Origin of the sequence: Nostoc edaphicum CCNP1411 (assembly GCF_014023275.1) — a bacterium.
Taxonomy (GTDB): domain Bacteria; phylum Cyanobacteriota; class Cyanobacteriia; order Cyanobacteriales; family Nostocaceae; genus Nostoc; species Nostoc edaphicum_A.
Genome location: NZ_CP054698.1, coordinates 922742 through 1153427, shown reverse-complemented (window position 1 = coordinate 1153427; position 230686 = coordinate 922742). Strand labels below are relative to the sequence as shown.

Sequence of the window (230686 nt, the reverse complement as noted above, 5' to 3'; positions counted from 1 at the left end):
TCAGTTTTTCATGATACTTATCAGGGTATGATGCTAGAAGCATAAAATCCCCTTTAAGTAAATTGAGAATACTCATTAGACTTTTTTCATCTTTACTCGCAATATCAGTAATGACGATTTGCTCAGAGTCTTGAGCTTCTAAATCGATGAATATTTGTGAGAAATTATCTTCTCTTCCGTCTTCTCTGGTTAAAATAACCCCTTGCAGACTAGCAAATAAGCTAGTTAATCGCTGCTGTCCATCTAAAACGTAATCAACAAACTCACCTGGCTTTGGTTCTGGTAAATCTAGCTTACCAATGTTTTTCACTGAGCGAAGACGTTCATTAGTGCGCCAAAAAATGAATGTGCCAATGGGATAACCTTTGATAATGCTGTCAATAAGAGCAGCAGATTTCTGCATTGTCCAAACGAATTCTCTTTGAAATTGGGGAATTTTAATTTGACCATTTTCAATTTCTCCTACCAAAGTTGAAAATGTTTTGGTATGAGGTTCTGGTAGTTTCATATCGCACTCCTAGACAAATTTTTTATTTTGGCCGCTTCATCATAGCCTTCGCAATCAACTATGTCAGCAAGGTGAAGCAAAAAACTAGTATCTAATTGTTTGATCGGTTGTACGTATAAACCAAATGTTGACGAAAAGCGATCGCTCTTGCACCACTACGACAAAAACACTAAACTTAGTTTACAGACTTAGTTTAATCTTATGGAAACTGTAAATATTCATCAAGCTAAAACGAATCTCTCAAAGCTTTTGTCGCGCGTAGAACTTGGAGAAGAAATCATTATTTCCAACCGAGGCATTCCGATCGCCAAGTTGGTTCCGTTTCGCACCTCATCAAATCGACTCAATAGTTTAGGGCAAGATAAAGGGCGTTTTGTTGTGCCAAATGATTTCAATGCGCCTTTACCAGAAGAAATTTTGGTAGCATTTGAGGGTGGTGAGTAGTGAAACTTTTGCTAGATACGCAGTGCTGGTTATGGTGGTTTACCCAACCAGAGCTTTTGAATGAAGCAGCAATCGCCCATATTGCCGATGAAAGAAATGAATTGTGGCTCTCAGTTGCCAGTATTTGGGAAATGGGGATCAAAGTTGCGATCGGCAAGTTACCACTGGCAGATCCCCTAGACAGTTATATTTCTAGTCGGATGACGGTGTTGGCAATGCGATCGCTAGAGATTACAGCTGCTCATGCTTTACAAGCGGCTGCATTGCCTTTACATCACCGAGATCCTTTTGACAGAATGTTGATTGCACAGGCTCAGATAGGAAATATGACGCTTGTGAGTGCCGATTCAATGTTTAATCAGTACGACATTTCCCTACTTTGGGCAGCCAAATCGTGAGATTTTAACATTTGATTTTTGCTTAAGTGTTAAACCTCATCACCACTCCAGCATTTCTTCAATCGTCAAACCAATATCACTCGCAATCTGTCGTAGCAACCTTGGTGAAATGTCACGCCCTTTGTGGAATGGGACTGTTGTTCCTCGTCCATCTCCGTGTCGAAACTGTTTGTGTGAGCCTTTCTGACGCACCTCCACAAACCCAAGCTTCTCCAATATTCGTACAACTTATTGGGGTTTCAGAATAGGAATATTACTCATGGTCTACTGAACCACAATCTGTTGTATACCTACAAACTCTGTCTCGAATACCAGATCCTCGTCCTCTAGAAGCATCTCAATAACTTCAGGCAAATTTTCCTGCAATTCATCCAAGGTTTCACCTTGAGAATGCGCTCCAGAAAAGCCAGGGACATAGCCAACATAGAACTTAGTATCAGGATCTCTTTCAGCGATCGCAGTAAAAGTTTTCATATCACAATCGTCGTAGACATCGCCTCACAGATTATATTTATTACTCAGATTTTGGTTCAATCTCAAATTCAAGTTTGGAACGGTAGAAACACACATCAAACTCTAGGAAAAAGTTTGTCTGTCCAAGAATCAAGGGTACATTCGCTCTTTTCACCCAAGCAAATGCCAGTTGAACTGGCGCAAAGTTACCGATCTCAACGTTTGCAAAGAATGGCATTGCTGGCATATTGCTCAGGTTGCCTGCTAATTGAATAATCGCCCTATTATCATCCCAAACCCCACCTAACTCAATACCAGTTTCATAGGGTAGAACATTTACAGTCGCACCACTGTCCACCAGTCCAAGAGCTTCAACCGCTCTATCACCTAGACAAAGACGCAGTGAAATCCGTGGCAAACTGTCAAACTCATTTTGGGAAGGGTCAGTGGTCGAGTATTTGAATCGCATGTGGTCAGACCTAATCTTCCTGTTTCAAGGCTTGCATGAGAATTTCACCTGCACCAAACGAATTGTAGGGTGTAGGCAAATCATAGGTTTTAAATGGTTCGAGAGGTGAAATATCTTTGTTGGTATCCAATTCTTCCGCCAAAATGCGGATTAGCTTAATTTTTTCTGATATAGAGAGTTTCCTGACAGCAGGAAGTAGCTCAGTGAGTGTCATGTTTCGCGCTCCATTTCTCCAACTAGGGTTACTTACAGCTTACTGGATTAACCATCTACCTAAGCGATTGCCCAAAAGATAAATTTGGGGAAAATGAGGGATAAATAACCTATTCCCAATGCCCTATTCCCAATGCCTTATATTCAAAACTCGTAGCGTAACACACTAAAACTTATAGAAACAGTGCGTTAGGCTTGCCTTAATGCATTTGCATAAAACAGCAATTTACACGGTAAGCTTGTGTCTGATTTAGCGCTACATAATTATCTCCCTCGCGTTCCCGATGCAGCATTGCAAGAATACATAGAATGGTGTGTTTTAGAGCAAGCTCAAGCCGCAGAATGTAACTTTACTCCTGATAGAAGTAAGTTAGATAATTTGCCACCAGAAGACTATGTTCCTAAACTTGTCGAGCAGTTTATGAAAGTAAAACCAGACCCAATTAAAGCCGGTTTGGTAGCTGCGATCGCAGGTAAGGAAGCTGACAAACATAATTTATCAGGTTTAGCGATCGCTGCCGATTTTGTATCTCTTTATGTTAAGTATTTAATTCCTAAAGAGGGAAGTACTAAAGAACAGGCTGAAGAGATATTAACTCAAGCATCACAACATCAGTATGAAAAACTAACTGAAGTTGCCAAGAAACATGGTGTAGAGTTCTAGTTTTCTACTGATCAATTATTTTTCAGAGGCTTTGTCTATATTATTTAGTCAGAGCCTCTGATGTAAATGCGTATTTTGCAAATTACGGCAACAACTCAAAGTAATTACAGTGTCTCGGACGAACAAAACCAAAATTACGATGCTAAATATCTAAAAATTTGGCAAATTTATCAAAACATTGTTTATTGCAATATCATATTTAACGGAATTTTAACTTTATTACCAAGTATCTTAATCGCTTTTTCTAAAGCATTCATTAAAATATCTAAAGATTTGACAAAATTATCAAAATATTTTTTATTGTCTTGAGAAGCTAAATCAAATAGATTGTAGATGCAAGTAGCATAGATTACAAACTAAAAACTAATAACTGTTTGGCTAAAAAAACAAGAAATTCATGAAGCGGACTTAATTTTGTCTGTTCAAATAGCTATAGGAATCCCATACTTTTTTGAAAAGCCAATCTGCTTTAAAGCTTGCCGGATAAAGTTTTAATTCTTACAATACCTCGCAAGACTCAAGTTGGATTCCTATATGCGAGCAAGATTTTCATGCTAAAAATAGGAGGATTAGTTCTAATGACAGATTTGATTAATAGTGATAGCGGGAACTCTTCTACTGGTGGGAACAATCTGTTGATAAATTCACCCTTCGGTAGTCTGAGTGAAGTTCTGAGTGATGAAGACCTCTCCAACATATTTAGCGGTCTTGGTAATGGACAAGGTAGCGATAGTCCATTCGGTGGTAGTGGCAATAATGGAACTGATTTCCCCTATGGTGGTAATCCTTTTGCTGATGACAACTTCTGGAATATCTTTGCAGGCGGTGTAAATCCATCGGCAGGTGGCGGTCGTGACCCTTTGACTGGTACTGGCAACCAAATCAGCACAACTGAAATACCAGACGGGTTTGGTTTGAGAGTTACTATTAACGACCAGATTAATTCAAGGCTTAACGAGGAACTGGGTGATAACGTAATCCCCTCACTTGCAGGTGGTTCAAATCCATTCGCGGGTGGTCAAAATCCATTCGCTGGTGGTCAAAATCCATTCGCGGGTGGTTCAAATCCATTTGCTGGTGGTTCAAATCCATTTGCTGGTGGTTCAAATCCATTCGCTGGTGGTTCAAATCCATTCGCAGGTGGTTCAAATCCATTCGCAGGTGGTTCAAATCCATTTGCAGGTGGTCAAAATCCATTTGCTGGTGGTTCAAATCCATTCGCAGGTGGTCAAAATCCATTTGCTGGTGGTTCAAATCCATTTGCTGGTGGTTCAAATCCATTCGCTGGTGGTTCAAATCCATTTGCTTAGTACCGATAGTAATTAGAGTCTTTGGGTAAATCGGTAAACAAACACAGGCAAAGAATAATTATTTTTTCAGTACATACTATGCAATTGAGCTATATTATGCACTGAAACTTTTTACTAATAAGACCAATTCAATTAATGATTGCAACACATCCTTGGGTAAAGACGCGATGAATCGCGTCTCTACAAATGATATATTTGTCGCATTCTTTTTTCAAATTGGTATTACGAATTACGCCGCGCTGTACTAGATTGATGGAAGAGGGTTATAGCGTTTCCTAAGCAACTGAGGAACACCCAAATCTTTGTTACCAAGCTTAGTAAGCTACGGTGTACATACAACTTCCAAGTCTCATTTTTAAGGGGAATTTAGGAGGATATACAATGATTTTGGTTTTGTACAAAGATGTGTGTACACCGTAGCTTTTTAACGAACCGGATTGAGGAAGATGGTTAACCCAACGCGGACTTTAAATCACTTTCCGCTTGTCCCAACGCATCTGGTAATTTACTCGCATCGCGTCCGCCGGCTTGGGCTAAGTTCGGTCTTCCGCCGCCGCCGCCGCCGCAGATTTTAGCGATCGCACCTACAAATTTACCAGCTTGCAAACCTTTTTTGTTCACTTCTGAACTAAAAGCTGCAACTATACTAACTTTCCCCTCTTCGGGAACTGAACCCAGTACCACTGCACCGTTACCGATTTTTTGCAGTAAGCGTTCGGCTGCGGTTTTCAATGATTCTGGATCAACATCTTCTAATTGGGCGACAATAATTTTATGTTCGCCTACGGTTTGGGCTGTTTGTAGCAAGCTGTCAGATTTTGCGATCGCTAATTGTACCTTCAAGGTTTCTAATTCTTTCTGGCTATTTCTCAATTCGCTTTGCAGACTTGTGATTCTGTCTGGTAATTCTTCGGGTTTAACTTTAAAGCGATCGCTTAAATCTTTAACTACTTTATCCCGCAGGTTGAGATAATCTAATATTGCTGGCCCCGAAACAGCTTCAATCCGCCTTACCCCAGAAGCTACACCAGCTTCCGAGATAATCTTAAACACGCCAATTTCAGCAGTGTTACTAACATGAGTTCCACCGCATAGTTCCATTGATACGCTAGGAAAGTCAATCACGCGCACTTCGTCGCCGTATTTTTCCCCGAACATGGCAACAGCACCCCTAGCTTTTGCCTCTGCCAAAGGTAATACTTCCACTTTTGCAGTATATGCTTGGGCAATCCAACTGTTCACCTGTTCCTCAACTCGTTGGACTTCCTCTGCTGTCAATGCGCGGGGACAGTTGAAGTCAAAGCGCAATCTGTCAAAGGAAACTAGGGAACCTGCTTGAGAGATGCCCTCATCAACAATTTTCTTCAATGCCGCTTGCAACAGGTGCGTTGCGGTATGGTTAGCTTGGGCGCGACGGCGACAAGCCGGATCAATTTGGGCTGTAACATTATCGCCTACGCGCAGTGTACCGCGTTCGATGCGTCCGAAATGAACAAAGAAATCAGATTCTTTTTTCACATCTTCTACCCGAACTACAATACCATCACCAGAGATATAACCGCGATCGCCAATTTGTCCCCCAGATTCAGCATAAAATGGCGTTTTATCAAGGACAATTTGCACTTCTGTTCCCGCTTCTACTTCCTCTTGGCAAACACCTTCTACCAAAATCGCTTCGACTTTTGCCGTCGCCGTCGGTTGGGTGTAGCCAATAAATTCGGTGACTTGGATGTGTTCTGCTAATTTATCGAGGGAACCTTGCACAGTTAAATCGATGGTTTCATGTGCGCCTCTACTGTCTTCTTGTTGGATTTCCATTGCTTTCTGAAATCCTTCAACATCAACTGTTAGGCTGTTTTCCTCAGCAATTTCTTGAGTAAGTTCAAAGGGGAAACCGTGGGTATCGTAAAGAGTAAATACACTTTCACCGCTAATTTTAGTTTCCCCTCGCTGTTTTACCTCTTGGATAATTTCTTCTAGCAGTTTTTCGCCTCTATCCAAAGTTCTGAGAAAATTGGATTCTTCCCGTTGCAACTCAGCTTTAATTGCTGCTTCCCGTTGGCGTACATTAGGGTAAGCTGATTCGGAAAGTGCGATCGCAGTTTCAGCAACTTGGGTAGTAAATTCGCCAGAAATCCCAATTAATCGCCCATGACGCACCACCCGCCGAATTAATCGCCGCAGCACATAACCCCGTCCCACGTTGGAGGCGCGGATTTCATCAGCAATCATGTGGACAACAGAACGAACATGATCACCAATAACTTTTAGAGAGATTTTGGTTTTCTCATCACTGCTGTGGTAATCAATGCCAGCAATTTGGGCGGCTGTTTGGATAATTGGGAAAATTAGGTCAGTTTCGTAATTATTGGGTACTTTTTGGAGGATTTGCGCCATTCTCTCCAAACCCATGCCGGTGTCGATATTCTTGTTTTGCAGCGGCGTTAAATTGCCTGATACATCCCGGTTATATTGCATGAAGACGAGGTTGTAAAACTCGATGAACCGGGAATCGTCTTCTAAATCGATATTTTCGTCGCCGCGTTCTGGGTGAAAGTCATAATAAATTTCCGAACAAGGGCCGCAAGGGCCAGTGGGGCCAGATACCCAAAAGTTATCATCTTCGCCCAAGCGTTTAATTCTCGCTACCGGCACACCGATTTGATCGCGCCAGATTCCAAAGGCTTCATCATCATCTTCAAAAACACTGACAACCAGATTTTGGGGGGAAAAGCCAAAGACTTGTGTAGAGATTTCCCAACCCCAAGCGATCGCTTGTTCTTTAAAATAATCACCAAAGCTGAAATTACCCAGCATCTCAAAAAAGGTGTGATGCCGTTTGGTACGTCCAACATTTTCGATGTCGTTGGTACGGATACACTTTTGTGAAGTTGTAGCCCGCTTAAATTCTGGTGTGCGCTGCCCTAAGAATATCGGCTTAAATGGTAGCATCCCCGCGATCGTCAGCAGCACGGTTGGGTCTTCTGGCACGAGGGAGGCACTTGGGAGAATTTGGTGTTCCCGTTTGGCAAAGAAGTCGAGAAATATGTTGCGAATTTCGTTACCGCTTAGGTACTGGGGATTTGAAGACATAGGTGTTTTTAACTTTAGACTTGGGCGTGGCGGCACTAAATAAGTGTATTTTCATAAATAACTTTATATATTCTTGCATTTTGTTTCATATTACTGCCAGCAAATTGTGCCAGTCGGTGAGCAAGATGCAGTGATTAGGACGCTTTTATACCATTATCTGACTCTGGCGGGATGCACAATCTGGCTTCGATTGTTAAGATTAATCCTTAAGAAATAATTTAAAAAACCCATACTGAGGTAACAAATGGCACTAAAACTGAAAGTATCAAATATTGCTTGTGAGGGATGTGCAAATACAATTACTGAGTCTATCCACGTTATGGAACCTGATGCCAAGGTGGATATTGATGTTAACGCTAAAACTGTAATAGTGGAATCCGCAGCTTCTGAGGAGTCAATCAAACAGGTAATTGTTGCTGCTGGTTACACTGTTGAAGGTTACTGATCGCTTCTAACTTGTCACAGAAGTTTAGATTTTAATATCTCAGACGACGCTAACAAAATTTTTTATATTTTTTCTGCCCTTCTACGGGCGGAATCTAACTAATTTACCCACATTAGGGGCAGGTTTTGACATCAAGTTTTTTATTTAGCTTTTTTTTTGGATTTATGCTGTTGCAGCAAACAAAAAAGATGTGAATTAACTAAATAAACAAACAGTTATAAAGCGTAGGCAGAAACATTTTCTTTCTCCTGCGAAAACGTTGTTAAGCAAAGATTCATAACTCACTTAAATTATGAATCTTTAACCCTTTAATTTTGCTTTGCAAACGTAGGGCATATTAGTTAAAAAAAGCTACTAACCATAGTAGAAAGGAGTTTTGCTGTCTATTTAATTGGCATTGTTTTTTGAAACTTAACTCCTATCTTAATACTTGATAAAAGCCTGATTAGCAAATGAAAAGGCTGAGGTGTTCTATGGGAAATAACATTTTTAATTCAACGATACAATTTGGGTTTTTATAATTGGATGAAAAAACTTTATATTTTCTTTATTTTTCTACTTGAAAAGAAATTTAACTGACTAATATGACGGTTATTACAAGCTATTTTTTTGGTAATTTTCTCAGGGAAATAGCACTTAAGAAACTACAGCAATCATTTTTATACATCCATATAATATTCAGTATTTTTACTGTTTGAAAAACAAAGTGTAAAGAAGACATTAGTTGTCAGAAGGAGATACTTCAGAAATTGTAGTAGTAAATTTCAAGCCCAAAAAGGAGATTAAACTTGGAAAAATAGTGTAAGTTTGGTGGTTTTAAAAATATATATCAAAAAATTAACTCAGCCTAAAACATCATATTTAGTATTAGGCAAAAGCATTAAGCTACTCAATCTAATTCTTTAAAATTTAAATAGGATAAAAAATAAAGCAATGAATATTTCTATTCTGATCTTTGGAAAAAATTACTTTATCGCCACACTTCCAGATCAGATCCGTTATGCGACCGCTTTTAGTGTAGAAGTTATGGACAATTTGAATCAGGCAGTATCGCGGATTCAAACAACGCCCCCCGATATAATACTTGTACAGGCTAGCCTAGATGGCAGCATGGAACTGTGCACTTGGTTGAAAGACCAGACAAAACTATCGTGGATATACTGTATTCTCTTCGAGGATCGTTCCCAACAGCTAGCTGATAGAAATAAGGGTTGGCATAGAGAATTAGAGATGAGTGCTGCGGCCCTAAAGCAAGGAGCAGATGCTTATATTTGGCATCTTATTGAAGAAAAAACAGACCATAGTTTGGCAGAATTGAATGCTAATCATGGCTTAATATTTGCTCAATTGACTGTTGGCTTGCGGAAAGCACAAAAATACCGAGATTTGATTCGGGCAAATGATATGTTATCTGCGATCGCCTTAGCCGATTCCTTAACAGAATTAAATAATCGTCGTGCTTTAGAATGGGACTTGCCCAGGCAAATTCAAAGAGCTAGGACTCAAAAAACTTCTCTGAGTTTGATTATTCTGGATGTAGATCATTTTAAGAAAGTTAACGATACTCACGGGCATTTAGCAGGCGATCGCATTTTGCAAATACTATGTCAGCGTTTGCGCCACAATCTGCGCTGTCAAGACACAGCATTCCGCTATGGTGGCGAAGAATTTGTAATTCTTCTGGCTAACACTAGTGATGACGAAGCACTATTAGTCGCCCGTCGTCTCAATCGCGTAGTCAGCGACGAACCATTTGCACTCAACAATAAACTGGCAATTAATATCACCATTAGTCTGGGTACAGCTTCTCTGCGATCTGAGGATGATGAGCAAGGAGAAAGTCTGCTGTACCGTGCCGATCAATGTCTCTTACAGGCTAAAACTTCTGGGCGTAATCGGGTGATTGACTCGAACTACTTATCTCACGCCTCACATTTGAAAGCTGTTTCTTCGTGAAAATGGGGAGCATCCAATTAGATATTGAGTCATGAAAGGCTCAGATTCCCAACTTCTCTAAACAAGTTAGGAATCTTGTTTATGCGATCGCCTGAATTAAACGCGATCGCATTGCTTTTTTGAGAGTCTGTTCTGGTAAGTTTGAAAAATACATAGTGGTGAATCATACCCGTACAGACCAGGAAATCCGCTTATCCCATCCCCAGAAATTGTTTGCTCAAGAACATTCATCCTGTTAGCGGATAGCTAAGGTTTAGCCCATTCTGACTCCTGAATTCTGTTCGATAAATACCTATAAACCTAATCGCTGCCTAAAATACTGTACTTCTTAATACATTTTTAGGAATTTTTTTGACGAATATTACATAAGTAAAACAAAAAATTGCTATTGATCGCTGGATGCTCACGCTTCACCAGTACATGTCTAGAAGCGACATCAAAAGGGCAACCTACGGCATGGTGTTGGTGTGGGTAGCTTGATTTTCTGTTGCTTGTCCGTAAATCTTGACCATTTTCAAAAATCTATGCAAATCTTATAGTTAAACTACTATTAATCTATTGATTTACCGTAGTATATAAATAAATTATCAACCTAGAAGGATTAAAAGTCGCCCAAACCTTGAAATATTTACCCAAATCAGAGTTGGAAATGGAGATTCATTGATGCAAGGGCAAGAATTGCTGCAAAGTTTATGGTTGGCTACTGGTGATACTTTTTACATTGAGAGTATTGAACCAGAATTCGTCAACTCTTGAATCTTCTATTTTCTCTCTGCGTCTGGAGCGCTTCGTTTAAATTTAACCAAGAATATTGCTTATGAACATACAACATCGAAAAATTAACCGCCGATTTTTCCTTACAGCTTTAGGCTCATTTAGCACCTCCATATTCTTTGCTAGCTGTAGTCAACAAAAAGCTCAAGTAACTTCAAATACAGCCCAAGCAACTGCACAAAAAGAAGTTATTCAAGTCGGAGTGACGGGAATCATATCTGAAGATATTCTGAAGTTTGTAAATACTAAACTAGCACCTCAGGAAGGATTAGAAGTAAAAGTTGTTACCTTTAATGACTGGATACAACCAAATACAGCTTTAAAAGACAATCTAATCGATGCCAACTTTTTTCAACATCGACCTTTCATGAATAATGCTGTCAAAGAACTCAAAATCAATTTAGTTCCATTAAATCTAGTTTCATTAAGCACACTTGGACTTTTCTCAAAAAATCTCAAATCTGTGAATGAGGTTCCCCAAAATGCCACCGTCACAATTGCCAATGACGTGATTAATAATGATCGAGGATTAAGATTACTGGCAAGCAATGGCTTAATTAAACTCAAGGAAAATACCAAGGAATTTGTCACCCAAAGAGACATAGCCGATAATCCTAAAAACTTACAAATCAAGGAAGTAGAAGGAGTCCAAGTAGTTCGAGCTATTAATGATGTAGATTTCATTGTTTCTTCGGCTCAAACTGTTGCTCTAGCAGGAATAACACCCCAATCTATGGGACAGGAAACAGCTAAAGATACAAAGTATGCCCTGGCATTAGTCACATTACAGGGTCGAGAAAAGGAATCCAAAATTCAGAAGCTAAACAAGCTGCTAAATGACCCACAGGTGAGAGATTTTATTAATAAGCAATACCAGGGTCGAATAGTACCTGTATTTTAAATACTACGAAAGCATGAAGGATGACAATTTTGTTACTTCGTCTTTCAGAAAGTAGGAGTTACTAAACTTAAATCATGACATTACTGGAGAATAAAGCAATGTTTTTTGGACAAGTTGAAAAAGAATTATTTTGTGGAGAAATGTGGTCAATTTGGCAGACAACTAAATTACCAGACCATTTACAGTTATTAGTAGATCAAGAACTAGGAAAACGCGATATTTGGGAATCACAGACTCAACAGCCTCATGTTCAGCCTATTCATCCAAGTCTTGATCGAGATTCAAGTACGCCACAGCGTCAATAAACTTCAACAAGTATTTAAGCTACTATTCTATATTTTGGTGCATCATAATGAGTTCTGCTGTTTAACTGGTAGTAATGGCGGGAGGAACACTGCTGTGAGACTGGGTACTGGGAAATTGTTCCAAAATTTGGGAGGAGTCAAAGTCCCTTACATGAATGGCACTAAGAAAAGCCCAAAGACTTATTGTATCCTCGTTCCCAGCCTAGAGGCTGGGAACGAGTTCCGAGAGGCTCTGCCTCTTATCAAGAAAGAGGAGGCGGAGCCTCCGAGAATGATTTCCCAGCCTCCAGGCTGGGAACCAGTTAGGGCAAGGGCTGTATCTTAACTTAGTGCCATTCGTCTCTTACATAATTTTTACGAGTGTAAACCTAATCCCCAGTCCCTAATCCCTAATCCCTAATCCCCAATCCCCAATTTCTTTTACCTAGCAAGAGAAGGAATCAATATCAATGGCACATCTGTTTGAACCATTCAAGATTCGTGAAGTTACCTTTCGCAACCGCATCGCCGTTTCACCCATGTGTCAATATTCCAGTACAAATGGATATGCTAATGATTGGCACGTTATTCATCTGGCTTCTCGCGCAGTTGGCGGTGCAGGTATAGTGATCACAGAGGCAGCAGCGGTGGAGCCGCGTGGACGCATTAGCCCGCAAGATTTGGGAATCTGGTCAGATGCACATATAGAAACTTTAGCTAAAGCTGTAGCATTGATTCATAACTTTGGCGCTGTTGCAGGTATTCAACTTGCTCATGCAGGCAGAAAAGCCAGTACTGCCAAACCGAGTAAGGGAGGAAAAGCACTAGATGAATCTCAGGAAGGTTGGCGTCCCTTGATTTCGAGTAGTGCGATCGCCTTTAGCGAAGATAGCCCAGTTCCAGAAGCCCTCAGTCTTGAGGGAATTCAACAAGTTATTGATGCCTTTGTCGAAGCTGCCAAACGTTCTTTGCAAGCCGGTTTCAAGGTAGTTGAAATCCATGCTGCCCACGGTTACTTACTGCACCAGTTTCTCTCACCTCTTTCTAACCACCGTCAAGATGATTATGGTGGTAGCTTTGAAAACCGGACTCGTATTCTCAGAGAAGTAGTTCAAGCAGTCCGAGAGGTTTGGCCCCAAACACATCCCCTTTGGGTACGCATCTCCGCCACCGATTGGGCAGACAATGGCTGGGACATTGAGCAAAGTATTGCTTTAAGCGACAAACTCAAGTCTTTAGGAGTTGATCTCATCGATACTTCATCGGGCGGTATTATACCTGGCATTAATATACCAATTAAACCTGGTTATCAAACTGAGTTTGCCGAACGCATCCGTCGCGAAGCCGATATTCATACAGGAGCCGTGGGCTTAATTACATCTCCTGAACAAGCTGACGAGATTATTCGTACAGAAGTAGCTGACATAGTGCTGTTGGGACGGGAACTACTCCGCAATCCTTACTGGCCACATCTGGCAGCCAAACAACTGGGACACGATAAACTCTGGCCTGTTCAATACGACCGAGCTTGGCTGTAATTTCACCTGTGCTTAATTGAGCATCAATAACCTCAAACCCTTGCTGCTTCCCATTAGGAGCGCAAAATGACACGCGGTAGGAGCAATTCATGGATCATTAGTGTCAACTTAAGCTAAAACCCTTTTCAAATCTCGTTTCTAGCCTCTGGCTGGAAATGCTGCTCCTGGCGGCTCTGCCGCCAATAAGGGAGGCGGAGCCTCAACGACGAGCATTCTCAGTCGGAGACTGGGAACGAGGTAAGCTAAAAGCTAGTTCTAGGCTGGCTTTTACGCTAAGTTGACACCAATGTTCATGGATTGCCCCTACTGTAAAATCAGAGTTTCGGCTATTGTTTGCGTAAGTCCTAACAATAATTGTGGGTATTTGACCAGACATGGTATGATACGTATTCTATTTATAGTGCGGCCATTTTTTTGTATTAATAGTAAGCATGCAAACTTTCTGTGTTACTAATATTAAGTCTTGCTAATACTCTCTCAGGGCTGGTGATATTCAAGTCTGCTAAAACTTAATCAAAAAAATTAGCAGAGACATCGCATTACAACATCTCTAGTACAGCACGGCGGAAATAAACCACCCATTCCCAATCAATAAAACCCTTACGCTGTCTTCATTTTTAATTTTTAATTTTTAATTCCGCCTTGCGGTACTAGTGGCTCTGTCCCTTGAAACTGAGCAATTTATCGCTCACAACGAACCACTAGTTCATATTTTCAAGTGAAGTCTATTTTGACAAATCAGGGCTGCAACAATTTTAAAATAGGGAAACGCTCATGCTACCAACTAATAGAGAAAACTTCCAAAAAAACAAACTAAAATTTGTTTCTTTTGAACTTCCACCTGCGCTTAAATCCGTAAATTTTTCTTGTTTCGTTATCGGACAAAGCTTATCTTTTTTTGGGTCTTGGATGACTCAAATTGCTTTAGTATGGCTAGTTTATCAATTAACTAATTCGGCTGTCTTAGTTGGTGTAGCTGGATTTACAAATCAAGCTATGGGTTTGATTATTACTCCTTTAGTAGGAGTATTGCTGGATCGCTGGAATCTCCGATATGTCCTCTTAACTACTCAGCTAGTATCTATCCTGCTATCTTCTACACTAACTTTTCTAACTATTAGTGGTAACATTAATGTTGTATGGATTCTTGTCATCGGTACGCTTCAAGGAACGGTAAAGGCTTTCGATTTGCCAGCACGTCAGGTAATTATTCCCAGGCTTTTGGATAAGAAATCAGATACTTATAGTGCGATGGCTTCTCATTCATTCTTGATTAATACAGCGAAGTTCGTTAGTCCCATGATTGGGGGTTTACTGATTGCTAGGTCTGGTGCAGCCTCCTGTTTTTTAGTAGATAGTATTAGTTATCTACCATTTTTATCTGCAATTTTAACTATCAAAATAAACCCAGTTATAAATAATTCATCGGCTCAAAAAACTCAAATTTGGAATAACCTCAAAGAGGGGTTCGTTTACGCATACAAATTTTTGCCAATTAAATATTTATTACTATTGCAAATTATTATCTGTTTTATGGGGATGACTCATGTTAATTTGGTGCCGATTTTTGCTCAAGAAGTTCTGAATGGGAACGCTGAAACTATGGGCTTCTTGATGACCTCTTCGGCATTTGGTTCCATAGTTTCAGGTATTTATCTTATTTCCAGAAAAAATGTCATCGGACTCGGAAAGATTATAGCAAGCTCTGCCGCAATTTTAGGTTTAGGTTTAATAGTTTTTTCCCGGTCAACCAATTTAGAAATTTGTCTAATATTCATGTTTATCATCGGCATGAATAATACTCTAACTCTGGCTTCAATTAGTAACTTTATGCAATCCATTCTTCTTGAGGAAGATAAAAGAGGTAGAGTAACTAGTATATTTACAACTGGTTTTTTAGGAATACTACCTTTTGGCAATTTATTTTTTGGAGCATTGGCAGGTTACTTTGGCGTTACCAATGCTTTATTCTTTGGCGGTATTTGTTGCATTTTAGGAGCATATTTCTTTAGTAGACAACTACCCCAAATAAGAAAAATAGTACATCCAATTTACGCACAGTTGGGCTTACTTCCACAATCAAATAAAGCCTAAGTACCGCAAGGCGGAATTAAAAATTAAAAATTAAAAATTAAAAATTAAAAATGAAGACAGCGTAAGGGTTTTGTTGATTGGGAATGGGTGGTTTATTTCCGCCGTGCTGTACTAAGTCTGTTTTTATGAGATATTGATGTCTACTACGGGCTACGCCTAATTATCTCAACTCGACCCTTCAACAACAACCGCCAATACGCTTCGGATAAGCACTCTTCACTTTCCTTGTGGTCTGGGAATTGGTTTTAGGTTAAAGGGTAAAGGATGGAATGGCACTAAGAGAAGCCCAAAGGCTTGTTTAGTCTCGTTCCCAGCCTCCAGGCTGGGAATGTATTTAAAAGAGGCTCTGCCTCTTGTCAAGCTACTGGAGGCGGAGCCTACAAGAATGGGTTCCCAGCCTAGAGGCTGGGAACCAGTTAGAGTAAGGGCTGTATCTTTTCTTAGTGCCATTCGGTAAAGGATGTATTAAAACCTTTCCCCTTTCCCCTTTAACCGAACCGTATTGCAACAACCGCCGTGTCGCGTTTTATCCTCGGTAGCACAGAATACTCGCTGTGTGCCCCTTTCTCCAAGGCTTTCACGCTCTTGCTAAGTTTATTGTAAAAACCTCTTGATTTTCATCACCGTTTGTGAGAGAGTCTGATTTAACATCTAAATACGGTAAGTCGATAGATTTACCGTATTTTTCAACATGACTGGAAGAAAGTACAGCTAATATAGCGAGGCTTGAATCCTGGCAACAAGCTATTGGATTGATTAAGACTACGGAAGTGTAATAGCCATGTGATGAAAGCTTGAATATTAGCAGTAAATACTTACATGGCTGTCAGGAGAAGCATCTCCAGTGCAAGTTACCTTCTAGTAGAACAATCGCAGATTTTATACCAAATCCAGTGAGATTGCCCTCTTTTCTGGAGGTGGGAATTCCATGTGTGGCTAAAAGTCATTCTAGCTTTTAGCCGCTCATGTATTTACTCATGGCTATATTTTTGAATTATTTTTTGCCAGTGGAGAACAACTTATATGCAAGCAGATCCCAATTTTCATCAAGATTCTGAAAAAAATGCTCAGGCTGATAGTGAAATAACAAAAACTAAGCAACCTCAAACTAACGCAGGTAGTAGAAGATTATTCCTTGGTCGCGCTAGCAGACGTATATTTCTCGGTCGCGCCGGTTTATTTGGTGCGGCTAGTGTTGTAGCAGGAGTTTTCAGTTCATCCTTTTCCTTGAAGAAAGGAGGAAATGTTGTGCAGGCGCAGCAACCAGCTGCAAAGTCTAACTATGGCAACTTACGTGATAAAGCATTTCAAGTACGTACAACAGCAGCCAAGGTTAATCGAGAAATTCCCATTCCTTCCCATCTCACCAATGGGGATGAAGCCAAGTACGCTAACAAAATTGCGACGGATACACGAGGATTACCCCATAACCAGCTGGGTGAAGTTGATCTAAAGGCTTATCAATCTTTTATTAATGCGCTGAACTCTGGTGATCCCAACGAGTATGAAAAGATCATCTTGGGTGGTGGACGGAAACTGGTGCAACCGCTCACTCCATTAGCAATTAGCTTGAGTGGGGTGAATACTTGCCAAGTGGCGATTCCAGTACCACCCACCCTTAATAGTGCAGAGCAAGCGGCTGAATTTATTGAAATTGCTTGGCAAGGCTTGTTACAGGACGTTCCATTTAGCGAATACCGTAACGACACCACGAACCCACTGGTTTTAGCAGCAGTTAAGGATCTCAATCGCTTATCAGATTTTAAGGGGCCGAAAGAAAACGGACGTATTACTCCCGAACTGCTATTTCGCGGCACAGCAATTTATGTCGATGCCTCTGGTCGAACGACTTACCACACACTAGCAGGGGCAGATACAGGCCCTTATGTATCTCAGTTTTTACTACGTCCTGTGCCTGCGGGAACACTGAGTTATCCTCAACTTCACCGCGTTCCTCTGGCTGTTCCTGAAAACAGCTTCCAAACCAACTATGACGAGTGGCTGCTAGTGCAGAATGGAGGTTCTTCTGGTCGGACGATTAAGTTTGACTCAACTCGGCGCTATTTTATCAACGGGCGCGATCAAGGTGAGATTGCCCATACCCCACCACCCGTCTATGCAAATGCTGCCGCGATTTTGTTGGCAAGACCAGTAAGTGAAAACCCCTTAATTGGTGGTGTTGGCGCACCTTACAATCCCAGTAATCCCTACAACAAATCGAAGACCCAATCGGGTGGTTCAGGGACATTTGGCCCTGGGTATTCGACTTCGCTGATTGGCTGGGTTAGCCCCCATGCAATCAGAGCAGCTTACTGGCAGAAGTACTATGTTCACCGCCGTCTGCGATCAGAGGCTTTTGGTGGATTAGTTCACAACAACAAGGTGAATAAAACTAACTATCCGCTTCACCCCGATATCTTCCAGTCAGAAGCACTCGATCGCATATATAGTAAATATCAATCCTATCTACTACCACAATTCTTCCCAGAAGGTTCGCCGACACACTCTTCTTATCCCGGTGGTGCTTCGGTAACTGCAGGAGCGAGTGTGACGATTCTGAAGGCGTTATTCGATGGTGATTATGTGATTCCCAATCCGGTGATACCCGATCCCAACGATCCTACCAAGTTGATCCCTTACCAGGGGCCACCCCTAACTGTGGAGGGTGAGTTGAACAAACTGGCTGCCAATATTGGTTTAGGTCGTAACAGTGCAGGGATTCACTGGCGCACCGATGCAGCAGCTTCTCTAGCTCTTGGTGAAGCGATCGCAATTGGTATTCTCAGAGATGAGAAACTAACGTTCCGCGAAACATTTGGAGGTTTCACATTCACCAAATTTGATGGGACAAAAATCACGATTTAAAGCTTTCATAATCTAGAAAAGCAGACTTAGAGACGCGTTAGCAGAGCGAAAGTGCAATTTCGCGTCTCTACTATTTGTTTGGATTATTTAGTTGAAGAATTCCCCAATGCCTAGTCTTCGGAAATTTTACTCGCGATGCCTGCGGTGGGCTGCGCCTACGCGGTTTGTGTTATTGAGCATAGTAGTAGCGATCGCCCTCTTGATATCCATAACACAAGCACTAAACACCAAGAATACAGTATCAGCACAAGAAGCATCGCCGGACATAGAACTAGCTAAGAAAGTCGGCAAAGAAATTATTGCGGCTTGTCCCGTTGTCTCTAATGCTAAAAATTTAGCTGCCTTCAACTCCTGCGCTGACAAACTCGCCAAGCTAACAATTTTGCGCGAAACTATGAACGTACCCTTTTTATGGGGCGCACAAAATAAAGTTGCTAACTACAATCTCAAAGATAATCAAACAACCGAATTTGATCCCTTAGTCTGGCGTCGTACTTACCTCTCTACCTTTATGTTTAAAGGCGAACCGAAGGTTGAACAGGTAAATAATCTGATTGTCATCCACCTTCCCATTCAGTTTCGGAATCAGCTTGATATTGGAGATTTTCCTTATCCGTTCTGGCACTCATCGAAAAAGTGGGATTCTTACCAGCAAGCTACGGAATTACTTTTCTTTCTAGAACAGAAGAAACTTATAGGTTCGTTGCGTTCAGCGGTAGTTGATCTAAAGCGTCCAAAGGTAGATGTTGCGTGGGATGGTAAATGGATTTGGAATGATGCTAAGGGGAAAAAGCAGCCTTATGTGACACTATACACACGTTTGTTTTCTCCATCGAACCCACATGTTACTAAAGTTGATGCTGCTTATCGTGCATTTGAGGCCAAGCTGCGGGAAAATGCTTGTTTTGTCTGCCACAGTCCAGACAACGCAGCTAAACAGAATCCTTTATTAATACTGAATTATCCAAATCAGGCTCTCACCTTACGACATGAAACAGTGCGCCAAATCAAAGAGAAACTGATGCCTCCTCCGGCTGGTATTTTTGATGATCAACAGCGACAACAGCTGATTGAACTCGCCCAGAGATTTGCCCAAGCAGGTGATCAGGCCTTAGCTTACGAAGGTGAAAAAACAACTTCTGGAAAAAATTGATACCAACAAAAGTAGTTGTGTTGTGCGTCTTGGTATTTGTTAAAGGCGATCGCATTTCAGGGAATTGGCTACTGGGGACTGGGAAAACATTTTTGCCCAATCCCTAATCCCCGCCATCTGTGAGAGGTATACAAGTACCGAAGAATCTTAATTTTTACCAAAAAGCTTTGGCTGTAGGGCCTTGTAAGATATCAGGGTTATGAGAGCTTTTCCGTCTTATTTGACGGGAAGTAATTAGAGCGATCGCCAGAAAATTCACGTTTTTAATAATAGTGGATAAATTAATTTTCCTATGACCTATCAATACTCGTAAAAAATCTAGTGATTTTGTGATGGTAAACCAAGGAAATCCATCATCTACTATTGGACTAATATTGTGTTTACCGTAACATAACTCTAAACCTTTACAGCCAGAATTCCATCTATAAATTTGCTCCATCCAAGCACTTTTGAGGGAACTATTCGTAGTCATCTCACCTATCTTAGGACATCTATTTATAGAGATAACTTTCAATAATATATCAGAGCTAAAACCAGCATGATGAGCTAATATACTGAGATGTACATCTTCAACTCTTATTCCTGGATATCTTTCACTAATTATCACTAACAAGCTAATTATTGCATCTGTTCTAGCAACAATACCACCTCCAGGGTTCCACTTATAACCAGAAAATCTACCATGTACAACATTTAGAAAGAACTGGATAGGAGGTACTTCTTGACTATAGTCAGGTGAGAGAATTTCCATGTTATCCAGCGTAGATTTTTGATAAACCACAAATTTATTGCGTGTACTTACAATATCGATTTGTGGACTTTTTTTTAGCTCATTAACTATTAGCATCAAGCTATTAGTATCTAAATTCGACTCGATTGCTTGAGATTTGGTTTCCAGTAAGAACTGAGTTTCAGCATCGAAAGTTACTATAAACTCAGGAGGCGTCCATCCCTTTTCTATACTTTTTAACAGTAATGAGCCATAAATATCACCTAAAACTCTGATCTTACCTGATGAATGTAAACTAACTTTCTGGTGAATAATAAATATTCTATGCTGAGAAGATTCAGGAGAAATATTATCTAAAAAATAAGGTTCACCTATGCATTTTACATTGTCAAATATCTTAGCTGAAATATTATTTTCTGGCTTGGGTTCGGTATATAAATGAGTAATTTGGACATTTGGCAATAAGTTCAAATATTCGATTACTTTTGGACATTCAAAACCATGATTTAGCCCAATAATTATATCCGCTTTCATTCCCATATCAGCGATTTGTTGAATGATTTTGGGAATGGTGTAAGGTAAAAAGCTGTCGGCTTTATTAGCAGCAGCTACTACTCCTAATATTCTTGTATTATCAAAAGTGTTTTTGGTTTTAGAGATAATCCATTCTCGACAATTCTTGACGGCTTTAATATCTGAATTTAAGACGCTATCTTGTGTACTTTTTAATGAAATACTTTTATTTTTTAAAGATGGAATTTGCCGGACAGAGATTTTCCGAAATGTATCTAGAAACATATCTTGAAAAACTTTTATGAAAATGTTTAGACTTCATTATTTCTAGCTGTTTTCTCAATCCAGAACAGTAGTTGTCCTAACATTTTATGAATAGATAACCCAAGTTGCTAGCATTCTTGACAGGTTAAGGTCTTGAAGGAGACAGGAGGCAGGTTCAAGCCGACTCGTCACGGATAATCGTCAAACCTAAAGCTTTGTAAGAAGTTAGCATCCGATCAGATACAGTCGGTGCTGTGACAAGGTAAGTTAGTGCATGAATCGACTGCACAACATAAGGAGCAGCAGTATCTAACTTCTCCTCTGTGGCTAATCCAACTACCTCTGCTGCCCCAGCAATCATCGCTCGTTTGACATGGGCTTCGTCCAAGTTCGCTACACTAATCCCAAATTCTGGATGTACACTACACACCCCCAACATGCACAAATCTGCACGAATCATCCGTAATGCCTCAACTGTAGTTGCACCAACGTTTACTAAGGCTTTTTTGTAGAGTTGTCCACCCAACATTACAACTTCAATCTGGGGATGTTCTGCCAAGGCGATCGCAATGGGAGGGCTATTGGTGACAATTGTCGCTTGCAAATCCAAGGGCAAATGACGGGCTACTTGGAGAGTTGTTGTACCTCCATCTAAAATCACCACCTGTCCTGTACAGACCAATTTTGCCGCTGCACGAGCGATCGCTTCTTTTTCTTTTGGTGCTTGCTTTTGGCGATCGGCATAACTAGCAAGAGCTGGAGAAGGTAGAAGTGCCCCCCCATGAACGCGCTGCAAAAAACCAGATTCAGCAAGTTCCCGCAGATCCCGACGAATCGTATCCTCAGAAACCTTTAAAACAGCGCTGAGTTCCGATGACAGCACCTTTTTGTCACGACGCAGAATCTCCAAGATGAATTGTCGTCGCTCCGCAGTTAGCATAGTTGATTTTCCTGAAGTTGCATATTTGATCTTGAAATTGCACGTTTGTGAGTTTATACTCATAGGTGTGCAGGTTTCTGCATATTTCGAGCGCCTTTAAATAAATTCAAGCACATTCGTGCAAGCAAGATTTAACAATCTTAGCTTGTTAGTGGCTAGGGGCTGGGGAGCAGGGAGCAGGGAGCAGGGAGCAGGGAGCAGGGTGAAAATTCCTCTCCTCAGCACCCCGCACCCCGCCCCTCTGCCTCTTTTCAATGCCCAATCCCCCATGCCCAGTCCCCAGTCCCCAATGTTTAAATCCAAGGAATAATTTATGACTGTTACTAACATTCAATTTCCCATTGATTTGAGTGCTTACAAGCCTCTGGTTCTTAATCCAGCGAATGCAACTCTTACCCAGGAGCAACGAGAGAGCTTAAAAACAAATATTCAACTTTGCCGTGATGCGATCGTCTTTTTTACAGCCACCGGGGCTGCTAGAGGGGTGGGTGGTCACACTGGTGGCCCTTATGACACAGTACCAGAGGTGATTATACTTGATGCCTTGTTTCGGGCAGCATCGGATCAATTTGTGCCGATTTTCTTTGATGAAGCTGGACATCGAGTTGCAACTCAGTATTTGATGGCAGCTTTACATGGTGACTTACCAAGTGAGCAACTTCTGCACTATCGTGAAGCAAACTCCCACTTACCAGGACATCCTGAATTGGGGCTAACTCCTGGTGTAAAGTTTAGTTCTGGACGACTGGGGCACATGTGGCCTTATGTTAATGGTGTGGCGATCGCAAATCCAGGTAAGGTTGTTTTCTGTCTTGGTTCCGATGGTTCCCAGCAGGAAGGCAACGACGCTGAAGCTGCCCGCTTGGCTGTCGCTCAACATCTAAACGTCAAGTTAATAATTGATGATAATGATGTGACAATCGCCGGACATCCTTCAAAATACTTACCCGGTTTTTCCGTCGCCAAAACCTTAGAAGGGCATGGGTTGAAGGTACTTGAAGGAGATGGGGAAGACTTAGACGACCTATACCGTCGTATTTGCGAAGCTGTAACTACCCCTGGGCCAATTGCCATTATCAATAAACGCCCCATGTGTCCTGGCATTAAAGGGTTAGAAGGTTCTACCCACGGTCATGATGTGATTTCCGTAGAGCTAGCAATTCAATATCTAGAATCACGCCAACAAACTGCTGCTGTCGAATACATCAAGAGCATTCAGAAACCGAAACAAACCTACACTTTTCTTGGTTCCAGTAACAAATGGGATGCTAACCGCAATGTGTTTGGTGATGCGGTAGTTGCTGTCTTAAGTCGCATTAGTGAAGCAGAGCGCAAGCAAAAAGTCAGAGTCATCGACAGCGATCTTGAAGGCTCCTGTGGTTTGAAGAAGATTCACGATGCATACCCGGAAATTTTTATTTCCTCTGGCATTATGGAGCGGGGAAACTTTTCTGCTGCGGCCGGATTTGGTATGGAACCAGGAAAGCAAGGTATTTTCGCAACCTTTAGCGCGTTCTTGGAAATGTGTATCTCAGAGATTACGATGGCGCGGCTGAACTACTCCAATGTACTTTGCCACTTTTCTCATGCAGGTATCGATGATATGGCCGATAACACCTGCCACTTCGGTTTAAATAATATGTTCGCTGACAATGGATTAGATGATGGCTACGAAACACGTCTTTACTTTCCATCTGATGCTAATCAAATGAAAGCCTGTGTAGAGGCTGTGTTTTTTGCTCCGGGACTGCGGTTTATTTTCTCCACCCGTTCTAAAGTACCTAACATCCTCGACAAAAACGGCCATGAACTTTTTGGTAGCGATTATAAATTTGTCCCTGGCAAAGATGAGGTGATTCGAGAAGGAACCCAAGGCTACATCATCAGCTTTGGTGAAGCTCTGTATCGTGCCCTTGATGCCGTCGAGCGTCTTCAGCAAGAAGGGCTAGATGTAGGTTTGATCAATAAACCAACCCTGAATGTTATCGACGAAGAGATGATGGCAAAAATTGGTAATGCTCCTTTTGCTCTTGTGGTGGAATCCTTCAACCGTCGAACTGGATTAGGCAGTCGTTTTGGTAGCTGGCTTTTAGAGCGTGGGTTTACTCCCAAATACGCGCATCTTGGCACTCATCAAGAAGGTTGCGGCGGTTTGTGGGAACAATTTCCCCATCAAGGCATTGATCCAGTGAGCATTATAAACAAGGTGAAAGATTTAGTTAGATAATAGCATTTTCCCCACCTACTAAGAGTTTGTTTGAAAAGTGTTTCACTGTGACTTTAGGCACTTTTAGATCCCCCCTAACCCCCCTAAAAAAGGCTACCGTGTACACATAAGTCGAAAAAAGATCAATTTCCCATTTTTCTCTCGTTTATCTCGTTCCTATGCTCTGCATAGGAATGCCTGATTAGAGGCTCTGCCTCTAGTCAAATATTGAGTCAGAGACTCAATGAATGCATTCCCAGGCGGAGCCTGGGAACGAGGAAATGCTTATCAAGCTAGGTTTTTAGGGCACCGTAGCCTTAAGAAGGGGGGAACCGGAATTAAGTCCCCCAATTTATCGGGGGATTTAGGGGGATCTAAAATTTTTGATACCAACAAAAGAACTTTTCAAACATCCTCTAAGAGTTGTTCGCATAGCGTCTCTTAGAGAGGGTGGGGACTCTCGCGATACCATTGAATCTATACACAAGTTGTAATGATAGAAGCTTTCCTGTTAAATTCTTTATTTTTACTTTCTCAAGTCCCCATCCCGGAACGACAGTTTATAGATTTAAAAAATCAATTAGAAAACTTTGGATTTCAGGTAATAATTGAGCTACCACCAAAGCGAGGAGCCTATGGTTTATTAGAAGAAACTCACAAAAGAATTTGGATTAATCCAGTAGTTTTTGACCTACACATTGGTACTCAGACCCTAATCCACGAAGCTGTTCATGCTGCACAAGTATGTGCAGGAAAAGGTAAAATAAGAACTTTAGATTTAGATATTCAACCTATCAATTATGCCCGGGCATTTTTTATGCGCTATACCGATGTCTACAGACAAGATTTAGAAAGAGAAGCTTATGCAGTCCAAACTCAATCTAATAGTTTTGCTCTGGCTATATCTCTTCTCCAGCAACACTGTAAATAATGTACAAATGATTCTATAAAATTGTGTGATTACTTCGCATCTGACACAGATAAATAAGTCTTTGATAAGTTTTTACGTACAATTATTTAACGAATTATAAAATACTATCTTTGGTAACTTGAGATCAGCGATACACTGAGGGAAATTCCTTGAGGAAGCGTTGATGGCACGAGCAAACGGGGTTACAAGTGAAACGTCTGTAGAGGAATTACCTACAGTTTCCGACAAAGATACGGTAACAATTGAAGATTCGCCTGAGCCAGTGGAGGATGTCCAGGATATTGACGATATATTAAACTCACTAAAAACTTTACTGAGTACCTTAGAAAAGCTCCAAAAAGTCCGGCAGGAAGTGGGCGATATCAAACCGTTGATTGGGCGGATGCTTGATGGAGAATTGGTTGCTGGTGAGGAACTTGAGCAACTTAAGGCAGGTGTGAGTAGTCTTTCTCGCCTTGTTCGTGCTTATAATGACCATCAAGTAGCGTTGGCTAAAGCACAACCTGCTAGAAGCTTGCTAGACCAAGTGCTGAAAGAGCGTAAAGCTAATTGAATTGGGGATTGGGAATTAGGGACTGGAGATTGGGGAAGAAATTCTTTCGAGATTTGGTTGGAGTCCCCATCCCTAATTCTAGAAGCGATCGCCTCTTTTTAGGAAATGCGATCGCCTTTAAGTATTGCCAACCATCATAAATAAGGACAGCTTTAATGTATTAGTTCATACCTAGTAATAGAACCCTATAGATTTTATTGTCTTCTTTTCTTAGGCTGCGCCAACGCGTTAGCGTCTCCCTGTGGGAGAAGGTACAGAGTCTACGGGTTGTTTGATTACCTTGACTGTATGGCTAGATACTGTCCATATAATGTTAGATTATGGCAAGTAAAAATAAGAATGGCAGTTAGAGAAGATCACGGGGATTAAAATCCCCTGTGTAGCTTCTATCTCAGGGAACCAAGCCTCTGAGTTTACGCTTACCGGGTAGTCTTATAAGTGAATAAGTATTTAAAGGTTGCTGTAATGCCGACGATTCATTTGGTAGATGGTGAAAAAGGCGGGGTAGGGAAATCTCTCTTTACCAGAACAATGATTCAGTATTGTCTGGATAAGAAAATCCCGTTTGTACCAGTGGACACAGATAGGTCGAATCCAGATGTAGCAGAAGTGTATAAGAATATATGTAAGTATGCTGTGTTTAGTGAGAATGAACGACAGGCAGATAAGGCAGATAAAATATTTGAGTGGGCGATAGAAAAGCCAGTAATTGTAAATTTACCCGCACAATCGCATAGAGCAGTACAAGGGTGGATTGATTCTAATCAATTAATTGAACTAGGGAGTTCGCAGGGAGTGATGTTTTGCAAATGGTTTGTATCGACAGGAGGATACGACAGCATTAACCTGTTTGCTCAATCAGTAAATACATACGGTGAGATAATCCCTCATATTCTGGTGAGAAATTTAGGGCTGTGTGATGACTGGGAACATATAGAGTCAGATTCAAACTTTCAGAAAATAGTAGAAAAATATAAGATAAAAGTCATAGATTTCCCGAAGTTAGCATATAAAGAAAGAAACATAATTGACCAAAATCGACTGACGTTTGCGGAGGCGAGAGAGTATAAAGAATTTGGGATAATTGGGAGACAGAGAGTGATGAATTTTCTGAAGCTTGCTTATGGTGCTTTTGAGAGAGTAGGTATCTGGTATGAAAAAGTTGAATAGCTTTGGAAATTTGTAATCTCAAATTAAACCACAAAACTTTTTGGTGAACTTAGTTAAATTTTAAAACCTAACCCTCTACTAAGAAAACAGAATAGTTTCTTAGTAGAGGGTTAATTGATGACAAGTTTGATTCGTAACACTTTATTTACACTAATCCAGCGGTTTTTAAATAATCATTTTGTGCAAACTTTATTCCTAAATTAGATGTGGCGACAGAAATATTTCATTTTTTTGCTCCCAACCTCAATGCGTTGAAATATGATGATTGTCTTGATGATCTATCTCAGAAATAATGTAGCGAAATTCATGCATTTTTTTTTCCAAGTTTTGTTCATAATTAATCTATTAAGTTATGAGATAAGTTGTAATTAAGAGATGATGAAGGTTGCACCCGCCATTGTAGTACTAGGTCAAAATAGCGTCACAGTAGCACACAAAATAATCAGCGTCTTACCAGGAGCGACGTTATACGGTTTAGAGGGTCGCACATCTGGGGTTGATGTCAGCTTCACGAATTTTGGCGAGACGTTGCGCGATTTATTTGTCCAGGGAAGGCCGCTGATTGGCATTTGTGCCGCCGGTATTTTAATTAGGACGCTAGCTCCTGTACTCTCCGATAAACGACAGGAACCACCAGTGCTAGCTGTGGCTGAAGATGGTAGCGCTGTTGTTCCCCTCTTGGGTGGACTTGGTGGGGTAAACGATTTGGCACGCCGCATTGCCGAAGCCCTTGATGTCAAAGCTGCAATTACCACTACCGGCGATTTACGTTTGGGTACAACCCTGTTGTCTCCTCCCCCTGGATACCATTTAGCAAACCCAGACGATGCGAAGAAATTTATCTCAGATTTGCTGGCGGGGGCGCAAGTAAAGCTAGAAGGAATAGCACCTTGGTTGAGCGATAGTAAACTGCCTATAGACCCAAAGGGAGATTTGACTATCCAAGTTACGGAACGTTTGGTGACTCCTACAGCCAACTGTCTTGTTTACCACCCAGCAACGATCGCGATCGCAATTAGTGACACTATTGGCTATAAAGATAATGCAGTCGCTTTAGTACAGCAGCTACTAGCTGATGCTGCACTCGAAAGAACATCAGTCGCCGGGATATTTGCACCCATCACCGCCGCTGCCGATCCCACAATCCATGCCCTAGCTAGTGCCTTCAAAGTGCCTGCCCACTTTTTCACCCCAAATCAGTTAGAAAGTCTACTTTCACAAGGTTATAGCCCCGCCCAAGCCGCAGCGATCGCCGCCACAGGCACATCCCCCTTATCTCCATCTCCCCACATTGCGATCGCCATTGCCTCCCAACCAATTGACTCTAATACCATTGGTCAGCCACGCGGACGGTTAGCAATTATTGGCACGGGCCCCGGTGGTTCGCAATGGATGTCTCCAGAAGTGAAGGAGATACTCAAGTCGGCAACTGACCTAGTGGGTTATAAGACTTATTTAGATTTAGTGGGTTCTCTGGCTGATGGCAAGCAACGACATGAGTCCGACAACCGCGAAGAAGAAGCACGGGCGAAGATGGCTCTTGATTTGGCCGCATCTGGGCGATATGTAGCTGTAGTTTCATCTGGCGACCCAGGTATCTATGCAATGGCAACAGCGGTTTTTGAAGTATGCGATCGCTATGCTAAACCCGAATGGGACACTATCGACATTCATGTGGCACCAGGTATTTCCGCTATGCAAGCAGCAGCAGCAGCCATTGGTGCGCCCCTTGGACATGACTTTTGTGCTATTTCCCTCTCTGACATCTTGAAGCCTTGGGCTGCGATCGAACAACGAATTGCCGCTGCTGCTGAAGCTGATTTCGTCATTGCTTTCTACAATCCTGTTTCCAAAGAGCGTACCTGGCAACTGGCAGAAGCGAGAAATATTTTGCTGCGACATAGGACACCGGATACACCAGTAGTATTGGCACGAAATCTCGGCAGACCAGGACAGATGGTGAAAGCGATCGCACTTGACCAGTTAGCCCCAGAAACCGCCGATATGCGGACAATTATTATTGTTGGTTCCACAAAAACCCGAACCATCAGGCGCAACGATGGTAGTATCTGGGTTTATACGCCACGTCGCTATACCGATTTAAATCCACTTTAAGCGATCGCATAATAAAACCCCAGGATTGGGAATTCCTTCCTGGGGCTGTTATACCTGACCACCTTTACCTTTTTAATGCAAAAATCTTGTAAATACTGAAGTTTCAAAAGACATATATATATGTCTTTTGTCCCAAGAAAATTGTATAAGTTAGTAAATTGATGTTATTCTAAACCTCTTTCGTCTAGAAAAATCATAAAAAACACGATGATACAATTCCACATGAAAATTTTTAAGAGTTATTATAAAAGGATATAATTCAAGTACTTAGGTCTATTAAAATAGCTTCAAAAGCTTGCTTTTTTTGAATTAATAATCAACAATAAAAATATCATGATTCATACATGATTGTAGCCGAGAAAAGTGACAGAAGCCCTTACTTAAGTCCGTGAAAGCGGACTTTTTTATATTTCAATACAGTTCAGTTAAGGAAATTTATCTGTTAAGGCAGGCAGGGGGAGCAGGGGAGGCAGGGGAAGCAGGGGGAGAAAAAAAGGCTTAACTGAACCGTATTGTTTTATATTTATATGTGATTGCGAATTTAAAACATGTGTATTGAAGAAGAATTCAGAGGTCAGAATGGGCGTTTAGCCCATTCTGGCTCCTGACTCCTGAATTCTGTTTTGATTAGCGCCACAAGAAACTATTTAAATCTTCTGGCTTCCTAAGATTTTACTAATTTTTAAACTTATTAAAGCTACGAAATAATAAACATAAATATAAGAATTATGTCCAAGTATTTAATATTAGATAACTAATCGTGTAAAGTTGCTTAAAAATTGACTTCTTACAAACTCTCAAAGTGCTGTTTCTTTTTGCGAGAGAAAGTGGAAGGCGATCGCTAGAAAATTTCTAGTAAGTTCCGGTAGTAATATATTGACAAAAATACACCATTGTTATACAGCTACCTTTCACGATAAGGGACATGGTAAATTAGCTCAAAGTATGCTCTTTGGGCATCGTGTGTTTATAAGCCAATACAGTTCAGATAAGACCAAAACACTTGTAGAGACGGCGATTTATCGCGTCTCGAAAACCCACAATTTTGTACAATTAGCCCTTAACCCAAACTTATTGGTTTTTAAGCTGACAAAATGTTTGGTGTGATTAAGAAGTGTAAAGTTATGTTACACTTAGTTACGAGTCAGGAGTCAATCGCAACCGACATCTGACAACAGGCTGATTTACCAAACATTCCCACAGAACTCACAAAATGACTCTATCGATTCGTCCCGATCTAACTTCTGCTGATCAGGTACTCTCATCTTTAGCGACTGGGCAAAAGCAAACTGTAACAGAAGCCGAAATGAAGCAGGCTGTGCGTACTTTGCTGATTGGATTAGGAGAAGATCCAGACCGCGAAGGACTAAAAGATACTCCAAAAAGGGTAATGAAAGCCTTACAGTTTCTCACAAAAGGATATCATGAATCTTTGGATGAACTGCTAAACGGAGCAGTATTTACAGAAGATGCCAATGAAATGGTATTGGTTCGGGACATCGATATTTTCAGTTCCTGCGAACATCATATTCTGCCGATTATTGGTCGTGCTCATGTTGCTTACATTCCAAATGGGAAAGTAATAGGACTATCTAAGATTGCCCGTGTTTGCGAAATGTATGCACGACGTTTACAAGTTCAAGAACGTCTGACTGTGCAAATTGCTGACGCCTTACAAGGATTACTTAAACCCCAAGGCGTTGCAGTGGTAATAGAAGCAACCCACATGTGTATGGTAATGCGTGGTGTGCAAAAACCCGGTTCTTGGACTGTTACTAGTGCAATGCGCGGCGTTTTTTCAGAAGATGTGCGGACTCGCGAGGAATTTATGAATTTGATCCGACACAATTCTAATTTTCATTAAATAGCCTCGGCAAACATAAATATCGAGACGTGACTCTCCTTGATTTTTAAACCTGGAATTTAAACTTAACTTTGCCCCTCAAAACTGTTTGGGTTTTGAGGGGTAATATTTGATATTTTCAGAGGATGTTTGAAAAATCTTATTGTCGGTATCAAAATTTTTAGATACCTTTAAGTATCTCGATAAGTTGGGGGACTTTGATTCCGGTTTCCCTCTTTTTAATTTAAGGAGGGTTAGGGGCGATCTAAAAGTACCTAAAGTCACAGTAAAACACTTTTCAAACAACCTCTCAAACTATTTTTTGATCACCCATCAGCCTGTTATAGTTTGAGTGATTGGTATCAACCTAATTCTAATACCAAGAAAAACCATCAACAGATAGATAAAAAATTGGGTAACTAATGATAGTTTAAGAGTAGAGAAAACAGATAAAAATTAAGCATGAATAATTCAGCATTAATTGCCATTAACCTATTAGTGTGTATAGTACTGTCACCAGTTAGCAAAGCTGATATTATTCAACATTCAACTAATCATGCCATCAAAATGTCTTCATTTAACCTCAGTCACCAAAAATGGAAAAACCGCGTGCTACTAGTTTTTGCACCGTCTATTGATAATCATACCTATCAACAGCAAATGCAACTATTGCAAGAGCATAACAGCGGTTTTGCAGATCGGGATCTAGTCCTAGTTCAGGTTTTATCCACTGATGAAAGCTATGCCAACAAACAGCCAATAGATGAGTCTTCTGCTGCCAAATTACGCGATCGCTTTGAGGTTGACAAAGAAAGTTTTCGTGTGATTTTGGTGGGTAAGGATGGCGGTATGAAGCGCAGTTATGCTAAACCAGTGCAGGCGACAGCAATTTTTGAGGAAATTGACGCTATGCCTATGCGTCAGCAAGAAATGCAAGAGCAAGGTAGACAGTAAGTAGAATTGCTGTAGTTAAGATTAGCCTTTCAAGGTCTAGACATAAAAATAAGGTTTTTCTCCGCTTTCTTCGCGTCTTCGTAGTTCAAACAGCCTACCAACGGGCGCTGGAACACGGCGGTACTTACGAGCTTCTAAGTTAAAGTAATTCCTGATGCAGGTTTACTTGCACTGTAAGATTTAATCGGATAATCTGAGCGATCAAGATTGTTTTTTAAGGAAACTAATGAACAAATTCATACTGAGTTTGCTTTCTTCTCCTATACTGATTAGCTCTATTCTCTCTATGGGAGTAATGCTCAATCAAGCACAAGCTGTAGAACCACAACCAGAAGCCAAAACCACAGACAGACTATCTTGTATACGCAATAAACATAAAGTGGGATTAGTGTGTGCAAGGGCTTCTGTATTGGCTCAAATTCCTAAATATCAGTCGGAAATAGAGTTTTCTCAAGAAAATGTTCCCATGCTGGAGTTCAATAACGAAGAAAGCGATATGGCAACCGACTTATTTAACTGCGATTGTCCTGCTTGTATAAATTCTTTACGTAAAATGCGCGGTGTGACACCCTTGGTCTATTAGGATTCCACAAATTTACCTTTGTTTATAAGCAACATCCACAATTGGGGACTGGGGACTGGGAAAAAGTCTTTTAAAATTTGGTGGTGGGTACTAAGCCAATACCCTTGGGTTAAGAAGAACAGTAGCGACTGTCTTGAAGGTTAAGCGATCGCTAACAAAAAACATCCACACAGAGATATTTCCCATTTTTTTTCTCAACATTACTCAACAATATGTTGAATTCATCCCCTTGATTACACTCATCCTTGACGATGCGGACTGTATACTTTAAATACCAGTATTTAAAGTTTTGACCCCGGCGACTGTTCGAGTTCTGTCTAGGAGATTGTTGTAGTAATCCGTGCTACAAAGGGGTCTATTATGACCAAGTTTAGGACGGTCTACTACTCTTTCTAAGGTACAAGGTTGGGTTGAGCAACAGCGAAACCCAACAAACCCCGAAAAATGTTGGGTTACCCTTCTCCTGTCGGAGACGCTACGCGAACGGGAAGCCGCTTCGCGTCACGTTCCTCAACCCAAGCTACACATCAAACTAACTAGATACTGAGTTAGCCGCTTCCGAAGTCTTCGCGGCTGGTGGAAATCCACCCATGCGAATCTCAGAAGTGAAGGAAGTGATACTAAATCCACCAAAACTCTTGAGGATATTCACCCGCATCCGCAAATTGGGGCTAGCAAACCACAGGCGCTCCTCTGAGTAGATGTTTTCATCCTCTATAGTTAGAATCAAAGCATCATCACTGTCAAATTTATAGCGTCCGGCAACCGGAGTTTTATTGCCATCAACTATTTCTCGCAGCAATTTGCCTTGGGTCGGATTATCCGCGTCAGGTATCGAAACTAACATAGTTGAACCACTGTGTTTTGCTTGATCCTTGTCCATTGTCCCGTTCCAGGTAATTTTGGTAGCACAGGAAGCAGAACTAGGATTAATTTTGTACTGTTGACACAGTTTGATCACTTCTGGGTGATCTACTACCAATGTCTCAATGATGATATCTGACTTGCTATGTTCCGATTGGTTAAAAGCCAAATGTTGACTAGTACGATGAGAAAACCATTTACCAGCACTTAACTGAAAAAACTCTTCAATATTCATGAATGAAATTACCCTGCATCAAAATGCTAAAATTCTCACTTAATTATTATTAAAAGGTAGCAGGAGGCTTTAATATTAAGCTTGATTGCCTATTTCCTCAAGCTTCTTGAGGCCAATTCTGGCTGCCTCGGCAACGTTGAAATGATTGTCTTTTTCCAGGTATTTTAAAGCTGAAACGCTCTTGGGAGTGGGAAGATTTCCCAAGGCTTCTGCTAGACGCTGCCTTACTAACCAATCATCTGATTGGGCGAAGCGCAGGATCTTATCAACAGACTCAATGTCTTTAATTTCTCCCAGTGCAGAGATTGCAGCTTGTTGCAACACTACTTCTTTGCTATCCAATGCCTGAAGAAGAATTTGACGGGCACGAGGGTCTTTAATGTTACCTAGAGAAACGGCTGCACTAAAGCGTACTAGCCAATCAGTATCTTCATAAAATGCCCGCGACAGCACTTCAAAGGCTCTAGCGTCACCTAAATATCCTAAAGCACCGGCGGCATCAGCACGGATACCATAATCTGGGTCATTTTCGAGAATTCCTACCAAAATTGAATAACATTCTGGCGTCGGCTTGATTCCGAGGGCAAATATTGCCATCGATCGCAGTTGCAAAGATTCATCATCCAGTACCTTTTTAATTAAAGGGACTGCATCTTCAGGGGGAACATTACGCAGATTAGCAAGGGCTACCATGCGATCGCGTAAATTCGGACTTTCTAACTGAGTAGAAATTTCTTGTAAGCTTAGAGCTGCCATTTAGTTCAAAGCGTTTTCTTTACTTATCTTAATTTACCTGATCCGTTGATCAGGCTGTCGCCATAGTGAAGTAGGAGTTTGGCGACTTTACAAAATGCCTCGATTATGAGTGACAAATAAACAATTGGTCATTTGTCATTGGTCATTGGTCATTGGTCATTGGTGCTGAGTGTAAGAAAATCATCGTGAGAAGGACGGATTTCACCCAAGCTTTTTTTGGATAAGGCGATCGCACAGGCTGGCATAATTGACTGTGCCAAAATCAGTTTGAACGGCCCCACAGACGACTCAATGAAGAGGCAGGGGCAGGGGGCAGGGAGCGGGGGGAAATGACCCCTTCATCCTGTCGTGGAATGAAGGGGGGAATATGGGTCTGAGTCCCCTACTTCTCATAAGTGGTTATTGAACAGGAATAGGTCGAATCCCTTTTCTGTTCTGTTCCCCCTGCACCCTGCACCCTGCTCCCTTGCCTCTTGTTCAATCCCCCAAGCCAATTGCTGCTGCGTAGGCGTAGCCCGTCGTAGACATCGCAAAAAGCCTTGCTAAATAATTGTAATAATATTTAATATGAGTCTAGGTTGTGTAATTTAGATTAACTATTGCAGAGAAATTCTCTCAGACTGAGTAAAATGACAAATACAACGAGGCAACTATTTTATAGATTAGTTACCCTAGAACTGGAGACTATGTTTTCAGTCCTGAGTTACTTCTGTATTTTGCCTACTGAGGCATACCAATTTAGACCACACCAAATCCTTCATTAAGAGCTCCCACTAATCATAATGGCTGTGATTGAGAAGAAAAGAACTCGCGATCTGCCCCAAATTAACGAACGAATTCGCTTCCCGAAAATTCGGGTCATTGACACTGACGGCGCCCAGTTGGGAATTATGCCCCCACAGGAAGCACTACAACTAGCAGAAGAAAAAGAGCTAGATTTGGTGCTAATCAGTGACAAAGCTGACCCACCGGTTTGTCGGATTATGGACTACGGGAAATACAAGTTTGAGCAGGAAAAAAAGGCGCGAGAAGCCCGGAAAAAGCAGCACACAGCTGATGTCAAAGAAGTTAAGATGCGCTACAAAATTGAAGAACACGACTACAACGTGCGTGTTAAGCAAGCAGAGCGCTTTTTGAAAGATGGCGATAAAGTCAAAGCGACTGTGATGTTCCGGGGTCGAGAAATTCAACACAGCGACCTAGCAGAAGATTTGCTCAAGCGAATGGCAACGGATTTGGAGCCATTTGGTGAGCTTCAACAAGCGCCTAAAAAAGAAGGGCGAAACATGATGATGCTCATCTCGCCTAAAAAATAATCTTCTAACTGTATTAATAGACCTAGTTTGAAAATCCCCTGACTTATAGTCAGGGGATTTTTCGTTTGGATACAAGATGTACACCCAAAACTCTCAGGTCATTTAAATTTATCTAAAATCGATAGTCCTGAAGGCTGAGTGGGAAACATAATACTCAGTTGCTCAGGACTTTTGCTATTTCCAGGAGATGAGGCGAGACGGTTCAGTTAAAGGGGAAAAGGGAAAGGGGAAAGGGGAAGAAAAAATCTTTAACCCAAACCCAGTAACCTTTTCCCCAAAAGTAATTCTGAGTTCAAAATGCTTATCCGAACCTATTGCTTCCTCATGTCCTCCTGCTTCTCCGCTTCCCATTACGCGGTGATACTACCAGAAAATAAAACTGCATGGAACTGAAAAATTACTGGTTGGCTGCAAATAAAGGTGCTCTGACACGACTACTACAGTGGGTGAATCTCCGACCAGAGGAGAGTGAGCGAACTCAGATAATGTTCCTTTTCTATACAACTGTATCTGTAGGATTGCGGTGGGCAGAGGACAGCACGGTGGCGCTGTTTTTGGATGAATATGGGACTAATTTACTGCCGTGGATGTATATTGCCAGTGCCGTAATGAGTGCGGGACTGGTTTTTTTATACTCGTGGCTGCAAAAGATTTTTCCCTTACGTCAGGTGATTGTGGCGATCGCACCTTGTATGTTGATGCCATTAGTTTTATTAGTTGTATTACGTTGGGGATCGCATTTTTCCTACCTGGCAGTGATTTCGGTATTTTTACTGCGGCTATGGGTCGATGCGCTTTATGTGGTCAATGACCTCAACACCTCCATCGTCGCCAACCAAATATTTAACATTCGGGAGATTAAGCGCACTTATCCACTAGTCAGTAGTGGTCTTTTAGTAGCAGATGTAATCAGTGGCTTTAGTCTGCCGTGGCTGCTACAATACACCACGCTGAATAAGATCATCCTCATCGCCTGTGTAATGATTTTACTCGGATCGGGGATTCTATTCTATTTAACTCATCACTATCGAGCAGCTTTTCCTGAAACCCCACAAAAACTAATTCCTGAAGAACAAGCTTCACGAGCGCGTTTTCTCAAAAGTCCGCTGAAGCGCTATGTTTGGCAGTTGTTTGCCTTTGTGGGTTTGTTACAAGTCATTGGGTTGTTAATAGATTTTCAATATCTGCGCGAACTCAAATCCAATTTGAGTGACCGAGAACTTGCTAGCTTTTTGGGTCTTTTTGGTGGGATGTTGGGGCTGTGTGAGTTGTTGTTGCAGTGGTTTATTTCCAGCCGACTTATCGAACGGATGGGAGTATTTTTCACCGCCACGCTTTTACCAATCACCGTCGGCTTTGCACTACCGGGAATGCTGGTATTACTGCATTTAATTCCAGCTTTGCAATCGCAAAGCTTTTTCTGGGGTCTGATAATTGTTAAATTCTGCGATGAACTTCTGCGCTACACCTTTGTCATGAGTAGCGGCCCCATCCTGTACCAACCGATTCCAGAAGGAATTCGCAGCCGGATGCAGACTCTATCTGGTGGAACCGCCGAAGCGATCGCTACAGGTTTGACAGGAGCGGTAATTTTTGTAACTCTATTGTTTTGTGAGCGGTTTGTACCCGTATCACTGCAAAAGTGGGTGTTGGTAGCAGAGACAATGTTGATAGCTGGCACTTGTTTAACAGTAGTTTGGGAATTGCGATCGCGCTATGTTGAACTGTTAGTTTTGAGTGTGGCACGGGGTCACTTGAGTGCAACTAATGTGGGCTTACGATTCTTTAAGCAGGGAGTAGTCAAAGCTTTAGCAGAAAAAGGCAGCGAGGCTGATAAACGCTCTTGTATTGAACTTTTAGCCCAAATTGATTCCCAAGGAGCAGCGGAAGTTTTAGCACCGCTACTAGTGAAGTTAACCCCAGATTTGCAGCGCCAAAGTTTGGAAGTGATGCTGACGGGAGGTGTAAATCCGGCTTATCTAGCCGCCATCCGTCCTTTGTTAGAACAATCCCAGGAAACTAACCCCGAAGTTTTTGCTTTAGCACTGCGCTACATTTGGTTAGCTGAACCAAATCCCAACTTAAGTCTCTTAGAAGGATATTTACACCCCCGCCAAAACTCACTTATCCGCGCTACCGCAGCCGCTTTAGTCTTACGCCAGGGAACACCCATGCAAAAGGTAGCAGCTACCCAAACCATGCGCCGGATGCTGACTCATAAGCAAGAACGCGAACGGGTAAATGGAGTCAGAGCGCTCAGAGAAGCAGTTTATTTGCAAGCGTTGCGGATTCACATCCCAAATTTATTACAAGATGAGTCATTGCGGGTGCGCTGTGCTGTATTGGAAATGATTGCAGCAACCCATTTAGAAGAATACTATTCAGCACTGATTGCAGCACTTTATTACAAATCAACCCGCAGTACAGCAATGTCAGCCCTAATGCGATTAGAAAATGAAGCTCTAGAAATGCTGTTGCGGTTGGCTACGAATATTTACAAACCCGAAGTAGTGCGGATGTATGCTTGGCGCACCATTGCTCAAGTTGGCACTCAGGAAGCATTGGAGACTTTATGGGAAAACTTAGAGGCATCTTGGGGTATTACGAGAGATCATATTCTCCGCAGCTTACTAAAAATACATAAACAACCAGGAATTACAGGTTTAGTAGATCGATTTTATGAAAGTCGGGTAGAAAATTTAATCAAGCAGGAATTAAAGTTTTTAGGTGAAATTTATGCTGCATACATTGACTTTAAAACATTAGACCAAAAAGAAAATCATCAATCCAGTGAGAGGATTGTGATTGTCTCTGAGTTACTGCAACGCGCCCTTCTAGAATTGGAATTGGATGTCAAGGAACGGCTGCTACTGTTACTGAGACTGCTTTATTCGCCAGAAAAGATGCAGGCAGCAGCATTTAATCTGCGATCGCTCTCAGTGGTAAACTTAGCGCGGGGGTTGGAAATCTTAGAGCATACCGTAACTTTGTCTTCAAAGTCTTTATTGCTGAATATTTTAGATAACCGACCACAGTCAGAAAAATTACAATATCTCATAGAAGCCAAGATTGTAGAATATGAAAATATGGTGGTTAGCGATCGCCTCCACAGATTGCTGATGTTGGGGAACTTCCTTTCTGACTGGTGTCTAGCTTGTTGTTTTCATTATGCTCAAGTTACACGCATCCGACTGACCAGTTCTGAGATTTTAGTGAGTTTGCGTCATCCAACTGGCTTTGTTAGGGAAGCTGCGATCGCATACTTGAACATGGTTTCACATCGTGTTCTCCTGCAAATCCTCCCCCAGTTACAAAAAGATCCACATCCCTTAGTCGCTGCTCAAGTTAAAGAGTTACTCGAAAAATACCAATTCAAAAATCACAATTGAAAATAATACCCCCCTGTAGTCCCCCCGATGCCTTGGCTACGGTGTATACACAAGTCAAATTACCCCCCTTAGTCCCCCCTTGCAAAGGGGGGAAATATCCGGTTCTCCCCCTTGGCAAGGGGGAGTTAGAGGGGGTGAGAAAGACTTGTGTGTACATCGTAGCCTTTGCAAGGAGAGGGTTAGGGTAGGATAAAACCTTGGTTCATCAGCTATTTCAGACTTGTGTATACACGGTAGCCTTGCCAAGGGGGGAAACAAGAAAATCTAGTCCCCTCCCCTTTGCAAGGGGAGGGTTAGGGTGGGGTAAAATCCGCATTCATCAACTACTTGAGACTTGTGTATATACCGTAGCCAAGCCATCGGGGAGACGGCGATAGCCAGGGGGTGAATTATATGCAGCTTCACAAAGAAACGGTATAAGGGATTTAAACTCAAAAAAACATCCAATCGCTGTGGAACCAGCATTAATAACTAATAACAAATGACAATTTTGTTAACCTGTAAAGTGAAGTAAAAATTCAAAGAGCATCAAGAACAGCCATGTACGTACTCATAGGTGGAGCGGGCTTAGTGGGCTTAAGTTTAGCGCAAAAGCTGGTAGAACTAGGACACACTGTTGCAGTAATTGACATTGATCCTATCGCTTGCCGCTACGCCCGTGAACAAGTAGGAGCAATGGCTTTTGAAGGTAGTGCTGTGAGTACAGAAGTCTTGTTAGAAGCTGGGATTCGTAAAGCCGGCTCCTTGGCTGCGGTTCTGAGAAGTGATGCCTTAAACTTGGCAATGGTAACTCTTGCTAAACACTACGGTGCGCCCCATATTTTGAGTCGGATGCGCCACCCCGATTTTGCCGAACCGTTACGTATCGCTGGAGCTAACCATATCATCAGTACTGTTGAACTCTCAGTTTCAACAATGGTGAATGCCATTGAGTATCCGCAAGTGGAATCAATGATGCATTTTGAGCAGGGACAGATTGAGGTTCTGAAACTTTCCATCCCTAACAATTGCTATGTTGCTGGTCGTAGTGTTGCCGAAATTGCTCAGGATTCCCAATTTCCTACTGGCTCGCTAATTATTGGTTATCAACCCCATCCCCATGAAGATTTAATGATTCCTAACGGCAGTACAATACTGGAACCTCATTCAACAGTGCTGATTGTGACTAAACCAGGATCTTTACATCAAGTCATTGATTTTATTGAACAAAGATGTTAGGCGCAGTCTCTATTTAAACTCTTTATGAGGTGGGGTTAGCTACATTTATAGTCAGAATTCAGGAGTCAGAATTCAGGAGTCAGAATAGTTAAAGAATCAGAAGAACATTTGATGAATAAAACAGGAGTCAGAATTCAGAATTCAGAATACTCTACCCATAAAGGGATAGAGTTTTAAGGTGAGAAGATTTTAGTTTTTTTCACTTGACTTCGGGCGTTAGCGTAGCGGGACGTTCGCGGTAGCGTCTCGTAGAGAAGTACGGTTTTAACCAACTATTCGTCACGCACTCGTACAGAATTCATACTGAATTCTGACTCCTGGATTCTGACTCCTGGATTCTGACTTCTGAATTCTTCTTATAAATATACTAATTATTCTAAATTCCTTATAAATTCTGACTTCTGACTCCTGGGTACTGAATTCCTACCATTTATATAATTGGTGTAAATAATTGTGATGAAGCCTTACCCACATATTTATTTAGCGATCGCTGTTATTTTTCTTGTATCTTGTAAATCACCAGAGATTCCAGCAAAGTCACAACCTGATATTGCTCAGATAACCCCATCCCAAAAGGTCGTGACGCTCGATCAGAATTTTAAGATAGCAAGCAGCCAAACTGTTTATGTTCCTGTCTATTCTCATATCTATCATCACAATCGGCAGGAAATTTTCGAGCTAGCAGTTACGCTCAGTATTCGGAATACAGATTTGACTAATCCGATCGTCATTACTTCTGTGCGCTACTATAACTCAGATGGAAAATTAGTTAAGCAGTATTTGGAGCACCCGATTCAACTTGATGCGCTGGCTTCTACAGCTTTTTTTGTAAATAGAAATGATACTAGTGGAGGTTTAGGCGCAAACTTTATTGTAGAGTGGGTAGCCCAAACAGAAATATCCGACCCGATAGTGGAGGCGGTGATGATTGGTACTGACTTTCAACAAGGAATTTCTTTTATCAGTCCTGGTAGAGTAATTAAAAGTCAAAATAACGATCAGCGATCGCCTTTAAAATAAGGTCAGAATTCTGACTCCTGTTTTATGGTAAATATATCGACGCGGTAGGGGCAATTCATGAATTGCCCCTACCGCGGATGTTTTTTGTTAGCGATCGCTTGACTTTTAAGACAGATCGCTATTACTGAATACGGTGTCTTTCAGAAGTGCTTATTTGACACCAGCAGGGATCTTTTGAGTTTTAGTAGTACCCGCTTTGCCATTCTCTGCCTTAATTTCTGCTACTTGCAGATGAGCTTCTAAGAACCAGAGTCGTTTGTCAATGGTGCGAGAAATTTCGGTGTAAAGGTCAGCGGTATCAGCATCGCCTAATTCATCAGTTTTAGCGATCGCTTGCCGAATATGTTTCGCATAGAGTGCAAAGCGGTCTGATAAAGCTGTTACATGGTCTTTACCATCCAAAATATCTAAGGGATATTCTGGCAAAATCGAATTAGCAGCTGCGGCGCGGGCTGTTCCAAAAGCGTATCCGCCTAAAGCTGTGACGCGTTCAGCTACCATATCGACGTACTCTTCCAATTCACCAGCAAGTTCATCAAATAATTCGTGTAGCTGGTAGAAGTCAGTTCCTTTAACATTCCAGTGCGCTTGCTTTGCTTGGGTTTTCAGATCCAAAGTAGCTGCCAAGGTTTGATTCAGAAGTACTACGATTTGCACTCGCGCTTCGGCGGGAATGTCAATACGAGTAGGATACAAACGTGATGAAATGGTGTTGTCGCTCATAGTTGTAGTTAATGCCTTTTAAATCTAACTTTACAGATTTTGGTTGGCTGCGCGAAACTCTCTGACGACAGATTATATTAATGTCTGAATGTGTTACTGTCTATGAATACTAGGTTAGATGCGATGGTTTTCTATGGTATTGAATGTACCACCGAAAAGGCGATCGCGAATCATGTCACTCTGCAAAAAGTCATGGGGGAAACCCAATTCAATTTTACTTACTTCATCTAAGCGTTGCAGATGTTCTGGCGAGAGGCTGACATCAAGGGAAGCTAAGTTATCTTGAAACTGAGTTAATTTACGTGCCCCAATGATCGGAATAATCACACCAGTTTGAGCGCGTAACCAAGCTAATGCTACCTGTGAAGGCGTGTGTCCAATTTCTGCCGCCACTTGGCTAACAACCTGCGCGATCGCTAAATTCTTCTCAGAAATTCCTCCCCCAAAAGTTTCGAGTCGTCCTTGTTCATCGCCTGCTTGCGGAGGCTGATTATACTTACCTGTCAGCACACCACCACCTAAAGGCGACCACGGCGTTACAGCTAAATCGAAGGCTTTAGCCATTGGTAGCAAGTCTCGTTCGGGTGTTCGCTGAATTAAACTATACTCAATTTGCAAGGCAACAAACTGCGTCCATCCTTGGTAATGGGCAATGGTATTTGCTTGGGAAACGATCCAAGCAGGGGCGTCAGAAATACCAATGTAAAGCACTTTACCTTGACGGACGACATCATCAAGCGATCGCAAGACTTCTTCAATCGGTGTTGTGAAATCCCAAGCGTGTAACCAAAATAAATCAATGTAATCGGTATTCAGCCGTTTCAGGCTACCTTCCAAAGATTGAATTAAATTCTTGCGATGGTTTCCACTGGCGTTAGGGTCGCCCTTTTTCTCATTCATCTGCAAGGGAAAGGAATATTTTGTCGCAACTACAAAGCGTTCTCGTTCTTTAGCGATTAATTCACCAACAATTTTTTCACTGCTACCATCCGTATAACCGTTGGCGGTGTCAATGAAATTTCCCCCAGCTTCTACATAAGTGTCAAAGATTTTACGACTTTCGTCAACAGATGCACCCCAACCCCAATCTTCACCAAAAGTCATGGTTCCCAAGGAGAGTTCAGAGACTCTTAACCCACTTTTGCCCAAGAGTTTGTATTTCATGAATATTTTCTCATTAACGAAAAAAACGATGCAAATACTATCCCAAAGGCATGATAACTGGAAACCGGAGCGATGTTTGACTTGAATGCATCGACCTACAACTTGAATGCAGCTTTTTTTACTTCGCACTAGTTTGGTGAGGCAAGAGCGATCGCTATGGTTTTCTAAGCTAGAATACCAAAGTTGTGTTTAGACACATCCGACAAGTCAATTGCCAAAGAGCAGTTATTTCCATGAACTACTACGTAATCTACGACGGAAATTGTAATCTCTGCGTTACCCTAGTACAATTTCTAGAAACCTTAGACAAGGGAAAGTTATTTCGCTACGCTTCTATGCAAGATGAGCAGACACTTTTACAGTGGGGAATTACAGCCCAAGATTGCGAACAGGGGGTGATTTTAATTGATGGCAATGAACCTCAGAGACGTTGGCAAGGTAGTAACGCAGCAGAAGAGATTGGGCGGTTATTGCCAGCAGGAAGTATATTTGTAGACGCTTATCGAGCCTTACCGGGGATGAAATGGGCAGGCGATCGCTTTTACGAACAAATCCGTGATAACCGCTACGCACTCTTTGGTAAGCGTTCTAGTACTTATGAATCGTCATACTGTGTCGATGGTAGCTGCAAGTCAACTGAAGTTAAATAAACCACAGCTATATCAGGCTTTGCCCCACCTCCGTGGGTTTCAAAATTCCTGCCTCCTGCTTTTTACCTCTCAATGCTGTTGGTTAAGGCAAGAGACGCGATGAATCGCCGTCTCTACAATAATATGGCGATTTATTGCGTCTTGGCGATCTAGAATTTTAATCAAAAAACCTTAACCGAACCGTATTGCCCTGTTTGCTTATCTGACTTTTCAAGCTAGGAGAGAGGAATGGAAGTGAGGTCAGAATATTAAGTTGCACATCGCGTAAAGTTGAGTTTGTGAACTACCCATTCACCATTCCCCCTTCCCCATTCCCCATTCCCCATTCCCCATTCCCCATTCCCCATTCCCCATTCCATTTTGTATAAATAAAATTAATACCTCTAGAGAAGTAAGTAATTTTGGGGTTTTAAAAATTGTGAAAGTTAAACAAAATAGTATTGGGAATTTAACATCATCTGCAAATAGAAGGACTACAATCAAAACGGACAAATGTTTCATGCTCCAACAACAGAGGATTACAAAGCTATGTCCGACTTAAATCGAGGAATTATGAAATTTGAGGGTGCAGATTCCCCAAAAGTAGTCACCATCTCTACCGTGTTGCTTTTGGGATCGATCGCTGCTCTCATAATCTGGGCGCTGCAAGCTGCCTATGCGCTAAACTAAAACCATTAGTAGCCTAGAAGGACACTTGTCTTAAACGGTTTCCGTCGTAGCCAAGTGTCCTTAAAGAAGAATACAGAATCCAGAATCCAGAATTCAGAAGTAAAACAGGCTTGACGGCTGGTTTTAAAAGCTAGTTTGTGTAGTTGAGCAACTTAAAATATCCTGTCTGCATAAGGAGTCTAGTATGATTAGTATATTCATTCATCAAATATTCTCCTGAATTCTGACTCCTGAATTCTGACTCCTGAATTCTGACTCCTGAATTCTTTTCGATAAAAGCGCCCTAATCACCATCAAAAATTTCAGAAAAACTTTAGATTTGAGATTTGAGGTTTTAGATGGAAAATTTAAATCTAAAATCCAAAATCCAGAATGTTTGAACCTTGGGGTGTTTTAGTTATTTTAATTATCTGCCCCCTCTTGGGCGGATTACCCCTGATTGCATGGATTACTTACGCCCTGAAGCGGAAGCAATTATCACAGCTCGGCACAAAAAATATTAGTGTATCGGCTGCCTTTTATCATGGCGGAAAAGTTGTCGGAATTCTAGCAGTCTTGTCAGAGGCTTTGAAAGGAGTTGCGGCAGTCTTACTCAGCCGCGCTTTCTTCCCAGATGGCTCGTCTTGGGAATTAATTGCCCTGATCGCTCTGGTAATTGGTAGATACTGGATAGGCAGAGGGGCAGGTACGACAAATGTTGTCTGGGGATTTGTCGTACATGATCCACTGGTGGCAATATTTGTATCTTTCTTTGCAGGTATTAGTTTTACAATTCTGCAATCAAGAAAGGTAGTTAAATTTGGAGTTTTATTGCTCTTTCCTCTGTTTGTAACCCTTCTGCACCTGAGCGATATCCCCAGAATGTTGGCTGCTGTCGCTTTAGCTGCTTTAATGGCCTGGATTTACACCAAAATTCCTGATGATATGAATCTGCCAGCCCAAGAGGCACAAACAGAATCGCAAGCGATGTTGGAATTTTTACGCGGCGATCGCACAATGGTTTCTTTAGATGAAGAGTTGGATGCTGCCATCGTCGGAGAAAAGGCAGCTACGTTATCTCAAATTAAGCGCTGGGGCTATTCAGTTCCGAAGGGGTGGGTACTCGCCCCAATTGACGATCCCCAAGGGTTGACAGAATTTCTCCAGCCATCAGAATTATCCCCCCTAGTGGTACGTTCCTCGGCTATTGGAGAAGACTCAGAAAACGCTTCCGCCGCTGGACAATATGAAACAGTTTTAAATGTTACCAGCCCAGAGGCATTACAAGCAGCGATCGCTCAAGTTAAAACTTCTTATAATCATCCATCTGCTGTCCAATATCGGCGCGATCGCGGCTTAAATGATACAGCAATGGCTGTGTTGATTCAGCAACAAGTCCAGAGTGTATATTCTGGCGTCGCTTTCAGCCGCGATCCCATTACCCAGCAAGGTGATGCTATTATCATCGAAGCCCTTCCAGGCAGCCCGACGCAAGTCGTTTCGGGAAAAGTCACACCAGAACAATATCGCGCTTTTGTCGTTGAAACTGAAAATTCTTACTCTGTACAATTAGAGGGTGAAGGACGAGTCCCACAATCATTAATCAAGCAAGTTGCATACTTAGCCTACCGACTCGAAAAACGTTATCATGGCACTCCTCAAGATATTGAGTGGAGTTATGACGGTCAAACACTCTGGGTATTGCAATCTCGACCGATCACCACTCTGTTGCCCATGTGGACACGCAAAATCGCTGCTGAAGTGATTCCCGGAGTAATTCACCCCTTAACATGGTCAATTAATCGTCCCTTAACTTGTGGAGTTTGGGGAGAACTGTTTACTTTAGTTTTAGGCGATCGCGCCTTGGGGTTAGATTTTGCCGAGACAGCAACTCTGCATTATTCTAGAGCCTACTTTAATGCATCCCTCTTAGGAGATATTTTTATCCGGATGGGACTGCCGCCGGAAAGTTTGGAATTTTTAACCAGAGGAGCTAAATTAAGTAAACCGTCCTTGCAATCAACCTGGGAAAATTTGCCAGGACTAGGGAAGTTGCTGAAGCGGGAATTAAGTTTAGAAAAGGATTTCAAGCAGGATTATCATCAACGCTTCATTCCTGGTTTGTCACAGTTGGCACAGGAAGATATAGATAACTTGGAACCAGGCAAGCTGTTGGCAAGAATTGATTTTATTCTGGAGTTGCTACGTCATGGTACGTATTACAGCATTTTAGCTCCCTTAAGTGCAGCCCTGAGACAGGCGATTTTTCGGGTAAAGGATAGCCAGATTGATAACAGTGTTACCCCAGAAGTAGCGGCATTGCGATCGCTCAGTGCAATAGCTACAGATGCCAAGCAGGTATTGCAGAATTTTGAGCCACAGCAGGTATTTGAGCAATTAAAGCAAACCCCAGAGGGAGAAAAGATCCTAGAAGAATTTAACGAATTGCTTCAGGATTACGGCTATTTAAGTGAAGTGGGAACTGATATCTCCGTTCCCACTTGGCGGGAGAATCCCCAGATGATCAAGCAGATGTTTGTGCAGTTAATGCAGGGGAACGAACCACAAGCAGGGGCAAAAGATGCGATTAATAGTATCTTTGCTGTTAAGCGCAAACGTTCTTTTGTGCAACGCCGCGTAGATATCAAAGGACGAGTTACCGAAGTTTATTCACGGCTTTTGGCTGAATTGCGTTGGAGTTTTGTCGCTTTAGAAAAGGTTTGGTTAAAGTCCGGCTTACTCAGGAAAACAGGCGATATCTTTTTTGTCAACTTTGATGAAGTGCGGCGTCTAATTGTGGATGAAGATGCCAGCTTAATTGAGCAGTTAGATAAGTTAGTGGAATTTAGGCGATCGCAATTTGTGCAAGATAGCGAGATTATTCAAATACCCTTTTTAGTCTACGGTAATACACCTCCTCATCCCTTAGCTCCCTCTCCACTCTACTCTGACCAAATTTTACAAGGCATTGGAGCCAGTCACGGGCAAGCCGAAGGACGAGTGAAAGTGTTGCGAAATTTACAAGATATTCCAGAGATTGACCGAGATACGATTCTGGTAGTGCCTTACACAGATTCCGGCTGGGCGCCATTGTTATTAAGGGCTGGGGGATTAATAGCCGAAGCTGGTGGCAGACTTTCTCACGGTGCGATCGTTGCTCGTGAGTATGGAATTCCCGCTGTCATGGATGTGCGAGGTGCTACATGGATTTTGCAAGATGGTCAGCGGGTACGGATTGATGGGTCTAGAGGTATTGTGGAATTATCTAACGATTTAAGACCCGAATGATTACCACTTCTCTGAAAAACTTGCCTGAAGAGTCTGTTTCTCACAATCCCGAAATCAAGAAAAAGGTAATGCTACGCTTTGGCGATTTACCTCACCTGACTAACTTTTCTCAAGCGCGTTTTGCTCCCGGACAAACCGCACCAGCACACGCGCATCAAGATATGTGTGAAGTCTTCTTTGTGGAAGCTGGTTCAGGAGTAATTCACATTGATGGTAAAGAATACCCCCTACTTCCGGGAAACTGCGTAGCCATAGAACCAGGAGAAGTACATGAAGTTGTCAATAGTGGCTCAACTGAGCTTGTTTTGACATATTTTGGTTTACGAGTGGAAATATCAGCTTAAAACGCTACATCACACCAGCCTGAAAAATCTGGTTTGGGGTGAGATTCAATTCGGAAAAAGTTTGAGAAATAATGCGATCGCTATCTCGAAACTTACTTATCTGATATTCTCCATCAACTAAGTTACAGACAGAAATTGTCGGTTGTTTAGGATTGCCAATAAAATTACGTCCACCCAAGCCAGCATAATCGACAATCCAGTATTCCGAGATACCCATCTCTTCATAGTCAGCGTATTTTAAATAGTAATCGTCCCGCCAGTTAGTTGATACAACCTCAATTGCCAAAGGTATCGATGCACCCAAACTCACGATAGATTGTTTTTTCCATAATTTTTCGTTTGCTAGATTTGCACGGTTTAACACCAAAACATCTGGGAAGTAACCAGAATCTTTTTCAGGAGGTCTAACTATAGCTTGGTTAGGAATAACGTAAGAGAGGCTTAATCGGTCAATTAAAGCACTAAGCTTTATTGTCAAAAAACCCTTTACTTCTTCGTGTTCCCCTACTGGTTGCGCCATCTCAACAATGTCTCCGTTATGTAGTTCGTAGCGAACCGCTGAATTTTCGGGTAGCCAATCGACGAATTCCTCAAAGGTTACTAGCTTGGGTATAGCTTGAGTCATGGCTTTTGAGAGTTATTGCTTGGAAATATTATCTCTAATCTAGGGAGCTGCGGACAGATTTTCCACCATGTTCTTAAGCAACAATTCCTGCGCCGGTCTGAATCCCCGACTGATAGCGTTGTGGAAAGCGAGTCATTGAGCGTCAAGATTGCTGACCGGAGGCGGAGCGTCTCCGGCTTTGCTTCTGACTTCTGAATTCTTCTTCAAAAACTACTTTCATCACTGCTTTATGTTTCGGTCTTAAGAGGAAAGGGCATTCTATGTTTAGAAAACAACGTTGATATCAAGCAGCCACTAAACAGATGATTCAGCAAAAATCCCCTATATTCTCTTATAGGCTAAGGCAAATCGGAGGCACCGTTGTTTTGGCGATCGCCTACTATGGAATGGCTGAAATTTCACGGCATCTTGCCTCCACACCCCAAGATGTAACTCCAGTTTGGCCCCCCGATGGGATTGCTGCTGGGGCTGTTCTGTTGTTTGGTAACTGGATCGGATACGGTGTTTTGTTGGGTTCATTTCTCGCCAACTTTTGGGCGTTCCGAGATCCAACAAGTTTCTTATCTTTGGTGATTTCAACGCTGCCAGTTCTGGGAATTGCGATCGGAACAACCCTGGGGACTCTGTTGGGAGCCTTCCTGCTACGGAAAACTACCAACTTTAACTATCCCTTGGAACGTGTCACCGACGTGTTCAAATTTTTGATCTTAACCGGCATGGTGGGGCCGATCATCAATGCAACTGTGGGAGTGGCTTGCTTGGCATTGAGTGATAAAGTTCCCTGGACAGCGTATGGGACAGTCTGGTTAACCTGGTGGATTTCTAATGTTTCGGGAATTTTTATCGTCAGCCCGATTCTGCTTAGTTGGGGACAATTCATTCAAAAAAACCGACATTCAAGCGGGCAATGGTTATCCCTCAGTTCAATCTCAGAGGATTCTGAAAATCTCCCTCATCTTCGACACTCAAGAGCAAACTCACGCCGTTTCAGATTATGGTTAATTGTAGAGCCAGTTATCCTAATGGCGTTGGTCATTCTCATCACCAAAGTTGCTTTTGGTGAGGGATATCAGCTGGAGTATATGTTGATTCCGGTGTTGATCTGGTCTGCCTTTCGACTGGGGCAACCGGGTGCAACGCTGTTAACTTTTATTGTGGCTGCGATCGCAGTGATCGCAACTGTCAATAGCAAAGGTGGTTTTGTCGCTGCGGATCTCAACCAATCTTTGCTCCAACTACAATCGTTTATTGGCGTGATTACACTCACCATTCTTGTGCTGACAGCAACGATCGCAGAACGAACACAAGCAGAAACCAAGCTGCGTTTAGCTTTTGCCGAATTAGCCAGAACCAATGAAACTCTGGAAGTTCGAGTTCAGCAGAGAACAGAAGAATTAAATCAAAAGAATACGACTCTCAAGCAAACCTTACAAACACTCAAACGGACTCAATTGCAGATGATTCAGAGTGAAAAAATGTCTGCATTGGGACAGATGGTGGCTGGAATTGCCCATGAAATCAATAACCCGGTTAGTTTCATTGATGGCAACTTGACTTATCTTTCTGAGCATATCCAAGGCTTGTTGAGAGCATTGCAAGTTTACCAACAGCACTATCCCAATCCACCTATTGCCCTGCACGCAGAATTGGATAAACTTGAACTGGACTTTTTACGGGAAGATTTGGCCAAGATTCTTCAGTCCATGAAAATTGGTACCGAGCGTATCTGTACTATTGTGTTATCGCTGAGGAACTTCTCACGCTTGGATGAAGCCGAATTGAAAGCGGTAGAAATTCATCAAGGGATTGATAGTACCTTGGTGATTTTGCAACATCGATTGCAAGCGACAGCCGATCGCCCACAAATCCAAGTTATTAAAGAGTATGGTCAGTTACCACTGATTGAATGTGATGCTGGCTCCCTGAATCAAGTGTTTATGAATCTTTTGAGCAATGCTGTTGATGCATTAGAAGAATCTAATCAGGGGCGTTTGTTTCAAGACATTTCAGCCAACCCCAATGTCATCTGGATTCAGACTCGTCAACTCGATATAAACCAAGTGATGATTATGATTTCTGACAATGGAATAGGCATTTCAAAAGAAATTCGCTCTAAACTATTTGATCCTTTCTTCACCACCAAGCCCGTTGGCAAGGGCACTGGTTTGGGTTTGTTTATGAGTTATCAAATTGTAACTGAGAAGCATGGCGGTAATCTTTCGTGTGACTCCACAATCGGGCAAGGCACAAAGTTTCTGATTAAGATTCCTGTAAAAGCTCAGAGGATTGATTGAATCAGCACAAATTATGTCTCGATTTCAGCATTTATCATATCCTTTAGGTGGCGCTTATTATGACAAAATAAGTCACATTTGGCTACGACTATACCGCAGCGGTCAATATCATGTAACCTTGTATCTAAATGGTGAAGCTGTCATGCTTCAAAAATACAATATTTTGCGATCGCCCAAAGGGCACTGCACTCCGCGCAATTGCACCGCAGAGTTAAAACTAGGGGCAAATAACTTTTAACCTAACTTGGAATTTTATGAAAGCAGTTGGTATTGACTTAGGTACAACTAATTCCGAAGTGGCGATCGTCGAAAACGGACAGGTGCGAGTATTAGCAGGTGAAGATGGCGACCTGATTTTACCTTCCTGTGTGGGATTTAGCGATACAGGGAAACTGCTGGTGGGACGCGAAGCCCTCCGTCAGTATGCAGCAGCACCTGAACGCACTGTCAAGTCAATTAAGCGCTGGATGGGAACTGACCATAAAACCACTTTTGGAGATAAAGAATACTTACCTCATGAAGTTTCCGCTATTATTCTCCGCGCCCTGAAACAACGGGCTGAGAATGTTTTAGGGGAAACAATTACCCAAGCAGTAATTACGGTTCCAGCTTATTTTACAGATGCTCAACGACAAGCAACTAAAACGGCTGGTGAGATTGCTGGTTTGGAAGTACTGCAAATTATCAATGAACCCACGGCGGCGGCTTTAGCTTATGATTTGCGCTCCGAAGAGACAGAACGAATTGTAGTTTATGACTTGGGAGGTGGTACTTTTGACGTGTCGGTAGTTGAAATTACGGGCGAAGTCACCGAAGTATTAGCTAGTCATGGCAATAATCGCTTGGGTGGAGATGATTTCGACAGGCTTTTGCAACTCCATTTGGCGGATCTATTCCGCAAACAGCATGGGGTAGATGTGCCGGATGATGCCGCAACCCAAGCGCGTCTCCTGAGAGCCGCAGAGCAGTTAAAAATTGACCTGAGTTCCCATGCCTTTGCTACAGTCCGGGAAGCATTTTTGGGTAGTAAAGGCAAAACTGCACTACATCTAGAGACAGAAGTAGCGCGAGCAGATTTTGAAAAGTCGATTCGCCCACTATTAGAAGAAACCCTAGAGGCAATTGACCGCGCCCTCACAGACGCTAACCTGGAAGCCGATGAAATTGACCGAATTATTCTAGTTGGTGGTTCTACACGCATTCCTTTGGTGCAAGAAATGATCGCAGAGCATCTGGGACAAACCCCTACTGATGGTATTCAACCAGACCTTTGTGTAGCTTTAGGAGCAGCTTTGCAAGCGGGGGTGCTAGTAGGTGAATCTGTGGACGCCATTCTTGTAGATGTAATTCCCCATTCCCTCGGCATTGCTGCGGCTGTGCCTACACCAATGGGTATTATGCCAGGTTACTTTAGTGTGATTATTCCGCGCAATAGCGTTGTTCCCGTTTCCCGCTCTCATGTTTATTCCACCTTGTTTGATGAGCAAGACGCGGTAGAAATTGAAGTTTTCCAAGGTGAAAATGCGATCGCCGAAGAAAATGTTCCTCTAGGTTCCTTTAGAGTGGAGAACTTACCACCCAAGCCAGCAGGAGGGATTCAAGTTGAAGTTCACTTTGACTTTGACCTGAATGGTATTCTCACCGTCACCACCACCGAAAAAGGCAAAGGGCAACAAGGGACGCTAGTAGTAAATAATGCAGGGATACAGAAACTTTCCAGCCATGAATTGAAGCAAGCAAGGGCAGATTTAGAAGCATTATTTGAAAGTGATGAAACAATTGAAATCTCCGCAGAAGATTCAATCGAGTCTGTAGAAATCACTCCAGAATTGGCAGCACTTTTAAATGGCGCGGGGCAAGCACTTCTTACTGTAGACGAAGAACAAGCAGAGGAACTACAAGACTTATTAGACCAGATTGAAAATGCGATCGCTGACAATAGCCCAGAATTAACCCAGTTACAAACAGAACTGGAAGATTTTCTTTACTATATCAGCACGAATTGAGAATGGGAAATGGGGAATGGGGCATGGGGCATGGGGCATTGGGAATTGGGCATTGGGCATGGGGCATGGGGCATGGCAATTATTGAATATCTATATGAAACAACTATGAAATGTCCTGTCTGTGGAGCAATTTATCGTCCAACAAAAGGTAGCAGGGGAACAGAGAAAAATGAGGGAGACAAGGAGACAAGGGAGATAAGCAATGCCCAATGCCCAATGCCCCATGCCCCATCCATAACTTGCAAACGCTGCAAGGTAGACTTATCTGATTTGCTCTGTCTGCACGACCAAGCTATCTGGAATCACAGACAAGCACTGTATTTATTATCACAAGGGCGTTATTCTGAAGCAGCAATGCACAACAATCAAGCCATTGCTTTGTATTCCAGCAATGCAGACTTCCATGCCTTAGCAGGGAAACTATGGGCATTACAAGGAGAGTTTCGAGAAGCGATCGCATCTTGGCAACAAGCACTCAAATTTGACCCAGAAAATGCGATCGCTTGTGATTGTCTGCAAATGATCGAGTTAATGGCAAAAAATCATCAAACTTAAGGGACTACCAAAGAATAAAACAGGAGTCAGAATACAGAATTCAGAATTGGTGAATAAGTAAGTGGGCAAGAATAAATCAAACTATATTAAGTAATGTAAAATTCAATTAAATTACTTCGTAGTAAGGGCTTTAGCCCTTAAAAGAGGACTAAAGTCCCTACTACAAACCTTTAATTATTTACGCCCACTTACTTACTCTACCCATAAAGGGATAGAGTTTTAAGGCGAGAATATTTTAATTTTTTTCGCCCACTATTCGTCACCCACTCGTACAGAATTCTTCTTATAAATTACTCAAAAAAATCAAGAGTCTAAATTTAAACGGTAATTGCGTGAATCTGAATATTGTTTGCTTCAAAAGCTTGCCGTACCCGTAGACGGAACTCTCGTCCAACATTCCATTGTTCCATAGGTGCGGTTTTAATCCAAACGCGCACTAACATACCTGTATGGGATAGGTCATCAATCCCCAATACTTGGGGCGATTCTGGCAGGCGATCGCGCCATTCTACTTCGCTATACAATTGTTTGCATACTTGCTTGAGAATCTCTAAAACCTGCTTGGGGTCGTTTTCATACGCCACTACAATAGAAAAGTCTACCCGCGACCAGAGACGGGTTAGATTGCTGACATTCATGATATTGCTATTGGGAATGGTAATTAATTTACCTTCGCTATTACGTAGTTGAGTCACCCGCAGGTTGAGGTTTTCCACTAGTCCGCTTTTATCCCCAATCTCAATTACATCTCCCACAGCAAATTGATCCTCCATCAAAATCAAGCAGCCATTGACCAAATCTTTAATCAGACTTTGGGAACCAAGAGAAATTGCGATACCGATCACAGCGCCCCCTGCCAAAATTGAACTGGTAGGCACATTAAATATTTTTAGAAAATCCAAGATACCGAAGGTGATGAAAACAAAAGTGATTAATCCTTTGAGTGCCCCGGCAACTGTTGCAGCTCGTAGGGCAATCCGTTGAGTTTCACTCAAAGGGAGAGAGGAATGGGTTGTCCAGACATCAGTGAGGCGGTCAATTAAAATTTTACCGATCCGAATAACAAGAGTGATGAAAAACCAAATAATCAGTAGTGCTAGGGGCCGGGCTACAGCGTCCGTCCACCATCTCATCAGGTAGGGGACGCGATACATGATGACCGCAATCCCGATGTACCACATCAGAATAAATACCCAAAACAGTAGCCATGTGAGCAGAGAATAGATCCCTAGTTGGTGCTTGAGGCTAAACTGTCGCCGGATCGTGTCTAGAAACTGCGATCGCCCATCGGCGGTAGTGTCTGCATCTGTTTTCTTTTCGCTGGTGTCTATTGTGTGAATAGTTGTAGATGTTTCTCCCTCAGATTGCTTGACCACACTCTGTTTTCCCGCAGCTATCTGCTCTTGATGGCGAACTTGCAATGCCGTCTGTTTGCGAATTAAAGTTCGCCGCAGTAACCACAACACTCCCCAACACTAAGCCGATGCTGATTTGCAGTGCCTGTCCAATTCGTTGCCACAATATCTCATGCGAGAAGAGTTTATTAATGCGTTCTACTTCTGCTTGTAATATTTTTTGCCACTCCTGTGCCAATTCCTCCCGATTTTTCCCCTGGTAGTCAGCATCTGGCTCTGTTACTGTTACCAACCTTAAAGGACGGGTCGTTTGATCGTCACTGAGTTGGAGGATTAAATCCTTATTCAAAATGGCAATGGAAACCACAGGAGTTTGTTTAGCTTTGTTAGTTCGAGCGAGCGCTCGCATCAGCCGTTGCGTTATTTCTTCGGCACGTACCTCTACTGGAAGAGATCCATCTGGCGGTTGGCTACGATTAAAAACAGTGGGAGAGACAATCTCAAACAATAAGTTTCTGTCTAAGGGTGAATGCACAGACGCAATTTCATACATACCGAGGCGGGTAACACCACTAGGTGGTTTGTGCGGATCGTTGGAGGCTGCGGTAGGTAAGGAAGGTAGTTGACTGTGAGCGATCGCACTCCAACCAAGTACCATTGCGATCGTCATCATACTGACTAGCACAAACCGAATTATTGAATGGAGGAAGCGATTAAACAGGAACATAAGCTGTTACGCAGCTAGATTGTATAATATTAGATTAAGTAATTAATTTAGTATCAGCCATCTATGCCAGCAAAAAATCATCTTTCCCAAGAGCAGAAGGAAAGGCTACTAAAAACGCTAAAAGAGCATGAAAATCCCTACGTAAGAGAAAAGATTCTGATTTTATTATTAATGAATGATGGAAAAACTTATCAAGAGATTAGTAAGTTTTTAGATATTGCATATCCAACAGTAGCATATTGGGCAGTTCACGGCGATCCAGATAACCTAGAAAGTTTTTTAGATGGAAGAAGAGAAGGGAACTTCCGCAAAGTTACCAAAGAATATGAGGATTTATTATTAGAAATAATTGAAAAAGAGCCACTAGAGTATGGGTATGAATTTGGTCGTTGGACAGCAGCAAGACTAGCTACATACCTCGAAAAGATAACAGGAATTAAGTTAAGTGGTTCACAAGTTGGGAGAATATTAGAGCGAAAAAAAGTACGTTTACCTTTGGGCAAAATACAGCCTAGAGGACAAACAGAATCCTGAAATGCGTAAGGCATTTAAAGAAAAATTGTCAGAATACTTAAGAATAACAAAGGAAGCCCCAGAGCGTTTACAGGTATGGTTTTGGGATGAGAGTGGATTTAGTTTAAGAGTGATAAGAAGAAAAAAACTGGGGTAAGAAAGGTACAAGGAAACAAATCACAGGTCAAAGAAGAAGAGGAAGAGTAAATATTATGGGAGGGTTACGTTATCACGACAAGAAGAGAATGAATTTTGTGATTAAAAAAGGAAATGCCGATGTATTTTATGAGCAGCTTCAATCTTTGAATAATTTTCTATTGCAAGAATGGATAGAGCAAGGAAATAGAATTGAGACTTTCAATAAATGTTCTGCGAAAATAGTGATTATCTTAGATAATGCCAGCTTCCATAAAAGAAAAGATATTTTAGTTCGTATCAAGGCAGAAATGCCAAATATTATCCTGGAATTTCTACCACCTTATAGTCCAGATTATAATTTGATTGAATTGGTTTGGCATTCAGCAAAAGAATATATAGCTCATAGATTGTTCGAGTCAGTATCACAGCTAGAAGAGTTGTTAAATAAATTGTTAAATGAAGGAGGTCTTATTATTAAATGGGAACGCAAAATTAAAAATAAAGGTAATGCTGTTTATTAAATTTAGCTGCGTAACAGCTTATCTATGGGAAGGGAAAGTGATTGAGTAACTAATATTAGTGTTGGTCATCATCCTACTTTAATTTTCTATCATCAATTAATTTTAGAGAATTTAGGGTTATTAGAAAAAATTTGGTGATCGCTTCCTATAGAAAAACTCTAGAATTCAGAAATGGTAAAAGTTTTTGGAAAGTGACACAAGAAAGATAGTTTAAGAAAGTTTGCAAGTGTCAACTATAAAACGCACATTTAGAGAATGATATAAAATGTCATCTTCGTTGTCATAACTCAGGAGTTTTATGGTAATGAAATCTTCAAATTCATTTTTAGCAGTAGCACTGGCGATAGCTTCGGTAAGTTTTCCCGTATCTGTCAAAGCCGATACCGTGAATGCCCGTTGCGATGTATTCCCAAAAGGAGAAGACCGTGCCACATCTTCTGGTTCCTGTACCTTTTCCCAACGGCAGGGTGCGGTTAGCATTCAACTGGAAAATGGTAATAGCTATGACCTGCTCCCTTCGGGTAATCAACCCGGCAATTATCGCGATCAAAATGGTGATGCTGCCTATCGACAAGCTGGACTTGGCGACCGGGGACAGATTTATCGCCTCGCCACTGAGTCGATTTTTGTCTATTGGAATACATCTACTAATGAACAAGACTTAGGTAACACAAATCGTAGCGCTGCTGCTAGGCGTCAGCCTGAAGCGGGTACTACCGTCTCTAGATTGCGTGATTTAGTGGGAGCAAGGGCAGGACAGGCAGAAAACACAGTGAAAAAACGAGGCTATCAATGGGTCAAGAGTGATGATTCGGGCTACAGCTACTGGCTAGAAGGCAAAACTAACTACTGTGTAACAATCCAAACAGACCAAGGACGCTACCAATCGATCGTTTACACGGGGGGTTCAGGAGATTGTCAAAAGTAGTTGCTATCTGGACAAACAATCCAATTTAGAGGGCATTGGGAAGATGTCTTAGAAGGTAGCCGAGAAAGCTGAAACCCACATTTGGCACATTGATAGAATTTCCCAATTTCGGACATGGCGCTCTTATATTTTCGCAATGTGCTAGAGATGTAGGAGCCGTGTTTGTGATGAATCCCACTTCATCTCCCAATGCAGCGTGCAGGGAAGCTTTGAAAACCAAGTTCGTGCTGTCTCCAACTTCCTCATAATGATTATTATAAATAAAGGCAGAGGGTAGAATTCCCTTCTGCCTTCTTCAAGATATACCCAAGATAGATGTAATAGTATTTAATATGTGCTATCAACTCAATACTGCCAACCGTAGGATTGAAAATTAGTATTTTTCTACATAAAATTAAAAATCTAATAATTAAAAATTGGACACACTGATGGTTAGGAGTGTTAGAGTTTCAGGAAATTCACCGGAACTTTTCAGCGGGTATTCATGCTGAAGAAACTACAAAAAAAGCAGATTTCGATAATTGCGGGTGCGGCACTGTTTGCCTTTTTAGCCGGGGCAATGGTATCAGCACCAGAGATTGGTAAATCCCTTGGACAATGGCTCAAACTGAGTCAGAATCAAGCAGAGTCAACATCAGAGGCTAGCATTGCCCAATCAGCGGTCTTTCCACTGATATCACAATCGCTGCCAGAACGGGCGGCAAAACTAGCAGCGATCGCCCAAGAATCGCGATCGCCAGACCGGAATCGCGCTCGTTATCTGTTAGCGAGTGATTACATTGAAAGAACCCAAGCGCAAAAAGCCCTGGCTTTACTCCAAGGATTAGAGAAAGACTATCCTGTTCTCGCGCCTTATATTTTGCTGAAACAAGCCCAGGCAGAGGATATGCTGGGTGAGGATGGCAAAGCTTCGGATCTGAGGCAAAGTGTGCTGAGACTGTATCCCAAAGAAGCAGCCACAGTAAAAGCGCTATATCTGATTGCCCAACCAAAGCAACAAGAAACCGCGATCGCTCAATTTCCTTCCAATCCTCTAACTTGGGAAATTATCCGCAAACGCTTACAAGAAAATCCCAATCAGCCACAATTACAGCTGATTTTGGCTAAATATGCCTACGATCAACCAGGGATAGTGGGCGTTTTAGATCAGCTAGTAAAACAGCCGAATCTCAAATCTGAAGACTGGGAAATCATTGGTACAAGCTATTGGGAAAATAGTCAATTTCTCAAGGCGGCCAATGCTTATGCCAAAGCACCCAAGACACCGCGCAACCTCTACCGTACCGCACGGGGGTTACAAGTAGGAGGCAAAGATCGAGAAAAAGCGATCGCCACCTATAAACAATTAGTCCAGCAATTTCCAGATACCGAAGAAACTGGAACTGCACTACTGCGGTTAGCAGAAACCACAAAAACAGGTAAAGACGGCTTACCCTATCTTGACCAGGTAATTAGTAAATTTCCGAAACAAGCTGGTACTGCACTGGTACAAAAAGCTAAAACTCTCCAAACCCTCAAAGATCAAAAATCAGCTAGCGCGGCGTGGCAATTACTCATAGCCAAATACGGCAATTCTGATGAAGCCGCAGAATACCGCTGGAAAATAGCCACAGATAAAGCCAAAGCCAAAGATTACGTTGGTGCTTGGCAATGGGCAGAACCAATTGTCACCAACAACCCCAACAGTATTTTGGCTCCAAGAGCCGGCTTTTGGGTAGGGAAATGGGCAGCTTCACTAGGCAAACAGCAGGAGTCTAAAACTGCTTATGAGTATGTGATTAGTCAGTTTCCTTACTCTTACTATGCATGGCGATCGGCGACGATGCTGGGGTTGAATGTCGGCAACTTTGACAACGTGCGCGTCATGAACCCAGAAGTAATCACACCCCAGCGTCCATTACCGCCTGCTGGTTCTGAAACTTTCAAAGAATTGTATCTGTTGGGTCAAGACCGTGATGCCTGGTTACAATGGCAAACAGAATTTCAAAACAAAGTTCAGCCAACAGTAGCAGAGCAATTTACTGAAGGGTTGATCCGGCTGGCAAGGGGAGAAAATCTCATCGGAATTGACAAAATCTCTAAATTGGAAGACCGGGAAATACCAGCAGAACTTACCGAATATGAGACTCTGAGCAAACAAATCATCTACTGGCAAGCCCGTTATCCATTTCCCTATTTTCGAGAAATTCAAAAGTGGTCTACCGAGCGTCAACTCAATCCTCTGCTAGTAACTGCCTTGATGCGTCAAGAGTCACGATTTGAACCAAAAATAAAATCTGTCGCTGATGCTACTGGCTTAATGCAGGTGTTGCCGAGTACAGCTAAATGGATCGCCCCACAAATCAAAGTAGATTTCAAAACAATAAGTCTAGAAAATCCCAACGATAACATCATGATGGGTACATGGTATTTGGATCATACCCATGAGCAATATAACAATAATTCCTTGCTCGCGATCGCTAGTTACAATGCTGGCCCCGGTAATGTCTCCAAATGGCTGCAAACTCTAACCACACAAGATCCAGACGAGTTTGTTGAAGAAATTCCCTTTGATGAAACCAAAAATTATGTGCGTCAAGTATTTGGCAACTACTGGAATTATCTGAGGCTTTACAACCCTGAGATTTCTGGCATCGTAGCAAAATATTCGACTACACACCCGAAATTACCACAGCAGTGATTTTGCTGGTTGAGGGCAGGGGGGCAGGGGGGCAGGGGGGCAGGGGGGCAGGGGGGCAGGGGGGAGATTAATAACTCCCTACCATTACCCAGCACTCCTGAATTCTCATCGGTTACGGCTAAAAGGCAACATTTTACACAAATTTAAGTGGGGCGATGCTTACCGCGGGCTGCGCCTACGCTATTTTTTCTGTTGCAAGGGTCAAGCGATCGCTAATAGCTTGAGTTGATTGCACCTGTAGGCGTTAATATATCTTAATGTATTCAGTGTTGCAAGTTTCGCGCCCCAATGGAGTTAACTTCAAAAAAATTTAAGTCAGAACTGATATTAGAAATCCAAGCCTGCCTGCAATTGGCAGTTCCTTTGGTAATTACTCAAATATTAGAAGCGGGCATTCCTTTATTGGATGGGGTGATGATGGGCTTACTTAACAGCCAAGCTTTAGCTGCGGGTGCTTTAGGTGCTGTTACTTTTTCTACCCTAGCTTCCGTTTGTCGTTCTGTTCTTTCCGCTGCGGGTGTGAGTGTCGCCAATGCTTTTGGTGCAGGAAAAATAGACCAAGTTAGTCGTGCTACCGGTCAAGGAATTTGGTTAGCTGTGACGATGTGCTTACCTGTGATGTTTGTCATTTGGCACTTTGACTCTATTCTGCTGCTGACTGGTCAAGAAGAAAGCAATGTGTTATTAGCTCAAACATATTTGCGGTCTATTGTTTGGGGTTTTCCTGCTGCACTCGGTTTTTGTATCTTAAAAGAAGTTAGCTCTGCCCTCAATCGCCCCCAATTCCTAACAGTAATTACCGTGGTAGGACTATTATCAAATGCGGCTGCTAATTACTTGCTAATATTCGGTAAATTTGGTTTTCCAGTCCTTGGTTTAGCCGGTATTGGTTGGGCAAGCGCACTCATTTTTTGGCTAAATTTTATCGCCGCCGCCAGTTGGATTTGCTTTGATAACTATTTTAAAAAATATCAACTTCATTGTGCTTTGCATCAGTTCGATAAAGATATGTTTATAGATATCTTTCAAACTGGGTGGTTTTTGGGGTTGCAGTATGGGGCAGAAATTGGAGTATTCACTGTCACTGCTTTACTGATGGGTTGGTTTGGGACAGAGACATTAGCAGCCCATGAAATTACTGTCGAGACGGAAAGTTTTGTCGAAACTGTATCTATAGGTATTTCCTATGCCGTCACTATGAGAGTAGGACAACTGAGAGGACAAAATGATCTCAAGGGTGCAAGCAGAGCGGGATTTGTCTGCATTGCCCTTATCACTCCTGTTGTGAGTATTGTGGCACTAATTTTTTGGCTGTTTCCCAACTATATTGTGGCAATGTATTTGGACACCAGTAATTTAGATAATATCGAGATAGTTAAAACGGCAAATTCTTTCCTGGCTGCGGGGGCAATAGTCCAGATACTTTATTCTATTCAGACTATTGCTGCTGGTGCTTTAATCGGGTTGAAGGACACCAAAGTGCCAGTGTTAATTACTATGTTCGCTTACTGGGGAGTAGGTCTAGGTGGAGGTTATCTAATGGCATTCACTTTCGGCTGGGGTGCTATAGGTTTATGGTTGGGTTTAGTACTAGGGCTACTCATGGGTGCAGTGCTTTTAACTTGGCGTTTTTATCTTTTGACTACTGAGTTAAGCTATTCTCGCCAGCAGCCCCACGCCGTCCCGTTCGCGGAGCGTCTCGTAGAGAAGGGCGGCGCTGGAAGTATGTCACTCTGATTGAACAGCTCTAAAAACTTCAATTTTTGTACCTTTGCCATGCAGACTCGACTATTTCAGCAATGATTTCTGTGTATGTCACACCACCCAAACGTCCCATAATTGGCAAGTCTGAGCGGATATGATGTAGCCCTGGCAATGGGTTAAGCTCCATAAACTGCAACACACCGCTAGCATCGCAGCGCAGATCCACGCGGGCAGCGTCTCGGCAACCAAGAGTATGGTAAGCATCCACCGCCAGTTGCCTTGCCTGTGCTGCCAGTGGTTCAGGATCTATGAGTAAACCATAACCCTGTTTTGTCACTCTGGCAGTAGTATAATAAGGTACAAACGCTAGAACCAAGACACAGAGTATGGTACAGCCTCGTCCAGCCGCACCAACAGTAAAATTCGTGGACGAATATTGCCAATGGTATAAAAGCCTGTTTCCAGATGTTAGGAGCTTCGAGGCTTTTAAATACCTTCATGTAGGGTGTATTTCTGAACTAAAACGGAAAACCCTACCAGAAATAGCAAAAATTGTAGGATTGGACAATCAGCAGGGTTTGCACCATTTTTTAACTACATCACCTTGGGATATAGAGAAGTTAAGAGCCTTGCGATTAGAGCTAATTTTACAAGTTCTAAAAGGTAGACCAATCATTCTAATTATTGATGAGACAGGAGATAAAAAGAAAGGGAATAAGACAGATTATGTGAAACGACAGTACATAGGTAATTTGGGTAAAGTAGAAAATGGAATTGTAGCAGTCACGGCGTATGGTGTATTCTGTGGGATGACTTTTCCATTACTGTTTGAAGTATACAAGCCACGCGAAAGATTAAAGCCAGGGGATAAATATCTTACGAAGCCTCAAATAGCAGCAATAATGATGAAAAAGCTAGAGTTGATGGGTTTTAAATTCAACCTAGTACTAGCAGATAGCTTATATGGTGAGAGTAGTGCTAATTTCATATCTATATTAGACGATCTGGGGTTAAATTATCTAGTGGCGATTCGCTCAAACCATTCTGTAGAGCTACTTCCTAGACAACATACTCAATATTTAAAGTGGCATAAGTTTAAAAGAGTATTCTCTAACTTGAGTAGTGAGAATCGGTTTATTAGGGAAATAATTCATGGTAAACGACAAGAAAAAAGGTATTGGCAGATTACTACTGACATTGAGAAATTACCCGGTAACACTACTTGGTATGTGATGAGTAAATACGCAGACCTTACACCAAGAGATGTTGGTAACTTTTATGGGTTAAGAACTTGGGTTGAATATGGCTTGAAGCAAAGTAAGAATGAATTAGGTTGGGCAGATTATCGGCTGACTCATTATGCGGATATTGAACGCTGGTGGGAGATTGTTTGTAGTAGCTACTTAATGGTGAGTCTACACTCTGAACAAATGCAGTCTTCTCCACCAAAGTCTCCATCAAAATTGGCTGCTCATCCTTGGTGGGATGATGGGAAGGGTTGGAAGAACATTCTTAACAATCTCCGTTTAATAATTCAACCTTTTACTTTATTTAACCTAATATATCCCTGGTTGACAGTTTTTCCTATTCCCCAATTGTCTTTGGGTTTTTCGAAACTTCAATCTATTATTTATAACCTCACCAGTTCAATATTTATTTTCCTGTCTCACCCTGATTTCTACTTTTCCTCTGCCTAGAGTGACAAAACAGGGATAAGATACCCGTTCCAGATACTCATCCTTGTTAAGGGTGGTGTAGGCAAAAGCTTCCACTTCTCCTGTAAAAATTACTTCCATCACACCTACTACCCGTGAGTTGCTCCCGTTGCCAATAATGCCAACTGTTACTTCTCTACCAGAAAGAAAGGTTTCCACGAGTACTGGTTGCTGAAAAAGTTCACGTAACAATTGATAAGTATTTACTAGTTCCTCGCGTTCTTTGACAAGAGAACGCCCAGTTATCCCTTTAGAACTACCTTCCGCCACAGGCTTGAGGAAAAGTGGTATTGGCAGCGACACGGCTGCTGCCTCTGCGGTAGTATTCACGATTTCAAAGGGGGCTGTCGGCAAACCGCGATCGCGCACCACTCTTTTAGCAAGCGCCTTGTCTAAAGTTAAAGCACAGGTGAGTGGATCGGAAAAGGTGTAGGGTTGAGCGAATAATTCGCAAACTGCCGGGACTTGAGCTTCACGAGAGCGACCCTTTAAACCCTCAGCAATATTGAAAATCAAATCCCAGCGATCGCCTTTTGCCAAGCGCAGAGCAAGTTCTCTACCATTACCGACACGTTCAATCTGATGACCTAACTGCAATAGTGCAGTTTCCAGCCCGATGATAGTTTCTTCATCATCGAACTCCATTACCTCAGAGTCACTGAAACCAGCTTTCAGGTAGTCTGCCTTCAAGTCATAACACAGACCAATGAATAACCCCATAGCTTACTCCACTGGATCTGTATAGGTGTACGTCTTACCCGCCCAATTTTGCACTGTAGCTGTACCATTCTCATAAGCAACTAGAGTCTCGGCTTGAATTGGGACTTTGCCACCACCACCAGGGGCATCAATTACATAGGTTGGTACAGCGTAGCCAGTAGTATGACCACGTAATTTAGAAATTAAATCAAGCCCAGTTTGCACACTTGTTCGCAGATGTGCAGTGCCAACAACAGGGTCGCATTGATAAAGATAATAAGGTCGCACACGCAGCTTAAGAAGACCATGAAACAGATTCTTCAGGGCTTTTTCAGAATCATTCACACCTTTTAACAGCACAGTTTGGCTGCCTAGAGGAATGCCACTATCAGCGAGGCGATCGCAAGCTTGTGCGACTTCTGGGGTAAGTTCCCGCACATGACAAAAGTGCAAAGATAGCCACACTCGATGTTTACGTAGCAAGGCAACCAGTTCTGGTGTAATTCGCTGCGGTAAGAAACTTGGCACGCGAGAACCAATGCGGATAAATTCAATATGCTTAATGGCACGCAGCCGCCTAAGCAAATTGTCTAAAGGTTCATCAGCCATCAATAGAGGATCGCCACCGGAAATTAGTACGTCACGGATCTCGGTGTGTTCCTCCAGGTAAGCTGCGATCGCATCCAACCGCCGCGTTACTGGGTACATCTCACCTTGGCTCACCAAACGAGAGCGGGTGCAGTAACGACAATAAGCAGCGCAACTATCTAGGGCCAGCAGCAACACTCGGTCAGGATAGCGGTGTACGAGTCCTGGTACTGGAGTGTCGTGATCCTCACCGCATGGATCTACCATGTCTGCTGGACTAACTATTAGTTCTTCTTGCCGTGGTATCACTTGTAACCGTAGTGGGCAAAGGGGATCTTCTGGATCAAGTAGTGATGCAAAGTATGGGGTTACGGCTACAGCAAACTTCTCTGGTGCGATTAAAAGTCCCTTTTCTTCGGTAGCACTAAGCCTTAATAACTTCTGAAAGTGTTCCAGCTTAGTCAACCGATGCCGCATTTGCCAACGCCAATTGTTCCAGCGTTCCTGGTTGTAAGTCTCTCCCAAAATCTGACAAATTTCTTCACACCGAATATCAGTTACTAGAGGATCTAGAGTAGTGTTTTTGATCATTATTAGACCGAAATTAAGCTGAGAATAATAAACAAATCACAGCCTAATAGAGTGCGGCGCAAATCCAGCTACCATCTCAATTAAGCAAGCAGACAAATAGGAGCAATTCATGAATTGCCCGTCCCTTGTTAAAGGTAAGCAAATTTTTGTCACAGTGTATTAGTATGTTTACTTAGATTTTTAGTTAAAATAAAAAAATCTACTCCAAGGTTCATAATAAGTGTTTTTCTATACAGGATACACTTGTGCTGTCATGATAGCAATCGCTGTTTTTGTGCAGTATTAATACGTAGATAAATGTCGCAGATTTAATTATGTAAGGATTTTTGGGGTGCGATCGCACGCTGCATCTGCTCAATTGATTGTTGCGATCGCTCAATCTACAACTTGTGTAAATAATTCAGCCAGCTACGCCACATTTGATTACCGTTGGGCGATTGCGATTGTGCCAAGAAGACGACTAGAATAAATTTCTTCATTGCTAATCAGCGACTCATTGTAAAAATCTGTTCAGCCGTTAAGGGAATATTCGGAAACAATCTAGAATCAATTCGATCCTGCCCTCGAAACACCTTTGGGGGTAAATACTCTGCACCTTCAAGTTGGTAGATTGTAATAGTTGGCTGCTTGGGAGAGCCAATGAACCGAATGCCACCAAAAGCGGCATAGTCCACAATGATGTACTCGAAAACGCCCAAGTCTTCATATTCAGCAAGTTTTGTCAGATAGTCGTCCTTCCAGTTGTTGCTAACGACCTCAATGATTCCGGGTGGTGGAATATATGCAGCAGCAGAACTAGATAAGGTTTTCATCCTCTGCCATTCAACTCTTGCAAATATGACAATATCTGCTTTCCGGCTTTTTTCCTTTTCGCCTGGTGCTATTTTGAGCCGAATCTGCTTGGACTGGCGCGATACGTAAGGCAGGTCATTTTCTTGGCAGTGATTTTCTAAATAGGCACACAGTCGCTGGATCAAATCCTCATGATTTGCATTTGGTTCTGATAATGGCACGGGAATCCCATCCAATAGCTCAAACTCCCTGCCTGAACCATCGTCCCAGGCAAGAAACTCTTCAAAAGTCAGTGGTTGTGTGACGGTTGCGTACATCGCCCTCGCTCTCTTGCTGACGGGTACTTTACTCAATGCTACCAATATGTACAGCTTTGTCTATGAGTCCTGGCTTATTTTCCTTTCGTAGTTCTGAAACAACGGCTTGAGGTTGGGTAATAGGATCGCACCCAATAGGTTAAGGTAAGAGACACGATAAATCGCCGTCTCTACAAAGAACTGATGATTGTAAAGACGGCGATTTATCGCGTCTTTGCGATCTAGGCTAGGGCGTGTCATCAGAAAACCTTATCCGAACCGTATTGCGATCGCATCGTGTCAAGAGCGATCGCGCATCAAACTAGTGGCAAGCAATAAATCATGTTGCGATCAGTATACGTACAATCATAAAATTTTTAACCAATTTAATAGTTAATCACGTAAAATTACGTAAGCTATTCAGCTTGTTTCCGATTATAAATAAATAGCGAAAATACTCAAATCTAGCCACACGTTAACTAAATAAAACTGAAATTTATTCAAAGTATACAGAGATTAAAAGTTCTGTAATTATAAAAAATTAGCAATAGGTTTTAAAATGAGCAATAAGTTATATAAAGTCTTTGAAGATGTAGAACAAAATGCCCAACTTTTATCTAAATATTGGCATAATTTTTCTACTGAAATATCTGAGCATTTGCCAGAGACATATCACGCCGAATTAGAAGAACTTTCTAACAAATTAGAGATAGCTATTGATAATTTAGTAGATGAACTTCAAAATCCTACTCTTACTCTTGCGACAACAGGAACTACCAGTAGTGGTAAAAGCACTTTAGTAAATCTATTATGTGGAGCAGAAATTGTTCCTGTCGCTGTTAGCGAAATGAGCGCCGGAGCAGTAACCATAGAATACAGCGAAACAAAATCTTTAATAATCCATGAAACTCCAGGAGCATTATGGGAGTGTGGAGAATGGACAGGTATTAGTGATGAGCGAATTTATCAACGCTTATACGATGTCATGATAAGTTACATCGATAACAGAGAGAAACAAGCTAATTTAGCTTGCCCTCAATCGACTATATCTTACCCTTTCAGACTCATCAAAGAATCAAAACTGGAATTACCCAGAGGTGTAAAGGTAAGAATTTTGGATTTGCCTGGTTTAGCGTATGTAGGCGATGAAGGTAACGCAAATGTGATTAAACAGTGTCGTGAGGCATTGTGCTTGGTAACATATAACAGTGCAGAAACCGACAAAGAAAAAGTTAGAACCTTGCTGCAAGAAGTAGTTGAGCAGGTAAAAGATTTAGGTGGTTCTCCTGCACGTATGCTGTTTATTCTCAATCGTATTGACATTTTTCGAGCAGATAGAAACTGGCCAGAAACCGAGAATCGTTTTGTTGAGAAGGCGATATGTAGTATCAAGCATGAACTATCCGATCAGTTAAAAGAATATACAGAAGACATTGAGAAATTACAGGTTATAAAACTGAGTACATGGGCTGCTTTATTAGCACTCCAGATAAAACAATATGATGAAATATACAGTTTAGAAGCTTGTAAAAAAGCAGATAACCATTTTAATGGGTTAATTGATGAGAATATATTAGAAGACCTACCGCGTAAAACAGAAAAATGGTCTAGACATGACCGAAATAGGGTTGCTGATGCGTTATGGAAAAAGTCTTATGCAGAAGAATTTCAGCAATCATTAAGAGAGCATATTAGTCAACATTTTCCCCGGTTAGTTATTCCTCAAGCAATAGAACGTTTTAATGTTGCTGCTGGGAATGCTATTACAGAGTGGGCTTTACAGACAACAACAGCCATCCTTAATAGTTCAGAAGAACGCTATCAAGAAGAATGTGAAAAAATCTCGTGGATTAGGTCAACACTTGATAGTTTCTTGCAAATTAGCGACAACAACTTAAGAGAACCTTTTGAAAAAATAGATAACAAAATTAAGCAAGTTTTAGCAGACGATTCAGAAGATGACTTAGTACTCTATTTAGAAAAGAATATAAGAAATCTTAATAATATTGAAGCATATAATGAATTAGGAGATAAATTATGTTCACTTTATGAGTGGCGACGGGGAATCGGTAAAGGAATAAACCAGGTATTAGAATCAGTAGCCAAGTCTTTAGAAAATGGAAGAGTAATTTTAGATACTCCAAATTTGAAAAAAGCAAATGCTTTAAATGTTAATTTGTTGGGTAACTGTTTAAAAAGACTAGTTAACTTGGGCTACACATCTTCAGTTGCCAAATCTGGTAAAAAGATGGAAGCAAGAACAGAGGAAGAGAAGAAGAAACTTAAGCAATTGAATGAAGAACTCAATGAACTGGCAATTCATTTAAATCTCGTGATGGAAGACGTATTAAAGCAAATTTGTAGTCAAGAAATAGATAGAATGTACGAGGCGGTAGTTGAGCTTTTTAAATGTCATCTATCGCATATAGAAAAAGGTACAAACGATATTGCACCTAATATTGCAATTAGATTTCCAGATTCTCAACTTATCAGAGTCGATAATAAACTCACATTTAATTTACGTTTTAAAGCAGGTTTTGCAATTACATCAGGAAATTGGCAAGAGGCTATACAAGTAGAGAAAACTAAAAGAACTTGGTATACTTTGTGGCTTGGTAAAAAAACGTATTACGAAACAGAATATAAAACTCGTTCTAGCGATAATGCAGAAATTCCCAGCATAGAACAGTTACTTGAGAATTGGCAATTTCAGGTTAAAACAGAAGATAAAGAAATAGTAAAAAAAATCTCAAGTTGGCTAATAGAACAAATTGATTCTTTAAAAAAAAATGTAGAGAAAGTCCAGAATGATGTTATCAATCGTTATGAAGATAGGCTTTATACTGCAAACAAAGAAATCACTACAGATTATGAAATGCAAAAAAATGTCTGGCAACCTATGCAACAAAAAGCTCAATACCTTGCTGAAGAATTTTATAGTTTAGGTATTAATTTAAAAGATGAGTAATAAAATAATGGAAAATTATTTTATTATATTTTTTATATATATTTTAAGCTACTTTCTTTTGAAAGTTTGTTTTAAGAGATCTAAAAAAACTTTCTCACAATGCAACAATAATAATTTTATGAAACTTTACCAGTAACCAACTTACATTTAAAAGTAAATGAACCAAAACCTGAAAAATATATACAATGATGTTTTAAGGGAAGTTTATCCTCAAATAGCAAATGATAGACTAGGTGTTTTATACAAAGTTATACACATAATACTTGAAGAAAAAGTAATATTTGAGCAAGAAGAGCAAATAAAAGCCGAGTTTTTTTGTAATCTTTTTAGTATAAAAAACAATGCTACGTTCTTGGAAGATAAAAAAGTTTTTGAAGGCTTAATTATGAATGCAAGAGACCAATTTAATCCAAAAGAAGTTTTTAAATCTATATTAGGAATAAATGAAAATAATAGATTCAATGAAAGGCAATCCGAATTATTATGGATTGTGTTAATAGCTTGTTTTATTGTTGGAACATTTGTATGTATTCAATTTATTAAAAGGCGAAAAAGTAAGGGAAGAGAGAATCAAGACAGAAATGTTCAATATTCTGAACCTATAGCTTTACAACAACCCGTAGCTTCACCACCACAATCGCTCCTCGTAGCTTTATGTCTTGTTGTACCTGCCCATGTATTAAATAAATTAAAAGAGCAATATCCAATCGATGCTAATGAAATAGAAAACCTAATAGATAATGCCTCCTATTTTCTCTGTACAAAAGTTGCTGATGCCGAATTAGTACAACAGCGTCTAGATTTAACAGATGAAAATATTTTAACTGTTGGCGAACGAAGAGAAGTTTACGTCAGAATTGATATTCGTGATGGACAAGAAATGCTTGATAAGACAGTTCCATATATTTTAAAGAGAAATCTACCATCTCACCGTCAAGGAGTTGTTAAACAATTAGCTTGTCTTGGAGATTTATCTGGTTTAGAAGCATTTAACCGTATTTAAGGAGCCTTGAAATGGATTGGAAAACAGCATCTTCTTATTATGAGGCTCGTTTAAGTGAAGCTCTAAACGTACAGCGACACGCGGTTAATTTAGCTAATTTACCTCAATCTGAAGTTCCATCTCAATTAAAATCAATACTTTTACAAGAAGCAGAACCAGCCCGTCGTCAACTTGAAAGGCTGAAAAAGCGAGAGTTTCGCATTGCAGTTGTCGGTTTAGAAAAAGCAGGAAAAAGTACTTTTATTAATGCCTGGTTAGAATGCGATTTACTTCCAGCGAAGGGAGGAAGGTGTACATTTACAACAACGCAAATTTATTCGGTTGAAAATGACACCGATCAAAAGCTTGAAGTACAAGCCAAAACAGAAGAACAATTTATCAATTTATTAAATGAAGTTGAAACAGCAAAAGCCCAAGAAGATATCAAAACTATCCGAGAAAATGAAATTACTTTGCAGCAAGTAATAAGAGAAGGTAATCGGACTTTTCCATTTACTCGTTTAGACGATATTAGGGAATCACTCAAGAAGTATGTAGCAGATGAAAAGTATGCTCATGCTGTTTTAGAAGCGAGACTTTATACTAACAAACTTGCCCAAGCTGAAGGTATTGTATTTTATGATGTTCCTGGTTTAGATTCAGGTTTAGCAAAGCACGTTGATGAAGCCAAGGAAATGCTGTCAGATTGCGATGCGGTAATATTATAGCGTTTCCCAGTCTAATGAAGTACACTAATTAAAATAAATCAGTGTATCTACTCAAGGGTAAAAATGAAACCATATTCCCTCGACTTTCGCAAAAAAATATTTGATACATACTTGTCAGGTGGAATATCACAACGTCAATTAGCAAACAAATTTTGTGTCAGTTTAGGTTTTATTGAGAAATTACTAAAGCAATATAGAGAAACAGCAAGTATCGCTCCTAAAGTTAGGACAAAACAAACTCCTCCGAAGCTCAATGAAGAACAAATTAAGATTCTTGAAGAAATAGTTGAAGCTAAGAATGATGCTACCTTGAAAGAAATTCGCTCAGAACTCAAAGAAAAAACAGGAATAACAATCGGTATCTCTACGGTAGACAGGATGTTACAGAGGATAGAAATAAGCCTAAAAAAAAACATTGCACGCCGCAGAAAAAGAGACTGAAAGAGTTCAATTATTAAGAGTACAGTTCTGGCTTCAACTTCATGGGATACCGACGGAAAACCTTGTATTTCTTGACGAAGCAGGAGCTAATCTATCTTTAATAAGACACTCCGCTCGTTCTAAAAAAGGTAAAAGAGCGAATGGCTCACGACCTCAAAAACGCTGTAAAAATGTCTCCATAATTGGAGCGCTTGCTCTCAAAGGTGTGATTAGTCAATATAGTATTTTAGGAGCATATGACGGGCTGACATTTGAGGCTTATATCTCTCAAAAAATTAGTTCCAAAGCTGTGGGAAGGCGCTTATGTAATCATGGATAATTGTTCAATTCACAAAGGTGGAGACATTGAGAAAATAATCGAATCTGCTGGAGCTAAATTGATTTATTTGCCACCATATTCTCCTGATTTTTCACCAATTGAAAACTGTTGGTCAAAAATTAAAAATTTACTACGTTCTATTGGAGCTAGAAGTTATCCAGACTTAGCAAAAGCGATTGAAAGTGCTTTTAATCAAGTCTCGTTAAATGATATTTATAACTGGTTTACCCATTCTTGTTACTGTACTTCACCAGATTAAGAAACGCTATAGCCCTCTTCTGTCACTTTCCGGGAAAGTGATCGCTAGAAGCCTCATGAGGCAATCAATACAAGCTATACTATTAGAAAAAAATAGGACTTGTATTTGTTATTAGAAAATAATCGCGCAATCGCTTGTTATACAAAAGCTCTAGATTTTAGAAAAGGCAAATGTTTTCGGAGAGTGACAGAAGAGGGATAGTACAGCGTTTTACTAGCCTGAGAGAGAAGGAACTAGAAATCATCAAATTCACAGAACTTGGTGATAAAAACATTACCGTTGCTGATAAACTTTTTGTATTTTTAAGTCGGATTGACTCATTAGCCACTCCAGAAGCACTTCAAACTCATATTGAAGAAGCATCTCAAGATTGGTTTAGACGTGCCAAACTTCCACAGGAACGTATTATATATGGTTCTGCGGGAGCATATCTAGTTTTGAATGGATTAGCTGGAGAGCAGACAAGGTTAGAGATTGGTGACGCAAACAATATTCAAGCCCAGTTAAAAAAATTAACTGGAATTATCGATGAGGAAACTTTAAATAAGAAAGGTACTGGAATTCCAGAAATCAAAGAAAAAATATTTAATTATATTAATACTGAACGTGTATTTATCTTAAAAAAGAGATGCGAGGCTTCTATAAATACAATCTTAACTACCTCTGAAGAAATTTATAATTTAGTTAGCAAACGTTATCCTGAAAACCCTGAAGACGCAAAACGATTTGAAGAAGACCGTAGACGAGTTTTGTTTAGCGAATGGTGGAATCATAGATGGGAAGAGAAGAAAGCTGATCTCCAAAAATTTTATGATTCTTCTGTTACCAATAACTCTCTCGATAATTTAACCGAGAATTCTGCAACTAGCCTCGCCAAATTTAAAGAGAGATATCTACAAATTGTAGCCAGTGAAATCCAAAAACTGAAAGAAGAAGCATTTAGAAAAAAAGCTATTATCTTTGCTGCCAATTCATTCCCACAGTTTGATCGTATGAAAGCTAATTTCGCTTGGCGTGAAGATTTATATGGCGACATTAGCAAGCTTTTATCTTCTATAGCCAGACAACTCGCTATGGAATTGAAAGATGAGGCATTAAATTTAGTCGAATATATGACAACATTATTGTGGGGGAGTAAGCAAGTAAAAGAAAGATTAATTGATAAATCGGAAGAATACTTTTTATCTAAGCTAGAAAATAGCTTAAGCGTTCTATTTTTACGTTTTGCCCGTCCAGTAGCAGAAGTATTAATTCGCGCTCCACTTAATAGCGATGCCCGCGATAAGATTGCTAAGAGCCTTGGTGTAGATATTGAAATAGTTGATAACTATTACACGGGAGAAGAAGCCGCTTTTCAAGTCCTCAAAAGATATGCAAAATATGGTTATAAATTACTCTATCATCCTGATACAAGACAACAGATTTTAGGAATAAAAGGAATCGTAGCACCTATTATTAATGTTGTCACAAAAAGTACTATAGATGTTTCCAGTGAATTTCAATCTCCGCAAGATGATGTAATATTTGAAGTTGAAAATGATATTAATGCTTTTGAAGAATACTTGCGTGCTGCAATTTTTGAAGCATCAGGTTTTGAATCGTACTGTATTCAAGAACTAAAGGGCTTGATTGATAGTTTTAGAGAAAAGCAAGGCACATGGACGGGGATTGCCAATAACGAATGGTTGCAAGAAAATCCGCTTTTGTTGGCAGAGATACCACCAGAACTGCGATCGCAAGAGTCTAACTTAGAAGTTAGCGATCGCTTGCGCCAATTATCTACTGCATTAAAAATCTGCATCACCTACCAGAACACAAGGCGCGATCGCTTTTCATTAGCTTCTGATTAGTCTGCAAATAATCATGCAGCAAATCGCAACCCCGTGCTAGTAATTTTTCCAGTTGGATGTCTGCCAAATTCTGTAAAATCACTGTACCATTACCACTACCCGCAGCCAGAGTCTGACCGTCAGGACTGAAACTAACGCTGGTTAACTCTTGCTTATCACCTTTCAAAGCAATCAGTAATGTCCCTTCTCGGTTCCAAATCCTCACTTTATCATCACTGCTAGCTGCTAGTGTCTTGCCGTCGGGGCTAAAACTGACACTGATGAAACTATCACCATCGCCTACGAGATTATTTACCAGTTTCCCGTCTCGATTCCAAATCTTCACCGTGCTATCAATACTAACTGAGGCAATGCTTTGACTATCAGGCGACCAAGCAACCCCATTTACTCGGCGGCTATGACCAGCTAATGTGTATATTAATTTACCCTCTACACTCCAGATTTTCACGTTTTTATCATCACTGGCTGAGGCTAACAATTTACCATCGGGGCTAAAACTTACCCAATTCACTGCATCTTGATGTCCTTGCAAAGTGTTGAGTAGTATACCGTCTCGACTCCAAAGCTTTACCGTTTTATCTTTACTAGCCGAGGCAATTACTTGACCATTCGGCGACCAAGCTACACCCAAGACGGTATCATTATGACCCTGTAGGGTGTTGAGCAGTTTACCGTTGCGACTCCAAAGTTTTACTGTTTTATCTTTACTAGCCGAAGCGATCGCTTTACCATCAGGACTAAAACTAACTCCCCAAACTTGACCCTGATGCCCCGTAAAACTACGGATAAGCTTACCCTCTCGATTGAAAAGTTTTACAGTTTTGTCTCGACTGGCTGCGGCTAAAGTACGACCCCCAGGGCTAAAACTGATGCTAGTCACCCAGTCATCATTAGCTTTGGGCTTTCGCAGTAACACATCATCCCAACGCCAGAGTTTTACTGTTTTATCCCGACTGGCAGAAGCCAAGGTACGACCATCTGGGCTGAAACTGACACTGTTAACCCAATTATTATGTCCCTTCAGGGTTCCCAGCAGGACACCTTGAGAACTCCAAAGTCTGATTGTCTCGTCGGTACTTGCGGAAGCGATCGTGTTACCATCACGGCTAAAACTGACGCTGGTAACTCCAGCACTATGCCCCGACAAGGTTCGCAGTAACTTACCATCTAGATTCCACAGTTTAATTGTCTGGTCTAAACTAGCAGAAGCAATAGTTTGACCATCGGGCGACCAAGCTAGACTCAAGACTGCATCATTATGCCCTGAGAAGGTTTTAAGCAACTCACCATTCCGACTCCAAAGCTTGATGGTGTTGTCAGCACTCCCAGAAGCAATAGTTTGACCATCAGTTGACCAAGCAACGCTCAAAACTGCACCATTATGTCCTTGCAAGGTTTTGAGTAATTTACCGTCCTGACTCCAAATTTTTACTGTCTTATCTGTACTAGCTGAAGCAATGAGTTGACCATCTTTACTGAAACTAACACTATTCACTACACCCTGATGTCCTAAAAGAGTAGCAAGCAGTTGACCTTCTCGACTCCAAAGTTTTACTGTCTTATCTTGGCTAGCGGAAGCAATGATTTGACTATCAGGGCTGAAACTGACGCTATTAACTACATCTTGATGCCCAGACAAGGTTTTGACCAAGCTACCATCGGGACGCCAGAGATTGATTGTAGTGTCTGCACTAGCCGAGGCAATTAAAGAGCGATGGCTTTGCCAACCCCAAGGGGGAACGCTGCTAAATGTAGCACTATTTACCCCAGATATATGCCCGTCGAAACGATTATATTCTCTCAACCCGGAAACTGCCTGATAAAGCGCCGTCTGTACTTGCTCTCTTGTATAGGAATCTACCCAGACTGTTTGTTGTAATTTTCTCCCCGCTTTTAAACCTTCCTTTAAAGCATCAATACCTTTTTGGGATGCAAAGAGGGCTTCACTGGATGCACTGAGGGTTTTAATTTCGCTATCTACTGCTGTCACTATGGAAACACTTAATCCTAATATGGCGAGAACGGAAGCAGTTAGGGCGATTTTCAACGAACGATTTAATTGAGCTTCACTGAGTCTTTGTTTCTTTTGACTTTCTGCTAGTTTTGCTGTTAATTCTTTTTCTTTGAGTTCAGCTCGTAATTGCTCAATTTCTAATTGACTCAATTCTTCCCGTTTATGTAATTCCCGCAATTCTGTTAATAAATCTAATCCCTGTTGAGGATGAGAATCTACCAATTTGGATCGCTGCTTATTTTGGCTAAGTTCCCTCTTAAGTCGCTCAATCTCAGTTTTACTTTGTTCTACTTTGTAACGCAACTGATTTAGTTGTACCTGTAAACTAGATTCTTGTTGTTGCAGGTAACGAATCAAGTCTACTAAATAATCATGAATCAATTGATAGCGTTCTGGTACATCGGGAAATATAACTACTAAACCAGAGCGCACTAAAATGTCTAAGACTAACTCTAATTTGCCACCATCTTCTAACTCTGCTAGCTGCGCCGCTAATTCAGCACGAGTTTTAAAAGGTCGGTTGTTACTTTCATCTGTTAATAAGTATAAGACGAGTAACGCGGCTCGTTCATTTTCTGGGCCGCAGTCTTTAATCAGTTCCTTAAGATATCGCTCGATGAGTTTGTTCGGTCTATATGGCTGATATTCTTCTAGTGTAGTAATGCGCTCGTCTTGAATTTGCGCTCCGACAACTTGTAATTCAATAGGGCGAACTTCACCAAATTCTGTAGATAAATCTTCGATTAAAGCATCAATTAAAGCAGGTTCTAAATTAAACTGCGATCGCTCGGTCAATTTTCGGATAATTGCTTTGGCATATTCTGGCGAAAAGTTATTTAACTGGTAACGAATATGCTTATCGAGAATATTGTTATTAATCGCTTCTAGTGCCGAAAGATGTTTAAAGTCTAATAACCGATGTAAATAATCTTCTCGCAAGGAAAGGATGACTTTGACAAAAGGTATTTTAAGGCAATCGCTAATAAATTTATCAAACTCCTGCTTCTGATTGCGATCGCTATAACCAAAGAAAAATTCTTCAAACTGGTCAAAAATTAAAACTGTGATCAGATGGTTATCAGCATTTTCTTTGAGTTGTTGTAAAATTCTGACAATGGTAATAGGTGTTTCAGAGTAGGGCAAAGCCTCCGCTTCAATGGCTGCTTCTGGCTTGATATCGGCATAAATGGCAAGGGATGCATCACTAGACATCGCCTCACTCAAAGATTTGCTTAATTCCCGTGCCCAATCGGTGTAAACTTGTAGTACTACAGGCACAGCTATTTGATCGCCAATGGCTCGGTTTTGCAGGGCTGGAACTAAACCCGCAGTGACGGTAGAACTCTTACCCACCCCTGATTGACCATGAATCACCGTCAACTTTTGATCGGCGCGGCTAATTCTGCCAATTAAGTTATTAATATCACGCTCCCGACCAGAAGCCGCAATTTCTAAAGCAACGCTGCTACTTCCAGAATGTGACATCAATGCTGGGTTTGTCGCCTGTCTTTGGGGTTGTAAACGGCCTGCACCGATAAAAGCCCGAAACCCGTACTGCTGCTCAACAGAACGGCGTTTCTGTCGAATGTAATAGGCTTCCAAATAGCGCCCTTCTTCAAAGTATAGCGATCGCAGTGTCCGCAATAAGCGAATATAACGATGGGCATCGTATTGATGGGCACTACTTTCTAATGCTGATGACAGTTCTTTTGTTGCCTTGTCTAAATATTCACGAGCGACTTCTAGTTCACCTAAATTTCGCTGTGCTTTCGCCAATACTAAATAAGAAATTTGCCCCAGCAGTAAGGGAAATAAGCAGTTATAAGGGTCATTGTGCTTTTGCGCCTCCCCTAATTTCAGCAATGATACGTGTGCTAATATACTCGCCTGTACCCACCGCGACTGCTGCACAGCCACTTGCGCCAGAAAACCGTAGTCACAAGCTAATTGGATTTGACTACCATAAGTTTGATGTAACTCCAAAGACTTTTGAGCAACAGTCTGCAACTCTTCCCACTCTTGCAGATATTGTAAAACCTCTGCAAGTTGATTAATAAATCCAGCAACTATATCTAAACGCCCAGCCATCTGCAAAATATTCAAGCATTGCTGAAAATAAGATTTTGCTGTGTACCAATGGCGGCGATTTTCTGTTTGATTTTGTTCTGCAAAACGGCAATAACACAGCCCAATATAAAATAGCAAGATTCCCTGTCGCAGAAGTAGGGGAGATGGAGGCGATGGAGGAGATGGGGAAGTAAAGGGAGCAGGGGGGGGGGCAGGGGGAGCAGGGGGAGTAGGGGAAGTAAAGTCCCCCTGCTCCCCTAACTTTTGCCAAACTTGCAAGCTTTGCTGAAAATGCCTTAAAGCTGTATTGATGCGATCGCTAATATAGTTATCTAGACCGAAAACAAATTCTAAACTAGCGTATAATTCTGGCTCTAAGGTAATACCACGATTGTGCAACTCTTTAATGGCAAAGTGCAGTTCATAACTATGTTTCCAGACTTGCTCCACAGTGGAATAATGCTTTGCAACTTGAGGAGGTTGGTGTTGTGCAGCATCGGTTGGTAACACTGTAGCAAACAAAGAGTCAGTTTCTTGTTGCAGAAATTGCCGCAATGATTGAGTTGTCATCTCAAACCGAATCGGTGTCGCCGCCCAACTAGCAAAATCTGGTGCTAAACGGACTACCTTTTGCAACACTTCTTCATTCACCCACAAAATCATTGGAAATGGGTGGCGTTTGCGAAATTCATCCCGAATATGATTGATAGACCTCAGTAAATCATCGATTCCATCTACTGACTCTAAACCCAAAATCATCAACGCCGATGGCGGATTAGCTTCAGTTACTAGTTGTAAATGAATACTTGTGTAAAGGCTTCTAGCATTATGCGGCAGAACTACCTTTTGAATTTGGTGTACTCCTGAAGAAAGTTCTTCGAGTCGTTGCAGCATAAGTTCTTGCAAAACTCGATAATTGCAGCACACCAAAACCAAGGAGAATTGACCGCTAGAAAGGGCAATTGCTCTCCCCAAACTTCGCAAAGCTCGCTCGTTAGCTACTCTTACATCTACTTGTGGGTGTCGTTCAACCATGATTTAAATTTTTCCGTCTCTGCTAAAACTGGGTTGACGGCAAACCAAGCTCCCTGATGATCGCGGTATTCAAATACAAATAAACTTCGCAATAGAGTGTGGTATTCTATATCGCCTCTAACCCTCTGCTGTTGCACCACTTGAAAGATTAATTCCCACTCATGGGGATCGATGGCGTTGGCTCGGTAATCTCGCTGTCTTTGAATCACCAAATCGACACATTCCCGTTCAAATGGTGGATCTTGTTCTCGCAGACAGTCAAACAGTAACCCCAGTAAGTCGCGGACATGACCACCACTAATCAGGCATAACCGATCTAGGGTTTCCAGACTATCAAACACTTCTGTAATTAAGCCTAACCGATCGCTAGGCAAAATGTCTGGAAAAGCTCTAGCTAGAACCATTTGCCGCAACATTGTTAGCCCTTGCGGGAAAATCTCGCCAGAGCGTAGACGCACGGGTATCATCGGTAATACTTTTGGTGCAACTCCTCCCCCTAAACGATGCTGAAGTTCGGCGCTATCGTTGGAGAAAGTCAGAGCTAGGGGAATAGTATAGACTACATGACAATTTAGTTTGCGTAACTGTTCGCCACGCTGAATAAACAAGTATTCTGGTAGCGATCGCCCCGATGGTAAAGGTCGAATTGCAACTCTATCCAAGTTATCAACAATTACCACCAATCCTTTTTTTCCCCTGGTTTTCAGTTCCTTGATGGCACGTTCTAGCAATTCTTGATTAATTGCCTGTAAAATATTTGCTGTTCGGGGTTCTAGATAATCTCTTAACCGTCGCCGCAATTGGGGACTTTCTTTAGTTTTAGCTGTGATTTTGGCAATCCCCACAGACAACTCTGCTTCTACGCCAAAGTCAATTGGTGTTTGCAGAAAATCCACAAGTTCACCAAATAACTTGGTAAAGTAGGTAGGTTTGAGACTGATTCTCATGGCTTCTAGGCTTTCACTTACCTGTCCTGCGATCGCCAATAAAATATCAGTCACATCCACATCGGCCATTTCTAAGACATGGGTAGACTCAAAGTAAACTACATGAAATTGCTGCACTTCTAATTCAGCTTTGAGGCGCAACAACTCCGTTGATTTACCACAGCCGAGATGTCCGGTAAATAGCTGACAAGTGGGAATATCCGGCGAAATTCTCGCGATCGTCCGCTGTAAAGCTTCGATGATTTTACCACCCCGCACCGCAGCAAAATCGATATAGTATCGGCGATCGCTAGGGTTTCCTATGATTAGAGGTCTGCTCGGATTGCAAGCCTGATAAAATCTTTCTAAATCTAGGAGCATAACTAATCTAGTTCACTCAGGAATAGGGATGACAAAATCTGCTGAATAAATATATTGATTTTAGGGAATTTATCTCTTAATTTAAGTACATTTCAATCAAACTACTAACTAAACTAGCAGCATTCCGGATAATTGTTCATATCTGAAGTTTGATATGACACATAATAATGCTGATATTTTAGTTGAAGTAAGCAGAAATACTACTATAAGTACAAATAGCAAAAATCCCTAATATTAAATAAGTTACTCTTATGAATATTAAAAATATCCAGCACAAAAAAAGGTACGTCAAGTACAATTTTGTAACGCTATTAAATATATAGCGGTACAAAATTGCATGTAATATAGACCACAAGCGGGATAAAAACACGCCAGCGCCAGAAAACGAAGCGATGGCTGTGGCAAACTTCTCTAGGAGAGGCTACACCAATACTAACGCCGCGTGGATGGAGGAGCTATTAACACTACTAGTATAAAATAAACCGTATTCCCAGCAGTTAGAACTACGCGACCGGATTCTGGGTTTACTTCTAAAAGGATGTTTTAAAAGTGGTTGGCTGTAATTTTAGGCACTTTTAGATCCCCCCAACCCCCTTAAAAAGGCTACGGTGTACATATAAGTCTAATTACCCCCCTTAATCCCCCCTTGCCAAGGGGGGAAATAGAAAATCCAGTTCCCTCCCCTTTGCAAGGGGAGGGTTAGGGTGGGGTAAAAACTTGGTTAATCCGCTATTTCAGACTTGTGTGTACACCGTAGCCTTAAAAAGGGGGAAAATCTCTAAAAGTCCCCCTTTTTAAGGGGGATTTAGGGGGATCTAAAACGTTTTGCTACCGACTAGAAGACTTTTAAAACATCCTCTAAAAGACTTGTGTACACTGTAATCACTAATAGACAATTATTGCTTACTTTAATAATCTCTTATTTATAACCCCCGACTGAATGCGAGGGTTGTTAATGCTGAAAAATTGATTTGTAATTTTGATTTTATTGGGATGCTGCTAATGGGGGTTCAGCCTCTAAATGCAGCCATAATCGTCTTCCCACGATTCGTGATTCAGTAGGTCGATAATTCTATCTCTGAGTAGAAATTCGTTTTTTTCTAACTCAAGTTCAAAATTAACCCAGTCACGATGAGGAATATATTTACAGAGGGTATAAATTGGCTGCTGACGGTTAATAAGTCCCTTTTTGACAAGTTGAAGTGCTTCTTCCTTGATAACCTCAATGTCGTATGTAACGGTAGTGTTCATAGGTCGTTCCTTTGTTTTCAATCAAGGAATTAAGAATCAAAACAATAGCTGCTTTGACTCTCCCTTAAACTTATCAAATAAAATTGGCGAGAATTGTGAAGAATCAAGACATTAATCCTTGCTGGAAGTTAGATATATAAGTAGTATACTCTTTGGGGTTCCAAGTATACCCTCTCTAGATAGATTGTTACAGAGCAAGAAGGCTGGCACATCTAGGCAACTTGCCAAAAGCTAGGCTAGGGTAAAGAACATTCTCTAGAGGACTTATAATACTATGCTCCTGAATCTTGATAAAGTCCGTCAATATTTTCCTGCTCTAGCTGGTGAATGGACTTTTTTTGATAATGCTGGCGGGTCACAAACTCTGAAAAAAGTAGTAGATAGAATTAGTGAATTTCTCTTAAGTTCAGATGTCCAGTTGGGAGCTTCGTATGGGGTTTCTCAACTTGCAGGAGAACGATTAGCCCTAGCAACTAGGGGAATGGCTAGTTTCATTAATGCCAATTCTTCTAAAGAAGTGGTCATGGGCCCATCTACTACAATGATGTTGAGAGTTCTCTCAATTTGTTTGGGTCAAACCTTCACACCTGGCGATGAGATTATTGTTACTAATTGTGACCATGAGGCTAATATTGGTGCTTGGGTCGCTCTTGAAAAACAAGGAATGAAGGTGAAAGTGTGGCAAATCCGTCCAGACACCTTGAAACTTCATTTAGCAGATTTAGAACCATTGATGAGTCAGCGTACCAAACTAGTAGCTTTGACTCATGCTTCTAATGTTCTGGGAACCATCAACCCAATTAAAGAAATTGCTGCATTTGTACACGATCGCAACGCGATGATTTGTGTAGATGGTGTAGCTTATGCACCCCACAGATTAGTTGATGTTCAAGATTTGGATGTAGATTTCTATGCTTTGAGTTGTTATAAAGTCTATGGGCCACATCATGCCTTACTTTATGGCAAAGAAGAACATTTATTAAGATTGCCTGGTCTTAACCATTATTTTATTGAACAGACAGATATACCTTATAAATTTCAGTTAGGTAATGTCAATTTTGAATTAAGTTATGGAATGTTAGGTTTATGTGATTACTTGAGTGAATTAGCACAACTGCACTATGGCAATGAAACTGCACCTGATTTGAGAAATCAAATGGTGCAGGCGTTTGATTTAATTAGCCTACATGAAGAAAAGATTAGCGATCGCCTCCTAAATTACCTCAACGGCAAGTCTAATGTACGAGTGATTGGTCAATCAAAGGCTGATCGTGAATTTCGTGTGCCGACTATATCTTTTATAGTAGATGGAATACATAGTTCAACTATTCCAGAAAAAATTGACCAACATTTTATTGGAATTCGCTACGGAGACTTTTATGCCAAACGGCTCATTGAATACTTGGGGTTAGCATCGCAAGGTGGAATAGTCCGGGTGAGTATGGTACATTACAACACCCTGGATGAAGTTAACAGCTTAATTGAGGCTTTTGAGCAGATATTTTAAGATTGGGCATTGGGCATTGGGCATTGGGCATTGGCAATAATCAATGAGTTTTTCTTTCCCTACCTCCCTTGCTCCCTCACTCCCCACTACTAAGCTGCAAAACTTGTATCTCTTCTTGTGGGTAAATTAGTGTTTTACCCACTGGAAGAACAGCTAAGGCATTGGTTTGGGCTAAATTAATTAAATTGCCAGAACTATGACTACCGCCAGCTTTGTGAAATTGGTAAACTCCATTAATTAAATGCAATTTCCCCCAAAGGTAAGTTTCACGCTTACCATCCGATCGCAATTCATCATGCGATCGCACTTTCAAAAACACTGGTTCCCAATTTTCAGTAATTCCCGAAAGTTTCTTAATTGCTGGTAGCACAAACCGCCAAAATGTCACCAGCACAGCCGCAGGGTTTCCTGGTAAACCAAAATAAAGTGGGGAGTTTGTAGAGACGCGATTCATCGCGTCTGTAGGATTAATCGCGTTTCTACTGGGGAAAGTGGCGACAGTGAGGGGTTTCCCTGGCCTCATTGCCACAGCGCGAATGTGAATTTTTGCTCCTAGCGATTCGATAATTGTGTCAACGTAGTCATAATCTCCCACTGAGACGCCACCAGAAGAAAGAACTATATCAGCGATCGCAACTGCGTGGGTAATGACTTTCTCCAGAGCAACTGGATCATCTTTCACAATGCCTAAAATCAACGGTTCTGCGCCACTTTGTCTCACCAAAGCTGCCAGTGCATACTGATTAGAATCCACAATTTGCCCTGATTGCAGCGGTTGATCAACTGTCACCAACTCATCACCAGTGGAAAAAATTGCCACACGCGGACGGCGGTAAACACTTAATTTTGGACATTGTGCTGCTGCCAATACAGCAATTTCTGGGGAATTTAACTTAATTCCTGCTGGTAATAGTTGTGTTCCAGCTTGGTAAAAAGATGCTTTGTGTCTGACAAATTCTTGCGGTTTTGGTGCATCCAGGATGAATACGCGGTTTTCCTCCCGACGTGTCTTCTCTTGGATAACTATAGTATCTGCACCTGCTGGGATCACCGCACCTGTAAAAATTCGCGCCGCTTGCCCTGTTTGAATCGTAGACTTGGGCTGATACCCAGCCGGAATATCTTCAACAATTTCTAAAACGGCTGGTTGTTCGGCGTTAGAGTGCTGTACATCTTCGTAGCGAACTGCGTAGCCATCCATTGCCGAATTATCCCAATGGGGAAAATCTAACGGACTGGTGACAGGTGTTGCCAAAATCCGACTATCGGCTGCGAATAAATCTACAACTTCAGTATCCCGCTGATGATCCAACGGCTGCACAAAATTTAAAATAATTGCTTCTGCATCGCCGACTGATAACATAGCGATCGCCTCCGACTTTTTCCTTTATCCCTGTAAAGTAACACTGAGTCTACTCTTGGGTAGCTTTATCTAGATTTCTATGAGCGATAAATCCCAAACTACACACTGCTAGCAAACCTACAATTATGCTTCCTTCGGGGACTTTGGATACCTGAACCGAATTGTTACTTAAATCTAGTATTTGCTTTGTGCCTGCTGCATCTCTATTGTTAAAACCAAATTCTTTAGTTAGAACCTCATCACTAAAACCTTCATCTATAAGTGCGAGATTATTATTAAGCCATGTGTCACCAGGAAGCTCATCATCCTTGCCAACATCAAAGGGGCCAAAGATTTGCTGAGTAGTGTTATCAAAGTTGAATCTCAAATAGCCGTAGTTGGATACACCACTAAGCACTGGAGTGAAACTATTTATGAGATTACTCAATGGATCAAAGAAGGAAATTGAGAGAGATTGCAAGTTCTTCGTAGCTCCCAAACCTGCTTCAGAAATAACGCTAGGAGCAGTTTTTGTATCGTAGTTAAATGAACCTTTAGCTGAATAACCAGTGTCTCCTTCCCAGCTAAAGTTGAACTCAGCAGCGTGAGCTAGGTCTTTAGTGCTTATGGCGATCGCTAACGCTAAAGCAGTAGTCGTCACCATACCAATAGCTGTTTTAGCAAACAGATGTATCATGATACAACTCCCAAGTTAATTAAAATTAATTTTCTACAACAATACAAAATTTCCCAAAAACAGACTCTTGTGGGTGGGTTCTTGCCCGCTCTAACTATGGAACTTTTATGTATAACAGTTTAAACGCCAAACCCAAATCATCACCTTAATATTAAAAACAGGAGCAATTATTTCCCAACCCCTAACTAAAAATACCTATTTTGTATGACTATCGAACGACTTCCCCAAAAACACTATCCCAAGGCTGAGATTGGGCGGCGAGGTATGGCATTGGGACTTGATTTCCTTGGTGTCTGGTTAGTCAGTTCCCTACTGGGAGGCGGCGATATCGGTATTCAATTTGTACAAATTCTAGTTTTTATCATACTTTGGCTGGTTTTGCGGGTGCTGGTAGTATACAACAATCAAGGGCAAAGTTTAGGGCGTTGGGCGTTCGACTTAAAGGTGTTGGAAGTCGAAGATGGGGAAGTAATGGGCAGAATTCCAGATTTACTCTCACTGGTGAAGCGAGAGACAATCATCGGCTTGGGTGCGCTTTTAGTATCAATTGCCCTGAGCAATATTAGAGCCAATCCCACTGCTATACTGCTAGTACTTCCCCTAGCAATTGATTGTGGGACTGCCTTATCTGATGCCCAGATGCGGCAGGCTTTACACGATCGCTATTGTGGAACTTTCATCGTTTCGTCGCGTCGTGGCTACTCGCTCGATATAAAAATCAAAAGATTAGTTGAAAATATGCGGCAGAATGTGAGAAGATAGTCATTTGTGTTAATTCTCTTCAGGCTTCACTGTTTGTAAGATTATGGCTAAGAGTAAAGGTGCCCGCATTATTGTGACACTAGAGTGTACCGAGTGTCGGACAAATTCAGATAAGCGTTCTGCTGGTGTTTCACGTTATACCAGTACCAAGAATCGCCGCAACACCACTAACCGGCTAGAACTGAAAAAGTTCTGCACCCACTGCAACAAACATACTGTTCACAAGGAAATTAAGTAGAGATGAGTTATTTCCGTCGTCGCCTTTCTCCAATCAAACCAGGAGAACCAATCGATTATAAAGATGTTGATTTATTGCGTAAGTTTGTCACCGAGCGGGGTAAAATATTGCCACGTCGGATTACTGGGCTTACGTCTCAGCAACAGCGAGAGTTGACATTAGCAATTAAGCGTTCGCGGATTGTGGCTTTGTTGCCATTTATCAATGCGGAAGGCTAAAAAGAGTGATGAGTTATGAGTGATGAGTGATGAGTTAAGAATCAAAACTCCTAACTCCTAACTCCTAACTTAAAACTATTTAATTAAACTGTTCACCAAATTAAAGTGCGAGAGTTGTGGAGAAGGGGACGCTAGTTGAATTTAGGGTTCAAGGCGATCGCCGTCTGGGCATCGTAGAACGTCCAGACGGTAAAACCCGCTGGTTTGTGGTAGACGAACGTGGTCAATCCCACAGCCTCGCGCCTAGACAAATAACTTATACAGTTACCGGACAGACTTACAAGCCCTCTGACATTGCCAGCTTTTTGGAACAGGTCAAGCCTTATGTAGACCCATCTAGCTTAGAGGTAGCTTGGGAATTACTGGTTGAGGATGGGGAAACAGTCACCCCAAACCTGATGGCAAATTTGCTATTTTCGGAATCAGCCGCGCCTCATTGTTACGCCGCCTATTGCTTGTTATCAGACGACAAACTTTATTTCAAGCAAAAAGGAGACGCTTATGAAGCCCGAACTGCTTCTCAAGTGGCAGAACGCAAGCACCAACTGGAAGTAGAGGCACTCAAAGCTAAGGGACAGCAGGAATTTTTAATTCGTGTAGAGCAGGCGCTCAAGGGTGAAGCAGTAGAATGGCAGCGCCACGATCGCCAGCGCTTAGAAGGACTAGAAAAATACGCAGCGCTACTTGCTGACACTGTGCGAACGGGAGTAAATTATGACTCCTTGGCTCGTGCTTATCCGCCAAGCGCTCCGGTATTAGAAACTATGACCATGCTGGGACGACCCACAACACCCCAAGGAGCCTTTCAACTGCTGGTAGATTTGGGTTGGTGGAGTCCTTATGAAAACTTGTTCCTGCGTCGTTCTTCAATTCCGATTCAGTTTCCTAATAAGGTATTAGAAGTGGCGCAACAGCGTTTGGATTTCCCGCCGATTGACTCAGATGCAAACCGCCTGGATCTGACTCATCTGAAGGTCTACACCATTGATGATGAAACTACCACAGAGATCGACGATGGTCTAAGTTGGGAAGTACTCCCCGATGGACGGGAACGGATTTGGGCGCATATCGCCGATCCTACTAGATGGTTAGTGCCGGAAGATGAATTAGATTTGGAAGCTAGAAAGCGGGGTAGTACAGTCTATTTACCTACGGGGATGATTCCCATGTTTCCAGAGGTATTGGCAACTGGGCCAATGAGTCTGATACAGGGAAAGGTTTGTTGCGCCCTCAGTTTCGGGATTATTTTAGGTAGTACTGGGGTAGTAGAAGATTACAGCATTCATACCAGCTTGATTAAGCCGACTTATCGCCTCACCTACGAAGATGTAGATGAAATGCTGCAATTACGAGTACAAGCAGAACCAGAAATTGCAGCGATCGCTACTTGGGCACAGCGGCGCAAAGCTTGGCGCTACGCCCAAGGGGCAATTAGCATCACCATGCCCGAAGCAACGATCAAAGTCAAAGGTGACGAGATCAACATTGATATTTTGGACGATTCCCCGTCGCGGCAACTGGTAGCAGAAATGATGATTGTTGCCGGTGAAGTTGCGGCTCGTTATGGTAAAGCTCACAACATACCTTTGCCTTTTCGCGGTCAGCCGCAACCGGAATTACCCCCAGACGAAGAATTACTCCTACTTCCGGCTGGATTCGTTCGCGCCTGCGCCATGCGTCGTTGTATGCCCAAGAGTGAAATGAGCATTACGCCTCTGCGTCATGCTGGTTTGGGTTTGGATACTTATACCCAAGCAACCTCTCCCATTCGTCGCTACAGTGACTTGCTTACCCACTTCCAACTGAAAGCTCATTTGCGGGGCGAAGTTTTACCATTTTCCGCAGAACAACTTAAAGAAGTGATGATGAATGTAACCAGCATCACCCAAGAGTTGACGATGGTGGAACGGCAAACTAATAGATATTATGCTCTAGAGTATTTACGCCGTCATCCAGAGGAAACCTGGGATGTGACAGTGTTGATGTGGCTGCGGGAAGACAGCAACTTAGCCTTAATTTTGTTAGAAGATTTGGGTTTGCAGTTACCAATGACTTTCAAACGTTCTGTGAATTTGGGCGAACAGATAGTAGTGAAAGTTAGCCACGCCGATCCACAAAAAGATATGATCCAGTTTCAAGAAATAATTTATCAAGAAGCCCAAACAGCGGCGAATTAAACTTGCTTCAACTCCTTTCAGTTAACATATAGCCCTCAGAAAATCTGGTTTCTTAGAAGAGGGATAGAAAATCACACTTCAGTAACTTTGCTAGGCATTGCAGACCAGTTTTGTAATTATTTTCCGTCAAGAATAGCTCTCAAAAGACATATTCAGGAAATTATAGAGGAAGTGCAAACTTTTAAGCACTACTTATCTGAATATGGAATATCCAATTTTATCTATAGGAATCCGCTTTGATTTCTGAACTAATTTGCGTAGACAGGCAATAGGCAATAGACAATAGGCAACAGTCAAGAAGGCTTCTTAGTTGTACTGAGTTTTTTCAGAAATCAAATATGAGTCCTATATCTCTGTAAATATGTGAAAATTGAGTTAACAAAAACAGAAAAAGAGCTACTCCAATATTATTGGAGCATCTCAATTTTGCAAAGTGATTCCCGAATATTTGATGTTGAGTAAAACCAATGGCAGGAATGCGACAATGAAAGCATTTCGTGCGTGGACAAGCCAGCAAATAAGAGCCATTTAGATGATATTTTCAGCTTTTGGTAATCAATGACGTGCTGACTAAGAGAGAGGGCAAAAGGTATAAAAGCAACAAATTGCCCCATCCACGATTAAAATCAATTTGTTAGGGTACTCAGCCAAATTTAAATTCTGGAGTTTTGTGACTTTGTGCTTACTCAATTATCGACTATCAATGCCCTAAAACAGCCCACAACCTCTGCTTGGGTTGAACAAGCGATCGCTAACTTAGACATCATCTTACTCGACCACTCCCACTGTGAACGCAAAGCAGCGGGCGTGGCCTTAAACATGATGTTTCGTTACCCTTCCAATACTAAGATGGTACGGGAACTAACTGCGATCGCCCGCGAAGAACTAGAACACTTTGAGCTAGTTAACCAATGGTTAGAACGCCGGAATATTCCCCTAGCTCCCTTACCACCGCCTCCCTACGGCGCAGGTTTAAAAGCTCAAGTCCGCCCCAAAGAACCTGAGCGATTTCTGGATTCCTTACTAGTAACTGGTTTAATAGAAGCTCGCTCTCACGAACGCCTGGGATTATTAGCTGCTCACTGTCCAGAGCCAGAGTTAGCAAAATTTTATCGTGGGCTAATGGCATCCGAAGCGCGACACTACGGTATATATTGGGTTTTAGCTGCTACTTATTTCGACCGAGAAATTGTCATGCAACGGCTTGATGAATTGGCAATTGTCGAAAGCGAGTTGCTGGCGACTTTGCATCCAGAACCTAGAATTCACAGTTAGTAGACTAAGGTAACAGATATGAAGCTTCAGTTAACACACCTGAGACTGCTTGTCTCCAACTATAAAGATTCTTTTCTGTTCTACCGGGATCTGCTGAAATTTGATGTCGATTGGGGCGATGAAGATAGCGGATATGCTGAGTTTAATACCGGATATCTCAAGCTGGGTTTGTTCAAAAAAGAATTAATGGCTGAAGTAGTCCCAAGAATCGAACAACCTTCGTATGTTGTCAATCGAGATAAAATTGTCTTGATTTTCGCAGTCGATAACGTGGATGAGGTTTATGAGCAAGTAAAAACTCAGAATGCGATCGTTGTAACAGAACCACAAGATCGCCCAGACTGGGGAATCCGCACAGCTTATTTTCGCGATCCTGATGGCAATCTCATTGAAATATACAACAATCTAGGAATTGTTAGTTAAAAGTTCCCTACTAACAACTATGGCAATCCCAAATCATTCGTGAGAAACAAGATCCGCAGTTTTGCACCAGTTTACCTTGCTTTAAACGTCAAAAATGCGATCGCTCCACTGCAAGATATTTTGTTTCCATTTTTACCCCTAGGAAATTATATAATTTTTCGTTTCCTGGATTTGACAGATAACACAATTCAGGAAACTCTTCCCTTTATTCTAATTAACAAAATACATAAGCCTTAAAGAGTACTGCATTCCTGGCAGAACTTGAAAACGAGAAAAAACCCTTTCCTGTGTCGGGGAGAAGTTTGGAAAGGGGTCAAATTTGACATAAAGCAAAGAGGCAAAGTATGACTCAAGCCTTAACCAAAAAAGTAACATTTGATGAATTTATCGCCTGGTATCCAGAAAACTCACAACGACGCTATGAACTGCATGACGGAGTAATTGTAGAAATGGCTCCTCCCACAGGTGATCATGAACAGATTGTTGGATTTTTAGTTGGGGAAATAGTTACAGAATACAAACGTTTAAAATTACCTTATTTCATCCCCAAAACAGCATTCATTAAACCGAATCAGAGCGAAGCAGCTTATTCACCAGATGTACTGTTGTTGAATAACTCTAATTTAGTCAATGAACCTCTGTGGAAAAAAGAATCTACTGTCAGCCAAGCGGCATCAATTCCTTTAGTAATTGAGGTGGTAAGTACCAACTGGCGAGACGACTATTTTACCAAAGCAGGTAAATACGAAGAGGTTGGAATACCTGAATATTGGATTGTAGATTATCTAGGTTTAGGTGCTAGGCGGTTTATTGGCAATCCTAAACAACCAACTATCTCGATTTACCAATTAATTGAAGGTGAGTATCAAGTTAGGCAATTTCGGGGAAATGACCGCATTCACTCGCTAGCGTTCCCAGAGTTTAGTTTAACTGCTGAACAGATTTTTCAAGCTGGAGAAGCCCTGTAACAAACGGTTAAAGAAGTAAAAGAACCATCAAAGACTCGTCTACGAGTATCAAAGACTCATCGGCGAGTATCAAAGACTCGTCCGCCAGTATCAAAGACTTGTCCACGAGTATCAAAGACTCGTCCACGAGTGTCAAAGACTTGTCCACGAGTATCAAAGACTCATTCACGAGTGTCAAAGACTCGTCCACGAGTATCAAAGACTCGTCCGCGAGTGTCAAAGGCTCATCCATGAGTATCAAAGACTCATTAACGGAGTTCCGAGCCTCATTAATGAGTATCAAAGACTCGTTGACAAGCCCATCTGAACCATTGGTAATGATAAATTCTTTTTAGATTCAGTAAAAATTATTAGCACTCGTGTAGTACTACACAGAATCGTAAATTGCTTTGATATCTTGTAGCATTCTTAATTAACACCCACCTTTGCCTGAAACTCGAAGTTCTAGGAACCAATAGCCAAAGCCACTCAAGTGCACTAAAACCTAAGTCTGGAAAAAATTTAGTCCTCTTAAGAGGACTTTTGCTATCAGCCATAGATTTCTAACCTGTGGCGGTTGTTGAGATTAGTGCAAAATATTCACCCAGTTAATTGTCCTCATGCATGAGTCGATTAATGAACAACAATGTATCTGGAAAAGCGGTCTTGTTCTGAGCAAAGACGAAACCAAGGCAGAGGTGATTGAATATTACGGTAAGCGTGAGATTAAGATTCGAGTCTCAGGTCGTCACAAAAGAGATTTAATGACCATAGTTACACATGAACTCGATAAAATTCATGACTCGTACCAGCGACTGAAGTACAACAAGTTAATTCCCTGTAATTGTGTCACTTGCAAAGATAGCCAAGAGCCACATTTTTATAAGCTTGAAAATTTAAGAAATCGCCTTGCTAAACAAAAATATGATGTTGAATGTGACTTGAGTTTGGACTAATTGGCATTTAGCGGCAATAAATAGAAGCTAAGAGAAAGTTACCCAACATCTTTCAGAGGCTGAGTTGAGTTGAATCGTTGAAAAAAAGCAGAAACTAAGCAGCAGTTAGATTAGCATTTTTAAGTGATTCTTCGGTTTTAGGTTTTTTAGATGCGTGTTTTTTGACAGTGGGATAACGGGGACGTAGAGGTGGCTGATGCCCTTGGGCGCGACCAGGTGATTTACCGCGAGTTTTAGGGGGTTGAGCAGGAGTACCAATTGCGGCTAAAATTAGTGGAAAGGCTTGTGCCACACGTCCTGGAGACAGTGTATCCTGATTCGATTGCCAAGGCAATGGGGAGTCGATACAGGCAACTCTAGCTAGCCAGAGTTGCCAAGTTAACAGGGGCATCAGGTCACTCCATCGCTCTGCTGCCTGAGTAGAACTAAGTTGAGGGTGTGTCCAATACAACCTCTGCTTCGCAAATAGATACCAATGCTCAAGGGCAAAACGGCGTAAGTATTTGTGCCAGAGATCCTCTAATGCAGGCATTGTCTGACCCAACCAAGCTAGCCATAAGGGTTGGAACTTACGATTACGTCCTACTGGTTTGATGACCTCGACGCGAATAATTTCCATTGCCCGGTTTGGGGATTGAAGAAAATGAAACCCACTCCAACGCATTACTTTAACTCGACCAATTTTCGGGTCTTCAACTTCTAGAGTTTCAGTTGCCACAGGCTAAGTTTCCGGGTCATTGAGCTTAAACTTATGACCATGTTTACAAGGTGCGCCTCGTCCTTTGTAAGTACTGGGTGTACCCCATACACATCGGTTAGATGCTAAACGTAACAACAGGTCTGCGTCAATTTTCTCCGTAGCTTGGACAAACTTGGCGTTGCCATAACCTCGGTCATAAGCGGCAAGCGGCCCTTTTTCCCTAACTCACGAGTGATTTGTTTAAGTTGGAATGCTGCTTTACTGTTTGGCGTTTCAAAGCTGGTGAGCCGTTCATGTTTCAACGGCAATGCCCAACTCCCATCCGCCTCTGGTATCCACGCTAGCGTGCTGTAACTTTGTCCGATGCCTATACTTCCCCTGGAGTCCCCATGAAAAGTTCTTTCTTTTAGTGTCTTCGCTTCTGGTCTTGCCCAAAAACTATGATCCCCTGCTAGAAATGGCTGTTCATCCGTCGCTACCTCCTGTACCAGCAGTTTCATCAACTTCCTCTTCGGTGGGCGACTATCATGCAGTGCTGCATAAATGCTCGACCATTGCCGTCGAAATACTGGGCTTTGTGACAAGCTTACAAATGATGGGATACTCGGACTTGTTAATACTGCATCCATCAATTCAAATACTGCATCTTTGGCCTTCCCCAAACTATCGTAGATAGCTTGGCGGAATTTTTCTAGTTGTGTCAGGATCATCACGTCAATGATTTATCGATTACTTTCATTGACTTTACGGCAGTCAGCAGTAACACTGACTGCTTTTCTCTAGCCTTTTAGTCCAAAGTCCAGTAGCTAAAGTCCTCTTCAGAGGACTTCATAGCGCAAAAATTTTCAGTCTACTTCAGTAGACTTGAGCAATTAGTCAGGGATTTACAATCCCTGGCTGGCGGGTGAACAACACCCAATCAGTACGCTATTTTTGGCTTAAGTTGACACCAGTGGCAAGCGATCGCACCACCACAACATCTTACTGTTCCTCGCTCTTTTCCTGAAGGAGCGATCGCCAATCTGCGATCGCCTTCTCCGTCCACAGCCAATTTTTAGCTAATTTATCTACCTGGAAATTTACTGGATCAGATTTGAGAACCATTTGCCGCAACTTGATCGCTTCATTGAGATACTGTGTCTGCTTCCCACTAGATTGACTAAGTGCAGATTTATACAGTCCAAGAGCTAAACCAGCGTATGAAGTTAAAGCATCTTGAGGAACTGCTGTATTTGTAGATGTTTCGGCACTAGAGTCTGAGTTTTGCTCTTTAAGAGCTAAATTCAAAGCTTTGAACCAAGAATCATTAGCTCGATTCAGATTACCTTCTGTGTAGTAGGCAAATCCCAAAGCGTTATTATACAACAGCGATTCGGGTTTAGCTTTTGCAGCAGTTTCCCAGTAACGGCGGGCATCATCAACGCTATAGTTATTGTCTCCAGTTTGGATAGACTGCCACGCTAATCGTCCCTTGAAAAAGTTCACAGATGGATCGTCAGCTTGTTTAGGGGGAATTACTTTCAGGGCAGTGTCAGCCGCAGCCAATGCGCCACGATTGAGTAGTTCTTCTACAGCCAATAACCCACCTTGCAAGTCACCCTGGCTCATTTTTTCCGTAGCGCTGGCGGTGACAATTCCAGTAGTTGCTGTTTCTAAATCGATATTTTGCTGCTTTTGAATAGGTAAAGACTGGGTGGGAATTGCTGGTATATTACGCAAATTTGCTTGGGGCCGATTTTGCCACCACCAATTTAAAGCGATCGCAGCTGCTAACGCACTGATTCCGACAACACCCACAATCGGCCACAGCTTGCGGCGACGGTTACGAGATCCTAGTGGTGCTGGTTGCGATGCCTGCGACGGGCTATACCTACGCAAAAACTCAGATTTTTCTCGATTTCCTTCAAAGTTCCCTACAACTTGAGGTGGCGGTGGTGGAACTTCTCCCCACAAATCGGCTTCCTCTTCTGGGGAAGTCATTTCCTCTGAAATCTGGCTTTGGTGAAAACTATCTTCACGAATTTGTTGATCAGGTTCAGTTGAAGCTTTTTGGTTATCCAACTGCCGAAACAAATCCGAAACTATCGCAGAATCTTCTTCATAGCTTGGGTCATCATACTCAATTTCATCAACCAAATCGCCCCAAGTATCTTCACCTAGCCAGTCTAACCCAGAAGAGTCACGCGCCAAACCAGCAGGAATCATTTCTTCCATTCCTAAAGGCATCTCGGAATCATCTCCCAGAGGAGAGTACATCGTGGAAGTTATACCTAAAGGCGAACCATACTGATTCAGCGACTCCGCACTTTCGGATACCTCACTTTCCTCACTCAGAAAACCGTCAAATTCTGGCTGGAGATACAAAATCGGTAATGCCCAGTACATCTGGTGAGAACTATATGCAGAAATTAATCCTTGGCGCATCCGACTGACGCACAAATCGACAGGATATCCCTGACTCAAGTTGCGGTAAAACAATTGTGTGAGGGTCAACGCCACTTCATCAGGAATGCGTTCTGACATAGCCAAAACGCTTCTAATTCCACGCTTCACCAGACTTTCTGCCAGGTTACGTTCGCCAGTATCTCCAGAGGGATCGGACGCAGCAGTGTACGCGCCCAAGCAGGAATTAAACACTGCCATTTGGATATTATTGTTGACGAGCAAACCTGCTAGATCGTCCCCAGTTAAGATTTCTGTTAAGCCAGTTCTGCGGCTAGCAAGATAAATTTCTCCGCCATTGACACCTAAGTTACTATGACCAGAGTAGTGGAGAACGTGATATCTACCTTGTTCTAGAGCTTGCGTCAGTTCTTCCCGTCCTGGCTGGTCTAATACAGTCAGTTCAATTTCTGGAAACCGATTGCTACCTTCAGCCAGTCGTGATGTTTGACGCTGAAGTTCTGCTTGCAGTTTGATAGCTTCCTGTTTCTGTAAATCAAGGCGGACTTGATCTGAAGGGGAAGCAATTACCATCAATACTTTGACACTACCTTGTTCACGCAGTGTGGGCATATTTCGCGTAGGCGTAGCCCCCCGCAGGGATCGCAAAGGAGAAGCCCCTAAAATTCCACTTTGGAAGCGAGAAAAAGCTACATAAGGCCCAGTAGCCAGAGGGCGATCGCCTGCGTGCATTACTTCCCAAGGCAGACGAGCTAACCTAGTGTCTTTTAGCCCCAAGCGCAAACGTAGCACTTGTTGATGGTTTTGGGCAATACCTTGGGCAGTAATCCAACTATCTCTGAGAGTGCCTTGAAATAGGGCGTTATAAAATTGTTGACCCAACGCCACCAAATTCACAGAGTTTCTGGCGATATCGCTTTCATGCCCACCAGAAGCGAATGGATCTCCTTGCAACACCGACTTCAACGGGTCATTCATCAAATGCCCAGCAGCCATCAACCAATCAGCTATAGGCCAAGTCACCAATTCCTCTGCCAATGGTACCCCAGGCGCGACTTGTTCCGTCCGCACCAAGTAGTCATTTTGCCCTACTGGGGTTACGGAAATATGGAATTCCTGGGTCACAACTTCTCCTGTCCGCCTCCTAAATCTGGTTTGAAACGCGAAAGTTTCAAGTCGATTTTCCGCTCCCTCTAATAACTTAGATGCATCCCACCCCTGAATGTTTCTGATTCGGTGCTGTTTTGGTTTTTCTGCCTTTACAACTTTATCCGGATCGGATTACTTGGATCTAGAACACTTAATTGGTAGATGCACCTTGATCTTCAACTCCCCTAGTTGGCTAACACCCACTGGGGGTTTTTTTATTTTGGCAAACAACAGCAACTTCTGACGCAGATATTCTCTACCAGAAAATAGTGCTTAATCCTAGAATACTTGATTAGTAGATGGATGTCCCTTGATCTTTAACTCCCCTAATGCAGTTAATATCCACTCTTGTTTTTTTTGACACACAACAACAATCAATTTTTTCAAAAATTTATCCGGAGCATGGTAGTTAAACCTAGAACATTTAATTGGTAGATGCACCCTGATAACTAGCTCCCCTGGTCGGCTAACGCCCACTGGGGGTTTTTTTATGAATAGGACTTACGCAAACAATAGCCGAAACCCTGATTCTATCGTAGGGCAATTCATTAATTGCCCCTACCGCGTGTAGTTTTGCGTAAGTCCTAATGAAGAAAGTAAGCTAATCCATCTTTAACTTAGTAGGTCTGTCCTGATAACTAACCCCTCTGAGGTTTTTCTCTGATAAACAAACAGTAATCACTTCAACCTTTGCTAATTTATCCGGTAGCGACCCATTTACGTTAGAAAAGATTATTGGTAGATGCACCCTGATAACTAACTCCCCTGGTTGGCTAACGCTCACTGGGGGTTTTTTCTAGTTGTGTAGGCGTCGCTATCAACCCTGATTTTTACCATTTTCCCCGGAAGATACTGGCTGCCCCTAGTAAATATTATTGGTAGATGCACCCTGATAAATCACTCCCCTAGTAGGCTAACACCAACTGGGGTTTTTTTATTTTAAAAAATAACTCAACCTGATAACTCGCTCCCCTGGCTGGCTAACGCTCACTGGGGTTTTTTTGGCGTAGGCGTCGCCATCACCCTTGATTTTTACCATTTTCCCCGGAAGATGCTGCCTGCCTCTAGTAAATATTATTGGTAGATGCACCCTGATAACTCACTCCCCTAGTAGGTTAACACCAACTGGGGTTTTTTTATTTTAAAAAATAACTCAACCTGATAACTCGCTCCCTTAGATGGCTAACGCTCACTGGGTTTTTTCGGCGTAGACGTTACCATCACCCTTGATTTTTACCATTCTCCCCGAAAGATGCTGCCTGCCCCTAGTAAAGATTATTGGTAGATGCACCCTGATAAATCACTCCCCTAGTAGGCTAACACCAACTGGGGTTTTTTATTTTAAAAAATAACTGACCTTTCTACAAATTTATCCGGAGTATGGTGTTTAACCTGAGAACATTTAATTGGTAGATGCACCCTGATAACTAACTCCCCTGGTTGGCTAACGCTGACTGGGGGTTTTTTTGGCAATAACGCCAGCATTTTCTACCCATGTTTGGAGCGCACCGCTATTCTTGTCGATACTGCTGGTAGACCTTGAGTATCCTCCTGTCGTCAGGATAGAGCATAACTGTCTTACTCAATCCCTGAATCGCTTTCTTTTTATTATTGTGAGATAGAGATGCCACTCCAAAATGATTGCTATGATATTTAATCACATTCTTTATTTTTTTTCTATATTTTGACCTTTAAGTGTTTGTCTGCTAGCAATCCTCCTGTCAAAGAAGAGGAAAGGGAGCAGTGGAGAGAACCCCATAAATACCCAAATACATGATTCTGCTGGTGAATGAATGGGGTTACACCAAGGGGAGGGGGAAAATTCAAGCAAATATTTCCTCCAAATACCCAAGTTTAGTGGTAAAAGGTCAGACATGAGCTACCAAATTTTTAGCTGAGATTAGACGGTATTTGTCTGCTGAAAAAGCGGTCTAAAATTTCTGATTTCTGCTCTGAGCTGAAGTTCTCATACCAATTTCCATGCTTCTCAAATAGTGCGGAATTTCTGAAAGTCTCTAAATTAGAATCTGGTTTTTCATTTAGAGGTCTTTGTCTATTCTGGGAATAAGTAAGCATTTCTAATGTATGGTTGTTCTTTCGATGCACAAGTTGCATCAATAAATCCATTGCGACAGTTGGCAAAACGCGGCAGGTATAATTCACAAAAAAATCAAAAGTCATATTGCCTAGACGAATGCGATCGCCATCTTTGAGTTTGATCGGCCCAACAGCGCGATTGCCATTCACAAAGGAACCATTGGTACTGTTGAAATCTATTAAGTAAAAGCCTTGCTCGTCAATATGTTGAATAGCAGCGTGGCGACGAGACATATAACTATCAGCAATGTAAATACCGCTGGTGCGATTCCGACCTATCGTCCAGATTCGCTGTGGCTGTCGTAAACTTTGAGTCTGATTGTCGCACAAGTTCGTCATCAAATAAACAGCAGCAGTATCCACTACACCATGTACGTAACATGCCTTTGCTCTCGTCAAGGACGGTTGAGATAGGTTTTCTAGCTGAAGAATTTCATCTAGAAGGCTGCTGTGGTGTTCATACAACTTGAGGAATACCTGATATAAAGTTAATCGCCGTTCTATTTCCGTTTGTGCAAAGTCAGCCATTATACGTAAACCTTGTACTACCTGATTTCGGTTTTGAATATTTTACTTCAGCCCACAATCAGGGATAATTGATTTTTCACTTCCCGCTGCCATCTGAAAACTTGAGTGGCTTAATAACGTTATGTTTTACAACTTTTAGGTGCGAGATTACCTGTTGTTTCTAGCCATAAAAAGCATGAAAATATTTATCAAAAATTCTTATGATGCTTTATTGTTTATTGTAAATAATCATTTGTTATTTGTAACAGATAAAGATCATAAAGATTTCATTAAGAATTAACAATTGCCTGCGTATTTTTGCTAGATAACGGGATATTTCTTAACATTTATGAGAGTGATGACTATCGATCAACCCAAACCTTTATATATTTGGTCAATTCTGAATAAATCTGAGTTTTTATCGAGAATGACCAGGGCTAAATTTTCCAATTCAGTGAGAAAATAGAAGCCTTGCGATCCTTATAAAAAAGTGGTTTAAAATTATTAATAAAAATATAACTAACGGATACTTTAAAAAACACATAGGCTACATTTGCTAATCTAAATAATCGGCTTCAATAAAAAGAACTCATCTGTAAAGATAGTCCAAACTCTAAGAGGTTGTTTGAAAAGTCTACTTTATTACTCACTGGGCGGCTACACAGACAAAACCCGCCTGCGCGGGTTAAAAACCTTCATTTCTCGTTAGTCCACGCAAGTGGACATCTCTGCGAGATGCTGTTCGCATTCGTTTGTGTAGTAACGAATTATATTCGCTTAATAATTTTCAAACAACCTCTAATATAAAATCCGGTTAATTACTTACCTTTTATGCTGAGTAAAAAAAGCAATAATCGCACTCAACACAAAAGATCCAAAGCCCCAACATGCGGCACAGACACGGCACCTAGGTGAGTCGTTCCAATATGATGATATACCACGTTAACACTTGAAAACGGCTAGATATAAACCTTGCAAAAAGCTTTGTTGATGATTTTAAACAACGAATGCACACAGATAATTTATCTGTGTGCATTCGTATTGATCTGTGGTTTAATTTTCCTGATTAGTGCATTTCGTCGTATTCTGGGGCTTCAACTCTTCTTGCTTCCATCCGCGAAGCAGGTAGAAACTCAGCGCGACGGACTGGAACCAAAGGTGGTGTATTTCCTTGGTAGGGGTGAATAACTTGTACAGTACGGGCTGGACGCTGCCGTGGTGAGAACAAAGCCAATACCCCAGCGACGACAACACCACCACCAATAGTGAGAGTTGCGCCTCCCACTGCCCAAAGCATGGGTGAAGACCACCAAGAACTTTGCGGCTGGATTGCTGCTGTTTTTTGTTGGTTATTTTGCTGGGCTAATTGCCACTGCTGCTGAGTATTAAAATTTTGGACTTGCCCTTGAAGTTGTTGATTTTGCAACTTTAGCTGTTCATTGTCGTTTTTTAAACGCTCCAGCTGCATTTGCGCGTTCAGTTTCTCCATCTCTAAGCGCTGGTCAGTATTGGCAGCAGTCGGTGGTTGAGGCTGACCGGGATACACTGGTGGCGGCGCATAAGGGTTATAAGGAGAATACATTTGTGGCTGCATTCCCGGTGCTACTACAGTCCCTGGCATTTGCGGAGCAACAGCAAAGTTAGGTTGTAGGGGGGTATTTGTTCCTTTGAGCAATACGAGAGCCGCCAGCCCAGCTACGGCGACCCCGCCGATAAACGCCATACTCTCACTCATCGCCTTTGCTCCTCGATTGCGACGTAACTATAATCATTTGTGACTGACTCACTCTCACACTCACACTCACACTCATAAATTATGCCTACTTGATTTCACATAATACTCAAACTATAAGCGACTATATCAGCTAGTTTTTTTACATCATGATATCTGATGTTAATATTCAAGACCATAATGGTCAAATTGTCTACCAAGCAACGATAGAAAAACTACACTGTTATACTTTTTTAATCTACTTTCTCCGTCTAATCAAGAGGAGTATTTATGCTGGTGTTGGTGGTCTTGATGGCTGCCTTGAGACTTTGGCAAAACTGGGCGATCACATTTAGTCCTTGCTCTGGTGTCCCTTCTGATAACCGTTTCACAAAAGCACTACCGACGATTGCTCCATCTGCGCCCCATTCCATTACCTGATGGGCTTGTGCAGCTTCGGAGATGCCAAAGCCGACAGCGATGGGTTTATCAGTAACACTACGAATTTGTTGAAGTAAATCTGACACGCGGTTTTCCAGTTGCGATCGCACTCCTGTAACCCCTGTAACGCTGACTAAATAAATAAACCCTTGGGAAGAACGAGCGATCGCTTCTATCCGTTCAGCAGAACTGGTGGGAGCTACCAACAAGATGACATCAATTCCCATCTCACTAGCTGCTTGCAGCAAGCCTGCTGCTTCCTCTAAGGGTAAGTCAGGTATTACCAATCCGGCGACCCCAGCAGCGGAAATTTGCTGAAGAAATTTTTCAATTCCCCGATGCAAAATTGAGTTGTAATAGATTAACAGGACAATAGGCGATCGCAATTTGGGAGTAATCCCTTGCAACATTTCCAGTACCTGCTCCAATTTTGTTCCCCTTTGTAGAGCGCGGGTAGCAGCAGCTTGAATTACTGGCCCATCAGCTAGAGGATCGGAATAAGGTATGCCCAGTTCAATAATATCGGCTCCACTTTGATCTAGAACCTGCAAAGCTTTTGCTGTTGTTTCTAAATCTGGATCGCCAGCAGTAATAAACGGAATCAGAGCACACTCATGATTCCGCCCAAGGATTTCAAAGCAATCAGAAATTGCAGTCATTTTAGTCAAGTGTCAATACTCAGTGGTCATTGGTCAGTGGTCATTAGTCATTGGTCATTAGTAAAGGACAAATGACTAATGACAAAGGACAAATAACAACTGACCAATGATAACTTTACACCTGAGATTGCTCTTCTTGTTCTATTTCAGCTTGAATTCGTGCGAGTTCTTCAGGAGTAAGCTCGTCTAGCCGCTTTTGCAGAAAGTCTTGCTCATACTGTTCCCGCTGTTGGTGGTAGGTCATTTTTTGTCCCACCGCCCGGAAAAAATAAGTCGCTAACCAGCCAATTAACCCACTGACTAGTAAGACTTGGCTCCATATACCAGCTTTCTGATTATCCAAGCCGACTAGCTGCAATCCTACATAAGCCAATCCGCCGGCAATAAAAACACCTAAGCCAATTCCAATAGCGTCGATCCGTCGCATGAGAGTTATGACCTACCAATTCTCGTTAAACTTGAACTTGTCGCCGTTGAGGTCGGAAATTTACAAACGGCGATAGAACCAACAGACCCGGAAAGAAGAAAAACACCAAAAAGTACATGAATACACGCTCGATGGAGCTAGCTACATACCAACGCTGCTTCAGGTACAGCAAGACAGCAATAGGGATTACCAAAAGGTAAGCTCCAGCCAAAATCAGATACAGCAGGGCGACAATCATAACTTTCAAGTCTTAAGCATCTGTTTTCCATCATAGGCTGAACAGCCTAACTGAGGGAAGTATAGTCATGATGCTTTTAATATCACTACGTCAAAATTCCTTTTTTTATCCAGATTGATTGATAAAAGCTAATTTTATGCTATTATCGTAAATCTACTAGCAAACAAATGCTTTAGTCATACAAGATGAGAAACTCATCTAGGTTGATTACGAATAAAACTTCCGATTTGGGAAGCGATCGCACAATCTAGAAAAAATATTTTCAATCTAGTTGGACAAAAGACACAATTGATGGTGGAATAGATAAGGCGGTATTTGCTGCCTCCAAAAAATAACTAGGTTTATATCTAGTTAATTACCAAACACCTGCGGGGGTGTGGCGGAATGGTAGACGCTACGGACTTAGATAACTGAGCCTTGAAGGAGAAATCCCTCAAGTGGAAGCTCTCAAACTCAGGGAAACCTAAATCTGGTGACAGACATGGCAATCCTGAGCCAAGCCGAAGAAAGTCCTGAGTCATGAGTGTTGAGTAAATTTAAAACTCCTAACTCTTAACTCATAACTGTTCGGAAGGTGCAGAGACCCGACGGGAGCTACCCTAACGTAAAGCCGAGGGTAAAGGGAGAGTCCAATTCTCAAAACCTGATTTGGCTATTGCCATCAGGTAGCAGTGAAAACTGCGGGAGGATGAAAATCCGTTGACCGTAATAGGTCGTGTGGGTTCAAGTCCCTCCACCCCCACTAAAAATTTAAAATACGGAAAAACTTCCATAAAAATTATGGGCGAGTTGTATCTAATCATAGATTAACTCGCCCATATCTTTATGCATGGTCTTTTATAGGTAAAATTAAGTAATTTCACTGAACTATTTCATGAAGTATTAAACAATTTGTCTTTAATACTTTATTTATAGTCTTAGTTAATCAAATTTATGTAAAAAGATTACTGAATCTCTGAAGAATAGATTGATACTACTGTTCACCAAGGTTAAGCTGGTAATAATATGAACAGGAAGCCTTTTTGTCCTGATAACTGAAATGACCGCTAATAGTTTATCAATCAGTCAGGAAAATCCCCATTGTGTTACGTCTAACTCTAGACAGCTAAATGTGCAAATTGCACAAGAGGAGGTTTATAGCTTCTTCGTGGAAATTGTCAAAAAACTGTCACCAGAGGATGTTTTACGGGAATTCAAAGGTTTATTTATAGACGGTCTTGATTCAGAGGATTCAGATTATATACCTGGAATATACAGCATTTTTTTAGATGATAACGAACAGGAATTATACAATACACTTAAACGGTGTTGCTACATCATAGTTAATAATTGGAAAAGTAACCGAAAAGACAAATATATCCAAGAATTAGTTAATTTATTTGTTAATGAAAATCTGAAGATAAAGACCAATAATCATCCAGTCGTAAAAATTTGTAAGAACTGGATAGAGAATTTTGTCAACAGCAAAGATTACCAAGAACTAAAATTATTTGCTACTAAATACGAGGAATCATCTAGAGGTCATTGGGCTAATCGCTATACATCCTATTTATTAATTGATCAATCTGTTAATAAAAATAATCCCATAGAGCAACAAGAGGCTGCTAGGAGGCTTTCTAAACAGATAAAAGACAAATTTAAGTTTGAACTAGCAATGTATATTGCTCGTTCTCAATCTGCTGTATCAAGCACGACACGCTATAAAAATCCCAGTGTTTTGGGAGACCAAGCTCTGAGGCTAATAAAAGCCATTGTCTTAAAAAGAGGTGTATTTAGCCATGAAAATATTGCCCATATATTTATCAAGCAAACTCAAAATCAAACTCTGGAAGAATTTAAAATAAATTTGGAAAAATATCTATTTTTTTCTGTAGAAAATCAAGAATCTGTAGAGAGTTGGAGGCAGAAATTTGCAGATAATTTATCCTTATGGAAAAAGAATTATAATCAAGAAATTATGACTAAAGAACTATTTTTGAGAACCTGTAATCGAGTTATTGATTGTTTGACAATAGAAAATGGAAAAGAGCCTTCATCATTATTTATACTATTAATTAACCAAGGTCATTCTCTAACATTGGTGATTATACTATTAAAGATTATTTTGATTTGTAAAAATTCTCGCAGACATTTAGAAACTCGGATTGCTCATCTGATTCGTTTTTATGAAAAGTATTCGGAAGAGGAATGTAAGGGAGTAATTAATTTTATGGAAATTTTTAATATCACGTTTGCAATTTATGCAGAAAACGTGGAATATAACTTGATTAAGATGGAAGAAGAACAAAGCAGTAATCCGCAGTTAAATCTGGATGGTTATCGTGTATTTTCACAGATGAAGGTAGATAGAAAAAAATGAGTTTTGTTATTTAGCAAGGCGTTCGTCTAACCAGGCGAGGCCAGCACCCGCAGTTTCAGCTAGAATACTAATGAGGCGATATAGAGCGATCGCACTAAATACTAGGGCAGATGGAAAGTGGTGTCGTAAAAGTTCATACGCAGTCACTTCAAATACACCTAATCCACCAGGCGCACCGGGTATGACAAGACCCAACAACCAAGCGCAACTAAAAGCCCCTAACAACAAAGGAATTTGATTCGCATTCAATGAATCCAGGGCGAAGATAGTTAGTATAAACCCAGTAGCGCGTAGTAGCATAAAGCCCAATTCTCCTAACAAAGGTCGTAGGGGGTAGCTTTTAAGACTGAAGGGAACAGTTGGTTCAATGGTAGCAGCAGACTTTTTTGCTTTTAATTTGTGTAAAAAGCGAATAACTGGGTTTAAAAACCAAGGATGAATCGCACAAAGGACTACAGCTAAACTCAGCAATTGTAGTATTTGCAAAACGAGGGTAGTATTCGCTGCCGCAAATTGGCTACTGCATAGGACAATGATGATTAAAGCAGCCGCTAGCATGAGTAGGGGTTCGAGCAAAACGCTTAAGGTGGCTGCACCAGCTGAAACATTAGCATTTTTGGCGGCGACAATTCGCCCGTAGTAATGCCAGATATTACCTGGTAAATACTTAGCTATGTTCGTTTTTAGGTAAACTTGGATGAATTGGGGAGATGATACAGGTTGATTTAACTCTTGTAGAATCCAAGTCCAGATCCAGCCTGCCCAGGTATGAGCTAGTAAAGTCACCCCTGTAGCGATCGCCATAATTGCCCATCCTACCTCATCAATGCGGATAGCAGTCACCTCAATCCAATTATCCTTCAGAGCTTTTCCCAAAAAAAACAGCGTTCCCCCCAAAATTATCCAGCGTAAAAATTGTTTCATGAATTTAGTAATTTAACGGTAGAGCAACAACGGCTAAATACCTCAAATCTTATGGTATATAAGCTATATATCCAAAGCTTTTTAAGTATCAAACAACTTGATGTAGTTCTTTTGACGACAACCATATTAACTTAGTTTATATCTCCCTATAGTTAGATAAAAATATTATTTTTGTACTAATTAAAATGTGACTTGCGCTAGATGTAAAACTCATTTAATTATTCATATCATTAATGAAAGTTATTATTTATGTCTGAAGACTTCGGATACAAAAATAATTCCAAATACCATCTTGGTTGAAGTTTAACTTAGTCACAAAAATGCAAGGAGTTAGAACTATGAAAAAAGCAATGAATTGGCTGAAAAACATCCGTCCCGTGAAAATTTTAACTGTTTTTTTAGCAGGAATATTTCTATTTATGGCGCAGGCTTGTGGTGCTCCGGGAGTAGCAACACAGCCACCACAACCTGGCGCTCAAGCACCTAATATCGAACGATCCGATTCCACAAAAGATTATCCTCTCTCTTCTCCCGCTGGTGGGATAAATAACTTTAGTGATGTAGATCCTAGAGCGAGAGATGAAAAGGCAGCAAATGACAGGGCTGAGGCGCTAGTGAAAAATGCTCAAAGAAACATTGAGCAAAAGGGAATTGACAGCCGAGAGCAATATAGCCGTAATTTTCAACAAGGTACACCTGTCGGTGAAAGAGTGAAGAATCTAGGTGAAGATATTGGTAGTTCCGCTGAGGAGTTACGGGAAGGTGTTGTTAAGGGGACTCAGCGTGGATTTGAAAATTTGAAGGGTAATACCCAGAATGCAGCCCAAGATTTGACGAAAAATGTTCAGCGTGGGACAGAAGATGCTGGTAAAAATGTTCAGCGCACAGCTGAAGATGCAGGCGACGCAGTAAAGGGGGCAGTTAGAAACGTTGATTGAAATTAGTCATTCAATCTCTTACAAGAATATGAAAGCGCCCACAGACCTTTAGTCTGGGGCTACCTAAACAAAGCCTGCCTACGCAGGCTTTTTTGAGTTTTAGATAATTAGTTAAGCGATGTAACAATCTGCAATAAAAGGATAAAGTATTATAAGCTACCGTTTTTAGCGATCGCGCTGAGTTTTTAAATGGTTGAACCACTACGCTTGGTTCGCTTAACCCAAAGTGCGGTTCTAGCGATCGCATCCAAATGAATAAGATACATTCATTTGCTTAGAATTGAACTAAACAGCAGTGTGATCCGTCAACTGAGAACAGATGTGTTTTATGTCTTAAACTGTTTTCGCAACATATCTCTCCTGAATTAATTTAAACTAGACTCACAAATTGCGATCGCACAATTGCTTTAATTCCAATTCTAAATATGGCTAAAACACCTTTGTTTTTAAGAAATACTTGGTACTATGCATTACCCAGTAAGCAGCTAAAATCTGGACAAATAATTTCAAAAACCCTCTTAAATGAGCTAATAATTTTTAGTCGCGATCGCTCAGGAACAGTTATTGCCAAGGTAAGCGAAACGAAAAGTTATCCAATACAAGAGGCGCAAGGAAATATTTGGATTTATATGTCAAATGATGAGACTTCCTTAATACTAGAAGAAATCCCACGAATCCCTGAGTTTGCCGATCAAAGCCACCAAGGCGTTGAGTCCATACGCTTTTCTTGTGATGTTGATCACGCCGTAGTCGGATTGATCGATCCTGCTCATATTGCTTTCGTTCACCAGGCGTGGTGGTGGCGTTCCCCTGAAACACTAAAGGAAGTAGTCAAAACCTTTGAACCATCTTTGTACGGCTTTACCATGCGAAAGCACCCACTAGAACAACAAACCTTGTTCTATCGCTTGATTGGACACAATCCACAGATTGAAATCTCATTCCGTTTACCAGGAATTCGTATTGAGCGGGTGTTCACTGATAAACATATGGTCTGTAACTTAACAGCAATTACTCCCATTTCCGAAACTGAGACTGAGGAAACAACTATGTTTTACACAACTTTACCTTGGTTTCCGATTCTCCAGCCATTGTTACTATGGTTTACGCGCAGTTTTCTCAATCAAGATCAAAAAATTTTGCTTAAACAACAAATCGGCTTGAAACATAATCCACCTTTAACTTTAGTTGGAGATGCCGATGCCCAAGCCCGTTGGTATTATAGATTGAAAGCAGAATTTGCTAAATCTCAAATACAGGGGCGTTCTTTTGTTAACCCAATTAAAGAAAAGACACTTCGATGGCGTAGTTAAACCTAATAATCTAACTTTTAAGTCAGCATTGATAAAGCCATTGACGTTTTTGGTAATTAAACTGTCAAGCTTTCAGGTGATTTCTCAAAATAATTTTACTTGTGAAGAGGGCGACCAGCCGTTCTCCACTAGGATGGAATGATGTTGTGTGGTAATTTTTATTCTGGAAATAACCTAAGTGCATTTTTAAAAGCTTTCACAACAATTCAACTTTCTAGCCCTAATTTCATCATCAGTAACGGCTGCGTCTCTCGAAGTAGGTAAATTAGTCACCTTAGCGTTACTCAGTTTTCGTTTCTAAATCACAAAAACCAATAATTTTATAGGCTTAAGCATCATCAGACGCACTAACTTTGATTAATTTATTTTTGACAAATTCTTGTTCTATAAATTCTCATGTTAACCCAGATGGGCCAAATCGCGTTTCTACCGGAACCCCATATTTCTCGTTAAAAGATTCAGCTACTTCTGTGAGGCTATCCCGTAAACTACCAGCACCGTATAACTTAACTGCTAATACCTGAGTTGGCAGAATTACACTGACAGCACAAGCTATCAGTGAAAAGGCAAAAAAATGCTTTTTCATCGTTATTATATTATTGCGTTACTATTACTACTCAGTGAGTTAGCCATTATCTCTACCCATCAAAGTAATAAATGAGTTTTGATATGTGCGTAGTTTGTGATTAAAGATATAATACCAACTAAGTTGGAAGTAATCAATTAGCCAACATCTTCAAACGCTGACTTGATAAAATTTTTCAGTTTGTCATCAGTTTTAAGAATGCATCAATCGTCCTGATGTTGCCCAGCCTGTCCTGAAATAACAGGCTGCACACAAGTGAAACTGCTGTCCAGCAGCAAGAAGCGCCTGTAGCAAACAGCCAAAATATTTGTATAGTAATTATGTATACATAAAGACCAATTAATAAACATCAAGAAATTTCAAAATTTAAACCCATAAACAAATTAAGAGGTATTCTACATAATTATTTGAGGGTAATTAGCAGTTAGCATTCAAAACAATTGTTTATTTATACTCTTGTACGGAGCTAGCAGCGAAAGTCAGGTAAACCTTAACTAGAATTGATAATTTTCTACTTTGTCAAAAATAAATTTTCATCTAGAGTAGGACAAAGATACCTGCTGTTTACCTCATATAAAAATCTAGCTGAAGCCTCTAGCTCATAGCTATGGGAAACCAAGCTTGATTCTTGAGAGTCTGGTTTCAAAATGGGTAACAGCAACATCCCCTATCAGCTTGATCACCTATGCTAAAAGTTATGCACTCGGCCGCCAACTCAGCCACTCCAAATTCCCAGTGGGAGGATTTAATCAAGCTTCCAGCCCCAAACACAGTTCAATGGGACAATATCAAAACCCAATTAGACTTGGTGCTGTTGGCCCTAGAAACCTTAACTGGGATTGGTTCAGAGGCAATGCTTTCGGCGGCAACTGATCTGAATTTAGAGTCAAGAGTGCCAGACCGCGTAGCTTTATGGCGACTGCGCCAATCAAATCCCCTACGCAAAGGTCAAGGAGGGCGAAAAAAGCTAGATGTTGAAGAAGCGCGATCGCTTGTTCTGATCATCTGCTACCTAGCCAAACAGCACCAGGAATTGATTCGCCGCGCTGTCGGACTGTTGGAACAAATGGCAGAAAATAACCGGGAACCTCACCAGGCTGCTTTACTTGGAGATTATATTGATGCTTTTTGCAACACCTACCAAGAGCGGATGGAAGAGGACGAGCAAATCTCAACGGATTTACTAACCAACCTGGCCCTAAAACTGCTTGTAGATTTACTTTTTTACAGTGCTCCTGGTGGGCATCGCCGTCTCTGGCTAGCACTTATAGACCGTTCAACAAAATTTTAAATTTTAGATTTGAAATTTCTCAACCAAAATTTGCTTGTGATTTGTTTGCTAGATCAGGAAACTTTTTTGATGGTCGTTAGCTCTTGGGCAATGGACTACGGAAGGAACCTGAGAAAGTTCTGAGTGGAGGAATCCGCTGTTGCAACTTTTCTTTGCAAGCAACTGGTTCAATTTTTTGCAAAATCCCAAATAGTCTTCTTCGCAGTTCCTGTCATGCCTCTATCAAATTCTGTCATTCGTTGCTATACCCCGCCGACTTGCACGCTAGAAGTATTCGCGCAAAGTTCACCTCTGTCCCGTTGGATGGGGAAAACTGTCCTCAAACACCTAAGCTTTGAGCTACGTTTTGATGATCCCCGACTACCAGAAGAACACAGAGTTCCAATTCGAGGCGATCGCGAACAACTCGAAGCTTTATGTGATGCCGTCACCAGCTATGTACAAGAATTCCTCCAACAGTCTCCAGAAAGCTTTTGGGTCAGTTTCTCCGGTACTCAAGAGTCAAACACAGCACTGGATGAGCCGGAATTAAAGTCTTCAACAAAAACATTAAATTCCTTTAGTACCCAGATTCCAGGAGCAAATATTCACTTAGAACCCAGCAGCTATTTAACTCACAATTTATTTCTTGGTTCTCTCGCCAATCACTCATCTGGCCCCGTAATTAAACTCAGTCTGCTGCAACTATTTGATTTGGCAAGTGCTTTAGATGAATACTCAACTGATGTCATGGCACTCCCAACTCTCAACAGCACGAGTTCAACTCTGAGATTCCCAGCTTGGGCACCTATTGCCGCAGTATTAGTGTTAGGTATAGGTTTTTTACCAGTTACTTGGCAATATGCTAATACCATTAGGGAAAAGCAACAGCAGACAGCCAAAACATCAGATCCAGAAGCGATAAAGGCTGCTTTAGAACCTTCACCCTCACTAAACTTTCCCACGCCTGAATCCGGGATCACTCTTCCATCAGATAATTTGCTAGGTTCCACCCCTCCACTTTCCACATCTAGTTTGCCTCAAGCACCCTTAACAGCACCTAATTCTAGTTTCTCTACATCGCCATCTCTACTTCCAAATAATGCACTGACAATACCTCCAGGGACGACTTCAACCCTTCCCACTAATGGAGCGACGAGCTTCTCTACGAGACGCTCCGCGATTCCTAACGCACTATCGAGCAAAATCCCAGGTCAGGAAATTGCCATATTACCAAATCTGGGACAGAACTCTACAGGAGCAAATCCTCAAGCTGGTACTCTCCCTCAGCTGCGGAATTTGCCACCCAGATTATCTTCTAATGCAGGCAGCTTACCAACTAATATCTCACCAGTAGTTCCCCCATCTCTTGGCAATATACCCAATAATAGTGCTGGCAATACCCCTACCCAACCACCCTCACTAAGTTCACAACAGCTAGATGAAAGAATCAATTCTCTACAGCAACCTTCTCCTGGAGAAAAACCTGCTTCACAACTTCCCTCCTCTAGAACTGCGGATAATAATCCCTTTATCGATCAATTAGGGGACGGACGCAAACCCCCCACGTCCACAGAAGTGGCTACTGGCACATTATTTGATACACCTCAAATAGCAGAAGCTAGAGAATACCTCAAAAAACGTTGGCAACCACCCACTGGTCTAGGACAAACATTAGAGTACAGCTTGATAGTCAGCGTTGACGGCACAGTTGAACGAATTTTTCCCCTTAATAAGCCCGCAAGAGAATTCGTTGATAGCACTGGGATGCCTGAAGTGGGTAAACCTTTTGTTTCCCCTAATAGAGGCGGACAAAATGTCAGAATTCGAGTTGTTCTCAGTCCTGATGGCAAAGTACAGACTTTTCCAGATGAATAAGTAAACTAATCTGTTTAATGCCACTTGTAAAACTGGTACAAACTTTGTGCCAGTTTTTATTTAATCCAATTGCTCTTGAGCTTGCTTTTTGGAGTACAGTTATCAAACTGGTCTTACTATTGATACCAGTAAACCTACTTATCAATACAATTACTGTTAACACCAATTCTCTAAAACAAAACTATCTGATACAAATTTAGAGGTTGAGATTAAATCTTATACTTCTTAATTACGAATTGGTACGAATAACTCATATCAAAGATAAGAAATATGCAAACAATTGGTACTCAAAAAGACAGTCCAGCTTGGGTTATTCAAACTTGGGCAGCTTTTGTGATTTCTATTTCTATGACTACCTTCGGTATTGTAAATTTACCTGTGAACAGTTGGGTGAAAGGATTTATGGGTATGGGTTTAGCTTTTTCTGTTGGCTCAACTTTTACTTTGGCAAAAACTACTAGAGACTTGCACGAAACTAGAAGATTAACTGCTAGGTTAGACGAGGCGAAAGTAGAAAAACTGCTTTCACAACACGATCCTCTAAATTTAAAATGAAGCTAGTCACAGCAATTTTGGATTAAAAGGCTTTACTAAAAAGATGTTAGAAATTAACTATATTACGAAAAAGTAAAGGACTGGATATACCAGTCCTTTATTATATTGATTTAACGTTTGTTTTTATCTTAATAACGGGATTTTTTGGTCTTTAACTTTTGCTTTTTACGCCGACGTTCGCTAGCAGCCACAGCCTGTTCTACCGGATAACCCACTACAGGAATTACCTGATATTTGCGCTCCTCTTCTAAGTTTTTCAGAACAGTGTAATCAACCCAATGAATACAATCAACTGGACACGTGTCAATTGCTTCTTGGATAATTTCCTCAGCGTCCCCATCTTGGCGAACCACGCGCGATCGCCCGTAATCTGGTTCAATGTAGAAGGTGTTACGCGCAACATGAGCGCAATGCTTGCAACCAATACAGGTGATTTCGTCAACATAAACACCATTTTGGCGCAGCACACCGCCCAATTCCGGTTCCAAACCAGAACGTTCTGGGGCATCTCGTAAAAAACCCCCTAGTTCTGGTTCCAAACCGGAACGGTTATCTTCTTGTTCTTCCGGCGACGGCAGAAAATCAGCCATTACGCACTCCAGCGCTGTACTACCAGGCGAATTGAACCATCTTCATTTTTTTGTTGTTCAGAAACTTGAAAACCAACACGAGCTGTTTCTTTCACAACTGTTTGATAAGCATAGCGCTGTGTTACTTGGCGCAAAAATCCGTCCACAGACAGGTCTTGTTGCCAATATTGCAAGTCAGCCACCAGTTCATATTCCTTGCCATTCCATCTAAAACCGATGTCATAGCCATTTTCCTGCTCAATACTAACTTCCGCAGGATGGGTTTGACCGCGATAGCCACGGACTTCGCGTGGGCCGGGTTTCCAGTCTACGCCCAATTCAGTCAAAGCATCTTTCAAAGAATCAAGGTTACGGATTTGAGTCTTAATTTGGCTAAAGTGTGACATGGTGGTTGTGAATTAATAACACTAAACTACTGTGAAAACTTACCAATCGCTGTAAGTGGTGTGTGTATTCGCCACATTAGATTGCTGCACCTTCGCGGCGAAATATTCTGAGGTTGGCTCATGATTAAGTACTTGCCCCAACTGTGCCTCTATTGCTGCTGTAACCTCAGCGCAAGAAGCACCCACAATGCCAGTGACTTTCTCTTGTACCCGACCGTCTGGATAAATTATGAACTCTAATGTCTCCATTCTTTTGGCCAACCAGGATAAGTACGCTTAAATTGTACTGCCTTAGCAGAAGGCTACAAATATAGCCGTAGGAACATTTTTACTTAGATAAAAACCTGCCATTTGTTAATTAATGTTCCATCTTTCAACATATATATCTCAGAATCTTTACAAAACTTATTAATATTATAAGCAGATGCATCAGTATTTAGTTAGTTTCTCTTAACCTTCTTGATTAGTCAAGGTAAGAGCTGAAGGTAGCTAGGTAAGCTGCAAAAGTCCTAAGAATAAGCGTTAGAGGTAGTATAGCCAGCAAGAGAATTCACAAAAATATAAAATTTCTTGAAAAACTTTATTATTACCATTCGATTTACTTTATTCTCTTCTGGGTAGGTTGGATGCAATGCTGTATCATTCTAGAGCAAGATAGTGGGGTATACGTAGGTATTGTATTAAGTCTTTGATATAGTGATTTTAGTTAGCATCGGGTGTGAAGGGATTTTTAAACTGCGATCGCTGAAAGCGTTGGCGCAGCCATCGCTATTTTCTGCCATTGGTGAGATTTACCACGATCGCTGCTGTGTTTAAAGGTAGAAATTCCTTGACAGTTGTAAAAGAACTTAACGTGCTTCAGAATGATTGCCGTCTATCAGTGAATAAAACATTTTAATTTTATTATTATCCTGTTTAATAAGTCTATTTACGAGGTAAATTCTATGGCAATGCTTTTAGAGAAAGTAGTTCCTTTTGGGAGGTCGATGGATGAATATATAAAAATATTCAATTTAACAAATGCAGATTTAAATAAAAGCATTATTGGGATTGGGGATGGGCCAGCAAGCTTTAATGCAGAAATGACACGTCAGGGTAAAAGTGTAGTTTCTGTTGACCCACTCTATCAATTTTCCAGTGATGAAATATTGCAAAGATTTAATGAAGTGGTAGATAACATAATTAACCAAGTCAAGGCTACATCGAATGATTGGGTATGGAGCTATCATAAATCCCCGGATGATTTGCGACAAAATCGAGTCAAAGTTATTCAAGAATTTCTGTCTGATTATGAAACTGGCAAAAAGAGTAATAGATATACAGTTGGTGAATTACCAAAATTGGCTTATGATAATCAAGAATTTGATATAGCTCTTTGTTCGCATTTATTATTTTTATATTCAGACCATCTCGATTACGATTTTCACTTAAATTCAGTAGGTGAGATGTTGCGTATTGCTAAAGAAGTCAGAATATTTCCCTTAATAACTTTAATGTGGAAACATTCACAACATTTAGATGAAATAGTTAAATATTACACTTCAAAAGGTTACAAAATAGATATTGAAAAGGTTGAATACGAACTACAGCCTGGTGGAAACCAGATGTTGAAGATAACCAGATATGCAGAAGTGTTGAACGGTAAGAAAAATCCGATAAAAATAGCCCAAAATATGGTATTTTTGGGCGAAGGCTTAAACTATATTAGTTTGATTGTGATTATAAATTCATTTCCCAAAATTGTCAAAGATATCTTGAAAAGCCTGCCAAAAAATGATTATCCAGTATTGAATAGTCGTCTATTCTTTGAGTGCTGGCTATCCTATGCTCTGGATAATAGCTTAACAAGTATGCGAGATTTATTTAAGAGATTAAACAATACAGGATTTGAGGTAGATATTTCTACTTTTTCTAAAGCAAATTTACATCGAAGCCAAAAACAATTTCAAGGAATTTACCAAAAATTAAATGAATTAGTACAGAAGAAAATTCACAAAAAAATTACACGATAAATATGCTATTTGTCCTATTGATTCAACAATTATTACCCTGACAAGTAAATTGTTATGGGTTTTGGGTCATCATCAAGTCAAACTTTTTAGTTCTTTGAATTTAGCTACAGGTAGCCCAGAAGATAACTTGATCAATTTTGGACATGATCATGATTATAAATTTGGTTCCAAGATGATGTCTAGTCTCCCAACTAATGCTGTAGGGGTAATGGATAGAGGCTTTGCGGGATTAAAATTCATTCAAGAATTGGTACAAGAAAACAAATATTTTGTTTTGCGGATTAAAAAACAATTTCGTTACTAGAATTTGAGGATGCAACTGGATTAGTCAAAGTAGGTGCATCTGATGAGGCTATTGCCTATAGAGTCATTAATTTTTGTGATTTAGAAACGAAAACTGAGTTCCGCTTAGTGACTAATTTACCAAAGTCGGGAGATGCAGCTGTTAATGATGATGAAATTAGGGATATTTATCGATTACGTTGGGGAGTTGAACTCTTGTGGAAGTTTTTAAAGATGCACTTAAAACTTGACAAATTAATTACCAAAAACGTCAACGGTATCACCATACAAATTTACGTTAGTTTAATAGCTTATCTGATTTTACAGCTTTTATCTATTCCCGCACAATGGGGACATACACTATTAGATAAATTCCGCTATTTGCAATCTTGTATGTGTCAGAAAATCAGCTATGTTCATTGGTTTGAGGAGATGATGTTATGTTGACTAATTTAGCCTTTTTAGAGTTAGTGTAACTATCTATGTAAAGTTTTGTATCAGCATTCAACATTTCTGCCAGATATGTTATGTAATTCGTATCTATAAAAAATTGGTATAACCATCCGGTTTATTGATTGTTATGTATATTATTCAGCAAACATTTCAGCCAAAGTATCTAAAACTGCTTTTTGTTCATCCGGGTCAATCTGACCTAGCTTTTTGACTAATCGAGTTTTGTCAACTGTACGAATTTGGTCTAGAACAATTTGCCCATTTTTACCCTGAAACTCACAAGTGACACGAGTCGGATAAGACTGTCCTTTAGTTGTCATCGGAGCAACAATAACCGTGGCAATATATTTATTCATCTCATCTGGTGAAATTACTACACAGGGTCTTGTCTTTTGAATCTCACTGCCAATTGTCGGGTCGAGGTTAACCAAAAACACATCAAATCGATTCACTGCCACTCCCACTCTACATGCTCCCACTCTGTAGTTACGGTATCATCGAGCAGTGCATCGTCGTGTTGCTTTGCCATTGTTGAAAATGCTTCATCCCACCCCTTACGCGATTTAGAAGCAGCACGGACAATTAGGTGACAATCTTGAATTTCAATTTCCACCTCTTCGCCAATACCACTTTGTTCAAGCAGAAGTTTAGGAATACGGATACCTTGAGAGTTCCCGATTTTAACAATACGGGTTCTAATTGCTGTTCCCATGAGGATATTTATCCTTGACTGTAATTACATTGTGATTACAGTCAAGAATTTTGTCAACAAGCGCTCAATTTTTCAATAATTTTTAATGCGTAGGCGTAGCCAGCCGTAGGCATCGCTCTGGGCACTATCGCTTAGGCTGTCACCATTGACAATACTGAATCAGGGGATGCTGGCTCAAAATGTAACACCATAATTTGCTCTGGGCGTAAACCGACAGATTCGTAAGTGCGGCCAGAGCGATCGCTAAATTCAACCTCAAATGCAGCACCGCCAGCTAATAATTCTACTACTGTCCCAACTTGACCACAGTACAGGTTGTATTCAGGCAGATCAACTGTCAGTGCTACTACATCCAGCAGTTTGATTGTATTTTTACTCATCTCCCTAGAGATTTCCATATTCTCAATAATTTTTGATGCGATCGCTCTCAAAATTAGCATAGGCGATCGCTTCCTACAGTTAGATAGGATAGATTGCTTCAATGTTGGTAAACTCAAGTGAATCATCTGACACTGTAGCTGAGATGTCAGCGCCTAGTTCAGCATCACAGTTTAAAACACGAGTATATGGAAAATCATCATCTATGTCTTCATAATAATCGCTATAAAAGTTAGTGCTTCTTGGAGCATTAACTCTTCTACACTCTACACTCGCCTCTACATTTATACCGCACCCTATACTAACTTCTATACTATGCTCATCAAAATCCCAAATCAACACTGGCTCAGTGATTTCAACATTTAAATGCCTAATATGTTCTACAAACATTGGCTCATAGTAATTTCGATAATCAGAATCAGAAATGTGAAAGTAAGAATTCCTAACTTCCTTCAAGCATTCACGAACGCTATTTTCAATTTCATCCAAATTAAGTCTCGCTTGAACCCACTCAAGATTTATATGTTCAAATCGTTCTGCATGTTCTTTGTTGAAAGCTTCGGGTGAAGGGTAATATAAAGCTGTTAAGCCATTTTGAGCTAGATCACCTACAAGTTCCTGACGCAATGAAGTTTTGTCTGAGGCCGCAAAATCTTTTGTATTTTGAGAGATGAAGACATATTGTTCTCCATGTCTACGTTTTTTACAAGTTTCAATAAATAATAACCAAATAATAGTATCTCTGAGTTCTTTCCCAGATTCAGTACATGGTGGTATTCTTTCCGTAGCCCTTTGTATCGCTTCACGTAAAACAGAAGGTTCAAGAGGAATGCGGAACAAACGTCTACTTCGGACAAGTTTTTCTAAATTTTCCTCCCATGCAGTAAATGTGCGGTTAAATACTTCTGTAGCATCAAACTGAGGTGTATCTCTTATTCCTATTCGTTCGGCCTTCTTAATTGCATCTTCAATACTTTTAGCTAGCGCAGTCACTTCTCTTTTGAAATGAGCACGAACTTCCATCTCAACAGGTTCAAGTAGTAACACTTGTGAAAAACGCTTCTCCGCGAAGTCCAGAAGCACTCGCATCTTTTGTGAGCGGAACCAAGGATCGGCAATTATGACATTTGCATCAATAACTATATCCATCAATACATACCTTTCTCATGTACTTTATGAAGCAATCTAAGCTATTTAGTGTACAGAAAATTTCTGTATATACACCCTAACTTGTGGAAGCCTGAGTTACCAACACTGACTGCAAATTTACTTCATTCTCACTTGGCGATGCCCAAGCTGCTTAGAATAGTAGTGATAGAGAGGATTATAATTATGAACGTCGTCATTCCTAATGAAATATTAACCGCAACTCGGATGACTGAAGGCGAAATGAAGCAGGAAATTGCAGTGATGCTCTTTCAAAAAGAAAAGTTAACCCTAGCTCAAGCCAGTCGGTTTGCAGGTATGAATAGTATCGCATTTCAGCATCTACTCGCAAGTCGTCAAATTTCAGTACATTATGGGGTCGAGGATTTTGACCAAGATATAGAAAACTTGCGGGCGATGGGTAGACTGTGATCATTGTCAGTGATACTTCACCCATTAACAACCTCGCCGCCATTAACCATCTTCATTTACTACAACAGCTTTACGGAACAGTCTTAATTCCTGAAGCTGTCTACCGAGAACTAACTGATCCCAACTTTCCAGTCGCAGGTGCAATTGAAGTTCAAACTTTTATCTGGATTCAAACTCGTCCAGTTCAAGATCGAACATTGGTTGAAGCACTCAGCAATGAACTGGATATTGGTGAAGCTGAAGCGATCGCTCTCGCACTGGAAATGAAAGCAGATCAAGTTTTGATTGATGAACGTCGTGGTCGCATGGTTGCAGCTAGGCTAAATCTTGGTTACACAGGGATTTTAGGGATTTTGGTTGAAGCTAAAAGCCAAAGGCTGATTTCTGCTGTGAAACCTTTGTTAGATGCTCTGATTAACCAAGCAGGATTCTGGGTGGCAGAACCTTTATACAATAGGGTTTTGCAGCTTGTTGATGAAAATTAAATGTGGCATAGACTTTCTAAGTGAGTAGGAGTAGGCATTCTGAACATTTCTTCACCTATTGGCTATCTTAGCAAGTCTTTGCGGTTAATTTGTCAGTAAGACTTCACCCATCGATAACCTCGCCACCACTCTACTGAGTTTCCTTTTACTCTGATTCAAATTTATGCCAGAAGTCTATTGACTTCTAACAAATCTATTGAGAAGCTAATAGTTAGATTTACTAATTAATAGAAGTGCATCAAACTTGTGACAATACTGACGGGAAAAATAAATCGATCGCAACCTCCTAGCGAACCAAAGCCGCTAATCCTTGAAACTCAGGGACTTACACGCCGTTTTGGGAAGTTAACCGCAGTTAATAACCTGAGCATATCTGTGGAACAGGGCGAAGTATTTGGGCTACTTGGCCCCAATGGAGCAGGGAAAAGTACAGTTATTAAAATGTTGACAACTTTGCTGCCTATCAGTGCAGGGAAAGCAACCTTAGCTGGCTATGATGTGGCTCGTCAATCTAATCCTGTGAGACGGGCTATCGGTTATGTACCCCAAGCACTGTCTGCTGACGGTAGTCTCACCGGTTACGAAAATCTCTTAATCTTCGCCAAGCTGTATGGAATATCTGCCAAAGGACGCGATCGCCGCATCTATGAAATTCTAGAATACATGGGTTTGCAAGATGCGGCGAAACGCTTGGTACGAAACTACTCTGGTGGGATGATCCGCAAGCTGGAAATTGGCATATCAGTTCTACACCAACCCCAAATTCTGTTTCTTGATGAGCCGACTGTCGGACTAGATCCCATCGCTCGAACTCAAGTATGGCAGCTTGTACTACAACTTTGTGCTGATTACGGCACAACTATATTTTTAACAACCCACTTTTTAGAAGAAGCGGATAGCTTATGTAACCGAGTGGCGATTATGCAGCAAGGTGAAGTCGTTACCACAGGTACACCAACCGACTTAAAAGCTTCTTTAGATAACCCAAATGCAACTTTGGATGATGTCTTTATTCACTATACAGGCGACCAGTTAACATCAGGAGTGAACTACCGTGACACAGCGAGAACCAGACGTACTGCTCAACGGTTGGGTTAAATCACCACCCACTGTCCGAGTAAATTTGATCTCTGCAATTAAAGAGCTAGTTACGAAAACCCTGGCGATCGCGGAATTGGAAATCCGTAAACTCCGCCACGATCCCACTGATTTAATAGTTCGAGCTGTGCAACCAGCTTTATGGCTGCTAATTTTTGGGCAAGTTTTCTCACGTACTCGCGTGATTCCTACAGGAAACTTACCCTATTTGGACTTTCTTTCTGCTGGCATTTTGGCTCAGAGTATTCTGTTTGTGGCAATTTTTAGTGGTGGGATGACGCTAATCTGGGAGCGGGATTTAGGCATTGTCCATAAATTTTTAGCTAGTCCTACGCCTCGCGTGGCGATGGTGTTGGGCAAAGCCCTGGCGTGTGGGGTGAGGTGCTTATCTCAGGTAATATTCATTTACGGATTAGCATTTTTATTAGGTGTCAAACTAAATCTTCATCCCCTAGCTATTCTCCAAGTACTGCTGCTAGTCATAATAGGGGCGGGAACATTTTGTATTTTTTCATTAATTATTGGCTGTTTGGTGAAAAGCCGAGAAAGGATGACGGGTATTGGACAATTGTTAACCATGCCGTTATTTTTTGCTAGCAATGCCATATATCCAATCTCGTTGATGCCCAGTTGGTTAAAGTTCATTTCCCATTTAAATCCATTGACTTATCTGGTTGACGGCTTACGTAGCACCATGCTGTTAAACGGCACTAGCATCTATGGCTTTGGTCTGGATTGTACAATTCTCTTATTCACATTAATAATTTTGGCCATCCTTGGTGGAAAACTTTATCCACGGGTGGCAATGTAATCAGGAGAACAACAAGCCCATGACCTTGGATAAACCTAATCAAGGTGCAACTTCCGAAGAATGTGCCGCTAGAGTAATGGAGACAGTTCCATTAGTGATGCGGTTTATCCGAGCGGATATGCGTGCCCATAGTGCCGCTTTTTTATCTATACCTCAATTGCGATCGCTAGCATTTATTAATCGCAATCCTGGTGCTTCATTATCTGACTTAGCAGAGCATTTAGGCGTCACCTCTGCCACGGCATCAGCAACCATAGAACGCTTAGTACAACGCGACTTCGTGAAACGGATTGCTCATCCTCAAGAGCGGCGGCGGGTGTTGCTCAATTTAACTGAAGATGGAAGGCATCATCTGAAGCAATCCCAAGATCAAACTCGCGCTCACATTACCGACTTGCTGAAAGGTCTTACAGAAGAACAAATTTCCAACATTGAAGAAGGCTTAACTCTACTAAAAAATGTCTTCGAGAAAACGGAACTAAAATCCCCATAACTCTGAGTTTACACAGCCGATCCTTTTGCAGCTTTTAAGTTTCGAGACTATCGGCTTTTACTATTGGACTGCTGGTGCTGTTCGTGGGGTCGCAATAGCTTCAGTCATCGACCCAGCCTTCGGAGGATTTGGGATTGCACATCTAGGTTTAATAATTCAGTGAATCTTCATAGCAAATTGGTATTAGTTATGATGTAGACATAAGCCCTGCTTCTGAGCCTTAATGTTGAATACTAGATCATTTTTATAGGTGAGCATTATGAGCAATAATCTTCCAGCAGAAGCTGCAAAAGGTTTTAACTTAGCTGAGACTTCGATGAGTAAAGAGTCTCCTTTTGTTGAAACTGACGGATTACTCTTGTATAAAGAAGAGTGCAAGACCCCAGAATTTTTAAACTCATCCTTTTGCATAGATATATTTGGTGAACCAGTTGTCGTAGATCACTATGTACTGTTGTTTCCTAGTTCAGAAACTCTCGCAGAGTACGCTACGACTCTAATCAAGCATGATGCCAAAATTACGGAAGGGCCAGGAAAATGGCCTGATGATTTTTGTCCAGAGCAAAGCTTATTGCCCGAAGATGCTAGTATGTACTTTCTCTCAGCTTTAATGCCGTCAGGCATGATTTTGGTGCTACTTGCACCTAACGCACCAGATGAACAGATTGCTAGCTTATTCCACAAGCAAGGTTTTAATACAGTCCATCACGTTGCCATTCTTGTTGATGATATCTATGCAGCAGCAGAAGTGTGGCAAAAGAAAGGCTTTGTTCCTTTGTCTATGACTCCTCAAGAAGATGGTTCCTTGTCCCAATGGTTTTTCCGCAACTGGGCAGGCCAGATAATAGAGCTAATCTGCCGCCGATGGATAGGTAAAGAGACTTTTTCCTGTGAAAATATCGCTGGTTTACGCCTTTCAGAATTAGCCGCCTAAACTTATCGAGTTGCTCTGTACCATTAATTACGAATTACGAATCATTTGGTCAAGTATGCTCACCGCGACGGTGGTTCGCAGCTTGTAATAACAGAGATTCTGCAAAAGCGATCGCGTCACTTGCAGATTTACCACCAGCTAACTGCGCTAATTCTTCCCGGCGAGTATTTAAATTATCCAAAGTAGTAACTCTGACAACAGTACGCTGTTCAGCATTTACATTGTTGGCTTTTTTACCCTTACCTGGATTAATCGTTTGCTTATCTACGCGGAAATGCCGATCAGCCATTGCCGCAACTAAAGGCTGGTGGGTAACACACAATACTTGGTTGCGTTGACTTAGCTGGTGTAATTTTTCTGCGATCGCTTGGGCTACCCTTCCCGAAACCCCGACATCAATTTCATCAAAAACCATCGTTCCAGCCACATCAACCTGAGAAAAACAAGCTTTCAGCGCCAGTAAAAAGCGGCTCATTTCCCCGCCAGAGGCAACTTCCGTTAAAGGTTGCAGTGGTTCTCCAGGGTTGGAACTAAATGTAAAGGTAATTTTATCTGCTCCCATCGCAGTTGGGAAAGCTGGTAATATTTCAACCAGAAACTTCACCTTTTCCATCGCTAGGGGCTTGAGTTCAGCTATCAAACGTGATTCTAAATTAGCAGCCGCCTTACTCCGCAGTTGAGTTAACTGATTACTTGCTTGGGTAAGTTTTTCAAAAAAAGCCTTTTCTTGCTGTTCTAAGTTTTCAATAGATTGTTCGCTGTCGTTAAGTTGGGCCAATTCCCCTTGGATACGTTGGTAATAAGCGATCGCTTCTGTAAGTGTCGGCCCATACTTGCGGCAAATTTGCTTTAATTCCTGAATCCGTTCTTCCACCTCTTCCAACCGCTGCGGATCGGCTTCCAAACCATCCCCATAAGCATTAATTTGCCTTCCCACTTCCATTACCGCAGCTTGCGCGTCCCGCACCAATTCCAACAGATGTTGTAGTTGGGTATCGTATTCCACCATGTCATTTAATATCGCCTCACTGTCTCCCAATAAATCACCTGCGGCGGGAGTTTCATGATCGTTTTGATACAAAGCCTGATAAACTTTGTAACTCATCTGTTGCAAATCGACGACATGATTTAGGCGTTCCCGTTCTTGTCCCAACTGTTCCAATTCATTAGGTTCACTGAGATTGGCTGCTCCCAATTCCTGCACTTGATAAGTCAGTAAGTCGAGTTGTTGCAACCTTTCCCGTTCTGATGTTCGGCGTTTTTCTAGTGCTAAATGCGCCTGTTGGTAAGTACTAAAGCTCGTGGCAACTTTATGACGTTGCTGCATTAGAGAGTCGCCGCCATATAAATCCAACCAGTCCCGGACTTGGGCAGATTGTCCTACTTGTACCGTTTGACCTTGGGCTGTAATTTCCACCAAGCGATCGCGCATTCCTCCCATAATCTGCCGATTTACCAACACACCATTCACCCGCGATCGACTGCGGATATTACTAGCAGTGGCTGTGATTTCTCGGCTAATGACTACGGAATTTTCATCAAGTAAATCTATTTCTTGTTCGGTCAACCAAGCCGCTAGAGGGGCGTTTGAGGTGAAAGTCGCTTCCACCATCGCCCGACTTGTTCCTGTACGAATGACTCGACTAGAAACTTTACCTCCTAAAGCGGCATCAATGGCATCCAAGATAATCGATTTTCCAGCGCCGGTTTCACCTGTCAACACATTTAGTCCCGCGCCAAATTCCAATTCCAGTTGGTCTATTAAGGCAAAGTTTTCGATTCTCAGGCAGAGCAACATCAAGCCAAATTCTCCATGAGGGCAGATGCCAGATACTTCTAACTTACAAGACAATAAGTATGGTTTTTCAGCAACTAGCAATACCTACTACTATTGAACTAGTATGCCCGTTTAAGTGTAGCAGACCTATTAGTACTATGAGCAGGAGGAAATAAGGAAGAAATAACCAATGCCCAATGCTCCATTCCCAATTCCCAATTTCTAAACATATTGTTACAATACTTAATGTGATCGTTCTGAACTGGTAGCCTTCTTCATGATTGTTAAGACACTTCCCCCTAGTTCCCAACTGATTCAGGAGGACAGTCGCAACGGCACAAATCGCCGAGGCGAACTGGACGTTATAGATATAGTGCCAGAAGAAAATGGTACACAAGGCTTGGTAGTGCGTAGGCGTAGCCCATCGCAGACATCACCATCCCTCTTAGCTGCTCAAAAGCTCAGGACAACTGCTCAACCGGAGACGCTTTACGATCCCGTAGGCATAGCGGCGCATTACCAAAATAGAAAAGTGCAAGTTGTACGGCGGATTTTCGCCGTGTTGGGGCCGACCCTATCTTTTGCTTTTGGGTTGTGGTCGGATAGTAAACGGGGAATTGTCGTCAAAAATGATCGCCGCCGAGCCACTCAGTTACGAGAATTACTGACGCAACTGGGGCCTGCTTACATCAAAATTGGACAAGCTTTGTCCACCAGACCGGATCTAGTTCCTCCTGTATACCTAGAAGAATTAACTAGGCTACAAGACCAATTACCGCCTTTTCCCAACGAAATTGCCTACCAGTTTATCACAGAAGAACTAGGTGCACCTCCAGAAGAGGTTTACGCCGAACTCTCAGCCCAACCAATTGCTGCGGCTTCGTTGGGGCAAGTTTATAAAGGTAAGCTAAAAACTGGTGAAGAAGTCGCTGTTAAAGTTCAACGCCCTGACTTAAGAGAGGGGATCACCATTGACTTGTATATCTTGCGTAACCTCGCTGCTTGGGTGCAGAAAAAGGTCAAACGGGTAAGAAGTGACTTAGTTGGGATTCTTGATGAATTAGGCGATCGCATCTTTGAAGAGATGGACTACATCCATGAGGGCGAAAATGCCGAACGATTTTTCGAGCTATATGGTCATATAAAAGACATATACGTACCGGAAATTTACTGGGAATACACCAATCGTCGCGTCTTGACGATGGAGTGGATTAACGGCACCAAATTAACCCAGACAGCAGAAATTAGCGCCCAAGGTATAGATGCTCGTTATCTAATTGAAGTGGGTGTGCAGTGTTCCCTGCGCCAGTTGCTAGAACACGGATTTTTCCATGCAGATCCCCACCCTGGTAATTTATTAGCAACACCAGATGGCAAATTGGCTTATCTCGACTTTGGAATGATGAGCGAGATTAAGCCACCACAGCGTTATGGATTAATTGAAGCGATCGTCCACGTCGTCAACCGCGACTTTGAAGGATTAGCAAAAGACTACGTTAAGTTAGATTTCTTATCACCAGAAACCGATTTAACACCAATTATCCCAGCTTTTGCCAGAGTCTTTGCTGATGCCGAAGGAGCCAGTGTTGCCGATCTTAATATTAAAAGCATCACCGATGAACTATCTGCTTTGATGTATGAATATCCTTTCCGCGTACCACCCTACTACGCTTTAATTATTCGCTCCCTCGTGACACTGGAAGGTATTGCAATATTTATAGATCCGAACTTTAAAGTCCTCAGCGAAGCTTATCCCTACGTTTCTAAACGCCTGTTAACCGACCCAGCACCGCAATTAAGAGCATCATTGCAAGATTTGCTATTTAAAGATGGCAGATTTCGCTGGAATCGCTTAGAAAACTTATTAAAAAATGCGCGCAATAGTCAAGACTACGACTTTAATTTAGTGCTGAATCAGGGGATAGAATTTTTGTCATCTGAACGCGGTGCTTTTATTCGTGACAAACTAGTAGATGAATCTGTCAACGGACTCGACGCTTTAGGTAAAAATGTTTTGCATAACTTTACCTCCCTGTTGCGGGAACGAGTAGGATTGACAGCAGTTAATGAAACTCCAGCGGCTACAGTTGAGCAACAACAAACGTTGCAGCATATCAAACGTATATTGGGCATTCTTCAAGAAACAAGAGGCTTTGACCCAGTGCAACTAGCGTCCCAAATTGCCCAGTTATTGGTAAATTCAGATGTACAGCGTTTGGGTCAACAAATTGCTAGCCGCTTCACGCAAAAAGCAGTAGCCAGGTTAATTCGGCAATTATTGATAACGTAGTAGAAGTTATGAGTTAAAAACTTTCTTTAACTCATAAATTATTCACTTTAGCAGTTGTATAACCCAACTCTTCCAGCTTTTCTAAAACCTTAGTTGCACTTTCAGCAATGCTTTCTTGGTTAGTTTTGCATTCGACTTCAGGACTGAATGGTATTTCATAAGGATCATCAATACCAGTGAAGTGCTTAATTTGCCCGGATCTAGCTTTTTTATATAACCCTTTCACATCTCGCTGTTCACAAACTTCTAATGATGCATTGACGTACACTTCAATGAAAGATGGAATACTTTGGCGCACTTCTTCCCGAATTTTGCGGTAGGGAGAAATGGCTGAAACCAATACAATTACATTATTTCTGGCCAGAAGGCTAGCTACAAAGCCAATGCGCCGAATATTCTCTTCTCGATCCTCTTTACTGAAACCCAACCCTTTGCATAAGTTTTGACGTACCGCGTCGCCATCCAGAACTTCAACTCTATATCCCTGTATCCGCAGTTCCTTCTCTACGAATTGACAGATAGTAGTTTTACCTGCACCACTTAAACCAGTGAACCATATTGTCATACCATATTCTTTTTGTCTCATCCTACCTCCGCTGTAGACTTCAAATGGCACACCCAAAAAAGCTTTTTTGGATAATATCAGGTCAAATAATAATTTTATTTTTATAATCCTTTTTTAGCAGGAATTTTGGGCGTCGCTTGGCGACTGGTGTCAGTCTTGCTACTTTTACTCTACTAATTTTGAGCAAAGGAATCGCATTTACACGTATATTGCTTCAATATTTAATACAGCGATTGGCGATGTCTACGATGGGCTTGCCTACGCACTTGCTCAAGCCTAACAATGGGCTTTGTGGCTATAACAAACAAAAGCTGCTAATCTAGGCTTCAAATTCTTGAAGTTTTAACCAAGCTTTATATTCAGTATATATACAGATTTATTTTAAAGAAATAGTCTTTATTATGACAGTAGTCTATTAAATAAGACTTAGCATTAGGACATTATAAAAAACTAAGTTCAAAATGTTTACAAAGTTAAATATAGTGCAGCTTTATAGCTGTGCGAACTTTCATCAGGGGGCGATTCCTTTGGATTGCTTTCCTAGGAAAGGTTTGTTTTTTGACAATGATGGCACACTTAGTGGTCTGTCTCATTAATTTTACAGTGTTAGTTTGCCACGGATGGCATACTTCACAGGCAACCTCAACATTCACGACCTGGAATTTGGCAGAGAAGGGCTGTGGATTGTCAACACCCACTTTTTCTGCCTTGAGTCCAGACTTCAGCTTTGTACCACGCTGGCATCCCAAATTTATTTCCCAATTAGTATCAGAAGATCAGTGCCACCTGAATGGGTTAGCGATGGTTTGGAATTAGGAACGAAAAGAAATCCGCCAAGCATTTACTGCACCAGTGTTGAACTATTTGCGACCAAGTGCGGTGATTCCTAATGACTAAGGAATCTGTTTAATCAGACCGTAATTGTTGAAATCAAATTTTTAGTTTTTTTCAGAGGTTTTTCATGGCTGAATTCCAAGTCAATACTGAGAACGCTAGTAATCAAAATAACTCCACAGTGGCAATTGATGCAGATGGGGATTTTGTTATCTCCTGGCAAAGCTTTGGTCAGGACGGGTCTGGCTATGGAATATATGCTCAACGCTACAACAGTTTTGGGGTAGCTCAAGGGAGCGAATTTCAAGTTAATACCTCCACTACCAACGACCAAAAGAACCCCACAGTAGCGATGGATGCAGACGGGGACTTTGTCATTTCCTGGCAAAGCCTGAATCAAGACGGTTCTGGCTATGGGATATATGCCCAACGCTACAACAGTGCTGGGGTGGCTCAAGGGAGCGAATTTAAAGTTAATACTGAGAACACCAGTGATCAAAGTAACCCCACATTAGCAATGGATTCAGATGGGGACTTTGTCATTTCCTGGCAAAGCCTGAATCAAGACGGTTCTGGCTATGGGATATATGCCCAACGCTACAACAGTGCTGGGGTGGCTCAAGGGAGTGAATTTAAAGTCAATACTGAGAACGCTGATCAGCAAAAGAACCCCGTAGTAGCGATGGATGCAGATGGGGACTTTGTCATTTCCTGGCAAAGCTATTATCAGGATGGGTCTTACTATGGGATATATGCCCAACGCTACAACAGTGCTGGGGTAGCTCAAGGGAACGAATTTAAAGTCAATAACACCACCAACAGATCACAATCGAATCCCACAGTAGCGATGGATTCAGATGGGGACTTTGTTATTTCCTGGCAAAGCCTTAATCAAGACGGGTCTGGCAATGGAATATATGCTCAACGCTACAACAGTTCCGGGGTAGCTCAAGGGGGCGAATTCCAAGTCAATACTTACAACAGCAACGATCAAAAAAACCCAGTAGTAGCAATGGATACAACTGGGGACTTTGTTATTTCCTGGTCTAGCTATGGTCAGGACACATCTTATGATGGGATATATGCCCGACGCTACAACAGTGCCGGGGTAGCTCAAGGGGTCGAATTCCAAGTCAATACCTTCACCCCTAACTATCAATCTAACCCCACAATAGCGATCGCTCAAGATGATAACTTTGTCATTTCCTGGCAAAGCACTAATCAAGATGGGTCTGGCGATGGCATATATGCCCAACTATACAAAAACAGTGGGGTTCCCCCGACTATCACTTCTGGTTCGGCCTCTGACTTGGTATACATCGAGAACGCCATTACAGCCATTGACTCAGGCATCACCCTCAGCGATGCAGACTCCCCCAACCTAGCTAGTGCCACTATCAGCATTACCAGTGGTTTCGCCTCTACTCAAGACACCCTCGCCTTCAGCGACCAAAATGGGATTACGGGCAGCTACGACAGTAGCACAGGTGTCTTAACCTTAATCGGCAATGCCACCGTTGCTAAGTATCAAACTGTACTGCGTTCTATTACTTATAACAACAGCAGTGATAACCCCAGTACTACACCTCGTACCGTCAGCTTTGTCGTCAATGATGGGACTGCTAATAGTACTGCCGTTACCCGGAATATTAATATTACGGCAGTTAACGATATACCTATTACTACTGCTAGCAACTCTGCCCTGACATACACTGAGAACGCCACTACAACCATCGACTCAGGCATCACCCTCAGCGATGCAGACTCACCCAACCTTTCCAGTGCCACTGTCAGTATTACCAGTGGTTTTGCTTCTGCTGAAGACATCCTCGCCTTCACCAGCCAGAATGGGATTATGGGCAACTACAACAGCAGCACAGGCGTTTTAACCTTAACTGGCAGTTCCAGCGTTGCTAATTATCAAACCGTGCTGCGTTCTGTTACTTATACCAACAGCAGCGACAACCCCAGTACTACACCTCGTACCGTCAGCTTTGTGGTTAATGATGGGACTGCTAATAGTAGCGCCGTTACCCGCAATATTAATATTACAGTGGTGAATAATGCGCCCGTTGCTACTGCCAGCAACTCTGTCCTGGCATACACTGAGAACGCCACTACAGCCATCGACTCAGGCATCACCATCAGCGATGTAGACTCCTCCAACCTTTCCAGTGCCACTGTCAGCATTACCAGTGGTTTCGTCTCTGCTCAAGACATCCTCGCCTTCAGCGAGCAAGATGGAATCATGGGCAACTACAACAGTAGCACAGGCGTCTTAACCTTAACTGGCAGTGCCACTGTTGCTAACTATCAAACTGCACTGCGTTCTATTACTTATACCAACAGCAGTGATAACCCTAGTACTACGCCTCGTACCGTCAGTTTTGTCGTCAATGATGGAACTGCTAATAGTACTGCTGTTACCCGAAATATTAATATTACGGCAGTTAACGATGTGCCCGTTGGTGTTAACGACAGCATCACCACAAACAAAAACACACCCATTATCATTAGCGCTAGTACTCTGTTGAGCAATGATACAGATGTCGATGTTAGTGACGTATTGACCATTACTGGCTTCACTGAACCTAGCCAAGGAAGCTTAGTTAACAACAACAACGGTACTTACACTTATACGCCCTTTGAAAACTATTATGGCTCCGACAACTTCACTTACACCATAAGTGATGGGCAAGGAGGCAGTAGCACTGCTACCGTCAACTTGACCATTAATGAAGTCACGCCTCCCATTAATGGCACTTTAGGTGCAGATAACCTGACTGGTACAGGGATCATGGATATCATCTCAGGGTTGCAGGGCAACGACACCCTCAACGGACTAGGTGATAACGACACTCTCGATGGCGGCGATGGAAATGATTTCTTAGATGGTGGTACAGGAGATGACAGTCTCCTTGGTGGTAAAGGCAATGACACTTATATAGTGGACAGCATCGGTGACATTATTACTGAAGCCGCCAGTGCAGGCACAGATTTAGTTAAATCTTCAGTAAGTTGGGTATTGGGAAATAACCTGGAGAACTTGACCCTGACCGGAACCGTCGCAATCGATGGTACTGGTAACAGCCTTAAGAACATTCTTATAGGGAATACTGCTGCTAACACCTTGAGCGGAGGAGATGGTAACGACAGCCTCTTTGGTGATTCAGGCAATGACACCTTGGATGGAGGTACAGGTAATGACACCTTGAATGGAGGTTTGGGATCTGATAGTCTTGTTGGTGGAGCAGGCAACGACATTTACACTGTAGATAACCTGAACGATATTATTGTTGAAGGCTTAAATGCAGGCACAGATTTAGTCAATTCTTCAGTAAGTTGGGTGTTGGGAAATAACCTGGAAAAGTTGACCCTGACTGGAAGCTCGGCAATCAATGGTACTGGTAACAACCTTAATAACATCCTCATAGGAAATACTGGCGCTAACAACTTGAGCGGAGGAGATGGTAACGACAGCCTCTTTGGTAGCTCAGGCAATGATACCTTGTTGGGCGGTGCAGGTAATGACACCTTGGATGGAGGTGCAGGAATTGACAGTCTTGATGGTGGAGCAGGCAATGACATTTACACTGTAGACAACCTAAACGATGTTATTGTTGAAGGCTTAAATGCAGGCACAGATTTAGTTAAGTCTTCGGTGAGTTGGGTGTTAGTAGATAACCTAGAGAACTTGACACTGACTGGAAGCTCGGCAATCAACGGTACTGGTAACAGTCTTAATAATATCCTCATAGGAAATACTGGCGCTAACAACTTGAGTGGAGGAGATGGTAACGACAGCCTGATTGGTGGTACAGGCAATGACACTTTGTTGGGCGGTGCAGGCAATGACACCTTGGATGGAGGTGCGGGGATTGACAGTCTTGTTGGTGGAGATGGTGATGACATTTACACTGTAGACAACCTCAGCGATGTTATTTTTGAAGCCGCCAGTGTAGGCATAGATTTAGTCAACTCTGCTGTGAGTTGGGTGTTGGGAGATAACCTGGAGAATTTAACCCTGACTGGTAGTAAGGTAATCAATGGTACTGGTAACAGCCTTGATAATATCCTTACGGGAAATGGTGGCGCTAACATCTTGAGCGGAGAAGGTGGCAATGATAGCCTCTTTGGTGGCTCAGGCAATGACACTTTGTTGAGCGGTGCAGGTGATGATATTTTGGATGGGGGTGCAGGGATTGACAGTCTTGTTGGTGGAGCAGGCAATGACATCTACACTGTTGACAACCTCAGCGATATTATTGTCGAAGGCTCAAATGCTGGCACAGATTTAGTCAATTCTTCGGTGAGTTGGGTGTTGGGAAATAACCTGGAGAACTTGACCCTGACTGGAACCAAGGTCATCAATGGTACTGGTAACAGCCTTAATAATATCCTTACGGGAAATAGTGGCGCTAACATTTTAAGCGGAGAAGGTGGCAACGATCGCCTCTTCGGTAACTCAGGCAATGATATCTTGGATGGAGGTGCAGGTGACGACGAACTCACCGGTGGAATTGGTCGAGATACGCTAACTGGTGGAACTGGGCAAGATAGCTTATATCTGACTGATACCCGCACTGGTGGCTATGATACTATTACTGATTTTACTGTTGGAGATGATACTATCTTTGTTTCCAAGGCAGAATTCGGACTGAGTCAATCTCAGAATACTGTACTTGATTCTGGCTTGTTCCGACTTGGTACTATTGCGACAACCGCAAGCGATCGCTTTATCTACAATCAAACTACGGGTAACCTATTCTTTGATAAAGATGGGGTTGGTGGTACAGCACAAGTTCAAATAGCTCAGTTCTCGAATCAGGTAGCGCTTACTAGTGCAAATATTACTGTGATTGCCTAACGAAAGCTAAGACAATTAAACTAGTATTGAACTACGTAGAGGCGCGAAATTTCGTGTCTCTACATGCTTGTGGTTACTGTGGCTTTATAGGCCAATACGCTTGGGTTAAAGGCTACTAGCAACAATTTTGGGTTTTATAGACGCGATAAATCGCCGTCTCTACAAGTGTTTTGTTGCTCATTCTGAACTGTATTGCTTTATAGGTAACACAACTACAAACTTTTAACTTTCCTCTTGGGAATAACCATTTTTCTCGCGTTTGAGGCTTTCTTCTAAGGCTTGAATTTGTTCACGTCTGGCTTCCAATTCCAATGAACGCCTTGCTAAGTCTTGGTTTTGCAATGTCAAGGATTGTCGCCAATGTTCTGCTCGCTCGGCTTCATGCTGCAAAAATTCTGGGGTAATGCCGATGGTAAGGTAGCTTTGTACCAGATGGAGTACCCAGTTGGTGGCGTCTTCTATTCTTTCAATATCGCCTGTAGGGGAAAGTTCCACTAAAACAAGCAAGTTCTCACTCATGATCTTTCCCTTTCCCAACAGAATGAAAGCCTCTTCAGGAATTATCGCCCACAAGTTATCAGCTTCTTGACGCGCCAATAAGCGTAACTGGTGCTGGTCTAAAAAATCGTTTTTACGCACCTGGGCTAGATATAGCATGAGGGTCGCTTCGCTCCACAATTCAAAATTAAAAATTCAAAATTAATAAAAAATTAATAAAAAATAAGTGCCAGATATTGATATTTTGATTTTGTTCATTCGTAATGGGTAATTGGGAATTATTGTACATTCCATTACCCATTACAGTTATCCTAAGCCACGTTGGCGATCGCTACGACAATCCCTTCAAACGCTCGCGCAAAATTTCTGCTTGCTTTTGTGCTTCTGCCAAAGCATCCCGCGCCCCCTGTACCACGTCGGCTCTAGCTCTATCTACAAAACTAGGATTGTTTAATCTGATATTCAGCGACTGAACTTCTGCTTCAGCTTTACTCAAGCTTTTTTCTAACTTGGCACGCACAACTTCAATATCTACCACACCGCTGAGAGGAATTAGCACTTGTATTGTACCAATTACACCTGCGATCGCATTTTCTGGTTCTTGTGGTTGTTCTAATTCTCTCTGCGGGAAAAAGCGTCCCCATAACCTAAGTCTCGCTTGAGCAGTTAGTAAATTTTGGCTAATAAACCAAGCTGTGTAACCAAAACCAACTAGTTCAAAGAAAGTTCCGACAATGGGAATGTCATCAATGGCATACCCAACAGCTAAACCCAATCTACCAAAGATAATAGCCACAATAATTAAGCCAATTGTCTTCAAACCCCTTTGAGGTTTTTTGGGAGCAACAGTTTGGTTTTCTTGTTTGTCAGTAATGCTTAAAGTTTCAACCTTAGCCAAATCTTTAATATAAGACTGTCCTGCAGTAAGGATTTCCCGCTCTTTTTTGCTTTCAGTTTGCAAATTCGCTGTTACTTTGACTCCTGGTTTAATATCCGCTTCAGCCCGCAAATTCCGAATTGTACGGATAGTAGCAATCAGCAATTCAAACTGTTCTTCCAAAGCTGAATCAATCAAGTTTGCATCTATCTGGGGATAGATTTGTAATGGTAAAGTTTGCGGTGAATCTGCTGGTTGTTGGGTAAGAGTTTGCCAAATTTCCTCGGTAATATGCGGCATGAAGGGATGAAGCAGTTTCATAATCCCTTCTAGTATGTAGCCGAGGGTTTGCTGTGCTACCCGGCGCGATGCTGGGTCGGCATCTGCTTGCAATCTGGATTTCACCAGTTCAATATACTGATCGCAGAAATCACCCCAGATGAATTCGTAGAGTCCTTTTGCTGCTTCCCCTAAACCGTAATTATCAATGTAATTGGTGGTTTGTTTGATAACTTGATGATACCGCGAGATAATCCAGCGATCGCTCAATTCTGTGGCTACTGGGTTCCCCAATTGTTGCGGCGTTTGTCCATCCAAATTCATCATCACAAATCGGGCAGCATTCCACAACTTGTTTGCAAAGTTGCGGGATGCCTCAACTGATGCCGATTCATCCTTTTTGCGATCGTATTCTAAGCGGATATCTTGACCCGCGCCAGCCACTTCCCTAATTAAGGTATACCGCAGCGCATCAGTACCATATTTGTCAATTAATAACAACGGATCAATGCCATTACCTTTGGTCTTTGACATCTTCTGACCTTTTTCATCCAGCACCAAGCCGTGGATGTAAACCGTTTGGAAAGGCATTTGCTGCGTAAAATGCCCAGCCATCATGGTCATTCTGGCTACCCAGAAAAAGATGATGTCAAAGCCTGTCACCAAAGTAGTAGTCGGGTAGTAAGTTGCTAAATCTTGAGTTTGTTCCGGCCAGCCCAAAGTTGAAAACGGCCAAAGTCCAGAAGAAAACCAAGTATCTAGAACATCTGGGTCTTGTTCTAAATTGACATTTTCACCAAATTGCAATTTAGCTTTTTCCCAAGCTTCAGCTTCCGATTTCGCTACGACAAAGGGCGTGTTATCGGTAATTTGTCCATCCGTTTCACTGATAGCGTACCAAGCCGGAATTTGGTGTCCCCACCATAATTGGCGAGAGATACACCAATCTTTGAGTTTTACTAGCCAATCACGATAGACCTTAGTCCAGCGTTGGGGGACAAACTCTGGAGAAGTTTGCTGGTCAAGGAATTCGAGAGTGTTGTCAGCTAAGGGGCGAATTTTGACGAACCATTGAGTTGAGAGGAGGGGTTCAATGGGTACTTTACCGCGATCGCTGTAGGGAACGGTATGCTTATAATCTTCAATCTTCACCAAAAAGCCATCTGCTTCTAGGCGAGAAACCACATTTTTTCTAGCAACAAAGCGGTCTTGTCCTTGAAACTCCCCAGCATTGGCGTTGAGAGTGCCGTCTTTGTTCATAATGTTGATTAACGGCAGATTGTGACGCTTACCCATATCAAAATCGTTCGGGTCATGGGCGGGAGTCACCTTTACGCAACCCGTGCCGAAAGTGGGATCAACAAATTCATCGCCAATAATGGGAATCTCTCGTTGTAGAATGGGCAGAGTTAGAGTTTTGCCGATGAGATGTTTGTAGCGATCGTCATTGGGATTAACTGCTACAGCCGTATCGCCCAGCATCGTTTCTGGTCTAGTTGTCGCCACCTCGACAAAACCGGAACCATCGGTGAGAGGATAGCGGAAGTGCCAGAGATTGCCATTCACCTCTTGATTTTCTACTTCTACATCAGACACAGCCGACTGAGAAGCTGGACACCAGTTAACTAAATATTCACCACGATAAATTAAGCCTTCCTCGTAAAGACGAGTAAATGCCTCGACAACAGCTTTAGATAAACCCTCATCCAAGGTAAACCTTTCCCGTGACCAGTCCACCGAGACACCCAAGCGTCGTAGCTGATTCAGAATCGTTCCCTCAGACTCCGCTTTCCATTGCCAAGCGCGTTCTAGGAACTTCTCACGCCCCAATTCGTAGCGAGTTTTACCCTCTGTCTTGAGTTGCTTTTCCAGCATACTATGCACAGCAATGCTGGCGTGGTCAGTTCCGGGTAGCCACAGGGTATTGCGCCCCCGCATCCGGTGGTAGCGCACAAGAGTATCAATCAACGCACTTTCAAATGCGTGTCCCATGTGCAAACTGCCGGTGACATTCGGCGGTGGAATGACGATACAGTAAGGTTCGCCGCCTTTGTTGGGGTCAGCTTTGTAAACTTGGTTGTCTTCCCAGAATTTTTGCCACTTGGCTTCAGTGGAAAAAGGGTCGTAGAGACTGGGAAGATTGGGAATGGTTACGGTCATGCGGGGCAAACTAACTATGGAAGGACTCTAATAAATTTTGCCACAGGGTTGGAGAGGGTTTGATGGAAACGTAGATATCAAGGGTCTCGTCTTCTCTGCAAGAGGCTGCGCGTTGGCGAAATGTCTTGCGGAGAAGACGTCATCTGTAAGTATTGCCATGTTTTTGGGAAACCTAAATACTGAGGTCTCAAAGATTAAGCCCTATGGTCAGCATTCCCGGATATCACGTTAGCGAAGAACTCTACAATGGTTCTAGAACCTTAGTTTATCGCGCTAATCGAGAAACTGACCAAAAATCTGTGGTGATTAAGCTGATGAAAACTGCTTATCCCAGTTTCAGCGAATTGGTACAGTTTCGCAATCAGTTCACCATTGCTAAAAATTTGAATCTACCTGGAATCATCCAAACCTATAGCCTGGAACCCTATCACAATGGCTATGCGCTAGTGATGGAAGACTTTGGGGGAATTTCCTTGAAGGAATGGGGAGTGAGGGGAAGGGTAGAATCTCTGATGGAGTTTTTACGAATTGCGATCGCTCTGTGTAATGCATTAGATATTCTAATTCGTCATCGGATCATTCACAAAGATATTAAACCCGCCAATGTTTTAATTAATCCAGAAACTAAAGAAGTTAAGTTAATTGACTTTAGTATTGCATCTCTGCTGCCACGGGAAACTCAAATCCTGATGAGTCCTAATGTGCTAGAAGGGACACTCGGCTATGTGTCTCCAGAGCAAACTGGAAGGATGAATCGGGGGATTGACTACCGGACTGATTTTTATTCTTTGGGTGTAACTTTTTACGAGTTACTATCAGGGGAATTACCATTTCAATCGCAAGATCCGATGGAATTGGTACATTGTCATATTGCCAAGCTTCCACCAGTTTTAGGGGAGAGGGGAGAGGGGACAGGGAATAGGAAAGAGATTCCGCAAGTGTTGTCAGACATTGTGATGAAACTGATGGCTAAAAATGCCGAAGACCGATATCAGAGTGCATTTGGGCTGAAATATGATTTAGAAAATTGTTTGGCTCAACTCAAGGAGACGGGGAAAATTGCAAGTTTCCCAATTGCTCAACGTGATGTGTGCGATCGCTTTATTATCCCAGAAAAACTCTATGGTCGTGAGCATGAAGTTGAAACTCTGCTAAAAGCCTTTGACCGTGTTACCAACAACCAAACTGAACTAATGCTGGTGGCTGGTTTTTCTGGTATTGGTAAAACTGCAATTGTTAATGAGGTTCACAAACCCATTGTCCGGCAAAGAGGCTACTTCATTAAAGGCAAATTTGACCAATTTAATCGTAATATCCCCTTCTTTGCTTTTGTCCAGGCGTTTCGAGACTTAATGAGGCAATTGCTGAGTGAAAGTGATGCCCATTTGTCAACTTGGAAAAATAAGATTTTACAAGCACTGGGTGAAAATGGGCAAGTCATTCTTGAGGTAATTCCAGAACTAGAACAAATTATTGGTCAACAACCATCTGCAACGCAACTGTCATCAAGTGCAGCACAGAATCGGTTTAATTTGTTATTACAAAGGTTTGTTAAAGTATTCACTACCAAAGAACATCCCCTAGTCATTTTTTTAGATGATATGCAGTGGGCAGATTCAGCATCAATGAAGTTGATCCAGTTACTAATGAATGAGTCCAAGGAAGGATATTTGTTATTAATTGGAGCTTATCGAGATAATGAAGTGTCTGCTGCTCATCCATTAATGTTGACATTAGATGAGATTGCTAAAGCTAATGCTACTATTAACAAAGTTACATTAGCTACTCTGAGTGAAGCAAGTTTAAATCAACTGGTTGCTGATACCCTAAAATGTTCACTACAAAACACACAATCTTTAACACAGCTGGTATATCAAAAAACCAAGGGCAATCCATTTTTTAGTACACAGTTTTTCAAAGCTTTGCATGAAGACCAGCTAATTAAATTTGATTTAGAAACCGGAAGTTGGCAATGTGATATTGCTCAGTTAAAGGCGTTAGCTCTGACAGACGACGTGGTTGATTTTATGGTATTACAGTTGCGAAAATTGCCAGCATCAACACAGAATATTTTGAAATTAGCGGCTTGTATTGGTAATCAATTTGACTTAGCAACATTGGCGATTGTTTCTGAAAATTCCGAGACTGAAACCGCAACATCCCTCTGGAAAGCACTACAAGAGGGATTAATTCTGCCACAAAGTGAAGTTTACAAATTTTATGTCGGGCGAGAAACACAGGATTTAGTACACAGTTCGCTAACTGTAAACTATAAATTTTTACACGATCGCGTTCAACAAGCAGCTTATGCATTAATTCCAGAGGATAAAAAACAATCCATCCATCTGCAAATTGGTCAACTGCTATTAAGCAAAATACCTATTAAAAAGCAGGAAGAGAGAATTTTTGAGATTGTTAATCAGTTGAATATTGGTGTAAAGCTAATCACTAGACAGTCTGACAGAGATAAATTAGCACAGTTAAATTTGCTAGCTGGTCAAAAAGCCAAACTATCCACGGCTTATACTAATACGATCGAATATATTAATTGTGGTATTCAGCTATTGAGAACAGATAGCTGGCAACAACAGTATTCACTCACATTAGCATTATATGAAGAAGCTGCTTCAGCAGCCTATCTCATGGGTCAATTTGACCAGGTAGAAGAGTTTGTTAAGCAAGTGCAACACCATGCTAAAACTTTACTAGATCGGGTTAAATCGATTGAGATTCAAATCCAATCTTATTTAGCTCAGAGTCGTTTTGATGATTCAATTCGGACTGCGATCGCACTGCTAAATCTCTTAGGCGTAAAACTATCTCATCAAGCGAATCAAACGCAAAATTTATTAAGTTTAGCTAAAACCAAATTAAGATTTTTAGGTAAATCTCCTTTAAGTTTAATTGATTTAGCTGACATGACGGGGGACAAACAACTGGCAGCAATCCGAATTCTAGCTAGTACGAATTCAACGGCTTATATTGCTCGTCCAGATTTATTGCCACAAATAATTTTGAGCGAAGTCAATTTATCGATGCAGTACGGCAATGCTGCTGCATCTGCATTTGGCTATGCCTGGTATGGATTAATTGAGTGTGGCATTCTGGGAAATATTGAGACAGGTTATGAATTTGGTCAATTAGCATTGCAAGTCCTCGAAAAATTTCATAGTAAAGAATTAAAAGCTAGAACCTTCTTCATTGTTCAAACATTTATTAATCACTGGCATCAACCCCTTAAAGACACAATCGCACCGTTAACTGAAGCCTATCAAGTAGGTTTAGAAACAGGAGATATTGAATATGCAGCTTGGTCTAGCTATAGCTGTAGTTTTCATGGATACTTGATGGGGCAGGAATTGGCTGAGTTAGAAAAACAGATGGGTGACTATGCTGAAGTCTACAGCCATTTTAAACAAGAAAAACCTCAGACATATATTAATTCATTTCGTCAAGCCATCTTGAATTTGTTGGGACAGTCTACTAATCCTAATTACTTATCAGGTGATGTTTATGATGCACAAACTATTCGCCCTTTACAACAGCAAGCAGGCGATCGCACTGGATTGAGTTTTAGCTATGCCAATGAACTCATACTTTGCTACCTGTTTGAAAATTATACCGGAGCATCTGAAGCCGCAATTCATGCAATGACCTATTTAGATGGGGTAACATCGGCGGCAGTTGTACCAATAGTTTATTTTTATGAGGCGCTAACCCAATTAATTCTCTATCAAACAGCAACAACTGCCCAGAAAAAACAGATTCTTAAGAAAGTAACATCCCATCAAAAAAAGTTGAAAAAATGGGCGCATCATGCCCCAATGAATCATCAACACAAGTTTTACTTAGTTGAAGCAGAACGGCATCGGATTTTGCAACAAAAAAACAAAGCAATGGAACTGTACGATCGCGCCATAACTCTTGCTAAAGAAAACGGATATATCCAAGAAGAAGGCTTGAGCAATGAGTTGGCTGCCAAGTTATACCTCGAATGGGGCAAAGAAAAAATCGCCCAAACTTACATGCAAGAAGCTTATTACTGCTACGCCCGTTGGGGTGCTAAAGCCAAAACTGAGGACTTAGAAAAACGCTATCCCCAACTCCTGCTTCCCATTTTACAAGAGCAGCTTAATCCCTTGCAACTGAGATCAACCATCGATACATCATCATTCCCACATCAAACCATTCACACAAATCTTTCTAGTAGCAGTATTTCTGAAGCCCTCGATTTGGCCACCATCTTTAAAGCCTCACAAGCTCTCTCCAGTCAAATTCAATTAGAGCAATTACTCACTATCTTCTTACAAGTGATAATGGAAAATGCCGGGGCACAAAAAGCTGCCCTACTTGTACTCCAACAGGACAACTTAATAGTTGAAGCTGTAGCCACCATCAATGAAGGAGTCACCCTACTATCTGTACCATTATCAATTAGCGAAGGCATTCCGATTACACTAGTAAACTTTGTCAAACACAGCTTAAAAACTGTTGTGCTGGATGATGCAACAGCAGAAACTGATTTTATCGCCGATCCATATTTCATTCGGCAACAACCTAAGAGTGTGTTGTGTACGCCGATATTAAACCAGGGTAAAATCATCGGGCTGCTATATCTAGAAAATCCGCTGACAATTGGTGCATTTACGAGCGATCGCACTGAAGTCATCCAATTGCTATGTTCCCAAGCCGCCATCTCTCTAGAAAATGCCCGTCTTTATCAAGAATCTCAGAATTATGCCTATCAACTAGAGCGATCGCTACAAGAACTTGAGCATACCCAACTACAAATGGTGCAAAACGAAAAAATGGCAACCTTGGGCAATTTAGTTGCTGGGGTGGCACATGAAATTAATAATCCCATTGGATTTCTCGAAGGCAGCCTCCACAATGCCGAAGAGTATACTCAAGACTTACTCGCCCATATCCAATTGTTTAAACAATATCATCCTTCTCCAGCGATCGCAGTCATTGAGCATGGCGAAAAAATTGATCTAGAATTTTTGATTGAAGACTTACCAAAGTTAGTAAGTTCGATGAAGGTGGCTTCGGAACGAATTAAAGACATTAGTACCAGTCTCCGCACCTTCTCCAGAGCCGATACAGCCGAAAAAGTTGCTTGTAATCTCCATGAAGGGATTGAGAGTACCCTGTTGATTTTGAAGTATCGCCTCAAAGCTAACGAAAAACGTCCAGCGATCGAAGTTATTACTGAATACGGAAAATTACCACCAGTTAAGTGTTTTTTAGGACAGCTAAATCAAGTATTTATGAACATCCTTGCTAACGCCATTGATGCCTTAGATACTTCCTACGAGGGGCTTTCTTTTACCCAAGCGCAAGCCAATCATCAGCAAATACTGATTCACACTGAAGTATCTAGTGACGAGGGCACGGTAACAATTCGCATCAAAGATAACGGTCAAGGGATGCCAGAGGAGATTAGAGCACGGATCTTTGACCACCTGTTTACAACTAAAGAGGTTGGAAAAGGAACAGGATTAGGATTAGCGATCGCTCGTCAAATTGTCGAAGAAACCCATAATGGGCGGTTGAGTTGCAATTCTATGCTTGGCGAAGGAACAGAATTTGTCATAGAGATTCCAGTGTCTTAATAGCTACTAGTGCGATTTCAAAAAATACAGAGATGAAGCCTGCTTTGTTTTAGGTGAATGAGGAGTTATTTGTAAAGGGCTACTTTATTCACAATACAGGTTGATGCATTAGCTTTTCTAATCGTGTGTGCCTGATTTTGCCTCCTTTACATTACTTTAGAGACAGGCTCTAAAAACTTAGCTTAATTCTTCTAGTAGAGGAGAGAGCTAATTAAAAATGCGTATACTGCAATTACCAAGCAATAGTTTGATAAGCCCCTAGTTAAAGACCTACTAGGAGCTTTTTTTTAATTGATTATCTATCTCAATTGGGTCATGTCCCAAAAGCTTAGTAGTAATTAAACTATTCCTTATGGATATTAATAATTAATTCTGATGGTAGATTGAGTCATGGATGAAGATAGTTAATATATATTTGTAAGTCAAAAACGTTTACCAAAATTAACAACAATGAATATTCTTGCTTGGATTGTTTTAGGTCTAATTGCTGGTGCGATCGCAAAAGCTATATATCCTGGTCATCAAGGCGGTGGAATTCTAGGAACAATTGTGTTAGGAATCATCGGTGCTTTTGTTGGCGGTAGTTTAGGTGTATTCTTCAGTACGGGAACCTTAGCTCTTGCAGCTCCTAGTCTTAGCATTCCAGGCATTGCGGTAGCAGTTCTTGGTGCAATTGTCGCAGTTTTCTTGTGGAATTTACTAACCAACCGCAGTGCTGTATAAAAGTAAAATTGCGGTAAATCAATGAGAAAGATTTCGCAAATTCATTTAACTATTTTTAACTGTGAATTAAATTAAAAAAATAGCGTCTCCGTAATTACAGGTAGGCGTTATTTTTTTTGATTGTAATAAAATAATCAAAATTATCGCTAGCTAATAGGCTACTACAGTTCAGATAAGACCAAAACACTTGTAGAGACGGCGATTTATCGCGTCTTCAGTACCCACTAATAGGCTATGTTGCAGCTTAGAGAGTGTTTACAAGTTAGTAAAGCCTTCATTTTCAACACGGATATTGCTAAAAATTCGACAGGTAGGAAGATTAGCGATCGCTAAGTGTAGATTTTTCTGTTGTCCTTGACAATTGCTTCTTTTTCCCAATCCATAAAAAACTGACCAATATTACAAAGCCATGAAATATTGCTGTTTTTAATGGGAAAACTAACTTTAGTAAAGTGCAGTCTACTACACGACTAAAGAAGGTATATATGAGCGCGGTTAAAATTCAAGCTACTGATTATCCTATCTCTAAAGTATTTAGCAATGATTTTGTCTTCACCATTCCTCTATATCAGCGTCCCTATGCGTGGACAACCGAACAAGCTGGAGAACTGCTTGAAGATTTAATTACTGCTTTAGGAGACAGTGACGATAAAATTGATGAGATAAATCCATATTTCTTAGGAAATATTGTACTCATAAAAGGAGATAAACGAGATGCCCAAGTTGTGGATGGTCAACAGCGTTTGACTACACTTACTATACTGCTAGCTGCTTTACGGACATGCGTTTCTAAAGAACACATACATATATTAACAAGATATCTTTACGAAAAAGATGATTTTGATCCTGATGATAACGTTTACCGTTTGAATTTGCGTGAGCGAGATGCACAGTTTTTTAAAGAATATATTCAGGATGAAGGTGGAATTGAGAAACTTAAAAACTTACATAGTGCCAAACTATCAGATAGTCATAAAAACATAAAAGAAAATACATTATTATTTGTAAAGCGCTTACAGCTATTTACTAATAATCAGCTTCTACGCCTAACTCAATTCATAATTAAACGATGTTTTTTAGTAATAGTTTCTACTCCAGATATTGACTCTGCATATCGAATATTTTCTGTAATTAATAATCGAGGAATGGATTTGTCTCATGCTGATATATTGAAAGCTGAAATTATCGGTAAGATTCCTCTTGAACACCAGGATAAATATACTACAAAATGGGAAGAGCTAGAAGAGAAACTGGGACGTGATATATTCAAAAGCCAGAAATGTTGAATGCTGATACAAAACTTTACATAAATAGTTACACTAACTCTAAAAAGGCTAAATTAGTCAACATAACATCATCTCCTCAAACCAATGAACATAGCTGATTTTCTGACACATACAAGATTGCAAATAGCGGAATTTATCTAATAGTGTATGTCCCCATTGTGCGGGAATAGATAAAAGCTGTAAAATCAGATAAGCTATTAAACTAACGTAAATTTGTATGGTGATACCGTTGACGTTTTTGGTAATTAATTTGTCAAGTTTTAAGTGCATCTTTAAAAAACTTCCACAAGAGTTCAACTCCCCAACGTAATCGATAAATATCCCTAATTTCATCATCATTAACAGCTGCATCTCCCGACTTTGGTAAATTAGTCACTAAGCGGAACTCAGTTTTCGTTTCTAAATCACAAAAATTAATGACTCTATAGGCAATAGCCTCATCAGATGCACCTACTTTGACTAATCCAGTTGCATCCTCAAATTCTAGTAACGAAATTGTTTTTAATCCGCAAAACAAAATATTTGTTTTCTTGTACCAATTCTTGAATGAATTTTAATCCCGCAAAGCCTCTATCCATTACCCCTACAGCATTAGTTGGGAGACTAGACATCATCTTGGAACCAAATTTATAATCATGATCATGTCCAAAATTGATCAAGTTATCTTCTGGGCTACCTGTAGCTAAATTCAAAGAACTAAAAAGTTTGACTTGATGATGACCCAAAACCCATAACAATTTACTTGTCAGGGTAATAATTGTTGAATCAATAGGACAAATAGCATATTTATCGTGTAATTTTTTGTGAATTTTCTTCTGTACTAATTCATTTAATTTTTGGTAAATTCCTTGAAATTGTTTTTGGCTTCGATGTAAATTTGCTTTAGAAAAAAGTAGAAATATCTACCTCAAATCCTGTATTGTTTAATCTCTTAAATAAATCTCGCATACTTGTTAAGCTATTATCCAGAGCATAGGATAGCCAGCACTCAAAGAATAGACGACTATTCAATACTGGATAATCATTTTTTGGCAGGCTTTTCAAGATATCTTTGACAATTTTGGGAAATGAATTTATAATCACAATCAAACTAATATAGTTTAAGCCTTCGCCCAAAAATACCATATTTTGGGCTATTTTTATCGGATTTTTCTTACCGTTCAACACTTCTGTTCAAAAGCTTATTCTCTCACATCAGAATGATTAACGTCAAATCCAAGCCCCGTGAAAGTATACTTAAGGAATTCTTAAATGATATTAAACCAATCCATGATCCTCAGCAGTTAATTGATAAAATACTAATTCCTTTCGGTGAGGCTTTTTATGAAATTAATAATCAAGCTTATCACAGTGATATTTTAGCTGAAAAAGTAAACCAATTTTTTAGATGGTTACAGCTTATTGATAATTCTGACTGGATACCTCCAGCTATTTTTTACCTTGCTCGTAATTACAGCAACCCTGAATTGTTAGTGAGGTTTTTCACAGATTTAGATCGCCTCGCTTCAGGCTTAATGATTCAACGGGCTAATATTAATGAACGCATAGAACGTTACAGCAAGTTGTTGTATGCTATCGAGATTGGAGAAGATTTGTACGCATCTCATTCACCGCTGCAATTGAAAATGGAAGAAAAGCAATATATTCTCAAAATACTAAATGATGACCTTTATTTAATGAAGAAAATTCGACTTTATGTTTTAATTCGTTTAGATACTGCATTGTCGGAAGGAAAAGCTTCGTATCACTTCCATAACATTACTATTGAGCATGTGCTTCCGCAAAATCCCATTTCTAATAGTGTGTGGGAAAATTGGTTTGTCACTCAGGAAGAACGTGATCAATATGTTAATCGTATAGGAAATTTAGTTTTGCTCTCTTCCTATAAAAATAGTCAAGCCCAGAACTATGATTTTGAACTGAAAAAGCAGAAGTATTTCACGACGAAAACAGGTGTTTCAAATTTTGCGCTAACTACACAAGTGCTGATGGAAAAGGAATGGACACCTGAAGTTATCAATAAACGGCAAGAACAACTAATTGATCGACTGAAACAAATTTGGCGTTTACAGTAGTAAATTACAGGTGCGTAGACCGATAGCGCAAAACCGAAGAGACTCTGTTTTCGAGCTTGTTGTTAGACTTCGCATTCAAAATTATACAGGAATCTGGAAAGTGATATCTTCTCTGCCAGACGTTATGCGTAGCTTGCTTCCTCATAGGGGTATGATGGGCTGCACCTACGCATATTAACTCTAATATCTAAATATTAAGTAGTATTTTTTTTACAAAATAAATTTAGTAGTAAATTTATTTGTGGTTTTCACGAAGTATAAATACGTTAAAATCTACAGGTTTCATAAAATTTTCAATAAGTTGCACTGGTCGCTGCACACAAACCGACGATGTTTAGTTAAGCTGTAAGCGCTATGATTAAAGTTTATTGAACATCTTATGCACTGGTTGTTATCTGGGCCGTTGAGTACGGAAGAATTGACGGTTAACATTGGAGGGTTACCTACATCGTTACAAGGTAAGAAGTTGGTGCAGTTGTCAGATTTTCACTACGATGGTTTGCGGCTGTCGGAAGATATGCTAGAAAAAGCGATCGCAGTTACTAACGAAGCTGAACCAGACTTGATTCTATTAACTGGTGACTACGTAACTGACGATCCGACGCCGATTCACCAACTGGTACTTCGACTCAAACATCTGCAAAGTCGCAGTGGTATCTATGCTGTTCTTGGCAATCATGATATACATTACAAACACGCAAAAACAGAAGTTACACAGGCGTTAACTAGCATTGGAATTCACGTCCTTTGGAATGAAATTGCCTATCCACTAGGAAAAGAATTGCCACTCGTTGGACTTGCGGATAGTTGGTCACAGGAATTTCACCCCGCACCAGTTATGAACCAGCTAAACCCCGACACACCCTGCATCGTTTTATCGCACAACCCCGATACTGCGGAGATATTACAAGCATGGCGAGTCGATTTACAATTATCCGGTCATACTCACGGTGGTCAAATCGTGATTCCCGGAATTGGCCCTGTGGCGTTGTTTTACGAAAAACTTGTAGAAAAAATACCCAAAAAAGTGCGGCGTCGATTCCCATTTTTGGAAGTAAATGTTTCTGTAGTCAGCCATTGGGAATGGGCACAGGGTTTTCATCAGCTAGGAAAAAATCAGTTATATGTCAATCGTGGTTTGGGAACTTACCTCCCAGGACGCTTATTTTGCCGCCCAGAAGTTACTATAATCACCCTACAAGGTGAGTAACCTAATTCAAAATTCAATATAAAAGAATGCAATTACAGCAGGTATTCTGGCTGATGAGTACCTGACAGACATAATTCAAATCAATGAATTAATTGTATCTACAGTAGATGACATAAATTATTGCATTTTATCAAGTTACATTTTAATTTTTGGTAAGCTGTAAGCGCTGGTATGAGGAGTATCGGTTGCCTTATGCATTGGTTGTTTACGGGACATTTAAGAGTAGATAAAATAACGGTTAAGATTGCACAACTTCCTGCATCTTTACAAGGTACAACGCTAGTGCAGTTGTCAGATTTTCACTACGATGGTTTGCGGCTATCGGAAGATATGCTTGAAGAAGCGATCGCAGTTACTAACGAAGCTGAACCAGATTTAATTCTATTAACTGGTGATTACGTAACTGATGACCCCATGCCAATTCACCAACTGGTGCTTCGATTAAAACATTTGCAGAGTCGCTGTGGTATTTACGCCGTACTTGGCAACCACGATATCTATTACAGCCACTCCAAAGCAGAAGTTACACAGGCTTTAACTAGCATTGGGGTGCATGTGCTTTGGAATGAAATCGCCTATCCACTAGGAAAAGAATTACCACTTGTGGGACTAGCTGATTATTGGTCACGGGAATTTTACCCCGCACCAATCATGAATCAACTAGATTCTGTTATACCCCGTATTGTTTTATCCCATAACCCAGATACAGCCAAGATATTGCAACAATGGCGCGTAGATTTGCAACTATCTGGTCATACTCACGGTGGTCACATCGTAATTCCGGGCATTGGCCCCCTAGTACTCTATTACAAAAAGCTACTCAAACAAATTCCCAAAAAATTGCGGCGTTGGGTAACATTTTTCCTGGGAGACTGCTCGAAAGTAGTGCGATATTGGGAGTGGGCACAAGGGTTTCACAAGGTAGAAGAAAATCAACTATATGTCAATCGTGGTTTAGGAACTTATAAACCAGGACGTTTATTTTGTCCGCCAGAAGTAACTGTAATTACCTTAATTAGTCATTAACAATTCTGAACTTTTTAATAACTCAAAGCAGAAACCGCCAGAAGCTACGATGGATAGGTATCAGCAGCTTGAGGCGGTTTCTTGAAGATTGGAGAATTCAGAAATAACTAACTCAACTAAGGTGGACAGCATTCGCGATCGCTCTACTCAGAATTGCACATCCTTACATTCCAACTAGGCAGGCATTTTCTGGCTGTGCGTTCTAAAACCTCCAAAACAACTCATTGAACTCAAGGCAAACACATTCAATGGATGCCACAACCAAGCTAGCGATCGCAAGAACATTAGAGCAGGAGGCACAGGCTCTAACTTGAAACTTTTCGTTTAACTTTTAACCTGTTTGTACCTTGCTCTTAATCTAGCATCGTGTTTGTTCGGCTACGGTACATCTTTACTAAACTTGAGTACCATTAACTTATCGCAATAATTCTGAAATATTGCTTAAAAATTGCCCCACTTGTTACATATTGGCGTTAATGCCAGCATTTTGAACCTCACACGACTGAAAGTCGCGTGATTCCTGCTTCAACGAACTCTGCCTGAATTAGTTCAGGACTTACAATTCCTCCACAGGCGCTTTTTATAACCTCCGGCGTACCGACGGCGGTTAATAATCTCAAACCTTCGCTTAATATGTTAAGTGCTGCGTTTTTATCCCTCAAATTATAGCTATTGCAACTAGAGCAAGACCATTCGCGCAGATTTAAATCTTTAACTAATGGGTTTACAAAACCGCAGCAGTTACAAGTCTGAGATGATGGATAAAATGTCCCGACCTTCTGCACAATTCTGTCATGCCACAGAGCTTTGTATTCAAGCATGGCGACAAATTTTGACCAGCTAGCGTCTGAAATACTCAGGGCTAATTTATGGTTTTTGACCATATTGGCAACTCGTAAATCCTCAATACAGATAATGCTGTTTTCTTTGATTAAACGAGTTGACAATTTATGCAGAAAGTCATCTCTGAGATTGGTAATTCGTGAGTATGTACGAGCCAGCTTGATTTTCGCTTTGACTCGATTACTACTACCTCTTACACTGCGGGATAGTTTCTTATGTGCCTTGCCTAACTTACGAGTTTGAGTTCTGTAATATTTTGGATTTTCTACAACTTCCCCATCACTAGTAACGAGATAAGATTTTATGCCTAAGTCTATCCCAATATTTTGACTAACTTGGGGATGTTTCTCAATCTCAGTTTCGCTATTGATACTAGCAATATATTTGCCAGATGAAGTGCGACTAATAGTAACGTTGACAAGCTTCCCAGTAATGTATTGGGATTTGTGGAACCTTACCCACCCTAACTTCGGAAGCTTTAAACGATTCTTGATTACCTGAATATTACCGTTAGTAAGATTCGTTTTGTAAGACTGCTTGCAACTATGCTTCTTTTTGAACTTGGGGAAGCCGACACCTTTTTTATTTTTAGACTTCTTCAAGTCAGCAAAAAAGTTTTTGTATGCTGTCTCTAAATTCTTGAGTGAGTTTTGCAGAGCAAATTTATCTACAACATTCAACCACTCAATCTCCTTTTTGAGTAGAGTTAGCTGCTGGCTGCAAGCATTATAGTTTAATGTCTTCTGCTCCGTGGCATATAACTCCTGTCTTAGTGCCAAAAAGCGGTTATACACATATATGGCACAACCAATTGTCTTGTTGATTAAGACTTCTTGATTATGCGTGGGTATGAGAGTAACTTTAAATGCTTTTTGGATGGATGACAATTTCTTGAATTTGCTGAATATCATTAAATTTTAACACAAATTCACACCTAATATAGAGCGCCTAACTCATGACTTGAAGTCACGAGTGTGCGGCTTGAAGACATCAAGTGGGCTGAAAATTCAGGAGCGGTTATTGAGCAGAACCACCTGTAGTAGCATCACCTGCGGTAGAAGAACCGCTATTAGATGTAGGTGGAGTGGTTTTAGAGGTATCGCTTGTCGTGTCTGGAGCGACAGTCTTAGTAGAAGTATCGCCCTGCGAAGTCGGAGTATTACTAGATGGACTCGTGGTCTGGCTCTGTGACGCATTGGGAGTTGGCTGAGTTACAGAAGGTGCTTTTTCTGCCGCAGGTTGCTGGGGTGGAATCGTAATGTTAATGTCTGGTTGGCGAGGTGCAGACGGAGGTGTAACCTGCTGTTGTGGAGCAGGAATAGGAACAGGTACTTCCCTAATTCTTTCGATTATCGTCGTTTGTGGTTGAGGAGATGCACTGGGTGTTGCACTACTATTACTTGGTACAGGAACCACGACTGGCACAGTATTGTCAACGGCTGCGTTATTCTGCTGGTTGAAGTACCAAACCGCACCTACAACTAAACCAAGCAGGGAAGTAATGATAATACCCAACAGCAAACCACCACTAGCATTGTTTTCATCACGCTGGGCTAAATCTGCTTGCTGATTGCTACGCTCAGTATTTCTACCTTGTACGTAACCGTTAGTGTACGAGTTGGGATTAGCTGTGCTGTTCTTTACGGTTTCAGTGGTTTGCGTCAAGTCAGTGTGAGTATTACCATTAGCATCAGTGTAAGATTCTTGCTTAAATTCACTGTTTTGGCTTTCGCGTTCATTGGGAATAGGCATAGCTGTTGATTTCACTCTTCGATATTAATATTGACAAACTAAAGCTTTGTAAAAACAAGAGGTTTTACTCAGTTAAAAAATATATGTTGCTGATAAATGTTGAGTTTTATTTGCTACGCGACTGTTGGTGATTCTCAGGATAACCTCTGAGATCGGCAAGTGGCTCTATCTGTAGGAAGTTAATACTTAACCAAGAGAAAGAGGTCACAAAACGTAATTGCAAATTGGTTTAAGTGCTTAAACGTTCATCTCTTCGTCACCCTTACTTACAATTTTCGGCGTTACATATTTGCGGGATAATTTTGCTAGTTTTGTGGGTAGAAGCAATGTCAGTGAGTCGGCAAGCGTTATCTCAACGCTTAGAGAGCTTACTTGCTCAGTTATTTATCAAGCTGTTTGAACAAGTTGTAGAGCGTCTAGCAGCCAAGAAAAATCCAACCGAAATTTCACTAATGTGGGCATCTGTGGCATCATCGTTCGGTGCAGTCTGGATTACAGATGCATCGACATTAGAAGCAGTCAAAAAACATTTGGGGCAACTTCACGAAAAAACAGGTGCAGTATTGGGAGGGAAGATGTTGATGGTATTGGAAGTCCCTAATTCTCAGCATTTTCTCAGGTATCTATGGTACGTCAGCCATAGCTTAACTTAAGTATTCTTTCAGCTAAACCTCATTCTGAAGTGAACGAACGCGACTTAGCAAAAATAGATTGATGCCTACGACGGCAAGCTACGCAATCCAATTTATTTGTGTATATTTCTATTAATGAATAACCTTTGCGCTTTAATACTTCTGGAACAAAGCGACTTTTGAGCAACTGCTAGGAATATTTATGCAAATTTGGCCATTATGCCAGTGTTAACTAGTGAGGATGGTGGGGAATAATGCCATAGGTGTCAAGTTAAGTTCAAACTTCCTATGTCAATAAGCATTTATGCTTAAAAATTTGGTTTTAAAGGGACAAAAAACGAACTTTTTCAGGGACTATTAATGCTTTGTTTATTAGCATCACTCCCAGATTGCGTATAAAAGTCAGAAAAAAGTTCACCTTTATACTTCGTTCCTAACAAAACCTATCGTTGACAAATGGGTTTTAACCTTAAGTTGACACTAATGGAACAATGCCCACCCTCACACTCTAGCTTGCTACTGCCTCAGCAGGAGCTGCTTCAACAGCAGTTATGGGTAAATAAACACTAACTTTTTTACGGGTTTTGCCTTTTCTCTCAAACATTACAACACCGTCGATTAGAGCAAACAGAGTGTCATCGCTACCAATACCGACGTTGTTACCAGGGTGGAATTTAGTACCACGCTGACGCACGAGAATGTTTCCTGCACGCACAACTTGACCGCCATAACGCTTTACACCCAGACGTTGGGCATTAGAATCACGACCGTTGCGTGTACTACCTGTTCCTTTCTTATGAGCCATGATTTCCTCTTTTGTATCTTCTTCTTAATTATTATTATTCAACAGCAGTTTCAACTTCTTCGGCAGGAGTCTCATCTACAACGGGGGTTTCCTTCTCCGCTTCACCTTGGGCAGCAAACACTGCACCGTTAAGGGTGATGGAGTCAATCATAAGTCTGGTAATTTCCTGACGATGCCCCCGCTTTTTGCGGGTTTTCTTTTTCGGCTTCATTTTGTATACCAGGACTTTACGACCTCTGTAATGTCGCATTACAGTCCCTTCTACAGTCGCACCTGTTACTAATGGCTGTCCAATGGTGACTTCACCATCGTGCTGCACGAGTAATACAGCGTCTATTGTAACTTTTTCATCTGGTTCGATCGCAAGCAGTTCAACGTCGTAAAACCGCCCTGGCTCTACTCGTATTTGTTTGCCGCCAGTTTCAATAATTGCGTAGGTCATGGAATTGTCCTTGAGGTTGCCGTACAGGTAGCTGGTTTTTATCTCTTATAAAGACGCTTTTGCCAGCCTTTGTAATATGTCTACCTGATCCGAGCAGGAATTAGACAGACAATCTAACATACTATTTTATTAACAGGTATTAAGTCAAGCTTTAATAAGCTTTTTGGATTTGGCATTGGCATCTAGTCAACAAAGAGGACAAGGAAACTCTTGAGATGGGGTGACAAGGGGAAAACTCCCATATCTAAAATTTTACAAGTCGGAATAAATACTTTTTAGATAAAAATTACTACTATCTTAGGGCTGAGTTTTATCAAAAAGTAACATAAGTATTAACTTAAAAGTTATACTTTCTTGTCAAAATCAACACATTTTTCTTCTTCGTTTTAAAATTGTAATCAGATGCTAAATCTATAAAATCTTTACATCTTTACAGAAGTTAGTGAATCTCCAGGAATTAAATTACCACATTCAAACCTGATATTTCAAACAGGAGATGGATTGTCATGACACAGCAAAATGCTGCCCGACTTTTTCAAGCCGTAAAAGCAGATCAAGCATTACAACAAAAACTCAAAGCAACAGCTAATCCAGAAGCTTTTATCAAGATTGCTCAAGAGCGCGGCTATGATTTCACCATCACAGAACTGGACAGTGAAATCAACAAGTTGTCTGAAGAAGATTTAGCCGCCATTGTCAATCCAGGGTGGGGGACTAGACGCCACCTTAATCCTAGATAGTTAGATAATTCCTGCTCTAGAAAAGCAAAAGTATAGGAACAACTGAATTGGCAAGTTTTGCTCCTCAAGGGGATACCGTTGCATCATCTCCTTTAGGGGCATTCCTGTTAAATGTAGTAATTCTACTTTCCATCTCCCCACCTGCTTAACTCATGAGTTAGGATGACTATATTTTAATCAGGTGATATGAAAAGAATAGAAGTTGAGCAAAGAACTATTTTAATTGGTTTGGCTGGTAGTCACGGCTATGGTTTAAATCGTCCTGATTCAGACTTGGATTATCGGGGAGTATTTATCGCACCCAAAAGATACTACTTGGGATTTGATCGCATAGAACAAAAAGATACTGGTTGGGATGAACCAGGAATATTTCCATTCGTTGATGGTAACAAAGACACAGTTATATATGAATTAAGAAAAATCCTCCAATTATTAGCCGGAGCGAATCCCAATGTTTTAGAATTGCTCTGGTTAAATAACTATCCTTTTTTAAACACAGTAGGACAGCATTTAATTAATCATAAACAGTTATTTTTGAGTAAAAAGGTAAAACATACTTACACTGGTTATGCCTTTGCCCAAATCAAAAAGATGGAAACTCATCGTAAGTGGTTATTAAAACCACCGCAAAAAAAACCGATACCATCTGACTTCGCTATAGAAGACGAAGCACCTCTGAGCAAAGATGAGCTAAATGCTTTTCTGGAGTATCTTTATAACTTAATCAGAGGACGGATTGAGTTTTTGGAAGAAGCAGAACAATTATATGAGTTGCTGACAGCAGATATTGATTTTAAAGGAGTCTTAAAACAATATACTTTACCCGATGAAACTTTGGAATATACCCAAAAGTTAACCAATAGCCGTAAAGATTTTATTCGTCTGCTTCAGAAAAGTCAAAGCTATCAAATAGCTTTAAGAGAATGGAAGGCTTACTTATCTTGGCAAGAGAATAGAAATCCGGCTAGGGCAGAAATGGAAAGAAAGTCGGGTTTTGACCTCAAACATGGGATGCACTGCATTAGATTGTTACGCAGTGGAGTAGAAATATTACGGCACGGTGAAGTGATTGTAGATAGAAGAATAGCTGGTGATGTTGAGGATTTAAAAGCTATTTTAAAGGGTGAATATTCTTATGAGCAGGTGATGAAAACGGCAGAAGATTTGGTTGCCGAAATGGAAATTGTTTGCGAACAATCTGCCCTACCTCATAAACCTGATTTAGATCAAATTAATGAGTTGTGTATGGAATTGGTGGAAATGCACGGATGGCATTGATAGGCTGTGTTTTGAGTAGCGGATGAGTAGCAGGCGCTCTATTTTTGATTCAGGAATAAATCATCAAAAATCTGGGCATTCGCCCTTGGTAGCCTCTGGGTGAACGTAATAGCGAAGTACCGTACTTACATCGTCTCCGATCCAGTAGGCAACTCTGTCAGGCGAATTACCAGCCGCGATCGCCCAAGTTGCAAAAGTGTGCCTGGTAGCATAAGGGTTTAAGTAGGGAGTTATTTCTTGATTTGATAACTTCCTCACTACTCCGGTCTGGTTTTTCCCGTCTCGGTTCCAAGCATGGCTCAACGCCGAACTAGTCATTGGACAGCCTCTTTTTGTTGAGAAGATACGGGAATCGCCTGATGCTGTTGGCTTCATCGATAGCAGTAGTTCATGCAATTTAGCTCCGGCGCTGCACTGAAATATTCTGCTTTTACCGTTCTTTGTGCCTTTCTCTATCCCCAAAAGGTTCTTTGATCTAGAGATGCTGATCTGCAAGCAATCTCTCGAAACATCTTTCCAGGTAAGAGCAAAGGCTTCACCGTGTCGGCAACCAGTCCAAAAGAGAAACTTTATGAGATTGCCGTAATGACTGCATCGGTCATCAGCATCAAAAGCTCCGATGATTGCATCTCGCTGTTCAATGGTGAAAGCCCTACAATCATCGGTGTTATTCTTGATTTTCTTAATTTTTTTGAGGCTTTCAAACGGATTAGCTGTGATGATTCCTTCCTCTAAAGCCCAACGGCAACATTGGTCAAATCGGAGCAAATATTTTGAAGCCATAAACTGACTTGTGTTCTCCATTAGCCAATTTCTGATTTTTGGCGCGTCTAAAAGTGAGCGCGATGGCAGCCGGTCGATAGTTCTGCTTACCACTCTGTAAGTAGAGTAGATTGTGGTTGCTTCTATCTGCCTAGACTGAAATTCTGTAAACATCTCCCATAACTCCCCTAAGTCGCATTCACCTTTTGGGGGAAGGGAAATTAGGGGAGTTGCGATCGCAGTGGGACTAAACTGATATCTCTTCAAAGTGGGATCAAAGTGCCCCAATGAAATATCGGTTGCTATGGCATCCCGGCGTAAACGCACAATATCGCGATTGCGTTTAAGGTCTTTTAACCCCGTAGATATTTGAAATTGCTTAGAAAAGCCTTTGACTCGAAACCGCAGTAAGAGTTTGTCTGACCGTGGATCGGAGCTAATCCACTTATCTTCAGTCATAATTCGTCAGAGTTATTAATATCTTCAAAAGTCAAATAAATTCTGCTTTCTAATTGATTCGGCGGACGACATGGGTAGGGTGCAGATTTTTCTATTAATCTCAGCCCGTTACCTTCAGCACTTTCTAAAAATAGTTCTGCTGCATCTTCCACGCTTTCTTTAGCAGCCCAGACCCGAACTCTGACTAATTTAGTTGCTGCTTTGGCTGGGGTATTATCTCTTTCCCATTCCTTCTTCCCAGCCTGCCAATACCAACCTAATCGATTTAGCTCAGAGTAAAGCTGCTCTTGAAGCTGGTGTGGGAAGGTTAATATCTGGCAGGCTTTTGAGTATTTAGCGGTCTTCTTCATAGACTTTTGTTAACTCAAAAATCCTTAGTAGTATCAATGTCAAAAGGGATATCATCCGGGATTGGCTCCTCCTCAGTTAAATTGTCATTTTTACTTTTGAGTTCTCCTAATTTCTCCTGAAGATAAGAAATTTCTTGCCTGAGATTGTTGGATCTTGTCTCCAAACTGTTAATCCGATTCACAATGTCAGTTTCTTTTGGTTCTCTAATTTTGCGCTCTACTACCTCCATCAAGTGGGAAATCTCAGCTTCAAAATCATCTCCTTCATGAACTTCAGCAGAGAGTTCTAAGTGCTTGTTTTCGTAATTTCCTAAATTTAAGACTCGTTTGTAAGCAATAAGTTTAACTTCCATGAATTCCTCCAATTTTGTAAAAACTTCTCATGAATGTACCGCAACTTGTTTGAGTCATTGCAGATTTAAAAATTGTTTCGATTTTTTAAGTTTTTTAAACCCCTAAAATTTTGTCTACAATTGCTAAAACCCGTTCTGGGAAAGATTTTAGCCGTCTACAGCCAAAATTTTGCGGTTCAAAAATTGTAGACGGTGTAGACGGTCTATAACTCAATTAGTGATTAGGTCTTAGGCATTGGTTGTAACTCTCAAAGTATTTGAAGCTGGATAACCAATTCGCCTGTAAAGCTTTGCCTACAGCCTGTAGACGAACTGTAGGCAAACTGTAGACATTACTTTGACCACCTCCAGCCCAAGCGATCGCCATTTCCTTCCACTTCCCCTAGCTGCCTATCAGCCATAGAAGCAAAGATAATTCGCACTTCATCCGGCTGCATACCCTCAAACAAGCGGCTAGCTTGCAGCAGGATTCTGGCTTTTAAAACCTCTCCTGGGTGCTGTTGACCCCAATCAAGGATAAATTGCTCAAACTCGTTCATGGCTGTTGGCTGCGATCGCACCTCCTCGTTTCCCCCGCAGGAGGTTTCTGGCTGTGCGATCGCAGTTGTTCCCCAGTTGCTTAGGTCAAGTTCACAAGGACAGTCATCGACCATAAACCGCCTTTTCCCTCCAGCTTTCAACCACTGCTCTAGTTGAGGATCTTTTAATTTAGTCCTGGCGTAGTCGCGCCCAAACTGCCCTAAACGCACCAGGCAGAAGCAGCTGTAAAGGGTATCTTTATCACCTTGCAAGCCGAAGTTTTCGGCGGTGTCGTTCTGGGCCAATGCACAGACAAACTGTTTGTATCGCCTTCCTCGCTTGGCATGACGCTTGATCCAAGTAGCAGCGTGGTCGCACTCGTCCACCAAAATGGGGAACTCCTCAGCAATTAGGAATCTCTCACGACCTGCGATCGCGTTATCCCCTCCTTCACCCCTAAGCTGAACTAGGTCTTCGAGAATTTCTAAGTCTTTACCCATCGCGGTGTTAATGGCTTTAAAGTTGCCCTTTCTGCCAATGACATCTTTCTGATCCAGCCATGACCAATCATCTGGTTTAGCGTCGCTGTCATAGGCAACAACTCGACCGCCGATTTTGGAGGATAGATACTGGGTAAAGGTTGACTTCCCGTCGCCCGTGCCACCGACTAAAGCAACGTGTTTCTGCTTTTTCTGGATGTACTCGACCGGATCTGTAATGAGATTATCAGGTTTCCAGTTGACATCGATGCTGCCAACGGTCAGCGCTAACTGTGCTGTCGGTTGAGTGTTAGCTTTTGCCCATGCTTGAAAGTTGAGCCGTGATGCTCGGTCGATGTCGCCAAGTGATTCTTGTAGTAGCTTGGCTGTTTGGCGATGTCTGCGACCTACTTCGAGAACGCCAACTGATGCCCCCAATATCCACGGCTTGGATTCTGGTTTTTGACTTGCCCCCAAGAACAATAAGCCACAGCTAACAGCCAAGCTCCCCCAAAATGACCACTTGGCACAGGTGTACATCTGTAAGTGTTGGTGCAGTTGGGAAGGGTGTAAATCACTGCTCATATCCCTAGCAGTACCCCCACAGCGACTAACCCAACCCGCAATAGCAAAATATCTTTGACCTCTGGCACGGCTTGCCGCAAGTAAAGGGTGACGATTCCAGCGATCGCTAATACTCCCAAAACTCCCAGCCGGATAAATCCAGGAAAGGGGATACTCACCCAACAGCTACTTAACAAAGCGGGAATCGCCACTGTAGAAGCAAGGGTATAAGCTAAGTCTGGCAGATTGTCTGGCAGCCCGATCGCATTCACCCACCCCTTTTTAAATTCCTCCAATTTGGATGATTGGGGACTGGGAACTGGGGAGTAGTGACCGCGATCGCTCGGAACCTCAACTACTATTTTTTGCTCATCTGCCATACTGCACCTCGATTTTGAGGTAGAAAGGGCGATCGCTTTGCTGCTTACACAGTGCTGCGATCGCAATTACTAAAGCGGCTATGGTGCAAATAAGAATGATTGCTTGGTTCACTACTTACTGCCCCCTAGCAATTTGTCGGCGGCATCTAGTACTGCCTGCCTCTGTTCTGAGGTCAGGTTGTCATCCCCATTACAGTCGATTACCTCCATGTGAGTCCCGGCACGGTAGAGGCAGTTGTTTTTCTCGCCTTCACTTTCTGTTGATCTGGCTTTGTCAACGTAGCGCTGGACGTAGGATTTGTTGATGTCTTCTGGCATAATTTGAATGTGTGTGGTTTACTTGGTAGCCGCACGACGACGGCGATTGCTAACCTGATGCGGACGGCGATCGCCTTTAAAAATCGGCTTTACTTGCAGTAGTTGAATTGAAATTGGTTACAATCCATATCTGCCAAGTCTTTCGCTTCTGTGGACTAACTTCAATGGCTTGACGGGTATCAAGACAAACCGCCCGCCCGTCATTCAGTTTTACGTAAAGGGTTTTACCGCTTTTCGAGCGAGAAAACAGTTGTCCTGGTTCTAGGGTGCTAAAGCCTACCTGAGTTCTACCTACTACGTATTCAGCTTGGTGGGGATCGAACCCCTCGGAAAGTGGATCTTCTGCCATTTCTTTCCACTCTCGTGGTTTGCCTTTACGCTCAGTTCTACTGGCTAATTTGCCGTTGGTAATGGCTCGATCTGTGGTTTGTTGGTCAGTCATAGTGGCTCACGAATACCTCATTAGTTGGTCACAAGTACTTCATTAGTTGGTCGATCGTGCCTCATTAGTTAGTCACGAGTGCTTCATTACTTGCTCGATAGTGCGTTAGTAGTCGCTCAATAAAGTGGGTTGATTTTGTGGCTCAATTGCTTGCACAGTAGGTCTTTTAGCTTTTTGTGCATCTCTGGAATCGGTGACAAGTTCCTCTAGTAAGCCGGCTGCAATGTCGGTTCCTAGTTCAATCAGGTCATTTTCTTCGAGAGAATCGCACCAAACGATAATTTGTTGGGGTATATCCTCAAATCCCCATTCTTTCTTCTGGTAGGCAATGGTGGTCTGTTCCCGCAGCGCAAGAAAGATTAGGCAATTTAGCCCAGTGTTTTGAGCGCGGTTAAAGCTCCCTGTTATATGGGCGAGGATATCTAGTCGGTTAATTTCTGTTAGATTCATGCTGTCCCCTCTTTCAATGTTTTTATTTACCGAATCGATTTAGGATGTCCAGGGCTTCTTGCTCTGGATTTTTAATGACTGCTAACCCAGCGACGCTACGACTTACGGGTAAATGCAGTTTTACTTAATACATTCAGCATGGATGAAGGCTACGTATTGTCAGTTTTGGTTGTCCTTTGTAAGTTTTCAGTTGCCATCTGTAAGTTTTCGCTTCCCCTAGCAGGTCTTTGGTATTTGCTCAATGCTGGCAGGCTGCTATCTCTGCCTGGTTTGGGGTGGACGTGACTTGTTACTTTCATATATAACTAATGCTAGTATATTGTATGAATGAAACCTGTCAAGCATTTTATTCATATAGAAGAGTTTTGTTCATACATTAAAATGAGGGGTATTGTTGTGGTAAGGAAAAATGGCCAGACCCAAGAAATTGGCAGAAGACTCAATTCGAGCAACATTTCTGATCAGCGAGAAAGATTGGGAAAATTTCAGGATTCAAGCTCATTCAATGGGATTGAACAGATCAGACTTGATCAGGCTAATTGCCCAACGAAAAATACCCCTGGGAGAACGGGTAAACTCGGAGGAAGTCCTGCTGGGAAAATCCTAGAGCGCCTCAAACGTATTGAATACAAGCATCTTTCATATCTCAAAGCACATCAGGGTCTTCTTGAATCTCAGCTTGATAACAGTAAAGAGGAAGAAGAAACTTTCCGAAGAGAGGTTCAGGAGCTTGAGGAAGAAATTTATAACTTAGTTTCGAGCGAGGGTAAGTCTCAACCGCCCAGCGAAGATAATCACGAATAAAGCCGTCCTACCTACTCTGGTAAGGACGGCTTATTCATGGATATGTCGCCTATTCTCAGCAGGCGACGCATCTGTGACTAGACATCGAGGTGCGATCGGAGGTCAGCGAGTGGCGACTTTGGATCTGTTGGTTGTATCACCTCTGGTTCATCAGGAACAAACTCAAGTCGAAATCGGAATCTTCCTTTTATCCAGCCTCCACCCTTAACTGGCAAAACCTCACACTTAAACCCTTCTTCTGTAAACCATTTAAATTCAGCGGTGGCATACTTACCCGTCCCATGTGCCCAAGAACGAATACGTTCTGTTAATGTTTTTAACTTAGCCATGTCGGGGGTTCCAAAACAAAGACCACCAGAATTAGACACAACATCTTGATCGCTCAAGCCAGCCCTATCTTCAGGGTAGCCAAGCTCATATTTATCACTCATTTCGATTTTCTCTTTAGGTAAACAAAATGGCGGATCAAGCGCCAACTCGATCCGCCTTCCCTAATCTTTCCCTGACCACCAACGAATAAAACCAATGATTAGAGCTAAATTCACCTGCCAGCAAAATATTCTCAACCACGAAACCCAGACAGCAGAAGTTATCCTCACCCCAGTAACCACCAACCCACCCAATCAAGAGAATCTCCTCTTTTGGCAAGCGACACCAGCAGGTAACATTACATTGCAAATCACCAACCCTGCGGCATCGGCTCAATTTTCTGTTGGGACTGAGTATTACGTTGACTTCACTGCTGCTTGAAGTGCGATCGCTCAACTCCTAACTCCCAACTAATACCCAATACCCAATGCCCAATGCCCAATCAACATGAAAGTCACTCTTAAAACAGCCACAGGAAATCTTGTCCATGAGTCAGAAATTCTTTCCCAAAACAAATACCCCGAAGTAATTGTCTGGGGTCAAAGAGTCTTTACCATCTTTGCCCCTGGTGTGTACTGGGAAGTTGTCTGCTGTTACGTCCTGCCATCTGCGATCGCTCATCATCCCTACCCAGAGTTGGAGGGGTGAAAATGCGAATACCTAATATCTACCGCCCACCAATGGGCTTGCCGCTGAACTGGAAGGATGAAACATCAGGGAAATTGCGATCGGCAATCTTCAGATTTTTTAGTTCTCACAAACTCTCCCCCGAAGAAATCAGCCTAATCGCTGAATACTGCCAGCATTACATCAACGCCCCTTGCTGGGATGCAGCAGGAGGATTTCCAGATGAGCTAGCAGCGCTGCGGCAATCAGCTAATTCACTTTCTAGCGTTAGCGATATTAGCCAGTGGATAAATGGCTGCCTCGAAATTGCGATCGACCCTTTTTAAAACCGAACTTGAAAGTGCGATCGCAGTTGCCTAAAAAATTGGCTAATTATGGCTTGACCCGTCACCACCTTACACAGCAAGGATTCTGACCCGTCACCTCACCCGTCACCTCACCCGTCACCAACCCGTCACCACCTTACACAGCAAGGATTCTGACCCGTCACCTCACCCGTCACCTCACCCGTCACCAACCCGTCACCAACCCGTCACCAATGAAAAAACCGAACTCAACAGCGATAATTTTTAGATTTTGGCAGTGGGGTGCAATGCACTCACCCCACTTCAATCGCTTCATATTCGAGCTTGAAGCAGCACGTCTCAACCTAATGCTTTGCTTGCCAAAATGGGCACATGAATTACGCATAATCCGATTGTCATTTGTTTTCCCCACTGGCGTAGCTACAAATGCCCCTCATGCTGCCATTCAAGAATTTATCAATTACATGAAAATACAAGGAATAGAAGTAGACCACAGCATCATTGATGGCATCCCTTTTTAAGTACACAAACTATTTTTACCAGGACTAGGATATGAAAAACAGACAAAAAAAACTGAGTGAATGTAACAGCATTACTCAGACAAAAAAAACATCAATTTCACTAAATTATAGCATATCTGGAGGGAGAAATGATTAACACAACTCTCTCACAGCAAGCATCTGAGGCGCTAAATGCTGAATATCAGCAGGCTAATCCCAGAAACAGATTCCAATCCTTTAACGAGTTTAAAGAGTTCGTCGAAACCACCTTTATAGACGGTAGTGGCATAGATCCAAAGCTATTTAAACACTGCATCGAATTTCATGAAGACCAAGAATTTGACTATGGCGGTGAAGTAACTACCCCCATTCATGAGGCATTAAATTGGACGTTCAGCCGATTTACCCAACAAGTCAAAGAGCCAATGTACGCCGCTTTCTTCATGAACGAAGATGGTACAGTCTGGCAAGCCATCGTCTCAGTCTGGGACGAAGACAGACAGCGACCTTACAAATATATGGCTCCCACAGACAATGGCGATCGCGTTTATCTCCCTCCCGTTCCCCCATCTACCAGAAAACGCATTGCTTCCCGGTATGCGGTAGAAATACCCACAGATGGTAGTTTCTGGGAATGGTTTGAAACCGCTTCTATTCCCCGGATCATCGGCGAAGGGGGCAAAAAGGGATTAGCCATGCTGACTCAGGGATATGTCCCCCTCCCTCTCTACGGCTGTAGCAGCGGTGGCAGAGAAAAATTAATCCCCGACTTAAAGCGATTCAACCAGGAGAGTGCAATTTGGCTATTTGCCCTAGACCGTGACAGCAAAGAAAAAACCAGACATCGGGTTAACGCCGCCAAGCGAAGTCTAGGAAATGTCCTCGACAGGGATGGATTTCAGACCTACAGAGAAGATATTGTTTGGTCATCGGAAGATGGCAAAGGAGTAGACGACCTAATGGTTAACAAAGGATTTGGGGCTTTTGACTCAGCTTACAATCGAGCGATCGCTCGACTAGAGAAGCAATTTCACCCCAACAGTACATCTGACTCCAAGGAAGAGAAACACAAAAACCCGCCGCCTGACCAGATGGCGAAAAAAATAGCCGAAGATTACCGTCAACTACTGGCATTTGATAATGAAACCAAGCAATGGCGCAGATACGCGGCTGATTTCGATGGCGTTTGGTCTAATGAATCGCCGGAATACGTAGAATCAATCGTTTATAAGATCCTCGGCAATGAAGGCGCTTACAATTTTGGGCCTGATTATGTCACTGGTGTAGTAAAAATACTCCGCCACGAACTCATTGAACGACAGTGGAATCAAGTCTCATCCCGCGATTTTCTCCCTTTTCTCAACGGAGTCGCAGAAGTTAAGACAGGTGATTTATTACCACACTCACCGAAATATCGGCTGACTTGGTGTCTACCAAGGGATTATTCTGCCGAAGGTGGAAGCTGGGAAAATATCAGCGCATTCCTAGAACACCTTGCAGCTGGTAATGCTGATATTAAGGAATTGCTAATTTGTTACTGCAACGCTGTCATCAAGGGACGGTATGACTTACAGAAATTTCTTCACCTAATTGGATTGGGTGGAACAGGCAAGGGAACATTCACCAGATTGCTGACTGAATTGATTGGCAAGCAAAACGTTTTAGTAACCAATCTCCCCATCTGGTGTACCAACCAGTTCGAGGGAGCCAACGCTTTTGGTAAGCGGCTGGTCATCTTCCCCGACGAAGATCCTTACAGAGGAACCATAGGCAGATTCCTCAGCTTGACTGGTGAAGACCAGGTGAGGGCTGAGGAAAAAAGGAAGAAATCTTTCAACTTTGATTACGAGGGTATGACCTTAGTAGTCTCCAATTTCCCCGTTTTCAGTGGTGGCAGCAGCAGCCGTGCCAAGCGTCGAACCATCACCGTTCCATGCAACAACACAGTTCCCGAAGCGAAGCGTCAACAGTTATCTACGGTATTTGAGCCAGAATTAGCAGCGTTCACTAACTACTTGCTTTCACTCAGTGATGATCACGTCACCGCAGTGTTGAGGGGCAAGAAAGAAATCCCAGAATGTACGTTGGAATTCTGGAACAACCAGATGAAGGGCGATTCTGTCGCAGCCTGGATCAACGACAAAATTATTTATGATGTCAACGCTGTTACCCCAATCGGAAATGACAGAAACGAGGGAGCAAATGGTGAACAGGTTCATACCTTGTTTGGCTCTTATGTCCGCCATTGTCAGGCTTCCGGTGACTTGCCCAAGAGTAGTAAGGTTTTTACCCCCGATTTAATAGAACTTTGTCACACAATTCTGAAATGGCCAGTACTGAAACACCATACAAAAACTGGCAAGTTTATCAAAGGACTGCGGCTAAGGACTGCTTCAGATTTGGAAATTCCGACATACGATTACTTGCTCATGGAGCGGGTGACGGGTGGTGATTCTTCAGGTGATTCTTCAGGTGACGGGTCAGGTGACGGGTCAGGTGACGGGTCAGGTGACGGGTCAGGTGACGGGTTGGAACCCTTGCCAGACAAGGAGGTGACGGGTGGCGCTGACGTAACCTCAACTTATATAGAGGAAAAAACTGATGAAGCAGATCAGGCTTTAGCGGCTGATAAACCAAATACCATTAGTTCTAAAAAAGATTTCGATTTCTGGCTAATAAACCCAACACTTCTTAGCCTTCACATCGCCACCCACCTTGGAGACATAATCTGCACTGCCAAACCAGAGGCAACCATTTTGGATGCAGCTAAAAACCCTACTGGTTACGAATGCTCTATGACCTGGATTTGGCCTACTGGAGGGCAAGCCACTATTAAAGTAGGACTCACTCAAGCAGGTGATTTTGAGGAAGGTGCTAAGAAAATATCTAAAGAATGGCTTGAAAAACAGGAGCCGTGGCAACCTCAAGTAAATAGAAATGCTATGTACGGCGGGGAAATAGTGAAGATAGTTGGACGCTGGCAAGGAAAATGGCAAGTTGAATTCTCTTCTGGGCGATTCCAGTACGTAAGAGCAAACCAACTCAGCAAACCATGATCAAAAACTTTCAGGCAGAGTGAAACGCGATCGCCCTTCTACCTAAAAGAGCGATCGCGCAGAAAACTTGTGAATACTTGTTGAACTTCAGGTTATTCGCCCTAGAGAAGTTTGTCACGCCATCAAACGGCTAATATTTCCATCTTCAGATCAGCACCGAATCTAAAAGGCATATTATTAGATTCTGCAAGCTGGTTATATTCTGCTGCGTCCCCCAGGGTAAGAACACCTTCAGGAACAGACGAAACCAAAGTATCCCAAATTAGTTTGAATATTTGCAAGTCTTCACTTGTAACAAGAGGTTTTAATTCTAGCCGAACTGACAACAACTCTAACCTTGTTTTTGCGTCGTTATCCCCAGCGTTAGCGATTAGCTTCATATAGCTAGGGCTAAAAAGCATTTCAGTATTAAATTGAGAAATATTAGGAGGGAAAGTAAAACCCTCAATGTCTCTTTCTTCTATAAACTCTCCATCCTGAAAAGTTTGTATTTTCATGCAACTTTAAACCAAAAAAATGGACGAATATTACCAGTAATTAACTGGAGATTATCGGTAGGAGCCTCTGATCCAAGAGCATCGGGAGAAACAGCAATGGTGTTTCTTTGTCCACAGGTGGCAAGTACGCTTGAAGGTGCAGATTGCCCTAAATCATGATTTGTTCCTAGAAAACTTATGGCGCTGTAAAGCGAAGGGGCAACCGTTGTTGTTCCTCCTAGCCAATAATTACCAGGTGTTAAAGGCAAAGATATAATTGCTTCTTTTGCTCCAGGGGATGCAGCAATTATATTTCCTCCATCTGCCAATAAGTTCAATGGGATACCATTCTGGTTAGAATAAATCCTAAGTCTTACGTTTGCCCCACTAACACTGCCAGCAACATAAATGCCTAGTCGAGTTAGCGTTATTTGATGATAGACAGTAAACAAATAGTAAGTAATAAAATTAATGGTAAAAGCGGCGGTGGAAGACGTATCAGCAGAAGCATCTCTAAACCCCTGATAATATCTTCCTGAAACATAACCAGGATGCTCAATGTTAGAAAGATTAGTAAGAGAAAGTGGCATACTTAAAAGTTTAAAGCATTTTCTAGTATATAATAACTTGTTGTTGCTTATTTCAATATGACAATCATTACTTACAACAAAGTTTTGACCATTGTCAAAAAAATTGATTCCACTTCCCCAACAGGAATAATACCAATAATTACTAACTCTCTGACTGGAATAACAGGAGGAGGACAGATACTTTCAGCCAATGCTTTCATCAAAAATCTCAAAGCTTTCGCCCAAATTACCAGCTTACCTCCAATAAATCTGCCAAATATCTCCATTGAAGATAGCGAGACAGAAAGACTTTACAAAGTACTGGACGTGGAATGGCAATCGCCACGTTTCCAATTAAATCTTTACATATCTAACAATACAACTGATTGGTATTTGGTAGGCGGAATAAGTTTATTAAACCCCAGTGGGTATCCTTACCGCATTTACAACTTACTTGACCTTTACACCGATAATCTAGCAGTAGAATTAGGAGAAAACGGTAGAGTGGGAGTAGAAATCAAAGAGGTGGGGCACGGCTCTTTAGCAGGCAACGATTTAATTACCATTCATGGTAGCTATGTTTTAGAAATAGTTATCGAGGAAGCCAACTACATCCCTCCGATTATTAATTCAACTCCAATTAATAAAATTATTGGGACAGCAAGCACAATAGCTGTGCCAGCAACACCCACTAGAAAATACGTACTTTTAACTAACACTGGTAATTCCCCAATTTACTTGAACTTTGGGGGAACAGCCCTTTTAAATGAAGGTATCCCCGTGCAACCTGGTGGAGCATTTGATTTTTCTATCAACGATGTTGCTTATTTAGGAGAGATATCTGCTGTCTCCACTGGCGGTAGCCAATTGCTGGGAATACAATCTACTTAATCTACCACTTGAAAATATGCCGCTATATAATCCCCCTGCTACCTTTAGCCTTCCAGTTGATACTTCATCTTCAGCTAGCGAAATAACAAATTCATTGTCTTCTACAGCATCAGAAATTGTACCTGCTAACACGAATAGAAAAGGCTTAACTATTTTCAATATCTTGAATCAAACTCTTTTCATTGATGCTTTAGCAGGTGTAACAACCACAAACTATATGGTTGCAATCCCCGCAGGTGGATTCTATGAATTGCCAGCTAACAAAATCTATACAGGACATTTTTATGGGGTTATAGCCTCCGGAACTGGTTCTGTAGAAATTAGAGAGTTTGTTTAATGCCCTACGAACAATACGACAAATTGATTGGGGTAGTAAATGACCCACGAGACTTTAAGATGCCTTACCGAATTTTCGGCAAGATTGAGCTTGAAGTAATGAAAAACAAGTATCAGCGCTTGAATAATAAATCCAAAGCCTTGAGCGTTAGATTTGTAAAATGATTAGACTTGCCAAGATAGACCTAGCTAAAAAACCAAATTTCAACTTAGAAAAGAAAACACAAAATCAATTTAGAAAACCACCCAAAACCAAAAGACCAAATTCACCAAATCCTTTAAATTATGAAATAGTTGATCCACAAGAAGGACTAGTACCACTTTTTAATAGTCCTTTTTACGCAACACCGGATACCCCCGCAGATCCAACCGATTGTGATAGATATCCAGACAGCCCTTGGTGTGGGGAAAATCCTTTCGACCTTAGTCCAGTTGGACTTAGTGTTGAGATTGTTTTAGATGAATGCAATATTGGAGTGCAATTTAGTGGCACTCTGGGATTTATAAAGTTACCTCCACTTCAAATTGTTTGGAGAAATCCTGATTGCAAACCTGAAGATCCACCGCTACCGGAGCCAGCTATCACACCAGGTAATTCGTCTAAAATGCCTGCTAATTGTGACTATGGACTGGTAGCAATTTCTACGCCACTCCAAACATCAGTGCAGCGATATACCAATGGAGCTAGGGCGGATTTACGGAATACTTGCAAAATAACAAAGGTAATTTATCCTTTGAATAATAGTGATGAGATTGTTGGATATGATACCCCTGCGGATTTTTGTGTGTTTTATTCTGCTACACATAGTTTCGTTTTTAATTCCGCATACGACGGAATGACATTTGGTATCCAATCCAGAGCTGAACAATGGCGACTGAAAGGTGGAACGATTGACGGAGATGTGCTTGACCCAACAACAGAGTGGAGATACGAGCAAGAGACGGATGCAGTCATATACATCAGCACTGCTACTAAACAAACGAATATAAAAGTACTCCGCAAATCAAACCCGATAGCCTCGCACATAATTGGCAGTTTCTCGCTAATGTCATTTATGAGCAAGACCCAATATAACAATTTGACAAGACAAAATATCTTCAATCAGAGAGCCACTGCACCAAATATTTGGACAGAAACTTACATTTACCAACTTTTTTTCTTTTGCCCCGATGCCACCCCACCAATTGACCCACCTCCACCGCCAAAAAAGGAATGCTGCAAGATGGGATGCTGCCCAGATAATTCTGATTTAGAAAGACTTCTTAGATTAATTCTTAAAAAAATTGGTTCGGATGACTTACCTGCTAGTGTGCCAAAACTGCTAACTAAAAAAGATGCTGGAATTATTCAAATTCAGAATTTAGCTCAATACGTTTCTTATAGTGTGAAACAATTGGATGCTTTATCAGGTAAGTATCCTTTAGAAATCAAAATCAAGGATGCTGATTTAACTCAAGAAGGTGATCAAGAGAAGAAAGTATCCTTGCCAAATATTGCAGAAGCGCTAGCAGAAATTATGGGGATTTTGCTAACACTTCAAAGTGAGAGTAACGCCAATCTAATTGCTACAACAAACAGCATGATTGAGGCAGGAAGTGCCAAGCAATCTGCAATCCTGGCGGCTGATTACAGTAGAGGAAATGCAGAATATTTGGGGTATAAGGGCAAACAAGTAGAGAAAGATGTGCCCTTTACCTTCAAGCCTGGGGAACCTCGCCTAGACCAAATGCTAAAAAGCGGACAGGTAAAGGTAAAGGGTTGGGAGAATGACGATAAGGAAGACCTCAACGACGCTCTCGCACCAATCCTAGAGTTAGCCGCGATGTGGAAAGCAGCTAACTTCAAAAATCTTGGAACTGGCGATACTCTCAATAAGCTCAAAGAGTTTTTGAGTGGTGCGATTGACCTCTCCAAGTCCGTTGATGGGCTTGTGAAAGACAATCCCCCTGTTTCTCCAGATCCATCCAAACCGATAAAGAATGAATGGGACAGTTTCATTGAGGAAGCTGAACAGGGATTCATCGCCCAGCCGGGAATTACTAATACAACCGACCCCTACAGCCGACCTTTAGCGCAGCGCCCGAAAATCCGCGAAATTGGCAATGATACTAGTGATGTCGAAGACCAAGGGCAGTAATTCACACATCTGCTGCGGTAATTGCACCTGTTCCATAATCTTCTTGTAAAAGCCAAAGCCTCTCGTCTCGTATCTGTTTTCTAACGGATTCCTCGGATAATCCCGTTTGTTCCATGAGGCGACGGATAAGTTCGTATCGGGGTACGTAGTGGTAAGCCCTACCCCCTACTTGCCAGCCTTTAGCACGCCTGCGAAGCATACACCGTTGGCTTTTCGTCCCCATCAAGGGGTAGCAGATAAGATCCATTGTTTTCACTCCTTTACCAGGCGGCAAGAGTTACCCATCAGGCAGCCTCGTACTTTTTTAGCACCCATAGGGTTCTAATAGCCCGTAACATCGTTTTGCCTTGGGGTCAAAGTTTGTGTAGGTGTTGTTCTTGAAAGGTTGTTAGCATTATTTAATACTCAATGATTCATTTGGACGAATATCTGCTATAGCCGTGTTTGTTCCCTGGTAATAGCTATTCAGCCTCACATAGAGTTGTGTGTACTGAATTCATTTTACAAATCATGCCAAGTTATACCCGTAATAAAAAGCGAGAAGATGTAATCTTTGTAGCCGTTAATCCTGTTGTCAGATTTGGTTGGAAAAGCAAAAATTTGGCTAGTATCTCAGGAATTTCTCAAACAGACCTAACCACTGATTTAGGACATACTGCTCAATCTGCGGTTACTGGATCTGGCTTAATCTTGGTAATTGGCGCTCAAGCACCTAAGCCAGCCAGAGTTACGAAAAGGATATCGAATGCTACCGTTGGGCAGCAGCAATCAGTCTCTACCTTTTGCGCTTACGATAAGCTAGCTACCGCACTAGGCAAGTCCTGGAATTTATCTAAAAACCGCCGCAGCGTAACTCTAAGAGCTTCAAGCGCTCAAAGAGGAAGTCTAACAGCTGTCGCCACGTTGTCAGATGGTAGCCTTTACTGTTTTTCAATGAACAAGGCTGATTTTGAGGCTTACGGTGCTGAACTGGGGTTGGAGCATTCAGAAACGATCTCCAATACTGAACGCAACAAACTTGTCTCTGGTTCCTCAAAGCCACGTCCTGGTAGAGCTAGTAAACAGTTGACGGATGGTTCTAATTTTTCAAGTTTTTATTCAACGAGCATGGCAGAAAATGTTTCAACTGCTGGCTACGACATTCTCAGTGAGGAGATTGTGCTAGTTGCCTCTAGTGGTGGTGGCGGTGGTTCGTAATCATGGTAATTGAGACCGAGTCCGGGTTAATTCTCCCCGGACACCCTTTCTTTGACGACTACCTTTATTGCACCCTTCCCCCCGCTTGGCGTAACTTCGCCTACCACAACCCTGATTTCGCGTTTGTCGCCCGCAGTGGCAGCGGAATTTTGGAAGTGGTGACCCAAGAAGAAATGGAAGAGTACATCGAGGGCGGTGAATACGACCAACGGCTAGAGGAATGTGGCGATGACGACGAGGACTGATGACATTGGGGTGTGGAATGACCTTGGCACGGTACAAGCTGAGAAAAAACTTTGGGTAAAATTCCCAACGACAGCTACCGGCGCAAATGCCACACTGAGAGCATCTTTCCTTTGCTCAGACTGGAGCAAGTTATCTAGTTACGTCTTGATCCGCCCCCGATACACCACAGCCAACACTGACGCAACGGGAGCAGCTTTTAGAATTTACCCTGCCACTACCCCCGTAATTTTTGAAATGCCTATCCCCGCTGACTTCCAAGAGCGTTCTGTTTACTTCCGAGATTTTGAAATTTACAAAGTCAGTTGGCGTCGTCCCCGTTTAGTGGGTATTACCCCAGACGCGAATTTGCAAGTGCGGCTGGAGGAGTTATGGGGCTAGCCGATATTCTTGTTGAAGAATTGGAATCAACAGTTGTGCGATCCGCGATTGGCGATCGCACTTTTGATAACTCTTTTGAAGACAGCGAAGAAGACGAAGGCGGTCTTTTAAGTTGGCTTTGGAATGGTGGCAAGCGATTGGTGGGGTTTTTGGTAGCAAATGTTGGAAAGTTTATAAGTTTCTCTCTAACAGGTTTATGGAGTCTATTTGTATCCACGTCCCAATTTATTTGGAACTTCAATTGGAACATGACAGATACCGAGATAGACCAACAAATTCAACAAAGGTGGAACGCTTTAAGCGGAATGCTGGGAGGAACTTTAGGCAATTCGGCTGGGTATCTTGCTTGCGGCATTCTTCCTGGTGCAACAATTTTTGCTTTCAATGAGCCTCTAGGGGCTTATGTACTCAAAAATGTTGGCGAAGAAATGGCGGAAGAATTCATGTCCAATTTGGCTGGACTAGTTAGATATTGTTTCATGAGTGGCGTTCAATCGCTTATTTTGTGGGGCTTCAAAAATGTCCGCAAATTTATCAAGTCCAATTCCCAATTGATGGGGCGATTGTTTGGAAGCAATACAGAAAAGCTAGTAAAGGCTTGGGGTAATGAGGGGTCTAAGCCTTGGTCTTTTGCGATCGCTGTTGATAATGCCGTTGAGTCTATCCCTAATGAAGCTATCCGCAACTTTGTAGAGGAGTTCCTAGAGGAAGCCTGGGACGGATGCGTAGAGGCTGGTTACGTAGTAGCGAATTCGATTGATTCGTACTTGGCTTTGGAAAAGTTGAGGCAACAGAATCAACCGCCATTGGGCCGCACTCGCTATGTTGAAATCCAACCTGATAGAAGCATTGAGGATCAGCGAATTATTCTTGCTGGGCCCCAGGAAGCATTAAGACCAGTGATTGTGCAAACGCTGACCAATTACCAACTGATGGAATCTAGGGATATCGGTACTTTTGTCGGAGCGCCAATTGATGAATACTTAAGAGCCAAGCCAAGAACCATCAGCCTGCAAATTCAATTCTTCAGTAACAAAACTCCACCGTGGACAAAACGAGGTAATGACAGATTAGTAAGTGCTACTTGCTCTGTACCTGACATTGACCCATCCAAAATAGATTGGGAAAGAATCAAGCTTGCTTGTGGCGGTGCAAATGGATACCTCTACGGGCGATACCGCGTAACCGGATTTCTGGATAACGGACGGCAGATGGCGGTGTATGCATCTACTGCCGATGAAGCCGAAGACCGAATGAGAGCTTTGTTAGCTCTCTCTAAAGCTGAATTAATCAAAAAACCCACAATCACTGAAGACCGGACAGAAGACAACACTGGCAGCTACCTTAAGCAGCCTGTGCAGATTTATCCGGCATATTTTACGATTCTCAACCAGTATCAAATTCCAGGTGCTTTAGGGAGCGGTATTCCTATTAACGGAAAACGCTACATTCGCAAGAATGACCGCATTGATTTATGGGTAGATGCTAAACCCAATGATTTTGAAGCCAGGATTATTGAACTCCTGAAGAAGCCAGGAGCGGAAAACCTTACAACTTAATTAATAGTAAATATGGAAATTATATTGCCAGGATTCAACATTGAAGCTGCTATTGATAGTCAATGGAAGTCTATCAATGAGAAAGAAAGTGCAATCCAGACTTATAGATTATCGGCAGAACAAGCGGCATCTGAATTGTTGATTAAGCAGTTTGAGAATGAACTGAATAGTTGTCTTGATGGCAATATTCAATCATCATTGAAACTCAAGGTACTGCCACCTAAAGAAATATCGGTATTTTCAGTTTGTGCCTATTTTGAGTTTCTGACCATTGGTTTCTATTTGCGTCGTCATCCTCAAAATTATTGGGAGATATGTTATCAAGACCAGATAATACCTGCTTCGGCAGACTTCTTGCAGAAGCAATTACTTTCTGAATTGGGCAAGGTCAAGAATAGTAAGCTGGCAGTTGATTTATGAACAACACAGCTTCGACAATAGCTGTTAGCCCTCCCAACTCGCCAGGGATTACATTAACCCTAGAAAGTACTGGAGTGTTTTTGGGCATTTTGGTCAGCGTCTCTGCTTTGGCTGGAGTGGCTATTCGCATAATTAGCAAAATGAATAGTATCTCGGCTTCCATTAGCCAAATTGAACTAGCGCTGAAAGAACAAGCTAACAATGCTGAAAAAATCAGGGATTTGGATAAGAGGTTTGATTTACACATCCAAGAATATGTAAACAGAAAGGATGTGGTGCAAATGGTAATGGGGCAGTTAGACCAAAAAATTAATCATAAATTTAAGCGCCTTCTCTTCTATACACGGGATATTCAGCGATTTTTGCAGCGTGACACTACCTTTAATATCAGAGAATATGAAGAAAATACTCAGGAAGAATAGCTGTGACTCAAATTACTGAACCTTTGAATCAAGAGGAATTGCTACTGATCCTAAATCAGCTAAACACCAAAATAAGCGAGATGATTCAGATCAATGGCGTCAGGCATACTCTTTTGGAGAAGCGCATACAAGAACTAGAGCAATTTCAGTGCGAATATAAAACTGCTCAGGAATACGAACGCGATCGCACTTCTCAATCTACTGGGGATTCACTGGGGATTCACTCTTAATTCAAAATTCGCACAAGTATTTATTCCCTGCCTCCCATCCTGAAGAAGAGTTGACCTTCCCCCGCACTATGCCCGTCACCTTCTAGCAGGCGTTGATGACGTACTGGCAAGCGGACGCTGTTTTCCCATGTGCATTCCCCAGTTTACTCACTGGGCGCTAATGAGTAGCATTTGAGTAGCGCAATTGCTGCTTGCGATCGCTAAAAATGAAAGATTTCACACTTGATTGAGTAGCGGATGAGTAGCAAAAGGATAATAACTACCTGAAGTGCTTATTCAGTAATCATCCTATTGAGTTGTGTATGGAATTGGTAGAAATGCAAAAATGGAATGATTAGTCATTAGTCATTGGTCATTGGTCATTAGTCATTAGTCTATTGGTGTTTATAACTCAACACAGTTCAGAATAAGCAACAAAACCCTCATGTAGAGACGCGATAAATCGCGTCTTCAAAGACCAATTACCTACACCAATAAACCTTAACCCAAGCGTATTGGCTTATAACTAACAAACGACAAAGGACAAATAACAAATGACTAATTTTAAAGAGTATACATTAAGTCAGCAAAGCCACATAGGCTGATGATGAGCAATAGAGATGCTGTTAGTTGGGTAATTCGTGTCTGGGGTGAGGGGGCGATCGCTTCCCGCACTAAGATAGAAATAGATGACCCAATTATTAAGCTCAAGCATAAAATTAAATAGGGCCTGTCGGGTAAAATACTGCCTATTGCCAGCATAGCGATCGCTAATAAGAGCATCAATAACTCTACAAACCTGGGCGGATCGTATTGGCTAGATAGAATAAAGCTGTTGAACCAAAAAGACCAAAATCTCATATTCAATGCTGAGTGCTAAGTGCTGAGTTAAGAGTTAGGAGTTGTGATTTATAGTCAGTGCTGATTGAGGAATTAAAGTTGTGAGATATGAAGCAGCTTTCTATTCAAAACTCTTAACTATTAATTCTTCACCGGAGGCGGAGCGTTTCCGGCTCCGCTCCTAACTTTTAACCTCTAGCCCCTAACTTTTGACCTGTACCGTTTTTTTGTGCAGTATCACTTTCTGGTAGTTCGACGCCAAAGACGCGGCTAAAAACTTTGGCTACTTTGTAGCCAGAATCAATCGATTCTAAGGGGTCTTTCCGCAGTCTGTGACGCAAACATAGCGTAATTACGCGATGGATATCATCAACTGTAACTTCAGTGCGTCCTTCATAAGCTGTTAAGGCTTTGGCGGCGCGGTTACTAACAATGTCACCCCGCAAACCATCTACATCCAATTCTGAACAGACTTCAGAAATTTTCACCCGCAGATCATAGTCCATGTTCACTTTTGGCAAAAGCTGTTGAGCATTGACAATCTGCTCTTGCAATGCTTCTTGCTGGGGTTTGTAATTTTCGAGAAATGCTGGAGGATTTTGATCAAAATCCGCCCGTTGTTCTACGATTTGCACCCGCAAGGCTGGTTCCTTTACTGTGTGAATTTCTGCGTGCATCCCAAAGCGATCGAGCAATTGGGGGCGTAGTTCGCCTTCTTCTGGATTTCCAGAACCCACAAGAACGAAACGTGCTGGGTGACGAATAGAAATACCTTCCCGTTCTACAGTGTTCCATCCACTGGCGGCGGAGTCGAGTAACACGTCTACAAGATGGTCGTCTAGTAAGTTGACTTCATCTACATAGAGAATACCTCGGTTAGCCTTTGCCAGCAGTCCTGGTTCAAAAGCTTTGACACCTTCAGATAAAGCTTTCTCGATGTCGATTGTGCCACAAACTCGGTCTTCTGTGGCTCCTAGTGGCAAGTCTACCATTTGGACTTTTTTGTGAGCTACGGGAATTTCTGCCCCTTGTTCTAACAGTTGGCGGACTTCATCGCTCATCAAGTCGGGGTCGCTAGGATCGCTACTGAAGGGGTCATTAGCAACCACAGAAATTTCTGGCAGCAGATCCGCCAGCGCCCGGATAGTTGTGGATTTTCCGGTGCCGCGATCGCCCATAATCATTACACCCCCAATTTTGGGGTCAATCACGTTCAATAGCAGCGCCAGTTTCATTTCTTCCTGGCCCACTATTGCCGTAAAAGGAAATACTACGCGACGCGCACTTGCCGTGGATTGAGCAGTTGGACTCACTAAATTACCTTAACAATATTTTTCTTATTACAGTTCTTTATTGTGACACAGGTAGGGCATGGGGGAATGTGAAGATCGGAAGCAGGGGAGGCAGGGGAGGCAAGGGAAGATAAAGGAGAAAATTTTACCTTGTACCCCTTCCTTATCTCTTCCCTCATACCCAATGCCCAATGCCCAATGCCCAATGCCCAATTCCCCATACCAATATCTATTGGGCACAAATGCTTATTAGCTGCGTCAACTATCTTAATTTGTCTGCTTTAGTTTTTCTGGTGCAAAAGTTCCATAAGCAGGGAACGAACAACTACCAACTCATCAATCCTGTAGTAAGCATAAATACTTGTAAACTATATGGTTAGTAGATTCAATCATAAAAACGAGCAATGGCGTGTGTGGGTAGCTAATGCATCATTCAAATCTATGAAATCACCTTTTATTGTTCAAATTTGGCGGCGAGCGCTCAAGTCTCTTTTTCCGATTCTCATTTTAATATCCTTTGTTACGGTATTACTGGTAGACAGTTTCACTCCTGCCATCGCACAGATACCCCGTCAGGAAATTCGCGGGGTTTGGATGACTACTAATGATTTTGACACCCTCAAGAATCGCGCCAAAGTGCAGGATGCGGTAACTCAACTACGGCGGATGAACTTCAATACAGTTTATCCTGTGGTATGGAATTCTGGTTATGTGATGTATCCCAGTGCGATCGCGCAACGTGCAGGTATTCAACCTTTTGTCTACAAAGGTTCAGATGGACATGATATTCTTGCAGACCTGATTACTCAAGCCCATCGTCAAGGATTGCTAGTAATTCCCTGGTTTGAGTTTGGTTTTATGGCTCCCCCAACCTCAGAACTTGCACTGAATTATCCGGATTGGTTCACACAAAAGCGAGATGGTAGCCAAACTTCAATCAGTGCAGCGGGTGAGGTGATGTGGCTTAATCCCTTCCATCCCCAAGTGCAACAGTTCATCACCAATCTTGTGCTGGAAACTGTTACCCAATATGATGCCGATGGCATTCAGTTTGACGATCACATGAGTTTGCCCCATGAGTTTGGTTACGACCAATATACAGTTGCTTTATATACCAAAGAAACTAAGAATCCTCCCCCAACTAATCCCCAAGATCAGGCATGGATAAAGTGGCGGGCAGATAAAATTACGGCCTTCATGGTACAACTTAACCAAGCGGTAAAGCAGAGAAAACCCCAGGCAATTTTCTCCGTTTCTCCCAATTACTATGATTTTGCTTACAAGTTTCACCTGCAAGATTGGCTAAGTTGGATGCGACAAAATATTGTGGACGAGTTAATTGTGCAAATTTATCGTCCCGATCTGCAAAGTTTTGTGGCAAATATTTCCCGCCCAGAAATTCAAGAAGCGCAACAAACAATTCCAACTGGAATTGGCATTATGACAGGGTTACGAAATAACCCAGTTCCCATGCAGCAAATTAAGTCTCAAGTGCGGGCTACTCAAGAACGCGGTTTAGGCGTAACCTTCTTTTACTATGAAAGCCTTTGGAATGATGCTTTAGAACCCTTAAACGAGCGACAAGCTGCATTTGGAACTCTCTTTCCATCTCCCGCACTCCGCGCCAGAGTTGATTGAAGAAGCAAGTTCGTAGTAAGCACTTTACTCCTGATTTTCTAAGCACTAAAGTGCTTACTACGAACCCTCAAAACTAGCTGAGACATTGTAGTAGTGCGATCGCCTGTAATTCTAAAAGGTATAATCTATCATTCGCCAGCCTGTACTCACTCCCCACTTCCTACTCCTAACTCAGCATGACAATCTTCTACCGAAGTGCGTTGTCGCATGGCATTAACTAAAGCCTCGTAGCTAGACCAATTTTCTTGCAGTAGAGTTTTTGCCTGGAGGGCATGAAACCGTAGTTTCTGCTGATAAGCTGATTCAGAAAAGCCTAAAATTGTCAAGACTCCTATCAGTTTGTTTTTATCATCAGATCCACCCTCAGCATTATTAAAAACTAGGGTTTCAGCAGCAATACCCGCCATCCAAACAGTGCAGTAGCGGTCTAGCATTTGGGCGCTGATTTTACCCACTTCTAATTGAGATGCTAATTCGCCATCATCAAAGCTAACACCGCCTTGCCCAGATTGTCCCTGTTTCCAAGCTTCCCAAGCGCTGAGTGTGTAGCCGGTAACGGGAATACCCAACAGGTAAGCAACTAAGAAATGCCCAGCTTCGTGGTGGACGATGCGATCGCGGTGTTCTTTTGAAAAACCAGCAATCCAATCTACAAAGATAGTACCACCCTTGCCTTGCAAGCTAAAGCTATCTAATGTCGCTATGCCTAAGATGGTGAAGGTAGCAAGTGCCGGTACTGCTGGTGATAAGTTTAAGAACGGCCCCAACAGTACCGATAGGGTCATGAGAAAGATAGATATTGCAACTAAATTTAGGCTAGTTTGGCTCATTGAGAGTTTTCTGAGTGCAGCTTAATCTTTCTTTATTATGAGGCGAGATTAGTTACAAAAGGAATGTGATTAAACAATCGTGCATTTACTGAGAATGATTTCTAGCCCATTCTGTACTTGCTCAAGTTCTTGGCGCTTTTGGTAAATCCACATCTTTTCAGCCTCACGTTGTTCCAAGGTTTCGTTGTGAGCCTTTTCCTGCTGTTCGAGGAGATTTTCGTAAAGTGCGATCGCTTGTGCAATTACTCCACTAGCTGATTCAACTCGATTTTCAAAGACTGAGCCGAGAATTTCATCTAATTGCGTGGGTAATTTATTTTTATCCATTGAATCATTAAATTTTTGAAATCCTATTTCAATTACTTTCGCCTTTATTTTGTTTTTTAGCCCATCAAAATCTAGCATTCCTAAACCAAACGAACCAGCAATTGCAGCAGCCAGGCTTGCAATAACTATAGCGATAAATCCAAACCCTGTAAATACCATTAATCCAGCAGCTAAAGCACCACCAATCCCAAGACCACCACCAATCCCTCCCAAACCCATAAAATCATCATTTATGCCATTGATGGAAAGTTTAAGTTGCTGACTTAAATTTGTTTGTATCCGCATATCTATGCTTTGAAATTCACTTTGAATGGCATTTAGCTCATAAGCTATTTTTGTATCTAAATCTTCAATACTCTTGAGTAAAATGACATCTCTAACTTTTGTATTACCCCATGTATCTATTTCTCGTGACACAGTTTTAGTAAATTGATTTATGTAGTCCTTAATGAGTTTGTCTTGACTAAAAGCAGGACTGTGTGGCGAATCCCAGTGTTGACTTTGTTGAATAATATTTTCTTTCAGTTCTTCACGCCACTTAGTCCATGAATGAGTAGCTTGTTTTATTACTTCTTTTTGTTGAATTTCTGCTAAGTTTTTGATTTTGACATCTCGCCCACTAGCTTCTCCTATCTTTTCCAAAATTTTATGCTTTTCTGCTTCCGAAATTTGAATTTTACCCTTTAAAATATCCTCAAATTGATATAATCCATCTAAACTTTTTTGTGACATTGCATTTATTTGAGTAATAAACTGCTTAATTTTCAGGTTTCCACTGTCAAAAGTCAGAAATTTATCAATAGACTGAGTAAAATTTTGGAAGGATTTCAAATACTCATTTTCATCTCCCTGCAAGATTGCCTCTAGCGTAGCTTGAGCAGAAATTAAATGAACTCTGTTTTCACCTACCAGTATAGGATTTTGACCATTTACAAATCTTTCGATTCTCTGTCTAACCTGCTCACGTCCCTTATCACTACGCACTAAATCTATAAAATTTCCTACTACAAAAAGATTATTTACAGGTTCATTTTCTCTACCATAATTTAGATTTAGTTGATTTTTCAGATCGTGGAGTAAGTCGCGTTCTACTTGAGTTAGAGAACATGAGGCATTAGTTAGAAAAATAACTGCATCAGTATCTTTAAGAAGTTTTTGAGTTATCTTAGTGCGGTCAGGGTGTTCATTTAATCCTGGAGAATCTACAATTTCTACCCCATTACTACATAACTCTAAATCAGGATGCTCAAAAACAATTTCATCAATTTGAGAATCAGCCAATTCATCACTTAGGCAATCTATAGCTGCATTTTCTGAAATCGTTGCCTTTAGTTGATATTCTTCAAAAGTAATCTCTTCCTCTGTTCCATTTTGATATCTACAAATTATTCGCTTTTGTATTCCATGTTTCAAAACTGTCACAGCGCCGCTACAAGGAATTTCTCTCACAGGTTGGATTTCTTCACCTAGCAAGGCATTCAGTAAGGTTGATTTTCCTTTACTAAATTCGCCTACAACTGCTAAACGAAAACGTTGTAATTTTATTTTTTTAAATACTTTTTCTATCTCTTCTATTAAAGTATAAGGTAAGAAGCTACGCTCATTACAATCTTTAACTATTTGAGAGATTTGACCACAATAAGTTTCTAATTGCTTACGATTTTCCTGGAATTTTGCCAACTCCCTATAGGATATATTGCTATGGTGTTTAGTTATTTTGTGTTCTGGTTTAGCAGGTAGAGCGGCTAGCATATCACTTGCAGCCTTGACAAATATAGTATCCAGTTCCTGAAAGCGAGCAGGGCTGAGTAAAAAATGCACTTCATTTAAATCAACAGGCTCCACATTTTCTTGATGAGTAAAACCAGCTTCTAAAATTGCTAAATGTTGTGATTGAATGCCTAAGTCCTTGGCAACTATCTCCAAATATTTTTTCTCGTGAGGGTCAATTTCACCATCTGCTGCTGACATTTCATAGCCAAAACCAATCAACAAAAGTTTTTCTGACTCTGAAAGTGGAGCCGCCAATACTAATAAGCTATTAACTTGCTTATAAACTTGATTATCTTTGACTCCCTTAATCATCAAATGTGTCAACTTACGCACATCACTTTCTGGATTACTAAATCGATAAAGGGTTGTAAGTAAACGTTGCTTTTCTGACTCTGCGACTGTGCCATCTACAAATATTACTCCCAGTAACACCGTGACTAAATTTGCCAGAAAAATTACAGGTGGTGTCAGATTCTTTTGAGTCAGTTTTTGTCCAGTAATCTGCGACAATAGCTCAACAGTCTGAGAGCTAACTAGTGAAGTATCCATAAATTATGTAAGGCAATAGAGTTTTTCAGGTTTAGTATGCCCATATTTAGACAGAATTAATTAATATACCGAATAAATACGGTTATCTTTAATTTTTTATACCAGTTAGGCTCAAGAAAATTAGCTTTTAGCAACCTAAAAATATGCTGTTCCAATTTGCGCCTGCAATTCAAGCTGGTATTGAAAGTGGTAAATATCTACAAGTTTTTAGCAATGGAGTACCTTTAAGCATGCTTAGAGGAGCAAACGGGCAGTTTATTGCCCATGCTATTAGTGCTACAGTCAACAACAGCCCTTTATCACCACTGGTAGCAGCTTCAAATTTACTTATCAGTGGGGCGCAGATGTATCAAACTCAGCAAGGGTTTACAGCAGTACTGAATGGCTTGCAAACTATACAGACTAGCTTGGGTGTACTGCAAGCAACTACAGCTTTGATTGGCGTGGGAACAATAGCAGGTGTAGCATTAACAGCAGTCAATCTACACCAAACACTGAAATTAAGAAAAGAAGTAGAGCAAATGAGGCTAGAAGTCAAAAACGGTTTTATTGACTTGAAACAAGCCTTAAAAGACCAAGGAGTAGAAATTAGACAAATAATCGAACAAGTAGCTCAAGATATCAAATTTGAACAACACCGCACAGCTTTAGTGAGGGCGTATGGAGTGTTTATTCAGGCGATGAACCGCTTCCGTTCAGCGATGCAATTGCAAGATTTCAGCCGAAGAAATGCTGAAATTGATGGCGTTAGGGGAATGTTATTTGCGGCTTTAGCAGATTACAGCAATCCCCATTTACTGGAAGAAACCTGTGCAGCTGGTCAATTACGCAGACTTGAATGCGCTTGGGCAATTGAACAGGCGATTGTTGCAACTTATCAAGTGCAAAATGAAGTTTCAGCAGTCAGCGATCGCCTGATCCTACTCCAAGATAAAATCTGTGAAGATGCTCTTACTGTGATTAATCGCTGCGAATCAGATGATGAACTTGATTTTCTCTTTCCCGAAATTATCCGCATTAAAAATCATGATTTAGCGGTATTGGATTCGTGGCAAAATCATGTTGATTGAATGCAATCGCTTCCTTCATCAGAATTAAAGCTTTTAAGTAGCGCTGATTTTAATAGTTCAGATACTCACTACTCCACAACCAATTTAGCAGAACCGCCAGAACAATTAGTCTATGAGAGTTTAGCCGAAAAATCTCATTTCTATTCGCTCCGTGACCAGTTGCTATTTCTCTTTGAGCCTGAACTACGTCGAGAGTACGAATTTTATATTAGTGAACAAGCTGGAATTACTGGTTATAAAACATTAATTACATCTAATTTGCAACAGGCATCAGATCTAACTGTTGGTAATCTTTATTACTATTTTAAAATCAGAGATGAATCGAAAGATGAGACAGAGGTAGTTTTAGCTAACTAAAACAGCTACGGCAATTCTTGAAATAACTATTTTTAAAGTCCGCCTACGTGGACTTTATTTGTATAACCGCAAATTTCATTCATTCGCATATAAGATTACTCAAAGACTACTGTTCTATTTCCATATACTAATACACGATTTTGTAAGTGCGATCGCACCGCTCTTGCTAATACAACTCTTTCCAAATCTTTGCCTTTTCTCACCAAATCATCAACTTCATCCCGGTGACTGACTCGCACCACATCCTGTTCAATAATTGGGCCTGCATCTAAATCAGCAGTGGCATAATGCGCTGTTGCACCAATAATTTTTACCCCACGTTCAAAAGCTCGGTGATAAGGGTTAGCTCCGATAAAAGCTGGTAAAAATGAATGATGTATATTAATAATTTGCGGAAATTGACTAATAAAATCTGCACTAACAATCTGCATATATTTTGCCAATACAACTAAATCTATTTTGTACTGGCGTAGTAATTCTAGTTGTTGGGCTTCTTGTTCTGATTTATTGTCTTTAGTAATAGGAATGTGCTGAAAGTCGATATTAAATTGCTCTGCCACTACCTTTAAATTAGAATGGTTACTAATAATTAAAGGAATTTCACCAATAAATTCTTTGGCACGTTGTCGCCAAATTAAATCAAATAGACAATGGTCTTGCCGACTTACCCAAATAGCTATGCGTGGTACTGTATCAGAAAAACGTATTTCCCACTTAGCGCCTAGAGGTTGAGCGATCGCATTAAAAGCAGGGGCAATAAATTCTCGCGGTAAATTGAACCCATCTAACTGCCATTCAATGCGCGTAAGGAATAACCCAGCGGCAAAGTCTGTATGCTGATCTGCATGGATAATATTACCACCGTTAGAGTAGATGAAATTGGCAAATTTCGCCACCAATCCCCGTTGATCTGGGCAGGAAATTAGCAGTGTTGCTGTCGGATTTGTCATAGTAACTTAGAAAAACTAGTGAGATTTGAAGTCAACTTGACGTTAAAAAGACGGCTATAAACCTCCAATTCCATTCACCTTGGCTCTAAGTTGACTGTGCGTTACCGAAACATACCACATAAAGTGTAATTGCTCATTTACCATTGGTCGGAGTTGGTAAAGGGGTGCTGAGTCCAGGTAGTTTCTGACTATTATCTACAGGTTGCTTCCACTCTGATAATTCCCGATTCACAGCATTTGCAAAATCTGTAGATACCAATAGTACATTTATATTTCCATCGGGCTTTGTCGCTGGGTCAGTGTGAGCATACAAAAAGCTACCGTTAAAGTTAGATTTGCCCAAAATCAACTGATGGCTTTGTCGGTTTTTCAGGGTGATATTAATAGTTGCTTGGGGTTGATCTAAAGCAAATTCTCCAAGCTCTTTTGCTGGAGTTGATAAAGTGCGATCGCTATTACCCTTGACCAGCAAATCCATTAAATAAGAAACAATAGCATCGTTTGCTGGGCCAGATATCGGAGATTTGATTAACCACTTGGGGTTACTAGATTCAGGGCTACGTTCCAGATTCAAGGTGAGTTTTTTTGTCTTGACCGTTAAGGACTGGACATCATCTTCTGCAAAAGAGAAAATTTTCTGCTTTTGCTCCTTTGCTTCTTCTCGCACAGTTGCGCCCCGAATTTCATAGAAGTAAACAAAACCACCTAAACCCAGAGCTAGCAGCATCAAAATTAAAGTCGTTCGTGGCAATTTCATTTTTTGGTCATTTGTCATTGGTCATTGGTCATTTGTTATTGGTGAGGAGTTAATATTTATAACTCCTAACTCACTTTTTACCGTCGTTTCCACCAGAGAAGAACTGCGATCGCAAACCCAATTAAGGGTAAAACCAATAAAGACGACACTATTAAAAGATTGCCTTGGGTAGTAGTCAGGGTTATTCGACGGTTTTTCGGTTCTTTGGGGCGAATGGAAAGGGGTTGCTGATCCTGTTGACTCAGCCAAGTAACTGAGTTGAGGAATACATCTCCATTTAGTTGCTGTTGAAACAAGCCATCAGTGGCGAAATTAGAATTTCCTAAAACTACTAACCGTGACTCGGTAGCTGTTTGAGATGAGGGAGTGGGGGAAGGAGCAGGAGTAGGGGAGGCAGGGGGAGTGGGGGGAGTTTGAGCTTGGGTGGTTGGTGATGGTAGGGGTGAAGGTGTTGGTGAAGCTTGGGGAGTGGTAGCAGATTTAGCTGCTTGTTTTCTTGTTAGGGCAACACCCAAGGTAAGAGGCCCTGGAAGGTCTTTATCTGCATTAAACTCCAATTTTTCGCTTTGGAGGTCGCTTTCTGCCCAACTGCTGGGATAGGGTTTGGTTCGCAGCAGAGGAGTAGCCTCAACACCGGGTACAGAAGTAATTTCTAGTGGTCGTGCAACTGGATAAAAAGAATTACCGTTACCGAAATCTTTGGTAATTGGGTGTTGTCCATATTCTGTTACTAAGGGCGTTGCAGGGCCAAGTCCTATGACGCTTTCACCTGAAACATCGACTGCTAAACGATTATCTAAACGAACACCCCACTCTTGTAGCAAGCTGTTAAGTTTGGGATCAGTATTAGGATCAATCATCAACAGTAAGTTACCGCCACGATTCAGATATTCTTGTAAAGCTTTGACTTCGCCCTCAAACAGCCCTCGCTTGGGGCCAGCTACTATGACGACAGCGGCATCTTGAGGAACTTTGGAGGTTTCTGCTAGATTCAGCGGAGATGTTGTAAAGTTTTTGTCGCCTAATCCCTGAACTGCTTGTGATATTGCATCTTTACCAGCCGAAAGTTGGCGTTCGCCATGACCTTGGAGTAAGTAAACTTTGGCTGTGGTTGAACTTGTTAGTTGTTGCAGGCGACTAGTTAATCTGATTTCTGACAGACGCTCATTTTGATTGACTGTTTGCACTAATTGCCGTTTATCGCCAGATTCTAAATAAACTTCCCCGTAATCTTTGACGCCAAACTTTTCTGCAAGTCCTGGTCTTGTTTGGGGGTCAATATACTCATATTTAAATTTTGAGCTTTGTCGTTGATAATTTTCTAGCAATTCTTGGTCTTGGGGATTCTGGTTAATATCAAACACCCACACCTTAACTGGCTGTGGTAATGCACTTACTAATTCCCGTGACTGAGGCGCAAGGGTAAATAATTGAGCTTCTGTTAAGTCTGCCCGCAAGTGATAGCGAGTTCCCAAAAAGTTAATCAATCCCAATATTGCTAATACTGCTAAAGTTGCCACTAGGGCATTAGTTCCAGCTTGGGTAGAACGACGCTTCCACCAGTTATTCTGGTAGCTTTGCCATATTATCCCCAACCCACTAATCACAAGTCCTGCAATTATAAATGCTAATGGAATTAGTCCCCACTGTTCAGAGACTAATCCAACTGTTAAACCGACCGTAATTAGGAATGGGCCTAACCAAAATAAATATTTCCACAGTTTATTTTTTGCAACTATCTTCATTTTATTTGTCATTTGTCATTTGTCATTTGTCATTGGGCGTTGGTCTAAAAATAGTGACAAGTAAAAATATATATATGGACGAAAATTGAGTAATTAAAAATAAGATAAGCAATGCAACTGAATAAATGGCAACAAAGCGTTTCCAAGAATTACAGGTTTATCAATTATCAGAACAGTTGGCTGATGACATTTGGAAAATTGTTGAGGGATGGAATTTTTTTGCAAAAGATACTATTGGTAAACAGATTGTTCGTTCGGCAGATAGTATTGGAGCCAATATAGCAGAAGGTGTAGGAAGAGGTAGTTTTCAAGACAATAGACGTTTTATCAAAATAGCAAGAGGTTCTTTGAATGAAACTCGACATTGGTTAAGACGAGCTTACACTCGTAACCTTTGAACTACCGAACAGATAAATGCAATCAAAACAACCATTAACGAACTAGCACCCAAATTAAACTCCTACCTTAACTCAATTGGCAATGTCCCAGATGACTAATAACAAATGACCAAGGACAAATGACAAATGACAAATGAATGACTATTGCCTTTGAAAGCGCAGTGCATCAATTGATTGAGCGGTGAGAAATATACCCAGAAAAATATAACTACCGAATAAAATGAAGGTGCTGGTATCAAAAATACCTTGAATTAAGGTGTTGTAATGTTTTAGCAAAGATAGATAACCTAAAGCTTCGCCGATGGGGCCAGGGACAATTTTGCCGATTAAATCAATCAATAACAATAATAAGATTACTGCAAAGGTAAGAACGGCAGAAAGAATTGTGCTGTCTGTTAATGAGGAAATAAACATTCCTACAGATAAAATTGCTGCTGCTAGCAAGATTAATCCCAAATGACCCAGTAACGGAATTGAGGGTGCCATTGGTGGATTTGAACCGCTGATGGCGATCGCTTCAAACACTAGCATGGGTAAAACCATCGAGGTAAAAAATGTTAGCACGCCTAATAATTTACCTACAGCTACCGCCCAATTGGTGATTGGTGAGGTGGCTAACAGTTCTAAAGTACCCCGCTTCCGTTCTTCAGCATAGAGTCCCATTGAGAGTATTGGCAGGATAAACAACAATAGCCATCCCATGCGATCCAAAAATGCTCGGACAAATTCGTAAGGGACATCTATCGGCGGTACTGGTACTCCCAGTTGTTGCCCTTGTGCATCTATTGCCGCGACTCCTAGCAAAATGCCGTCTGGCCCTAGCAAAATCATCACGAAGAATAACCCCGCGAGAAACCAAAATATGCCTGCGATCGCATAAGCTAATGGCGATACAAAATAACTTTGCAACTCCCGGCGATAAATGGCAATGATATTACTCAGTACTACACCCATTTACGCTGCCTCTCCTTCTTTATCTGCTGCTAAGTCTACCTCAGTCTCGAAATTCTTTTCTTCTGTGGTCAGTTGCAAGAATACGTCTTCTAAGGTAGCGTTTACTCGCCGCAGTTCATGTAAACCAAATCCTGCACGCACTAATGTTGTGACAATATCCTTTCCTGGTTCTTTTCCCGGTTGCGATATTACCCGCAGGTAAGCGCGATTTGCCTGGGGTTGATGACCGGCTGTCGGAATTGATTCTATCAGGCTCACACCTGCGACTTTTTGCAATACCTGTTTCGCTAGGGCAGCTTCTCCTTCTATTTCCAACTCATACCCAGAACCACCTGTCAATTGGGTCATCAGGTTTTCTGGTGTGTTAGTTGCTACGACTTTGCCGCGATTGATGATGGCGACACGGCTACAAGTCATACTCACTTCTGGCAGAATGTGGGTGGAAAGAATAATTGTGTGAGTCCCAGCAAGGCTTTTAATTAAATTCCGCACCTCAATTATTTGTCGAGGATCGAGTCCAACTGTGGGTTCATCGAGAATGATTGCTGGGGGATCGTGGACGATCGCTTGAGCAATTCCGACTCTTTGGCGGTATCCTTTTGAGAGTTTGCGGATAATTACCTTTCGTTTATCTTCTAGGTTGCAGCGTTTGATGGCGGCTGTTACCTTGTTGGGGCGATCGCCTGCTGAAACTCCTTTAATTCGGGCAACAAAATGCAAAAATCCCTCCACCGTCATGTCTGGATACAACGGTGGTGTTTCGGGTAAATAACCAATGCGTTGGCGTACAGCCAGAGAATTTTCATGGACATCATAACCAGCAATCCGGGCATTTCCATTGGTTGCCGGTAAATAACCAGCGAGAATCCGCATGGTTGTGGTTTTTCCAGCGCCATTGGGGCCTAACAAGCCTAAAATCTCCCCAGGCTCGACGCTAAAAGTGACATCGGTAATTGCTGGGGTAGAGCCGTATATTTTACTCAGATGTTCAACTTCAATCATCCGTATAGTGGCGATCGCAATTTATAGAATACCCAACAATCTTAGATCACGATATTGGGTATGGGGGACTGGCACTAAGATTAGCCGACAACGAGTAAAGTTCCTGAAAAACGAATACGCTTGGGTTAAGGCTAAAATCTTTTGTCAAAGTCAATTTTTTTAACGATAAATGATGACGAGATGACGATGAAAAAAGTATATAGATTGTACAAACCCTTGGTAGTGAACGTGTACTTGAATTTTCACGTTATGTAGGAAAGTCCACAAAAAACCTAACCTCCAAATCGTCGCGGGAAGGGGGAAACTTCAAAGTCTCTCTCCTTTTAGGAGAGAGATTTAGAGAGAGGTTTTTCAAATACCGTAAAAAATCAAATTAATAATAGCTGCCAGATTTCCGATACTCTAAAGCAGTGACACCATCGGTTTCCAACACTTCACCGTGATTGATGACGGCATAAATTAACCATCGATCGCCACATTCAAGCTGATTTTGCACTGTACATTCTAAATAGGCTAATGCCTCATTCAAAATCAAACAACCATTCAGAGCCGTTTTTGTGGCAAGATTTGCAAAGGGATTATCCCCTAAAGTGCTATGACGAGAAAAGTAGCGGCGGACATTTCTTCCTTCTTTAAGGATATTCAGCACAAATTTATCACCAGGATGATGCATTAAATCTGCATTCTGTTCATTAGCGATCGCAATCATAATTCCTGGTGGGTTAAAAGTTGCTTGCGATATCCAAGAGGTTAAAACGCCTTTGTGGGTTTCTTCATCACGAGTTGTCACAACACACAGAGAACCAATAATCCGCCCCACCGCTTGTTCGGTACGATCTACATGAGTTTCTGTGACAACCTGGCGGGAAGTCCGTAGTTTTTTAGTTTTCTTCAAGTTTTGAGCAAAAGAAGCACCTGCTTCTTGACACTGCTGGAGAATCTCAGGAGTCGGACTGAAACGCACCCGAATGGTTTCAAACCCTAGTTGATAATTTGCATCTTTAAGTTTGCTTTCTATTAAATCTATTGCCTCTCCACTCCAACCGTAAGAACCAAACACCCCTGCTAACTTAGTTTTAGCCGCCACCGAGAGAACTATTCCTAAAGCAGTTTGAATTTGAGTCGGTGCATGGCCACCTAAAGTCGGTGAGCCGATAATTAAGCCATCGCAGATTTCTACAATGCGGTTAATCTCCGCAGAATCGGCTAGTTCACAGTTGATTGATTCTACATTAACTCCATTTTGAATCAAACCTTGAGCGATCGCATTTGCCAAAATTGCTGTATTTCCATAAGCAGAAGCATAAAGCAAAGCGACACTCAATTCTTGAGATTTTTGTCCTTGACACCATTGGCGGTAATCATAGGTAAAACGGCTGAGGCTGTAACGAACAACCGGGCCGTGTGCTGGGGCATAACATCTGGCTCCCAAAACTGACAATTTATCTAAGGCTACTTCAACTTGTTTCGCTTGGGGCGCATGGAGACATTCAAAATAGTAACGACGTTCCGCGTCTAAACCCTTCCAATCTTCATCAAACAAAGTATCTTCGCAAATATGAGCGCCGAAAAGTTTGTCTGTGTAGAGTATTTTTGTAGCGGGATCGTAGGTACAAAGTCCATCCGCCCACCGGGGAGTCGGTACGGTAATAAATGATAGAAGATGTCCTTGTCCTAAATCTAGAGTATCTTGCGATCGCATCGCTTGAATAGGTGATTCAAATTCGGGAAAGGCAGTTTTGAGAGCATTGGCGGCGGGGCGAGAACAAATTAAAGTGGCTTGAGGAACCAGAGATAGTAATACTTGCAGAGTTGCTCTGCGGTTGGGGTTGACATGACTGAGAATAATGTAATCGAGAGAGATGAAATCTAGATGTTGTGCAAGTTGCTCAAGGTAAATTTCAGTAAAAGATTCGCCGGGAGGGTCAATTAAAGCCTTTTTATCAGCTTGAATCAGATAAGAATTTGCTGTAGTTCCCCGTTGGCGGGAATATTCCACCTCAAATTTTAGTCTGTCCCAAGTCCGCGATCGCAGAATCAGAGTATTTTTACCAATTTCAGCAACTTGTACATCTCTAGGATGGCTGGTAGTTAAAGTATTTGCAGACATAATAACCTCTGTTAATTGGGCAATGGGGCATTGGGAATTGGGCATGGGGCATGGGTTATTCTCCTTCTCTCCCCCTACTCCCTATTCTTAATGGCTATTGGTTTGTGTTAATTCAGACTTAACTCGGCTTCTATAGCGTTTAGATACTTCTTGTTCGGGATCGATACCTTCAAAGGTAGGGGGTAGCCAAACTCGGAGAAACAGTAGTACTCCCAGGACTAATAAAAAGGCACAAGTTGCTAAAACTTGACTCCAACTTGTTTCTAAAACACCTTTAACAATGACTTCTCGCAAGGCGGAAACGATGGAAACTTCAACAGCTACCCCAATAGATACTCGATGTTCCTGTAGGTAAATAATCAGCAGTCGGAATAATTCAACTAAGATAAGCAAAAAGAGAATATCGGCAGTAACAGCATGAAAATCTAGAGGTGGAAGTAAGGAGAGAAACATATCTCTCACCTGAAGCACCATGAAGCTAAATAAACCGATACACAAACAAATCACAATCACATCTTGGATAAATTCCAAGGTTCGCACAACGCGCCCACGATTGATTTCATACATACTAATCGGGGTATTTTCAGCAGATTTATACATAGTTTTTTGGGAGTTGGGAGTGGGGAGTTGGGAGTTAGGGAGTGGGGAGCAAGGGGAAAATAACTAATGCCCAATGCCCAATGCCCCATGCCCAATTTAGTAATGATTGCCAATTTTGCGGTGATGGGCGGCAGTAAGTGCATATAAATTAGCAACTCTTCCAGTTTGGACTGTGCTATAAATTACCCAATGATCTCCACAATCCATACGGCTAGTAATTTCACATTCCATGTAAGCTAAAGCTTCAGCTAAAACGGGCGATTCATTTTTCGCTGGATATGTTTTCAGTATCGGCTCAATAAGTCGGGGTAGCGAATAAAAGTAAAAAGACTTGCTAACATCCAATTTATTGAGAGTTAACTAGATTGTTCTAACGCAGGGATTCTATTTGAATGCAAACGCTTGACTATAAAGGTTGAGGATTAATAGAAAATTTTGAGCGAATAATAGTGTCCAATTCGGGGATTTTATCAGAGAGAGAAATCCGGTCATGTATATATTCAAAGAAGCTGATTCCCAATTTACGAGTAGTGGCAACAAGAGACATAAAAATGTCCCATGCCTTAGTACCCTCACTCGTTTGAGTGGCGTAACTAATTTTTCGTCGCTGCACCATAGTCCTAGCAGCTAATTCCGCCGGATTATTATGTAAAGGTAAGTTTGGATACTCTAAGACCAGCAGTAGTTCAGACTCTTTAGCTGCCGTTAATTTTTTTCGCTCATCTAATTGTTTATATCCAGTTTCAGTACCGAATAGCTGACAGAATTTAGTCTTTAATTCCTGTTTGGTTTTTTGGGGAAGGGGGAATTTCTGTAAGCGACTAATTCTCGGTAGTAATCCCAAAATTCCCCTAAAAATTTGTCTAATGTTTGTTGACAAAAAACCAACAAATGGACTTAATTATTTATAATGTCTGGCTTCATGTACCCAACATAAAGCCAAATTATCTGTAATTAATTTGAATTGGGGTGCATCATCGCAGACCAGAAATTCTACCACTGGTATTTGAGATTGCTGATGATAGAACGAAATTGCAGCAGCTTCCAAAACACGAGTCCGGTATTGAGAACCTAGCTTGCTTAAATACGTATCCAGCAATGAATTAAACTCTAATTCAGTCAAAACTGTTTCTTGCGGCAACAATTTCATTTGATTGTGCCATTTAGTTGGGACATTAAAACTTGTAAGCAACTCGTAAGTCAGCCCATTTAGAACATATTCAAGCTCTTGTCTATTTTGCAAGACCCCAATTACGCTTAGTCGGTCTTTCTTAGCTGTAGTTGAGTAGACTGTGTACCAGGGGTTACAAATTACATTCGTGGTCTGATTTACTCCTTTAACACGGGCACTTGTTTGGTCTATATGCTGCCACGAGCTACTTTCTAACCCAGATGTATAAACTTGATTATATTCAGCTTCAAAATCGCCTAAGTTTTTGATGAGTAGATTTGATAAATAGCCAGCCGACATTGAGATCCCAATATTCTCTAAAAACTCTAGCAACTTACCTTGGGTCATATTACCGCCGTAATATAAGCTAATTACTAGAGCTTTTATTCCCGGACCAAATTCTCCATCGTAACCAGGTGGCAAAGATGCTAAATACGTTTTTCCAACACTAGGCGAGTAATATTTTTCTTTCCGGAATAATACGTTATCAGTTAACAGTGAAATATCTTGAATGATTACCTCTTCATAGCCTTTGAACTGTGCATCAGGCGGTAGCTCACTCGCCGGATAATCCAGAATGCATGTCCTGTCTACTTTTATGCTCTGATTTTTGCTACTTTTCGTATGTTTTTTTGGAGTGTGTCGTTCTTTTTCGGATGAATGATTGCTCTTGAACCCTTTCGACTGATTGCTCTTGATTTCTGGTTTCCCCTGTTCGCCTTTCAGACGATTGTTTTCGTCCCGTAGTTTTTGGTTTTCTTCACGTAATTCTTTTATCTCTGATTGTTGCTGCTCTATGACGTTTAGCAGAACAGTTAATGTCTGGCGCAAGGATTCGTCTGCAAACTTTGAGGGGTCGATGGTTTGCAACAATGCCTCTACTTGTTTTTCTGGAGATTGCTTTTGCGCCATGTCATATATTCTACGACCCTATGTGCATCTCTCTACTTTGTTATTTTTTCTACTACCCCGATTTATTGAGCGGATACTGTTTTCACTCCAGTAAAACGGTCTGCACCAGGAGCAAAACGCTTGAGGAAATGTTTCATTAATCCTTGATATTTGCCTTCTTCTAAAACGTTTAAAACAAAGCGATCGCCAACGTGCATCAAGGATTCAATTGCCCGATCTTTGGATACTGCGATCGCTACTCCTAAAGGCTCAAGACTCGCTTGTATCACCCAAGAAGCCAGCATTGCACTCTGAATTTCTCCTTTTTTGGCGGTTATGATGTATAAGCCTGTGCTAATTCGCCCTAAAGCTTTCTCTAACTCGGTATTGATAGATTTGATTTGTTTAATGGTGCGATCGCGGTTTAGCCATTGACCCATATCTGTCCCGGCTTCATCACAAAGCTGTTCCGTTGCTTGGGTAGGAATTTCCTTAACTAAGATAGGAGGAAAAGCTTCAGTTAATCCCAGTTCTTGAAACTTATTTCGTAAGGGATAAACAGGTTCATCATCTCCTCCTCCCGACTCTAATAAACCAATTGCTTGTTTCTTCTGAACAGCAGCTAAAATTGTACTTAAAGCAGCTTGAATCATCACCGAAGATTGAGGTGGCATTGCAATTACTAAACCAGAAGATTGTGCAACTAATTCTCGAACTTCTTGAGGCTCGGCACTATTGAGAGCTATTAATTCTACTGCCGCTCCTGTTTTCGCGCATCCATGTGCTATGGTACTAACTAAATGCTCACTATACCCGTAATCTTCAACATAAAATAGAGCCACTAAAGTCTCTGTTTTTGCTTGTTCTAAACTCCAATTTTGATAGCGCCCAAGCCATTCAGAAATATAGTGTTGTAATAAAGGCCCGTGTCCGGTGGCAACTGTGACTATTTCTAACTTTTCAATCCGCTTTAAAGCTGTCAAAACAGACCGAGCATTAGGCCCCATGAGACAATCATAATAATATTGAAAATCCTCCTCTATCAAGGTAATATTTTCATCATAAGTGTGGTCATCACAGTAGTGCATTCCAAACACATCGCAAGTGTAGAGAGTGGAAGTTTTGTGGTCATAAGTCAAGATTGTGTCAGGCCAGTGTAAGTTAGGTGCAGAGATAAATTCTAATTCGTGTCCGTTGCCTAAATCTAACCGCTCTCCACTTTTCACCTGCATTGATTTAAAAGGCTGGTGAACCATATTTTCTAGAAATTGAATAGCTACCTTAGCACCAACAACAGTAATTGAGGGAGCTAATTGCAAAATATCTTTCACTAACCCACTATGGTCTGGTTCCGTGTGACTAATAATCAAATATTCTATTTTAGTTGGATCAATTAATCCCACCACTACCTCAAGATATAATTGCTCAAACTTGCGGTGAGATGTGTCAACTAAGGCTACCTTTTCTGCCTGAATTAAGAAAGAATTATAGGTTGTACCATTACGTAAACCAAACTCGACATCAAAACGTTCTCTATCCCAGTCGAGACAACGAATAGCAGTCGTTTCAGGAGCAATTTCAACAGTTTGAATCGTCAAACGTCCTGAGTTGGGAGTAACTTGAGTAAGCTCTGTGAGGGCAACCATTTGTTTTCTCCAAAAATATTTTTGTCTGAAGAGAGCGTTATGTTTCTTATATTTACCTGAAATACTCAATTAGTAAAATGCCAATTTCTAAAGCTAATCATCAGAAACATTTATTCGTCATTTACCATTTAATTGCTCAATGTTTATCATTACTTTTATCTTCAATAATGAATGTGAGAAGATATAAATACTAAGTTAAAATGTTTATGGATGTCGTTAATATTTTTTCCTCCTCCCATACAACAAATCAACAGCGAAATCACCCACCAGGCTGGTGTTGATCTGTATGTGCTACGCCTGGATCTCATGCACCCGTGGGTTAACGGCAATAAGTGGTTCAAGCTGAAATACAATCTTTTGGAAGCCAGAGAGAAAAATTTCACAACGCTGCTTACTTTTGGCGGCGCTTATTCTAATCACATCTATGCAACTGCGGCGGCTGGTAATCTTTTCGGTTTTCGCACCATCGGCGTAATTCGTGGGGAGGAGAGGCTACCATTAAACCCTACCCTGAGTTTTGCTGTACAGCAGGGTATGCAGCTTGTATACCTGAACCGCGAGATGTATCGACAGCGCAACACACCAGCGCTACAAGAATATCTGCAACAACGTTTCGGTGAGGTGTTTATCATTCCCGAAGGCGGGAGTAATTTCAATGGTGTGCGCGGCTGCACAGAGATAATTAGTGATGCGATTGCATTTAATCATATATGCGTAGCTTGCGGTACGGCTACCACACTAGCGGGGATTGCACTTTCGTTGCATGAAGAACAAAAAGCGATCGCATTTCCCGTATTGAAAAATGGGGCATTTCTCGCCCAAGATATCGAAAGTTTGTTAACAAATTACCTCGCCTCTGGTTTATCCGCACCATCTAACTGGGAATTGGTATGTGATTATCACTTCGGCGGCTATGCAAAGGTGAACAATGAGTTGCTACTATTTAGCCAGCAGTTCACACAGGAACATGGCGTACCTCTCGATTACGTGTATACCGCCAAAATGTTTTACGGAGTGATGGATTTACTAAAGCAGGGATTTTTTTGTAAAGGCGATCGCTTGTTGCTGGTACACACAGGAGGCTTACAAGGAAATGTCGGTATGAAGGAGCGATCGCAAGTCTAAATCCCCGTTAGAGGATGTTTGAAAAGTGGTTGGCTGTGATTTTAATTACGTTGTTACCCCCCTTAGTCCCCCCTTATAAAGGCTACGGTGTACACACAAGTCTGAAATAGCTTATTAAGCAAGGTTTTACCCCACCCTAACCCTCTACGGTGTATACACAAGTCGAATTACCCCCCTTAATCCCCCCTTGCCAAGGGGGGAAACAAGAAAATCTAGTCCCCTCCCCTTTGCAAGGGGAGGGTTAGGGTGGGGTAAAAATATTTGGCACATCAATCATGACTTTTCAAACATTCCCGTTACAAAACTGTACTTGCAACTTCCGACTTCTTTAATTAGTTTGGATAGGTAATTCAATTACAAACTCTGTACCCTTACCTTGGGTTGAATGGCAAGTTAGCTTACCGTGATGATTATTAACTATAATTTGGTAAGAAATAGATAAACCTAGCCCTGTTCCTTTACCAATGGGTTTTGTGGTGTAGAAAGCATCGAATACTTTTATCTGCTCTGCTTCAGTGATTCCTGAGCCATTGTCTGAAATTCGGAGAATAACTCGTTCTCCAATTGACTCAGTTTTAATCCAAATCACACCAAGATATTTGGAATTTTCTTCAAATTCTTGATTTTTTTGGATTTCTTCAATTGCATCAACTGCATTGCATATCAAATTCATAAATACCTGATTGATTTCGCCTGGATAGCACTCAATCAATGGTAATTCTCCATATTCTTTGATTAGTTTGATTGCCCGATAATGACCATTTGCTTTGAGTCGATGACCGAGAATGAGTATCGTGCTTTCTAGACCTTCATGCAGGTTAGCTAATTTCTTGCCTGTTTCTCTGTGGCGAGAAAACTTATTCAATGATGATACAATTTCTGTAACGCGATCTGTACCAACTTGCATGGATTGAATAATTTTAGATAAATCATTTAATAAAAAGCTAATATCTTTTGTTTTAATAGAATTTTTAATTTCAAGAGGTGGGTCGGGCAGATACTTTTGATATAGCTTGAGTAAATCAACAATCTCCTGAACATACTGTTCCACAAAATTTAAGTTGCCAGCGACAAAATTAATAGGATTATTCACCTCATGGGCAATTCCTGCTGTTAGATAACCCAAAGTTGCTACCTTTTCTGCTTGGATTAGTTGGGTTTGAGCCTTTTGTAATTGGGCGTTTTTAGCAATTAAGGTTTTCGTCAAATTTCTCAGTTTCAGTTGGTGCTCTATTCGCACCAAGACCTCTTCATACTGAAAAGGTTTGGTAATATAGTCTACGGCTCCCAATCGCAATCCTTTAATTTTCTCAGCAGTCTCTGAAAGAGCAGTCATAAAAATGATTGGAATATCCTGGATACGAGGATCGCTTTTGATGTGTTTACAAGTTTCAAATCCATCGATGCCTGGCATCATCACATCAAGCAAAATTAAATCAGGTAAATGATCGCTGTCTAATCTTTGAATGGCTTTTTCACCACTACGAGTCGCCCAAACTTCAAAGCTAGACTGATCCAAAAAGCTCGATAAAACTTGTAAGTTGGCGGGGTTATCGTCAACGACTAAAATAATTCCTCTGGCAGGATCGCGATTCGGGGAATTTTTTTGATCGCGTATCGTCGCTGTCATGTTGTTTCTACTCCATATTGAGTCAAGAAGTTGAGGATTAAATCTTCATCAAACTGCCGAGCTAATTGCCGTAATTGGTTAGCAAAGGGAGCGAAGTTTGTGTCTGTTTCCTCCAGTTGATCGGCCAATTTGAGAATGGCATTGAAGTTACCTTTACTGGCTAAAATCACCAGTTCCCGCAATACATCGGGGGAAGGAGAAATCAATTTATCTGAAGGGCTATTACGTGTTGTAGTCGAAGAGTTGATTCTTTGTTGCTCAGACTGAGACTGCTGGTAAATCCATGCCAAATTTAAGTGGAACTCTAATTGATGTAGTAATTCATCTACTTGTATAGGTTTGCTCAAAAATGCATCACCTCCTGCTTCCAGACTGCGATTTTGGTCTGTTTCAAAGACACTAGCAGAAGAGACAATAATCTTGATATTTTGGATATCTGGGGTATGACGCAGGTGTTGAATTAATTCAAACCCATCCATTTCTGGCATGAGCAAATCTGTAATTACCAAGTCTGGTTTCAGGGCGATCGCTTTTTCTAAACCTTCTTGACCGTTGCTAGCTTCAACTACATTGAAACCCAGTGGTTGCAGTAAGTTGGTAATTACTGTCCGATTCTCCCAGCGATCATCCACCATCAAGATGGTGCGGGGGCTACCTTCAAAACCAATGATTTGTCCTTTGGATGCAACCATAGCGGATTGTACCCATTCCCTTGCTTCGGCGATCGCAATTTCAAACCAGAAAGTACTACCCTGACCGATCTGACTTTTAACGTGGATATCGCCACCCATCATCTGCACTAACTGCCGAGTAATAGCTAAACCCAGCCCTGTCCCTTCGGTCTGACGCTTTTTCTCACCTACTTGTTCAAATGGCAAAAAAATCTTGGCTAACTCGCTTGGAGTTATCCCAATTCCCGTATCTTCTACACTAAAGTGAATGCGATATTTTACCGTCTGTTCATCAGCAGAAAGTTGATCGATTACCTCAACTTTGAAACTAACCTTGCCCTCATCTGTAAATTTGATGGCGTTCCCCAGCATATTTAAGAGAACTTGACGTAACCTTTTGACATCGACATGAACTCCATTAGGCAAGTTGATCGCGGGTTCATAGACAAACAAAATACCCTTTTGTTCTGCCCGAATCTGGCAAATTTCCCCGATCCCCTGTAAAAAAGACGGAAAATGCACATCCTGATGATGCAGTTCCAGCTTTCGCGCTTCAATTTTAGAAAGATCCAAAATGTCATTGATTAAAGTCAGTAGATGAGAGCCACACTGTTCAATGATGTTTACATGATATTGCTCTGACTCCAGCAAACCTTTGGAACGCAGCAAAATTTGAGCACAACCCAAAATACCATTCAAAGGCGTTCGCAGTTCATGACTCATGTTGGCTAAAAATTCGCTCTTAGCACGGTTGGCGCTATCAGCCGTTGCTTTGGACTTTTTCAGTTGAGCCTGTTCAAATGCTTGCACCCACCACAAAACAGTAATCATCGTGACTGTCAGTCCCCCCACAATTAGGGCGATGAAATCGAGGAATTGCAGTCGAGATTCAATATTTTGGCGCGGAATCACTAGAGCCACAGACCAATTAGCTTCTCGCAACGACAGATAGGCAATATACTTTTTAGTGCCGTCAATTTCCATCAACTGAATTCCCTGTTGTTTATTTACCATCTGCTGTGCGATCGCAGTTAAATTGCGATCTGGAATTTTCAGCAGGCTGGGTGCAGGTTTTTCTACCGTTGACATTAACGTTGAGTCAGGATGGACAATCGCTTCTCCTTGGGAATTCAGAGCAAATGCATAGCTGTTTTTGCCGTAGCGCAGCGAATTGACCACCTTAGCTATGTGATCGACCTTAACGTTGCCGTGAAAGACTCCAATCGGTGAATCATTAGTAGGAGAATTTGACCAGATTGGGGTGGCGATCGCAATTAAAGGAATGCCTGTGGAACGACTAATAAAGGGATCAGAAATGTTGCTTTTTCCGGCTAGTGCTTTTTGAAAGTAGTCTCGATCCTTAATATTCTTATTTGACCGACCAACCTTAGTATTAGAAAACAAACCATCCGGGCTAACTATTTGGAAAAAGAAAAATTCATTGATCCGCTCAACTTCTGACTTTAAATAGGGTTCTGCCACAGACCAGTCTAAGGAGCGTATAGTTGAAGTATGAGCAAGGGTTTGCACCTCCACTTTGCGAACATGCAACCACTCTTCAATTTCACCAACCCCTTTCTGTACCTCTAAAAAAGCTTTTCCTCTCAAGTCTTCTAGCGTTATTTTCCGAGCAGCCTGATAGCTAAAATAGGCAGAAATACTCACAATAAGAGTAGTGCCACCGAGAATAAATCTGATCAGCAAATTATGCGAGGAATGTATTTTGGTGTCAGATAGGCTGGAATTGGCTCTTATCAAAGGTTCTTTCCTTAAATAATTGGTTCCTTAAGCAAAAAAAAGGGCTATATTTAGATTGCCCAAAAAATTATTTATAATCGCAGCCTTGATTGTTACCCATAGCAAAATAATCAATAGACCTCTTGCATAAATCAAAAACATAAGAACCCCACCCCGCAAGCGAGGAGGGATATTAGGGACTTTTGCAACAGGTCTATTGAAAAAAAGGTAAACCTCTTATTAGAGGCATTGCTGGCTTTTATGCTTACCGTTTATTTTGTAAACTTTGAATGGTAGCGATCGCATGTTTCGCCACAATATCAATCTCCTCTTGGGTATTAAACCTGCCAATGCCAAACCTTATCGAGGCATAAGCTAACTGTTGGGGGTGTCCCAATGCTGTGAGAACATGGGAAGGTGCAGTATTTGTTGACGAGCAAGCAGAACCAGAAGATATGGCCATTACTGGCTGCAATCCTAGCAAAAGTGCGGCTCCATCCACTCCCTCAACACTAATATTCAAGTTTCCCGCCAATCGCTGTTGCGGATGTCCGTTGAGATGAATTCCTTCAACTTGCGAAAGCTGTTCCCACAATCTTTGTCTTAACTGGGTGAGACGTTGGGTTTCTGTCTCTTGTTCAGCCAAAGCGATTTCTACAGCTTTCCCAAAGCCGACAATTTGCGGTGTATACAATGTACCAGAACGCATTCCCCGTTCATGTCCACCACCGTGCTGCTGCGGAGCCAGTTGTACTCTGGGATCGCGTCTACGGACATACAGCGCTCCAATGCCTTTGGGGCCATATACTTTATGTGCTGTTAGCGACATCAAGTCAATTTTCATCGCTTGCACATCTAAGGGAATTTTACCAATAGCTTGGGCTGCATCGGTGTGGAATAAGATTTGGTGTTCATGGCACATTTCGCCAATTTCTGCCAAAGGCTGCAACACGCCAATTTCGTTATTTGCAGCCATCACTGATACCAAAATTGTCTCAGGACGGAAAGCTTTTTTTAACTCAGTTAAATCAATCAATCCATCTTTTTGGACAGGGAGAATAGTAATTTCAAAACCGAGACTTTTTAAATAATTACAAGGATCAATAACTGCACTATGTTCAGTGGCAACAGTAATAATATGCTGACCTTTTTTAAAATAAGCTTCGGCAACACCTTTAATAGCTAAATTATTTGCTTCTGTTGCACCACTCGTAAACACAATTTCTTCTGGTGTAGCGTTAATTGCTGCTGCTAAAATTTCTCGCGTTTGCCTCACAGCGGCTTCTGCTTCCCAACCATAAATATGACTAATACTTGCTGGGTTGCCAAATTTTTCTGTGAAGTAGGGAAGCATTGCTGCTAGTACCCGTTCATCTACGGCTGTAGTAGCGTGACAATCAAGATATATAGGACGAATAGACATAATTATTAACTCAAACTTTGACTCAAATTTTTTAATACGCTTAGAACTTGATACAGTTCACTTTCTCGTTTCAAAAGTGTGAATTGGTCAGAAATAGCATACTTTGGCTGATTCTCTTTGGTAAGTTTCAGGAAAATAAAATCACTACCATTTGTTACTAATCCAAAAGTAGGTTTATCTTGATTAGGATTAGCCAACATATAAACAAGTGCTTGAGGTATGGCTTCTAAAAGAGAAAAGCTAGACCTTTTAGATTCAATTACTAACAACCAGAATTGTTCTTGAATAACTAAAACATCAATTCTAACTCTAATGATTTCTCCTTCATCTTCCGCAGAAATTTCTATTGATTCCTCGCCTCTCATATAAAAAGGCTCATCATAAAATCCAGCTAAATTGAGTAAAGGAGATAAAACTACTAATTTAACTGTTTCTTCTGACAAAGGAGGACGCTTGACTAAACGGAGAAAATGAAGTTTTATTCTGTCTAAATCTTGCTTTTCTAAATCTGTAATTTCCGGTAATTTTTCAAACCATTCTGTGAAGAATACCTCATCTTCGGCTAGCTGTAGGCTAAATTTTTCCTCCAAATAGGCAAGCCCGACATTTTGTGCTTGGATAAATTGAACCATAATTTATTTCAAAAATGCAATATAACTATTATGACACTATTACACAAGATAGTTTTGAGAGTTTGTAGTAAGCACTTTAGTGCTTATACATAAGGACTTTAGTCCTTACTTATAACTTGCTTACCTATCAATTGAAATTTGACATACGACTAGATAAAAAGAGCAAAGATAATTAATTTAAAACTTGACCTATTTTTTTTAATATATTCAAAACTTTATATAATTCATTTTCACGTCTATATAAAGTGAATCTATCAGATAAAGCATACATTAGTTTATCTTGTTTTATCAACTTGATAAATTGGAAATCTTCTCCATTCATTACCAAGGAATATGTAGGACGATCAGGCTGAGGATTTGCCAGCATATAAGTTAGTGCTTGAGGAATCGCCTTGGCCAAGGAAAAACTAGACCTTTTAGATTCAATTATCAGTAACCATAGCTGATCTTGGAGAACTAAGACATCAATTTTACCTTTAATAATTTCTTTAGTATCTTCGGTAGTTACTTCATCATCAATGATAAAATCTTCACTAATTTCTACACTTTCTTCAGTAGCAATATAAAAAGGAGGACGATAAAAACCAGCTAAATCTAGCAATGGAGATAATACTACCAATTTTACTGCTTCTTCTAAAAGAGGAGCATTTTCAAGGACGTTGAGATAGTTATTTTTAACTCTGTCTAAATATTGCTTTTCTAATTCGGAAATTTCAGGGATATAGTCAAACCACTCTGTAAAAAATTGCTCATCTTCAGATTTATACAGAGCAAATTTTTTCTTTAAGTAGGCAAGAGTAACATTTTGGGCTTGGATGACTTGAATCATGTTTATTTCAGCGAAAAGCCTAATTCCTGACTTTAATTATCACGCTAACAGTTTCTAGCATCCAGCCGCGTTACGTGGCTGCTAATTCTCGTAATTTAGTTAAAACTGCTTGAGCATGACCTTTGGTTTTTACGTTAGGCCAAGTATAGACAATAATTTTATCAGGTGAAATTAGAAAGGTTGACCGAGCAACACCCATATATTCTTTGCCCATAAACTTCTTTAAGCGCCAAGCGCCGTAGGCTTCGATTAAAAGATGTTCTGGGTCACTTAAAAGGGTGATTGATAAGTTATGTTTGCTGATAAATTTACAATGGGACTTACCCAAATCTGGACTTACGCCTAAGATTTTTGCTCCCAGTGCGCTGAAGTCTTGATACAACTCGGTGAAATCTTTCGCTTCGGTGGTACAGCCTGGTGTGTCATCTTTGGGGTAGAAGTAGAGGACAATCCACTGACTGCTGAGGTCGTCGAGAGTGACTGAATTGCCATTTTGGTCAGGGGTGGAGAAATTTGGCGCTGGTTGTCCAACTTGGGGAATGTTGCTCATGATGGGGGTGTGAGGGATTGCTTAAGCGTAGCTAGTCGTAGACATCGCTTTAGAATTGTACATATATTAAGCAAGTAATATGATTTACTCGTGTGATGAATTTATCGGCAGTGTTCACATTGGCGTCAATAGGGCTGTGTTCTTAGTTTGAAGCTATTGTATTCGCCACACTTTGATTGTAGAGTCCCGACTACCGCTAACTAGGGTTTGTCCGTCTGGGCTAAATACCAAAGATGTAACAGCATCTGAATGCCCAGTGAGAGTATAAATTTCTTCACCAGTGCTTAAACTCCAAAGTTTAATCTTTTCGTCAGTACTGCCACTAACCAAAGTCTGCCCATCTGGACTTATTGCCACAGAATTGACAGCACCTAAATGCCCAGTAAGAGTAAAATTTTCTTTCTTTGAGTTCATATTCCATACCTTAATAGTTTTGTCATAGCTGCCACTAACCACAGTATTTCCATCTGGACTGATTGCTACAGAATAGACACTAGCTAAATGCCCAGTGAGAGTACAAATTGACCATATCTTGATACTTTTGTCTTCACTACCGCTAACAAGGGTTTTGCCATCTGGACTAATTGCTATAGTAAACACTGGCCCTGAATGTATGCTAAGAGTGCGAACTAGCTCTCTATTATCTAGATTCCATACTTTAATATCACTACTGCCACTGAACAAGGTTTGCCCATCTGGACTGATAATTAGAGCAAAAACCTGGTACGAATGCCCAGCAAAAGTGTGAATTTCTTTGCCTGTAGTTATATTCCATACTTGTATTACTCCATTGATCTTACCACTGACTAAAGAATGTCCATCTGGACTAATTGCCAGAGACTTAACTGTGTCTGTATCTGGAGTAATAGTAAAAATTTCCTCTCCATTCTTAAGATTCCACACTTTAATTGTCTTGTCATTACTGGCACTAATTAAAGTCTGCCCATCTGGGCTAATGACTATTGAGTTAATCGAGTCAGAGTGCCCAGAGTACCAATTTCCAAGAGTGTACTCTAGAGAAATTATTGGATTAGCGACTGTAGATATTCGGGTATACGACTTCGACTGATATAATTTGGGAGGATATAAACTCTCAAAAATTTCTGCTAATTTTTGTAAAATTACCTGGGTATCGACTGGGCGCTCCTTTGGTGGACGTGCCATCAGTTTATCTATCAAATCTGCTAGCGAGTCAGAAATTTTAGGGGCTTTATGTCGCCAATTCTCTAACTCATCTGTGTATATATCATGGTTATATAGGACTAATATTTGATTTCTGAAAAAGCTCCGTACATTTGAAGAGTCGCAAAATCAAAGGTAGTGTGCCGGATAAACCACTCAAACATCCATTTGAGATGTGAGAACGAAGGAATCAAGGCACAGAAACGCCGCACCCAGGTTTTAGCTTGTAACCAAATATCCTCAATTGGATTTTGTGACGGGCAATTAGGAGCAAAGCGGACGCAGTGAATTTTCCACTCCTCTTGAGACAAATCTTGGTTTACCTCGCCTAAAAAGTTTTGAACCAGATGTGAACGATGGTAAGAAGCACCATCCCAAAAAAGAAGTAATCTTTGATTGGGGGACTGATCTAATAAATAACGTAGATAATCAATTGTATTTTCTGAGTTACCTGCGTTATACGCTTTTAGTAGTAAGCTTCCCTCCAGATAGTCAACTGCCCCGTAGTATGTCTGTTTGTCTCGTATATTAACAACTCTCACTGCTATTTCTTGGTCAGTTTTTCCCCAGACATACCCACTTAAATCTCCCCACATTAAATGACACTCATCAAGCAGCAATACTCTCAACTTTCCTTCTTCAATTTCCTGCCGATGCCTTGCCAATAGTGTTTCAATCTCTTTTTTTTTTGCAGCAACAGCGTCCTCGTCAGCTTTTGGATTTAAAGAAGTAGTTTTCTTCCAACTAATTCCTGCCGCATCAAATAAGTCATAATAGCTCCGCTTTGACTCATAAGTTACATCATATTCAAAAGCCAATTTATATTCGAGTTCACCAAGTTCCCAACATTCTTTTGTTTGCAACCAACTTAAAACTTCTTCTCGTTGTTGAGCAGTTAAGTAACTTTTTTTTTCCCTTGTGGTTCAGGCGCAGTCCCGAAATTCCATCTTCCTCATAAGCTTGCTTCCAGCTTGTTATCGAACCCAGTGACACATCTAAAATTGTTTGAATTTCCTCATACTTGTAGCCTTGATAAACCAATTTGACTGCCAACGCTTTCCTCACCTCACGCGCATCTGGGCGATCATCTATAAATTCTTGTAGTTCTGCGATCGCGGCTTGTAGATGCTGGTTTATCATTGTTAGCTATTAGACAAATATTCTGTCCGTATTATCTCGTAGTTTTTTTCAGAAATCAAATATGATTCCTATATTGATCGCACAGGTCAAAAGGATGTATTCCTGTTATAAGATGGACAAAAGTACGACCCAAGGCAAAGAAATCTGACTGCTGAGTGGCATTTCCAGTAGCTTGCTCTAAAGGCGAGTAACCATCACTAACTGCTCTCGTGATCTGTCCAGCCAATTTTTTTTGTTCGTATGTTTTACTAATTCCTCTTGCAATACCAAAGTCGATTAACACCAATTGCCCATTCGGTTGAAGCATGATGTTAGACGGTTTAATGTCTCGATGAATCAACTGCTGTTGATGTACTTCATGCAATGTGTTTGCCAGTTGGTTTAACCAATCAACTGCCAGCTTTTCACTAATGGGGCGATTGCCTCTTTTTTGTAGCCACTCATGTAAATTTTCTCCTTCAATTTTTTCCATTACTAAACAATGCACTGGCTGTTGAATATTTATAGGAAAAAATTTGAAATATTCTTCCCCTTGTGGAATACCTGGATGATTAAGCTTACTTAAAACTTCAGCTTCTCGCTGGAATTGTTCTACAGCCTTAACATCATTTTTCTTCTCTTCCTTAAGAACTTTTAAAACTTTGGGTATATCGCTGCGATCTCTAACTTCATAAATGTCACCGTAGCCACCTTTATCGCTCAGTAAACGAGTTACCCGATAGCGTCCTTCTAGTAACAATTCAGAGCCACAGGTTTGACAACGAAGTAGATTATCAGGATTGTCAGTATTTTGGCAGTTAGGATTGATGCACAAGCTCATCGTCTCGAAAAGTGACAGATTTATCTGATATCTTAGCTTTACTTACTGATAAGCTGAAGAAAATCGGCATCAATGCGATGCCTGGGGCGGGCTATGCCTACGCACTGATTCATCTTTGCTTACCATGAAAAAAGTTCTCTCATAAGGTTGAGAGCGATCGCTTGTATTTATTCGCGATAATAGTGACTTAGCCTACAAGTGTTTTTGTTTATCTATTTTCACCCTTCAAAGTTCACATGACTAAAGATATGCAACGCAAATTTACCAACCGCGATGAGTTGGTAGCCTACCTGCGCGAACAATTCCCAGGTGCCGCACAACGCGATGACCACATCAGCGAAACTTTGGGGGGACGCAAAGCGGCACAAACAGCACTGCAAAAAATCGACCCAGTTCGCTACGCCCAAACACGTAATTTTTTCACAGGTGCAGTCACGCATCTTTCGCCTTACATCCGCTATGGCGTTTTAAGTTTGCGAGAAATTCGAGATTATGTCCTTGACCAGGTGCAGCAACAAGATGATGCTACGAAACTAATTAACGAGTTAGGCTGGCGCGATTACTGGCAAAGGTTGTATATGAAGTTGGGGGATGAAATCTGGAAAGACCAGGAAGAGTACAAAACTGGTTATTCTGTGAGTGAATATGCACCCGAATTACCGCAGGATATCAAAGAAGGAAGTACCAGCAGAGTTTGCATCGACAGCTTTAGTCGTGATTTGAAAGAAACAGGCTATCTACATAACCACGGCCGAATGTGGCTAGCGGCTTATGTTGTCCATTGGCGGCGTATTCGTTGGCAAGCAGGAGCCAAATGGTTTCTTGAACACCTTTTAGATGGTGATCCTGCTAGTAATAATATGTCATGGCAGTGGGTTGCTAGCACTTTTAGTCATAAACCGTATTTTTTTAATCGTGAAAACTTAGAACGCTACACCAAAAGCGTTTATTGCCAGAAATGTCCCCTTTACGGTCATTGTGATTTTGAAGGCAGTTATGAAGAATTAGAACAGCGACTTTTTCCCAAAGGGGAATTTAGCAAACAAGCTAATAGCCAAAGTTGGCAGCGTGGAAAAAAAGGTAAAAAATGAATAAACCAATTGTTTGGGTACATGGAGATTGTCTCAGTCCAAATAATCCTGCATTACAAAAATACCCCGATGCCCCAGCTATCTGGGTTTGGGATGAGATTTTGATAGAGGAATGGCAACTGAGTCTCAAACGCATCGCTTTTATCTACGAATGTTTGCTAGAGTTACCCGTTGTTATCCGTCGTGGCAATGTGGCACAAGAAATTTTAGCTTTTGCTCAAGAACATAATGCCAATTTAGTTGTTACAGCCGATAGTCCTAGTCCCCGGTTTAATGATATCTGCAATCAAATAGAGCGTTCTATAACAGTGGAAGTGGTAGAGGTAGAACCATTTTTTGACTATGACGGCTATATTGACTTGAAACGCTTCTCGCGCTATTGGAAAGTGGCTCAAAATTATGTTTATCAAAAGCCTTCGCCCTAAATTCCTTTTATAAATTGGGCTACGGTTCTAATTACCCCCCTTAATCCCCCCTTGCAAAGGGGGGAAATAGAAAATCCAGTTCCCTCCCCTTTGCAAGGGGAGGGTTAGGGTGGGGTAAATAATCAGCTATTTCAGACTTGTGTGTACACCGTAGCTCGATTTGGGAGAAGGGGTTGGGGAATGAGGACAGTTAATTTTACTTAAAAGATTTTGATTGATTTTTTAAGTAAGGTTAACTCATAAGTTAATTACAACAATTGCTGCAATAATTTAAACGTTTCTTATATATGAAGAAGCAATTGTTGCAGAGTATTAAGCATTTGCAGCAACTGGTTATATATTTCTTGGAAATACTTAAACGTTTCTTATATATGAATAAGCAATTGTTGCAAAGTATTAAGCATTTGCAGCAACTGCTTATACATTTCTTGGAAATACTTAAACGTTTCTTATACATGAAGGAGCAATTGTTGCAAACGCTTGATTTTTGGCAACTAGTCTTGAAGGTTAACTGAGTTACGAGTGCTGAGTTGCAAGTGAGATTTCTCACTCAGCAGTCTTCAATCTATTGAGGTTTGTAAATAATTTGTATTTCTGGAAGGAATATTCCTTTAGACTGAACTTCAACTGGAAAAATGTGGGAATGAACACAAATGCATTCGTTAAATATATTTTGTCACGAATCTGTAGTTGCTGTTTCCTTTGTCGCTTGCATTATTGGACTGGTGTTACTTTGGGATAGTAAGCAAAAAACAAATGAGATGGAAGAAACAGAGCGGATTCTGTTTAGAATGAGCTTTAGTTACTGGCTAGTTTACTGCGTAGCTTTTGGCATAGAGAAAATGGTTTTACCCGATTGGGAATCTGTGCTGATGACTTTGAAAATAACTACGGCTCTGTCATATTTCTTAACTTTTTCTTGCATCCTTAGTCTGCCGCTACACAAATTTGCAGTACATCGGGTTGAAGAATAGTTGTTGGGGATTGGGTATGGGGAATGGTTAAGATTTCATGGCGATCGCTAATGACGTTTCTAGTTCATCTTGGGGTAAGGTTGTTAAAATAAACACTTCTTGTACCGTTTTCCCCTGCCGAGCGATGACTTTATAGCCTCCGCGAATGGGTACTGAGACGCGCAGCTGCATTTTTGGACAATGACCTTTTGACCGCCCAATCACTCCCGGTGTCACGGTTTGGATACCATCGTGCTGACAAAGACGTTCTAAAATAGGGATAAGACCAGAAAGGTGTGTCGAATGATTCCAAACCAGTCTGGCAGCTTTTGCTTTTTGCGAAGCCGTTCCGAGAGGATCTACTGGGGTTTTGCCCATGATAATTAAGCTGCTTCTAGAGGTGCCATTGTCAAACCTGCTCGGCGCAGCTGCTGATGATAGAGTTCCGCAGGTTCTTGGGGCCCGACCCAGACGATCGCTTGACCTTCATAGTGTACCTGATTAGTCAGATCCCACGCGCGATCGCCAGTCATCCCCGGAATATATTTCATCAAACATTCAGCCACATGTGGGAATGTATTAAAATCATCGTTTAATACAATCACTTTGTAATTCGGATAAGTCTTACGGATAACTTGATTAGACCGTTCAGGAGCTACAGTTGGTGCTGTGGCCATCCCGTAAACATCTGCTGAAAGTATCATAACCATACAACAATTGGTCAAGAGGATTTTACAAAACTACACTATAAGTAATTAGTTTAGTTTATTGTCTGGGAAGTGGGGAGTGGAGAGTGGAGAATGGGGAATGGGGAATGGGGAATGGGGAATGGGGAAAAGAATTAATAACCAATGCCCAATGCCCAATGCCCAATGCCCAATGCCCAATGCCCCATGCCCCATGCCCAATGCCCTATTTCCAATTATCCCAGTTTTGGTTAAAAATAGATGTATCTGGGAAAGCGGTAGGGTTGCCATTTTTTTGTAAAAGCTGTTTGAGTGCTTCTAGCTGTGGCTCTTGTTTGGGTAAGTCATCAACTAATTGGTAAGGTGCGATCGCATTTTTGATGGCAAAACTAGCGACAGTTCCCGCAGCTGCGCCAGCCGACCATTCAAAGGAATGTACCCGATAGGCAGCAGCGGCAATATGACTAGTACCAATACTTTTGCCACCTACCAGCAAATTGTCGATTTTCTGGGGAATCATCGCCCTGAGAGCAATTTGGAAAGGATAAGCTTGACCAGCGCCGCGTCTTTCGCCTGGACGTTCTATGTTACCAGGGGCTTCTGGGGGACTATTCACCATGCAAGGATGGAAATCTATCGCGTAGTGACCAATACCCACAGAATCGGGGAAGATGGTAGAACGAGTCCGTCGCATTGCCTTGTCTGGTGTAACTTGACCGTCAATTACTGATACTGCTTCCAAACCTGCAACTGCTGCTCGTAGCCGACGATACATATCTGCTGGCAGAGTCTTTGAATAATACTCATCATTATAATCTCGACGAGAAATATCAATTTCCCAGATAGCAAAGCCTTCTGGTTGTCCCCAACTAGGGCGGCCAATGATGCGGCGTCCTTCTCGCATATAGGGATATTTCGATAAGCCATGTGCTGTCCCCATTGGCGAATTTAAACCCGAAACAAAGCGGTTATTAGTTCGCTGCTGCTTTACACCCTCCCCTAATTGGGAATCTGTAGTTCCAGCTACCAACCAGTAATAGAAAGATAGGGCATTTTCCTCACCTCTGCGGAGGGTTTCTGTCCGCAGTCCTCCCATCCACCCCCCTGGCTGTAATTGCCCAGTACCTTGTAGCTGTTGGCGAGTGTAAATTAGGTTATCCTTGGCTGTTCCGGGGCGGTAGTCGTTACCCCAAGTCCAGTTTTGCATGGAAATATCCCCTGGTGTAGCCGCAGTAAAACTTACACCGCCGAATTTTGCTGGTTGACCTTTGCTTGGACTCCAAATGCGACGATAGGTAAAAACTAAATCAAAGTTAGCCAGTCGTGCTAATTCATAGCTGAAATATGGCGCATATTGTAAATAAAATGGGGGCATTGTCTGCGGTTGCGCTTCCTTGGTTGCCTCCATTGCAAAGGTGTAGGTAAACCCTTGAGTGCAATAGGGGTCATTATTGGCGCTGGATGAAGAAGGTTCTAGGTAGGAACGGGCATCAATGCCTAATCGATAGGGAACATCAGCAAGGGCGATAATTTCCCCGGTTTCGCTAGCGTCTACAACGTACCATTTTGGAGCATTCTCTTTTGCCGCTTTGGGGATGAAACGGACAATAGTTTTAGTAAACCGAGATGAGTTTTCGTAGCGATAGGCATCTTCAATGCTTTGAGATAACGTCAAAGTATTGAGAGGTGGTGCGCCTTTTGGTGGTTGATGTTGGATTGCGATCGCACCATTAATTATTTTGCCATCAGCAGCGATTTCTAAATCTTTAATTACCGTGTTGGGAAACCATTGCAACTTCCCTTTGCCTTTCTTTTCGGCATCTTTGAGCATCTGGGTCAAAATGGTGTGAGCATCACGGGGAAGAAAACACGAGTCACTTACCCAACAGTCACCTGGATTAAGTTCACCGTATTTACGCTGAATGCGGTTTCGCAATTCCAGATAACCGCGAGAATAGAATTGTTGAGAACGTTGGGTTGGTCGTTCATCTAATGCAGATGTCCCTTGAGCAGAAATTTGTCCCCCCAGCCAATCAGTAATTTCTGTAAGGCAAACTGTTCGCCCTGCTAGCAAACCCTCGTAAGCTGTGGCTACACCAGAAAGTCCACCACCCACAACTAAGATTTCGCAATTTACACTTTTATCTGGGGTTCTCGGTGGTGTGGCGATCGCAGAATCAAATGCAACTAAACTAGATATTAAATTGAGACTGATCAGCGATGTCAAGCTAAAAGCTACTTCGTGTCTACGTATCATATTAAAAAAAACACTCCAAATCCTGTGTCACCTTGTAGAAGGTAGCATTCAGCAAATGTTCATTACAAGCTGATTGAATTGGGTATGGGGCATTGGGCATTGGGCATTGAAAAGAGGCAGAGGGGAAAACTCTTCTCCCTTCTGACTTTTCACGTCATGTGGAAAAGCCCATGAAAGACCTAACCCCCTAGCCCCCTTCCCGACACGGGAAGGGGGAAAATTCAAAGTCTCTCTCCTTGTAGGAGAGAGATTTAGAGAGAGGTTTTCCAGATGACGTGAAAAGTCAGTTCTCCCTGCTCCCTGCTCCCTACTCCCTACTCCCTCATCTCCCTCACATCTACATCAGCTCCATCTCTTGTAACCCCTGGCGTAGTCTCTTCGCTTCTTCGGGATTATATCTTTCATGAAGGGCGATCGCTTTTCTAAAAGCTGTTAAACTATCTTGATGATTACCAACTTTGAGCAACACTACGCCTAAATTTTGATAAGCTTCGGCATAGTTGGGATTTAACCCGATGGCATTTTTATAATATGCGATCGCTTCTATAAATAAACCCAAAGCCTTAAATGTCATCGCCAAATTATAATGTCCAACAACAAAAGTAGGGTCAATTTTCAAAGTTGTGGCGTAAGCTGTTTTTGCACCGTTGAAATCTCCTGCTGCTTTGAGTAAGTTGCCCAAGTTGTTGTATGCTCCCAATTTGAGCATGGGATAAATTGGCAATTTGATGGCAGCTTGATAGTGAGAAATAGCTTGTGGGAATTTTTTCAACCGATTGTAGGCAATACCTAAATGATAGTGGAGTTCATATAAAATATCGTAGTTGTCTTCAACAAGGGTGATTCCTCGTCTCAGTAATTCCATACCTTGGGTAATTTTCCCAGTTTGTACATACAAGGCCCCTAATTTACTGCAAACATAAGGGTCATCAGGATGAGTTGCGAGAAACCCTTCCATCGCCGTAGCAGCTTTAGCATATTTGTTATTTTGAGCGATCGCACTTTTTTGATATCCTACGTGTAAAAGTGCTACCCCTGGTAAATAACCTACTTGCCAATGGGGTTCTTTGGTTAAGATTGCTGCCACACTATCATCCACCAAGGCATGATAAGGACGGTCAAAACGAATATCTGGATGATTGCGGAATAGCCTGGAAACCAGAGAATAGGGAGATTGTTCTGCACCAACTTCATGGCGGACGAGGTTGATTAGCAGGTATTCATCTCTAGCGATCGCCTCTCGTAACTGCGGTACAATGGCTGGATTCAGAGTTTCATCAGCATCTAATACCAGAATCCAATCACCAGTGACATATTTTAGGGCTGCATTGCGAGCAGCACTAAAGTCATTACACCATTTAAAATGATGGACTTTTGCACCGAGTTGTTGGGCAATATTGGGAGTGCGATCGATTGAGCCTGTATCCAAGACTACCATTTCATCTACTACTTTTCTGACACTGCTCAGACATTTAGGCAGTGTTGATGCTTCATTTTTCACAATCATGCACAGACTGAGTTTCATATTGCCAATAAATTCTCGGTTCAGATTTTTTGCTTGTTGTAGTGACCAACTTTTATTTTGTGCCGATATGGCGAGAGGCTGCGCTATGCACTAAATCGTCTCACACCTCTTGCCAAAATGGGGAAAAGACCTTGCGTGCTGGCTCCCCAATACACTGCCTTCCCTACATCAAGCTGTAAAGTGTAATTTTGATCTGTGTCACACTATTGACAGATAATCTACACACCTTATTAATGATATTGAAATAAATTAATTTCTCGTAGTTAATTTTTTGTTACAAAAACCAGAGCTAGGACTTACTCTACTAGTATTTAAAATAAATAGTCATATATATTAGGACTTACGCACTGTACAACTTAATCATCGTATGAATATACGAGAATGGGTCGTTTCAGCCTTTTATTAATCGTTCTTCGATGGTCAGATGTAGGGGTAAAGCACATTGCTCATGCGTGTCAACTTAAGCCAAAAATAGCGTACTGATTAGGTGTTGTTCACCCGCCAGGGAATATAATTCCCTGACTAATTGCTCAAGTCTACTGAAGTAGACTGAAAATTTTTGCGCTATGAAGTCCTCTTCAGAGGACTTTAGCTATGAGACAGGGATTTACAATCCCTGGCGGACATGAAGTTTCGCGTTAAGTTGACACCAATGAGCAATGTGCTTTACCCCTACGACAGACGTGCTTTTTCAAAGAATTCATATTTGGTATTTTCTGTCAATGCGTAAATCATATATGTAATGAAAAATTCATTTGCAAAAACACCAGCATTATTCCGCCAAAGACTCAAAAGATACTTGCGATCGCTTAAACATTGGTTTTTAGATACACCAGAAAGGGCACTATTAGAAGCTCAACAGGCAGCTCAGAGAATTAAAAACATCGAGATCGAACATTTTGATAACAAAAAAATATCTTCAGAGTCAGTAAAGTATACTGAGAATGTCATGTCATATTGGCAAGTATACCTCGATAAAAATTTAACTATTATCAAGATCAGACTTGCAGAATTCCAGATGAGTCGGGGGATTATCAATATTTCTAACTCTGTTTTGTTAGAAACACTAAAGGACATTGATGAAGTTGTCGAAAAGTACGCAATCAAGGATGAAATAATTAGTAACAGCGCATTAACACCAACTTCTCAATCCCCACAACTTAACCATCTCGAAATTAACAAACAGCCAGACTTATCTAATACAAGTGATGTTAAAGCAACGCCTCAATCTGAAAATACTAGAGTGTTTCAGAGGTCTATAAGCAAAGCATTTAATAGAGTTAAGTCAGATTTTGCACCGCGCTCAGAAGAAGAATTTATCAGGAATTATAGAGTTTCTAGAAACAGAACAATAATTGCCTTGAGATTTTTGATAACTCTTATTATTGTACCGCTTTTAACTCAATATTTATCTAAGCAATTTTTAGTAACTCCAATATTAGAAAAAATTAGAGGAGATAATACAACTCAAATTTTCATCAATTCTGACATGGAAAAAAAAGCTCTCCATGATTTACATATTTTTCAAGAAGAACTTAGATTTGAATATTTGCTTAATCAAGCTCCACCACTTTATTCAGAGATAATACAAGAAAAAATTAAAAATAAAGCAGTTGGAATATCTGAAGAATTCCGCAGGAAAAGTAATAGTAGTATTAGTAATGTTTTTGCTGATTTAATATCATTATTTTCTTTTGGTATAGTTGTCGCTCTGAGCAAAAGAGAAATTGTGATGTTCAAATCTTTTCTGGATACCATTGTCTATGGTCTTAGCGATAGCGCTAAGGCTTTTTTGATTATTCTAGTTACAGATATATTTGTAGGATTTCACTCACCAGAGGGGTGGGAAGTCTTGCTTGCAGGATTCTCAGAACATTTAGGTCTGCCAACCAGTAGAAATGTAATATTTTTCTTTATTGCTACATTTCCCGTGATTTTAAACACTATTTTTAAATACTGGATATTCCGCTATTTGAGTCGTTTATCTCCGTCAGCATTAGCTACGTTAAAAGAGATGGACGAATAATTTGTAATTATCCCAGTCATAAATTCGCTTACTTTGAGCAAAGAATGGGTCTTTTACCATAAATAAATTAAACCTCGTCTACCTTGAGAACCGTAGTTTTGTAGGTTGGGTGCAGCGATAGCGTAACCCAACATAAAATTTGGTGGTCATGTTGGGTTGCGTTTCACTCCACCCAACCTACATAAATATATCTTTTAAAAAACTCTAGGTTTCAACATAGATGAGGTTTAATTACGAATTACGAATTACGAATTATTTCGACTCATTTGCATTCTGATTCGCTAGGCTATGTATATATATCCTGGTTATTCCCAAGCGTGCTATGGATTTTGAAAGCAAAGCTAATGCTCCAACTCCTAAAGACAATATAGAGTTTGCTCAACCAACTACTACCCGTAAACCACTAGAATTGCTGCGAGATACAGAGGCTTTGCTACGTCGCCCAACTGTAGCAACACTGTCACCAATTTTGCCACCAAAACTTAGCAATAGATTCCAAGCAACCTCATCTTGGGCAGATGACTCTTTTAAGGAACTGGCAGAAATTGACCTAGACACTATTAGTGATTTTGAACTGCGTCCGGCACGAATTCTTATCGGCTTGAGCTTTGTTGGTTTTGGGGCGCTGATGATATTGGTGCTGCTGCTGTATTTAAACACGTTGCATCCACAACTCAATACAGTTGAACAGATTCGGCAATATTGGTATCAATATGTTTGGTTTGTTAGTTTGGGTGTTACGGGGATGTTTCTCTTGGGCCGTGAAGCAATGCGTCCTATGCCAAAGCGACGCAAGTAACTAGTACCGCAAGGCGGAATTAAAAATTAAAAATTAAAAATGAAGACAAAACCCCACTTCCATTCCTCTCCCCGAAAGGTCGAGAGGCTTTGAAACCCCCATTCCCTTGTAGGGAAGGGGGGCTAGGGGGGTTAGGTTTCCGAGACTTAGATGTTACCAAAAATACTTTTCAAACATCCTCTTAGGCTTCAATTCGCGCTGCCCTTCAAAGGCTAGGACTTAAACCCCCAAAGTTCGTTAAACCCACAGAATTGCTTAAAAGTGATGAATTTTGAATCAAAATTATTATTTAATTAATAAATTATAACTTTCAGTAATTAATACTTCAAAATGTGATTGTGTATTAAGTAGCCGTTAGGAGATTTTATACATGAATCATGATGCTTTCATTGTTCCGCCAGGTTCAAAGATTTCTCTGAGAAAAAACTATGACCCAGCTTACAAGACTGATTTTCATGAAAAAACTGATGCTGCAATTAAATTACAGGCAGATATTGAACGACTAGCAAATTACCAAAATATTCTCTATGCTCAAAACACCTATGCTTTGTTGATTATTTTTCAAGCAATGGATGCTGCTGGCAAAGATAGCACTATTAAACATGTGACTTCTGGTGTTAACCCGCAAGGATTTCAGGTGTTTAGTTTTAAGGGGCCGAGTTCAGAAGAATTAGATCATGACTATCTGTGGCGATCAATGAAAGCTTTGCCAGAAAGAGGCCGAATTGGGATATTCAACCGTTCATACTATGAAGAAGTGCTAGTGGTTCGTGTCCATCCAGAAATGCTTAAAAAACAACAACTTCCCCATTTTTCTGAGGGAAAGAAAATATGGAAGCAGCGTTTTGAAGAAATCAATAATTTTGAAAAATATTTGGTAAACAATGGTGTAATCATCCTGAAGTTTTTTCTGAATGTATCGAAAGCAGAACAGAAAAAACGCTTTTTAGAACGGATTGAATCTCCTGAAAAACATTGGAAGTTTTCAGATAACGATGTCCGAGAACGAGCTTTTTGGGATGATTATATGAATGCTTATGAAGAAGTTTTTAACTACACTAGTACTAAATGGGCCCCTTGGTATATTATTCCTGCCGATCGCAAATGGTTTACCCGCCTGACCGTTGCTAATATTATCTGTACAAAATTAGAAGAACTAAATCTGCAATACCCGACAGTTAGTGAGGAACATAGGCAGCAACTTTTACAGGCTAAACAGATTCTAGAGCAGGAAGATGAGCCTATAAACTTGATAGGTAAAGGCAAAAATATCTTAAAGTAGTTCAGATATACTGTACAATTTATTTGAACAAGGATAAAAATTGTAACTAAATTAATCCTGTTTGTAACTAAAAAAGTTTAGCAGATAGTCATCGCCGCAAAATCGTGATTCAAATGGCAGAAAATGCCAAAAATCATCTACCTCACTTTAATAATGCTGCTTTTGATATTGTAGCGATCGCAGCTTCCGCAGGTGGTCTGACTGCTCTAGTTAAAGTGTTATCAACTCTACCCGCAAAATTTCCAGGCGCGATCGCCATTGTGCAACACCTCGGCCCTCAATATCGCTCGTTCTTGGCAGAAATTCTGAGTCGGCGCACGGCTCTTACCGTCAAACAGGCACAAGAAGGAGATTGTCTTACCCCAGGAACGGCTTATGTTGCCCCACCTAATCGTCATTTGTTGGTTAACGGTGATGGTACTCTTTCCTTATCACAGTCGGAATTAGTACATTTTTTACGTCCTTCGGCTGACCTATTATTTGAATCAGTTGCAGCCACTTACAAAGATAGAGCGATCGCCATTGTGCTAACTGGAACGGGTAGCGATGGCGCAATCGGAGTAGAAGCGATTAAAAAAATGGGTGGCACTGTTATTGTCCAAGACGTAAAAACCGCCGAATTTTCGGGGATGCCCTCAGCCGCAATTCAAACTGGCAACGTAGATTTTATTCTCCCCCTTGATGAAATCTCCAACACCCTGATGACTTTGGTCATGGGAGAATGTAAGTAGGCAGAGGCGCAGGGGACAGGGGACAGGGGGCTGAAGAGATATGTAAATGCAATCTTTGTGTCACCACGGTTTAATGAGTCTTTGATACGCATTAATGAGGCTCCAAACTCCTTTAATCAGTCTTTGATACTCATTAATGAAGCTCAAAACTCCACTCCCCCTTCTCCCTGTCCCCTGCCCCCTTCTCCCTTTTCCCCTATGACTTCCGCAGAAAGAGATCCTAAATTTGAAAATCTCCTGATTTATCTCAGACAAAGTCGGGGATTTGATTTTACAGGTTATAAACGCTCGACTTTGATCCGTCGGGTATGCAAGCGAATGCAGTCATTAACCGTAGAAAACTTTGAAGAATATCAAGACTATCTAGAAGTTTATCCAGATGAATTCAATTCTCTTTTCAACACTATTCTAATAAACGTCACTGCTTTTTTTCGAGATTCATCAGCTTGGGAATACATAGCAGAGCAAATATTGCCTAAACTGATTAAAAATAAAAAAACTTCTGACCAAATCCGCATCTGGAGCGCTGGTTGTGCTTCTGGGGAAGAAGCTTATACCTTGGCAATATTGATGGCTGAAATATTGGGAGCAGAGGAATTTCGCCAACGAGTGAAAATCTACGCCACAGATGTAGATGAAGATGCTCTCAACCAGGCTAGGCAAGCTGTATATTCAGCAAAAGATGTCCAAACGATACCAGATGAACTGCGGCAAAAATACTTTGAGATTGTCGGGAACCGCTATGTCTTCCGTCAAGACTTGCGCCGCTCAGTGATTTTTGGTCGCCATGATCTGCTTCAGGATGCCCCTATTTCTCGCTTAGATTTACTGGTTAGCCGTAATACATTAATGTATTTTAATTCTGAGACTCAAGGGCGAATTTTGGCCCGGTTTCATTTTGCACTAAATGATAATGGCTATCTGTTTTTGGGTAAAGCAGAGATGCTGCTGATGCATTCTGCTTTATTTACCCCACTAGACTTGAAAAACCGGATATTTACTAAGGTATCAACGGTGAATCTACGCGATCGCCTCCTTGTCATGGCAAATTCAGTAGATGAAGAATCTAGCAGCCGTTTGTCTCGAAACCTCCGGCTGCGAGAGATGGGTTTTGACACAGCACCAATCGCCCAAGTCATCATTGATATCAATGGGACTCTAGTAATGGTGAACGAGCAGGCGCGGGTTTTGTTCGCCCTTTCCCCCAAAGATTTAACTCGTCCCTTCCAGGATCTAGAACTTTCCTATCGGCCAGTTGAATTGCGATCGCTAATTGAACGGGCTTATAATGAACGCCGCCCTGTCAGCCTGACAAATGTAGAGCGCTATTTGTCAAACACAGAAACCCAATATCTGGATGTGCGAATTACGCCTTTGCAAGAAACAGACAACAGTTTTTTAGGAGTCAGCATCTCTTTTCATGATGTCACACGTTATATTAAACTCCAAGATGCCCTGCAACGTTCGCAACAAGAATTAGAAACTACCAACGAAGAACTCCAATCCACCAATGAAGAATTAGAAACTACCAACGAAGAACTCCAATCCACCAATGAAGAATTAGAAACTACCAACGAGGAACTGCAATCTACCAATGAAGAATTGGAGACAATGAATGAAGAACTCCAATCTACTAATGAAGAATTACAGACAATTAATAATGAACTGAGCGAACGCACCACAGAACTCAATCGCACAAACATTTTCCTTGTCTCTATTCTCAGAAGTCTCCAAACGGGAATAGTCGTAATTGACAACAGCTTTAACATCTCTATTTGGAATTACATGGTAGAAGATTTATGGGGCTTACGGACTGATGAAGTTTTCGGAAAGTCTATCTTCAGCTTGGATATTGGGCTACCTGTCGAGCAGTTGCGATCGCCCATCCGCGACTCCTTATCCGGGAAAAAGCAGTTTCAAGAAATGATCCTCGATGCTACCAATCGCCGGGGTAGACAAATCAAATGTTATCTGGCAATCACTCCACTACTTGGCATGGAAATGCAAGGAGCAGTTTTGATGATGGCAGATGTAGAAAGGGTCAGCAGTATGATTTCTATTCAAGAAATGGAGGAACGGCGACAGCAGGATTAATTCTTATATAGGACTCATATCAATACGATTCGGTTAAGGCTTTTTGATGAAAATTTTAGATCACAAAGATTCGATAATTTATCACAAAGACGCGATAAATCGCCGTCTCTACAAAAGACCGATTATTGTAGAGACGGCGATTCATCGCGTCTTTTGCATTAACCGAACCGTATTGGGACTATTATCCATTACCTTAACTTACTACTGCTTCAGCTTTTTCCTCAGCTTTCTCATTCACTAGCACATAAGGCTTTTCTACACCTTGTGCTAAATACTCAGCTAGCTGACTTTCAATTTGATCACGGACAATTTGGCGATACTCTAGAAAATGCTCGTTGTGGGCACAAGCAGCGAGGTAATGCTCAAAAACTCCAGGATTCCGCTTGAGAATGCTGAACAAATGATGCCAGAATTTCCAGCGGGTTTCCCGTTTGATTCCTTGTCGCCAAATCACAATTAGCAACGCTTTCACAACTATCCACTCTGGCATTTTCGCTGGCGCTTTCCAGCTTGGCAAACCCATCATCAAGAAACAGCGATAAGTGCGATCCAAATACTGCACTGGGTCGTATAAAGTACAGAATGCCTCAATATATTCTCGTGCAAGTTCTTCCAGAGGACGGGTGGGCAGGAAGTTCATCAATGTTGTTTGGTTGATGTTGCCGTCTTGATTTTCCCGTAGTCGTCCTTCTTTTTTCAGGCGATGCCAAAGCGCGGTGTTAGGTAACGCTTGTAACATGGCAAAAGTTGTTGAAGGAATTGCTGCTTGTTCTGCAAAGCGGACAATGCGATCGCCTGCACCTGCTTTTTCGCCATCAAAGCCGATAATAAACCCAGCCATTGGGCGCAATCCCGCTTTGATGATGGTTTGCACTGCCTCAGTTAGAGAACTGCGAGTGTTTTGAAACTTTTTGGTCATTTGCAAACTATCTTCATCCGGCGTTTCGATTCCCAAAAACACCGCCGCGAAACCACACTCAACCATCAACTCCAACATTTCTGAGTCTTGTGCCAAGTCAATTGAAGCTTCAGTGTCAAATCGGAAGGGATACTTGTGTTCTGCCATCCAGACTTTTAACTCTTTCAGCAACAATTTCACATTCCGCTTGTTGCCAATGAAGTTGTCATCCACCATGAACACACCCCGCCGCCAACCCAATTCGTAGAGGTAATCTAACTCTGCTAAAAGTTGTGCCGGGGTTTTGGTGCGTGGTTTGCGCCCGTAGAGAACAATAATGTCGCAAAATTCGCATTGGAAGGGACACCCACGCGAAAACTGCACTGACATCATGTCATAAGCATCCAATTCTAATAAATCAAAGCGGGGTATTGGTGTATTTGTGACATCTGGTTTTTCTGTGGCGCGGAAAGTCCCAGATGTGTCTCCTCTTTTGATTGCCTCAATAAACATGGGTAGGGTGATTTCCCCTTCATCCAGAATCAGAAAATCTGCGCCAACATTTTCAACTTCATGAGGTACAGAGGTGGGGTAGGGGCCGCCAACTGCGACTAGCTTGCCACGTTTTTTTGCTTCCTGAATTTGGTCAAGTAAATCTTGTTTCTGGACAATCATCGCGGAGAGAATTACTACATCTGCCCATGCCCACTCTGCTTCTGTTGCTGGGCGGATGTTGCGATCGACCAGCTTGAATTCCCATTCTTGGGGCAGAATCGCTGCCACTGTTACTAAACCTAGAGGTGGTAATAAAACCTTGCGATCGACTAACTCCAAGATTTTTTCATAAGACCAAAAGGTTTTGGGAAATATTGGATACATTAACAAGATTCGCATGTAGTATCAATCCTCACACTTTGATTGTTATCCCACTCTAACGAAAATAAAGAGTTATTGACTTTTTATTAAAGTTGTTCTACTTTATTAGTTCGGTTGGGAATGATAAATTTTATACATATTAACCTCAATATTGACTCATTTTATCTACTAACCCCAAGGCTAGGAATAGTAATACTTTTACCTCCTGCCTCCTGCCTCCTGCCTTCTGCCTCCTGCTATAAAATGTGTTTGCCCTAACGTTAAGAATTTCAAATACCTTACTTCACACTTTCAACACCACTAATTTTTAAAACATCGCTCATCGTTGCACAATAATTTGGCAAGCCGAAACTATCGGGATTGATCGATTTTTCATAAGTAAAATGCCGATAGTTCATGCAAAACCGATCCCAAGCGGCCATCCGAATGCGAAAAAGAACAATAATCAAATTAGCCAATGCTATGGATATGGGAATGCGAAAGTAAATCTTTTTGCCCAGATAAGCACAAACTTCTTTCACTGCTTGATTAGCAGTTAACTTTGCTTGACCTAAAACAAGCCGACGTGGTTGATCATTTTCGGGAGGATAATCGATTAAATATTGCACTACAGTGGCAATATCTCGTGCGTGAATAAAGTGAAAACTGCCATCTGCTTCCAAAAAGCGAATCACATTAATATATTTCGTCACTTCTGGAATGCCAGATGTGACAGCAGAATAAGGTTTATTTGCATCACCGCCCAATACTACAGTGGGAAATACTGTGGTAATTTTGGGTGCGATCGCTAATTTTTCTTTTTTCTCTAAGCACTCATATTTAGAACGGATATAATCTGTCCCAATTTCTCCGGCTTCTTTTAATGGTTGATTGTACTGATCCAAAACGCTGGCTGTGGAAAAATAAATCACCTGCTGGCAACGTTCTGGATCTAGCAGTTCCAGCAATTCTATTGTCTTAACGACATTAATATCAAATGTGTCATCACCACCCCAAGCTGTGGCTGTGAGTACCGCTGTATCAATTGTGGATAGCAAATCGGCAAACTGGCGAATATTTTGCATATCACCTTGTAAAACGTTGATACCCGAACGTACCTTGGTATCAATTTGCAGTTTGCTTGGGTTCCTAACTAGTAGATAGAGTTCGTGATCTGTTTCTTTAATTAAGGCTTCTGTTAAATAATGACCTACACAACCACTTGCACCAGTTACTAAAATCCGTTTCTGGCTCATAGAAAATTTTTCAAAATTTAGGAGTTACAACTAAAGAGTTAAGAATAAAGTTAAAAGTTCCGAATCAGGAGTTATTAATAAAGTTAGGAGTTGGAAGTGAGAAGTTAAGAATAAAGGATAACTTTGCACCTCGCAACTGATAACTTTATAGTTTATAACTCCTGACTCATAACTCATAACTCATAAATCCTAATTCTTGACTCCTGCAAGATTAAGTTCCTTTGCCGTTTCAAAGAAGAAAGCGACATTTTCTTCTGGAGTTTCTGGTAATACACCGTGACCAAGATTGAGAATATGACCCCAATTACCAGCTTTGCGAACGGTATCGAGAATGCGATCGCGGATAAACTGTTTAGAGCCGAATAGCACACCTGGGTCAAGATTTCCTTGAACTTTGACTTGTTTACCTAATCTGGCTCGTGCGTCTGCCATATCCACAGCCCAGTCTACACTGACAATATCAGCGCCAGATTGTGCCATTCTTTCCAACACACCGGCACTACCGCTAACTAGCAAAATCAAAGGTGTATCGGGGTGGGTTTGCTTGACTTGCTGGAAAACTCTCTGCTGATAGGGGAGAGCAAAGGTGTCATAATCTTGAGGACTTAATTGACCCGCCCAAGAGTCGAACATTTGGATAACTTGAGCACCAGAGTCAATTTGGTAGCGGGCATAGATCGCGATCGCATCTGCTAATTTAGCTAACAGTTGATGCAATATCGTCGGATCTGAAAATGCCATGTTTTTGATGATGGAATAGGTTTTAGAACCTTTTCCTTCCACCGCATAAGCTGCTAACGTCCACGGCGCACCCACAAAGCCCAACACTGTTGACTTATCGCCTACTTCAGAACGTAGCGCTTGCAAAATTGTCTTGATAAATGGTAGAGCTGCTTCTGGTTCTAAAGGATGCAGAAGATCAATTTGTTCTTGAGTACGGAGGGGTGAGTGAATGATTGGCCCCTTACCTTCGGCAATATCCATGTCAATGCCCAAACCAGGTAATGGGGTGACAATATCAGAAAATAAAATTACTCCATCTGGTTGGAAGGCTCTCCACGGTTGCAAGGAAACTTCAATTGCCACTTCTGGAATTTCCGAGCGATCGCGAAACGAAGGATACTTATCTCTTAGGTCTCGATATGCTTTCATATATCGTCCCGCTTGTCGCATCATCCATACAGGGGGACGATCTACTACTTCACCACGAGCAGCCCGTAAGAGATGAGGAGTCGTTGAATAAACACCCATTTATTATTTCATCCTACTTTATGCCACTGTTTAGCTTATCATTCTGGGATTACGTTTTTCCATTAGGTTATCAGGAAAAAGTAAGTGACTCCGCGCAGTGGTTTGATTCGCTCTTTATCAATTTTGAGTAAGTTAGTAAATTAATAAAGCATTATTTGCAATCTTTCTTTACAAAATATCCTGTTCCAAATTGTATGGTTCTCAGCGAACACCTATAAACAGTAATTACCGCCAGAATGAAGCGGAAATATTAAAGAGTTCGCAAAAAAGCTGTATTCAACCAAATTGTTTGTTGCGAAACATTAGATAACTAGTACAGCACGGCGGAAATAAACCACCCATTCCCAATCAACAAAACCCTTAAGCTGTCTTCATTTTTAATTTTTAATTTTTAATTTTTAATTCCGCCTTGCGGTACTAGTACTATGTCAAGAACTAATTGACGGATAAATTCCCTGTAGAGACGGCGATTTATCGCGTCTCTCTAACCGTCAAAATGAATTTAATTTGACAGACTACTAGTACAACAAGGCAAAAATCAAAAAAAAGGGAGTAGTGAGTGGAAAATAGGGACTAGCAAGTGAGAAATAGGGTAAAACAAGAATCAATATTTAATTGAGGATTGGGCATTGGGCATTAGTTATTCTCCCCCTGCTCCCCTATCTCCCTGATATCCCTATTCCCTCACTCCCTTAACTTCCTATGCAAACTGACTCTAACAGTCCCGATCATCTTGCATCTGCTAATAATGAGCTTAATCTAGGAAAGTTTTTGATTCCGCGATCGCAGCGACAGAGGTTCTTTATTCAGTTTACCTTAATGACCCTCATCGGATGGGTTGTGGGTGGCGTTGCCAGTATCGCCTTAGAGAAAATTATTCTTCAAAGTCTCTCGTCTAGCGTTGCTATCCAACCACAAAGCTGGAGCATTGTGGTCAGAAGCCTCAGTAACGTTGTATTTGCCGTGATTTTTGCTGCTGACCAGAGCCTTGTTCTTTACCGATATTTACCAGGTTTGCAGTGGCTATTTGCTACTACCGTTGGTTGGCTGATTGCCAATGGCGTTTCTACAGCCTGGATTAACTACATTTCAACGATTGCCTCATCATCTCCTGAAGATACTTTGATTTTAGGATTTCTATCTGCGATCGCATATATAATTTCTGGAATTTGGCTAGGTATTTGCCAATGGCTGGTATTGAGGCGATATACAGCCAGTATTTGGTGGTGGAATTTTTTACCCTCAATCTCTTTTTTCTTGATTACTATTTTGGTTTGGTTGCTTTTCCTTATGCAAAATTTGATCCCAGAAACCTACCGAACTCCCATATTATATTGGAGTGGACAAGGGCTTACAGCTATAATTTTGGGAGCCATCCCAGCAATTGGTTTGTGTACATTGAAAAGAAATGTACATCGCAAAACTGAAGTTTCTCCCTGACTTTTGTCAATATATTCCATTAATTTTAATGTTTATGACTCGCCCGCGCATTCTCCAACCCGGTCAAAGTTATACATTTAGTAAGTATTTTGAATTACCATATACTCCAGCAGACATCTTGGCGGAACTGGGATGTAGTTACGAACGCGCATCGCTACAACTACCACAATATTCAGGCGTAATTGACTATTTAGAGTTTTTGCAGCGTTACTTACGGCGCAATATCATGCGCGTCAACCCTATCAGTGAAGCTGCAAAACGTGAAGTTTTAATTGCTCCTATTTTGTTGGAAATTTGCGACCAAACGCAAACTCAACTGAACATTGAGTATCCCATTAATGTTAGCGAACAACTGAAAGGAAGTTTTGATTACTATATTTCATCTTCCAATTCACTGTTAGTAGTTGAAGCCAAGCAATCCGATTTAAGCCGGGGGTTTACTCAACTTGCAATTGAATTGATAGCACTCGACCAATGGACAGATTCTCAAACCCCAGCTTTGTATGGTGCTGTAACAAATGGAGAAGATTGGCGATTTGGGATATTTTATCGCCAAGATAAACGGATCATGCAAGATATCAAACTTTATCGCGTTCCAGAAGGTTTGGAAGAATTAGTGCGAGTACTTGTGGGAATTCTTACGAATGCTACTAGTTAATTATGTACTCAAGCCACTGCACCTCAGAGGATACCGCAGGCTACCCAGTTTCATTTAATTGCTATCCCAAATAGTTTCTAAACGCTCTTGTGCTATTTTGAGTGCTTTTTCCGGAGACTCACCTAGCAATGTCGCCTCGATAGCTCGACCAAGACTGTCAGAAAGACGACTATATCCAGCAATAATCGGTCGAGCGCCAGCTAGAGGAATTTGTTCCATAAACACTTTTAACCAAGGTTTTTGGTTGATGAATTGCTGATAAGCTTCACTTTGAGCAGCTTTAAGATTAACTGGTAAAAAACCGGTGCCGATACTCCATTCTTTTTGGAATTCTTCACTCAAAACATACGCTAAAAACTTGAGTGCGGCTTGTTCTCTGGCTGGTGTAGTCTTCATTACATACATATTTCCGCCACCTGTCACCGTAGCTTGAGCAACATTTTCAGGTATGGGAAACGCGTCATAATCAACTGTAGATTTAGTGATATAAGTCCAAGGGCCCGTAATTTGCATAGCAACGCGACCCGCTATAAAAGCATCCTCTTCATAACCCCGCTCTGGAGAAGAAAGCATTGCTGAACCATCTGTTAATAGCTGTTGCCAGAATTGTAAGGCTTTCAGCGCTCCAGGGTTCGTTAAATCCGGCTGCTTATTTTTTAATACTTCTCCCCCACCGCTCAATAAAAAAGGAAACCAACTAAAAACAGTCCATTCTCCCTTCCCTAAAGGCAGTACAATTCCGTACTGTTCTGGTCGATTATCGCCATTGCGGTCTATAGTCAGTTTTTTGGCAACTTCCCTCAATTCTTCCCAAGTTTTAGGTGTTTGTGTAATTCCCGCAGCTTCAAAAAGCTTAGGTCTGTAAAAAATGCCTATATTGCTTGTATATAATGGGGCTGACCAAAGATGACCGTCTAATTGCAATTCTTCAAGTAAGTTAGGGCTAATTTCTGACTTTATGGGCAATTTTTCCAACCAATCTTCTAAAGGTATAATTGCCCTTAAATCTGCTAACTGACCTGTAATTTGTGGATAGAATGCCAGGATATCTGGAGGCGCATTACCCACAACTGCTGTTAATATTTTCGGCAAATGGGGTTGAGCTAAAAAGACAGATTCTACCTTTACATCAGGATAAGTCTGATTAAATTTGTCTACCAGTTTTTCAAACACATCCCGATTAGCAGGAGGATTGATTGCTTGCCAAAGAGTCAAATGAATTACTCCATCATCCTTCTGTGTTATTCCCTGACAACCAGATAAAAATACAAGAAACGAACTTAGGACAATCCCTAGAAGTAACATCTGCCAAACAGAAGCAATGACCCGGCGAGAATAATGGCTGATTTTGGATGGAAAAAGGATTATCTTCATGCCAGGTAGTTAATCAGATTAAGAAATATTCTTTAAAACACTTTTGGTAATACTAGTTTCTGCTCTTGTGTAAATATAAGTTTCGGGTTCGGTTACTTTTTCGGTTCTGAAGATTTTTGCTGCCCGATACCAAAAGTCTGTATCCTCTCCATAAGCAATATGATTAAACCCTTTCACCTCAAAAAATACCTGTCTTTTCCCAAAAAAAGTTGGGCCTAAAACACATTCTCGGAGATTAATTTTTTTACCTGGTTGAAAATAATCTGCAACCAAAATCTCTTCTTCTGTTGCAAATCCACCTTCTATCAAATCAACTTCTGGATTAGCTTTCATATATGCAATTCGCGCATCCAGGTGATTGACTTTATAAGCATCATCACTATCCAGGAATGTTATATATTTGCCGAAAGATGCTTGAATACCAGCATTTTTAGCATACCATAGCTTCCTATTTTGATGTTTCAAATAGCGAATATTTTGAAATTGTTGAAGATAAGGATTGACAATTTCAAAAGTATTATCTTGGCTGCCATCATCAACTATAATCAGTTCCCAATCTTTAAAAGTTTGAGCAATAACACTATCAATACAATTGTTTAGATATTTTGCTCGGTTGTAGGTACAGAGGATAATTGATACTTCATAATTGAAATCAAAAACTACAGTTTCCATTGTTAAATCATCATCGTATTGTTAACCCAAAAATCCCATTAACAAAAGAGGGATTTTTAATTATTGAGGAGTAAAGTCTTAAACTCTGTTTAACAGAACAAAGTTATTAATAGTCTAAAAAATTACTCCTTAACTGTGTAAGTTTATAAAATCGTGCATAATATCATTATAGTTATAAATTATCCGGCTAAAATCAAAATTTTCTCGGACATATTCTAAAATTTCTTGGCGATAATATTGGTTTTTCTCAATCATCTCGCTAATTGTATCGGTAACAATTTGTTTAGCTTCTGGTGTAGTGTCAGTTAAAATATTATCTGGCAAAATTTTGATGAATTCTTTGTGATGTAAATTGGCGCTAGCAGATTCGGAAACAACGATACATAAACCTGCTGCCATTGCTTCTAATACTACGAGTGGTGCAACCTCCCCTTCACTAATTAAAACTAAACAGCTATAATCTGTGAGCCTGGAATAAACTTGTTCTAAACTCCATACACCTAAATGTTTTGTCGTTGTTCCTTCAACAAAATCAGGATCATCTAGAGGGCCAACAAAATCTATTCCAATCTTTCCATCTATGATTTTTGCCAGTAATTTTTGCTGTTTTCTTGGTTGAATCCAACCTAAACAAATAGCTTTATTATTCCCTTTATCTTGAAAACTTACTTTCTGAGTATCAATACCGTTCACTTGCACTGATATGTATCCAGAATAGCCTGCTTTCAGAAGAAAATCTTTTGTTAAATGAGAAAGGGCAATTATTCCAGGTGCATTGAAATAATG

199 protein-coding genes and 12 pseudogenes (2 of these 211 cut by a window edge) are annotated in these 230686 nt (G+C 41.3%); 111 read left to right on the top strand and 100 right to left on the bottom strand.

What is annotated here, in order from left to right; translation table 11 throughout:
- Positions 1 to 508: the 5' portion of a DUF262 domain-containing protein gene (locus HUN01_RS07580; protein ID WP_181930755.1), read on the bottom strand. 1160 nt of this gene lie to the left of the window's left edge; 508 of the gene's 1668 nt are visible here — the first part of the coding sequence; it begins with the start codon at positions 506 to 508; its stop codon lies off the left edge, out of view.
- Positions 509 to 709: 201 nt separating this feature from the next.
- Between HUN01_RS07580 and HUN01_RS07575 the strand changes: the two genes are divergently transcribed.
- Positions 710 to 952 carry a type II toxin-antitoxin system Phd/YefM family antitoxin gene (locus HUN01_RS07575; RefSeq protein WP_181930754.1) on the top strand — a complete coding sequence of 81 codons (243 nt, stop codon included), beginning with the start codon at positions 710 to 712 and terminating at the stop codon, positions 950 to 952.
- Positions 952 to 1350: a type II toxin-antitoxin system VapC family toxin gene (locus tag HUN01_RS07570; protein WP_181930753.1), complete on the top strand. Its 399-nt coding sequence runs from the start codon at positions 952 to 954 to the stop codon at positions 1348 to 1350. The genes HUN01_RS07575 and HUN01_RS07570 overlap by 1 nt, the downstream gene beginning before the upstream one ends.
- Before the next feature lie 39 nt (positions 1351 to 1389).
- Here HUN01_RS07570 and HUN01_RS07565 read toward each other — a convergent pair whose 3' ends face one another.
- The 4 genes from HUN01_RS07565 to HUN01_RS07550 form a co-directional block, all read right to left on the bottom strand.
- Positions 1390 to 1542, bottom strand: coding sequence for a type II toxin-antitoxin system HicA family toxin (locus tag HUN01_RS07565; RefSeq protein ID WP_238846065.1), 153 nt, complete (start codon positions 1540 to 1542; stop codon positions 1390 to 1392).
- Between the two features lie 72 nt (positions 1543 to 1614).
- Positions 1615 to 1824, bottom strand: coding sequence for a type II toxin-antitoxin system HicB family antitoxin (locus tag HUN01_RS07560; protein ID WP_181930752.1), 210 nt, complete (start codon positions 1822 to 1824; stop codon positions 1615 to 1617).
- A gap of 40 nt (positions 1825 to 1864) precedes the next feature.
- A complete protein-coding gene (locus HUN01_RS07555; protein WP_338044527.1) occupies positions 1865 to 2221 on the bottom strand; it encodes a hypothetical protein in 357 nt (118 codons plus the stop codon).
- A 61-nt stretch (positions 2222 to 2282) separates the two neighbouring features.
- Entirely contained in the window at positions 2283 to 2486 is a 204-nt protein-coding gene (locus tag HUN01_RS07550) for a hypothetical protein (RefSeq protein WP_099103703.1), read from the bottom strand.
- A 240-nt stretch (positions 2487 to 2726) separates the two neighbouring features.
- On the opposite strand from HUN01_RS07550, the gene HUN01_RS07545 reads away from it, so the two are divergent.
- Both HUN01_RS07545 and HUN01_RS07540 read left to right on the top strand, forming a co-directional pair.
- A complete protein-coding gene (locus HUN01_RS07545; RefSeq protein ID WP_181930750.1) occupies positions 2727 to 3149 on the top strand; it encodes a hypothetical protein in 423 nt (140 codons plus the stop codon).
- A gap of 578 nt (positions 3150 to 3727) precedes the next feature.
- Complete coding sequence (locus HUN01_RS07540; protein WP_181930749.1) at positions 3728 to 4459, top strand: hypothetical protein; 732 nt, start codon at positions 3728 to 3730, stop codon at positions 4457 to 4459.
- Between the two features lie 450 nt (positions 4460 to 4909).
- On the opposite strand, the gene alaS is transcribed toward HUN01_RS07540, so the two are convergent.
- Positions 4910 to 7552 carry an alanine--tRNA ligase gene (gene alaS / locus HUN01_RS07535; protein ID WP_181930748.1) on the bottom strand — a complete coding sequence of 881 codons (2643 nt, stop codon included), beginning with the start codon at positions 7550 to 7552 and terminating at the stop codon, positions 4910 to 4912.
- A 244-nt stretch (positions 7553 to 7796) separates the two neighbouring features.
- On the opposite strand from alaS, the gene HUN01_RS07530 reads away from it, so the two are divergent.
- From HUN01_RS07530 to namA, 6 genes and pseudogenes are all read left to right on the top strand, one after another.
- Positions 7797 to 7997 (top strand): heavy-metal-associated domain-containing protein, encoded by a 201-nt coding sequence (locus tag HUN01_RS07530; protein WP_181930747.1) that lies wholly within the window; start codon positions 7797 to 7799, stop codon positions 7995 to 7997.
- Between the two features lie 933 nt (positions 7998 to 8930).
- On the top strand, positions 8931 to 9953 hold the full coding sequence (locus HUN01_RS07525; protein WP_181930746.1) for a GGDEF domain-containing protein: 1023 nt from the start codon (positions 8931 to 8933) through the stop codon (positions 9951 to 9953).
- 101 nt (positions 9954 to 10054) lie between these two features.
- Positions 10055 to 10186 (top strand): annotated as a pseudogene (locus HUN01_RS07520) (peptide chain release factor 3); the annotation flags it as partial.
- Positions 10187 to 10770: 584 nt separating this feature from the next.
- Positions 10771 to 11628, top strand: a complete 858-nt coding sequence (locus tag HUN01_RS07515) for a MetQ/NlpA family ABC transporter substrate-binding protein (RefSeq protein WP_181930745.1) — start codon at positions 10771 to 10773, stop codon at positions 11626 to 11628.
- 74 nt (positions 11629 to 11702) lie between these two features.
- A complete protein-coding gene (locus HUN01_RS07510) occupies positions 11703 to 11933 on the top strand; it encodes a hypothetical protein (RefSeq protein ID WP_181930744.1) in 231 nt (76 codons plus the stop codon).
- A gap of 449 nt (positions 11934 to 12382) precedes the next feature.
- Complete coding sequence (gene namA, locus HUN01_RS07505) at positions 12383 to 13450, top strand: NADPH dehydrogenase NamA (RefSeq protein WP_181930743.1); 1068 nt, start codon at positions 12383 to 12385, stop codon at positions 13448 to 13450.
- 199 nt (positions 13451 to 13649) lie between these two features.
- Here the strand turns inward: namA and HUN01_RS07500 are convergent, their stop codons facing one another.
- Positions 13650 to 13826 (bottom strand): hypothetical protein, encoded by a 177-nt coding sequence (locus tag HUN01_RS07500; RefSeq protein WP_181930742.1) that lies wholly within the window; start codon positions 13824 to 13826, stop codon positions 13650 to 13652.
- Positions 13827 to 14359: 533 nt separating this feature from the next.
- Here HUN01_RS07500 and HUN01_RS07495 point away from each other — a divergent pair.
- From HUN01_RS07495 to HUN01_RS07485, 3 genes are all read left to right on the top strand, one after another.
- On the top strand, positions 14360 to 15544 hold the full coding sequence (locus tag HUN01_RS07495) for an MFS transporter (RefSeq protein ID WP_238846063.1): 1185 nt from the start codon (positions 14360 to 14362) through the stop codon (positions 15542 to 15544).
- Positions 15545 to 16567: 1023 nt separating this feature from the next.
- Positions 16568 to 18409, top strand: a complete 1842-nt coding sequence (locus HUN01_RS07490) for a vanadium-dependent haloperoxidase (RefSeq protein WP_181930740.1) — start codon at positions 16568 to 16570, stop codon at positions 18407 to 18409.
- Between the two features lie 106 nt (positions 18410 to 18515).
- The gene (locus HUN01_RS07485; RefSeq protein ID WP_181930739.1) at positions 18516 to 19562 is read left to right on the top strand and encodes a hypothetical protein; all 1047 of its coding nucleotides are present in this window, start codon (positions 18516 to 18518) and stop codon (positions 19560 to 19562) included.
- Positions 19563 to 19716: 154 nt separating this feature from the next.
- Here HUN01_RS07485 and HUN01_RS07480 read toward each other — a convergent pair whose 3' ends face one another.
- Positions 19717 to 21090: a hypothetical protein gene (locus tag HUN01_RS07480; RefSeq protein WP_181930738.1), complete on the bottom strand. Its 1374-nt coding sequence runs from the start codon at positions 21088 to 21090 to the stop codon at positions 19717 to 19719.
- 154 nt (positions 21091 to 21244) lie between these two features.
- Positions 21245 to 22009 (bottom strand): DeoR/GlpR family DNA-binding transcription regulator, encoded by a 765-nt coding sequence (locus HUN01_RS07475; RefSeq protein WP_181930737.1) that lies wholly within the window; start codon positions 22007 to 22009, stop codon positions 21245 to 21247.
- 313 nt (positions 22010 to 22322) lie between these two features.
- Between HUN01_RS07475 and HUN01_RS07470 the strand changes: the two genes are divergently transcribed.
- The 8 genes from HUN01_RS07470 to HUN01_RS07435 all read left to right on the top strand — a co-directional run bounded on the left by HUN01_RS07470 (position 22323) and on the right by HUN01_RS07435 (position 32364).
- Positions 22323 to 24236: a transketolase C-terminal domain-containing protein gene (locus HUN01_RS07470; RefSeq protein WP_181930736.1), complete on the top strand. Its 1914-nt coding sequence runs from the start codon at positions 22323 to 22325 to the stop codon at positions 24234 to 24236.
- Positions 24237 to 24708: 472 nt separating this feature from the next.
- The gene (locus tag HUN01_RS07465) at positions 24709 to 25146 is read left to right on the top strand and encodes a hypothetical protein (protein ID WP_181930735.1); all 438 of its coding nucleotides are present in this window, start codon (positions 24709 to 24711) and stop codon (positions 25144 to 25146) included.
- Positions 25147 to 25309: 163 nt separating this feature from the next.
- The gene (locus HUN01_RS07460) at positions 25310 to 25699 is read left to right on the top strand and encodes a hypothetical protein (protein WP_181930734.1); all 390 of its coding nucleotides are present in this window, start codon (positions 25310 to 25312) and stop codon (positions 25697 to 25699) included.
- Positions 25700 to 26164: 465 nt separating this feature from the next.
- Positions 26165 to 26869, top strand: a complete 705-nt coding sequence (locus HUN01_RS07455) for a P-loop NTPase family protein (RefSeq protein ID WP_181930733.1) — start codon at positions 26165 to 26167, stop codon at positions 26867 to 26869.
- A 375-nt stretch (positions 26870 to 27244) separates the two neighbouring features.
- A complete protein-coding gene (cobJ, locus tag HUN01_RS07450; RefSeq protein ID WP_181930732.1) occupies positions 27245 to 28984 on the top strand; it encodes a precorrin-3B C(17)-methyltransferase in 1740 nt (579 codons plus the stop codon).
- Between the two features lie 1213 nt (positions 28985 to 30197).
- The gene (gene folE / locus HUN01_RS07445; RefSeq protein ID WP_181930731.1) at positions 30198 to 30848 is read left to right on the top strand and encodes a GTP cyclohydrolase I FolE; all 651 of its coding nucleotides are present in this window, start codon (positions 30198 to 30200) and stop codon (positions 30846 to 30848) included.
- 441 nt (positions 30849 to 31289) lie between these two features.
- A complete protein-coding gene (locus HUN01_RS07440) occupies positions 31290 to 31781 on the top strand; it encodes a DUF4174 domain-containing protein (protein WP_181930730.1) in 492 nt (163 codons plus the stop codon).
- A gap of 226 nt (positions 31782 to 32007) precedes the next feature.
- Positions 32008 to 32364, top strand: a complete 357-nt coding sequence (locus HUN01_RS07435; protein ID WP_181930729.1) for a hypothetical protein — start codon at positions 32008 to 32010, stop codon at positions 32362 to 32364.
- 532 nt (positions 32365 to 32896) lie between these two features.
- Here HUN01_RS07435 and HUN01_RS07430 read toward each other — a convergent pair.
- The 3 genes from HUN01_RS07430 to HUN01_RS35995 all read right to left on the bottom strand — a co-directional run bounded on the left by HUN01_RS07430 (position 32897) and on the right by HUN01_RS35995 (position 34500).
- Positions 32897 to 33463: a phycobiliprotein lyase gene (locus HUN01_RS07430; protein WP_181930728.1), complete on the bottom strand. Its 567-nt coding sequence runs from the start codon at positions 33461 to 33463 to the stop codon at positions 32897 to 32899.
- A gap of 75 nt (positions 33464 to 33538) precedes the next feature.
- Positions 33539 to 34219 carry a HEAT repeat domain-containing protein gene (locus tag HUN01_RS07425; protein WP_181930727.1) on the bottom strand — a complete coding sequence of 227 codons (681 nt, stop codon included), beginning with the start codon at positions 34217 to 34219 and terminating at the stop codon, positions 33539 to 33541.
- A gap of 149 nt (positions 34220 to 34368) precedes the next feature.
- Entirely contained in the window at positions 34369 to 34500 is a 132-nt protein-coding gene (locus HUN01_RS35995) for a hypothetical protein (protein WP_257798111.1), read from the bottom strand.
- Positions 34501 to 35001: 501 nt separating this feature from the next.
- Between HUN01_RS35995 and infC the strand changes: the two genes are divergently transcribed.
- The 4 genes from infC to HUN01_RS07405 all read left to right on the top strand — a co-directional run bounded on the left by infC (position 35002) and on the right by HUN01_RS07405 (position 41162).
- Positions 35002 to 35535 (top strand): translation initiation factor IF-3, encoded by a 534-nt coding sequence (gene infC, locus HUN01_RS07420; protein ID WP_104908867.1) that lies wholly within the window; start codon positions 35002 to 35004, stop codon positions 35533 to 35535.
- Positions 35536 to 35918: 383 nt separating this feature from the next.
- Positions 35919 to 38924: an MFS transporter gene (locus HUN01_RS07415; RefSeq protein ID WP_181930726.1), complete on the top strand. Its 3006-nt coding sequence runs from the start codon at positions 35919 to 35921 to the stop codon at positions 38922 to 38924.
- Positions 38925 to 39464: 540 nt separating this feature from the next.
- Complete coding sequence (locus HUN01_RS07410; protein ID WP_181930725.1) at positions 39465 to 40142, top strand: potassium channel family protein; 678 nt, start codon at positions 39465 to 39467, stop codon at positions 40140 to 40142.
- A gap of 456 nt (positions 40143 to 40598) precedes the next feature.
- Positions 40599 to 41162: a DUF3124 domain-containing protein gene (locus HUN01_RS07405; RefSeq protein WP_181932600.1), complete on the top strand. Its 564-nt coding sequence runs from the start codon at positions 40599 to 40601 to the stop codon at positions 41160 to 41162.
- Positions 41163 to 41312: 150 nt separating this feature from the next.
- Here HUN01_RS07405 and dps read toward each other — a convergent pair whose 3' ends face one another.
- Together dps and HUN01_RS07395 are read right to left on the bottom strand one after the other, a co-directional pair.
- Complete coding sequence (gene dps / locus HUN01_RS07400) at positions 41313 to 41885, bottom strand: DNA starvation/stationary phase protection protein Dps (RefSeq protein ID WP_181930724.1); 573 nt, start codon at positions 41883 to 41885, stop codon at positions 41313 to 41315.
- Between the two features lie 114 nt (positions 41886 to 41999).
- Positions 42000 to 43049 carry an aldo/keto reductase gene (locus HUN01_RS07395; RefSeq protein WP_181930723.1) on the bottom strand — a complete coding sequence of 350 codons (1050 nt, stop codon included), beginning with the start codon at positions 43047 to 43049 and terminating at the stop codon, positions 42000 to 42002.
- 233 nt (positions 43050 to 43282) lie between these two features.
- On the opposite strand from HUN01_RS07395, the gene HUN01_RS07390 reads away from it, so the two are divergent.
- From HUN01_RS07390 to HUN01_RS07375, 4 genes are all read left to right on the top strand, one after another.
- A complete protein-coding gene (locus HUN01_RS07390) occupies positions 43283 to 43699 on the top strand; it encodes a thiol-disulfide oxidoreductase DCC family protein (protein WP_181930722.1) in 417 nt (138 codons plus the stop codon).
- A gap of 492 nt (positions 43700 to 44191) precedes the next feature.
- Positions 44192 to 44368: a hypothetical protein gene (locus tag HUN01_RS07385; RefSeq protein ID WP_176727114.1), complete on the top strand. Its 177-nt coding sequence runs from the start codon at positions 44192 to 44194 to the stop codon at positions 44366 to 44368.
- Positions 44369 to 44740: 372 nt separating this feature from the next.
- Positions 44741 to 47635 carry a glycerol-3-phosphate acyltransferase gene (locus HUN01_RS07380; RefSeq protein ID WP_181930721.1) on the top strand — a complete coding sequence of 965 codons (2895 nt, stop codon included), beginning with the start codon at positions 44741 to 44743 and terminating at the stop codon, positions 47633 to 47635.
- The gene (locus HUN01_RS07375; RefSeq protein ID WP_069072789.1) at positions 47632 to 47979 is read left to right on the top strand and encodes a cupin domain-containing protein; all 348 of its coding nucleotides are present in this window, start codon (positions 47632 to 47634) and stop codon (positions 47977 to 47979) included. The genes HUN01_RS07380 and HUN01_RS07375 overlap by 4 nt, the downstream gene beginning before the upstream one ends.
- A 4-nt stretch (positions 47980 to 47983) precedes the next feature.
- Here HUN01_RS07375 and HUN01_RS07370 read toward each other — a convergent pair whose 3' ends face one another.
- Positions 47984 to 48604, bottom strand: coding sequence for a Uma2 family endonuclease (locus HUN01_RS07370; RefSeq protein WP_181930720.1), 621 nt, complete (start codon positions 48602 to 48604; stop codon positions 47984 to 47986).
- A gap of 302 nt (positions 48605 to 48906) precedes the next feature.
- Here HUN01_RS07370 and HUN01_RS07365 point away from each other — a divergent pair, with 302 nt between their 5' ends.
- The 4 genes from HUN01_RS07365 to HUN01_RS07350 are packed head-to-tail and all read left to right on the top strand — an operon-like array spanning position 48907 to position 53459.
- The gene (locus tag HUN01_RS07365; protein WP_181930719.1) at positions 48907 to 50898 is read left to right on the top strand and encodes an MASE1 domain-containing protein; all 1992 of its coding nucleotides are present in this window, start codon (positions 48907 to 48909) and stop codon (positions 50896 to 50898) included.
- A gap of 13 nt (positions 50899 to 50911) precedes the next feature.
- The gene (locus tag HUN01_RS07360) at positions 50912 to 51136 is read left to right on the top strand and encodes a hypothetical protein (protein WP_181930718.1); all 225 of its coding nucleotides are present in this window, start codon (positions 50912 to 50914) and stop codon (positions 51134 to 51136) included.
- A gap of 16 nt (positions 51137 to 51152) precedes the next feature.
- A complete protein-coding gene (locus HUN01_RS07355) occupies positions 51153 to 52904 on the top strand; it encodes an Hsp70 family protein (protein WP_181930717.1) in 1752 nt (583 codons plus the stop codon).
- 9 nt (positions 52905 to 52913) lie between these two features.
- Positions 52914 to 53459: a tetratricopeptide repeat protein gene (locus HUN01_RS07350; protein WP_238846061.1), complete on the top strand. Its 546-nt coding sequence runs from the start codon at positions 52914 to 52916 to the stop codon at positions 53457 to 53459.
- A gap of 317 nt (positions 53460 to 53776) precedes the next feature.
- On the opposite strand, the gene HUN01_RS07345 is transcribed toward HUN01_RS07350, so the two are convergent.
- Positions 53777 to 54925: a mechanosensitive ion channel family protein gene (locus tag HUN01_RS07345; RefSeq protein ID WP_203219527.1), complete on the bottom strand. Its 1149-nt coding sequence runs from the start codon at positions 54923 to 54925 to the stop codon at positions 53777 to 53779.
- Positions 54819 to 55541, bottom strand: coding sequence for a hypothetical protein (locus HUN01_RS34840; RefSeq protein WP_203219526.1), 723 nt, complete (start codon positions 55539 to 55541; stop codon positions 54819 to 54821). Before HUN01_RS34840 ends, HUN01_RS07345 begins: the two co-directional genes overlap by 107 nt.
- 63 nt (positions 55542 to 55604) lie before the next feature.
- Here HUN01_RS34840 and HUN01_RS07340 point away from each other — a divergent pair.
- The 4 genes and pseudogenes from HUN01_RS07340 (at position 55605) to HUN01_RS07325 (ending at position 62058) form a co-directional block, all read left to right on the top strand.
- Positions 55605 to 56713, top strand: a pseudogene (locus tag HUN01_RS07340) (IS630 family transposase).
- 304 nt (positions 56714 to 57017) lie between these two features.
- On the top strand, positions 57018 to 57641 hold the full coding sequence (locus HUN01_RS07335; protein ID WP_181930716.1) for a hypothetical protein: 624 nt from the start codon (positions 57018 to 57020) through the stop codon (positions 57639 to 57641).
- Between the two features lie 484 nt (positions 57642 to 58125).
- Positions 58126 to 60321, top strand: coding sequence for a lytic transglycosylase domain-containing protein (locus HUN01_RS07330; protein WP_181930715.1), 2196 nt, complete (start codon positions 58126 to 58128; stop codon positions 60319 to 60321).
- 288 nt (positions 60322 to 60609) lie between these two features.
- Complete coding sequence (locus HUN01_RS07325) at positions 60610 to 62058, top strand: MATE family efflux transporter (protein ID WP_181930714.1); 1449 nt, start codon at positions 60610 to 60612, stop codon at positions 62056 to 62058.
- Positions 62059 to 62077: 19 nt separating this feature from the next.
- On the opposite strand, the gene HUN01_RS07320 is transcribed toward HUN01_RS07325, so the two are convergent.
- A complete protein-coding gene (locus HUN01_RS07320; protein ID WP_238846059.1) occupies positions 62078 to 62362 on the bottom strand; it encodes a D-alanine--D-alanine ligase family protein in 285 nt (94 codons plus the stop codon).
- A gap of 49 nt (positions 62363 to 62411) precedes the next feature.
- Here HUN01_RS07320 and HUN01_RS07315 point away from each other — a divergent pair, with 49 nt between their 5' ends.
- Positions 62412 to 63722 carry an IS701 family transposase gene (locus tag HUN01_RS07315; protein ID WP_181930713.1) on the top strand — a complete coding sequence of 437 codons (1311 nt, stop codon included), beginning with the start codon at positions 62412 to 62414 and terminating at the stop codon, positions 63720 to 63722.
- On the opposite strand, the gene HUN01_RS07310 is transcribed toward HUN01_RS07315, so the two are convergent.
- The gene (locus tag HUN01_RS07310; RefSeq protein WP_238846057.1) at positions 63672 to 64460 is read right to left on the bottom strand and encodes a D-alanine--D-alanine ligase family protein; all 789 of its coding nucleotides are present in this window, start codon (positions 64458 to 64460) and stop codon (positions 63672 to 63674) included. The genes HUN01_RS07315 and HUN01_RS07310 overlap by 51 nt on opposite strands.
- Positions 64461 to 64463: 3 nt before the next feature.
- Positions 64464 to 65618 carry a KamA family radical SAM protein gene (locus tag HUN01_RS07305; RefSeq protein WP_181930712.1) on the bottom strand — a complete coding sequence of 385 codons (1155 nt, stop codon included), beginning with the start codon at positions 65616 to 65618 and terminating at the stop codon, positions 64464 to 64466.
- A gap of 331 nt (positions 65619 to 65949) precedes the next feature.
- On the opposite strand from HUN01_RS07305, the gene HUN01_RS07300 reads away from it, so the two are divergent.
- Positions 65950 to 66087 carry a hypothetical protein gene (locus tag HUN01_RS07300; protein ID WP_181930711.1) on the top strand — a complete coding sequence of 46 codons (138 nt, stop codon included), beginning with the start codon at positions 65950 to 65952 and terminating at the stop codon, positions 66085 to 66087.
- 16 nt (positions 66088 to 66103) lie between these two features.
- Here HUN01_RS07300 and HUN01_RS07295 read toward each other — a convergent pair whose 3' ends face one another.
- Both HUN01_RS07295 and HUN01_RS07290 read right to left on the bottom strand, forming a co-directional pair.
- On the bottom strand, positions 66104 to 66727 hold the full coding sequence (locus HUN01_RS07295; RefSeq protein WP_181930710.1) for a Uma2 family endonuclease: 624 nt from the start codon (positions 66725 to 66727) through the stop codon (positions 66104 to 66106).
- Between the two features lie 60 nt (positions 66728 to 66787).
- A complete protein-coding gene (locus HUN01_RS07290; protein WP_181930709.1) occupies positions 66788 to 66967 on the bottom strand; it encodes a hypothetical protein in 180 nt (59 codons plus the stop codon).
- 298 nt (positions 66968 to 67265) lie between these two features.
- Between HUN01_RS07290 and HUN01_RS07285 the strand changes: the two genes are divergently transcribed.
- From HUN01_RS07285 to HUN01_RS35210, 5 genes and pseudogenes are all read left to right on the top strand, one after another.
- A complete protein-coding gene (locus HUN01_RS07285; RefSeq protein ID WP_181930708.1) occupies positions 67266 to 69674 on the top strand; it encodes a dynamin family protein in 2409 nt (802 codons plus the stop codon).
- A gap of 157 nt (positions 69675 to 69831) precedes the next feature.
- Positions 69832 to 70677 (top strand): hypothetical protein, encoded by an 846-nt coding sequence (locus tag HUN01_RS07280; RefSeq protein WP_181930707.1) that lies wholly within the window; start codon positions 69832 to 69834, stop codon positions 70675 to 70677.
- Positions 70678 to 70688: 11 nt separating this feature from the next.
- On the top strand, positions 70689 to 71384 hold the full coding sequence (locus tag HUN01_RS07275) for a dynamin family protein (protein WP_203219525.1): 696 nt from the start codon (positions 70689 to 70691) through the stop codon (positions 71382 to 71384).
- A gap of 63 nt (positions 71385 to 71447) precedes the next feature.
- Positions 71448 to 72403 (top strand): annotated as a pseudogene (locus tag HUN01_RS07270) (IS630 family transposase).
- 170 nt (positions 72404 to 72573) lie between these two features.
- Entirely contained in the window at positions 72574 to 74253 is a 1680-nt protein-coding gene (locus tag HUN01_RS35210; protein WP_238846055.1) for a Dynamin family protein, read from the top strand.
- Here the strand turns inward: HUN01_RS35210 and HUN01_RS07260 are convergent.
- The 3 genes from HUN01_RS07260 to HUN01_RS07250 form a co-directional block, all read right to left on the bottom strand.
- Entirely contained in the window at positions 74204 to 79369 is a 5166-nt protein-coding gene (locus HUN01_RS07260) for a WD40 domain-containing protein (protein ID WP_181930706.1), read from the bottom strand. The genes HUN01_RS35210 and HUN01_RS07260 overlap by 50 nt on opposite strands.
- Positions 79345 to 80676: a P-loop NTPase fold protein gene (locus HUN01_RS07255; protein ID WP_181930705.1), complete on the bottom strand. Its 1332-nt coding sequence runs from the start codon at positions 80674 to 80676 to the stop codon at positions 79345 to 79347. Before HUN01_RS07255 ends, HUN01_RS07260 begins: the two co-directional genes overlap by 25 nt.
- A 1017-nt stretch (positions 80677 to 81693) precedes the next feature.
- Complete coding sequence (locus HUN01_RS07250; RefSeq protein ID WP_181930704.1) at positions 81694 to 81927, bottom strand: DUF4327 family protein; 234 nt, start codon at positions 81925 to 81927, stop codon at positions 81694 to 81696.
- A gap of 274 nt (positions 81928 to 82201) precedes the next feature.
- On the opposite strand from HUN01_RS07250, the gene HUN01_RS07245 reads away from it, so the two are divergent.
- Positions 82202 to 83434, top strand: a complete 1233-nt coding sequence (locus tag HUN01_RS07245) for a cysteine desulfurase-like protein (protein ID WP_181930703.1) — start codon at positions 82202 to 82204, stop codon at positions 83432 to 83434.
- A gap of 76 nt (positions 83435 to 83510) precedes the next feature.
- On the opposite strand, the gene HUN01_RS07240 is transcribed toward HUN01_RS07245, so the two are convergent.
- Positions 83511 to 84797: a molybdopterin molybdotransferase MoeA gene (locus HUN01_RS07240; protein WP_181930702.1), complete on the bottom strand. Its 1287-nt coding sequence runs from the start codon at positions 84795 to 84797 to the stop codon at positions 83511 to 83513.
- A 49-nt stretch (positions 84798 to 84846) separates the two neighbouring features.
- On the bottom strand, positions 84847 to 85473 hold the full coding sequence (locus HUN01_RS07235; RefSeq protein WP_181930701.1) for a PEP-CTERM sorting domain-containing protein: 627 nt from the start codon (positions 85471 to 85473) through the stop codon (positions 84847 to 84849).
- A gap of 204 nt (positions 85474 to 85677) precedes the next feature.
- On the opposite strand from HUN01_RS07235, the gene HUN01_RS07230 reads away from it, so the two are divergent.
- From HUN01_RS07230 to HUN01_RS07190, 9 genes are all read left to right on the top strand, one after another.
- Entirely contained in the window at positions 85678 to 86235 is a 558-nt protein-coding gene (locus HUN01_RS07230; RefSeq protein ID WP_181930700.1) for an RDD family protein, read from the top strand.
- 43 nt (positions 86236 to 86278) lie between these two features.
- The gene (gene rpmG, locus HUN01_RS07225; protein WP_094333178.1) at positions 86279 to 86473 is read left to right on the top strand and encodes a 50S ribosomal protein L33; all 195 of its coding nucleotides are present in this window, start codon (positions 86279 to 86281) and stop codon (positions 86471 to 86473) included.
- Between the two features lie 2 nt (positions 86474 to 86475).
- A complete protein-coding gene (gene rpsR, locus HUN01_RS07220; RefSeq protein WP_012411240.1) occupies positions 86476 to 86691 on the top strand; it encodes a 30S ribosomal protein S18 in 216 nt (71 codons plus the stop codon).
- 116 nt (positions 86692 to 86807) lie between these two features.
- Positions 86808 to 88868, top strand: coding sequence for a ribonuclease catalytic domain-containing protein (locus HUN01_RS07215; RefSeq protein WP_181930699.1), 2061 nt, complete (start codon positions 86808 to 86810; stop codon positions 88866 to 88868).
- 678 nt (positions 88869 to 89546) lie between these two features.
- A complete protein-coding gene (locus HUN01_RS07210; RefSeq protein WP_181930698.1) occupies positions 89547 to 90143 on the top strand; it encodes a MiaE family protein in 597 nt (198 codons plus the stop codon).
- 18 nt (positions 90144 to 90161) lie between these two features.
- The gene (locus HUN01_RS07205) at positions 90162 to 90566 is read left to right on the top strand and encodes a VOC family protein (protein ID WP_181930697.1); all 405 of its coding nucleotides are present in this window, start codon (positions 90162 to 90164) and stop codon (positions 90564 to 90566) included.
- A 39-nt stretch (positions 90567 to 90605) separates the two neighbouring features.
- Entirely contained in the window at positions 90606 to 90803 is a 198-nt protein-coding gene (locus HUN01_RS07200; protein ID WP_181930696.1) for a hypothetical protein, read from the top strand.
- A 107-nt stretch (positions 90804 to 90910) separates the two neighbouring features.
- A complete protein-coding gene (locus tag HUN01_RS07195; RefSeq protein WP_181930695.1) occupies positions 90911 to 91534 on the top strand; it encodes a Uma2 family endonuclease in 624 nt (207 codons plus the stop codon).
- A gap of 599 nt (positions 91535 to 92133) precedes the next feature.
- Positions 92134 to 92469, top strand: a complete 336-nt coding sequence (locus HUN01_RS07190; RefSeq protein ID WP_181930694.1) for a hypothetical protein — start codon at positions 92134 to 92136, stop codon at positions 92467 to 92469.
- Positions 92470 to 92563: 94 nt separating this feature from the next.
- On the opposite strand, the pseudogene HUN01_RS36350 reads toward HUN01_RS07190, so the two are convergent.
- The 7 genes and pseudogenes from HUN01_RS36350 to ndhL form a co-directional block, all read right to left on the bottom strand.
- A pseudogene (locus HUN01_RS36350) lies at positions 92564 to 93879 on the bottom strand (NF041680 family putative transposase).
- A 271-nt stretch (positions 93880 to 94150) separates the two neighbouring features.
- Positions 94151 to 96697 (bottom strand): cell division protein HetF, encoded by a 2547-nt coding sequence (hetF, locus tag HUN01_RS07180; protein WP_181930693.1) that lies wholly within the window; start codon positions 96695 to 96697, stop codon positions 94151 to 94153.
- Between the two features lie 1914 nt (positions 96698 to 98611).
- On the bottom strand, positions 98612 to 99346 hold the full coding sequence (locus HUN01_RS07175) for an FHA domain-containing protein (RefSeq protein WP_181930692.1): 735 nt from the start codon (positions 99344 to 99346) through the stop codon (positions 98612 to 98614).
- A gap of 1045 nt (positions 99347 to 100391) precedes the next feature.
- Positions 100392 to 101060 carry a heterocyst differentiation related protein gene (locus HUN01_RS07170; protein ID WP_181930691.1) on the bottom strand — a complete coding sequence of 223 codons (669 nt, stop codon included), beginning with the start codon at positions 101058 to 101060 and terminating at the stop codon, positions 100392 to 100394.
- A gap of 248 nt (positions 101061 to 101308) precedes the next feature.
- Entirely contained in the window at positions 101309 to 102136 is an 828-nt protein-coding gene (gene trpA / locus HUN01_RS07165) for a tryptophan synthase subunit alpha (RefSeq protein ID WP_181930690.1), read from the bottom strand.
- A gap of 115 nt (positions 102137 to 102251) precedes the next feature.
- Positions 102252 to 102563 carry a DUF3007 family protein gene (locus tag HUN01_RS07160; RefSeq protein ID WP_181930689.1) on the bottom strand — a complete coding sequence of 104 codons (312 nt, stop codon included), beginning with the start codon at positions 102561 to 102563 and terminating at the stop codon, positions 102252 to 102254.
- 25 nt (positions 102564 to 102588) lie between these two features.
- Positions 102589 to 102801, bottom strand: a complete 213-nt coding sequence (gene ndhL, locus HUN01_RS07155; RefSeq protein ID WP_181930688.1) for an NAD(P)H-quinone oxidoreductase subunit L — start codon at positions 102799 to 102801, stop codon at positions 102589 to 102591.
- Between the two features lie 1039 nt (positions 102802 to 103840).
- On the opposite strand from ndhL, the gene HUN01_RS07150 reads away from it, so the two are divergent.
- Positions 103841 to 105160, top strand: coding sequence for a hypothetical protein (locus HUN01_RS07150; RefSeq protein ID WP_181930687.1), 1320 nt, complete (start codon positions 103841 to 103843; stop codon positions 105158 to 105160).
- A 6-nt stretch (positions 105161 to 105166) separates the two neighbouring features.
- Here HUN01_RS07150 and HUN01_RS07145 read toward each other — a convergent pair whose 3' ends face one another.
- A complete protein-coding gene (locus HUN01_RS07145; protein WP_181930686.1) occupies positions 105167 to 106084 on the bottom strand; it encodes a lysylphosphatidylglycerol synthase domain-containing protein in 918 nt (305 codons plus the stop codon).
- Between the two features lie 338 nt (positions 106085 to 106422).
- Between HUN01_RS07145 and HUN01_RS07140 the strand changes: the two genes are divergently transcribed.
- Together HUN01_RS07140 and HUN01_RS07135 are read left to right on the top strand one after the other, a co-directional pair.
- The gene (locus tag HUN01_RS07140; protein WP_181930685.1) at positions 106423 to 107022 is read left to right on the top strand and encodes a hypothetical protein; all 600 of its coding nucleotides are present in this window, start codon (positions 106423 to 106425) and stop codon (positions 107020 to 107022) included.
- 425 nt (positions 107023 to 107447) lie between these two features.
- On the top strand, positions 107448 to 108335 hold the full coding sequence (locus HUN01_RS07135; protein WP_181930684.1) for an aromatic ring-hydroxylating dioxygenase subunit alpha: 888 nt from the start codon (positions 107448 to 107450) through the stop codon (positions 108333 to 108335).
- 394 nt (positions 108336 to 108729) lie between these two features.
- Here HUN01_RS07135 and HUN01_RS07130 read toward each other — a convergent pair whose 3' ends face one another.
- Positions 108730 to 108921 carry a hypothetical protein gene (locus HUN01_RS07130; protein ID WP_238846051.1) on the bottom strand — a complete coding sequence of 64 codons (192 nt, stop codon included), beginning with the start codon at positions 108919 to 108921 and terminating at the stop codon, positions 108730 to 108732.
- A gap of 685 nt (positions 108922 to 109606) precedes the next feature.
- Between HUN01_RS07130 and HUN01_RS07125 the strand changes: the two genes are divergently transcribed.
- From HUN01_RS07125 to HUN01_RS07115, 3 genes are all read left to right on the top strand, one after another.
- Positions 109607 to 110212, top strand: coding sequence for a DUF3038 domain-containing protein (locus HUN01_RS07125; RefSeq protein WP_069069205.1), 606 nt, complete (start codon positions 109607 to 109609; stop codon positions 110210 to 110212).
- A 213-nt stretch (positions 110213 to 110425) separates the two neighbouring features.
- The gene (locus tag HUN01_RS07120) at positions 110426 to 112069 is read left to right on the top strand and encodes a DUF4335 domain-containing protein (protein WP_181930683.1); all 1644 of its coding nucleotides are present in this window, start codon (positions 110426 to 110428) and stop codon (positions 112067 to 112069) included.
- A 270-nt stretch (positions 112070 to 112339) separates the two neighbouring features.
- Positions 112340 to 112624: a YiaA/YiaB family inner membrane protein gene (locus HUN01_RS07115; RefSeq protein ID WP_069069207.1), complete on the top strand. Its 285-nt coding sequence runs from the start codon at positions 112340 to 112342 to the stop codon at positions 112622 to 112624.
- 128 nt (positions 112625 to 112752) lie between these two features.
- Here HUN01_RS07115 and HUN01_RS07110 read toward each other — a convergent pair whose 3' ends face one another.
- From HUN01_RS07110 to HUN01_RS07100, 3 genes are read right to left on the bottom strand one after another with little or no spacing between them, the layout of a single operon-like run.
- Complete coding sequence (locus HUN01_RS07110) at positions 112753 to 113214, bottom strand: ferredoxin (protein WP_181930682.1); 462 nt, start codon at positions 113212 to 113214, stop codon at positions 112753 to 112755.
- Complete coding sequence (locus HUN01_RS07105) at positions 113214 to 113600, bottom strand: DUF1257 domain-containing protein (protein WP_012406942.1); 387 nt, start codon at positions 113598 to 113600, stop codon at positions 113214 to 113216. Before HUN01_RS07105 ends, HUN01_RS07110 begins: the two co-directional genes overlap by 1 nt.
- Before the next feature lie 39 nt (positions 113601 to 113639).
- Positions 113640 to 113849, bottom strand: a complete 210-nt coding sequence (locus HUN01_RS07100) for a DUF2997 domain-containing protein (protein ID WP_012406943.1) — start codon at positions 113847 to 113849, stop codon at positions 113640 to 113642.
- A 695-nt stretch (positions 113850 to 114544) separates the two neighbouring features.
- Here HUN01_RS07100 and HUN01_RS36515 point away from each other — a divergent pair.
- Together HUN01_RS36515 and HUN01_RS07090 are read left to right on the top strand one after the other, a co-directional pair.
- Positions 114545 to 115216: pseudogene (locus HUN01_RS36515) on the top strand (SAM-dependent methyltransferase); the annotation flags it as partial.
- 99 nt (positions 115217 to 115315) lie between these two features.
- Positions 115316 to 116341 (top strand): annotated as a pseudogene (locus HUN01_RS07090) (IS4 family transposase).
- Positions 116342 to 116481: 140 nt separating this feature from the next.
- Here HUN01_RS07090 and HUN01_RS07085 read toward each other — a convergent pair.
- The 4 genes from HUN01_RS07085 to HUN01_RS07070 all read right to left on the bottom strand — a co-directional run bounded on the left by HUN01_RS07085 (position 116482) and on the right by HUN01_RS07070 (position 118586).
- The gene (locus tag HUN01_RS07085; protein WP_238846049.1) at positions 116482 to 116799 is read right to left on the bottom strand and encodes a type II toxin-antitoxin system PemK/MazF family toxin; all 318 of its coding nucleotides are present in this window, start codon (positions 116797 to 116799) and stop codon (positions 116482 to 116484) included.
- Positions 116796 to 117059, bottom strand: a complete 264-nt coding sequence (locus HUN01_RS07080) for an AbrB/MazE/SpoVT family DNA-binding domain-containing protein (RefSeq protein ID WP_181930680.1) — start codon at positions 117057 to 117059, stop codon at positions 116796 to 116798. The genes HUN01_RS07085 and HUN01_RS07080 overlap by 4 nt, the downstream gene beginning before the upstream one ends.
- A 131-nt stretch (positions 117060 to 117190) precedes the next feature.
- Positions 117191 to 117439 carry a DUF4926 domain-containing protein gene (locus tag HUN01_RS07075; protein ID WP_181932597.1) on the bottom strand — a complete coding sequence of 83 codons (249 nt, stop codon included), beginning with the start codon at positions 117437 to 117439 and terminating at the stop codon, positions 117191 to 117193.
- Positions 117440 to 117518: 79 nt separating this feature from the next.
- Positions 117519 to 118586 (bottom strand): PIN domain-containing protein, encoded by a 1068-nt coding sequence (locus tag HUN01_RS07070; RefSeq protein ID WP_181930679.1) that lies wholly within the window; start codon positions 118584 to 118586, stop codon positions 117519 to 117521.
- A 183-nt stretch (positions 118587 to 118769) separates the two neighbouring features.
- Between HUN01_RS07070 and HUN01_RS07065 the strand changes: the two genes are divergently transcribed.
- The 6 genes from HUN01_RS07065 (at position 118770) to HUN01_RS07040 (ending at position 122836) form a co-directional block, all read left to right on the top strand.
- Positions 118770 to 119015: a UPF0175 family protein gene (locus HUN01_RS07065; RefSeq protein ID WP_181930678.1), complete on the top strand. Its 246-nt coding sequence runs from the start codon at positions 118770 to 118772 to the stop codon at positions 119013 to 119015.
- Positions 119012 to 119500: a PIN domain-containing protein gene (locus HUN01_RS07060; RefSeq protein ID WP_181930677.1), complete on the top strand. Its 489-nt coding sequence runs from the start codon at positions 119012 to 119014 to the stop codon at positions 119498 to 119500. Before HUN01_RS07065 ends, HUN01_RS07060 begins: the two co-directional genes overlap by 4 nt.
- A 246-nt stretch (positions 119501 to 119746) precedes the next feature.
- Positions 119747 to 120598 (top strand): ABC transporter ATP-binding protein, encoded by an 852-nt coding sequence (locus HUN01_RS07055; RefSeq protein WP_181930676.1) that lies wholly within the window; start codon positions 119747 to 119749, stop codon positions 120596 to 120598.
- Positions 120555 to 121409: an ABC transporter permease gene (locus HUN01_RS07050; protein ID WP_181930675.1), complete on the top strand. Its 855-nt coding sequence runs from the start codon at positions 120555 to 120557 to the stop codon at positions 121407 to 121409. Before HUN01_RS07055 ends, HUN01_RS07050 begins: the two co-directional genes overlap by 44 nt.
- Positions 121410 to 121428: 19 nt before the next feature.
- Positions 121429 to 121902 (top strand): MarR family winged helix-turn-helix transcriptional regulator, encoded by a 474-nt coding sequence (locus HUN01_RS07045; RefSeq protein ID WP_181930674.1) that lies wholly within the window; start codon positions 121429 to 121431, stop codon positions 121900 to 121902.
- A gap of 259 nt (positions 121903 to 122161) precedes the next feature.
- The gene (locus HUN01_RS07040; RefSeq protein WP_181930673.1) at positions 122162 to 122836 is read left to right on the top strand and encodes a VOC family protein; all 675 of its coding nucleotides are present in this window, start codon (positions 122162 to 122164) and stop codon (positions 122834 to 122836) included.
- Positions 122837 to 122885: 49 nt separating this feature from the next.
- Here HUN01_RS07040 and recN read toward each other — a convergent pair whose 3' ends face one another.
- Positions 122886 to 124634, bottom strand: a complete 1749-nt coding sequence (recN, locus tag HUN01_RS07035) for a DNA repair protein RecN (protein WP_181932596.1) — start codon at positions 124632 to 124634, stop codon at positions 122886 to 122888.
- A 256-nt stretch (positions 124635 to 124890) separates the two neighbouring features.
- Here recN and HUN01_RS07030 point away from each other — a divergent pair, with 256 nt between their 5' ends.
- On the top strand, positions 124891 to 126903 hold the full coding sequence (locus HUN01_RS07030) for an ABC1 kinase family protein (RefSeq protein WP_181930672.1): 2013 nt from the start codon (positions 124891 to 124893) through the stop codon (positions 126901 to 126903).
- A gap of 31 nt (positions 126904 to 126934) precedes the next feature.
- Here the strand turns inward: HUN01_RS07030 and cysC are convergent, their stop codons facing one another.
- A complete protein-coding gene (cysC, locus tag HUN01_RS07025) occupies positions 126935 to 127489 on the bottom strand; it encodes an adenylyl-sulfate kinase (protein ID WP_181930671.1) in 555 nt (184 codons plus the stop codon).
- A 543-nt stretch (positions 127490 to 128032) separates the two neighbouring features.
- On the opposite strand from cysC, the gene HUN01_RS07020 reads away from it, so the two are divergent.
- Together HUN01_RS07020 and HUN01_RS07015 are read left to right on the top strand one after the other, a co-directional pair.
- A complete protein-coding gene (locus tag HUN01_RS07020; RefSeq protein WP_203219524.1) occupies positions 128033 to 128284 on the top strand; it encodes a DUF4915 domain-containing protein in 252 nt (83 codons plus the stop codon).
- 145 nt (positions 128285 to 128429) lie between these two features.
- On the top strand, positions 128430 to 133169 hold the full coding sequence (locus HUN01_RS07015; RefSeq protein WP_181930670.1) for a beta strand repeat-containing protein: 4740 nt from the start codon (positions 128430 to 128432) through the stop codon (positions 133167 to 133169).
- Positions 133170 to 133391: 222 nt separating this feature from the next.
- Here HUN01_RS07015 and HUN01_RS07010 read toward each other — a convergent pair whose 3' ends face one another.
- Together HUN01_RS07010 and HUN01_RS07005 are read right to left on the bottom strand one after the other, a co-directional pair.
- Positions 133392 to 133826, bottom strand: a complete 435-nt coding sequence (locus HUN01_RS07010; protein WP_181930669.1) for a hypothetical protein — start codon at positions 133824 to 133826, stop codon at positions 133392 to 133394.
- Between the two features lie 172 nt (positions 133827 to 133998).
- Positions 133999 to 136983: a valine--tRNA ligase gene (locus tag HUN01_RS07005; protein WP_181930668.1), complete on the bottom strand. Its 2985-nt coding sequence runs from the start codon at positions 136981 to 136983 to the stop codon at positions 133999 to 134001.
- 203 nt (positions 136984 to 137186) lie between these two features.
- Here HUN01_RS07005 and HUN01_RS07000 point away from each other — a divergent pair, with 203 nt between their 5' ends.
- From HUN01_RS07000 to HUN01_RS06990, 3 genes are all read left to right on the top strand, one after another.
- Positions 137187 to 142598 (top strand): trifunctional serine/threonine-protein kinase/ATP-binding protein/sensor histidine kinase, encoded by a 5412-nt coding sequence (locus HUN01_RS07000; protein WP_181930667.1) that lies wholly within the window; start codon positions 137187 to 137189, stop codon positions 142596 to 142598.
- A 450-nt stretch (positions 142599 to 143048) separates the two neighbouring features.
- On the top strand, positions 143049 to 143321 hold the full coding sequence (locus tag HUN01_RS06995; RefSeq protein WP_069071700.1) for a GlsB/YeaQ/YmgE family stress response membrane protein: 273 nt from the start codon (positions 143049 to 143051) through the stop codon (positions 143319 to 143321).
- Positions 143322 to 143806: 485 nt separating this feature from the next.
- On the top strand, positions 143807 to 144607 hold the full coding sequence (locus HUN01_RS06990; protein WP_238846047.1) for a DUF262 domain-containing protein: 801 nt from the start codon (positions 143807 to 143809) through the stop codon (positions 144605 to 144607).
- Between the two features lie 57 nt (positions 144608 to 144664).
- Here HUN01_RS06990 and HUN01_RS06985 read toward each other — a convergent pair.
- Positions 144665 to 145690, bottom strand: a pseudogene (locus tag HUN01_RS06985) (IS4 family transposase).
- 116 nt (positions 145691 to 145806) lie between these two features.
- Here HUN01_RS06985 and HUN01_RS06980 point away from each other — a divergent pair.
- The 3 genes from HUN01_RS06980 (at position 145807) to HUN01_RS06970 (ending at position 148918) form a co-directional block, all read left to right on the top strand.
- Positions 145807 to 146682: an HNH endonuclease family protein gene (locus HUN01_RS06980; protein ID WP_238846045.1), complete on the top strand. Its 876-nt coding sequence runs from the start codon at positions 145807 to 145809 to the stop codon at positions 146680 to 146682.
- 379 nt (positions 146683 to 147061) lie between these two features.
- The gene (locus HUN01_RS06975; RefSeq protein ID WP_181930666.1) at positions 147062 to 147892 is read left to right on the top strand and encodes a metallophosphoesterase; all 831 of its coding nucleotides are present in this window, start codon (positions 147062 to 147064) and stop codon (positions 147890 to 147892) included.
- A gap of 192 nt (positions 147893 to 148084) precedes the next feature.
- Positions 148085 to 148918 (top strand): metallophosphoesterase, encoded by an 834-nt coding sequence (locus HUN01_RS06970; protein WP_181930665.1) that lies wholly within the window; start codon positions 148085 to 148087, stop codon positions 148916 to 148918.
- Positions 148919 to 149412: 494 nt separating this feature from the next.
- On the opposite strand, the gene tnpB is transcribed toward HUN01_RS06970, so the two are convergent.
- Positions 149413 to 150648, bottom strand: a complete 1236-nt coding sequence (gene tnpB / locus HUN01_RS06965) for an IS200/IS605 family element RNA-guided endonuclease TnpB (RefSeq protein WP_238846043.1) — start codon at positions 150646 to 150648, stop codon at positions 149413 to 149415.
- Positions 150649 to 150778: 130 nt separating this feature from the next.
- Positions 150779 to 151513, bottom strand: coding sequence for a hypothetical protein (locus HUN01_RS06960; protein ID WP_181930664.1), 735 nt, complete (start codon positions 151511 to 151513; stop codon positions 150779 to 150781).
- 326 nt (positions 151514 to 151839) lie between these two features.
- Between HUN01_RS06960 and HUN01_RS06955 the strand changes: the two genes are divergently transcribed.
- Positions 151840 to 152166, top strand: a complete 327-nt coding sequence (locus HUN01_RS06955) for a hypothetical protein (protein ID WP_181930663.1) — start codon at positions 151840 to 151842, stop codon at positions 152164 to 152166.
- Between the two features lie 487 nt (positions 152167 to 152653).
- Here the strand turns inward: HUN01_RS06955 and rpmA are convergent, their stop codons facing one another.
- Positions 152654 to 152950 (bottom strand): 50S ribosomal protein L27, encoded by a 297-nt coding sequence (gene rpmA, locus HUN01_RS06950; RefSeq protein ID WP_069071599.1) that lies wholly within the window; start codon positions 152948 to 152950, stop codon positions 152654 to 152656.
- A 34-nt stretch (positions 152951 to 152984) separates the two neighbouring features.
- Positions 152985 to 153392, bottom strand: a complete 408-nt coding sequence (gene rplU, locus HUN01_RS06945) for a 50S ribosomal protein L21 (protein WP_181930662.1) — start codon at positions 153390 to 153392, stop codon at positions 152985 to 152987.
- A gap of 506 nt (positions 153393 to 153898) precedes the next feature.
- Between rplU and HUN01_RS06940 the strand changes: the two genes are divergently transcribed.
- Positions 153899 to 154132, top strand: coding sequence for a Nif11-like leader peptide family natural product precursor (locus tag HUN01_RS06940; RefSeq protein ID WP_181930661.1), 234 nt, complete (start codon positions 153899 to 153901; stop codon positions 154130 to 154132).
- A 186-nt stretch (positions 154133 to 154318) separates the two neighbouring features.
- Positions 154319 to 155410, top strand: coding sequence for a nucleotidyltransferase domain-containing protein (locus HUN01_RS06935; RefSeq protein WP_181930660.1), 1092 nt, complete (start codon positions 154319 to 154321; stop codon positions 155408 to 155410).
- 63 nt (positions 155411 to 155473) lie between these two features.
- Here the strand turns inward: HUN01_RS06935 and HUN01_RS06930 are convergent, their stop codons facing one another.
- From HUN01_RS06930 to HUN01_RS06895, 9 genes are all read right to left on the bottom strand, one after another.
- On the bottom strand, positions 155474 to 156631 hold the full coding sequence (locus HUN01_RS06930; protein WP_181930659.1) for a site-specific integrase: 1158 nt from the start codon (positions 156629 to 156631) through the stop codon (positions 155474 to 155476).
- Positions 156628 to 156981 (bottom strand): hypothetical protein, encoded by a 354-nt coding sequence (locus tag HUN01_RS06925; RefSeq protein ID WP_181930658.1) that lies wholly within the window; start codon positions 156979 to 156981, stop codon positions 156628 to 156630. The genes HUN01_RS06930 and HUN01_RS06925 overlap by 4 nt, the downstream gene beginning before the upstream one ends.
- Positions 156982 to 156995: 14 nt before the next feature.
- Positions 156996 to 157334, bottom strand: coding sequence for a DUF2031 domain-containing protein (locus tag HUN01_RS06920; protein WP_181930657.1), 339 nt, complete (start codon positions 157332 to 157334; stop codon positions 156996 to 156998).
- Between the two features lie 332 nt (positions 157335 to 157666).
- Complete coding sequence (locus HUN01_RS06915) at positions 157667 to 158917, bottom strand: hypothetical protein (protein WP_181930656.1); 1251 nt, start codon at positions 158915 to 158917, stop codon at positions 157667 to 157669.
- A complete protein-coding gene (locus tag HUN01_RS06910) occupies positions 158914 to 159276 on the bottom strand; it encodes a hypothetical protein (protein WP_181930655.1) in 363 nt (120 codons plus the stop codon). The genes HUN01_RS06915 and HUN01_RS06910 overlap by 4 nt, the downstream gene beginning before the upstream one ends.
- Positions 159266 to 159388 (bottom strand): hypothetical protein, encoded by a 123-nt coding sequence (locus HUN01_RS35990; RefSeq protein ID WP_257798110.1) that lies wholly within the window; start codon positions 159386 to 159388, stop codon positions 159266 to 159268. The genes HUN01_RS06910 and HUN01_RS35990 overlap by 11 nt, the downstream gene beginning before the upstream one ends.
- Complete coding sequence (locus HUN01_RS06905; RefSeq protein WP_181930654.1) at positions 159388 to 159594, bottom strand: hypothetical protein; 207 nt, start codon at positions 159592 to 159594, stop codon at positions 159388 to 159390. Before HUN01_RS06905 ends, HUN01_RS35990 begins: the two co-directional genes overlap by 1 nt.
- A 76-nt stretch (positions 159595 to 159670) precedes the next feature.
- Positions 159671 to 160036, bottom strand: coding sequence for a hypothetical protein (locus HUN01_RS06900; RefSeq protein ID WP_181930653.1), 366 nt, complete (start codon positions 160034 to 160036; stop codon positions 159671 to 159673).
- Positions 160037 to 160141: 105 nt separating this feature from the next.
- Positions 160142 to 160486 carry a hypothetical protein gene (locus HUN01_RS06895; protein WP_181930652.1) on the bottom strand — a complete coding sequence of 115 codons (345 nt, stop codon included), beginning with the start codon at positions 160484 to 160486 and terminating at the stop codon, positions 160142 to 160144.
- 327 nt (positions 160487 to 160813) lie between these two features.
- On the opposite strand from HUN01_RS06895, the gene HUN01_RS06890 reads away from it, so the two are divergent.
- The gene (locus tag HUN01_RS06890) at positions 160814 to 161290 is read left to right on the top strand and encodes a hypothetical protein (protein WP_181930651.1); all 477 of its coding nucleotides are present in this window, start codon (positions 160814 to 160816) and stop codon (positions 161288 to 161290) included.
- 77 nt (positions 161291 to 161367) lie between these two features.
- Here HUN01_RS06890 and HUN01_RS06885 read toward each other — a convergent pair whose 3' ends face one another.
- Positions 161368 to 161721, bottom strand: a complete 354-nt coding sequence (locus tag HUN01_RS06885) for a KGK domain-containing protein (protein WP_238846041.1) — start codon at positions 161719 to 161721, stop codon at positions 161368 to 161370.
- A 94-nt stretch (positions 161722 to 161815) separates the two neighbouring features.
- Between HUN01_RS06885 and HUN01_RS06880 the strand changes: the two genes are divergently transcribed.
- The 5 genes from HUN01_RS06880 (at position 161816) to HUN01_RS06860 (ending at position 166147) form a co-directional block, all read left to right on the top strand.
- Positions 161816 to 162040, top strand: a complete 225-nt coding sequence (locus HUN01_RS06880) for a hypothetical protein (RefSeq protein ID WP_181930650.1) — start codon at positions 161816 to 161818, stop codon at positions 162038 to 162040.
- Between the two features lie 66 nt (positions 162041 to 162106).
- A complete protein-coding gene (locus tag HUN01_RS06875) occupies positions 162107 to 162307 on the top strand; it encodes a hypothetical protein (protein WP_181930649.1) in 201 nt (66 codons plus the stop codon).
- Between the two features lie 2 nt (positions 162308 to 162309).
- Positions 162310 to 162612, top strand: a complete 303-nt coding sequence (locus HUN01_RS06870) for a hypothetical protein (protein WP_181930648.1) — start codon at positions 162310 to 162312, stop codon at positions 162610 to 162612.
- Between the two features lie 212 nt (positions 162613 to 162824).
- Positions 162825 to 163112, top strand: a complete 288-nt coding sequence (locus HUN01_RS06865; RefSeq protein ID WP_181930647.1) for a hypothetical protein — start codon at positions 162825 to 162827, stop codon at positions 163110 to 163112.
- A 128-nt stretch (positions 163113 to 163240) separates the two neighbouring features.
- On the top strand, positions 163241 to 166147 hold the full coding sequence (locus HUN01_RS06860; protein WP_181930646.1) for a DUF3854 domain-containing protein: 2907 nt from the start codon (positions 163241 to 163243) through the stop codon (positions 166145 to 166147).
- A gap of 122 nt (positions 166148 to 166269) precedes the next feature.
- Here the strand turns inward: HUN01_RS06860 and HUN01_RS06855 are convergent, their stop codons facing one another.
- Entirely contained in the window at positions 166270 to 166644 is a 375-nt protein-coding gene (locus HUN01_RS06855; RefSeq protein WP_181930645.1) for a hypothetical protein, read from the bottom strand.
- Positions 166641 to 167213 carry a hypothetical protein gene (locus HUN01_RS06850; protein WP_181930644.1) on the bottom strand — a complete coding sequence of 191 codons (573 nt, stop codon included), beginning with the start codon at positions 167211 to 167213 and terminating at the stop codon, positions 166641 to 166643. Before HUN01_RS06850 ends, HUN01_RS06855 begins: the two co-directional genes overlap by 4 nt.
- A 57-nt stretch (positions 167214 to 167270) precedes the next feature.
- Between HUN01_RS06850 and HUN01_RS06845 the strand changes: the two genes are divergently transcribed.
- The 4 genes from HUN01_RS06845 to HUN01_RS06830 are packed head-to-tail and all read left to right on the top strand — an operon-like array spanning position 167271 to position 170557.
- On the top strand, positions 167271 to 168083 hold the full coding sequence (locus tag HUN01_RS06845; protein WP_181930643.1) for a hypothetical protein: 813 nt from the start codon (positions 167271 to 167273) through the stop codon (positions 168081 to 168083).
- A 16-nt stretch (positions 168084 to 168099) separates the two neighbouring features.
- Complete coding sequence (locus HUN01_RS06840) at positions 168100 to 168420, top strand: hypothetical protein (RefSeq protein WP_181930642.1); 321 nt, start codon at positions 168100 to 168102, stop codon at positions 168418 to 168420.
- Entirely contained in the window at positions 168420 to 168584 is a 165-nt protein-coding gene (locus HUN01_RS06835; RefSeq protein WP_181930641.1) for a hypothetical protein, read from the top strand. Before HUN01_RS06840 ends, HUN01_RS06835 begins: the two co-directional genes overlap by 1 nt.
- Positions 168581 to 170557, top strand: coding sequence for a hypothetical protein (locus HUN01_RS06830; protein WP_181930640.1), 1977 nt, complete (start codon positions 168581 to 168583; stop codon positions 170555 to 170557). Before HUN01_RS06835 ends, HUN01_RS06830 begins: the two co-directional genes overlap by 4 nt.
- Position 170558: 1 nt before the next feature.
- Here HUN01_RS06830 and HUN01_RS06825 read toward each other — a convergent pair whose 3' ends face one another.
- Positions 170559 to 170804, bottom strand: a complete 246-nt coding sequence (locus tag HUN01_RS06825) for a hypothetical protein (RefSeq protein ID WP_181930639.1) — start codon at positions 170802 to 170804, stop codon at positions 170559 to 170561.
- Between the two features lie 263 nt (positions 170805 to 171067).
- On the opposite strand from HUN01_RS06825, the gene HUN01_RS06820 reads away from it, so the two are divergent.
- The 7 genes from HUN01_RS06820 to HUN01_RS06790 are packed head-to-tail and all read left to right on the top strand — an operon-like array spanning position 171068 to position 175009.
- The gene (locus HUN01_RS06820; protein WP_181930638.1) at positions 171068 to 171754 is read left to right on the top strand and encodes a hypothetical protein; all 687 of its coding nucleotides are present in this window, start codon (positions 171068 to 171070) and stop codon (positions 171752 to 171754) included.
- 2 nt (positions 171755 to 171756) lie between these two features.
- The gene (locus HUN01_RS06815) at positions 171757 to 171999 is read left to right on the top strand and encodes a hypothetical protein (protein WP_181930637.1); all 243 of its coding nucleotides are present in this window, start codon (positions 171757 to 171759) and stop codon (positions 171997 to 171999) included.
- A complete protein-coding gene (locus tag HUN01_RS06810) occupies positions 171983 to 172378 on the top strand; it encodes a hypothetical protein (RefSeq protein WP_181930636.1) in 396 nt (131 codons plus the stop codon). Before HUN01_RS06815 ends, HUN01_RS06810 begins: the two co-directional genes overlap by 17 nt.
- A complete protein-coding gene (locus tag HUN01_RS06805; RefSeq protein ID WP_181930635.1) occupies positions 172369 to 173937 on the top strand; it encodes a hypothetical protein in 1569 nt (522 codons plus the stop codon). The genes HUN01_RS06810 and HUN01_RS06805 overlap by 10 nt, the downstream gene beginning before the upstream one ends.
- A gap of 12 nt (positions 173938 to 173949) precedes the next feature.
- A complete protein-coding gene (locus HUN01_RS06800) occupies positions 173950 to 174357 on the top strand; it encodes a hypothetical protein (RefSeq protein ID WP_181930634.1) in 408 nt (135 codons plus the stop codon).
- On the top strand, positions 174354 to 174779 hold the full coding sequence (locus tag HUN01_RS06795) for a hypothetical protein (RefSeq protein WP_181930633.1): 426 nt from the start codon (positions 174354 to 174356) through the stop codon (positions 174777 to 174779). Before HUN01_RS06800 ends, HUN01_RS06795 begins: the two co-directional genes overlap by 4 nt.
- A gap of 2 nt (positions 174780 to 174781) precedes the next feature.
- Positions 174782 to 175009: a hypothetical protein gene (locus HUN01_RS06790; RefSeq protein WP_181930632.1), complete on the top strand. Its 228-nt coding sequence runs from the start codon at positions 174782 to 174784 to the stop codon at positions 175007 to 175009.
- A gap of 543 nt (positions 175010 to 175552) precedes the next feature.
- Here the strand turns inward: HUN01_RS06790 and HUN01_RS06785 are convergent.
- Both HUN01_RS06785 and bchI read right to left on the bottom strand, forming a co-directional pair.
- Complete coding sequence (locus HUN01_RS06785) at positions 175553 to 175849, bottom strand: hypothetical protein (RefSeq protein WP_181930631.1); 297 nt, start codon at positions 175847 to 175849, stop codon at positions 175553 to 175555.
- Between the two features lie 167 nt (positions 175850 to 176016).
- The gene (bchI, locus tag HUN01_RS06780; RefSeq protein WP_069071594.1) at positions 176017 to 177141 is read right to left on the bottom strand and encodes a magnesium chelatase ATPase subunit I; all 1125 of its coding nucleotides are present in this window, start codon (positions 177139 to 177141) and stop codon (positions 176017 to 176019) included.
- Positions 177142 to 177561: 420 nt separating this feature from the next.
- On the opposite strand from bchI, the gene HUN01_RS06775 reads away from it, so the two are divergent.
- A complete protein-coding gene (locus HUN01_RS06775) occupies positions 177562 to 178758 on the top strand; it encodes a glycoside hydrolase family 10-like protein (RefSeq protein ID WP_420832778.1) in 1197 nt (398 codons plus the stop codon).
- A gap of 146 nt (positions 178759 to 178904) precedes the next feature.
- Here the strand turns inward: HUN01_RS06775 and HUN01_RS06770 are convergent, their stop codons facing one another.
- On the bottom strand, positions 178905 to 179588 hold the full coding sequence (locus HUN01_RS06770; RefSeq protein WP_181930629.1) for an ATP-dependent Zn protease: 684 nt from the start codon (positions 179586 to 179588) through the stop codon (positions 178905 to 178907).
- A 69-nt stretch (positions 179589 to 179657) separates the two neighbouring features.
- Positions 179658 to 182237 (bottom strand): dynamin family protein, encoded by a 2580-nt coding sequence (locus HUN01_RS06765; protein ID WP_181930628.1) that lies wholly within the window; start codon positions 182235 to 182237, stop codon positions 179658 to 179660.
- 143 nt (positions 182238 to 182380) lie between these two features.
- Here HUN01_RS06765 and HUN01_RS06760 point away from each other — a divergent pair.
- Positions 182381 to 183664: pseudogene (locus tag HUN01_RS06760) on the top strand (hypothetical protein).
- A gap of 95 nt (positions 183665 to 183759) precedes the next feature.
- Here HUN01_RS06760 and purU read toward each other — a convergent pair.
- From purU to HUN01_RS06745, 3 genes are all read right to left on the bottom strand, one after another.
- On the bottom strand, positions 183760 to 184614 hold the full coding sequence (gene purU / locus HUN01_RS06755) for a formyltetrahydrofolate deformylase (protein WP_181930627.1): 855 nt from the start codon (positions 184612 to 184614) through the stop codon (positions 183760 to 183762).
- 133 nt (positions 184615 to 184747) lie between these two features.
- Complete coding sequence (locus HUN01_RS06750; protein ID WP_181932593.1) at positions 184748 to 185371, bottom strand: DUF4340 domain-containing protein; 624 nt, start codon at positions 185369 to 185371, stop codon at positions 184748 to 184750.
- Positions 185372 to 185448: 77 nt separating this feature from the next.
- The gene (locus tag HUN01_RS06745; protein WP_181932592.1) at positions 185449 to 187116 is read right to left on the bottom strand and encodes a GldG family protein; all 1668 of its coding nucleotides are present in this window, start codon (positions 187114 to 187116) and stop codon (positions 185449 to 185451) included.
- Between the two features lie 125 nt (positions 187117 to 187241).
- Between HUN01_RS06745 and HUN01_RS06740 the strand changes: the two are divergent.
- Positions 187242 to 187613: pseudogene (locus HUN01_RS06740) on the top strand (four helix bundle protein).
- A 42-nt stretch (positions 187614 to 187655) separates the two neighbouring features.
- On the opposite strand, the gene HUN01_RS06735 reads toward HUN01_RS06740, so the two are convergent.
- From HUN01_RS06735 to HUN01_RS06705, 8 genes and pseudogenes are all read right to left on the bottom strand, one after another.
- On the bottom strand, positions 187656 to 188468 hold the full coding sequence (locus HUN01_RS06735; protein WP_181930625.1) for an ABC transporter permease: 813 nt from the start codon (positions 188466 to 188468) through the stop codon (positions 187656 to 187658).
- Positions 188469 to 189470, bottom strand: coding sequence for an ABC transporter ATP-binding protein (locus HUN01_RS06730; RefSeq protein ID WP_181930624.1), 1002 nt, complete (start codon positions 189468 to 189470; stop codon positions 188469 to 188471).
- Between the two features lie 373 nt (positions 189471 to 189843).
- Positions 189844 to 191580 (bottom strand): diflavin flavoprotein, encoded by a 1737-nt coding sequence (locus tag HUN01_RS06725; protein ID WP_181930623.1) that lies wholly within the window; start codon positions 191578 to 191580, stop codon positions 189844 to 189846.
- Positions 191581 to 191667: 87 nt separating this feature from the next.
- Positions 191668 to 192180: a phosphate-starvation-inducible PsiE family protein gene (locus HUN01_RS06720; protein WP_181930622.1), complete on the bottom strand. Its 513-nt coding sequence runs from the start codon at positions 192178 to 192180 to the stop codon at positions 191668 to 191670.
- A gap of 96 nt (positions 192181 to 192276) precedes the next feature.
- Positions 192277 to 192468: pseudogene (locus HUN01_RS06715) on the bottom strand (flavin reductase family protein); the annotation flags it as partial.
- A gap of 118 nt (positions 192469 to 192586) precedes the next feature.
- Positions 192587 to 193060 (bottom strand): IS66 family transposase, encoded by a 474-nt coding sequence (locus HUN01_RS35195; protein WP_238846039.1) that lies wholly within the window; start codon positions 193058 to 193060, stop codon positions 192587 to 192589.
- Positions 193061 to 193081: 21 nt separating this feature from the next.
- Positions 193082 to 194263 carry a hypothetical protein gene (locus tag HUN01_RS06710; RefSeq protein ID WP_238845656.1) on the bottom strand — a complete coding sequence of 394 codons (1182 nt, stop codon included), beginning with the start codon at positions 194261 to 194263 and terminating at the stop codon, positions 193082 to 193084.
- 68 nt (positions 194264 to 194331) lie between these two features.
- Positions 194332 to 195888: pseudogene (locus HUN01_RS06705) on the bottom strand (diflavin flavoprotein); the annotation flags it as partial.
- Positions 195889 to 196098: 210 nt separating this feature from the next.
- Here HUN01_RS06705 and HUN01_RS06700 point away from each other — a divergent pair.
- The gene (locus HUN01_RS06700) at positions 196099 to 197013 is read left to right on the top strand and encodes a 1-aminocyclopropane-1-carboxylate deaminase/D-cysteine desulfhydrase (protein WP_181930620.1); all 915 of its coding nucleotides are present in this window, start codon (positions 196099 to 196101) and stop codon (positions 197011 to 197013) included.
- 328 nt (positions 197014 to 197341) lie between these two features.
- Here HUN01_RS06700 and HUN01_RS06695 read toward each other — a convergent pair whose 3' ends face one another.
- The 9 genes and pseudogenes from HUN01_RS06695 to HUN01_RS06655 form a co-directional block, all read right to left on the bottom strand.
- Positions 197342 to 198643, bottom strand: coding sequence for a sensor histidine kinase (locus tag HUN01_RS06695; RefSeq protein WP_181930619.1), 1302 nt, complete (start codon positions 198641 to 198643; stop codon positions 197342 to 197344).
- Positions 198640 to 201072 (bottom strand): ATP-binding protein, encoded by a 2433-nt coding sequence (locus tag HUN01_RS06690; RefSeq protein ID WP_181930618.1) that lies wholly within the window; start codon positions 201070 to 201072, stop codon positions 198640 to 198642. The genes HUN01_RS06695 and HUN01_RS06690 overlap by 4 nt, the downstream gene beginning before the upstream one ends.
- Positions 201073 to 201316: 244 nt before the next feature.
- A complete protein-coding gene (locus HUN01_RS06685; RefSeq protein ID WP_181930617.1) occupies positions 201317 to 202474 on the bottom strand; it encodes a cysteine desulfurase family protein in 1158 nt (385 codons plus the stop codon).
- Positions 202475 to 202479: 5 nt separating this feature from the next.
- On the bottom strand, positions 202480 to 203106 hold the full coding sequence (locus tag HUN01_RS06680; protein WP_181930616.1) for a type I restriction endonuclease: 627 nt from the start codon (positions 203104 to 203106) through the stop codon (positions 202480 to 202482).
- Positions 203107 to 203278: 172 nt separating this feature from the next.
- Positions 203279 to 203935: a type I restriction endonuclease gene (locus HUN01_RS06675; RefSeq protein WP_181930615.1), complete on the bottom strand. Its 657-nt coding sequence runs from the start codon at positions 203933 to 203935 to the stop codon at positions 203279 to 203281.
- Between the two features lie 70 nt (positions 203936 to 204005).
- Positions 204006 to 204485 carry a thioredoxin-dependent thiol peroxidase gene (bcp, locus tag HUN01_RS06670; RefSeq protein WP_181930614.1) on the bottom strand — a complete coding sequence of 160 codons (480 nt, stop codon included), beginning with the start codon at positions 204483 to 204485 and terminating at the stop codon, positions 204006 to 204008.
- Between the two features lie 153 nt (positions 204486 to 204638).
- Positions 204639 to 205649: a WD40 repeat domain-containing protein gene (locus HUN01_RS06665; protein ID WP_181930613.1), complete on the bottom strand. Its 1011-nt coding sequence runs from the start codon at positions 205647 to 205649 to the stop codon at positions 204639 to 204641.
- A gap of 98 nt (positions 205650 to 205747) precedes the next feature.
- Positions 205748 to 206783, bottom strand: a pseudogene (locus HUN01_RS06660) (IS630 family transposase); the annotation flags it as partial.
- Positions 206784 to 206862: 79 nt separating this feature from the next.
- On the bottom strand, positions 206863 to 207627 hold the full coding sequence (locus HUN01_RS06655; protein WP_181930612.1) for a serine/threonine protein kinase: 765 nt from the start codon (positions 207625 to 207627) through the stop codon (positions 206863 to 206865).
- 236 nt (positions 207628 to 207863) lie between these two features.
- Here HUN01_RS06655 and HUN01_RS06650 point away from each other — a divergent pair, with 236 nt between their 5' ends.
- From HUN01_RS06650 to HUN01_RS06640, 3 genes are all read left to right on the top strand, one after another.
- Entirely contained in the window at positions 207864 to 208718 is an 855-nt protein-coding gene (locus HUN01_RS06650) for an FAD-binding domain-containing protein (protein ID WP_181930611.1), read from the top strand.
- Positions 208715 to 209143 (top strand): hypothetical protein, encoded by a 429-nt coding sequence (locus HUN01_RS06645; RefSeq protein WP_181930610.1) that lies wholly within the window; start codon positions 208715 to 208717, stop codon positions 209141 to 209143. Before HUN01_RS06650 ends, HUN01_RS06645 begins: the two co-directional genes overlap by 4 nt.
- Positions 209144 to 209796: 653 nt before the next feature.
- Positions 209797 to 210117: a hypothetical protein gene (locus tag HUN01_RS06640; protein WP_181930609.1), complete on the top strand. Its 321-nt coding sequence runs from the start codon at positions 209797 to 209799 to the stop codon at positions 210115 to 210117.
- A 27-nt stretch (positions 210118 to 210144) separates the two neighbouring features.
- On the opposite strand, the gene HUN01_RS06635 is transcribed toward HUN01_RS06640, so the two are convergent.
- The 5 genes from HUN01_RS06635 to HUN01_RS06615 all read right to left on the bottom strand — a co-directional run bounded on the left by HUN01_RS06635 (position 210145) and on the right by HUN01_RS06615 (position 214564).
- Positions 210145 to 210474 (bottom strand): DUF2103 domain-containing protein, encoded by a 330-nt coding sequence (locus HUN01_RS06635; RefSeq protein WP_181930608.1) that lies wholly within the window; start codon positions 210472 to 210474, stop codon positions 210145 to 210147.
- Positions 210475 to 210479: 5 nt separating this feature from the next.
- Positions 210480 to 210806, bottom strand: a complete 327-nt coding sequence (clpS, locus tag HUN01_RS06630) for an ATP-dependent Clp protease adapter ClpS (protein WP_181930607.1) — start codon at positions 210804 to 210806, stop codon at positions 210480 to 210482.
- A 45-nt stretch (positions 210807 to 210851) separates the two neighbouring features.
- Positions 210852 to 210998, bottom strand: coding sequence for a hypothetical protein (locus HUN01_RS06625; protein ID WP_181930606.1), 147 nt, complete (start codon positions 210996 to 210998; stop codon positions 210852 to 210854).
- A gap of 10 nt (positions 210999 to 211008) precedes the next feature.
- A complete protein-coding gene (locus HUN01_RS06620; RefSeq protein WP_181930605.1) occupies positions 211009 to 213039 on the bottom strand; it encodes an FAD-dependent oxidoreductase in 2031 nt (676 codons plus the stop codon).
- 337 nt (positions 213040 to 213376) lie between these two features.
- Positions 213377 to 214564 (bottom strand): glycosyltransferase, encoded by a 1188-nt coding sequence (locus HUN01_RS06615; RefSeq protein ID WP_181930604.1) that lies wholly within the window; start codon positions 214562 to 214564, stop codon positions 213377 to 213379.
- Positions 214565 to 215306: 742 nt separating this feature from the next.
- Here HUN01_RS06615 and HUN01_RS06610 point away from each other — a divergent pair.
- From HUN01_RS06610 to HUN01_RS06590, 5 genes are all read left to right on the top strand, one after another.
- Positions 215307 to 216590 (top strand): proton extrusion protein PcxA, encoded by a 1284-nt coding sequence (locus HUN01_RS06610; RefSeq protein WP_181930603.1) that lies wholly within the window; start codon positions 215307 to 215309, stop codon positions 216588 to 216590.
- A gap of 322 nt (positions 216591 to 216912) precedes the next feature.
- Positions 216913 to 217389, top strand: a complete 477-nt coding sequence (locus HUN01_RS06605; RefSeq protein ID WP_181930602.1) for a hypothetical protein — start codon at positions 216913 to 216915, stop codon at positions 217387 to 217389.
- A gap of 370 nt (positions 217390 to 217759) precedes the next feature.
- Complete coding sequence (locus HUN01_RS06600) at positions 217760 to 218671, top strand: polyphosphate kinase 2 family protein (RefSeq protein WP_181930601.1); 912 nt, start codon at positions 217760 to 217762, stop codon at positions 218669 to 218671.
- Between the two features lie 113 nt (positions 218672 to 218784).
- Positions 218785 to 219402: a chemotaxis protein CheB gene (locus tag HUN01_RS06595; protein WP_420832777.1), complete on the top strand. Its 618-nt coding sequence runs from the start codon at positions 218785 to 218787 to the stop codon at positions 219400 to 219402.
- Between the two features lie 198 nt (positions 219403 to 219600).
- Positions 219601 to 221496 (top strand): CheR family methyltransferase, encoded by a 1896-nt coding sequence (locus HUN01_RS06590; protein ID WP_181930599.1) that lies wholly within the window; start codon positions 219601 to 219603, stop codon positions 221494 to 221496.
- A 193-nt stretch (positions 221497 to 221689) separates the two neighbouring features.
- Here HUN01_RS06590 and HUN01_RS06585 read toward each other — a convergent pair whose 3' ends face one another.
- The 3 genes from HUN01_RS06585 to hemE all read right to left on the bottom strand — a co-directional run bounded on the left by HUN01_RS06585 (position 221690) and on the right by hemE (position 225756).
- Positions 221690 to 223288, bottom strand: a complete 1599-nt coding sequence (locus tag HUN01_RS06585) for a B12-binding domain-containing radical SAM protein (protein ID WP_181930598.1) — start codon at positions 223286 to 223288, stop codon at positions 221690 to 221692.
- A 260-nt stretch (positions 223289 to 223548) separates the two neighbouring features.
- Positions 223549 to 224505 carry an NAD-dependent epimerase/dehydratase family protein gene (locus HUN01_RS06580; RefSeq protein ID WP_181930597.1) on the bottom strand — a complete coding sequence of 319 codons (957 nt, stop codon included), beginning with the start codon at positions 224503 to 224505 and terminating at the stop codon, positions 223549 to 223551.
- A 189-nt stretch (positions 224506 to 224694) separates the two neighbouring features.
- Positions 224695 to 225756 (bottom strand): uroporphyrinogen decarboxylase, encoded by a 1062-nt coding sequence (gene hemE, locus HUN01_RS06575; RefSeq protein WP_181930596.1) that lies wholly within the window; start codon positions 225754 to 225756, stop codon positions 224695 to 224697.
- A 702-nt stretch (positions 225757 to 226458) separates the two neighbouring features.
- Between hemE and HUN01_RS06570 the strand changes: the two genes are divergently transcribed.
- A complete protein-coding gene (locus tag HUN01_RS06570; RefSeq protein ID WP_181930595.1) occupies positions 226459 to 227196 on the top strand; it encodes a hypothetical protein in 738 nt (245 codons plus the stop codon).
- A gap of 34 nt (positions 227197 to 227230) precedes the next feature.
- Entirely contained in the window at positions 227231 to 227854 is a 624-nt protein-coding gene (locus HUN01_RS06565; protein ID WP_181932591.1) for a hypothetical protein, read from the top strand.
- A 54-nt stretch (positions 227855 to 227908) separates the two neighbouring features.
- Here HUN01_RS06565 and HUN01_RS06560 read toward each other — a convergent pair whose 3' ends face one another.
- From HUN01_RS06560 to HUN01_RS06550, 3 genes are all read right to left on the bottom strand, one after another.
- A complete protein-coding gene (locus HUN01_RS06560; protein WP_181930594.1) occupies positions 227909 to 229228 on the bottom strand; it encodes an ABC transporter substrate-binding protein in 1320 nt (439 codons plus the stop codon).
- Between the two features lie 18 nt (positions 229229 to 229246).
- Positions 229247 to 229900, bottom strand: coding sequence for a glycosyltransferase family 2 protein (locus HUN01_RS06555; RefSeq protein ID WP_181930593.1), 654 nt, complete (start codon positions 229898 to 229900; stop codon positions 229247 to 229249).
- Positions 229901 to 230029: 129 nt separating this feature from the next.
- A protein-coding gene (locus HUN01_RS06550) for a glycosyltransferase (RefSeq protein ID WP_181930592.1) crosses the window boundary here: on the bottom strand, positions 230030 to 230686 show its 3' portion. The gene runs 312 nt beyond the window's last position; 657 of the gene's 969 nt are visible here — the last part of the coding sequence; the start codon falls outside the window, past its right edge — the gene reads right to left on this strand; the stop codon is at positions 230030 to 230032.

Coding starts and splice junctions, on each gene's coding strand:
- HUN01_RS07575 (WP_181930754.1), top strand. CDS start 710: ATGGAAACTGTAAATATTCATCAAGCTAAAACGAATCTCTCAAAGCTT.
- HUN01_RS07560 (WP_181930752.1), bottom strand. CDS start 1,824: ATGAAAACTTTTACTGCGATCGCTGAAAGAGATCCTGATACTAAGTTC.
- HUN01_RS07550 (WP_099103703.1), bottom strand. CDS start 2,486: ATGACACTCACTGAGCTACTTCCTGCTGTCAGGAAACTCTCTATATCA.
- HUN01_RS07540 (WP_181930749.1), top strand. CDS start 3,728: ATGACAGATTTGATTAATAGTGATAGCGGGAACTCTTCTACTGGTGGG.
- alaS (WP_181930748.1), bottom strand. CDS start 7,552: ATGTCTTCAAATCCCCAGTACCTAAGCGGTAACGAAATTCGCAACATA.
- HUN01_RS07530 (WP_181930747.1), top strand. CDS start 7,797: ATGGCACTAAAACTGAAAGTATCAAATATTGCTTGTGAGGGATGTGCA.
- HUN01_RS07525 (WP_181930746.1), top strand. CDS start 8,931: ATGAATATTTCTATTCTGATCTTTGGAAAAAATTACTTTATCGCCACA.
- HUN01_RS07515 (WP_181930745.1), top strand. CDS start 10,771: ATGAACATACAACATCGAAAAATTAACCGCCGATTTTTCCTTACAGCT.
- HUN01_RS07510 (WP_181930744.1), top strand. CDS start 11,703: ATGACATTACTGGAGAATAAAGCAATGTTTTTTGGACAAGTTGAAAAA.
- namA (WP_181930743.1), top strand. CDS start 12,383: ATGGCACATCTGTTTGAACCATTCAAGATTCGTGAAGTTACCTTTCGC.
- HUN01_RS07500 (WP_181930742.1), bottom strand. CDS start 13,826: ATGTCTGGTCAAATACCCACAATTATTGTTAGGACTTACGCAAACAAT.
- HUN01_RS07495 (WP_238846063.1), top strand. CDS start 14,360: ATGACTCAAATTGCTTTAGTATGGCTAGTTTATCAATTAACTAATTCG.
- HUN01_RS07490 (WP_181930740.1), top strand. CDS start 16,568: ATGCAAGCAGATCCCAATTTTCATCAAGATTCTGAAAAAAATGCTCAG.
- HUN01_RS07485 (WP_181930739.1), top strand. CDS start 18,516: ATGCCTAGTCTTCGGAAATTTTACTCGCGATGCCTGCGGTGGGCTGCG.
- HUN01_RS07480 (WP_181930738.1), bottom strand. CDS start 21,090: ATGTTTCTAGATACATTTCGGAAAATCTCTGTCCGGCAAATTCCATCT.
- HUN01_RS07475 (WP_181930737.1), bottom strand. CDS start 22,009: ATGCTAACTGCGGAGCGACGACAATTCATCTTGGAGATTCTGCGTCGT.
- HUN01_RS07470 (WP_181930736.1), top strand. CDS start 22,323: ATGACTGTTACTAACATTCAATTTCCCATTGATTTGAGTGCTTACAAG.
- HUN01_RS07465 (WP_181930735.1), top strand. CDS start 24,709: ATGATAGAAGCTTTCCTGTTAAATTCTTTATTTTTACTTTCTCAAGTC.
- HUN01_RS07460 (WP_181930734.1), top strand. CDS start 25,310: ATGGCACGAGCAAACGGGGTTACAAGTGAAACGTCTGTAGAGGAATTA.
- HUN01_RS07455 (WP_181930733.1), top strand. CDS start 26,165: ATGCCGACGATTCATTTGGTAGATGGTGAAAAAGGCGGGGTAGGGAAA.
- cobJ (WP_181930732.1), top strand. CDS start 27,245: ATGATGAAGGTTGCACCCGCCATTGTAGTACTAGGTCAAAATAGCGTC.
- folE (WP_181930731.1), top strand. CDS start 30,198: ATGACTCTATCGATTCGTCCCGATCTAACTTCTGCTGATCAGGTACTC.
- HUN01_RS07440 (WP_181930730.1), top strand. CDS start 31,290: ATGAATAATTCAGCATTAATTGCCATTAACCTATTAGTGTGTATAGTA.
- HUN01_RS07435 (WP_181930729.1), top strand. CDS start 32,008: ATGAACAAATTCATACTGAGTTTGCTTTCTTCTCCTATACTGATTAGC.
- HUN01_RS07430 (WP_181930728.1), bottom strand. CDS start 33,463: ATGAATATTGAAGAGTTTTTTCAGTTAAGTGCTGGTAAATGGTTTTCT.
- HUN01_RS07425 (WP_181930727.1), bottom strand. CDS start 34,219: ATGGCAGCTCTAAGCTTACAAGAAATTTCTACTCAGTTAGAAAGTCCG.
- infC (WP_104908867.1), top strand. CDS start 35,002: ATGGCTGTGATTGAGAAGAAAAGAACTCGCGATCTGCCCCAAATTAAC.
- HUN01_RS07415 (WP_181930726.1), top strand. CDS start 35,919: ATGGAACTGAAAAATTACTGGTTGGCTGCAAATAAAGGTGCTCTGACA.
- HUN01_RS07410 (WP_181930725.1), top strand. CDS start 39,465: ATGTACGTACTCATAGGTGGAGCGGGCTTAGTGGGCTTAAGTTTAGCG.
- HUN01_RS07405 (WP_181932600.1), top strand. CDS start 40,599: ATGAAGCCTTACCCACATATTTATTTAGCGATCGCTGTTATTTTTCTT.
- dps (WP_181930724.1), bottom strand. CDS start 41,885: ATGAGCGACAACACCATTTCATCACGTTTGTATCCTACTCGTATTGAC.
- HUN01_RS07395 (WP_181930723.1), bottom strand. CDS start 43,049: ATGAAATACAAACTCTTGGGCAAAAGTGGGTTAAGAGTCTCTGAACTC.
- HUN01_RS07390 (WP_181930722.1), top strand. CDS start 43,283: ATGAACTACTACGTAATCTACGACGGAAATTGTAATCTCTGCGTTACC.
- HUN01_RS07385 (WP_176727114.1), top strand. CDS start 44,192: ATGTTTCATGCTCCAACAACAGAGGATTACAAAGCTATGTCCGACTTA.
- HUN01_RS07380 (WP_181930721.1), top strand. CDS start 44,741: ATGTTTGAACCTTGGGGTGTTTTAGTTATTTTAATTATCTGCCCCCTC.
- HUN01_RS07375 (WP_069072789.1), top strand. CDS start 47,632: ATGATTACCACTTCTCTGAAAAACTTGCCTGAAGAGTCTGTTTCTCAC.
- HUN01_RS07370 (WP_181930720.1), bottom strand. CDS start 48,604: ATGACTCAAGCTATACCCAAGCTAGTAACCTTTGAGGAATTCGTCGAT.
- HUN01_RS07365 (WP_181930719.1), top strand. CDS start 48,907: ATGATTCAGCAAAAATCCCCTATATTCTCTTATAGGCTAAGGCAAATC.
- HUN01_RS07360 (WP_181930718.1), top strand. CDS start 50,912: ATGTCTCGATTTCAGCATTTATCATATCCTTTAGGTGGCGCTTATTAT.
- HUN01_RS07355 (WP_181930717.1), top strand. CDS start 51,153: ATGAAAGCAGTTGGTATTGACTTAGGTACAACTAATTCCGAAGTGGCG.
- HUN01_RS07350 (WP_238846061.1), top strand. CDS start 52,914: ATGGGGAATGGGGCATGGGGCATGGGGCATTGGGAATTGGGCATTGGG.
- HUN01_RS34840 (WP_203219526.1), bottom strand. CDS start 55,541: ATGTTCCTGTTTAATCGCTTCCTCCATTCAATAATTCGGTTTGTGCTA.
- HUN01_RS07335 (WP_181930716.1), top strand. CDS start 57,018: ATGAAATCTTCAAATTCATTTTTAGCAGTAGCACTGGCGATAGCTTCG.
- HUN01_RS07330 (WP_181930715.1), top strand. CDS start 58,126: ATGCTGAAGAAACTACAAAAAAAGCAGATTTCGATAATTGCGGGTGCG.
- HUN01_RS07325 (WP_181930714.1), top strand. CDS start 60,610: ATGGAGTTAACTTCAAAAAAATTTAAGTCAGAACTGATATTAGAAATC.
- HUN01_RS07315 (WP_181930713.1), top strand. CDS start 62,412: ATGGTACAGCCTCGTCCAGCCGCACCAACAGTAAAATTCGTGGACGAA.
- HUN01_RS07310 (WP_238846057.1), bottom strand. CDS start 64,460: ATGGGGTTATTCATTGGTCTGTGTTATGACTTGAAGGCAGACTACCTG.
- HUN01_RS07305 (WP_181930712.1), bottom strand. CDS start 65,618: ATGATCAAAAACACTACTCTAGATCCTCTAGTAACTGATATTCGGTGT.
- HUN01_RS07295 (WP_181930710.1), bottom strand. CDS start 66,727: ATGTACGCAACCGTCACACAACCACTGACTTTTGAAGAGTTTCTTGCC.
- HUN01_RS07290 (WP_181930709.1), bottom strand. CDS start 66,967: ATGACACGCCCTAGCCTAGATCGCAAAGACGCGATAAATCGCCGTCTT.
- HUN01_RS07285 (WP_181930708.1), top strand. CDS start 67,266: ATGAGCAATAAGTTATATAAAGTCTTTGAAGATGTAGAACAAAATGCC.
- HUN01_RS07280 (WP_181930707.1), top strand. CDS start 69,832: ATGAACCAAAACCTGAAAAATATATACAATGATGTTTTAAGGGAAGTT.
- HUN01_RS07275 (WP_203219525.1), top strand. CDS start 70,689: ATGGATTGGAAAACAGCATCTTCTTATTATGAGGCTCGTTTAAGTGAA.
- HUN01_RS35210 (WP_238846055.1), top strand. CDS start 72,574: ATGTTTTCGGAGAGTGACAGAAGAGGGATAGTACAGCGTTTTACTAGC.
- HUN01_RS07260 (WP_181930706.1), bottom strand. CDS start 79,369: ATGGTTGAACGACACCCACAAGTAGATGTAAGAGTAGCTAACGAGCGA.
- HUN01_RS07255 (WP_181930705.1), bottom strand. CDS start 80,676: ATGCTCCTAGATTTAGAAAGATTTTATCAGGCTTGCAATCCGAGCAGA.
- HUN01_RS07250 (WP_181930704.1), bottom strand. CDS start 81,927: ATGAACACTACCGTTACATACGACATTGAGGTTATCAAGGAAGAAGCA.
- HUN01_RS07245 (WP_181930703.1), top strand. CDS start 82,202: ATGCTCCTGAATCTTGATAAAGTCCGTCAATATTTTCCTGCTCTAGCT.
- HUN01_RS07240 (WP_181930702.1), bottom strand. CDS start 84,797: ATGTTATCAGTCGGCGATGCAGAAGCAATTATTTTAAATTTTGTGCAG.
- HUN01_RS07235 (WP_181930701.1), bottom strand. CDS start 85,473: ATGATACATCTGTTTGCTAAAACAGCTATTGGTATGGTGACGACTACT.
- HUN01_RS07230 (WP_181930700.1), top strand. CDS start 85,678: ATGACTATCGAACGACTTCCCCAAAAACACTATCCCAAGGCTGAGATT.
- rpmG (WP_094333178.1), top strand. CDS start 86,279: ATGGCTAAGAGTAAAGGTGCCCGCATTATTGTGACACTAGAGTGTACC.
- rpsR (WP_012411240.1), top strand. CDS start 86,476: ATGAGTTATTTCCGTCGTCGCCTTTCTCCAATCAAACCAGGAGAACCA.
- HUN01_RS07205 (WP_181930697.1), top strand. CDS start 90,162: ATGAAGCTTCAGTTAACACACCTGAGACTGCTTGTCTCCAACTATAAA.
- HUN01_RS07195 (WP_181930695.1), top strand. CDS start 90,911: ATGACTCAAGCCTTAACCAAAAAAGTAACATTTGATGAATTTATCGCC.
- HUN01_RS07190 (WP_181930694.1), top strand. CDS start 92,134: ATGCATGAGTCGATTAATGAACAACAATGTATCTGGAAAAGCGGTCTT.
- HUN01_RS07175 (WP_181930692.1), bottom strand. CDS start 99,346: ATGGCTGACTTTGCACAAACGGAAATAGAACGGCGATTAACTTTATAT.
- HUN01_RS07170 (WP_181930691.1), bottom strand. CDS start 101,060: ATGAGTGAGAGTATGGCGTTTATCGGCGGGGTCGCCGTAGCTGGGCTG.
- trpA (WP_181930690.1), bottom strand. CDS start 102,136: ATGACTGCAATTTCTGATTGCTTTGAAATCCTTGGGCGGAATCATGAG.
- HUN01_RS07160 (WP_181930689.1), bottom strand. CDS start 102,563: ATGCGACGGATCGACGCTATTGGAATTGGCTTAGGTGTTTTTATTGCC.
- ndhL (WP_181930688.1), bottom strand. CDS start 102,801: ATGATTGTCGCCCTGCTGTATCTGATTTTGGCTGGAGCTTACCTTTTG.
- HUN01_RS07150 (WP_181930687.1), top strand. CDS start 103,841: ATGACCGCTAATAGTTTATCAATCAGTCAGGAAAATCCCCATTGTGTT.
- HUN01_RS07145 (WP_181930686.1), bottom strand. CDS start 106,084: ATGAAACAATTTTTACGCTGGATAATTTTGGGGGGAACGCTGTTTTTT.
- HUN01_RS07140 (WP_181930685.1), top strand. CDS start 106,423: ATGAAAAAAGCAATGAATTGGCTGAAAAACATCCGTCCCGTGAAAATT.
- HUN01_RS07135 (WP_181930684.1), top strand. CDS start 107,448: ATGGCTAAAACACCTTTGTTTTTAAGAAATACTTGGTACTATGCATTA.
- HUN01_RS07130 (WP_238846051.1), bottom strand. CDS start 108,921: ATGAAAAAGCATTTTTTTGCCTTTTCACTGATAGCTTGTGCTGTCAGT.
- HUN01_RS07125 (WP_069069205.1), top strand. CDS start 109,607: ATGCTAAAAGTTATGCACTCGGCCGCCAACTCAGCCACTCCAAATTCC.
- HUN01_RS07120 (WP_181930683.1), top strand. CDS start 110,426: ATGCCTCTATCAAATTCTGTCATTCGTTGCTATACCCCGCCGACTTGC.
- HUN01_RS07115 (WP_069069207.1), top strand. CDS start 112,340: ATGCAAACAATTGGTACTCAAAAAGACAGTCCAGCTTGGGTTATTCAA.
- HUN01_RS07110 (WP_181930682.1), bottom strand. CDS start 113,214: ATGGCTGATTTTCTGCCGTCGCCGGAAGAACAAGAAGATAACCGTTCC.
- HUN01_RS07105 (WP_012406942.1), bottom strand. CDS start 113,600: ATGTCACACTTTAGCCAAATTAAGACTCAAATCCGTAACCTTGATTCT.
- HUN01_RS07100 (WP_012406943.1), bottom strand. CDS start 113,849: ATGGAGACATTAGAGTTCATAATTTATCCAGACGGTCGGGTACAAGAG.
- HUN01_RS07080 (WP_181930680.1), bottom strand. CDS start 117,059: ATGGGAACAGCAATTAGAACCCGTATTGTTAAAATCGGGAACTCTCAA.
- HUN01_RS07075 (WP_181932597.1), bottom strand. CDS start 117,439: ATGAGTAAAAATACAATCAAACTGCTGGATGTAGTAGCACTGACAGTT.
- HUN01_RS07070 (WP_181930679.1), bottom strand. CDS start 118,586: ATGGATATAGTTATTGATGCAAATGTCATAATTGCCGATCCTTGGTTC.
- HUN01_RS07065 (WP_181930678.1), top strand. CDS start 118,770: ATGAACGTCGTCATTCCTAATGAAATATTAACCGCAACTCGGATGACT.
- HUN01_RS07045 (WP_181930674.1), top strand. CDS start 121,429: ATGACCTTGGATAAACCTAATCAAGGTGCAACTTCCGAAGAATGTGCC.
- HUN01_RS07040 (WP_181930673.1), top strand. CDS start 122,162: ATGAGCAATAATCTTCCAGCAGAAGCTGCAAAAGGTTTTAACTTAGCT.
- recN (WP_181932596.1), bottom strand. CDS start 124,634: ATGTTGCTCTGCCTGAGAATCGAAAACTTTGCCTTAATAGACCAACTG.
- HUN01_RS07030 (WP_181930672.1), top strand. CDS start 124,891: ATGATTGTTAAGACACTTCCCCCTAGTTCCCAACTGATTCAGGAGGAC.
- cysC (WP_181930671.1), bottom strand. CDS start 127,489: ATGAGACAAAAAGAATATGGTATGACAATATGGTTCACTGGTTTAAGT.
- HUN01_RS07020 (WP_203219524.1), top strand. CDS start 128,033: ATGATGGCACACTTAGTGGTCTGTCTCATTAATTTTACAGTGTTAGTT.
- HUN01_RS07015 (WP_181930670.1), top strand. CDS start 128,430: ATGGCTGAATTCCAAGTCAATACTGAGAACGCTAGTAATCAAAATAAC.
- HUN01_RS07010 (WP_181930669.1), bottom strand. CDS start 133,826: ATGCTATATCTAGCCCAGGTGCGTAAAAACGATTTTTTAGACCAGCAC.
- HUN01_RS07005 (WP_181930668.1), bottom strand. CDS start 136,983: ATGACCGTAACCATTCCCAATCTTCCCAGTCTCTACGACCCTTTTTCC.
- HUN01_RS07000 (WP_181930667.1), top strand. CDS start 137,187: ATGGTCAGCATTCCCGGATATCACGTTAGCGAAGAACTCTACAATGGT.
- HUN01_RS06995 (WP_069071700.1), top strand. CDS start 143,049: ATGAATATTCTTGCTTGGATTGTTTTAGGTCTAATTGCTGGTGCGATC.
- HUN01_RS06990 (WP_238846047.1), top strand. CDS start 143,807: ATGAGCGCGGTTAAAATTCAAGCTACTGATTATCCTATCTCTAAAGTA.
- HUN01_RS06980 (WP_238846045.1), top strand. CDS start 145,807: ATGATTAACGTCAAATCCAAGCCCCGTGAAAGTATACTTAAGGAATTC.
- HUN01_RS06975 (WP_181930666.1), top strand. CDS start 147,062: ATGCACTGGTTGTTATCTGGGCCGTTGAGTACGGAAGAATTGACGGTT.
- HUN01_RS06970 (WP_181930665.1), top strand. CDS start 148,085: ATGCATTGGTTGTTTACGGGACATTTAAGAGTAGATAAAATAACGGTT.
- HUN01_RS06960 (WP_181930664.1), bottom strand. CDS start 151,513: ATGCCTATTCCCAATGAACGCGAAAGCCAAAACAGTGAATTTAAGCAA.
- HUN01_RS06955 (WP_181930663.1), top strand. CDS start 151,840: ATGTCAGTGAGTCGGCAAGCGTTATCTCAACGCTTAGAGAGCTTACTT.
- rpmA (WP_069071599.1), bottom strand. CDS start 152,950: ATGGCTCATAAGAAAGGAACAGGTAGTACACGCAACGGTCGTGATTCT.
- rplU (WP_181930662.1), bottom strand. CDS start 153,392: ATGACCTACGCAATTATTGAAACTGGCGGCAAACAAATACGAGTAGAG.
- HUN01_RS06940 (WP_181930661.1), top strand. CDS start 153,899: ATGACACAGCAAAATGCTGCCCGACTTTTTCAAGCCGTAAAAGCAGAT.
- HUN01_RS06935 (WP_181930660.1), top strand. CDS start 154,319: ATGAAAAGAATAGAAGTTGAGCAAAGAACTATTTTAATTGGTTTGGCT.
- HUN01_RS06930 (WP_181930659.1), bottom strand. CDS start 156,631: ATGACTGAAGATAAGTGGATTAGCTCCGATCCACGGTCAGACAAACTC.
- HUN01_RS06925 (WP_181930658.1), bottom strand. CDS start 156,981: ATGAAGAAGACCGCTAAATACTCAAAAGCCTGCCAGATATTAACCTTC.
- HUN01_RS06920 (WP_181930657.1), bottom strand. CDS start 157,334: ATGGAAGTTAAACTTATTGCTTACAAACGAGTCTTAAATTTAGGAAAT.
- HUN01_RS06915 (WP_181930656.1), bottom strand. CDS start 158,917: ATGAGCAGTGATTTACACCCTTCCCAACTGCACCAACACTTACAGATG.
- HUN01_RS06910 (WP_181930655.1), bottom strand. CDS start 159,276: ATGGCAGATGAGCAAAAAATAGTAGTTGAGGTTCCGAGCGATCGCGGT.
- HUN01_RS06905 (WP_181930654.1), bottom strand. CDS start 159,594: ATGCCAGAAGACATCAACAAATCCTACGTCCAGCGCTACGTTGACAAA.
- HUN01_RS06900 (WP_181930653.1), bottom strand. CDS start 160,036: ATGACTGACCAACAAACCACAGATCGAGCCATTACCAACGGCAAATTA.
- HUN01_RS06895 (WP_181930652.1), bottom strand. CDS start 160,486: ATGAATCTAACAGAAATTAACCGACTAGATATCCTCGCCCATATAACA.
- HUN01_RS06890 (WP_181930651.1), top strand. CDS start 160,814: ATGAAACCTGTCAAGCATTTTATTCATATAGAAGAGTTTTGTTCATAC.
- HUN01_RS06885 (WP_238846041.1), bottom strand. CDS start 161,721: ATGAGTGATAAATATGAGCTTGGCTACCCTGAAGATAGGGCTGGCTTG.
- HUN01_RS06880 (WP_181930650.1), top strand. CDS start 161,816: ATGATTAGAGCTAAATTCACCTGCCAGCAAAATATTCTCAACCACGAA.
- HUN01_RS06875 (WP_181930649.1), top strand. CDS start 162,107: ATGAAAGTCACTCTTAAAACAGCCACAGGAAATCTTGTCCATGAGTCA.
- HUN01_RS06870 (WP_181930648.1), top strand. CDS start 162,310: ATGCGAATACCTAATATCTACCGCCCACCAATGGGCTTGCCGCTGAAC.
- HUN01_RS06865 (WP_181930647.1), top strand. CDS start 162,825: ATGAAAAAACCGAACTCAACAGCGATAATTTTTAGATTTTGGCAGTGG.
- HUN01_RS06860 (WP_181930646.1), top strand. CDS start 163,241: ATGATTAACACAACTCTCTCACAGCAAGCATCTGAGGCGCTAAATGCT.
- HUN01_RS06855 (WP_181930645.1), bottom strand. CDS start 166,644: ATGAAAATACAAACTTTTCAGGATGGAGAGTTTATAGAAGAAAGAGAC.
- HUN01_RS06850 (WP_181930644.1), bottom strand. CDS start 167,213: ATGCCACTTTCTCTTACTAATCTTTCTAACATTGAGCATCCTGGTTAT.
- HUN01_RS06845 (WP_181930643.1), top strand. CDS start 167,271: ATGACAATCATTACTTACAACAAAGTTTTGACCATTGTCAAAAAAATT.
- HUN01_RS06840 (WP_181930642.1), top strand. CDS start 168,100: ATGCCGCTATATAATCCCCCTGCTACCTTTAGCCTTCCAGTTGATACT.
- HUN01_RS06835 (WP_181930641.1), top strand. CDS start 168,420: ATGCCCTACGAACAATACGACAAATTGATTGGGGTAGTAAATGACCCA.
- HUN01_RS06830 (WP_181930640.1), top strand. CDS start 168,581: ATGATTAGACTTGCCAAGATAGACCTAGCTAAAAAACCAAATTTCAAC.
- HUN01_RS06825 (WP_181930639.1), bottom strand. CDS start 170,804: ATGGATCTTATCTGCTACCCCTTGATGGGGACGAAAAGCCAACGGTGT.
- HUN01_RS06820 (WP_181930638.1), top strand. CDS start 171,068: ATGCCAAGTTATACCCGTAATAAAAAGCGAGAAGATGTAATCTTTGTA.
- HUN01_RS06815 (WP_181930637.1), top strand. CDS start 171,757: ATGGTAATTGAGACCGAGTCCGGGTTAATTCTCCCCGGACACCCTTTC.
- HUN01_RS06810 (WP_181930636.1), top strand. CDS start 171,983: ATGACGACGAGGACTGATGACATTGGGGTGTGGAATGACCTTGGCACG.
- HUN01_RS06805 (WP_181930635.1), top strand. CDS start 172,369: ATGGGGCTAGCCGATATTCTTGTTGAAGAATTGGAATCAACAGTTGTG.
- HUN01_RS06800 (WP_181930634.1), top strand. CDS start 173,950: ATGGAAATTATATTGCCAGGATTCAACATTGAAGCTGCTATTGATAGT.
- HUN01_RS06795 (WP_181930633.1), top strand. CDS start 174,354: ATGAACAACACAGCTTCGACAATAGCTGTTAGCCCTCCCAACTCGCCA.
- HUN01_RS06785 (WP_181930631.1), bottom strand. CDS start 175,849: ATGAGATTTTGGTCTTTTTGGTTCAACAGCTTTATTCTATCTAGCCAA.
- HUN01_RS06775 (WP_420832778.1), top strand. CDS start 177,562: ATGAAATCACCTTTTATTGTTCAAATTTGGCGGCGAGCGCTCAAGTCT.
- HUN01_RS06770 (WP_181930629.1), bottom strand. CDS start 179,588: ATGAGCCAAACTAGCCTAAATTTAGTTGCAATATCTATCTTTCTCATG.
- HUN01_RS06765 (WP_181930628.1), bottom strand. CDS start 182,237: ATGGATACTTCACTAGTTAGCTCTCAGACTGTTGAGCTATTGTCGCAG.
- purU (WP_181930627.1), bottom strand. CDS start 184,614: ATGACAAATCCGACAGCAACACTGCTAATTTCCTGCCCAGATCAACGG.
- HUN01_RS06750 (WP_181932593.1), bottom strand. CDS start 185,371: ATGAAATTGCCACGAACGACTTTAATTTTGATGCTGCTAGCTCTGGGT.
- HUN01_RS06745 (WP_181932592.1), bottom strand. CDS start 187,116: ATGAAGATAGTTGCAAAAAATAAACTGTGGAAATATTTATTTTGGTTA.
- HUN01_RS06735 (WP_181930625.1), bottom strand. CDS start 188,468: ATGGGTGTAGTACTGAGTAATATCATTGCCATTTATCGCCGGGAGTTG.
- HUN01_RS06730 (WP_181930624.1), bottom strand. CDS start 189,470: ATGATTGAAGTTGAACATCTGAGTAAAATATACGGCTCTACCCCAGCA.
- HUN01_RS06725 (WP_181930623.1), bottom strand. CDS start 191,580: ATGTCTGCAAATACTTTAACTACCAGCCATCCTAGAGATGTACAAGTT.
- HUN01_RS06720 (WP_181930622.1), bottom strand. CDS start 192,180: ATGTATAAATCTGCTGAAAATACCCCGATTAGTATGTATGAAATCAAT.
- HUN01_RS06710 (WP_238845656.1), bottom strand. CDS start 194,263: ATGGCGCAAAAGCAATCTCCAGAAAAACAAGTAGAGGCATTGTTGCAA.
- HUN01_RS06700 (WP_181930620.1), top strand. CDS start 196,099: ATGTCGTTAATATTTTTTCCTCCTCCCATACAACAAATCAACAGCGAA.
- HUN01_RS06695 (WP_181930619.1), bottom strand. CDS start 198,643: ATGACAGCGACGATACGCGATCAAAAAAATTCCCCGAATCGCGATCCT.
- HUN01_RS06685 (WP_181930617.1), bottom strand. CDS start 202,474: ATGTCTATTCGTCCTATATATCTTGATTGTCACGCTACTACAGCCGTA.
- HUN01_RS06680 (WP_181930616.1), bottom strand. CDS start 203,106: ATGGTTCAATTTATCCAAGCACAAAATGTCGGGCTTGCCTATTTGGAG.
- HUN01_RS06675 (WP_181930615.1), bottom strand. CDS start 203,935: ATGATTCAAGTCATCCAAGCCCAAAATGTTACTCTTGCCTACTTAAAG.
- bcp (WP_181930614.1), bottom strand. CDS start 204,485: ATGAGCAACATTCCCCAAGTTGGACAACCAGCGCCAAATTTCTCCACC.
- HUN01_RS06665 (WP_181930613.1), bottom strand. CDS start 205,649: ATGGCACGTCCACCAAAGGAGCGCCCAGTCGATACCCAGGTAATTTTA.
- HUN01_RS06655 (WP_181930612.1), bottom strand. CDS start 207,627: ATGAGCTTGTGCATCAATCCTAACTGCCAAAATACTGACAATCCTGAT.
- HUN01_RS06650 (WP_181930611.1), top strand. CDS start 207,864: ATGACTAAAGATATGCAACGCAAATTTACCAACCGCGATGAGTTGGTA.
- HUN01_RS06645 (WP_181930610.1), top strand. CDS start 208,715: ATGAATAAACCAATTGTTTGGGTACATGGAGATTGTCTCAGTCCAAAT.
- HUN01_RS06640 (WP_181930609.1), top strand. CDS start 209,797: ATGCATTCGTTAAATATATTTTGTCACGAATCTGTAGTTGCTGTTTCC.
- HUN01_RS06635 (WP_181930608.1), bottom strand. CDS start 210,474: ATGGGCAAAACCCCAGTAGATCCTCTCGGAACGGCTTCGCAAAAAGCA.
- clpS (WP_181930607.1), bottom strand. CDS start 210,806: ATGGTTATGATACTTTCAGCAGATGTTTACGGGATGGCCACAGCACCA.
- HUN01_RS06625 (WP_181930606.1), bottom strand. CDS start 210,998: ATGGGGCATGGGGCATTGGGCATTGGGCATTGGGCATTGGGCATTGGG.
- HUN01_RS06620 (WP_181930605.1), bottom strand. CDS start 213,039: ATGATACGTAGACACGAAGTAGCTTTTAGCTTGACATCGCTGATCAGT.
- HUN01_RS06615 (WP_181930604.1), bottom strand. CDS start 214,564: ATGAAACTCAGTCTGTGCATGATTGTGAAAAATGAAGCATCAACACTG.
- HUN01_RS06610 (WP_181930603.1), top strand. CDS start 215,307: ATGAAAAATTCATTTGCAAAAACACCAGCATTATTCCGCCAAAGACTC.
- HUN01_RS06605 (WP_181930602.1), top strand. CDS start 216,913: ATGGATTTTGAAAGCAAAGCTAATGCTCCAACTCCTAAAGACAATATA.
- HUN01_RS06600 (WP_181930601.1), top strand. CDS start 217,760: ATGAATCATGATGCTTTCATTGTTCCGCCAGGTTCAAAGATTTCTCTG.
- HUN01_RS06595 (WP_420832777.1), top strand. CDS start 218,785: ATGGCAGAAAATGCCAAAAATCATCTACCTCACTTTAATAATGCTGCT.
- HUN01_RS06590 (WP_181930599.1), top strand. CDS start 219,601: ATGACTTCCGCAGAAAGAGATCCTAAATTTGAAAATCTCCTGATTTAT.
- HUN01_RS06585 (WP_181930598.1), bottom strand. CDS start 223,288: ATGCGAATCTTGTTAATGTATCCAATATTTCCCAAAACCTTTTGGTCT.
- HUN01_RS06580 (WP_181930597.1), bottom strand. CDS start 224,505: ATGAGCCAGAAACGGATTTTAGTAACTGGTGCAAGTGGTTGTGTAGGT.
- hemE (WP_181930596.1), bottom strand. CDS start 225,756: ATGGGTGTTTATTCAACGACTCCTCATCTCTTACGGGCTGCTCGTGGT.
- HUN01_RS06570 (WP_181930595.1), top strand. CDS start 226,459: ATGCAAACTGACTCTAACAGTCCCGATCATCTTGCATCTGCTAATAAT.
- HUN01_RS06565 (WP_181932591.1), top strand. CDS start 227,231: ATGACTCGCCCGCGCATTCTCCAACCCGGTCAAAGTTATACATTTAGT.
- HUN01_RS06560 (WP_181930594.1), bottom strand. CDS start 229,228: ATGAAGATAATCCTTTTTCCATCCAAAATCAGCCATTATTCTCGCCGG.
- HUN01_RS06555 (WP_181930593.1), bottom strand. CDS start 229,900: ATGGAAACTGTAGTTTTTGATTTCAATTATGAAGTATCAATTATCCTC.